The organism is Mesorhizobium abyssinicae, from assembly GCF_049887195.1.
GTDB classification, from domain to species: Bacteria; Pseudomonadota; Alphaproteobacteria; order Rhizobiales; family Rhizobiaceae; genus Mesorhizobium; species Mesorhizobium abyssinicae.
Genome location: NZ_JARAKC010000002.1, coordinates 108,203 through 331,267, shown reverse-complemented (window position 1 = coordinate 331,267; position 223,065 = coordinate 108,203). Strand labels below are relative to the sequence as shown.

Genomic DNA, 223,065 nt, shown 5'->3' with positions numbered 1-223,065 from the left:
CTTGCCGGAGGATGCCAGCCTGAGCGCATCCCTTGTGAAAGAGGATACGAGACCCATGAATATTGCCCCCAATTCATATTTCGGCACCCGCAAGCGCCTGACCGCGACCGTTGCGTCGCTGGCTGTCATCGGCGCGCTCGGCGTCGGCGCGCTCGCCACCGGAACCGCCCCCGTTCTGGCCGACGCAGTGCGTGTCGAGGCGCCGCAGGTTCCAAGCTTCGCCGATGTCGTCGAGCGCGTTTCCCCGGCCGTCGTCAGCGTCAAAGTCAAGGCCAAGATCGAGCCCGCCGCCGATGACGGTTCCGACCAGTCCGACGATCAGGACGGCATGAACAACCTGCCCGACAATCCGCAGCTGCGCCGCTTCTTCAAGGAATTCCGTGGCTTCGGCGATCAGGGCGGCCAGTTCGGCATGCGCCGTTTCAATCACCGCGGCCACAATGACGGCCAGCCACGCCCGGTCGCTCAGGGCTCCGGCTTCTTCATCTCCGATGACGGCTACCTCGTCACCAACAACCATGTCGTCGAAGAGGGCTCCGCTTTCACCGTGGTGATGAACGACGGCAAGGAGATCGACGCCAAGCTGATCGGCACCGATCCGCGCACCGATCTCGCCGTGCTCAAGGTCGAAGGCGACGGCAAGTTCACCTATGTCGACTTCGCCGACGATTCCAAGGTTCGCGTCGGTGACTGGGTGGTGGCCGTCGGCAATCCGTTCGGCCTTGGCGGCACCGTGACCGCCGGCATCGTCTCGGCCCGCGGCCGCGATATCGGCGCCGGCCCCTATGACGACTTCCTGCAGATCGACGCCTCGGTAAATCGCGGCAATTCGGGCGGCCCGACCTTCAACCTCAACGGCCAGGTCGTCGGCATCAACACCGCGATCTTCTCGCCCTCGGGCGGCAGCGTCGGCATCGCCTTCGACATCCCGGCCTCGACCGCCAAGGAAGTGGTGCAGGACCTGATGAAGAGCGGCTCCGTCCAGCGCGGCTGGCTGGGCGTCGAGATCCAGCCGGTCACCTCCGACATCGCCGAGTCACTCGGGCTGAAGTCCGAAAAGGGCGCGCTGGTGTCGAGCGCCCAGGACGACGGCCCCGGCAAGAAGGCAGGTATTGCCGCCGGCGATGTCATCACCCAGGTCGACGGCAAGGACGTCGCTTCGCCGAAAGAGCTCGCCCGTCTGATCGGCGCCTACGCCCCGGGCAAGTCGGTGGATGTCACCGTGTGGCGCGACGGCAAGAGCGAGAACGTCAAGGTCGACCTCGGCAAGCTGCCGGCGGGCGACAAGCAGGCGTCGAACGATGACAACAAGCAGCCGGCGACGCCAAAGGCCGACACGCTGGCCGATCTCGGCCTCACCGTCACCAAGTCGGATAACGGCAAGGGGCTGGTGGTCACCGATGTCGATCCCGACAGCGACGCCGCCGATCGCGGCATCCAGCCCGGCGATGTCATCACCTCGGTCAACTCGACCGAGGTGAGCGGCACGGCAGATGTCGACAAGGCGATGGCCGACGCCGTGAAGTCGGGCCGCAAGGCGGTGCTGGTGCAGATCACCCGCGACGACGCGAACCGCTTCGTCGCGCTGCCCGTCGCCAAGGGCTGACGATCGCGCAACTTTTCCCGAAGCGGCGGTTTCAACACCCCCGAGCCGCCGCAGGGGAAAGCACGGGGCCCGAATACGTTAGTCAGTCACCGTGTTCCGACCCCGGCGGCAGCGGGCTTCCCATCGCCCGCTGCCGCTCCCAACCATCAAAGGCCCTGATGCTCATGCCGGCCACTCAATCTCAGGGCGAAATCGCGTATAACGGCTCTATGAAGATTCTCGTCATAGAAGACGATCGCGAGGCCGCCGACTATCTGCAGAAGGCCTTTGCCGAGGCCGGCCACACCGCCCATGTCGCCGGCGACGGCGAAACCGGCTTCGCGCTCGCCGATGCCGGCGACTATGACGTCATGGTTGTCGATCGCATGATGCCGCGCCGCGACGGCCTGTCGGTGATCGCCGGCCTGCGCTCCAGGGGCAACACGACGCCGGTGCTAATCCTGTCGGCGCTGGGCGAGGTCGACGATCGCGTCACCGGCCTGCGCGCCGGCGGCGACGACTACCTGACCAAGCCCTATGCCTTTTCCGAACTGCTCGCCCGCGTCGAGGTGCTGAACCGCCGCGCCAGCGCCAGGGAAGCCGAAACCGTCTACCGGGTCGGCGATCTCGAGCTCGACCGGCTCTCCCATTCGGTCCGCCGCGCCGCGCGCGAGATCACGCTGCAGCCGCGCGAGTTCCGCCTGCTCGAATATCTGATGCGCCATGCCGGCCAGGTGGTGACGCGGACCATGCTGCTCGAGAATGTCTGGGACTATCATTTCGATCCGCAGACCAACGTCATCGATGTCCACGTCTCGCGCCTGCGCGGCAAGATCGAGAAGGGTTTCGACAAACCGATCCTGCACACGGTCCGCGGCGCCGGCTATATGCTGAAGGGCGGGTAGCACCTGCCATGGCATTGTCCGTGCCCGCCATCATGAGGACGACGGCAGCGCGGCTCTCGGCGCTCTATTTCCTGCTCTTCGCCCTGTGCGCCGTGCTGCTGGTCTTCTACATGACCTCGCTGTCGGCGCGCATGCTGACCGCGCAGACGCAGGAGACCATCAACGACGAGGTGCTCGGGCTTGCCCGCGCCTATCAGCGCGGCGGCCTGCCGGTACTGGTGCGCGTTGTCGAAGCCCGGTCGCGCCAGCCCGGCGCCAATCTCTATCTCATCGCCGACACCAACGGCCAGATCCTGACCGGCAACGTGCAGAGCCTGGCGCCCGGGGTGATCGAGACCGAGGGCTGGACGACCGAGCCGTTCTCATACCAGCGCTTCGGCGAGGGCGAGCTCGAACGGCAGCGCAATCAGGCTCCCGACCAGACCACGCCCCCGGCCGGCGAGAGCGAGACGCAGGCCGAGGGCGAAAAGGGCCACAACGCGATCGCGCTGGTGCTGAGACTTCCCAACCAGATGATCATGCTGGTCGGCCGCGACCTCGGCGAGCCCGAGCGCTTCCGCGCCGTCATCCGCCGCGCCCTGATGCTGGCGCTGGGCATGATGGGGCTTGGCGGGCTCTTGATCTGGTTCTTCGTCGGGCGCGCCGCGCTGAAGCGCATCGACAGTGTGTCCGAGGCCAGCCGCCGCATCATGGGCGGCGACCTTACCGGTCGTCTCCCGGTCACCGGCGCCGGCGACGAGTTCGATCGCCTGTCCGAGAACCTCAACGCCATGCTGGCCAGGATCGCCAAGCTGAACGAGGGGCTGAAGCAGGTTTCCGACAACATCGCGCATGATCTGAAGACGCCGCTGACCAGGCTGCGCAACCGCGCCGAGGCAACGCTTGCCGGCCGGCAAAGGACCCCCGACTACCGGCAGGCGCTGGAAAGCACGATCGCCGAATCCGACCAGCTGATAAAGACCTTCAACGCCATCCTGATGATCTCCAGGCTGGAGGCCGGCTATTCCTCGGAGACCACCAGCCCGGTCGACCTTGCGGCAGCAGTCCGCGACGTCGTCGAGCTCTACGAGCCGGTGGCCGAAGAGGCTGGCGTGACGATCGAGACCTCCGTCGAGGAGGATTTCGCCGTCAACGGCAATCGCGAACTGATCGGCCAGGCGCTTTCGAACATCGTCGACAATGCCATCAAATATTCGACCGACTCGACGACGAAGCCGTCCGTTCGCGTGGCGCTACAGCAAATCGACAGGGAAGTCAGGCTGTCGGTCACGGACAATGGCCAGGGCATTCCCGACGATGCCGATCGCGCCCGGGTGACCGAGCGCTTCGTGCGGCTGGAGAAGAGCCGCTCGCAGCCAGGGTCGGGCCTGGGCCTGAGCCTCGCCAAGGCGATCATGACTTTCCACAAGGGCAGGCTTGATCTTCTGCCCGCCAATCCCGGATTGTCCGTTATCATGAGTTTTCCCGCACGGGCGAACCAATGATGGCGGTGAGGATGGCTGCGAAACGCATTGATACCGAATGGCGCCTGCAACCGGCGGCAACGCTTTTGCCGCTGGACGCAGATCGCGCAAGGCGCGAATTGTCGGAAATCGCTTCGGCCGCCGCGGAAGAAGGCCTTGCCCGCCTGGAAACATTCCTGGCGGCCGAGGGCGTGGACCAGGACCTCCTCGCCGCCGTCTTCGACCTGTCGCCATTCCTGCGCGATGTGGCGCGCCGCCGCCCGCAAATCCTCGATGCCTTGTTCGACGCCGATGTGAAGGCTCGGCTGGCGGCGATCGGCGAGGCCATTGGCAAGGCGGCGCGGGCCGAGACGGTCTCCGAGCAGAGCCTGATGATGGAGCTCAGGCAGTGCAAGACGGAAGCGCATTTCCTGATCGCCTTGGCCGATCTCGCCGGCGAGGCCGAGCCAGCGCTGACCGTGCGGCGCCTCAGCGACCTCGCCGACGCCTGCACCCGCGCCGCCGTCGATTTCCTGCTGCGCGACGCGCACGGGCAGGGCAAGCTCAGGTTGCCCAACCCCGAAAACCCGGCGCGCCAGTCGGGCTGGATCCTGCTCGGAATGGGCAAGCTCGGCGCGCATGAGCTGAATTTTTCGTCCGACATCGACCTCGTCGTCTTCTTCGATCCCGACGCGCCGGCGATCGTCGATCCGCTCGATGCGACGGAATTGTTTGCGCGTCTCACACGCCGCCTCGTGCGGATCCTCCAGGACCGCACCGAGCATGGCTATATCTTCCGCACCGATTTGAGGCTGCGGCCCGATCCCGGCTCGACGCCGCTGGCGATACCGGTCGAGGCGGCGCTTCACTACTATGAGGGGCGCGGCCAGAACTGGGAGCGCGCCGCCATGATCAAGGCGCGTCCCGTGGCCGGCGATCTCGCCGCGGGCGCTGCGTTCCTGAAAGAGCTGCAGCCTTATGTCTGGCGCAAATACATGGACTATGCGGCGATCGCCGACGTCCACTCGATCAAGCGCCAGATCCATGCGCACAAGGGCCACGGCGAGATCGCGGTCAAGGGCCACAACGTCAAGCTCGGCCGCGGCGGCATCCGCGAGATCGAGTTCTTCGTCCAGACGCAGCAGTTGATTGCCGGCGGCCGCTTCCCGGAACTGCGCGGCCGCGAGACGGTGCCGATGCTCGGCCAGCTTGCCGCGCGCGGCTGGATCACCGCCGACGCGCGCGATGCGCTCGCCCGGCAATACTGGTTCCTGCGCCGCGTCGAGCATGCCATCCAGATGGTCGCGGACGAGCAGACCCATATCCTGCCCGAGAGCGACGAGGGGCTGGAGCGCATCGCCCGCATGCTCGGCTTTGTCGATCAGGCGCGCTTCGCCGAGGCCTTCCGCGCCTCGCTGCAGCAGGTCGAGCGTCATTACGCGGCGCTGTTCGAGACCGCGCCGGAACTTTCGGCCGGCGTCGGCAACCTAGTCTTCACCGGCGACGTCGACGATCCCGATACGCTGCAGACCTTGCAGCGCCTCGGCTTCCAGCGGCCGAGCGACATTTGCCGCGTCATTCGCGGCTGGCATTTCGGCCGCTACCGCGTCACCCTGTCGGCGGAGGCGCGCGAGCGGCTGACCGAACTGACGCCGGCGCTGCTCAAGGCTTTCGGCCAGACGCGGCGGGCCGACGAGGCGGTGATGCGCTTCGACGAGTTCCTTGCCGGCCTGCCTGCCGGCATCCAGCTTTTCTCGCTGCTGCAGTCCAATCCGGCGCTGCTGAAATTGATGGCGACGATCATGGGCGCCGCCCCGAGGCTTGCCGCCATCATCACGCGCCGGCCGCATGTCTTCGACGGCCTGCTCGATCCGGCTTTGCTCGCCGAACTGCCCGACCGCGCCTATCTCTCGGCGCGGCTCGCCGCTTTCATCGAGGGCGACCGCGCCTATGAGGACGTGCTCGATCGTTTGCGCATCTTTGCCTCGGAGCAAAAATTCCTGATCGGTGTCAGGCTGCTTGCCGGCGCGATCGATCCGGCCCGCGCCGGCCGCGCCTTTTCCGACCTTGCCGATCTCACCATCGAGGCGGCATTGCAGGCGGTCATCGCCGAATTCGCGCTGCGCCACGGCAGCATCGCCGGCGGCACCGTGGCGCTGCTCGGCATGGGCAAGCTCGGCAGCCGCGAGCTGACGGCGGGCTCCGATGTCGACCTGATCCTGCTCTACGACCACGATCCGGACGCGGAGGAGTCCGACGGCGAAAAGCCGCTTGCGCCCTCCCACTACTATACCCGCATGACGCAGCGCCTGATTGCCGCCGTCTCGGCGCCGACGGCGGAGGGCGTGCTCTACGAGCTGGACCTTCGCTTACGCCCCTCCGGCAACAAGGGGCCGGTCGCCACCCATGTCGATGCCTTCAAGAAGTACCAGCGCCAGGACGCCTGGACCTGGGAGCACATGGCGCTGGCGCGGGCGCGCGCCATAGGCGGTGACGCCGCACTCTGCGCCGAGGTGGAGACGGAGGTGGCCGCCGTGCTGGCTCTGCAGCGCGACGCCGCCAAGGTGGTGGCCGAGGCGTCGGAGATGCGCGCGCTGATCGAGAAGGAAAAGCCGCCGCGCGACCGCTGGGACATCAAGCTGATCCCGGGCGGCCTGATCGATCTCGAATTCATCGCCCAGGTGGCGGTGCTCACCGGCCATGTCGTCGAGGCCGGCCGCAGGGTGACCGCGACGGCCGACATCCTGGCGAGGCTTTCTCCCGATTTCGCCGGCGCCGATGTCAGGCAGCAGCTGTGCGATGCCTACACGCTCTATCTCGCGCTGACCCAGATGATCAGGCTCTGCCTCACCGGTGAGTTCCAGCGCGACGACGTGCCGCCGGGGCTCTCGGATCTGCTTCTGGCGGTGACCGACCTGCCGGATTTCGCTGTTCTGGAAGCGCATCTCAAGGAGACGTCGCGAAAGGTCAGACAGGATTTCGACCTCTTGCTGCGTGCGAAGAACTCATGACGAAGGGATGAATGTTACGGCGAGAGCGTCGGGCCCGATGCGGAGGAAATCCGATGCTCGAACAAAGAGATGGATGGCGGCCTGAATCTGATTGAGAGGTTGCCGTCCTGGCATCGGGGGTGACGATGCAACAGGAGAAGACCATGAGAAAGTCTACCAAGCTTGCCCTTGCTTTCATGGCGCTCGCGGGCGCTGTCGGCACCACGGCCTATGCCGAAAACAATGCCAGCGCCAAAATGCGTGACGACATGATGCAGCGCCTCGACGAGGCGCTGAAGAGCCCCAACGGCGCCATCACCTTCGACCAGTTCTCCGACGCCATGGACTCGCGGCTGAAGAAGCTCGTCGCCGAGAATGGCGGCAAGCTGACTGTCGGCGAGCTCGCCGACGCGCTGGAGAAGGCGCGCTTCGAGCGCATGGCAAGGCGCATCATCGCGCGCTTCGACACCAGGGGCGACGGCACGCTGACCGCAGACGACATCACGAGCCGCCAGAAGAAGCTGTTCGCCATGCTGGACAGGAACAATGACGGCAAGATCGAAAAGGGCGAACTGCCGAAGGGCGGCCGCTTCGGACGTCATCGGCAGTGGGACGGCGGGGACGGCGACGACGGCGTGCAGTGAGGCTGAATGATCTGGATCCGGCGACTGGAGTGCCGGACTCTCGAAAGGCCACGTTCTTTCGCGCCCCCCTCTGTCCTGCCGGACAGAGGGGGTGCTGTCCCGCCGACATAGCCGGATTCTGAAACACGCGAAGCTGAAAAACTAAGCCGCAGCTTTTACCGAAGGCGTCGCCTTCTTCAGCGGGATGCGCACCGACACGATCGTGCCGACGCCTTCGGTCGAGCGGATCTTCAACGCGCCGCCCTGCAGCTCGGCCAGCGAGCGCGAGATGGCGAGCCCAAGGCCGGAGCCGGCATGGTTCTTGGAGAACTGGTTCTGCACCTGCTCGAACGGCCGGCCGAGCTTGCTCAGCGCCGCCTTGGGGATGCCGCATCCATTGTCCTCGATCGTCAGAACCAGCGCTCCTGAAGCGCTGCGCGCCCGCACCGAGATGTGCCCGCCCTGACCGGTGAACTTCACGGCGTTGGAAAGCAGATTTATAGCGATCTGCTTGATGGCGCGGCGGTCGGCGAACAGCCGCATCGCATCGGCGATGCGGGTCTCCACCGTGATCGACTTCTCCGCCGCCTGCAGCGAGATGACGCGCACCGTCTCCTTGATCAGCGGGCAGAGGTCGATCTCCTCGCGGTCCATCGAGAACTGGCCGGCCTCGATCTTCGACATGTCGAGTATGTCGTTGATGACGCCGAGCAGGTACTTGCCGCTGCCGTTGATGTCGGTGGCATATTCCTCGTAGCGCGGCGAGCCGAGCGGCCCGAACAGGCCTTGTTCCATCAGTTCGGAGAAGCCGATGATGGCGTTGAGCGGCGTGCGCAGCTCATGCGACATGTTGGCCAGGAATTCCGACTTCGCCCGGTTCGCCGCCTCGGCGCGTTCGGTTTCCTTCATGTATTTGCGGTTGAGTTCGACCAGTTCCCTGGCGCGCTCCTCTTCCGCCCGGCGGGCGAGGCTGAGGTCGTGGATCGTCGCCATCAGCCGTCGTTCGCTGTCGACCAGCTTTTCCTGGTGCAGCTTGATCTGGGTGATGTCGGAGCCGACCGAGACGGTGCCGCCGTCCCTGGTGCGCAATTCGTTGACCTGCAGCCAGCGGCCGTCGGCAAGCTGGCGCTCGAACGTCGAGCCGCCCTGTGGACCGTTGGCATTGGCCAGCCTGCGCTCCGAGGCGAAGGCCAGCATCCGCTCTTCCAGCACGGCGCGCACGGCGCCCGGCATCACGTCGCGGTCCGACAGGCCGTTGTCCTTCTGGTATTTGGAATTGCACATGATCAGCCGCTCGGCGGCATCCCACAGCACGAAGGATTCGTTGATGTTCTCGATGGCGGTCCGCAAGCGCAGATCCGCCGCCTCCGAGCGCAGCGCGAGATGCCGCTGCTCGGTGACGTCGACGGCGATGCCGATCAGCTGGATCTCCGGCGCCTCGGGGTCGATCACCTGGGCCCGCGCGCGCATCCATACCCATTGGCCGTCGGCGTGCCGCATGCGGAACACCTGGTCGATATGGTCGATCTCGCGCTCGACGATGCGGTTGGCAAGCTCGAACAGGTCGCCGTCCTCGGGATGGATGATCTCGTCGACCTCGCCGAAGGACAGCATCGTGTCGCAAGGCTCGTAACCCAGCATGTCGTACATCGAGCGCGACCAGTACATCTTGCCGCGCACCATGTCCCAGTCCCACAGGCCGCAGCGGCCGCGCACCAGCGCCATGTCGATGCGCTGATGCGCCTCGAGGTAAATGCGGTCGGCGGCCTGGGCGCGCGCCGCCTGGCCGAAATAGGCGTAGAGGATGATAATCAGCACGCCGGCCGTCAGCACGAACAGGGTGACGTTGAGCGAGACCGTCTTGCGCCAGCTGTCGAAGACTGCGTCTTTCGGCACCAGAGCGGCGGCGGCGTTCTTGCGGCTGGCCGTCAGGCTCACCGCCGCGTACCAGTCCTGCCCGCCGATGCTGACCTCCATGACGCCGGCGCGCTCGCCGAACATGAACAGCGGCTGGCCGCCGAGAACGAGGCTGTCCAGCGAACGCCCCTGCCAGCCGCTCGACAGCGGCGACACGGCGATGATCTTGAAGCTGCCGTCGGTGATCGCCAGCACATGGCTGCGGCCCATGGCGCCCTGGCGGCCGGTGCTCTCCATCAGGTCCGCCGCGCTGACGGTGGCCGTATTCGGGTCGGCGGCGATCGCGCTCGCCATCTGACCCACCGCCAGCGAAAGGATTGCCTTGGCGTCGCGCTCGACCTCGTCGCGCTCGTTCATCAGCGACAGGACGCGCAGCGCGGCGATGACGATCAGGAAGATGATGATGAGGGCAGGGATCGAGCGGCGCAGCCAAGGCTCGGCCGCCAGCAGCCGCCTATAGGCGGGTTCGGCGATCAGCCGGGTATTGCCGGCAAGACCGTCGCGCCGCGCGTTGCGACGCTCAAAAGCCTTCCCTCCGGGCGCGCCCCACGCGTCCGCCTTGGCCATAAATGGCTACTCCCCGAATTCCCTCTGCTTGATGATCCGGTTACGCCGCACGTCCGAATCGTCATTAAAGAATCAAAGGTGATTCGCCTTGTCCAGAGGCGCGGCCAAAAAAGATTAAAAATTGATTGAAATTCGTCGAAACTGCCAATCTCCCCCACGAGGGGGGAGATCGCTAGTCACGCCAGCGTTCGCTCGACGATATCCCTTAGATCCGCCGACAGCTTTTCCGTGCCTGCGATCGCAAGCAGCGCCTCCCTGGCCTTGGCTTGGCGCCCCGGCTCCAGCGAGCGCCAGGAGCGCAACGCGGTCGCCAGCCTGGCCGCCACCTGCGGATTGCGTTTCTCGACCTCGAGCACGGTCTCGGTGAAGAAGCGGTAGCCTTCGCCGTCGGCGCAGTGGAAGCCGGTCTGGTTGGCGCTGGAGAAGGTGCCGATGAGCGAGCGCACACGGTTCGGGTTGGCCATCGAGAAGGCCGGATGCCCGGTCAGCGCGCGCACCGTCTCGACGGTCTTGGGGCCGGGCACGCCGGCCTGGATCTGGAACCATTTGTCCATCACCAGCGCATCGTTGCGGTACTTAGCCTCGAAATCGGCCAGCGCCTGTTGCGCTTCGGCCGACCCGGCATGGCGGTGCGCCAGCACGGTCAGCGCGGCGGCGCGGTCGGTCATGTTGCTGGCGGAGCGGAAGTGAGTTGCCGCAAGCGCGGCGCTTTCCGGCAGCAGCGCCAGATAGTCGAGCAGGATGTTGCGCAGCGCCCGCCGGCCCGCACTCGCCGCATCGGGGCTGAATGGCCCCTTGTCGGCAAGCCGCTCATAGAGGCCGGTGAAGTTTTCCCGGTTCGCCCTGGCAATGGCCAGTGCCAGCGCCTCGCGGGCGGCGAAGATGGCGTCGGGATCAATGCCCTTGCCGATGTCGCGGGCGATGTCGGCTTCGCCCGGAAGCGAAAGCGCCAGCGCCCGGTAGGCCGGCTCCAGCGTCTCGTCGGCGGCGATCCTGCCGGCAAGTTCGGTAAGCCGCTGGGTGAAGACCGGCGGCTTGCCGCCGAGCACCTGGCGGAAGGCTGCGATCAGTGCGTCGGTGAGCAGCGTGTTGAACGCCTGCCAGCGCGAGAAACTGTCGCTGTCATGGCCGGCAAGAAAGAACTGGTCGTCGGTCTTCTGCTCGACCGACAGCGTGACCGGTGCCGAGAAGCCGCGGTTGAGCGACACCGCCGGGCGCTCGGCGACGCCGGTGAAGCGCACGACATGCCGGCGCTTGCGGATGTGGATGACGCCGTCCTCGACGGTGGCGCCCTCGACGTCATCGTAAGAGACGGGCTTGCCGCCGGCACCGACCAGACCGAAGCCGAGCGGAATGTGCATCAGCCGCTTGCGGCTCTCCGACGGCGTCGGCGGCACCGACTGCTCGATCTCCAGCGTGAACTCCTTTGCCCGTGCGTTGTGCGAGGAACTGACGGTCAGGTTCGGCGTGCCCGCCTGATGGTACCAAAGCGCGAATTGCGACAGGTCGCGCCCCGAGGCGTCCTCGAACACTTTCAGGAAATCCTCGATGGTCGCCGCCTCTCCGTCATGGCGCTCGAAATAGAGGTCCATGCCGGCACGAAACGCTTCGGCGCCGAGGATGGTGCGGATCATGCGCACCACTTCCGAACCCTTCTCGTAGACGGTCGCCGTATAGAAGTTGTTGATCTCGCGGTAGCGGCGCGGCCTGACCGGATGCGCCAGCGGCCCCTGGTCCTCGGGGAACTGGTGGGCGCGCAGCGTGCGCACCTCGGCGATGCGCTTGACCGCCCGCGAGCGCTGGTCGGCGGAGAATTCGTGGTCGCGGTAAACGGTCAGCCCCTCCTTCAGGCAGAGCTGGAACCAGTCGCGGCAAGTGATTCTGTTGCCAGTCCAATTGTGGAAATACTCATGCGCGATGATCGCCTCGATATTGGCGAAGTCGGCATCGGTCGCGGTCTCCTCGTCGGCCAGCACATACTTGTCGTTGAAGATGTTGAGGCCCTTGTTCTCCATCGCGCCCATGTTGAAGTCGGAGACGGCGACGATGTTGAAGACGTCGAGGTCGTATTCGCGGCCGAAGGCTTCCTCGTCCCATTTCATCGAGCGCTTCAGCGCATCCATCGCATAGCCGGCGAGCCGTTCCTTGCCCGGCTCGACATAGATGCCGAGCTCGACCGTGCGGCCGGACAGCGTGGTGAAGCTGTCGGCGACCTTGCCGAGCGCGCCTGCCACGAGCGCGAACAGGTAGGACGGCTTGGGGAAGGGGTCGTGCCAGACCTTATAGTGCCAGCCATCCGCAAGCACGCCGCTTTCGACAGGATTGCCGTTCGACAAAAGCAGCGGCGCTTCGTTGTGCGGCGCCTCGATGCGCACCGTGTAGATCGAGAGGATATCCGGCCGGTCGAGGAAATAGGTGATGCGCCGGAAACCCTCGGCTTCGCACTGCGTGCAATAGACATTGCTGGAGCGATAGAGCCCCATCAGCGCTTCATTGCGCGCCGGCGCGATTTCGGTTTCCAGCACCAGCTCGAAGCGGGAGGCGGCCGGCGGCTTCAGGACGGCGAGTTCGTCCGGCGTCGCCGCGTAGTCCTCCGGCTGGAGGTCACGGCCGTCAATGGCAATGCCGAGCAGCGTCAGCCCGTCGCCGTCGAGCACCAGCGGCGCCGTTGCGGCAACGCCTTCGCGGCGCTCGATGGTGAGCGTGGCGATGACGCGGGTGGCCTCGGGGGAAAGGCGGAAAACGAGGCTGGTCTGCAAAATGAGATAGTCGCTGGGGCGATAGTCTTCGAGCTTGAAGACATGGCCGGTATCGGTGCGCATTCCCAAGGGTTTTCCTGTCTGTTCCCGGCGCGGCAAACGGGCCCGCTGGTCCAAAAAATTCGAGGTTCGCGCTCTTTACACGAAACGGTCACTCGACAAAACTGCGCCTATGCCTATTTCAGGCATCCATCCCCCCACCGTCATCGCGAGGCATTCATGACCGTCGTCACACCGAAATTCGGCATGGGCGCCTCCGTGTTGCGTCGCGAAGACCAGGCCTTCCTCAAGGGCGAGGGCCGCTATACCGATGACATCAAGCCGGCCGGCCTGCTGCATGGCTATGTGCTGCGCTCGCCTGTCGCCAAGGCGGGCTTCACCATCACATCCACCGAAGCGGCGTCAGCGGCGCCGGGCGTGCATCTTGTGCTGACCGGCAAGGACATCGCCCATCTCGGCAAGCTCAAATCCGGCGTCATGCAGCGCCAGCCCGACGGCACCAGGGCGCCGACCCGCGACATCCCGATCCTGTGCGGCGACAGGGTCAACTATGTCGGCGATGCGGTGGCTTTCGTCGTCGCCGACAGCCGCGCGCTGGCGCAGGACGCGGCCGAGCTGATCGAGGTCGACTTTGACAGCGAGGATGCCGCTTCCGGCACCGCCACGGCGCTGGATGAAGGCACACCGCTGGTCTGGCCGGAACTCGGCTCCAACCGCGCCTTCACCTACCATATTGGCGACAAGCAGAAGACCGCGGCCGCCTTCGCCAGGGCCGCCCATATCACCCGCATCGAATTCATCAACAACCGGCTGGTCTGCAACTACATGGAGCCGCGTTCGGCGATCGGCGAATGGAACGTGGCCGAGAGCCGCTTCGTGCTGACCACCGGGTCGCAGGGCGTGCATTCGATGCAGTACATCATCGCCGAGCTGTTCAAGATCAAGAAGAGCGAGCTGCGCATCATCACGCCGGACGTCGGCGGCGGCTTCGGCCCGAAGGCCTTCGTCTATCGGGAGTATCCACTGGTGCTGGAGGCCGCCAAACGGCTCGGACGGCCGGTCAAATGGGCCGGCGATCGCACCGAGCATTTCCTCACCGACGCCCAGGGGCGCGACAATGTCGTCAAGGCAGAGATGGCGCTCGACAAGGGCGGCCGCTTCCTCGGCATGAAGGTCGAGCTGCTGGCCAATATCGGCGCCTATGTTTCGCAATATGGTCCGTTCATCCCCTATGTCGGAGTCACCATGTCGACAGGCGTCTACGACATAGGGGCGATCGACGTCTCGGTGACCGGCCTCTACACCAACACCTGTCCGGTCGATGCCTATCGCGGCGCCGGCCGCCCGGAAGCGGCGATGCTGCTGGAGAAACTGGTCGATGCCTGCGCGCATGATCTGGGCTTGCCCGTCGAGGAGATCCGCCGCCGCAATTTCATCCGCCCCGAGCAGTTCCCATATCGCACCCAGACCGGCCGCCTCTACGACACCGGCGAGTTCGCCGGCCACATGGACCGCGCCATCGAGCGGGCGGAGTGGAAGGCGTTTCCGCAGCGGCTCGAACAGTCGAAGGCGGCGGGAAGGATCCGCGGCATCGGCATGGCGACTTACATAGAGGCCTGCGCCTTCCCGGGCTCCGAGCCGGCTTTTGTCGAGCTCAACGGCGATGGCACGGTGACGCTGAAGATCGGCACGCAGACCAACGGCCAGGGCCATGCCACCGCCTATGCGCAGTTCCTGTCGGAGAAGCTCGATCTGCCGATCGAGAAGATCCATGTCCGCCAGGGCGACACCGACGATCTGAAGGCTGGCGGCGGTACCGGCGGCTCGCGCTCGATCCCACTCGGCGGTGTTTCGGCCTCCCGCGCTGGCGAGGATCTGGCGAACAAGATCAGGCGCATCGCGGCCGACGAGCTCGAAGCCTCGGCCGGTGACATCGAACTGTCCGGTGGCGTCGCCCGCATCGTCGGCACCGATCGCGCGATCGATTTCGCCGGCGTCGCCAGAGCGGCGAAAACCGCGGACGACCTCAAGGGCTTCGGCGAATTCGTCCAGGACGAATGCACCTATCCCAACGGCACCCACATCTGCGAGGTCGAGATCGATCCCGACACCGGCGCCACCGAGATCCTGCGCTACACCATCGTCGACGATTTCGGCGTCACGGTGAATCCGATCCTGCTTGCCGGCCAGGTGCATGGCGGCGTCGTCCAGGGCATCGGCCAGGCCCTGACCGAGAACACCGTCTATAGCGAGGACGGCCAACTCCTGACGGCAAGCTTCATGGATTATGCCATGCCGCGCGCCGACAATTTCCCGTTCTTCCACTTCGAGACCCGCAACGTGCCTTCGACCACCAATGCGCTGGGCATCAAGGGGGCAGGAGAGGCCGGCACGATCGGCGCCACGCCGGCAGCGCTCAATGCGGTGACCGACGCGCTCTGGCGCGCCCATGGCATCAGGCATATCGAGATGCCGGCCACGCCGGCGCGCATCTGGGCGGCGATCCGGGACGCATCGCCAAGGTGAGCGGCGGGGCGGAGCCGGAAGGCGACGGCGGACACGCCGGCCACCACAGCACGTTGCGGGGCATCGCGCTGAAGATCGTCTCGGTGGCGGTCTTTGTCGGCATGCAGACCTGCATCAAGGCGGCCGGCGACGTGCCCGCCGGGCAGATCGTTTTCTTCCGCTCCTTCTTCGCCATCTTCCCGATCATCGCCTTCCTGGCGTCCAGGGGGCATCTGGCCACGGCATTCGCCACGAAACGGCGGTTCAACCACGTCGCGCGCGGCCTTGTCGGCGTCGGCGCCATGGGGCTCGGCTTCTTCGCGCTGACCAGGCTGCCGCTGCCCGAAGCGATCACGCTGAACTACGCGCAGCCGCTGCTGGTGGTGGTGTTCTCCTCGATCTTCCTCGGCGAGGCGATCCGCGTCTACCGCTGGAGCGCGGTCGCTGTCGGCCTCGTCGGCGTCCTGATCATCTCCTGGCCGGAGCTGACGCTGCTGCGCTCGGGCGCGGCGCTCGATGGCCAGGAGTTGCTGGGCGTCATCGCCGCCTTCGCCGCCGCCGCGATCTCGGCCGTCGCCATGCTTCTGGTGCGCAACCTCGTCCAGACCGAGAAGACGGCGACGATCGTGCTTTGGTTCTCGGTGACGGCGAGCGTCATGGCGCTGTTTTCGGTGCCCTTCGGCTGGCAGGCGTTGACGCCGACGCAGGCCGCCCTTCTGGTTGTCGCCGGCTTTTGCGGCGGGCTCGGCCAGATCCTGATGACTTCGGCCTACCGCCATGCCGAGGCCTCGGTCGTGGCGCCCTTCGAATACACCTCGATGATCCTCGGCGTCGTCGTCGGCTATCTTGTGTTCGGCGATGTGGCATCGCTCAACACGCTGGCCGGCGGTGTGATCGTGGTGGCGGCCGGCATCTTCATCATCTGGCGCGAACGCCAGCTTGGGCTTGAACGCACGCGAACGAGAAGGGCGACGCCGCCGCAGGGGTGATCAAGACCGCTCGGCCCGCTCCTTCGCCAGCCGCACCAACGTCGACCGCGTCTGCTCGTCCGCCGGGAAAAAGGATTCGATCGCCAATTCCGACAGCGTGACATCGAGCGGCGTGCCGAAGACGGTGATCGTGCTGATGAAGGACAGCACCTGATCGCCATGCGCCAGCCGGAGCGGATGCACGATACCGCTCGGCTCGACCGGGGCCGGCCGTGCGCTCTTCAGCCCGGACGGATAGGCCCGCAGCTCCTGCTCCAGCTTGATAAGCACCGCGTCGCCGATGGCGTCGTTCTGATGCTTCAGCCGTTCGAGCAGATGCGCCCGCCATTCGGCGAGATTGACGATGCGCGGCGCGACGCCGCCCGGATGCAGGCTGAGCCGCAGCACATTGACTGGCGGCGCAAGCAGCGACGGCTCGGAAACATCGGCGAGGAATGGGGCGATTGCCGCATTGGCCGAGACGAGGTTCCAGTGGCGGTCCACGGCTAGCGCCGGGAACGGCTCGTGGCCCCGGAGCACCGTCTCCACTGCCGCCATTGCCGGCGCGAGCGCGGCATCGGAGAGCTGCTTCTCGCTGAAGCTCGGCGCGAAGCCCGCCGCCAAGAGCAGTTGGTTGCGCTGCCGGAGCGGGATCGACAGCTGTTCGGCAAGATGCAGCACCATCTCGCGCGAGGGCTGGGCGCGGCCGCTTTCGACGAAGGAGAGATGCCGCTGCGAGATATCGGCCTCCATGGCAAGGTCGAGCTGGCTCATGCGCCGGCGCGCGCGCCACTCGCGGATGAGGCTGCCGGCAGAGATTTCGGATGTGGTCATAGGGGAAGGACTAAGGCGGGGAGGGGAGTAATTCAATTACCTGGGAGGTTATGGCGCTGCTTTCCCGTCTTCCCCTGTGGGAGAAGGGCGCGCTTCACCCCAACGCCCGCAGCTTCGCCTTCACCTCGAGGAAATCCCGCCAGGCGAGCTTCTTGTGCGCCGGTGTCCGCAAGAGATAGGCCGGATGCAGCGTCGGCATCGCCGGAATGACGGTGCCGGACGCCGTCGTATGCGTGCGCCAGTTGCCGCGCAGCCTCAAGATTCCCTCGGTGGTGTTGAGCAGGGTCTTGGCCGAGGGGCCGCCGAGATTGACCAGCACCTTGGGATTGACCAGTTCGATCTGCCTTTCGATGAACGGCCGGCAAATCTCGGTTTCGTGCGGCGTCGGCGTGCGGTTGCCCGGCGGCCGCCAGGGGATGACGTTGGCGATGTAGGCCGAATTGCGGTCGAGGCCGATGGCCGCCAGCATCCGGTCGAGCAGCCGGCCCGAGCGGCCGACGAAGGGCAGGCCTTCGAGGTCCTCGTCGCGGCCCGGCGCCTCGCCGACCAGCATCAGCTCCGCGTTCGGGTTGCCATCGGCGAAGACCAGGTTCTTGGCGGTGAATTTGAGGTTGCAGCCGTCGAAACCCGCCATGTGCTGGCGAAGCTCGTCAAGCGTCGAGGCGCTTGCCGCCATCTGCCGCGCCAGCAGGGCCTGCGCCTCGTCGGGCACCGCTGCGGTGGCGGGCGTGGTGCGCGCCGGCGCGTCCGGCACCTTGCTTGCGTCGAGCCCGGGCGCTGCCTCAGGTCGCTGCGGCGCTCTGTTGGCGTCGGGGCCCGGCTCCGATGCTGGACGTTCCTGAGCCGTGCTTTCGCGCGCGGCCGGTGCCGGCGCGCGCTCGGCTTGCTTCGGCCGAACCTCCGCGAAGCGGTTGATCGGCTCATCCTCCAGCGCCTCGTCGACGCCGGCGCTGGCATAGAAGGCGAGCAGCTCGGCGATCTCGGCGGGGGTGTTGGGGGAGGCGGCAATCATGGCGCCACCATCGTCCGCGCGGCGCCGATTTGCAAGTTGGGCTGCGTCAGCCTGTCGGTATGCGCGGGTCCTGCACCAGGTAGAACGTCCAGCGCGGCGTGTAGTCGGTGATCAAAAATTCGAAGCTGCCCGTCTTCAGAGGGTCGATCTTGCCGTTCTTGAACAGGAGCCGGTCATAGGGCTCGAAGTCGCGGTCGAAGTCGGCGAAGTTGCTCGACACGATGTTGTCGGGCGACTTGTTGCGCTGGTCGAAGGACAGGCCGTCGCCGAACACGCTCGGCTGGTCGCGGATCTCCTGCAGCTCGAACTGGAATTCCACCCAGGCCTGGCCGCTGTTGTTGAGGGCCTTGATGCGCATGTACATGATGCCGTTGGCGACCTCGCCGGCCTTGCCGAACGCCTCGATCGGCTTGGTGGTGCGGATGGTCAGCGTCACCGGTGTCGCCGAATTCAGCTCTTCGGTGATGACGATCGGATCCTCCTTGGTGCCGATGCCGGAAGCGCCGGTGATGTGGAAGCCGCCGAGCTCGTCGGAAAAGGAATAGGCGCCGGTCGCCCAGACCTTTTGCGGATCGGCATCGGCCGCGGTCGGGACCAGCAGCGAGAGGAGCGGAAGAACCGCGCGGCAAAGCTGGCCGGGCGTGGAGAAGAAGCGCGTCAATGAGAAGCCGGATGGCTCAGGCGTGCGCATGGCGCGAAGTATTGCCGATAAGCAAGCCATGGAACAATTGAAAAACGTTGAGGGAAATGGTTCTTGCATGCCGGGCGCGACTTTTTGTCGAAATCGGCTTTGTCCGTTAAGCGCCGGTTTCCCGTCGCGAATTGATGCGCTATGCAGCGCATGAGCCAGCACAATGCGGGAAAGCGCGGCAAGCCAGTGAGGGGTCGATGAGCGATATCGAACGCGAGAGCATGGAATTCGACGTGGTGATCGTCGGCGCGGGTCCGGCCGGCCTCGCCGCGGCGATCCGCCTGAAGCAGGTCAATCCCGAGCTTTCCGTCGTCGTGCTGGAAAAGGGCGGCGAGGTCGGCGCCCACATCCTGTCGGGCGCCGTCGTCGATCCGATCGGCGTCGACCGCCTTCTGCCGGGCTGGCGCGAGGAGGAAGGGCACCCGTTCAAGACGCCGGTGACCGATGATCACTTCCTGGTCCTTGGGCCCGCCGGCTCGTTCCGCCTGCCCAACATCCTGATGCCGCCGCTGATGAACAATCACGGCAACTACATCGTCTCGCTCGGCAATGTCTGCCGCTGGCTGGCGACCAAGGCGGAGGCGCTCGGCGTCGAGATCTATCCAGGCTTTGCCGCCGCAAGCCTCGTCTACAACGATGCCGGCGCCGTCACCGGCGTCATCACCGGCGACATGGGCGTCGAGAAGGACGGTACGCAGGGTCCTGGTTACGCGCCCGGCATGGCGCTGATGGGCAAATATGTGCTGATCGGCGAGGGCGCGCGCGGCTCGCTCGCCAAGCAGCTGATCGCCAAATACCAGCTTTCCGATGGCCGCGAGCCGGCCAAGTTCGGCATCGGTCTGAAAGAGCTCTGGCAGGTCAAGCCGGAGCACCACAAGCCTGGCCTCGTCCAGCATTCCTTCGGCTGGCCGCTCGACATGAAGACCGGCGGCGGCTCCTTCCTCTACCATCTGGAAGACAACCAGGTGGCGGTCGGCTTCGTCGTCCATCTCAACTACAAGAACCCCTGGCTCTCGCCCTTCGAGGAATTCCAGCGCTTCAAGACGCATCCGGCGATCAAGGGCACTTTCGAGGGCGCCAAGCGGATCGGCTATGGCGCACGCGCCATCACCGAAGGCGGCTGGCAGTCGGTGCCGAAGCTGTCCTTCCCGGGCGGCGTGCTGATGGGCTGCGCGGCGGGCTTCGTCAACGTTCCGCGCATCAAGGGCTCGCACAATGCGGTGCTGTCGGGAATGCTGGCGGCCGAGCATGTCGCGCAAGCGATCGCCGACGGCCGCGCCAATGACGAGCTTGCGTCCTACGAGGCTGCGTGGCGCGCGACCGACATCGGCAAGGATCTGAAGAAGGTGCGCAACGTCAAGCCGCTGTGGTCGCGCTTCGGCACCATCATCGGCGTCGGCCTCGGTGGCCTCGACATGTGGCTGAACACGCTGTTCGGCTTCTCGCCCTTCGGCACGCTGAAGCACGGCAAGGCCGACTACGCGACGCTGGAGCCGGCGGCAAAATATGAAAAGATCGCCTATCCGAAGGCCGATGGTGTGCTGACCTTCGATCGGCTCTCCTCGGTGTTCCTGTCCAACACCAACCACGAGGAAAACGAGCCGGTGCACCTGATCGTCGGCGACGCGGCGCTGCAGCAGCGCTCCGAGCACGATGTCTTTGCCGGACCCTCGACGCGCTATTGCCCGGCCGGCGTCTATGAGTGGGTCGACAAGGATGGCAATGCGGCTGCCGATCCTTCCGCCAAGGACGTGCGCTTCGTCATCAACGCGCAGAACTGCGTCCACTGCAAGACTTGCGACATCAAGGACCCCAACCAGAACATCAACTGGGTGCCGCCACAAGGCGGCGAAGGCCCGGTCTATCAGGGCATGTGAGAGCGGCGGCCCGACCGGGCCGTCTCGACCGCCGCCCAAACGAAGAGCCGGCGAAGGCCCGGTCTATCAGGGCATGTGACGGGCCTGTTGAAACCGCGGCGCGCTTGTGGTTCCCTTTCCTGAAAGTGGAGGGACGGCCATGCGCCTCGCGGTCCTGGCATACCTTGCAGCGGTCGGTAGCCTGTGCAGCTTAACCCCGGCGGCATCGGCCGGCACCAAGCTGCTGGTCAAGACGCGGACATACGACATTGCGGGTACGACGGGTGCTGCCCTGGTCGAGGCAATGGACCGCAAGGGCCCAAAGCACGGCTTCATGACCCGCGCCATCGCGGACACTGCCTACACGGTGAATTGGGATCTCGCCATGAGCCGCACCGACGGGGTCTGCCACCTGCGGCAGGCCGACGGCGTGCTCGACCTCACCTACACCTATCCGCGTCTGGCGCAGCCGGCCAGTGCCGCGCTCGAACGCCGCTGGAAGCGGTTCTTTGCCGGCGTCCGCGCGCACGAGGAGACGCATGGCCGCATCGCCAGGCGCATGATGCAAGCCACCGCGAAGGCGGTCCGTGGGCTCAAGCGTGCCGACAACTGGTTCTGCACCGGCACCCGCCACGAGGCAAGGCGCCGCATCAACGCCATCTATGCCGAATACGAGGCCAAGCAGAACGCTTTCGACGCCCGCGAGCATCGCGACGGCGGCCATGTCGAGCATCTGGTGGATGGTTTGACCAAGCCCTGAGCGGACGGGAACGTCGCGCTAACCACGCGTCTTGCCGAACCGAGCCATGGCTGCAAGTGCGATCTCATGCTCGTCGTCGGGCTTCTTCTCTTCCGCCCGCAGCGAAAACTCCACCAGCACCGGAAGGTGATCGGAGCCAGTTTCCTCGAGCCGCGTCGCCGAGTGGATCGTCACCCCGCCCTTGCTGAACACCTGATCGATCGGCAGGCCGGCGAAGCGCCGCAGGACGTCGGGCAGCTTGATGTACATCCAGGTCGGTCCGGCCGACGGCATGACGGTGAGCTTGCCGAGCGCCGCGACACGCCGCACCGCCGCGCTCCACGGCACGGCGTTGCAGTCGCCGGCCATGATGGCCGTCTCGCCAAGCGAGGCGAGCTGCTCCGAGAGTTCACCGATCTGCCAGGACTGCTCGCGCGGCCATGGCCAGCTGAGATGGATCGCGGCGACATCGGCGCTGACACCGCCGAAGTCGACGCTCGCGATCGCCATCGCCCCGCGCCGCTCGCAATGCGGCTCGGTCCCGGCGGCGAATGGACGCCTGGAGAGCAGCGCCACGCCGAACACGCCGTTGGGATAGGGACAAAGGATCCGGTAGGGATAGGCGCTGGTGATGTAGCCTAGCTCGGTCGTCCACATCTCCGACACCTCGTCGAGGGTGATCACGTCGGGATTGGTCCGGCCGATCAGCGACAGCACCTTCTTCGGCGTCGGATTGTCGTAGCGCAGATTCATCTGCAGCAGGCTGTAGACGATCTGGTCAGCGGGCTTGGCGACCGCCTGCACTGGCCACAGCCTGGGCAGCGTGCTGAGCGTGGTGGCGAAGCTGGCGACGGCAAACAATAACGCCGCGGCCGCCTGCAGGCGAAACGACGAGGCAAGCAGCGGCAATGCCAGGAGCGCGACCAACACGGCGAGATGGACGCGGAAATGCGAGAAGGAATCGAAGGCCGGATGCAGCGTGCCGAAAAACCCGGCCACCAGGGCGGCCGAGAACGCCATCATTGCCAGGAATGTCACCCCAGCCACCATGTTCGGGCGCGCGCCGCTTGTTCTCATCGAAGTCGTGGTCTGCTGAATACCGCCGACGATCCGTCCGGCCTGCTTATCCGCTAAATTGCGGCGCGATCAAGACGACGCATTGCCTCGCCGAGGGTTTCGGGCTGCTGCTATTGGAAGGCCGTCTCCGAAAAGCTTCTGAGCTTGCGCGAATGCAGCCGCTCCATCGGCATCCCGGCCAGCTTCTCCATCGCCTTGATGCCGATGGTCAGGTGCTGCGCCACTTGCCGCTTGTAGAACTCGGTCGCCATGCCCGGCAGCTTCAATTCGCCATGCAGCGGCTTGTCGGAAACGCAGAGCAGCGTGCCGTAGGGCACGCGGAAGCGGAAGCCGTTGGCGGCAATGGTCGCCGATTCCATGTCGAGCGCGATCGCGCGCGACTGCGACAGCCGCTGCACCGGGCCGCGCTGGTCGCGCAGCTCCCAGTTGCGGTTGTCGATGGTGGCGACCGTGCCGGTGCGCATGATGCGCTTGAGGTCGTAGCCCGAAAGCCCGGTGACCTCGGCGACCGCTTCCTGCAGCGCCACCTGTATCTCGGCCAGCGGCGGGATCGGCACCCAGACCGGCAGATCGTCGTCCAGCACATGGTCCTCGCGCACATAGGCATGCGCCAGCACATAGTCGCCCAGCGCCTGCGTGTTGCGCAGGCCCGCGCAATGACCGAGCATCACCCAGGCATGCGGCCGCAGCACCGCGATATGGTCGGTGATCGTCTTGGCGTTGGACGGGCCGACGCCGATATTGACCATGGTGATACCGCCATGGTTCGGCTTCTTCAAATGATAGGCCGGCATTTGCGGCAGGCGCTGCGGCGGCGCGCCTTCGGAGGGCACGCTCGATCCGGCATGGGTGATGACATTGCCAGGCTCGATGAATTCGGCGTATCCGCCGCCGCCGCTCTCCATCAGCTCGCGGGCGCGGGCGACGAATTCGTCGATGTAGAACTGATAGTTGGTGAACAGCACGAAATTCTGGAAATGCTGGGGGCTGGTCGCCGTGTAGTGCGTCATGCGGTGCAGCGAATAGTCGATGCGCTGCGCCGTGAACGGCGCCAGCGGCCGCGGCTCGCCGAAGGCCACTTCGAACGTGCCGTTGGCGATCTGGTCATCGGTGCCGTCGAGATCGGGCACGTCGAATAGGTCGCGGATCGGCCGCTTGATGCGCTCGGCGGCTGTGCCGTCGACATAGGTGCCCTCCAGGAAGGCGAAATGCAGCGGGATGGGCGTTGTCGATTCCGACACCGTCACCTGGACGCCGTGATTGCGCATGATAAGCCGAAGCTGCTCGACGAGATAGTTTTCGAACAGCATCGGCTGGGTGACCGTGGTCGAGAAATGGCCGGGCGTCGGCATGTGGCCGTAGGCCTGGCGCGAGTCGACCTGGCTGAACGACGTCGTGGTGACGCCGATCTCGGGATAGAAGGCCCGGTAGCGCTTATTGTTGTCGCCGCCGGCGGCCAGTGCCGCGAAGGAATCGCGCAGGAATTTGGTGTTGCGGTCGTAGAGCACCTGAAGCGCGGCGACCGCTTTCCTGGCGTCGTTGAAACTCTGCCTGCCGAAAGGCTCAGGCATGACGACAGATTCGATAGCTTGGGGGTAGATTCGCTTTTCCATGGCTCAATATAGAGACTTGGAAGAGCGGTTGGGAGGGGGAGCCAAGCCGGAACACAGCGTGAGCGCCGATTTTGTTCGTCCAAGGTTCAAGGTGTGTTGAGATTCAGGTCAGGCCGCGCCGAGTTGCAGGCCGGCATCCCCTGAATATCGACGCACCTCACCCGCGCTGCAGGGCGACCAGCAGGACAAAGCCGACACCGGACTTCTTCGGCGACGGCGCTTCGATCGTCGCGCTTGTATCGGCGCGCATCATCGGCACCGCCAGCACCGGGGCGGCGAGCAGCACCAGGATGAGCGCCGCCCGCGGCAGGAGCCGAAGGGCCTTCAGGGCGCTGGTGGTGATGATGCGGTCCATGATCGTAGCTTCTCTTTTGAGGGTTTGTCGGTTCAGCGGTTGAAATGGTTCATGCAGTTCGGCCGGCAGGAATTGGCAGCGTCCCAGGCCCGGGCCGGCCGGCCTGTCTCGGCCACCAGGACGGCGAAAAGCATGCCAAACAGGCTCATCAGCAGGCAGACGATGGTGAAGCGGCGGGCGAGCATTGCGTTGGTCCTCTCCTTCAATGCCAAGGAGAATGCCCGAGCGCCGCTGAACCGGCTCTGATGCCGGCATTCATCTGCGGTTCAAGTTCGTTGACGGGTTTTGAGGCGGCGCATCGGCCGGGTAGAAAATGAAAACGGGGCCACGAGGGCCCCGTCGTCAGGTGATTGCGGCGAGGCGCAGATCAGAGCTTGTGCCAGGTCTGGCTCTTGCAGATCAGGCCGCCGAACACGCAGCCGCTCATCTTGAGCGAGGTGCCCGAAAGCGTCGCCTTGCCGGCATAGGTCTTGTCTGTTTCCGGATCGGTTATGCTGCCGGCATATTTGTTGTCGCCGGCCGCCTTGAGCGAGCCGATCGTCTTGCCGGCGAACTTGCCGGTCTTCAGCGTGATGGCAAACGCGCCGCCGCCGCCGATCGCCGCCGTCTCGCCGGACTGCGTTTTCCAGTTGCCCTCGATCGGATCGGCAAAGGCCGCGCCGGCCATGATCAAGGTGGCCGCCACGGCCAGGCTCACTTTTCGAAACATGTCTGTCCTCCCTATAGGTTCCGGTGGGGCGCCGTCCCGCCTTCCTAACCCTTACGCAAACGTAAGCTAGTTCAGCTTCCGGCAAAACAAAAGCGGTGCCGCCGGGGAAGGTTGCAGGATTTTGCCGCCACCTTTCAACGCGAAATGAACGGACAGCTTCATTGCCATTGGTTCCCGTGGTTAGCGGAGTGTTGACCGGACCGTTCGAAGTTTTCGTCAAATTTGCCGCAAACAGGCTGAACTGCGGGCTTTGTATGCTTAACGAATTTCAGTGTTTACCTCTTGTTTTAGCTTTGTTTTCTTCAAATTAAGCACGCCATTTAACGACGGATTCAAGGCTCGGCTTCATCCTCGAAAGCATCGAAAGAGCAGCCCCCCGAGGGATACCAAGGGACAGAAGGAGGCAGCTCTCGGGAGCCAGACAGGGGATTGAAATGGCACGTTTTGAAATGCTTGAAGCCGGCTTCGGCGCCATGGGGGCAACTGCCCAGGCCGACATTCTTTTCGAACTGGGCATGATGTATGCGACTGGCCGCGATTGCGAGACCGACGTCGTCGCCGCCCACAAATGGTTCAACATCGCCGCCATCAAGGGTTCGGTGCGCGCCGCCGAATTGCGCTCGGAACTGTCGGCGGCGATGTCCAAGGCCGAGATCGCTAGGGCGCTGCGCGAAGCGCGCGAATGGATGACGATGCACTGACGGACAACGAGGGCGGAAACGCTTCGGGCCAAGGCCGCGCAAGACGGCCGGCACAGGGACAAGGCCGCGCAAGACGGCCGGCACCAGGGACAAGGCCGCGCAAGACGGCCGGACGAAAAGAAAGACAGGGAAGCGAGTGGGGTTTCGGGCGCGGGGGCGTTCGGGAAAGCTCGTTTGGCAAAAAGCCGCGACCGGCCGGAACAAGGCCGGCGCGGCTTTTGGCTTTCAAGCGGTCCGCGATACAATACAGGCCCAATCGAGTGCCGGCGATGCGCCAAGACATGCCAGGCGAGGATGAAATGGTCCGGCCTCTCTAAAAGAAGCGCGGCCGGAGCGGCCGCGCGCGAGTGGAGGAGTTATATCACCATGAAAAAATTAGGTATTTTGAGCGCAGCCGCATTGGGCCTGATGATGAGCGCGCCGCTGGCATTTGCCGATGACATCACCATTTCGGTGGTCGGTCCGATGACCGGACAGCTCGCCACCATCGGCGACCAGTTCAAGCAGGGTGCGCAGGCTGCCGCCGACGCCATCAACGCCGCCGGCGGTGTCAACGGCAACCAGATCAAGCTCGACGTCCAGGACGACCAGTGCGATCCGAAGCAGGCGGTTTCCGTCGCCAACCGCATCGTCGCCGACGGCACCAAATTCGTCGATGGCCATGCCTGCTCGGGCTCCAGCATTCCGGCATCCGCCGTCTATGCCGAGGCCGGCACGCTGATGATGAGCCCGGCCTCCTCCAATCCGGAACTGACCGATGCCGCGGCCAAGGCCGGCTGGCCGACGATCATGCGCCTCTATACGCGCGACGATGCGCAGGGCGCCTTCATCGGTCCGTGGATCGCCAAGAAATATGCCGGCAAGAATGTCGTCATCCTGCATGACAAGAGCGCCTACGGCCAGGGCGTGGCCGATGCCGTCAAGGCGACGATGAATGCCGGCGGCCTCAAGGAAGTGGATTACGAAGGCATCAATGCCGGCGAGAAGGACTATTCGGCCCTCGTCACCAAGTTGAAGGAGCTCAAGGCCGACGTCGTCTATTTCGGCGGCTATCACCCCGAGGGCGGTCTCATCCTGCGCCAGGCGGCCGAGCAGAACGTCAAGTTCCAGCTGATCATGCCGGACTCGATCGCCACTCCGGAATTCTGGCAGGTCGCCGGGCCGGCCGGCGAAGGCACGATGTTCGTCTTCCCCTCGGATCCGCAGGCCAAGCCCGAAGCCAAGGACGCCATCGCCAAGATCAAAGCCGGCGGCTTCGTGCCGGAAGGCTTCACGCTGTTCTCCTACGCCGTGGTCCAGGCCTTCGCCGAGGGCATCAAGCGCGCCGGCAGCGACGATCCGGCCAAGGTCGCCGAAGCGCTGAAGAACGGCCAGCCGATCAGCACCGTGGTCGGCGACGTCGTCTTCGACGAGAAGGGCGACCTGAAGAACGCCAGCTACGACATCAACCAGTGGCACGACGGCAAATACGCGCCGATCCAGCCTTGATCGTCGCTGCCTGACAGTCGGAAATGGCCGGATCTGCTCCGGCCATTTTCATTTTGGACAGTCAGGTCTGCGGTTCCTCGAAGCGCACCAGCACGGTGCCGTCGCTGACCTGCGCGCCTTCTGCCACGATCTCGGCGATCACCCCGTCATGCGGGGCGGCGATCGTGTGCTCCATCTTCATCGCCTCGAGGATCAGCAGCGGCTGGCCTTTGACGACGGCATCGCCCGACCCCGCGCGCACCAGCTTGACCAGGCCGGGCATCGGCGCGCGCAGGCTCCCGGATGCCGCGGCGGCTTCGTCGGCCTTCGCCAGCGGGTCGGGAACCGCGAAATTGTAGCCGGCCGCACCTTCGAACACGGTGACGTGGCCCGGCCAGCGGGCGAGGCGAGGCGTGGTCCTGAGGTCGTGGGAATTGACCTCTTCGTACGGCGCTTCCAGCGCCACCTGGAAGCGGCCGTCCGGCCGCATCGAGATGCGCGCCAGTATGGCTTCTTCGCCGTAGCGCAGCCGGGTGCGTCGCTCCACCGTGTGGAAATGCGCATAGCCGGCGAGCGCCGACCAGGGGTCGCTGGTCGGCTCTTGCGCGCCGGCGCCCGATGCCGCGAGCGCCGCGGCGGCAATGATCTCGCCATTCGGCGGGGCGATCGCCACCAGTTCGTCCTGATGCCGGCCGATCAGCCCGGTGTCGACGTCGCCGGCCGCGAAATCGGCATCGGCGGCGAGCGCGGCGAGAAAGGCGGTGTTGACCGTCGAGCCGGCCACTTCGGTCTCAGCCAGCGCCTTGCGCAGCGCCGCAAGCGCGGCGGCCCGGTCCTTGCCGTGCACCACCAGCTTGGCGATCATCGGATCGTAGAAGGGCGAGATCGCATCGCCGGCGCGCACGCCCGTCTCGATGCGCATGGCTGCATGCGCCGGCGCCGCATCCGGGAATTTCAGATGATGCAGCGTGCCCGTCGCCGGCAGGAATCCCCTGGTGGCGTCCTCGGCATAGATACGCGCCTCGAAGGCGTGGCCGGCAAGCTGGATCTCGGCTTGCGCGCTCGGCAGCTTCTCGCCGGACGCGACCCGTAGCTGCCATTCGACCAGATCGATGCCGGTGACCATTTCGGTGACGGGGTGCTCGACCTGCAGGCGGGTGTTCATCTCCATGAACCAGAAGCGGTCGGCCTTCAGCCCCTGCGAGGCGTCGACGATGAACTCGATCGTGCCGGCGCCTGAATAGCTGATGGCCTTGGCAGCCTTCACCGCGGCCTCGGTCATCGCCTTGCGCAGCGCCGGCGTCATGCCGGGAGCGGGCGCTTCCTCGATCACCTTCTGGTGGCGGCGCTGCGCCGAGCAATCGCGCTCGAAAAGATGCACGGCATTGCCGAAATTGTCGCCGAACACCTGCACTTCGATATGGCGCGGCTTGTCGACATATTTTTCCACCAGCACGCGATCGTCGCCGAAGGCCGCTTTGGCCTCGCGCCGGGCGCCGGACAGCGCCTCTGAGAAATCGTCCGGGTGGTCGACGCGCCGCATGCCCTTGCCGCCGCCGCCGGCGCGCGCCTTGATCAGCACCGGATAGCCGATCTCGCGCGCCTTGGAGGCGAGGAGCACGATCTCCTGCGCCTCGCCGTGATAGCCGGGCACCACAGGAACGCCCGCCGTCTCCATCAGGCGCTTGGCCGCGTCCTTCAATCCCATGGCGCGGATCGAGGCCGCCGACGGGCCGATGAAGACCAGCCCTGCCGCCGTCACCTGGTCGACGAAATCCGGGTTCTCCGACAGGAAGCCGTAGCCCGGATGGATCGCCTCCGCGCCTGTGGCAAGCGCCGCCGCGACTATTCTATCGCCGCGCAAATAGCTTTCTCCGACAGGCGAGGGGCCGATGTGGACTGCCTCGTCGGCCATCTCGACATGCCAGGCCCTCGCATCCGCATCGGAATAGACGGCGACGGTGCGCACGCCCAACCTTCGTGCCGTGCGAATCACGCGGCAGGCGATCTCGCCGCGATTGGCGATCAGGATCTTGCCGAACATGGAGCCTCCCGGTTTTGCCTCGGTCGGCGCCAGTCGGGCGAGCGTCGGCCTATTTCGACGCCGCGATTTCGCAGCCGCCGCTCGCGGTCCTGACTTTCCACTTCTTCAGGCCCGCCTGGCAGGATCGTAGCGCCCGCTCTTCCGCGGCCGTTTGCGACGGCGCGTTCAGCCCCGAGCCGCAGATGATGTAGAGGTCGACGACGCGCGAATAGAAGGTCGTTGCATAGGCCGAATGGCCGCCGGCCGCCACATAGTCGTGGTAGGTTTTGATGCACTCGTCCTTCGGATTCCCAGGTAAATACGGAGAGAACCGCTTGTCGCCCACCTTGCCGGCAAGCGACTCCGCCGCGCCCGCGCCGGGCAAGGCGAATATAAGCAATCCCGCAAGTATCGAAGCAGCTATACGCCGAAAATAGTTCAGTTTCATTTTCACCCCATGCCCACCGCAAATTGCGGGGTGAGCAGTAGCGTGTATTCTCCGAGGCGACCAGCCCGGTATCGAAAAATCCTATTTGAGTTCGCAAATTATTTGATTGGTCCATGAAGTTCAGACTCCACCGACCGCAGCAACGGCCTCTCGGTATAGTTCCGCCGTTTGCTCGTCGAAGCAACAGAAGATGACGGTTTCCGGTATCGCGTTCTGGCTGAGGAAATCGCTCACGCTGCCGACAGCAACCCCCGTCGCCTTGTCCTTCGGGTAGCCGTAGATGCCGGTTGAGATCGCCGGAAAGCCAATCGTGCGGCAATCATGGGCGCTGGCGATCTCGAGCGAGCGCCGGTAGCAGGAGGCGAGCAGCTCGGCCTCGCCCTTGCCGCCGCCCTGCCAGACCGGCCCGACGGTGTGAATGACGTAGCGCGCCGGCAGCCGGTAGCCCTTGGTCAGCTTTGCATCGCCGGTCTCGCAGCCGTTGAGCGTGCGGCACTCCGCCAGGAGTTCAGGCCCCGCCGCGCGATGGATGGCGCCGTCGACCCCGCCACCGCCGAGCAGCGACGAATTGGCGGCGTTGACGATGGCATCGACCGCGAGCCTGGTGATGTCACCGGTATTGATGCGGAGCCTGTCGCCAGGAGCGCTCATCTCACATCCTGAACACGCCGAAGCGCGTCTCCTCGATGTCGGCATTGAGCGCGGCCGACAGGCTGAGCGCCAGGACCTCGCGCGTCCTCGCCGGGTCGATGATGCCGTCGTCCCACAGCCTCGCCGAGGAATAGAGCGGATGACCCTCATGCTCGTATTTCATCAGGATGGGCTTCCTGAATTTCGCTTCCTCTTCGGCGCTCCACTCGCCGCCCTTGCGCTCGATGCCCTCGCGCTTGACCATGGCAAGCACCGTCGCCGCCTGCTCGCCGCCCATCACCGAAATGCGCGCATTCGGCCACATCCACAGGAAACGAGGTGAGTAGGCCCGCCCGCACATGCCGTAATTGCCGGCGCCGAACGAACCTCCGATGATCATCGTCACCTTCGGCACCCTGGCGGTGGCGACCGCCATCACCAGCTTGGCGCCGTCCTTGGCGATGCCGCCGGCCTCGTATTTCCTGCCGACCATGAAGCCGGTGATGTTCTGCAGGAAGACCAGCGGAATGCCGCGCTGGCAGCAGAGCTCGATGAAATGCGCGCCCTTCAGCGCGCTCTCCGAAAACAACACGCCATTGTTGGCGATGATACCGACCGGCATGCCGTGCAGATGGGCAAAGCCGGTAACCAAGGTGGTGCCATAATTCTGCTTGAACTCGTCGAACTCCGAGCCGTCGACGGTGCGCGCGATCACCTCGCGCACGTCATAGGGCTGGCGCAGGTCCGTCGGCACGATGCCGTAGAGCTCATGCGGATCGTGAAGCGGCGGAATCGGTTTCTGTAAGTTCAGGCTTACCGCCTTGTTCCGATTGAGGTTCTTCACAATGCGCCGGCAAATGGCCAGCGCGTGTTCGTCGTCCATTGCGTAGTGGTCGGCGACGCCGGAAAGCCTTGTGTGGACATCGGCGCCGCCGAGCTCCTCGGCGCTGACATCCTCGCCTGTCGCCGCCTTCACCAGCGGCGGGCCGCCGAGGAAGATGGTCGCCTGGTTGCGCACCATGATCGTCTCGTCCGACATTGCCGGCACATAGGCGCCGCCCGCAGTGCAGGAGCCCATGACGCAGGCGATCTGCGGGATGCCCGCCGCCGACATGTTGGCCTGGTTGTAGAAGATGCGGCCGAAATGCTCGCGGTCGGGAAACACCTCGTCCTGGTTGGGCAGATTGGCGCCGCCGCTATCGACCAGATAAACGCAAGGCAGGTTGTTCTGCAGCGCGATCTCCTGCGCGCGCAGGTGCTTCTTCACCGTCAGCGGATAGTAGGTGCCACCCTTCACCGTGGCGTCGTTGACGACGACCATCACCTCCGTGCCCTCGACGCGGCCGATGCCGGCGATGAGGCCGGCGGCCGGAATGTCCTCGCCATACATCGACCATGCCGCGAACTGGCCGATCTCGAGGAAGGGCGAGCCGATGTCGAGCAACTGCGCCAGGCGCTGGCGCGGCAACAGCTTGCCGCGCCCGAGATGGCGCTCGCGCGCCTCGTCCGAGCCGCCGCGTTCGATGCTTGCAGCCTTCTCGGAAATGTCGGCGACCAGCGCCCGCATGCGCTCGGCATTGGCGCGGAAGGTGTCGGAGACGGGGGAGATCTGGGATTGCAATGTGGCCACGTTGTTCCTCACACCTCTTGATGCCGCGACGGAACCAGTGTAACAGCCCGCGCCCGGATGCCTCGCGCCAAGCATGGCATCCTTTTTTGTAGTGACACCCTCAGGAGGCGACGATGAAAGGCATGGATATGCGTTTCACCAGATGTCTCCCTTCGGCCATGGCCTGACGCCGCCGAAGGGCGGCTTTCCACGTCCCGAATTTGAGCAAGAGGAACACGGCGCCCGCAAGCGCTGTGGGTGTCACAATGTATTTGCGGTTTGTAACGCCGCTGATCCATCCGAAGAGCCGGGTGGAGACCGGCTTTTTCCATGCGTCCTGGTATCTGTACCGGAACGGCTGCCCGGACTGGATCCATGACGAACTGGAGGATCAGTTCGGCTGGTTCAATCGGCATTTGCCCATTCCTGGCAGGGTTGGCCGGCATTTCAAGCGCCGGAATTCGATCTGGGGCGTCTGCTGGTTCCATCCGGACGCCAGGGAGGCGATCAGCCGCGCGCGTTATTGCGCCTGGCTGATCGAGGAGGGCGGCTTGCCAGTGCGGTCGATAACGTCGGCGCGCCAGCGCGAGATTCTGTGGCGCGATGCGCATCAGATCGTCGCCAAGCCGACCGACGACCTGCCCAAGGCCTTCGGCTGAGATGGCGAAGGGGACCATCACACCCCCTCCGCCATGATCTCGCGCCCGATCAGCCAGCGGCGGATTTCGCTGGTGCCGGCGCCGATCTCGTAGAGCTTGGCGTCGCGCAGGAGCCTGCCGGTCGGATAATCGTTGATGTAGCCATTGCCGCCGAGCAGCTGGATCGCATCGAGGGCCATCTGCGTTGCCTTCTCGGCGGCGAACAAAACGCAGCCGGCGGCGTCCTTGCGCGTGGTCTCGCCGCGGTCGCAGGCTGCGGCCACCGCATAGACATAGGCGCGCGCGGCGTTCATCGTCGCGTACATGTCGGCGAGCTTGCCCTGCACCAGCTGGAAGGTGCCGATCGGCTGACCGAACTGCTTGCGTTCGTGCACATAAGGCACCGCCACGTCGAGGCAGGCCGCCATCAGCCCGATCGGCCCGCCGGCCAGCACCGCGCGCTCGTAGTCGAGGCCCGACATCAGAACCTCGACGCCGCGTCCTTCCTCATGCAGCACGTTCTCGAACGGCACCTCGACATTCTCGAACACCAACTCGCCGGTGTTGGAGCCGCGCATGCCGAGCTTGTCGAGCTTCTGCGCAACCGAGAAACCGGCGAAATCCTTTTCGATGATGAAGGCGGTGATGCCGCGCGAATGGCGATCCGGATCGGTCTTGGCATATACCACCAGCGTCTCTGCGTCGGGCCCGTTGGTGATCCACATCTTGGAGCCGTTGAGCACATAGCGATCGTTGCGCTTTTCGGCGCGCAGCCGGAGCGACACCACGTCCGATCCGGCACCCGATTCCGACATCGCCAGCGCGCCGACCTTCTCGCCCGAGCAGAGGGCAGGGAGGTATTTCTCCTTCTGCTCAGGCGTTGCCCAGCGGTTGATCTGGTTGACGCAGAGATTGGAATGCGCCCCATAGGACAAGCCGACCGAGGCCGAGGCGCGCGAAATCTCCTCCACCGCCACGACATGGGCGAGATAGCCCATGCCAGTGCCGCCGAAATCCGGATCGGCGGTGATGCCGAGCAGGCCGAGCGCACCGAGCTCCACCCACAGATGCGCTGGAAATTCGTTGGCACGGTCGATCTCGGCCGCGATCGGCGCAATCTTGTCCTGCGCGAAGCGCCGCACAAGGTCGCGCAGTGCCTCGATGTCCGGATCGAGCCCGAAACTCAGCGTGTTCGTGTACATGCCGTTCCTCCCTGCGCATGCCCCGATCTTCGTGGGGATCATGCGTGAAACTCAGAGTGCCACGACGGCCCTGGCGCGCCCCGAGGGACGCGCTTCGCCTTGGCTGATTGTCGCGCCGACCAGGCGCATTGTCATCGAAAGATATGACGAGGTGACTTCGGCGATCGACAGCCGCTCGCCCGGCCGGAACCAGACAATTACGCCGGTCATCATCTGGATCAGCGCCATGGCGGTGAGCCCGATGTCGCCGACCGCAAAGACGCCGTCCTCCGCGCCGTCTCGCAGGATGGCGCGCAGTTCCTTCTCGTAGGCGGTGCGCTGCTTGAGGATCAGCGTCAGCCTGTCATGCGACAGGCTGCGCAGCTCCATGTTGGAGACATGCGTGGCGGAGCGGCGCGCGATGTGGAAGGCGATGTGGTTCTCGACATAGGCGGCAAGCCGGGCGGCCGGGTCGGCGCCGGCTGGGCGCGCCGCGTCCCAGGCGTGTAGCAGCCCTTCCATGTGTTCGCGCATCAGCGTGAACAGCAGGTCTTCCTTGGTCGGGAAGTAGCGATAGAGCGCGGCGGCCTGCACGCCGACTTCCGCAGCCAGCAGTCGCATCGACATCGCCTCGTAGCCGAGGCGCGCGATCAGGCCGACCGCCGCTTCGCGGACGGCAGCCTCGGTCTTTTCGCCATCGGAACCCGTCGTGCGCGCCATTCCCGCTTCCCTTTTTGCGCCTATAATAAAACGAACGTTCAATTAATTCAAGGGAGGAAAGGGCACCTCGAACAGTGCGGAAAAGGCAGGATCGACCGCAACAGCGACGAGGTCGATCGGGCCGGGGCCTCAGTCGCCGCGGAAGGCGCGGCTCGCCTGGTCGGTCAAAGGCTTCAGCAGGTAGGAGAGAACCGTGCGCTCGCCCGTCCTCAGAAAAACCTCGGCCGGCATGCCGGGTTTCAGCTCGAGCTGTCCGGCTTGTTTCAGACCGCTCTGGGTCAGCGCGATACGCACGGCGTAATAGGCCACGCCAGCCTTCTGGTCTTCGATAAGGTCGGGCGAAATCCGGTCCACCTGGCCCTCGACCTCCGGCGTGGTCTGCTGGCTGAACGCCGACAGGCGAAGCGCGGCCGGCTGCCCGACGCGGACCTGGTCGATGTCCTGCGGAGCGACACGCGCCTCGACCACCAGGGCGTCGGCGGTCGGCACGATCTGCATGATCGCCTCGCCGGGCGCAATGACCCCGCCGATCGTGTGCACCGCCAATTGGTGCACGCGGCCCGATTGCGGCGCGCGGATATCGATCTGCTTCAGCGCTAAAGTAAACAAATTAGAACATACACACATATATCGTGCGCTGCATTGCCGGGCAGTCCTCGTGGGGATGTCGAGCCCGTTATCGAGGCCGCTACCGAGCTTGCTGCAGCATTCGGTTAGGCGACGATTCGGAAGTCGCCTGGCGCGTCGTCGCCGGCGCTTTCCTCGATCTCGACCTTCGCGACCGATGCCCCGCGCGGCCCATGCCAGAAGCGTTCTATCATGGCCGTGACCGCGCCATCGGCGCCGGCGATCAGCGCCGTCACCGAGCCGTCGCGTTCGTTGCGCACCCAGCCCCTCAGGCCGAGACGCATCGCCTCGCCGCGCGTCCAGACCCGATAGCTGACGCCCTGCACCTTCCCGGAAATGCGTGCCCGCACGGCTCGCTGCCTGCCCTGCATCGTCCCAACCTTCCGCCTTCGCCTTGCGGAATCTGGCATGTGGCGGGCCAAAGGCAACCCGGTATCGACGCGGTCGAGCCGCCGAGCGGCAGCTGCTAATTCCCTCGTGCGGCGGCGAGCGCGCCCGGCAGTTCCTCGGCGAAGATGTCGAGCTCGTGGTCGAGGCCGACGCTGACCCTTATGCAGCGGTCTAGCCCGGGCGCCATCGGCTTGCGGATGAACACGTCGCGCGATAGGAGGCCCTGCAGCACCTTCAGCGCGAAGCCGCCGTCGCTGCCGCAGTCGATGGTGACGAAGTTGGTCGCTGAAGGCAGCGGCTCCAGCCCGTTCGCCTCGGCGATTGCGGCGATGCGCCGGCGCCCGGCGGCGACGCGCGTCACCACGCTTTCCAGAAAGGCCTGGTCGGCCAGCGCCTCGACGCCGGCGATCTGCGCCATGCGGCTGACGCCATAGTGGTTGCGGATCTTCTCGAAATCGCGGATCACCTGGGGCTCCGCGACCGCGTATCCACAGCGTATGCCGGCCAGCCCATAGGCCTTGGAGAAGGTGCGCATGCGGACGACGTTGGGCCGGGACACGTCGATCGGCGGCAGCGCCGAGGCAGGGCCGAGCTCGCCATAGGCCTCGTCGAGCACCAGCATGGTGGTCTCGGGCAACGCCTCGATGAAGCGGATGATTTCGCCGGCCTCCCACCAGCTGCCCATCGGATTGTCCGGATTGGAGAGGTAGACCAACGGCGCCTTTTCGCGGACCGCCGCCGCGAGCAGGCCGTCCAGGCTTTCCCGGTCGTTCTCGTAGGGCACCGCGACCAGCCTTCCGCCGACGCCGGCGACATGGAAGTTGAAGGTCGGATAGGCGCCGAGCGAGGTCACCACCGCGTCGCCCGGCGCCACATACATGCGCGCCACCAGGCTGAGCAGCCCGTCTATGCCTTCGCCGACCACCACATTCTCGGCGCCGACGCCGAGATGGCCGGCCGCGGCCTGCTTGAGGTCGAAATTGTCGGGGTCGCAATACATCCACTGGTCGCGCGCGACGCTTTCCATGCGGGCAATGACGCGCGGCGAGGGCCCGAAGCTGCTCTCGTTGGCGCCGATGCGGGCGCGGAACGGACGGCCGCGGTCACGCTCCTGCGCTTCCGGGCCGACAAACGGCACCGTCGAGGGAAGCGCGGCGATAAGCGGCGTAAGGGGAGGGCGCAGGCGCATGGCAAGAGGCTCGTCGAGAAAAAGGGCCTTCTTGCTAGCGTGGACAGGTAGGCTGCGCAAGTTGCCGCCAGGGGAAATGGAGGGGCGCTAGCTTGTGGATGTGGGGACTCGCACGTTCCTTCTCTAATGCTGGATTTCGCGGGTCGATTTTGCTAGCGAGGCAAGATGAACAATCGGCTGCCTCCCGCCTGGTCCAAGCATCTCAAGGGCCTGTCCACGCCACCGGCCAAACAGCCCCAGCCAAAGCCGCTGCAGGCAAGGCCGTTGCAGTCAACGCCGTCGCGTGCGCAGGCCGACGACCTGCTGCTGCGGCAGGCGCTCGAACTGCAAAAGGCTGAGCGGCTGCCGGAGGCCGAGGAGCTGTGTCACCGTGTTCTGGCAAGAACGCCCGAACATCCGCTTGCGCTGTACATACTCGGCACTTTGGGGCTTGGCGTCGATAATGAGTTGGCCATCAAGTTTTTCGCGCGTGCAGCGGCACGGGAACCGAGGAACCCTTATTATCGGCTTAGTCTTGGAGAAGCCTATCTGAAAGTTAATGATCACCCGTTGGCGATTCAGCACTTGCAGCGCGCCTGTGAACTGAAACCGGATCTGGTTGAGGCGCTTTGCCGGCTGGGCGAGGCATACGGCAGGTTTGACAAGGCTGAAATGGCTTTGCCTCTCTATGAAAAAGCGCTGAAGATCGATCGCAATCATCCGCTCGCCGGTGTGGGCCTTGCGAATGCACTCATAGGCCTCGGGCGGATGGACGAGGCAACAACCTATTTGAACGAAGCCATTGCCGGGCGCGTGAATGTGTCTGCAGGCTACATTGCCTTTGCAAACACTCGAAAATTTTCTGCCGAGACTCCCGAACTCGGCCAAATCCTGAACGAGCTCGGCGACAGCGCGATTTCCTCGGGTGAGTCGAGTCTGCTTCACCTGGCGGCGGGGAAGATCCTGAACGACCTGGGGCGTTATGACCAGGCGATGGATCATTTCTTGAAGGGCAAGGCGCTCAAGGCCCGTGAGTTCGACATTGATTTCTATCGCAAGCGGGTTGATTCGCTCATCGGCGTGTTCGATGCGCAGCTGTTGGCAGACAAAGCAGCTTATGGAAATCCGTCCGAGGTGCCCGTCTTCATCTTGGGTATGCCGCGCTCGGGTACAACTCTGACTGAGCAAATCTGCTCGAGCCACCCGGAAGTTCACGGGGCCGGAGAGCTCACGAAACTGGGGCGAATGGCGGCCTCTATCGGCTTAAGTCTCAGGGCGGGGGAGTCTTTCGGCGAGTGGGTAAGGTCGATGACGATGCCGCAATCTCAAGCGCTGGCAGAAGAATATCTGTCCTACCTGCGTCATTATTCGGCAAACGCTCCGTACATTGTCGACAAACTGCCCCACAATTTCGAGCTGGTCGGGCTGATTGCGATTCTGTTTCCAAATGCTCGGATTATTCACTGCAGGCGTGACGCAATCGACAATTGTCTTTCTTGCTTCTTTTCAAACCTTCAGGAAGGCCATAATTTCAGTTGCGATCTGGAAACCCTGGGTCTGTACTACCGCGAGTATGATCGCCTTATGCGCCATTGGAACACGGTTCTGCCCGGGCGAATTTTTGAGAACGGCTATGAAGATCTCATTTCGGATCAGGAGAGGCAATCGCGCCGTCTTATAGACCATCTTGGCCTGCCTTGGAATGATGCCTGCCTTCGCTTTTTCGACAAGGCGGGCTCGGTCAGGACAATCAGTCGCTGGCAAGTTCGCCAGCCGATCTACAAGTCGTCAGTCAAGCACTGGAAGAACTATGAAGGCAGAATCCAGCCATTGATTGAAGCCTTGGGAGATCTGGCTGAACTTTAAGAAACATTCGCGATCAACGCGCAGCCACCATGACCTCCTGGAGCGGAGCGAATGCGAAGCGGGCGCCGCGGTCCAGAAACCTGGTGCCCCGCCGTCGAGTTTCACCCTCTCTGGCCTGCCAACCACCTCACCCGGCAAGGGCGAGATCGGTAGCCGTCTGCCTCGGCACGCCTGCTTCGAAGCCGAAGACTGGCAAAGGCACTTCGCGACATCCAATCTAACCTTGCGGGGCAGGCCAATCGCATATGAATTGCCGAGTCTGTTCGACGGGGTAGTCGGGCCGAAGACTGTTGGGATGTTCGGTCGAGGTTCTGAGCCGAATCGGATCAAGGACAGATAAAAACGGCGAGCCGCTCGCTTTGGCGATTTCCGCAGCACTTGGCCAAGTGTATGGAAAACAAAGAATATCGCCATACGCGATTGCCCTGCCTTGCGGGGAACATGGCCGGCAAGAGGCGCGGGCGCTGTCCTCTGGCGCCGCGAACCCAGTTCCGCGGTGGCACTTAGAGGCCACCCTCGGATTCCGCGCGCGCTTCGCTCCTCGCGGATAGCACGACCAGTCGGATCTCCTAATTCAAAAAACCCGGCGGTTGCCCGCCGGGTTCTAATTTCAGTCAGGCCGTGCCTGTTAGAACGAGCGCTGGAAGCGGAGGAGATCGCCAACGTAAAGGGAGGGCGCAGGCGCATGGCAAGAGGCTCGTTAAGAAAAAGGGCCTTCTTGCCAGCGTGCCGGATTGGCCGGTGCAAGCTGCGCGACGGGACGGGGCGCGGTTCCAGAAAGAGTCTGGCGCGCTGTCGCCCGAAGACGAAAAAACCCGGCGGTTGCCCGCCGGGTTCGATTTCGGTCAGACGCTGCTGATTAGAACGAGCGCTGGAAGCGGAGCATACCGCCGATGGCGTCTTCTTGCCGGGCATCGGTCCAATCGGAGACGGTATCCTCGCCAACGTTGATGTAGTCGACCTCGGCCGTGACGGTGAAGCCGGGAACGACGTCGTAGGCGATATTCGCCGCAACGCCGAAGTTCTTGCCTTCGTCATAGGAGAGCTGGGCGTTGAACGAGGTCTTCTCGTTGAACTTGTAGGTGCCGCCGCCCCACACAGCCCAGTTGCCGCTCCACTGCTTGTAGAAGCCGCGGCCGCCGGCCGGGATTGCCCAGCTCGCATCCGAGAGATTGTCGTCGGTGCCGTAGCCGCCCATGACCCACAGCGAGATCGCGTCGGTGGCGTTGACGTCCAAGCGGACCTTGCCGGCCACTTCCTCGTAGTTGCTGTCATAGGCGACGACGCCGGCGATGGCGCCCCAGCCCTGCGTGTACTTCAGACCGCCGACGACATGCGGAACGTAGCTGTCGATCGTGCCGACGACGCCCGAGCCTTCTTCGAGCGAGAGGACGGCGGAGAAGCCGTTGCCAGCGTCAAAGTAGTACTGGATGACGTTGGTGTCGAAACCGCCGTACGGAACCAGCGTATCGTTGATGACGTTGCCGGCGTAGCCGATGAACGTATTGAAGGCCGATTCGTCCTTACCGACGCGCAGGCCACCGAGCTGGATCCAGGCGAAGTTCAGCGAGATGCCTTTGCCGCCGGCGGGATTGCTATCGAAAGCGGATTCATCGATGGTCGTGGTGGCCGGATCGTCAGGGGTGTTGACGGCGTGCCGATTGTTATTGCCGAAGTTGAAGCGGGTCTCGGTGTAGGTCTTCAAGGTGCCGAGCTCGGTTTCCTGGCCGGTCCAGGTCTTCAGCGTGAAGCGAGCATTCTTGTACCAGGTATCCTGAATGTCACCATCTTCGTGGTCGACCGACTCCGCGCCGGTGAACGCGCCGACGTCGCCCATGCCGATGTCGTAGCGGACATAGCCGCCGATGCGCAGGCAGGTTTCGGTGCCGGGAATGTAGAAGTAGCCCGAGCCGTACACGTCGCAGATCTTGACGTATTCAGCCGGTTCCGGCTCGGCGACGACGACGGCGTCGGCGGCGCGCGCACCGGAAACTGCGATCAGGGCCGCAGCTGAGCCGAGAAGAAGGCTCTTGATGTTCATTTTCTGACCTCCAGTCAAAAGTTAAAAAACGGGTCTGGGTATTCTTTGCTGAAGGACAGCGTTCCCTGCCCCATCCCCACTAACCGAAAAAGATGCGCACCGCGCCGCTCCTTCAAATTCGACATTACCCATGAGGCGGCGGGGTTCAACCACGATCGTGCCGACGGACGGGCTGTCCGGACGCTATCCCCGAGCGTTGTTGCACAAATGACACGATTTGGCCTCACTCAGAAAGCTCTCGTTAACTTTCAAGGCCTTTGCACCCCTTGCAAACGGCCCGAATCCGGCGCTGGGCGGACCGAATTGCGGCGCGCTGGCCCGAGTCGCCAGCCAGGGAATTGCCGCAGAATCGCCGCATGGCGAGGCGGCATCACTGCCAGGAACCGATTTTTCCGCGATAATGACGCCGGCTTGTTGATTGTGCCGAAGCTTTTCTTTATCCAGCGGCGCAACGGAGAGGTGGCCGAGTGGTCGAAGGCGCTCCCCTGCTAAGGGAGTAGAGGTCAAAAGCTTCTCGTGGGTTCGAATCCCATCCTCTCCGCCACCCTGCTTCGCGCCATGCGGCTACGCAGGACGAGCTCCGCGAATCTCTCATAAAAGCAGAATCGACGACGCCCGTTGCGATTCACCTTCGCCTGTCATGACTACGACGACAGCGGAGTCGACCTCCTATGGGCGACGCAGGATCTCGTAGATTTTTTCTAAAACGATAGCAATATCAATGGTCTACGGCCCGAACGCTCGCCTCCGGATCCGCCAGCTCGTTCGATTCTGACTGGAGGTCAGAAAATGAACATCAAGAGCCTTCTTCTCGGCTCAGCTGCGGCCCTGATCGCAGTTTCCGGTGCGCGCGCCGCCGACGCCGTTGTCGTCGCCGAGCCGGAACCGGCTGAATACGTCAAGATCTGCGACGTGTACGGCTCGGGCTACTTCTACATCCCCGGCACCGAGACCTGCCTGCGCATCGGCGGCTTTGTCCGTTACGACATCGGCGTTGGTGATCGCGAAGGTGTGCAGAATGTTCCGGACACCCTGGATGGTCCGACCGATCGCAACGACACCTACTACAAGAACGCCCGCTTCACGCTGAAGACCTGGACCAACCAGGAAACCGAGCTCGGCACGTTGAAGACCTTCACCGAAACCCGCTTCAACTTCGGCAACGATTCTGGCGACTATGCCGATCCGGATGGTGCAGGCCCGCTCCTCGTTCCGAGCAGCAACTGGCAGGCGCACGGCAAGGGCGTTTCGCTGAACTTCGCCTGGATCCAGCTCGGTGGCCTCCGCGTCGGTAAGGACGAATCGGCCTTCAACACGTTCAACGGCTATGCCGGCAACGTCATCGACGATACTCTCGTCCCCTACGGCTCGTTCGACACCAACGTCGTCCAGTACTACTTCGACGCCGGCAACGGCTTCTCGGCCGTGGTCTCGCTCGAAGAGGGCGCTGGCGCCGACACGATCGACAGCTACGTTCCGCATGTCGTCGGCGGCGTGAAGTACACGCAGGGCTGGGGTTCCGTCAGCGGCGTCGTTGGTTACGACAGCAACTACGAATCCTGGGCTGGCAAGGCTCGCTTGGACGTCACCGTCAACGACGCAATCTCGGCGTTCGTGATGGCCGGCTACGGAAGCGACTCCGACGTTACCGATCCGAACACCGGCCACAGCTTCTTCAAGCTTTGGGACGGCAGCTGGGCGGTCTGGGGCGGCGCCAGCTACAAGTTCAACGAGAAGGCCTCGTTCAACGTGCAGGCGTCGTATGACGATGGCAAGACCTTCGGTCTGGCCGCCAATGTCGCTTACGACGTCGTTCCCGGCTTCACTGTCACGGCCGAAGTCGACTACTTCAACAAGTCCGACAGCGACTGGCACGGCAGCAGCGACGGCGTCGGCGGTATCCTCCGCTTCCAGCGCTCGTTCTAAGGGCTGGTTGTCCACAGGTGAAATCCAGCCCGGGCGCTTCAACGCCCGGGCTGTTTTGTTTTCGTGATTGGGCTTGGGCAAACGGAAGGAAAAGGGGGTCGATAGCTGAACAGAAGTCTGCGGAACGGTTTCGTGGGACCCGCCCTCTGGCGGGTGAAATCTGATTTGTCAGACTTAACTCTTGAAAGGACGCTTCCAAGCGGATAGGTGTCGCCTTTCCACTCGGGGGTGTGGTCAAAAAAATGACGAACGAAGCGATTCAAGAGGGGGTGCCCTCTGACCATTTCGCGATCTTTTCTTCTCAGACTGCAAAAATAAAATACAGCTATAACAAGATAAGAGAAGTAAAGTCGTACCGGGTCGGAGAGCTGTTTTCAGCATATCGGGATATACTCTGGGATGATGGGCGACATAAATACAATGTCAGCTCTTTCATCGGCGAAATCGATGAGATTCTCCTCGGGGAGCGTTTCAGCGCTTTTGACCAGAGCACCCTGGATAACCTGATCGGAACCTTGCGCCAGCGCGGCAACAGCAACGCAACCATCAATCGCAAGATGGCTGCTCTCAGCAAACTGCTGCGCAAGGCTCACAAGATGGGGGATATCCACAGCCTGCCCGAGTTCCGCCGCCAGAAGGAGCGGGCGGGACGGATTCGTTTCCTCGAAAAGGACGAAGAGGCGAGGTTGTTCGCCGCAATCAGGAGCCGCAGCGAGGACGCTTACCGGCTCTCCGTCTTCCTTGTCGATACCGGCTGCCGCTTGGGCGAGGCGCTCGGCCTGATCTGGAACGACATCCAGGAGCATCGCGTCTCCTTCTGGATCACCAAGTCCGGCCGCAGCCGCACCATTCCGATGACCGCCCGCGTCAAGGAAGTGATCAAGCTGCCGGTCACCGAGGGACGCCGTCCCAAGGGCCCCTTCACCAAATTCAGCCAGGCGCAATTCCGCGCCATCTGGAACGAGGCGAAGGCCGAGGTCGGCCTTGCCGCCGACGAGCAAGTGGTGCCGCATATTTTGCGCCACACCTGCGCCTCTCGACTCGTCCAGGGCGGCATCGACATCAGGCGCGTGCAGATGTGGCTCGGCCACCAGACGCTGTCGATGACCATGCGCTACGCGCATCTAGCCACCAATGACCTCGACGGCTGCGTCTTCGTGCTGGAAACGCCGCGCTGCGACAGGGCGACGAAGGGCGCGGAAAACTCCATGTTTTCCTCTCCCGTGACCACGCCCACATCCTCAAAGCCGGCGCGCAAGCCGAAGAGCGAAGCGGCCGCCGTGAAGGTCTCCAGGAAAAGCTCCAGGGCCAACTAGCTCGAGTTCTTCTCCCCGTTCACGGGGAGGAGGTGGCTAAGGCGGATGAGGGCGGCGCCGATGGTCAGAATCCGTCGCCGCTATTTTCCGGGGGCGATTGTCTTTCTAAGCGTTTCTATACTGTTGAAATAGCTCAGCGGCCGATTTTTAGCTTGGGATTACTTCTTTTGAATTTCCGCCCGATCCAGGAACGCGGCGATGGCGATAGGCAAGGTGCCCGTTTCGAGGAACGGCGCATGACCCTGGCCCTCGACCGTGATTGCTTCCATGCCGGGATGTCGCTCTCGCATCTCCTCAAGCGTTCCTGATGACAGCAGCTTGGAGTTTGCGCCGCGTATGGCAAGCAGCGGCACTGCGGCCAGCGCCTCGAACTGCGGCCACAGATCGGGCAGCGGCTTGCTGAAGTCGAGACCGGCCAGCGTGTCGACCAGCCTCGGGTCGAAATCCGGCATCAGCCCCGCGTCGGTCTCGCGAAAGAGCGCCGACACCATCCGTTCCCAGTCCGCTTCGGCAAGCGCCGGAAAGTCACCGCCGTGCACCTCGCGCTGCGCGTTGAGCGCCTCGGCGAATGTCCTCGGCTTCGGCGCGCCATCGAGATAGGAACGGATATGGGCGAGGCCTTGCGTCTCGATCACCGGGCCGATGTCGTTGAGCACCACGGCCTTCAGCACGGCCGGCGCGATCGCACCGAGCACATGGATGATCAGCCCGCCGCGCGACGTGCCGATGAAGCCCGCTTCCTCGATGCCGAGCGCGGCCAGCCCGGCCAGGATATCGCCGGCTTCGATGCCCACATTGTAGTGGCCGATGTCGGGGTCATAGGCCGATTGCCCGCGCCCGCGATAGTCGAAGGCGACGACCTTGCGCCCGGCCCGTTTCGACAGGTGGAGCGCCAATTCGTGGAAGTCGCGCGCGTTGCGGGTGAGGCCGGGCAGGCAGACGACAGGCCAACGACCCGAATTGATTTCGCCATAGATGCGGGCGTGAAGCCGGAGCCCATCCGGCGCGTCATAGAAAAAGTCGGAGAAAGCTTCGCCTGGCATGCGGACACGTCCCTCGCCATTGCCGATTCGTGCGCGAGTGCTACAGGCGAGGGCAGGGGCGGTCAAATGGCTGAGGGAAGGAAGGGCTCAACTGCGCCCATTCACCAGGTCCCCGACGATGTCGTATTTGCCGGAAATTCGCATCTTGTAGACCTCGTAATTTTCCATCACGCGCTGCACGTAGCTTCTTGTTTCCGTGTAGGGAATACGCTCGATCCAGTCGACGACGGCGTCCACGTCCTTGCCGCGCGGGTCGCCGTATTTGACCACCCACTGGGCAGCGCGGTTGGGGCCGGCATTGTAGCCGGCGAAGGTCAGCACATAGGATCCGCTGAAACGGTCGAGCTGCTCGCCGAGGAAGGCGGCGCCAAGCGTCGCATTGTAGCCTGCATCGCTGGTCAGGCGCGTCTGCGAGAACGTCAGTCCGGCCTTCTTCGCCAATTGCCTGGCGGTGCCCGGCATCAGTTGCAGCAGTCCGCGCGCACCGGCGCTGGAGACCGCGCCGATATTGAATTCGCTCTCCTGGCGGGCAATCGCATAGGCCAGCGCCTTGCCGGAGCCGGAAATATCGGCGGTGTCGGGGATGACGCCCAGCGGGTGCGACAGCGCGCCGACGTCGATGCCGCGCTGGGCGGCGATCTTGCCGACCTTCAGTGCCATGAAATGGTTGCCCTGCTTTTCGGCAAGCACTGCGAGCAGCGCGAGCTCGCCGGGCCTGGTCAACTGCCCGGCGAGATCGCGGTAAAGCGTCTCGGCATAGCGGTCATAGCCAGCCTCCTGCAGACGCTTGATGGCGCTGACGGCCTCGCGGCCGGCAAAATTCTGCCGGTCGGCGGCACTTGGCTGGGGATAGGCGATGTTGAGGGTCCTCAAGCCCACGCGCTCGCCGGCGAGCTGGCCGTAGAATGTGGTGCCATAGGCAGCCGCGCGGGTGAAATACGCCTTCGCGTCGCCGGGCCCGCCCACTTCGGCCGTGCGGCCAAGCCAATAATACGCGCGCGACAGCGACATCGGTCCCTGCGCGAGGTCGGCGATGCGAGTGAAATGGGCGGCGGCGGTGGCCGGATCGTTGAGGCCGCGCAACGCGTACCAGCCGGCATGGAACTCGGCCTCGGCGGCGCTGGCCGGGCTTTCGGCCGCGTCCATGGAGACGATCTTGTAGGCGGTCTTCATGTCGCCCTGGTCGACCAGCTCGCGCGACAGCACCCGGCGCTCCACCCACCAGGCGTCGGGATCGACCAGCGACTCGCGGTCGGTCGGCGCCTTCATCACGAGCGCGGCCGCGTCGGCGAACTTCTGCTGCTTGCGCAGATATTCGGCCTCGGCAAAGAAATAGCCGGCCGAGCGCTGCGCGGCCGGCACGGCGTTGAGCAGTTTGGCCGTGTTCTTGTCGCCGCGGCCGGCGGCCGCCCAGGCCTCGGCGAGCGGCTCGGCGCCGGCAAGCGCGGCGACGCGCAGCGCCGAACTCACCCGGTCGGCATAGAACATGCGCTCCATGCGGAAGCGGTGGTCGGCGACCGGGATGAGCGCGCCGAACTCCTTGATGACCGTCGCCTCGTCCCTGGCTTCCAGCCTTTCCGTGCGCCAGAACGGCGACAATACAGAGCGCGCCGCCTCGGCATTACCCAGCGCGACATAGGATCGGGCAAGGATGATCACGCCTTCGGGGGTCAACGGCTGGCTGCCCTTGAACGCCTTCACCACGACTTGCGGGGAGGGATTCTCGCGATAGAGGGCGCGTTCGCTGTTCTTGCGCAGCGCGATCGTGCCCGGCCAGTTCGGCAGCATCTGCGCGGCGTCGGCGATATCGCCGCTCGGCACCCGGTCGCCGCCATAGAGCGCGATCGCCCAGGCCAGGATGTGGCGGTCGAGCGAATTTGCCGACAAGGCCTCGCGCACCTGGCGCGCGCCGGCAACGTCGTTGGCCGCCAGCCTGTCGAGACCGCTCTTCAAAATCGCGACGTCGGCGAAAGGTGATGTCGGCGCGTCCGGGCGGCCCTGATAGGCCAAGGGCGCTACCGGGAGGGCCGACGTCACCTCAACGTCGACGCCGCCGCCGATCGCCGCGGCCGGCATCAGCGCAAGCGTCGCGCCAAGAAACGCGAAAAGACGGGGCCGCCGGCCTGACATGGGGTTCGTCATTTCCTGTTCGAGCACATTACCAGCAGGCCAAGACGCATCGAAGCCTAAACATAGGTCGTGAAGAGCCCGTAAACAAAAGGTTATCGAGGTCGTTCGATTTGCGCTTGCTGGCACCATGGCAATGCTTGCCGGTGAACCATGTCGAGACTATGGTGCGCGGCTTCGCTTTCGGCTAGAAGGCGCGCACGATAGACCGACCGACAAAACACCAATGCATGTCGCCCAAAAGTGGATACCGGTTTTGGGGCAACGGCATGCATAACCCAACAATGCATGTCGCCCCAAAGTGGATACCGGTTTTGGGGCAATGACATGCATAACCAACGAAGTCCCAAGGAGTTGGACGACATGCTGAGAGGCTCGCTTACCGCGCTCGTTACACCGTTCGAAAAGAGCGGGCGTTTCGACGAGAAAGCCTTTCGCGCCTTCATCGAATGGCAGCTCGCCGAAGGCACCACGGGCCTCGTCCCGGTCGGCACCACCGGCGAGTCGCCGACGCTGTCGCATGACGAGCACCGCCAGGTGGTCAAGGTCTGCATCGAGGTCGCCAAGGGCCGCGCTCCGGTCGTCGCCGGCGCCGGCTCCAACAACACTGAGGAAGCCGTAGGCCTGGTGCAATTTGCCGAGCAGGCCGGCGCCGATGCCGCGCTGGTCGTCACTCCCTATTACAACAAGCCGACGCAGCGCGGCCTCTATGAGCACTTCGCCGCTGTCGCCCGCGCGACCAAGCTGCCGATCATCATCTACAACATCCCGCCGCGCTCGGTGATCGACATGACGCCGGAGACGATGGGGCGGCTGGCGCACGACTTCAAGAACATCGTCGGCGTCAAGGATGCCACCGGCAAGGTCGAGCGCGTCTCCGAGCAGCGCGCCACCTGCGGCAAGGATTTCGTCCAGCTTTCCGGCGAGGACGCCTCGGCGCTGGGCTTCAACGCCCATGGCGGCGTCGGCTGCATCTCGGTGACGTCGAACGTCGCGCCGCGGCTCTGCGCCGAATTCCAGGAAGCGACGCTTTCCGGCGACAGCGCCAAGGCCCTCGACCTGCAGGATCGGCTCCTGCCGCTGCACAAGGCGATCTTCATCGAGCCCGGCCTGTGCGGCGCCAAATACGCGCTGTCGAAGCTGGGCAAGGTCGAGAACGTCGTGCGCTCGCCGCTGGTCACGATCGAGGCCTCGACGGCCGAGAAGATCGACCAGGCGATGAAGCATGCCGGCTTGATAAACTAACGAGCCCGTTTGGAAACTCCACTCCTGCGGCCATCTGAAGGCGCCACCTGCGCTTCCGGCGCTCACGTACTATATGTACGCTCCGCTCCGGTTCTCGGTGACACCGTCATCTGACTCGCAGGAGCGGGTTTCGAAACGGACCTGGACGTCATGAATCAAGTCAAGAAAGCCGATCCCAACAACAAGACCGTTGCGGAGAACCGCAAGGCACGGTTCTCCTACGAGGTGCTCGACACGCTCGAGGCCGGCCTCGTGCTGACCGGCACAGAGGTCAAATCGCTGCGCCAGGGCCAGGCCAACATCCAGGAATCCTATGCCTCCGCCGAGGGCGGCGAGATATGGCTGATCAATTCCTATCTGCCGGAATATCTGCAGGCCAACCGCTTCAACCACGAGCCGCGCCGGCGCCGCAAACTCCTGCTCTCCAAGCGCGAGATGGCGAAGCTGTCGCAAAGCGTCGAGCGCGAAGGCATGACGCTGGTGCCGCTCAAGATCTATTTCAACGATCGCGGCCGCGCCAAGCTGCTGCTTGCGATTGCCCGCGGCAAGAAGCTGCACGACAAGCGCGAGACGGAAAAGCAGCGCGACTGGTCGCGCGAGAAGGGCCGGCTGCTCAAGCAACGCGGCTGAGGAATCTCCGGCGACAGCCGGAAAAAAGCCAACAGTCGGCCTTCAGCTTCCGGACATGAAGAGCCGGCAGCAGGGGATAGTCTTGAAGAAGCGGATCGCCCTTTGGGTCCTGGCCGGCCTTGTCCTGGCGTGCGTCGTCGCAGCGGGCGGGCTCATCTATTTCCACACCTTCTCTCCCGATCGCGACCGATTCCCCGTCAGGGGCATCGACGTCTCCCATCACCAGGGCCGGATCGACTGGCGGCGTGTCGCCGCCGACGACGTCGCCTTCGCCGTCATCAAGGCGACCGAAGGTGGCGATCATGTCGACGATGCCTTCGCCGCCAACCTGCGCGAGGCCCGCGCCGCCGGGCTGGCGGTCGGCGCCTACCACTTCTTCACCTTCTGCCGGCCGGGCGCCGACCAGGCCAAGAATTTCATTTCGGTGGTGCCGCGCGGCGAGCCGCTGCTGCCGCCGGTGGTCGACGTCGAATTCGGCGGCAATTGCCCGCAGCGGCCGTCGCCCGAGCAGTTGAGCGCCGAACTCCAGGCCTTCCTCGGCCCGGTCGAGGCGGCCTTCGGCAAGCCGGCGATCGTCTATCTCACCGACGACGCGGCCGAGGCCTATTCCGCGCATATCGCCGTTCGCCCGCGCTGGCTGCGCTCGCTGGCGCTCCGCCCCAGCAAGGACGACTGGATCTACTGGCAGTATCATAACCGGGGTCGCGTAGACGGCATCGAAGGCGATGTCGACCTGAACGTGCTGCAGGGCGGAGCGGACAGGCTGGCTGAGCTATTCGCCACGCGGGTTTCCGAATCTACTCCTCCAGAAACGCCGCGATCTCCTTGAACACATTGACGAACATTGATTCCGTCAACACGCCGGTATTGGTGTTGTAGCGCGAGCAATGGTAGCTGGAGAACAGCGTGATGCCGCCGGCCTCGTGCCGTCCGCCGTGCCGGAACGGATGGGCGGCGACGCGCCCGCCCAGCGCCCGCACCGTCGACTGATGCGCGATCGAGCCGAGCGCCAGCACCGCGCGCAGATTGGGAAAGCGTCCGATCGTCGGCACCAGAAAACTCCGGCAGGTGGCGATCTCGCCGCCGACCGGCTTGTTCTCCGGCGGCACGCAACGCACCGCATTGGTGATCGCCGTCTGCACCAGTTCCAGGCCGTCGTCGGGCCTTGCCTTGAACTCGCCGCGCGCCAGGCCGTGCGCGATCAGCGTGCCGTAGAGCAGGTCGCCGGCATAGTCGCCGGTGAAGGGCCGTCCCGTACGGTTGGCGCCGCGCAGTCCGGGCGCCAGCCCGACGATCAGCAGCCGCACGGTGTCCTCACCCTCGAGCGGCAGGAAGGTCGGCACCGGCGCGTTGAACCAGGACGGCTCGCGCCGCCGCCAGTCGGCGATGAAATCATGCAGCCGCGGGCAGAGTGGGCAGTCGCGGCCGGGTTCGGGGGAGGGCGCGGCGACCAAGGCCGCCGCCGTCAATAGTCGTCCTCGTCGACTTCGGCCGGTTCGGGCCGGCGCACCGGCCGTTCGGAGGGATCTCGGCCGACTTCGTTCTTCAGGCTCATCAGGTCCATGAAATGGTCGGCCTGGCGGCGCAGGTCGTCGGAGATCATCGGCGGCTGCGAGGCCATGGTCGAGACGATCGAGACCTTGCGGCCGCGGCGCTGCAGCGCCTCGACCAATGTGCGGAAATCGCCGTCGCCGGAGAAGATGACATAGTGGTCGACGACGTCGGCGAGCTCGAGCGCATCGACGGTGAGCTCGATGTCCATATTGCCCTTGATCTTGCGGCGGCCGGTCGAGTCGGTGAATTCCTTGGCCGGCTTGGTCACCACCTTGAAGCCGTTATAGTCGAGCCAGTCGATCAGCGGCCGGATCGAGGAATATTCCTGATCCTCGACCAGCGCGGTGTAGTAGTAGGCGCGCAGCAGATAGCCGCGTTTCTGGAAGCTAGACAGAAGCTTGCGGTAGTCGATGTCGAAGCCGAGCGCCCGCGAGGTGGCATAGAGATTGGCACCGTCGATGAAAAGCGCGATTTTTTCCCGAGGGTCGAACATGGAAAATGTCCTTTTTCAAAATAGGCGGTCGTCTAAAATCGTCGGCGACTATGCCCGCGGCCCGTCAACGGACCACATGGCCTTTCTTATCCGAGATAGCGCCAGTTTTACGGCAATCCAAGCTGTGTCGGCCCCTCGCAAGCAATTGTGATCGGCGCCGGATCGCTGCGGGCCTTGCCCATGCCGAGCCGGATAATCCCGCGGCAGGCGGATCGGCATTGCCAAGAAGCTTGTATTTTGGCGGCGTTCAGGTTATGGACCGCGCCTGTTTTCCGTCAAATCCATCGCATGAAAGGGGCAATTCATGGCCCGCGTAACCGTTGAAGATTGCATCGACAAGGTCGACAACCGCTTCGAGCTGGTGCTCCTGGCCGGCCACCGCGCCCGTCAGATCAGCCAGGGCGCGCAGATCACCGTGCCGCGCGACAACGACAAGAACCCGGTGATCGCGCTGCGCGAGATCGCCGACGAGACGCTGTCGCCCGACGACCTCAAGGAAGACCTGATCCACTCGCTGCAGAAGCATGTCGAGGTCGACGAGCCGGAGGCCGATGGCGAGGCGATCGCCGACCAGACGGGTGCTGCCGTCGCTGCGACCGATGCCGACGACGCCGAGGACAACATCGCCTTCGATCGCATGACCGAGGAAGACCTGCTGGCCGGCATCGAAGGCCTTGTGCCGCCTGAGAAGAGCGACGACTACTAGGAGTGTTTGCTGGACCTGCCCGGAACATTTTTCCGGCACTTCCGTCCAGGCAGTTTCGTGGCTATCTATGACATGCGCCGCATCCCGATGCGGCGCATGATTCATTTCAGCACCGCGAGATCTTGCCCATGATGCGTCAGTATGAGCTTGTCGAGCGCGTCCAGCGCTACAAGCCTGACGTCAACGAGGCGCTGCTCAACAAGGCCTATGTCTACGCCATGCAGAAGCATGGCCACCAGAAGCGCGCTTCCGGCGATCCCTATTTCTCGCATCCGCTCGAAGTCGCCGCCATCCTCACCGAAATGCACATGGACGAGGCGACGATCGCGGTCGCCCTGCTGCATGACACGATCGAGGACACCACCGCCACCAGGGCCGAGATCGACGAATTGTTCGGCCCCGAAATGGGCAAGCTGGTCGAGGGCCTGACCAAGCTCAAGAAGCTCGATCTCGTCTCCAAGAAGGCCGAGCAGGCGGAGAACCTGCGCAAGCTCTTGCTGGCGATCTCCGAGGACGTTCGCGTGCTGCTAGTCAAGCTCGCCGACCGCTTGCACAACATGCGCACCCTCGACCATGTTCCGGAAGCCAAGCGCCTGCGCATCGCCGAGGAGACGATGGACATCTATGCGCCGCTCGCCGGCCGCATGGGCATGCAGGGCATGCGCGAGGAGCTGGAGGAGATCGCCTTCCGCTACATCAATCCGGAAGCCTACCGCGCCGTCACCGCCAGGCTTGCCGAGATATTCGAGCGCAACAAGGACGTGCTGACCGAGATCGAGAAGGCGCTGTCGGCCTTGTTCGAGAAACATGCCATCAAGGCCAGCGTGAAGAGCCGGCAGAAGAAGCCTTGGTCGGTGTTCCGCAAGATGGAAGCCAAGGCGCTGTCCTTCGAGCAGCTTTCCGACATCTTCGGCTTCCGTGTCGTCGTCGATACGCTCGAGGACTGCTACCGGGCGCTCGGCGCCATCCACACGACATGGTCGATGGTGCCCGGCCGCTTCAAGGACTACATCTCGACGCCCAAGCAGAACGACTACCGCTCGATCCACACCACCATCGTCGGCCCGTCGCGCCAGCGCGTCGAGTTGCAGATCCGCACCCGCGAGATGAACAAGATCGCCGAATATGGCGTTGCCGCGCATTCGATCTACAAGGATACAGGCGGCAAGACGAACGGCGCCGGCCACGCCATCTCGAAGGAGACCAACGCCTATGCCTGGCTGCGGCGCACCATCGAGCAACTGGCCGAGGGCGACAATCCGGAAGATTTCCTCGAGAACACCAAGCTGGAACTGTTCCAGGACCAGGTGTTCTGCTTCACGCCGAAGGGCATGCTGATCGCGCTGCCGCGCGGCGCCACCCCCATCGATTTCGCCTATGCCGTTCACACCGATGTCGGCGATACCTGCGTCGGCGCCAAGGTCAACGGCCGCATCATGCCGCTGATGACGGAATTGAAGAACGGCGACGAGGTCGAGATCATCCGCTCAAAGGCGCAGGTACCGCCCGCCGCCTGGGAATCGGTCGTCGTCACCGGCAAGGCGCGCGCCGCCATCCGCCGCGCCACCAAGAACGCCATCCGCAAGCAATATTCCGGCCTCGGCGCCCGCATCCTCGAGCGCGCTTTCGAGCGTGCCGGCAGGACCTTTACCAAGGAGAGCCTGAAGCCGGTGCTGCACCGGCTGGCGCGCAAGGACATTGACGACGTGCTGGCCTCCGTCGGCCGCGGCGAACTGGCCTCGACGGACGTCATGAAGGCGGTGTTCCCCGACTACAAGGACGAGCGCGTCACCGTCGCCGCCCCCAAGCAGCGCGAGGAGGGCTGGTCGAAGATCCGCAACGCCGCCGGCATGCTGTTCCAGATGCCGGGCCGCGCCGCGCGCAAGGACAAGGACCAGCCGCGCGACGGGGCGGTTCCGATCCGCGGCGTGCGCGGCGACCTGCCGGTGCGCTTCGCGCCGGAAGGAGCGGTGCCCGGAGACCGCATCGTCGGCATCATCCAGCCGGGTACCGGCATCACCATCTATCCGATCCAGTCGCCGGCGCTGCAGGCCTTCGACGATCAGCCCGAGCGCTGGATCGACGTGCGCTGGGACATCGACGAGCGCACAAAGGAGCGCTTCCCGGCACGCGTCTCGGTCACCGCCATCAACGCGCCGGGATCGCTGGCCGACATCGCCCAGGTCGTTGCCGCCAACGACGCCAACATCCACACGCTGTCGATGGTGCGCACCGCGCCCGACTTCACCGAAATGCTGATCGATCTCGAAGTCTGGGATCTCAAGCACCTGAACCGGCTGCTCTCGCAGCTCAAGGACAATTCGAGCGTCAGCGATGCAAGGCGCGTCAACGGCTGACATCATGGTCAGAAAAATAATGGGGGAATGAAATGAACACCGACGAAGTGCTGGGCATTTTCCGCGAGGCCGGCGCCGTCCTGGAGGGACATTTCATCCTGACGTCGGGGCTGCGCAGCCCGGTGTTCCTGCAGAAGGCGAGGGTCTTCATGCATGCCGACAAGACCGAGCGCCTGTGCAAGGCGCTGGCCGAGAAGATCCGCAAGGCCGTTCCCGGCCGCATCGACTATGTCGTCGGCCCGGCGATCGGCGGGCTGATCCCGGCCTACGAGACTTCGCGCCATCTCGCCGTCCCGGCGATCTGGGTCGAGCGGGAAGGTGGCGAGTTCAGGCTGCGCCGCTTCGAGATCGCCAGGGGCGCGCGGGTCGTCATCGTCGAGGATATCGTCACCACCGGCCTGTCGATCCGCGAGACCATCGACTGCCTGCGCGAGCTTGGCGCCGAGGTGGCTGCGGCCGCCTGCATCATCGACCGTTCCGCCGGCAAGACCGATGTCGGCGTGCCGCTGGTCGCGCTCGCCGAATACGAGGTTCCGGCCTATCCGGCCGACCGCTTGCCGCCGGAGCTGGCCGCCATCCCGGCCGTCAAGCCCGGCAGCCGCAACATCTGATGCGGCCATGCGTGAAAACAAGCGCTTGAGCGCGTTGCTTGAATCTCTTCGGCAGCGTCCGTCGGCCGCGGCGCAGCTATGATCGCCGGCATCGACCATTTCGTGCTGACGGTGCGCTCGGTGGAAGCGAGCTGCGCCTTCTACCAGCGCGTGCTCGGTCTCCAGCGCCTAGACGAACCGAACCGGCCGACCGCGCTGTTGTTCGGAGCGCAGAAGATCAACCTGCACGAGGTCGGCCGCACCTTCGAGCCGAGGGCCAAGGCGCCGACGCCCGGCGCCGGCGATTTCTGCCTCGTCGCGGCAAGGCCGCTTGCCGAGATCTGCGCCAGCCTGGCGGCCAGCAACGTCGCCATCGAGGTCGGGCCGGTCGAGCGAACCGGCGCGCGCGGGCCGATGATGTCGCTCTATTTCCGCGATCCGGACGACAATCTGGTCGAAGTCAGCGAGTACCTCACCTAAGCCAGAATGGCCAGATTGTCTGGCGGATAGTGATGTGACGAAGCTCTATCTCGCCAAGGCTGAGGACAATTCCGCTTCGACAGGGCACTCGAGGCAAGCGGTATAGTTGCATAGCCGGCAAATTCGGTATGCATGGTCCTCGCTGCTGACGAGCCCGCGCAGCAGCTTGGCGGCAAGTCGGCCGAACTCCTGCAGCTCCTCCGAACTTAGAACTGTGAGCGCTGATGCGAGCCCCGCCTGACGAGCGGAAAGAATAGCACCACAGGTCGTCTCGCCCAGAGGCGTGAGTCTTAGCGCTACCGCGCGATGATCGTCAGGCGCCGAGGATCGAGCCGCCAATCCGTCCGCGACCAGTCGATCGACCAGTCGAACGGCGCCGGAATGCGACAATGAAAGAGCGCGTCGCAGCCTCTCGATCGAGAGACCAGGTACGTGGCCAACGAGGGTGATGGCCGCCGCCGCGGGGCCGGGCTCCGGCGCTCGTGCCTGAGCGTCCCGCTGCAGCGTGTCCGCAAAGGCCAGCGCCAGAGCACCAATCACATTCTCGATCCTGGAATCAGCCATCAGCGAAAAATATATGCTTGGAGCATATACATCAAGATCGAGTCATTGTATGCTTGGAGCATATAAATAGAAGGAGGCAGGCTATGTTCACCCCGGCAACCGCAACCGCGCCCTTCGTGGCGCGCATCAATCGAACTGGCGACCGCCTTGCTGCTGTTGGCCGTGCGGTAGCCCTATCGGGGGTGGTGCTTCCGCTGCTGTTGATCGGCATTTTGAAATTCACCTCGATCGAGATCGAGGCGCTTAAGCCATTTGTTGAGAATACGCCGTGGCTGGCATGGCTTTATCCCGCATTCGGATTTGCCGGGGCTTCCTACTTCCTGGGCGTGATCGAACTGATCGCTGCGCTTCTGCTGGCTGCGTCTTTCCGCAGTGTCTGGGCTGGCCTCGTCGGAGGCGCGATCGGTTCAATCACCTTTGCGCTGACGGCCTCGACAATGCTCGCTCTGCCAATCTGGGAGGCGGGTTCGGAAGGGTTTCCCTTTCTCAATGGGCTGGGTGCCTTCCTAATCAAGGATGTCGCATTGCTGGGCGTGAGCCTGGTCATACTGGGTGGCAGCCTGCAACGACTTGCGTCGAGCCACGACCGGGAAATCGCACACGGCGATGAACGGCGAAACAAAGGGTGAGAATATGACCCTACTCGCCATTTGGCGCAGGACGGACGAACCAGGACATGATGCCATGCAGTTCAGTCCGACTAATCCCGGCAGGCTCCTTGAAGGGGCCGCGGTGCACCTCTAGCGGGTCCTGCACGTTTGGACTGTGCGGTGCAGTTGGTCAGAGATTGGAAGACCACATCCGGCACCCTCAGCGGATTCATCGGACCCCAGACTGCCAACCTCGCAATCATCCCCGGTGAGATCGGCAGGACCGTTGCTTCACTCCGGCGACGGCTGCTTTGCGAGGGCGGCAACGCCGGCCGAGCGCCAGGTTGCGGCCGACGTCGCAGCGCTGCATTAGCTGGCGGGGCGAACTGCCGCACGTCAGCGACTTGACTCCCGTCTCCACAAATCCGCCGTGTTTCTAATATGCTCGAGCGGCGAGACGCTGGCCGGACGTTGTCCTTCGGTCGGCGCGTCGCTATATCAAAGTCGCTGTTGCCTTCGGGCGGCCTCGAAGCGCAAGATATGGCAGTCGCCTGCCGGCTCGGGATCGCCGGAACAGCCTGTGTTGAGTACTAGGAACCGGAACAGAGTGCTTTTTCGACGCCGCGAGCCTGATGGCATTTTTGAGCGGGTGCGTACCTATCTTTGGCCGCGCCGCTCGTTCTCGCGCTCGGTGCAGTATTTCTCGAAGCGCATCCTGAGGCTGAAGGCCACCCCGCATGCCGTCGCCGCCGGCGTCGCGGCCGGCGTGTTTGCCTCGTTCTTCCCGCTCGGCTTCCACTTCGTGATCGCCGCCGTGCTGTGCTGGGTAATCGCCGGAAATCTGGTGGCGGCCGCGCTCGGCGCCGTGTTCTTCGGCAATCCGCTGACCTTTCCGCTGCTGTGGGGTGCATCCTGGGAAACCGGCAAGCTCATCCTGCACGAACGCCTGCCCAAGCACGGACCGCCTGAGCACCTTGGGGAAATGATGCACACGCTTTCGTTCGCGAAACTGTGGCACCCGGTGCTGGAGCCGATGCTGATCGGCGCGGTGCCGCTCGGCCTCGTCTTCGGCCTGTTCTTCTACGGCATCACCCGATGGGGCATGACCGCCTTTCGCGAGCGGCGCAGGAAGCGCATGGCCGAGAGGGCACACAAGGCCAGGCTCGGTGGTCATGGCGGGCGGGAAGTTCCCGCGGAATGATCATCGGCATCGGCAGCGACCTGATCGATATCAGACGCATCGAGAAGTCGCTGGAACGGCACGGCCAGCGCTTCATCCAGCGCATCTACACCGAGGTCGAGCAGGCCCGCTCGGAAGGCCGCGCGGCGCGCGTCGCGTCCTACGCCAAGCGCTTCGCCGCCAAGGAGGCCTGCGCCAAGGCGCTGGGCACGGGCATGGCGCATGGCGTCTTCTGGCGCGACATGGGCGTCGTCAACCTGCCCGGCGGCAAGCCGACCATGGCGCTGACCGGCGGCGCGGCGGCACAGCTCGGCAAGATCCTGCCGCGGGGGCATAGGGCGGCGATCCACCTCACCATCACCGACGATTTCCCGCTTGCTCAAGCCTTTGTGATCATCGAGGCGTTGCCCGCCGAAGAAGCGCCACATTGATTGCTTCTGACCTCCGGCTGACGTTGCCCAGCGCGCGCCGAGACTCTATACCAACCAACGCACAATCGAGGACGACATGAGCGTGGCTGAAAAATCCGAGAAGAAATCCGGCGGGCTTGGCGAAACCGTCAGCGTCATCATTCAGGCGCTGCTGCTCGCGCTGGTCATCCGCACCTTCCTGTTCCAGCCATTCTCGATCCCGTCCGGATCGATGCGCCCGACCTTGCTCGAAGGCGACTATCTCTTCGTCACCAAATGGTCCTACGGCTATTCGCGCTATTCGCTGCCGTTCGGTCCCGATATCTTCTCCGGCCGCATCTGGGGCTCCGAGCCGAAGCGCGGCGACGTGGTGGTGTTCAAGTTCCCGCCGGACCCGTCCATCGACTACATCAAGCGCGTCATCGGCCTGCCCGGCGACAAGATCCAGGTCAAGGACGGCCAGCTCTTCATCAACGGCGCCGGCGTGCCGCGCGAGAAGGTCGGCCAGATCGACAACCCTGATATCACCGAGGTCGATCGTCCGGTCGATGTCTATCGCGAGACGCTGCCCAACGGCATCACCTATGACACGCTCGACCTGACGCCGAACTCGATCGGCGACAACACGCGCGAGTTCGACGTGCCGCCCGGCCACTACTTCATGATGGGCGACAATCGCGACAACTCCTCCGACAGCCGCTTCACCGTCGGCTTCGTGCCGGAAGAGAACCTGGTCGGCCGCGCCAACATCATCTTCTTCTCGATCGCAGATGGCGCGAGCCCGCTCGAAGTCTGGAAGTGGCCGTCGCTGATGCGCGCCGCGCGCCTGTTCCATTTCGTCAGCTAGCTGATGGCGTCAACGAAGCGGCTCACCGCCGATGCGCTCGCCGAAGCGCTCATTGAGCGCACAGGCCATGCCTTTGGCGACCGCCAGCGGCTGCAGCGGGCGCTGACCCATGCCAGCGCCCGGTCGAGCCATGCCGGCGTCGACTATGAGCGCTTCGAATTCCTCGGCGACCGTGTGCTTGGCCTTGTCGTGGCCGACATGCTGCTTGCGGCATTCCCGAACGCGGCCGAGGGCGAGCTGTCGCTGCGGCTCAACGCCCTGGTCAATGCCGAGGCGCTGTCCGAAATCGCCGAGGAGATCGGCCTGCCGGAACTGATCCGCGCCGGCTCGGACGTGCGCGGCCTCGATGGGCGCAAGCGTGTCAACCTGCGCGCCGATGCGCTGGAATCGCTGATCGCCGTGCTCTATCTCGACGGTGGCCTGGATGCGGCCCGCGCGTTCATCCACCGCTATTGGCAGCCGCGCTCGCAGGCCATCGGCGCTGCCCGTCGCGACGCCAAGACCGAATTGCAGGAATGGGCGCATCAGGCGGCGGGTGCGACGCCCGCCTACCGGATCGACGGCAGGGAGGGGCCGGACCACGATCCGCTGTTCACCGTCAGCGTCAAGGTCGGCCAGTTCGCCCCGGCCATCGGCAGCGGTCGCTCCAAGCGCGAGGCCGAGCAGGCGGCGGCGGCGGCGCTGCTGCTGCGCGAGGGTGTCTGGATGAATGAAGGAAGCGCGGCATGAGCGAAGACGCGGTACAGGCGGGCGAGGCCCCCGCGACGCACTCCGGCTTCGTCGCGCTGATCGGCGCGCCCAATGCCGGCAAGTCGACGCTGGTCAACCAGCTGGTTGGCGCCAAGGTGTCGATCGTCACCCACAAGGTGCAGACCACCCGCGCCATCGTGCGCGGCATCGCCACGCATGAGAACGCCCAGATCGTCTTCGTCGACACGCCCGGTATCTTCAAGCCGAAGCGGCGGCTGGACACGGCGATGGTGACCACCGCCTGGGGCGGCGCCAAGGATGCCGATATCGTCGTGCTTTTGATCGATGCCGAGCGCGGCATCCGCGGCGATGCGGACGCCATCCTCGACCGGCTGAAGGATGTCCGGCAGCCGATGCTTCTGGTCCTTAACAAGGTCGACCGGGTCAAGCCCGAGGTGCTCCTGGCGCTGGCGGCGACGGCGAACGAGCGCGTGCCGTTCAAGCGCACCTTCATGGTCTCGGCACTGACCGGCTCTGGCTGCAAGGACCTGCTCGACTATCTTGCGCAAACCTTGCCGGCCGGCCCCTGGTACTATCCGGAGGACCAGATCTCCGACCTGCCGATGCGCCAGCTCGCGGCCGAGATCACCCGCGAAAAGCTCTACCTGCGACTGCATCAGGAACTCCCCTATTCCTCCCATATCGAGACCGAGAAATGGGAGGAGAAGAAGGACGGCTCGGTGCGTATCGAGCAGGTCATCTATGTCGAGCGCGACAGCCAGAAGAAGATCGTGCTCGGCCACAAGGGCGAGACCATCCGCGCCATCGGCCAGGCGGCGCGCATGGAGATCGCGGGCATACTGGAGCAGAAGGTGCACCTCTTTCTGTTCGTCAAGGTGCGCGAGAACTGGGGCGACGACCCCGAGCGCTACCGCGAGATGGGGCTGGAGTTTCCGCACTAAGAATAAGCGCGGTGCCCGGAATAGGAGCGCCGCGCTTTTTGGCGGATTTGGTTCACGCGATGGCCAGTTTTGCCTTGGGCCGGCGCGCAAAGCTCTCCGTGCCGTAATAGGCGACGATCGCGACCGCGATGACTGCCCAGATCGCCACGCCGATCCACTGCTGCTGCACGTAGTCGCCGTCGACGAACACCTTGCCGAGGAAGCGCACGCTGTTCTGGTGCGTGACATGCATCAGGAAGGCGAGAAGCACGCTGCCGGTGTTCTGGTAAAGCCAGGTGAAGACGATCCCGGCCAGGACGACGTTGATCGTGCCGTAGAGGCTGAGGTCGCCGACCAGGCCGAGCGGGAAGTGCCAGATGGCCCAGAGCACACCGAGGATCAGGCTGCCGGCAAGCGCGGAATGGCCGGCGAGCAGTCGTGGCGTCGCGAAGCCGCGCCAGCCGGGCTCCTCGCCGAGCGGGCCGCTGAAGATCGCATAGAGACCGATGATCGGCAGCATCTCGGAAAAGGCCGGGATGTTGCCCCAGGCAGGGGCTGCGGCGCCGAACAGCGGATTGATCAGGATCGAAGCGAGCTGCGCCCCGAACGGCAGGCCGAACGCCACCAGATACCAGAACGGGCGGACCCGCCACTTCACCATGGAGGCGAGGATGGGCTTAACCGAAGCCCAGCCGCCGGCAAGCGCGGCGACGATGAAGCCGGCGACCATCGGGCCGAAGGTGAACCAGGGAATGCTCTCGCCGCCGGAGAGCCAGAAGGGGATGAACGCCAGCCAGGTCAGGCCGAGCGCCAGCGAAAAGAAGGCGGTCAGCTGGTGCCCCCGCACCAGGCTCAGGAAGGAAGTCATTTGTCTGGTCCTCTCATCGGGCGGATTGGCAAATGAGAGGTCGGCTTGCCCGATGGGTCGACCACAGCAAAGGGACCGGCCGCGCCGGTCGACATGCCCGCATATGGCGCCAGCGCGGGAGAAAAATCCCGATCGGTTTCTGAGAAATTTCCGATATTCGCGATTGGCGGCTGTCCCGGCACCAGGCCCGTTGCAACCTTGATTTCGCCGCCCGATCGGTGAAATGCTCCCTCGCATGGAATGGCGCGACGAGGGAATCATTCTCGGCACCCGCAAGCATGGCGAAACCAGCGCCATCCTCGAGGTGATGACGCGCGCCCATGGCCGCCATCTCGGCCTTGTGCGCGGCGGCCGCTCGCGCAAGCAGCAGCCGGTCCTGCAGCCGGGCAATCGCGTCGACCTCCTGTGGCGGGCCCGCCTCGACGAGCATCTCGGCACCTTCCAGGCCGAGGCGATCGAGATGAACGCCGCCCGGCTGATGGACAGCGCCGTCGCCGTCTACGGCCTGCAGACCATGGCCGCGCATCTGCGCCTGCTGCCCGAGCGCGACGCCCATGGCGCGCTTTATGAGACGCTTGCCGTCATGATCGCCCATCTCGACGACGCCGACGCGGCGGGCGAGCTGGTGGCGCGCTTCGAATTGCTGATCCTCGACGAGCTCGGCTTCGGCCTCGACCTCAGCCAGTGCGCTGCGACCGGCTCCAGGCAGGACCTCGCCTATGTCTCGCCGAAATCCGGCCGCGCCGTCTCCCGCGCCGCCGGCGCCCCCTGGCACGACAAGATGCTGGCGCTGCCGGCCTTCCTGCAGCGCTCGGGCCCCAGTGCCGATCAGGCGGCGCTCGAGGACGCGTTCCGGCTGACCGGCTTCTTCTTCAGCCGCCATGTCTACGAGCCGCGCGGCCTGGAACCGCCCGACGCCCGCGCCGGTTTCCTCGCCGCGCTGCGCCGGCATCATGCGGCCGGCAAGGCGATCGCCGGAGAGTAGCGCTAGCGCCTAGCCGGCGTTTTGCCGCTCCAGGAAATCGCCGAGAATGGGGCGCTGGCCTTTCAGGATTTTGAGCCCGGCCTCCGGCAAGGAAAACCAGCCGGCTTTGTCCACTTCGGGGAATTCTTTCACTGAACCCGACCTCGGTGGCCACTCCATGGTGAACGTGTTGCTTCTGACGGCGTCCGCATCGAGGTCCGATTCGACACTCCATGCCGTCACGATCTTGCCGCCCGGCTGCCGATAGCTGCCGACCGGCTCGAAATCTCCATCGATCACGACGCCCAGTTCCTCCTCGGCCTCACGTCGCGCGGCTGCGAGTTCATCCTCGCTCTCGTCGACAAGCCCCTTCGGGATCGACCACGCCCCTTCATCCTTTCTTGCCCAGAATGGTCCGCCGGGATGGACAAGCAGAAATTCGAAAACCCCGCCGGTGCGCCTGTAGATCAGCAGGCCCGCGCTGCGTTGCGGCATTGGTCATCCTCATCAAATCCGGCCGACACTAGCATGACTACTTGCAGCACGTGCCACGCAACCTGGCTCAGCAGGACTATTCCTGGCCGCCTTGACACCTCGGCATTGGATAAAGGCTGCAAGCTGCTGGCATTCGGCTGCGAAACATGCTCGATCTTTGCTGTCGCCGATCCGGCGGCGCGTTTGCCTGGAGGAACCGGCCGTCTGGCCGCCGCAATTGTCAATGACAACCGGCCTGGTTTGGGGGAACCGCCATGTTTGAAAGCCTGATCGGCCTAGCCGCCATCATCGCCCTGTTCGTCATCATTTCGCGCCAGCAGAGCCGCATCGGCCTGATCGAGCGCGAACTTGGCGCGCTGCGCAGCCTCGTGCTTTCGGGCGCCGTGCTACCGGCCGCCAGGCCGGCCGAACAGCCGCAAGCCGACGCCAAGCCGGCCGAGGCGATCACGGCCGAAGTAGCGTCTCCTCCTGTAGCGGATGATGTGGGCGCCGAAGCGCCGGCGGCGCAGGCCGCCGCTGCTGCGGGCGAGGTCGTGTCCGGACCGTGGGCCAAGGACGAGGCGCCGCCGCCAGCGGCGGAGCCTGCGGCCGGCCCCGCCGAGGCCGCGCAACCGGCGAAGGCCGCGCGGCAGACCGACGTCGAGACCGCGCTCGGCACCCGCTGGGCGGTCTGGGTCGGCGGCATCGCGCTGGCGCTGGGCGGCCTGTTCCTGATCCGCTACACCATCGAAGCCGGCATTTTCGGCCCCGGCGTGCGCCTCACCATGGCCGGCATCCTTGGCCTGGTGCTGGTCGGCGGCGGCGAATTCATCCGCCGCACCGGCTTCAAGGTGCCGGTGCAGGGTGCCGCCGGCGCCTATATCCCGGCGATCCTGACGGCGGCCGGCGCCTTCATCCTGTTCGGCACCGTCTATGCCGCTTATGGCATTTACGGCTTCATCGGTCCGGCGCTCGCCTTCACGCTGCTCGGCGTCATCGGCGTGGCGACGATCGCGGCGAGCCTGGTTCATGGCCTGGCGCTGGCCGGCATCGGCCTGATCGGCGCCATGGCGACGCCGGCGCTCGTCTCCTCGCAGGCGCCCAATCCCTGGGCGTTGTTCGTCTATCTGGCGATCGTGCTTGCCGCCACTGCAGCGATTGCCCGCCTGCGCGATTGGAAGGCGCTCGTGGCGGCGGCCTTCGTCGGCACCGGCCTCTGGACCATCCTCTACATGGCCAACACGCCCGCCGCGAACCTGTCGACCATCCTGTTCATCGATGCCGCGACGTTGGCTGTGCTTGCCTTCGTCTGGTTGGGCGCCCGTGGCGCCGAAGCCGAATCCGCCGGCGGTTTCGACTGGCCGTCGATCGCGCCCGCCATCTTCGTCGGGCTTTCTGCGCTGGGGCTTTCGGTCGACCCGGCCTTCACCGTCGCCGGTGATGCGCTGGCGGGCGCCGCGCTGCTTGCCGCGATGCCGGCCGTGGCCCTCTATCGGCCGCTCGCGCTGCCGCTTCTCCATGCCGCCGGCCTGGTGACGGCGATGATCTATCTCGGCATCATCCCGCCGACCTCGATCGGTTCCGATATCGTCGGCGGCAGTCTCGGCGTCGACGGCCAGCCGGTGGTGATGTCGGATCAGTTGACGCGCAACATCGGCGTCGGGCTCGGCCTGCTGTTCATCGCCGCCGGCTTCTGGGCCGCGCGCCAATGGGTGGCAACCGCCCGCATCAGGTCGGCTTCCTGGGCGGCCTGGGCCGTGATCGCGCCGCTGGTCGTGCTCACGGCTCTGTGGTTCACCTTCGGCAATCTCGACCGCGACGTCCTCTACGCTGCGGTCGCGGCTCTTCTGGTCGTGGCCTTCGCCGCCGGCGGCGAATGGATCGCGCGCGCCGAGGAGCCGCCGCTGAAGGGAGATGTCGCCGTCTCCTTCGCCCTCGGCGGCGCGGCGATCGCCGCCCTGTTGATGCTGCACATGGCCTTCGGCTCCGGCTGGACCACCGTGCTTGTCGGCGCCGCGGCCGTCGTACCCGCGCTGGCGACCCGCTGGCGGTCCTATCCGGTGCTCGGCTGGATTTCGGTCGGCTCGGTCGTCGCCACGCTTGGCCGCGTCGCCTACGACCCGACCATCGTCGGCGCCGCATCGCTGTCGACGACGCCTGTCTTCAACTGGCTGCTGCCGGGCTACGGCGTGCCGGCGTTGGCCTTCGGCTTCGCCGCCTGGCAGCTCGCCCGGACCACAAACGGCCGGCCGCGCCTGGCCATGGAGGCGGGCGCGGCGCTCTTCGCGCTGCTCACGCTCGCCATATTGGTGCGCCACGCCATGCATGGCGGTGTGCTGGACACCGGCACGGTTACGCTCGCCGAACAGGCGATCTACACGCTGATCGCGCTTGGCGCCGGCGCCATCCTTGTCGCCATCGACAGGCGCTCGCCGAGTTCGGTGCTGCGCTACGGCTCGATGGCCGTCGGCGTGCTCTCCGTCGCCTTCGTCGCCGTCCGGCATTTTGTGGTGCTGAACCCGCTGTTCACTGACGAATCGACCGGGACGATCCCGGTGTTCAACCTCCTCTTCCTCGCCTATCTCCTGCCGGCCGTCGCTGCCGGCGCGCTGGCGCTCTACGTCCGCGACAAGCGCCCCCGCTGGTATGCGCAGATGCTGGCGCTGGTCGCCTCGCTGCTCGCCTTCGCCTACGCGACACTGTCGGTCAGGCGGCTGTTCAAAGGCGAGTTCATCGGGCTGTGGAGCGGGCTCGGCCAGGTCGAAACATACACCTATTCGGCGCTGTGGCTGGCCATCGGCGTCGCGCTGCTGACCGCCGGAGTGTGGCTGAAGTCGCAGGTGCTGCGCGTCGCCTCGGCAGCGCTGATCGCGATCGCCGTGCTGAAGGTCTTCCTGTTCGACATGTCGGAGCTGGAAGGCGTGCTCAGGGCGCTGTCCTTCATCGGCCTCGGCGCCGTGCTGATCGGCATCGGCCTGTTCTACCAGCGGCTGCTGACAAGAGCAGCGAAGGAGAAGGCGGAACAAGCAGAAACAATCGGCTAGCCGGGAATAAACCGGCATCCGCCAGCGTTCATTCCATTGCTTGGGTAACCGGAGCGGTGGGCCGCTTCGCGCTGGCTGCTTGCGCCGCGCCCCAAAGGCGCGTTCAATCTGGATGGAAAACGACCTCGAAAACCAGCGGTCATGGACGAAAAGAAGGCAGCGATCCTTGGCGAAATACCGCGTTTGCGCCGCTACGCGCGCTCGCTGCTGCGCGACCGCGATTCGGCCGACGACCTCGTCCAGGACTGCCTCGAACGGGCCCTGGTCAGGCTCGATAACTGGCAGACGGGAGAAAGCCCAAGGAGGTGGCTGTTTACGATCATGCATCATCTGTTCATCGACCAGATGCGCAAGGTGAACCGGCGCGGCGAGGCGGCGATGCTGCCGCTCGAGTCCGGCGAGGCGCAGGCAGCTCCGGCCGATCAGGTCGAGAGCATCGCCTCGCGCGAGATCATCGATGCCTTGCAGGCGATCAGCCCCGATCGCCGCGCGGCGCTGGTCATGGTGGCGATCGAGGGCTTTTCCTATGCTGAGGCGGCCAACATCCTTGGCGTGCCGGCCGGCACGCTGATGTCGCGCATCGCGCGCGGGCGCGAGGAACTGCGCGGCCTGCTGGATGATACGGCGCGCCGCCGGTCGATAAGGATCGTCGAGAAATGACCCGGCGCGATTTCTCCGAACGCGACATCCACATGGCCCTCGACGGCGAGCTGCCCGGCGAGGAGCGCATGGCCTATGAGGCCTGGCTAGAGGCCAATCCCGAAATGAAGGCAAGGAGCGCCCGCTTCGTCGCCGATCGGGCTGCCCTTCGCGCCGCCTTTGCCGGCGTGCTCGAAGAACCGGTGCCGGCACGGCTGAAGCAGGCCGTGTTCGGCGAGGCTCCAGGAAGGACGACAGCGTGGCGCTCGCGCTGGTGGCTTTCGGCCGCAGCCGCCGCCGTGCTGGTGATCGGCGGGCTTGCCGGTTATGTCGCCGGCATCGATGGCATCGGCAGGGGAGGCGAAAGCGAGGATCTGCTCGCCGAGCAGGCGATCGCGGCCCATGTCATCTATGCCGCCGAGAAGCGCCATGCGGTCGAGGTGCCGGCGAGCGACAAGGATCATTTGCAGACCTGGTTGTCCAACCGCGTCGGCCTGACGCTGGTCGCGCCCGATCTGGTGGCCGAAGGCTTCCAGCTGGTCGGTGGCCGGTTGTTGCCCGCCGGCCAGGGCAAGGCGGCGATGCTGCTCTATGAGGACGCCAATGGGGAGCGCATCTCGCTGTTCGTGACCGCCGAATCGGCCGGCAAGTCCAAGGGCACCTATGCAGCGGAGGCCGACGGCCCCGAGGCCGTCTACTGGCTGGACAAGGGCTATGGCTGCGCCGTCGTCGGCTCGCTGCCGCGCGAGCGTCTGGCGGCCGTCGCCAAGAGCGCCTACGGTCAGCTTCTGGCCGGCCTCGCCAGTTGAAAACAGCGGTTTTTCGACATTGATGCTGCACTGAAAACAGCGAGTCAGTGCAGAGCTCCTTCAGCATTGGACCACTATTCAACCTGTCACAATTCGGCCCTAATCGAGGAGCGATAGCGCTTGATGAATACTGGTGCTGGGGGCCGGTATCATCCATGCTTTAGACAAGGGTCATTCCCACAACCCAATCGAGGTTTCTGAAGCCCGCATGCCTGCCGAGATCCGCAAGGCCCGCGCGTCCGACGTCGATGACCTGGCCGCCATCGAGAAGGCTGTTTTTTCGAGCGATCGCATGTCGCGCCGCTCCTTTCGCCAGCTGATCGAGCGCGAGACCGCCGAGATGCTGGTTGCCGAAAGCGATGGCCGCGTTGCCGGCTATGCCGTGGTGCTGTTTCGCAAGGGCAGCGGCGTCGCCCGGCTCTATTCCATCGCCGTCGGTCCTTTCTTCGGCCAGCTCGGCATAGGCCGCCAGCTGCTGTCGGCGGCGGAGGAGGCGGCCTTCGAGCACGACCGGATGATGCTGCGCCTCGAGGTGCGCGAGGACAATCAGCGCGCCATCCGCGTCTATGAGCAGGCCGGCTATCGCAAGATCGGTCGCGAGCCGGACTACTACGAGGACGGCGCCACCGCGTTGCGCTACGAAAAGACCTTGCGCGGCGACGTGCCGATCGCCACCACCGTTCCCTTCTACCCGCAGACCTGCGAGTTCACCTGCGGCCCGTGCTGCCTGATGATGGCGATGGCCAATTTCGACCACGGCTTCGTGCCCGACCCGGTGATGGAAATCCGCCTCTGGCGCGAGGCCACCACCGTCTTCATGATGTCCGGGCCGGGCGGCTGCGAGCCGTTCGGCCTGGCGGTCGCCGGCTATGAAAGCGGGCTCGCGGCGGAGATCTTCGTCTCTTTCCATGGCGCGCTGTTCCTGCAATCGGTGCGCAGCGAGGACAAGCGCCGGGTGATGGAGCTTGCCCAGGTCGACTTCCGCCGCCGCGCGGAACTTTACGGCATTCCGGTGAATTACCGTCCATTCGCCCTCGACGATGTTCGCAACGCCATCGCCGGGGGCAAGCTGGTGCTGGTGCTGATCAGCGGCTTCCTGATGTTCGGCAAGAAGGTTCCGCATTGGGTGCTGGCCATTGGCGACGACGGCGACCATATCCTGATCCACGATCCATGGGTCGAGGACGAGCGGCAGGAGACGATCCTTGATGCGGCCAACATTCCCGTGCCTTACGGCATCTTCATGAACATGGCGCAGTTCGGTCGCGACGGGCTGCGTGCAGCCATCATTCTGGGGAAGCGCTGACAACAATGACCTGGGTCATCCTTACAGGCAGGCAGAACGATCTCGACCAGGTGGCGACGCCGCACAAGGTCATCACCAACCGCGACTATCTCGCCCATCCGGCGCTGTTTCGCGGCCAGCGGCCGAAGGTCATCAACCTGTCGAACAATTACGGCTATCAGAGCCGCGGCTACTACGCCTCGCTGCTTGCCGGCTCGCGCGGCCACAAGGTGATCCCGACCGTCGAGACGATGATCGACCTGTCGGAGCGCAAGCTCTATGAGCACGCGCTGCCCGAACTGGAGCTCGCGCTCAACAAATGCCGCAAGGATCTCGGCGGCACCTTCCCGGCCAAGGTCGCCATCTTCTTCGGCATCGGTCCGTCCAAGGTATGGGACCGTTTCGCCAAGCTCCTGTTCGACTGGTTCCGCGCGCCGGCGCTGGAGGTCCACATCAAGGACAGCGCCGAATGGGCCTCGATCCGTAAGATCGGCTTCCTGCCGCTCGCCCGCATGACTGAGGAGGAGGAGGGGGTCTTCCTGCAGTGCCTGGAGACCTACACCAACCGCGAATGGCGTGACACCAAAGGCCGCACGCCGGCGCGCTACACTTTCGCGACCCTGGTCGATCCGCATGAGGAATTGCCGCCGTCGGAGATTTCCTCGCTGCGCTACTGGGCGAGGATCGCCGAGAAGATGGGCGTTGAAATCGAGCCGATCACCAGGAAGGACCTGGCCAAGCTCGCCAATTACGACGCGCTGTTCATCCGCGAGACAACCTCGATCTCCAACCACACCTACCGCTTCGCCCGCCGCGCCCAGCAGGAAGGCATGCCCGTCATCGACGACCCGCTGTCGATGATCCGCTGCACCAACAAGGTCTATCTCAACGAGCTGATGACCTACAACAAGGTGCCGGTGCCGCCGACGGTGATGATCGCCGGCACGTCCGATCTCGAAGTGGCGGCGCAGACGCTGGGCTTCCCGCTGGTGCTGAAGATCCCGGATTCCTCGTTCTCGCGCGGCGTCAAGAAATGCGAGAACCTGGAGGAACTGACCCGGCTTGCGACCGAGTGGCTGGAGGATTCCGACCTTCTGATCGCGCAGAAATTCATCCCGACCGAATATGACTGGCGCGTCGGCGTGCTCGGCGGTCAGCCGCTGTTTGCCGTGCACTACCTGATGGCCAAGAAGCACTGGCAGATCGTCAACCACAAGGCCAATGGCAAGCCTGACCAGGGCGGCATCAAGACCTTCACGCTGAAGGAGACGCCGCAGCATGTCGTCGAGACGGCGGTCAAGGCGGCGCGCTGCATCGGCGACGGCCTCTATGGCGTCGATCTCAAGGAGACCAAGGACGGCGTCTTCGTCATCGAGGTCAACGACAATCCCAATCTCGACCATGGCTGGGAGGATTCGGGCGAGAAGGACGAGGTTTGGGTGCGGCTGACGCAGTGGTTCCTGGACCGGCTGGAGCGGCCGGGGCGGTAGCGGCCGGGGACGGAATTGAGGAACTGGGGAATTGAGGAACTGGGGAACTGGGGAATTGAAGAACTGGAGAACTGGAGAACTGGAGAACTGGGGAAGTGAGGAAGTGAGGAACCGAGGAAGTCAGGACTGATGGCTGCGCTAGCCGCTCAATTCTCCAATTCTCCAGTTCCCCAGTTCTTCAGTTCCCCAATTCCAAGCCGTTCAAGCTGAGGGGAAAGAATGCTGTTTTTCGTCATCGAGGATTTCCGTGGCTGCGACCGCAAGGAGATCTACCGTCGCTTCCGCGACCAGGGTCGGCTGAAGCCGGAGGAGCTTGTCGTCCACCACAGCTGGATCGCGGCGGATATGAGCCGCTGCTTCCTTTTGGTGGAGGCGGATGACGTGACGCTGCTGCAGCGCTGGGCCATCGAATGGAATGATCTGGTGGAGTTCGAGATCATTCCCGTGGCGACCAGCAAGGACATGACGGCGGCGTTGGCCAACCATCTCTGACCGGCGCCTTCCGGTCACGAGCTGTCGCGTGAACGCAGCGCCGGCGATTCGACCGAGCGCAGGCACTCCTCGATCAGCCATTTACGGAATCCAGCCACCACGTCTCGCCTGGCGCTGCGCTCTGGGATCGTCAGGCAATAGGGCTGGCGCAGCTCCGCCGTGCGGAGGACCGGCCGAACCAGCCGGCCGTCTTCGAGCGCCTGGGCGCAGTAGATTCCCTGGGCGAGCGCCACGCCTAGCCCTGAAATGGCGAGGTCGAGCGCTGCCCGTGACGAGTTTGCCGACAGGCCGCGCCGCGCCGATCGGCCCGGATCGATCCCCGCCGCCTCGAACCAGTTGCGCCATGAAGGGAACGACGCGCCGGTCGGTCCCCAGTCCGTATGGATCAGCGGCAGGCCGACGAGGTCGTCACGCTTGATCGCGCCGCTCAGCGCCGGCGCGCAGACGGGATAGACGGCGTCCCTGACGATGTCCTCGGTCGGGTGCTCGCGGTAGTGCGGGCCGTAGGAAAGCCTGATGTCGATCAATTCGCGGTCGAACGGCACCGGGTCGTCGTCGCCCCTGAGCGAGATGTCGACGGCGCCGTGGCTGGCGACAAAGCCAGAGAGACGTTGAGAAAGCCAGCCCATCGCCATGGACGGCGGCACTGACACGACGAGCCGGGGGCGGAATGCGCCGCCGCTGACCTCGCGCGAGACGCTGCCGATCTCCTGGAAGGCCATGGTCAACCTGGGCAGCATCTCCACGCCGGCCTCGGTCAACACGACGCGCCGGTTGACGCGATGGAACAGCTTGCGGCCCATCTGCTCCTCGACGGTGCGAATGAGCTGGCTGACCGCGGCCGCCGAGATCGACAGTTCTTCCGCAGCCGCGACAAAGCTCCCGGCGCGCGCCGCCGCCTCGAAGGCTTGCAGTCCTTTCAGTGAGGGTAGCGTGGCCACGGGCAATCCAAAGATAAGTTGAACTTATCTAGATTGCAGAAATACTCATTTTTAGAAAGGTTTCTTTGTGGCTAATGTGCGTGGACAAACTCAAGCAGCCGGAACGAACCATGGACCATCGCGACGTCATCGCCTCGCTTACGAATGAGGAGCGCGGTCGCCTGACCGGCAAGTCTGATGGGCCGGGCCTCATGCAGTTGGCTTTCCACTTCGGCGCCATCCTGCTGCTCGGAGGCCTGATCGCTGCCAGGGTGCCGCTCTGGCCGCTGCTGATGCTGCCGCAAGGCATATTGATCGTGTTCCTGTTCACGCTGCTGCATGAGACGGTGCATCGCACCGCCTTCGAGACGCAGTGGCTCAACGATGCCGTCGCGCGGCTGTGCAGCCTGGCGATCGCGCTGCCCGCGGACTGGTTCCGCTATTTCCACTTCGCCCATCACCGCTTCACCCAGGACCCGGACAACGATCCGGAACTCGCCTTTCCGAAGCCCGAAACATTGTGGCAGTACATCGTGCACGTCTCTGGCCTGCCGGTGTGGTGGGGCCATTTCAAGACGCTCTACACCAATGCGATCGGCGGCTGCCGCGGCAGCTATGTGCCGCCGAAGGGGTTGCCGAAGGTGCGCGCCGAGGCGCGGGCGATGGTCGCCTTCTATGTCGCCGTGCTGATGCTCGCGCTCTGGTTCGGGGCAACGGCGCTGCTCTATGTCTGGTTCGTGCCGGCGCTGCTGGGCCAGCCGTTCCTGCGGCTCTATCTGCTTGCCGAGCACGGCCGCTGCCCCCTAGTTGCCAACATGCTCGAGAACACCAGGACGACGCTCACCAACTGGTTTGTCCGCAAGCTTGCCTGGAATATGCCCTTTCACGCCGAGCACCACGCCTATCCCGGCGTGCCGTTCCATCAATTGCCGGAGTTCCACCGGCTGGTCGAGCGCCATCTCAAGGTGGTCGAGCCCGGCTATGTCAGCTTCCACGAGAAATACATCGAGGCGTTGCGCTGAGTGTTTTCGCTTATCCGGACTGGCGCAACGCCATGCCTGATCGCAGCAGCCGGTTGATCTGCGCCGCCTTCGCCGGCACGCCGATCAGATAGCCCTGCGCCTCGATGCAGCCGGCCTTGCGCAGCATGTCGAGCTGCGCTTCGGTCTCGACGCCCTCGGCGGTGACGGTGATGCCGAGCTGGGCGCCGAGCCCGATCACGGTGCGCACGATCGCCGCACTGTCGCGGTTATCGATGTCGCGGATGAAGGAGCGGTCGATCTTGATCTTGTCGACGGGGAAGCGCCGGAGATAGCCGAGCGAGGAATAGCCGGTGCCGAAATCGTCGAGTGCGATGCGGATACCGAGATCGCGCAGCTGGCTGAGCGTCTTCAGCACCGTGTCGCTCTCGTCCATCAGCACCGTTTCGGTGATTTCGAGTTCCAGCCGGTGGGCCGGAACGCCGGAAAAGGCCAGTGCCGAGATGACGCTGCGGGCGAAGCTGCCGCTCTTGATCTGCACGGCCGAGACATTGACTGCGATGCGCATCGCATGCGGCCAGCCCGCCGCCGCCGTGCAGGCCTTCCTGAGCGCCCAGTCGCCCAATTGCACGATCAGCCCGGTTTCCTCGGCGGCCGGAATGAAATTGTCGGGCGACACGAGGCCGCGCGTGGGCGAATGCCAGCGCATCAAGGCTTCCGCGCCGACGATGTCGCCGGCCGCGATGTTCATGATCGGCTGGAATTCCAGCTCGAATTCGTTTCGCGGCAGCGCTGCTTCGAGGTCGGTTTCGAGCGCCTGGCGCGCCCGCACCATGGCGTCCATGCCGGGCTCGAAGAAACGATAGACGTTGCGGCCCTCGCTCTTGCCCCGGTAAAGCGCCATGTCGGCGTTCTTCAGCAGCGTGTCGGCATCCTTGCCGTCATCGGGATAGAGCGCGATGCCGCAGCTGATGCCGACATGCATCTCGCGGCTCTTGTCGCGATAGGGCTTGCCGATCACCTCGACGATGCGCCGCGCCAGCTTTTCGGCATCGGCCACGCCGTTGACGCCGAACTGGATGATGGCGAATTCGTCGCCGCCGAAACGGGCGACGACATCCGTCTCGTTGCGCAGGCAGCGCTGCAGCCGCTCTGCCACGCATTTCAGCAGCCAGTCGCCGGCCGGGTGCCCGAACGTGTCGTTGACGGCCTTGAAGCGGTCGAGGTCGAGCGAGAAGATCGCCAGCGGCGCGACTGACGCTTCGCCCAGGGCCTGGTCGAGCCGCTCGCGGAACATCGAGCGGTTGGGCAGGTTGGTCAGCGTGTCGTGATGCGCCAGATGGGTCATGCGCTCTTCGACGAGCTGGCGCTCGGTGATGTCGTCGAAAGTCGCCACCCAGCCGCCGCTCATCGGCCGTCTTGTGACCAGAAGCGTCCTGCCATCGGCAAGGTGGCGGTATGTTGAGTGAATCTTCGCCGCCTTGCGGCAGGCTTCGGTCTTGGCGACTTCGCTGTCGACGTCGATCTTCGTGTAAATGCCGAGTTCCACCAGCCGTTCGAGCGCGTCGCGATGCGTCGTTCCCAGCGGGAAGTCGGCCGCGCTGACATTGTAGAGTTCCAGGAAACGCTCGTTGCGAACGATCATCTTGCCGTCGGCGTCATACATCAACAGGCCTTGCGACATGTTGGCCAGCGCGGCGTCGAAGCGGCGATGCTGCTCCTTCAGCTCCAGCTCGGCGCGCCGCTGCACGGTGATGTCCTCGTAGATCGACACCCAGCCGCCCAAAGCCAGCGGCCGGTGCGAGATGTCGATGATGCGGCCATCCGCCAGCGTTTCCTCATAGGTCGAGGGCTTCGCCCCGTCGATATAGGGCTTGCGGATGGCGTAGAGATCCGCCGCGCTGTGCGAGGCTACGCCGATGTCGACGCTGTGCTGGAGGATGTCGAAGAAGCGGATGCCGGGCCGCACGATCGCGGGATCCAGGCAGAAGATGTCGAGGTAGTGGCGGTTGCAGATGATCATGCGCTCGTCGGCGTCGAACATGCACAGCCCATGCGACATGTTCTCGACGGCGGCCGAGAAGCGTTCGTTCTGCTCGCGCAATTCGTCTTCGATACGCTTTGTCGGGCCGATGTTTGCCGCTCTGCGCCTGCGCGCGGGCGAACCAGCCTTGACCTGAGCGACGGGCATACTCGCGCCTGCGGACCGTGAACTGAACGAGTACTGTGGTAGTCTCCGGTTAATTTAGCGTTTGTTCAGCTAGCCGAATGCGGCGTAACCGTTGCCTGACGCTTTGCTTCGATCGCCGCGAAGCGCTTGTCCAGGGAAGCTGTTTCAGCCCATTATGGGCTGATCGTTGCAACGGTCCTGTCCCTTGGCGCCCTCGCCGGGTGGCGCGCAATCCGGTACACCGCCGCTGGCGGAACGTTCAGCATCGTGCGTCCAATGTGCGTTGCGCTGAGGCCCAGTCCCTCAAGGATCGGCTGCGCGACCGGGCATCGCGGACCATAGGTGAACTGGTAGAACGCCCCGCCGGGCTTCAGGTGAGCAAACGCCCCGTCGAGGATTGCTATCACCTTGTGGTCGGGCATGCTCAGCAGCGGCAAGCCACTGATGACCGCCCCGACGGATGCGTCATTGCGGAATTCGATATCCCCCAGGCGGGCGGCGTCCATGCGAAGCACGCGCGCCCGCGGAAAACGGGTTTCCAAATGCCGCGCGAAGTTCGCGCCGTATTCGACCAGGGTTAGGTCTTCCGCCGCACGCCTCGCTCAAGCAGTTTTGCCGTGAAGACGCCGGTGCCAGGCCCAAGCTCGATGACAGGTCCGGTACTGGATGTGATGTCCTGCGTCATGATCCTGGCCAGCGCGCTGCCGGACGGCGCGACTGCCGCAACCCGGAGCGGCGCGGCAAGCCAGGACCGAAAAAACATCCAGAAATCGTTCTGCATCCACGTCCTCGGAAGAAAGCCAGTGAGAATTCGACGAGGATCTGGATAGCGGCTGCTTGTGCACGGCACAGTGACGGAAGGCGCCGATGCACTTGCGGGGAACGCCAACGGCAAGAGCGCACCCAACGTGGCGGGGTGCTGACGGGGGCGGCGCATCCGGGCGACACCTTCGGTCTTCTCGACCGGTTGCGGCTGGAAAACTCCAGTCAGTGCATGAGGCTGTCGGAAGCCGCCCGTTTCAGGCCGTCAAAGTTGAGTTCCCGCCAGCGGTTGGGGGTCGTGCCCTCCCATTCCCGGAAAGCGCGATAGAACGAACTCGCATCCTGGTAGCCGAGCAGGCAGGCGACCTCGTCAATGTCGGCCGTTGGATCCGATAGCAATTGCCTGCCGAGTTCCTGTCGCGCGTCGACCAGAAGCTCGCGGAAGCTCGTTCCCTGCTCGGTGATACGCCGCTGCAGCGTGCGTTCGCTCATGCCAAGCTCGCGCGCAATGTCGGAAAGCTCCGGCCTTCCGCTCGCCAGGCTTCTCTTGAGAACGCTCTTCACCTGCTCACAGATCGAGCTTTGCGCGCTGAGTTCGCCGAGCGCGGCAGAAAGCGCGGGCGTGAGGATCTCTAGAAGCTCGGGGTTGTGGCCTGGAAAAGGGCGATCGAGGTCGGTGGACCGCAAAACCAGCAGGTCACGCGGGGCGCCGTAACGCACCGGACACCCGAAATAGGTCCGGTGCGCATCGCTTTTCGGATCGGGACGCCTGAATTCGACACGGCTGGGGGTAAGATGCTGTCCCGTTCCCCGCCGGCCGAGTTCGACGACAAAGGCAAAGGCGACATCCGTGGCAACGGCAGGTGTCGGCTCCTTGGCGTAGAGCCATTCGGAGCTTATCGTGCATTCGCCCTTCTCGTCGGCAACATGCAACTGCTCGGGCGAACAGAGTCGCTTGAAGCGCGCGATCCGGGCGATTCCGTCGCGGTAGTTGCGCGCGTGGAAGGCGGCAAGCGTGGATGGCGGATGGATCGCCGTATCGGCGGCTTCGACCAGCCTGATGCCGAGGGCGGGTTCGGGACAGAGGTCTTCGAGAGCCCTCCACAGCTCGAAGTATTGAGCGGTCGTGACAAAGGCGTGTTCGTTGAGGTGAAGGGTGGCGGGAAGCCGGGCCTGCCGCAACAAGGCGGAAGCTGGCAGGCCGAGACGTTCCACGGCGTGCCAGAATGCGCGTGGAGCCTTGCATTTGTCGGCCGGTATTCCGCTCACGCTCTTTCCCTCACCGCATCTGGCTTAGGATGAGGCGGTCGAACATGCGATCGCCCAACCACTTCCTGACACCGATCATCATTCTCGCATACTTGCCGGCGGCGTATCGGGTCCGCGGTCTGGTCGACCTGACGGCCGTCGAGACCACATCGGCGATGACGCTTGGGTCGCTGCCGCGGCCATGGCCGTAGCTCGCTTTCGTCGTCTTCGCCACCATTTGGGCCACCTTCGCATAGGCGCTGGTACCGGATCGCTTCAGAAGTCCGTCCGCTACGACATCGCCAAATCCGGTTTCGATCAGGCCAGGCTCGACAACCACAACCTTGATGCCGAAGGGTGCGAGTTCGAGCCGAAGGCTATCCGACCAGCCCTCCAGCGCATGCTTGGTCGCATGATACCAGGCGCCGAGCAGAGTATAGATCTTGCCGCCCATCGAAGTGATGTTGACGATCGTGCCGGCCTTCTTCCTGCGCATGGCCGGCAGCAGGAGTTGCGTCAGGCGGGCCGGGCCAAACACGTTGACCTCGAACTGATAGCGCGCTTCGTCGATGCCGATATCCTCGACCGGCCCGTAGAGACCGAACCCCGCATTGTTCACGAGCACGTCGACACCGTCGACCTCGGCGAGGATGCTGGCGACAGCCGCGTCGATCTCCGCGCCTTTCGAAATGTCCATGCGCAACGGGCGTGCCCCGAGCGCCGCGAGGTCCTCCATCCTGTCGATCTGGCGCGCGGCCACATAGACCTGAAAGCCGTCCTGAATCAGGCGCTTGGCGATTTCCTTGCCCATGCCGGAGGATGCGCCGGTCACGAGCGCTGTCCTTTTCTGTCTGTCAAACATGATTGCCTCTCATCTTGCTTGAGCCCAATCTAGGGTCGAGCAGAGGTGCCATTCACTGACAGAGCGCGCCATCACAGTAGCAGATTACGCCAAACTTGCCGCGCCTCTCGCGCGGCAGCATTCTTTCACGTCGTGGAATTCGCAGCGACGAAAGACAGACGCTTCGCCTCGAGCGCCGCGAAGCGCTTCAGGAAGGCTGCCTGCGCCCAGGTCACCGAGCGCGGGGTGAAGTCGAAGCGCTCGGCGGAAAAACCGCGCGGACGGCCGAAATATTCGGTCGCTTCGGCTGCGGAGAAGCCTGCAAGCAGCGTCGCCTCGTAGTAGGCGGCGATCTGGTCGGCGCGCTTGATCTCCTTGCGCAAGGCGGCACCGAGGTCCGCCGGCAGCGAGAAGCGCTGGTGGATGGCGCGCTGCAGGCGCAATTCGCAATCCTTGTAGGAGCCGCCCATCACCGACTTGAACGGCGAGATCATGTCGCCGATGACATATTCCGGCGCGTCGTGCAGCAGCGCCGCCAGTCGCGCGTCGGCCGAGGCCGCCGGCACCAGTTCGCAAAACAGCGTCTCTACCAGCAGCGAATGCTGCGCGACCGAAAACGCGTGCTGGCCGCTGGTCTGGCCGTTCCAGCGGGCGACACGCGCAAGGCCATGCGCGATGTCGGCGATCTCGATGTCGAGGGGCGAGGGGTCGAGCAGGTCGAGCCGCCGGCCTGACAGCATGCGCTGCCAGGCGCGCGGCGGTGCGCCGGCGCGGTCGGCCGCCATCAGGCCTCCTCCGCGCCGGCGGCTTCCTGTGGAAAGCCGAATTTCGCCCAGGTCGGGATGGTGAGCGCGACGGAAACATCGCCGGCCGTGATCGGCTGGCCGGCTTCGAGCGCAGCCTTGACGCGGTCGATGCGGGCAATGGCAAGGCCTGCCGCGCCGGCGGTCGAGCCGAGCGTGCCGACCGGTCGTCCGGCGACCATCAGTTCGGTGCCCGGGCCGGGCAGGGCGCTCTCGGCGCCAACGATCAGCACGCGGCGCCTGGCGGTGCCGCGATGCTGCATGCGCGAGACCACTTCCTGGCCGACATAGCAGCCTTTCCTGAAGCCGACGCCGCCGGTCTCGTCGAGCAGCACGTCATGCGGGAAGGCATCGCCGAGCGGGTAGTCGGTCCCGCTTTCGGCAATGCCATGGGCGATGCGCAGCGCCTGCCACGCCGCGACGTCGCCACTCTGCGTCGCGGCGCCATAGCTGCGCTTGACCGTGACGTCGCGGAAGCGGGTGTCGGCGAACGTCGTTGAATCGGAACCTGAGGCGATTGAATCACCGCCCCACGCGACGGTGACAAGCGCCTGATCTTGCTTGGCAATCTCGGCCTTGGCTCTCAGCCGATACAGCATCAGCCGGCGCACGAAATCGTCAGCTACGTCAGTCCGGCATTCCAGGCAAAAGCCATTCTCGCCGGCGCGAGAGATCAGGAAGTCGAACAGGATCTTGCCTTGCGGGGTCAACAGCGCGCCGGGCTTTGCTTCGCCTGGGCTGAGCGCGTCGAGGTCGGTGGTGAGGATGTTCTGCAGGAAATGCTCGGCTTCCGGGCCTGACACGGAAATGAGGGCGCGGTCTTTCAGCAGGGCAAAGGGCATGGATTGAAAAAGAACCTGATCTTGCAAAACGGTCAGCCTTTACGTAAGCCCCTCACACTCCCCCCGCAAGAGACCGAAACGCCCATGGCCACGACCTACGACCTCATCCTGACAGGCGGCACGGTGGTCAACCATGACGGCGAGGGTTTTCGCGACGTCGGCGTGAAAGCCGGGCGCATCGCCGCGATAGGCGATCTCGGCCAGGCGTCAGCCGGCGAGACGATCGACTGCAAGGGCCTGCATATCCTGCCCGGCGTCGTCGACAGCCAGGTGCATTTCCGCGAGCCGGGATTGGAGCACAAGGAGGATCTGGAGACCGGTTCGCGCGCCGCCGTGCTGGGCGGCGTCACCGCCGTCTTCGAAATGCCCAACACCAACCCGCTGACCACCAGCGAAGGTGCCCTTGCCGACAAGGTGCGGCGCGCCACGGGCCGCATGCATTGCGATTTCGCCTTCTGGGTCGGCGGCACCCGCGACAATGCCGGCGATGTCGGCGAGTTGGAACGGCTTCCGGGCGCGGCCGGGATAAAGGTCTTTATGGGCTCGTCCACCGGCGATCTGCTGGTCGAGGACGACGAGGGCGTCGCCTCCATCTTGAGAAACACACGTCGCCGCGCCGCCTTCCATTCCGAGGACGAGTTCCGGCTGCGCGAGCGGCTGGGCGAAAGGATCGAGGGTGACCCTTCCTCGCATCCGGTCTGGCGCGACGAGATCGCCGCATTGCGCTGCACCGAGCGGCTGGTGCGCATTGCCAGGCAGACGCGCGCGCGCATCCACGTCCTGCATATCTCGACCGCGGAAGAGATACTCTTCCTCGAACAGCACAAGGATGTCGCGACCTGCGAGGCGACGCCGCACCATCTGACGCTCGCGGCCGATGATTACGCCCGGCTGGGCACGCTGATCCAGATGAACCCGCCGGTGCGCGCCGCGCGCCACCGCGACGGCGTCTGGCACGGCATCTCGCAAGGCATCGTCGACGTGCTGGGCTCGGACCACGCGCCGCACACGCTGGCCGAGAAGGCAAAGCCCTATCCGGCCTCGCCATCCGGCATGACCGGTGTGCAGACGCTGGTGCCGATCATGCTCGACCACGTCAATGCCGGAAGGCTGACGCTGCAGCGCTTCGTCGACCTCGCCAGCCACGGTCCGCAGCGCATTTTCGGGATGGCGCGCAAGGGCCGCATCGCCGCCGGCTACGACGCCGACTTCACCGTCGTGGACCTCAAGCGCCGCCAGACCATCACCAACGCGCAGGCCGGCTCGAAGGCCGGCTGGACGCCCTACGACGGCAAACAGGTCACCGGCTGGCCGGTCGGCACCATCGTGCGCGGCAAGCGCATCATGTGGGAAGGCGAGATCGCTGCGCCTGGACAGGGCAAGGCGGTGGAGTTCTCCGAGGCGCTGCCGGGATAGGCGCCCGCATCCCGTAAGCCGCTCAATCGCCGGCGACGAAGAACATCCACTGGCCCGCCGGCGTAATGCCGACGCGGTAGAAGATGTAGGCGCCGAACTGCTTCATGTCGTTATAGTCGCCAGCGGTGACGATCTTGAACAGCTCGACCCGCTGCTTGGCGTCGAGCTTGTCGAGCGGCAGCGCGAAGAAATACGGCCAGACATAGAGTTCCTGCGGCGTGCCGGCATCGACATGCACATAGCCGGCGCTCAGCACCTCTTCCATGATGGCGAGGATTTCCTGACCCTCCGAGTCGCCGGCAAGCCCCTTGAGGAAGGTGATTGGATCGCCCTCGATGTCGCCCAGCGACAGCTGTGTCATCGAATCGCCCTTGCCGATCAGCGGCCTGAGCTTCTCGATGTCGCCGCTCCGGCAGGCCTCGACGATCAGATCATGCATGCGCCTGACCGGTTCCGGCAGCTTGGCGAGGTCGTAGACGACTTCCGGCGGCGGCGCCTCCGGGTCGGAGTTCGGGCTGGCGGTGCCGCCGTCGTTCGCCGGCCCTTCCGGCTGGCTCTCCTCGGGCGCGTTGCCCGGCTGGCTGGTGGCGGGCGGGGTCGTGGCGAGCGGATCGGGCATCGGCACGGCGCTGCCGGGCGGCGCCATGTCGTCATCGGCCGATGGCGTCGCCGGCGAGGGCAGGTCCTCGCGCTTGATCTCGCTCAGGGCATGGGCAGGGCTGATCGTGAGGCTGAGCGCCAGCGGAATCGCGGCGCAGAAGGCGGCAAGCCAGAGGCTGAAAACCAGGCCGCGCGGCTGGCCTGAGGTCGAAAAATTCACCGCCTGCCTCTCCATGTGCCCAAGCCCGTCGGGCTGCTCGGGCCGGTTGGGTGCCTTTGATGCAATGATGCCCAAACGGCGCGCCGCCGTCAAAGAACCGGGCTCAGTGCTTCAGCCGCTCCGGTTCGAAGGCGCCGGCGATCACCTTTTCACGCATGCGGTCGAGCAGGGCAAGAGCCGAGGTCTCGCCATTGGCGCGCAGCATCTCGCCAAACGCGGTTTCAAGCGCTGCCTCGGCGATGATTTCCGGCTCGATGCCGGCCGACAACCCTTCCGCCCACGCCTCGCTGTGGCTCTCCACGGCGGTCAGGCGCTTCTCCTCCCTGACCAACGCGTCGATGTCGTTGACGGCATGTTCCATTGCGATGTCCACCCTGTTCAAGCGGCGATCCGTTGTGCGGATCGGGCCTGGGCTGTCCCTTTCACACGCAGGCTTGAGTAACCGTTTGTAAATACGACATTTTTGGGGTCGTACCCGCCAAAATCCGTCGCGTTGCAAAAGCCTGCGTTCGATAGTTTCCAAACTTAGCCGATTAGGCCGGCGAGCGGCACCAAAACCTTCAGTTTGAGTTAATTTCACATCCGCGCCGTAACGTTTCGTTAACGCTGTTGCAGAAGTGCAACATAAGGATTGCACCAAGATGGCGTCATAGACAAGCGCTGGTTCTGAAAACCTGTGGGTGGCGAGGGGGCGGGAGGCCGGACGCCGTCAGTTGCCGTAGCGCGAGGCGATGTCGCGCGACAGCGTCTCGCCTTCCTTCATGTAGCGGCTGATGGCTTCCGTCGCCGAGGCCGTGCATTGCGTATAGGTGCCGCCGAAGGAACGGTAGCCGCGGTTGAACGAAGCGATGAAGCGGGCGCGCCGCTCAGGGTCGGGGTTTTCCGATGCCAGCAGCTTTTCCATTTCGATCCGCCACTGGTCGCCCTTCTCGCCGCAGAGATTGCGCAGGAAATGAAGCGATCCCAGCACTTCCGCCAGCCGCATCAGCCCAGGCTCGAACGGCGCCTCGGCGGCGAGCGCCGGCGGCGCCGTCAGCGTCATGCTGGCGGCAAGCCATGCGGCAAGGAAGGGTGAGGCGCGGGTCATCAGGACCTTGTCGTGACGGGATAAGGCTTTGTGGCGAAACATTTTGTCGCCTGCAAGGCGATTTTCGCGGCCCTACGGTCCTGTATTTCCCCGAGCCCCCAGCAATTCCTCCGCCACCTCGAAAACGTCTCCCGCCAGCGGCATGGTGGCCATCTCGGCCAGCGTATAGAAGGCGGCCGTCTCGGCATCGTCGCTGGCCACCGGCTCGCCGCCGGCGTAAGCCGCGCCGAACACGGTCAGCAGATAGTCGACCGCGTGATTCTCACCGCTGCCATCGATGTGGATGTCGCGCAGCGGGCGGTAGCCATCGGCCCGCAGTCCGGTTTCCTCCTCGAGCTCGCGCGCCGCCGCTTGCGCCAGCGACTCGCCGGGCTCGACCTTGCCGCCCGGATAGGCATAGAGTCCTTGCGACGGCGGCCGCGCCCGCTTGACCAGAAGGACCCTGTCGCCGCACACGATCGCGACGGAAACGGCCGGGATGACCTTGCGAGCTACTGTCATGCGATTGGGGCCGCTTCGTCTGCCAGCTTGGTTGTGGACCGGACAGCTTTAGCGGTTGCAGTGCCGTGGTTCCATCGCCACTTTCATGACGATCCCCAATCGAAGAGCCGAAATCCATGTGCGGACGCTTTGCCCTGACCGCCACGCCGGAGCAGACCGCAGCCTTTCTCGGCCTGGCGGAATTGGAGACGTTTCCGGCCCGCTACAACATCGCGCCGACGCAACCGGTGCTGATGGTGCTTGCCGGTCCGCCAAGGGCGCCGGGCTCGAATTTGCCGGACCGCCAGCCGATGCTGGTGCGCTGGGGGCTGATCCCGACCTGGGTCAAGGACACCAGGGAGTTTCCGCTGCTGTTCAACGCCCGCTCGGAAGGAGCGGCGCAAAAGGCGTCGTTCAAGACCGCCATGCGCCATCGCCGCGCCTTGGTGCCGGCCTCCGGCTTCTATGAATGGCGGCAGGCCGGGGACAAGGGTGCAGGTGGTTCGAAGGGCCAGCCCTACTGGATCCGTCCCAGGCATGGCGGGCTCGTTGCTTTCGCCGGTCTGATCGAGACCTATGCCGAGCCCGGCGGCTCGGAGATGGACACCGGCGCCATCCTCACCGCCCGTGCCAGTTCGGGCATCGCCAATATCCACGACCGCATGCCGGTGGTGATCGAGGAGCGCGACTTTGCCCGCTGGCTGGATTGCCGCACGCAGGAGCCGCGCGACGTCGCCGACCTGTTGCGGCCGGCCGAACCCGATTTCTTCGAAGCTGTCCCGGTTTCCGACCTTGTCAACAAGGTCGCCAACACTGGGCCGGAGATTCAGGAGCGGGGCATTGTCGGGCCGCAAGCCGAGAAGGTCAGGCGCCAGAAGTCCGGCGGGGACGACAGTCAGATGACGCTATTCTAGCGAAGCCCGTCGAGGCCTTCATTTCCAGGGCGCTTGGTCGCGCCCTCATCGCCGGCGCCCCCATCATCGGAGGCTGCGCCGGTCGTGCCGTTTCAGGCGGCGCGCGGCGAGATGATCTTCTGTGCCGGCTTCTTCTTCTTGGCGGTGTGCAGAAGGGCGGCGACGATCGCGGCCGGTCCGATCGCCCGATATTGGTTGGCGAGCGCCGGTTGCTTGGCGCGGCTCGGTTCCTGCTTGCTTCGTGGCATTGGTCTCTTCCCTGGTAACATTTGCGTGTCCGCGTTTGATGGCCGATTCCGACCAAATCGTGACGCCTGGCGATCTAGCCGGCGAATGTTTCATCACTGTGCCGACATGTTTAATAAAATGTTTCAGTGCCTCATAAGCCGTGACCCGGCGACTCGTTTGCTCAAAGTTGCGACTTGACGGCAACACCCGGCAAGGCGATAAAGCCGCGCATGAAAACGTTTTTCGCCATTTGTGGCATTTGCATTATTGACTAGCCTCGCGCTGGTCCGGACGTTTTCGCCTCATCTTTCCCCAGATTGGACAAACGCCCCGGCCAGCAGGCTGGAGCCCGGTTTGCGCCTTGGCGCAAGGAAGGCTCCGTCCAAATCCAAGGGATCGGAAGGGCACGCATGTCTGACGCATCGAAGGGTCTCAGCCTCTACAACACGCTGACGCGGACGCAGGACGATTTCGTCCCCATCGATCCGCAAAATGTGCGCATGTATGTGTGCGGCCCGACGGTCTACGACTTTGCCCATATCGGCAATGCGCGGCCAGTAATCGTCTTCGACGTGCTGTTCCGTCTGTTGCGCCAACTCTATGGCGAGAGCCACGTCACGTATGTGCGCAACATCACGGATGTCGACGACAAGATCAACGCCCGCGCACTGCGCGATTTCGGCGCCGAAATTGCGTCGGGAAAGCTGTCGCTCAACGAGGCGATCCGCCGTGTGACGGAGAAGACCGCCGACCAGTACCACAAGGATGTCGCGACGCTCGGCTGCCTCCCACCGACCTTCGAGCCGCGAGCCACCGAATTCGTCCTGCCGAGGCCGGACGGCAAGGCCGACATGATCACGCTGATCGAGCGCCTGATCGGCCGCGGCCACGCCTATCAGGCGCAGGGTGAGGTGCTGTTCGACACCGCATCGATGCCCGACTATGGCGAACTGTCGAAGCGCAATCTCGACGAGCAGCAGGCCGGCGCCCGCATCGCCGTCGACGCGCACAAGAAGAACCCCGGCGATTTCGTCCTTTGGAAACTGTCCTCGCCGGAGGAACCCGGCTGGGAAAGCCCGTGGGGCAGGGGCCGGCCCGGTTGGCACATCGAGTGCTCGGCGATGTCGGCCGCCTATCTCGGCGAGGTCTTCGACATCCATGGCGGCGGCCTCGACCTGATCTTCCCGCACCATGAAAACGAGATCGCCCAGTCGCGCTGCGCCCACGGCACCGAGGTGATGGCCAATGTCTGGATGCACAACGGCTTCCTTCAGGTCGAGGGCCAGAAGATGTCGAAGAGCCTCGGCAATTTCTACTCGATCCATGAGCTGCTGGAGACCGAGACCTTCGGCGGCCGCAAATGGCCGGGCGAAGTGCTGCGGTTGGCGATGCTGATGACGCATTACCGTGAGCCGATCGACTTCTCCGTGCGCAAGCTGGAGGAAGCGGAGAACACGTTGCGCAAGTGGAAGCGCGCCTCGGATTTGGCGCCGGCGGCCGGGCAATTGCCGGCGGAGGTCGTGGCGGCGCTGTCCGACGATCTCGCGACCTATGCCGCCTTCCAGCAGTTGACGCAGCTTGCCGGCGAGGCGGCGGAAGGCAACGATGCCGCCGCGTCGCTGAAGGCCGCGCTCGCCTTCCTCGGCTTCGATGTCGGCACGGCCGAGGTGGACGAGGCGGCCATCGCCAAGGCCATCGCCAAACGCCTGGCGCTGATCGCCGGGAAGAACTGGGCCGAGGCCGACCGCATCCGCGACGAGCTTCTGGCGCAAGGCGTGCAGCTGAAAGACGGCAAGGATCCTGTCACCGGCGAGCGTATCACCACCTGGGAGGTGAAGCGGTGAGGAGCCTTGCGCGATTGGCGAAAGCGCCGATGACGGCCAATCTCCCCCCTTGCGGGGGAGATGCCCGGCAGGGCAGAGGGGGGTGCGAAGGAACGCCGACGTTCCCAAATCCCCTTGGTGGCAACAACCATCTTTTGAAAGTCCAGCGCTTTCCAATTGATACGCTGGCGGGACAGCACCCCCCTCTGTCCTGCCGGACATCTCCCCCGCAAGGGGGGAGATTAGCTCTCGCTGGCGGTTTCGCTAATCTCCAGCGTGGGGTCGCCCGATAATGGGACACGACCTCGTTCCACCCCGCCAACGCAAGAACGCAAAATCCATGCGGCGTGCGATGACCGACGCCGAGCTGAAGCTTTGGAACGAACTGCGCGCTCACCGACTGATGGGGATGAGCTTTCGTCGGCAGGTACCGATCGGCCCTTATATTGCGGACTTCGCCTGTTCGACCCATCGTCTCATAGTCGAAGTCGATGGCAGTCAGCATGCTGATGCGGAACACTCGGAACGAGACGAGGCACGAGGCGCGTATTTGAAGTCAAGCGGCTGGACCATCCTGCGCTTCTGGAACGACGACGTCATCCGCGATATCGACAATGTCTGCCAGCACATCGTGATCGAGGCTGGCCTCGCCGGCGCCGATAGGCCGGCACGCGAACCAGCAAGGGAGGCAGTTTCATGATCGACCATCTCGGCATCACCGTTTCCGATTTCGACGCCTCGAAGGCTTTCTACGACAAGGCGATGGCGCCGCTCGGCGCTTCGCTGCTTTACATGGTGTCCACCGAATACACCGGCGGCGCCAAGGTCGGCGGTTATGGCCGCGACCGGCCGGTGTTCTGGCTGAGCTCGGGCAAGGACAAGCCGAAGGATCACCAGCATGTGGCCTTCACCGCGCGCAGCCGCGCCGAGGTCGATGCCTTCCATGCCGCGGCCCTTGCCGCCGGCGGCAGGGACAATGGCGGCCCGGGGCTCCGCCCGCACTATCATCCGAACTACTATGGCGCCTTCGTCTTCGATCCCGACGGCAACAACGTCGAGGCCGTCTGTCATGATCCGGAGTGATCGGCCATGAAGTGGAGTGAGTCATGAGCCTCGACAACCGGCCGGTCTACACAGGCGGCTGCCAGTGCGGCGCGGTGCGCTTCCGCGTCGAGGGCGCGCTGGGCGATGCCTCGATCTGCCATTGCCGCATGTGCCAGAAGGCGAGCGGCAATTTCTATATGCCGCTGGTCTCGGTGCGTGGCGCCAGGGTCGAATGGACGCGCGGCGAGCCCAAGCGCTTTCGTTCTTCCAGCGCAGCATGGCGCGGCTTCTGCGCCGAGTGCGGCACGCCGCTGACCTTCGAGGCGCCCGACGGCATGGCGCTGGCGATCGCCGCCTTCGACGATCCGGCCGGCATCGTGCCCACCATCCAGTGGGGCACCGAGGCGAAGTTGCCTTACGTCGATACGATCCCGAAATTGCCGGGCGAGGACACGATGGCCGACATCGGCTCGGCGCCTTATCTGGCCGAGCTCGTCTCCTATCAGCACCCCGACCACGACACCGACCAATGGCCGCCGGAGGAAAGATCATGACCGACACTGTTCGAACCGGCGGCTGCCAATGCGGCGCCGTGCGCTTTCGCATCAAGGGGGCGCTCGGGCGCCCGTCCATCTGCCATTGCCGCATGTGCCAGAAGCAGTTCGGCTCCTTCTTCGGGGCGCTGGTGACGGTGCCGAAGGACGGCGTCGAATGGACCCATGAGGAGCCGAGCTACTTCCAGTCCTCCGTCAACATCGATCGCGGCTTCTGCGCCCGTTGCGGCACGCCGATGACCTACCGCCAGCAGGGCCAATTGGAGATCGCCATCGGCGCCTTTGACGACCGCTCCGACCTCGCGCCGCAGATCCAGGTCAACTACGCGGTGCGGCTGCCCTGGGTAGAAAAGATCTTCGAAGCGCCGATCCATGAGGACTCCGACTTCTATCGACGGCAGGAGCAGATCATCTCCTTCCAGCATCGCGATCACGAGACGGCCAACTGGCCGCAGCAGGGCTTGAAACTATGACGATCGCCGGCGGCTCCATGCGTACCCTCTATCCGGAGATCGAACCGTTCGAGTCGGGCATGCTCGATGTCGGCAATGGCCACACCGTCTACTGGGAGCGCTCCGGCACCAAAGGTGCCAAGCCGGCAGTCTTCCTGCACGGCGGCCCGGGCGGCACCATATCGCCAAAGCATCGGCGGCTGTTCGATCCCAAGCTCTACGACGTCATCCTCTTCGACCAGCGCGGCTGCGGGAAATCGACGCCAAACGCCTCGCTGGAGGCCAACACCACCTGGCATCTCGTCGCCGATATCGAGCGCTTGCGCGAAATGGCGGGCTTCGACAAATGGCTGGTGTTCGGCGGCTCGTGGGGTTCGACGCTGGCGCTCGCCTATGCCGAGACGCATCCTGAGCGGGTGAGCGAACTCGTCGTGCGCGGCATCTACACGCTGACGCGCGCCGAGCTCGAATGGTACTATCAGTTCGGCGTGTCCGAGATGTTCCCCGACAAATGGGAGCGTTTCCTGGCGCCGATCCCGGAAGCCGAGCGCGGCGACATGATGGCCGCCTATCGCAAGCGGCTGGTCGGCTCCGACCGCAAGGCACAGGTCGAGGCCGCGCTTGCCTGGAGCCTGTGGGAAGGCGAGACGATCACGCTCTTGCCGGAGCCGGAAACCAGCGGCAAGTTCGGCGAGGACGACTATGCCGTCGCCTTCGCCCGCATCGAGAACCATTACTTCGTCCATGCCGGCTGGCTCGAGGAGGGGCAGTTGCTGCGCGACGCCTGGAAGCTGAAGGACATCCCCGGCACCATCGTCCACGGCCGCTACGACATGCCGTGCCCGGCGCGCTACGCCTGGGCGCTGCACAAGGCCTGGCCGAAGGCGGATTTCCATCTCATTGAAGGCGCCGGCCATGCCTATTCCGAGCCCGGGATCTTGGATCGCCTGATCCGGGCGACGGATGGGTTTGCGGGGAAGAACTAGTCGATGTACGGCTTTCCGTCCCACCCCCCTCTGTCCTTCCGGACATCTCCCCCGCAAGGGGGGAGATTGGATATCGCCTTCGCTTTCGCCAATCGCCGACGCTGCAGGACGAGCGCCGTTGGCAAGGCTGCCGATCTCCCCCCTTGCGGGGGAGATGGCCGGCAGGCCAGAGGGGGGTGCTCAAGCGCCTTTTCATCATGAAAAAACAAAGACTGTTCCTCTTCGACACCACCCTGCGCGACGGCCAGCAGACGCCGGGCATCGACTTTTCCGTCGAGGACAAGATCGCCATCGCCAAGTTGCTGGACGAGTTCGGCATCGACTATGTCGAGGGCGGCTACCCCGGCGCCAACCCGACCGACACCGCCTTCTTCCATCAGAAGCGAACGGCGCGGGCAAAGTTCGTCGCCTTCGGCATGACCAAGCGGGCAGGCGTCTCGGCCTCCAACGATCCAGGGCTGGCGGCGCTCGTGCAGTCGAAGTCGGACGCCATCTGCTTCGTCGCCAAGAGCTGGGACTATCATGTGCGTGTCGCGCTCGGCTGCACCAACGAGGAAAACCTCGACTCAATCAAGGTGTCGGTCGAGACGGCGGTCGCCGCCGGCAAGGAAGCGATGGTCGACTGCGAGCATTTCTTCGACGGCTTCAAGGCCAATCCCGCCTACGCGCTTGCCTGCGCCAGGACCGCCTACGATGCCGGCGCGCGCTGGGTGGTGCTGTGCGACACCAATGGCGGCACGCAACCTTCGGAAGTGCGCGCCATCGTCGAGACAGTGACCGCCGCAGGCATTCCGGGCGAGCATCTCGGCATCCACGCCCATGACGACACCGGCCAGGCGGTAGCCAATTCGCTGGCCGCCGTCGAGGCCGGCGTGCGCCAGATCCAGGGCACGCTGAACGGCATCGGCGAGCGCTGCGGCAACGCAAATTTGATCTCGATCGTGCCGACGCTTTCGCTGAAGCCGGCCTTCGCCGACCGCTTCGAAACCAGCATTTCGGCCGAGGCGCTGACCGGCATCTCGCGCCTGTCGCGCGCCTTCGACGAATTGCTGAACCGCGCGCCGGAAGCCCAGGCGCCCTATGTCGGCGCTTCCGCTTTCGCCACCAAGGCCGGCATCCATGCCTCGGCGCTGGCCAAGGAGCCGGCGACCTACGAGCATGTGCCGCCGGAAGCCGTCGGCAACCGCCGCCGCGTCATGGTCTCCGACCAGGGCGGCAAGGCGAATTTCCTCGCCGAGCTGAAGCGGCGCGGCATCGACGTCCCGAAGGACGATCATCGGCTCGATGCGCTGATCGCCGTGGTCAAGGAACGCGAGGCCTCGGGCTATGCCTATGAGGGTGCCGACGCCTCGTTCGAGCTGCTCGCCCGCAAGATGCTGCACGGCCTGCCGGAGTTCTTCAACGTCACCTCGTTCCGCTGCATGGTCGAGCGCCGCTTCGACGCCAACGGCCAGCTGAAGACGGTTTCGGAGGCGATCGTCAAGGTGATGGTCGACGGTGAGGAAAAGATGTCGGTGGCAGAGGGCCACGGCCCGGTCAACGCGCTCGACATCGCCCTCCGCAAGGATCTCGGCAAATACCAGAACGAGATCGGCGACCTCGAGCTTGCCGACTTCAAGGTGCGTATCCTCAACGGCGGCACCGAGGCCATCACGCGCGTGCTGATCGAATCGCACGATTCCAGCGGCGCCCGCTGGTGGACGGTCGGCGTCTCGGAAAACATCATCGACGCCTCTTTCCAGGCGCTGATGGATTCGATCATCTACAAGCTGATGAAGAACCGCGACATGGCCGGGCTGGTGGCGGCGGAGTAGGTTGAACCATCACAGAAAGTCCATTGATCCATCAGCAATTTGCGATGGTCTTGGGCGGGCGTCTGGCGCATAGCGTTGGGCCATGGCTACCGAACCCGATCAGCTCGATGCAGACGCCAAGGCCCGCCGCGGCTTCCTCCTGGCGCTGGGCGCCTATCTGCTTTGGGGGCTGCTGCCCTTCTACATGAAGGCTGTCGCGCATCTGCCGCTGATCGAAGTCATCTCCCACCGCATCGTCTGGTCGGTGCCGATCGCGGCATGCGTGCTGGTCTGGGCCGGCCGCACAGCCGATTTCAAGGCGGCGATCCGTTCGCCGAAAAGCATCGCCATGGCGGCGCTGACGGCGGTGCTGATCTCGATTAACTGGGGCATCTACGTCTGGGCGATATCCGTCGACCGCACCGTCGAGACCGCGCTCGGCTATTACATCAACCCGCTGGTGGTGGTCGTCGTCGGCGCGGTGCTGCTCGGCGAGCGGCTCGACCGGCTGCAGATCGCCGCGGTCGCGCTGGCGGCGATCGCGGTGATGGTGCTCACAATCGAGGCCGGCAAGCTGCCCTGGGTGTCGCTGGCGCTTGCCTTCTCCTTCGCCGCCTACGGCTTCTTCCGCAAGACGCTGCCGATTGGCCCCAGCCAGGGCTTTTTGCTCGAAGTGCTTTTGCTGTCGGTGCCGGCGCTTTGCTACATCGCCTACCTGATCGCCACCGGACAGGACCATTTTGTCTCGGGCAACGGCACCGATACCGCGCTGCTGATCGGCTGCGGCCCGGTCACCGCCGTGCCGCTTCTGCTCTTCGCCTTCGGCGCCAGGCTGCTGCGCCTCTCGACCATCGGCATCATGCAGTACATCGCGCCGACCATGGTCTTCCTGATCGCCGTGCTGGCCTTCAACGAGCCGTTCGGCACAACGCAGGCCGTCGCCTTCGCGCTGATCTGGACGGCGCTGGCGATGTACAGCTGGTCGATGTTCAGGGGCCGCGAGGTTCGCCAACCGGCGCCGGCGGCAAGATAGAAGCGGTTTTCCGTCCGGAACTGCATGAAACGAGGAGGGGCGCGCCCGATGTACGTTCTGCACATTGGCAACAAGAACTATTCCTCCTGGTCGCTGCGGCCATGGGTGCTGATGCGCACTCTCGACATTCCCTTCGAGGAGCGACTGACGCCGTTTCCGACCGGATCCAGTTTCAGCCTTTTTCGGTCGTTCTCGCCCAATGGCCGAGTGCCGTGCCTGGTCGATGATGGCTGGGCGGTCTGGGATTCGCTCAGCATCGTCGAATATCTGGCCGAGCGCCATCAGGACGTGTGGCCGGCGGACGCCAGGGCGCGTGCCTGGGCGCGCTCGGCCGCAGCCGAAATGCATTCGAGCTTCACCGCGCTCCGCAACCTCTGCCCGATGAGCTGCGGCGTGCGCGTCGAGCCGTTCCCGATGTCCGATGCGCTGAAGCAGGATCTCTTCCGTCTGAGCGATCTTTGGAATGACGGCCTCGCCCGCTTCGGCGGCCCGTTCCTGGCCGGCGACCGCTTCACCGCCGCCGATGCCTTCTTTGCGCCGGTGGCGTTCCGGGCGCAGTCCTATGGGCTCGAATTCGAGGGCGCTGCGGCCGCCTATCCGAAGCGGCTGCTCGACCTGCCTGCGATGCGCGAATGGTACGCGGCGGGACTTGCCGAGACATGGCGCGAGCCCGAGCACGAAGCGGAAGTCCGCGCCGCCGGCGCCATCGTCGAGGATCTGCGGGCGACGGCGTAGGTCGCGCCTATACCCGCCCGAGCCGCCTGACGAACAGATAGACGGCGCCGGCGACCAGCAGCGACAGCGCCGTTACCACCCAAAAGCCCATCGGCGAATCCAGCAGCGGCAGGCCGCCGACATTCATGCCGAACAGACCTGAAATGATGGTCATCGGCAAAAGCACCGCCGTCATCACCGACAAGATGTAGAGCAACTGGTTGGACTGCATCGTCAGCTTGGCCATAAGCTCGTCCTGCAGCAGCCTTGTGCGTGCCTGCAGCTGCTCGCCGTCGTGATAGAGCGTGTGCGCCCGGTGCGAGAGTCTTGCGGCCATGTCGTTGACCGCATCGGGCAGATCGTTGCGGTGCGAATGGTCGAGATGCCGAAACAGGCTGGTCAGCGTCGCCATCTGCCGGTGGATCACCACGAGCTGCCGGCGCGCGTCGACCAGCGCCTGCCGCTCGCTGTGCCATGCGTCGCAAACGATGCGGTCCTCGATGCCGTCGAGCGTCTCGGAAAGGCCGCCAAGTTCGGCCGCCATGCCGTCCAGAGACTGGCCCATCACCGCCTCGATCAGCTCGGCCGGCGAGCGGAATTTTCGCGTGCCGTTCTCCACCGCCTTGCGGATGGTGTCGACCGACTGCAGCGGCTGCTTGCGGGCGCCGATCAGCATCCTGTCGTTGAGCGCGAAGCGGAAATGGCCAAGCCCGCGCGCCTCGGCCGAATAGTCGTGGCGCAGGTCCGGCAGGTCGCCATAGAGCCAATCGTCCTCGAGGTCGATGTGGCAGCCGTGGCTGGCGCTAAGGAAGGCTTCGCGCACGGGAGGCGGCAGCGCCTGCTCGCCGGCGATCTCCTGGCGCGCGCGTATGTCGGAGATCTGATAGCTGCGCCAGATCCAGTGCGCGTCGGCGGCATCCTTGGTGCGCATGCCCTCGGCGGTGAAATGATAGAGGAAGAACAGCCCGTGCTCGTCGGGCAGATAGGGCGACAGGCTCTTGTCTTCCGAGGCGAGGGCGATGTTCATGGCGGCTTTGCCGGGTCTTGCAACGGTCCAGGTCGCTGGGGCGGCCAAGCCAGGTTTCTAGCATGGCCGCCGCCGTTGCGTGTGACGGTTCCGTGACGCTGGAAGCTGTGCACGGAACCGCCATCCCTGTGATGGTTGGCCAGCCATCCCCGCCTGGCATGCGTTGCATATGCCGCCTGCGGTAGTCAGTGCAGATAGCCAAGCAGCCACAGAATGAGGATGATGGGCAATGGTATTCCAATGAGCCAGAGCAATGCGCCTCGCAGCATGACGATCTCCTGAATTGCTGTTGTCTGAGCCAACGCTAACGCTGCGGCTTGGTTCCGAGACGTAAATCTGGTGCAGTGGCTCGGCAGGCGGGGGAACCGATGCTCAAATGGGGCGCAATCCTGGGCGTGATCGGCTTTCTTGGTGGCTTCGTTGGCCCGGTCATCTTCACGCCGGAAGCCAATCAAGGTCCGCTGCTCGGCATCTTCGTCACCGGCCCGCTCGGCTTCGTACTTGGTCTGATCGTGGGGTTCGTGCTGTCGCTGCGGGCGGGCTGATGACAACGCCCGCCCTTGTCCTGTCGCCGGTCGCGGCAAGGGCGCGTTGGGGCGTTCACAACGCCGCGGACCTGTCCCTCTCTCGTTACGGGCCATTAATTCCAGCCTGCTACTCCAGGCTGTGTCCGACCGGCCATGACAAATGGGGGCAGCCATGGGCCAGCGCGCATTCATCACTTTGCTCATCCTGCTGGCGCTGTTTGTGGCGTTCTCGGCAACGCCGTTTCCGGGCGCGATGATCGGCTTTTTCTTCGGGATCGCGGTTGCCTTCTTCATTGCCGGGCCGACGATGCTGATCGGCCAGGCACTGGAAAAGGCCGGCATACCGGTGAGCGGCACGGCGGTTCTGTGGGCGCTGGGCGGTCTCTACGGGCTGCTCGTCCTTGCCGCGGCCTTCCAGATATGGCGACGGCTGCAGCAGCAGAACCCGGACGCGGCGCGATCGGCCGGGCTGCGGCTGGCGCTGCTCATCGCGCTGCCTTCGATTGCCTGGCTTTCCGTAAACGCAATGAAGAATGCCTGGCCGTGAGGTCTGGGCTGGGGCGATGTGAACTGGCAAGATGGACCATTCCTACTGGACGCGATCCGGGAGGCGAGGGCCAGGCGATGACTTTGCTTCAGTTCAATGTCACCGGCGAACAAGTCTCGGACGATGAAACGGAAGAGGTCATCCGCAAGGCGGAGCCGCATCGCGACCTGATACGCTACCGCCCCGGCGGCAGTGCGTTGTTCGTCCGAGTGAGGGTGAACATGGCGCTTCTGCGGGCTGCTGCTTCGCTGCCTGTCCTGCTCCTGAAGCTCACCCCGCGGGCAAACGAATTGACGCCGCGTGACGCCCTGCTGACACCCAAGGGGTCGAGCCGGAACTACGCGTTTTTCGAAAGACTGTGCGAGGAACTGATCACCGCGAGCTGCCCCGCATGCTACATCGCGGAGCAGCATGGCGATGGGCGCCGGGACTTTTACTTTGCGACCGAGGATGTCGTCGGCTTCGAGCGGATAGCCCGCGCCACCGCCGAGGCGTCGGCCTTTCCGCTCGCCGTCGAACAGCATTCGCTTGGCGCGGTGGCGGCGCTTATTCTTCCTGCCGAGGCGATTGGCGACCTCAATCTGGAAATCGCCGCGAGCGCCCGCATCCGGCCGACCCGCTTCGAGTTCTGGGGTGCAGAGACTTCCCTGGCAAAGCTCCGCGCCGAACTCGAAAAGCGCGGCTATCGCTTCCTTGGTGTCGAGGCCTTCGCGCGCGAATTGCACATGGTCAAGGATGTGCCGATCGATGGTGAGGGATTCGGGTCGGTGCTGAAGGAGATTGTTCCCCTGGCCCGGTCGTTGCAATGCAGCTATCGCGGCACCGAAACGGTCGAGGGGCACGAGCAGTTCCTGCTCACCAACCCTTTGCCCGAGCGATACACCGCACCTCGAGCAAGCATTTTCCGTCGCATGTTTGGTCGTGGAGGTTCATGAGCGCCGCCGATTTCACGGCGGCACTCATCTCCAGCTCTCGGCCGCCTCAGCGCTTCGGGCCGAAGCCCGGATAAGGGTTGAGCGGCACCACCGCGGCGATATCCATCATGCCGGCCTTGACCAGCGGCAGCGTGGCGAGATGGCCGCGCACTTCGGCGTCGTCAGCCGCCTCGAACATCATGCCGCTGCCGGGAATGTCGCCGCGGTTCCACACCTGGCGCACCGCGCCATCTGCATAGAGCGTTCGGCGCTGCTCGGCCTCGCCGGGCAGCAGCGGCGCGAAATCGGCGTCGCTGAACTTCTGGGTGTTGCGGGTGAGAAGGGCAAAGAACTGCATGGCTGTCTCCTAAAGATCCTGATTGGGATGGCGGAATTGTCGCCGCCGCTGGTCAGACAGTCCAAGACTGATTAGGCTAAAGTTGAGACCCTGAGGGACTAGCCACCAGGAGCGAAAATGTTCGATCTGCGCCAGCTCCGCTATTTCGTGACGGTTGCCGAGACGGGCAATGTCGGCCGCGCCGCCGAATTGCTGCACATCTCGCAGTCGCCGCTCAGCAGGCAGATCATCCAGCTCGAGGAGCAACTCGGCGTCGCCCTGTTCGAGCGTGCAAAGCAGCGGGTGCATCTCAATGCCGAGGGCCAGGCTTTCCTTGTCGAGGCGAGGGCGCTGCTGGCGGGTGCAAAGCGGCTGGAGACGTTCGGCCGGGATCTTGCGGCGGGAACTGCCGGCCGTCTTGCCATCGGCTATGTCGAGGGCGCGGTGCATGCGGGGATCGTCGCCGGCATGCTGAGACAGTTCCGCCGCGACCGGCCGCAACTGAACCTCAGCCTGATGAGCCTGCGCTCGGCCGCGCAGCTGGAGGGGCTGCGCCAGCGCACGCTCGATCTCGGCTTGGTCTATTCGCCGCCGCCGGCCGACTATCCCGAAATCGCCTCGATGCTCGTCCGGCGCGAGCCGCTGGTGCTGGCGATTCCCGAGGGCGACGCGCTTGCCGCCGTTCTCGACATTCGCCCGCATCATCTCGACGGCCGCACCTGGATCACCGTGGTGCGCCAGCCGGCCGACACCAACCGCGGACAGTTCCTCGCCGCTTGTATCGAGGCCGGATTCGTGCCCGAAATTGCCTATGAGACCGCCGATCCGCTGACCTCGCTCGGCCTCGTCGGCGCCGGCCTCGGCCTGGCGACGGTGCAGGAGAGTCTGCGCAGCGCAGCGCCGCCGGGGATCGTCTTCCGCGATCTGCCCTGGTTCGGACGCAGCGTGTCGATCCACCTCGCCTGGCGTCGGCAGGATCGGCGGGCGGTGATCGGGGATTTGAGGAAGGCAGTAGGCAGTAGGCAGTAGGCAGTAGGCAGTAGGCAGTAGGCAGTAGGCAGTAGGCAGTAGGGCTGTTTTCCCCTACCGCCTTACATCTTGTCTATCACCGACTGCACGCCTTCCGTCGGCGCGTCGACGGAGGAGCCGGCCACCATGATGGCGGCGACGATCGCTTCGGGGTCCTCGACCACCAGCGGCTTCACCCGGTGTGCGGTATGGATGAAGCCCTCGGCCGACATGTGGTCGAGCAGCGCCAGCATCGGATCCCAGAAGCCTTTGATGTTGGCAAAGACGATCGGCTTGCGATGATGGCCGAGCTGGCCCCAGGTCATGATCTCGACGATCTCCTCGACCGTGCCGATGCCGCCTGGCAGCGCCACAAAGGCGTCGGATTTTTCGAACATCCTGTGCTTGCGCTCGTGCATGTTGTCGGTGATCACGAGCTCGTCGAGCCGGTCAAGCGCGGTCTCGGTTGCTTCCCTGTTGATGAGGAAGCGGGGAATGATGCCCGTCACCTTGCCGCCGGCCTTGAGCGCGCCCTCGGCGACGGCGCCCATGATGCCCTTGGTGCCGCCACCATAGACCAGCCTGAGGCCGGATTTGGCGAGCGAGCGGCCGAGCAGGTGGCCGGCCTTGACGTAGGTTGCATCGCGGCCCGGAGACGAACCGCAATAGACGCAGACGGATCGAATCGTGTTCATGCCGATGATTGGTGATAGGGACGGCAGGCATGGTCAAGCCCGGGACAGGCTTTTTCTTGGCCGGCCGTTTTTCTTGTGGGACTCGCTAAAACACGCTAGACCGGCGTTAGGTGGCTAAGGGGCAGTCAAAAATGGCAATTAATCCATTGAAGGCGTTGTTGTTTACCGCGGGCGGCGTCGTCGCCGCGGCGGGAACCGCCTATGTGTCGGGGGCGCTCGATCCGTATCTCAATCGCACGCCGCCGGCCGAGATCGCGGCGCTGGCGCCGGGCGAGACCAAGCCGGCGGAAACGAAGCCGTCAGATCCGGGCACCGAGGGGCGCCTTCCAGCCGCGCCGGCACCGGCCACCGACGCTATGGCTCCGGCCGCGCCTGCTGCGCCTGCGGCTGAGGCTCCCGCGGCGCCTGCCACGCCGCCCGCCACGACCGGTTCGGTCGCGCCGACCTTCGATGTCGTGCGCGTCGAAAGCAATGGCTCGATCGTCGTCGCCGGCAATGCGGCGCCCAATTCCAAGGTCGAAATCCTCAACGGCGCGACCGTGATTGGCTCGACCGTCGCTGGTCCCGACGGCGCCTTCGCCATCGTTCTCGACGATCCGCTGAAGCCCGGCGATTACACCATCACGCTGCGCTCGACGACCGGCGATGTCGTGACCGCTTCGGTGCAGACCGCTGTCGTTTCGATCCCGCAGAATCCGGCCGGCCAGGTGCTGGCGATGGTCGAGGAGCCGGGCAAGCCATCCGAACTGCTCACCGTCCCGGCGCCGGAGACCCAGCCCGCGGCGCCCGCCGCCGGCGACCAGGCGGCCGCCCCTGCGGCGGAAGGGCCCGCAGCCACCGCGCCAGCGCCGGCAACACCGGCTCCGGCGGCGCCGGCGGCCGTGGAAGCGGCACCAGCGCCCGCTGCTCCGGCAACGGCGCCCGCAGCGCCGGCGGCCGAACCCAAGATCGTCGTCGAAGCGGTCGAGATCGACGGCAACAAGATCTTCGTCGCCGGCACGGCCGATCCCGGCCTCAAGGTGCGCGCCTATGCCAACGATATCCTGCTCGGCGACGCCCAGACCTCGCCCGACGGTCATTTCCTCATCGAGGCCACCCGCGACATTCCGGTCGGCAGCTATACCATACATGTCGATGGCCTGGGCGACGACGGCGTGAAGGTGGTGGCCCGCGCCGCCGTGCCGTTCGAGCGCGAGCCTGGCGAGTCGGTCGCCGCCGTGGCGCCCGCCGCAACCAAGCCTGCTGAGGCAAAGCCGGCCGAGACGAAGCCGGCCGCGCCGGCGACAGCGGCCGAGGCGCCTGCTGCCCCGGCGGCTGAACCCGCCGCGCCCGCGACGACCGCCGAGGCGCCCGCTGCTCCTGCGGCCGAAGCGCCGGCCAAGGTCGCGGCGGCGACGCCGGACGTGCCGGAGACGGTGGCACCCAAGCTCGAACACGCCGACGGCGCCGTCATCATCCGCCGCAAAGACACGCTGTGGCGCATTTCGCGGCGCGTCTATGGCCACGGCGTGCGCTACTCCACCATCTATCTCGCCAACCAGGACCAGATCAGGGATCCCGATCGCATCTGGCCCGGCCAGGTGTTCAAGGTTCCCGGCAAGTCGAAGGAAGGCGAGGCCGCCGACATGAAGGCGATGGGCGACCAGATGACGACGGCGCCGACGAAGACGGAGTAGGAGTTCGGCGATTGGCCAATCTCCCCCTTGCTGGGGCGATGACCCTACTACCCACCAGCCTGGCTTGCCCTGTCATCGTTCATCGTCTATCGCCGATGAACGATGACAGAATCCCTGGTTGAATCCGCTCCTGCGAACAGCGCTCATCCCGCCTGCGCCCCCGACAGCCGCGCCGTCGCAGCGCGGTTCGCGGCGCTTTCGCATCCGGCGCGCATCGAGATCCTCAGGCATCTCGCCGCAAGCCGTTCCTGCTGCTGTCGCGAGGTGGTCGACCATCTCGACCTCGCCCAGTCCACCGTCTCGCAACATCTGAAGATCCTGGTCGAGGCCGGACTGGTCCGTTTCGAGCCCGACCGCCAGCGCTCGCGCTACGAAGTCGACCACGCGGCGCTCGCCGATGTCTCGGCATCGCTCTCGGCGCTGGTCAAATCCTGCTGCTCCGTCGGCTAGAACAAGAAGGCAAAAAGAATGGCCGGAAAAACCGTCTCCGATTCATCGACCCTCGCGACGTTACGCAATCTGTGGCCCTATATGTGGCCGGCGGACCGCGCCGACCTGAGGGCGCGCGTCACCTGGGCAACGCTGCTGCTGGTGGTCGCCAAGGTGACGCTGGTGGCCGGTCCGTATTTCTTCAAATGGGCGACCGACGCGCTGGCCGGCGCCGCGAAGACGCCGCCGCCGCTGCCGTCCTTCCTGCTTGCGCCGGTTATGCTGGTCGTCGCCTACAACGTGCTGAGGCTGGTGCAGCTCGGCTTCAACCAGCTGCGCGACGCGCTGTTTGCCCGTGTCGGCCAGTATGCGGTGCGCCAGCTCGCCTTCCGCACCTTCGTCCACATGCACCAGCTGTCGCTGCGCTTCCATCTCGAGCGCCGCACCGGCGGCCTGTCGCGCATCATCGAGCGCGGCACCAAGGGCATAGAGACGATTGTGCGCTTCATCATGCTGAACACGGCGCCGACCATCCTCGAATTCGCGCTGACCGCCGGCATCTTCGCCTTCACCTATGGCTGGAAATACGTGGCCGTGGTCGCTGTCACCGTCTGGGTCTATGTCTGGTTCACGGTCAAGGCCAGCGATTGGCGCATCTCGATCCGCCGCGACATGAACGACAGCGACACCGACGCCAACACCAAGGCAATCGACTCGCTGCTCAATTTCGAGACGGTCAAGTATTTCACCAATGAGGCCATGGAAGCCGAGCGTTTCGACCGCTCGATGGCGCGCTACGAGATCGCCGCCACCCGCACCTGGACCTCGCTCGGCTGGCTGAACTTCGGCCAGGGCGTCATCTTCGGCCTCGGCACCGTCATCGTCATGTGCATGTCGGCGCTGGAAGTGCAGGCCGGCACGCAGAGCGTCGGCGACTTCGTCTTCATCAACGCCATGCTGATGCAGCTTTCCGTCCCGCTCAACTTCATCGGCTTCATCTATCGCGAGATCCGCCAGGGGCTGACCGACATCGAGCACATGTTCGACCTGCTCGACGTGCCGCAGGAAATCGTCGACAAGCCGGACGCCAGGCCTTTGCTGGTCGGCGCGGGCAAGGTCGAGTTCCGCGACGTGCATTTCTCCTACGATCCGAACCGCAAGATCCTGAAGGGCGTCTCCTTCGAGGTGCCGGCGGGCAAGACGGTCGCCATCGTCGGCCCATCCGGCGCCGGCAAGTCGACCATCTCCAGGCTGCTCTTTCGCTTCTACGACGTGCAGTCAGGGCAGGTGCTGATCGACGGGCAGGACATCAGGGACGTCACCCAGGAGAGCCTGCGCGCGGTGCTCGGCATGGTGCCGCAGGATACCGTGCTGTTCAACGACACCATCGCCTACAACATCCGCTATGGCCGCGTCGGCGCCAGCGAGGAGGAAGTGCGCAAGGCTGCCGAGCTCGCCCAGATCGGCCCCTTCATCCAGAAACTGCCTGAGGGCTACCGCTCGATGGTCGGCGAGCGCGGACTGAAGCTCTCCGGTGGCGAGAAGCAGCGCGTGGCGATCGCCCGCACGATTTTGAAGGCCCCGCCGATCCTGATGCTCGACGAGGCGACCTCGGCGCTGGACACCCAGACCGAGCAGGAGATCCAGGCAGCCCTCGACCTCGTCAGCAAGGGCCGCACCACCATCGTCATTGCCCACCGCCTGTCGACGGTGATCTCGGCCGACGAGATCATCGTGCTCAAGGACGGCCAGATCGCTGAACGCGGCACCCATGCCGCGCTGCTGCGCAAGGATGGCCTCTACGCCTCGATGTGGGACCGCCAGCGCGAGGCGACCGAGGCCGAGGAGAGGCTGCGCGTTGCCCGCGAGAGCGACGAGCTGGGCGTCATCGTGCGGAGAAGGACGTCGGAGGTTAGTTAGCGCCTCTTCCTTCTCCCCTTGCGGGAGAAGGTGTCGCCGAAGGCGACGGATGAGGAGTGTTCCAGCTTGGCGATATGTTGAAATCGCTGCAGCCGCGTTTCTTCCAGCACCCCTCATCCGTCTCGGCGCTGCGCGCCGATCCACCTTCTCCCACATGGGGAGAAGGGGAAAATTCCCCTTGACCTCAACTTACCTTGAGCTTGCAAACCGTCTCCGAGCCCCTGCGAAACGAGCCTTTCCAGAACGGAGACAGATCGAAATGAGCAAGACAAGTCAAGGCAATGGCAGCGTGTTCCGGGTCGACAAGTTTGTCGTTCCGGCGGCGGCTCGCGAGGAGATCATCGGCAAGGTCCGGATGACCCACGAACTGCTGCGCCAGCAGAGCGGCTTCGTGCAGGACTTCCTGCTCGAGCAGTTCTCCGGGCCGGGCGAGTTCAACCTCGTCACCATCGTCGAATGGGAAAGCCAGGCAGCGGTCGACAAGGTGGTGCCGATCGTCAAGGCCGCGCACGAGCGCATCGCCTTCAGCCCGCAGGAGACGATCGCCCGGCTCGGCGTCAGGGCCGATATCGCCAATTATCAGCGTTTGCCGGAACTGTAGGCAGGCCAACCCGCGCCAGGTGCCGGCGCTTCGACGCTCAGCACCTGGCCGGTACGGGCATCGCTGATCATGTGCTCGAAGCCGCGCCATTCGGCGGCGGCGATATAGAGCGTCCTGCCGTCAGGCCCGCCCAGCATGCAGGCAAAGCAGCCGCGATCGGCCTCGACCCTGTCGAGCTTCATGCCGCCTTCGCGCACCCTGACGCAGTGTTGGTTGGGCACGTCGGCGTACCAGACGCAGCCCTCGGCATCGATGCATATGCCGTCGGGATAGTCGCCGCCGAGGTCCGCCCAGACGCGGCGGCGGGCAAGGGTGCCGTCTTCGGCGATGTCGAAGGCGGTCAGCCGGTTGGCGTGCGACTCCGCAACGATCAGCGTCCTGTTGTCCGGCGTCACCGCCATGCCGTTGGCGAAGGCGATGTTTTCGGCCACCTGGCGGATCGTGCCGTCCGGCTGGATCAGCACGATCGTGCCCGGTCCGAAATGTTCGCCCGGCGCCGGTGCCGGCCCACCGCCATTGACGTAGATGTTGCCGCGCCCGTCGACGACGATCTCGTTCCACGGGCTTTTCGACAGCGGCCTGAGATCGGCATGGGTGGCGAGCGTTCCATCAGCCTCCTGCCGCAGCAGAAGGCCTTCCCGGCCGGAGACGACGAGCAATCGCCCATCCGGCAGCCAGTCGATCGAATAGGGCAGGGTGGCCGGTATTGTGAGCATGATTTCGCTGTTGCCGTCCGCATCCACCGCGACGATCTCGCCCGTGCCCCAGTTGCAGACCCACAGCCGTCCGTCATGCCAGCGCGGCGACTCGCCGAAGGCGAGACCCTCGGTGATGAGATTGGCATCAATTGCAGACGATTTGGGCGATGGCATTTGGCGGGCTCCCTTGGCGAGTTGTCTAGCCAAGGACGAGTGGCAAGGTCGAGTTCCGACAGCACAGGCAAAAAAATGCATACCTCCGGTGACCCGCCGAGCCTCGCCCATTGTTGCGTTGCGGGCAGGGGGGCTTTCGGCTATTGAGGCCGGACCTGAAACAGGGACTGCCCCCATCCCATGAGCATCGTCGATACGATCAAGAATACGCTCGTTCCGATCCATCGCGAGGGCTATCCCTTTATTGCCGCTTTTGCCGCGGGCACGCTTCTTCTGGGTTATTTCTCCTCGATCCTGTTCTGGATCGGGCTGATCCTCACCGCCTGGTGCATCTATTTCTACCGCGATCCCGAGCGCGTCACCCCGGTCGACGACCGGCTGGTGGTGAGCCCGGCCGATGGCGTCATCTCGGCGGTCGGTCCCGCCGTGCCGCCGCGCGAGCTTGGTCTCGGCTCCGGCGAGATGACCCGCATATCGGTGTTCATGAACGTCTTTTCCTGCCATGTGAACCGCGCTCCGGTGCGTGGCCGGATCGCCAGGATCGAGCACCGGCCCGGAAAATTCCTCAACGCCGAGCTCGACAAGGCAAGCTCGGAGAACGAGCGCAACGGGCTGGTCATCGATAGCCCCAACGGCACCGTCGCCGCCGTGCAGATCGCCGGCCTGGTGGCGCGGCGCATCGTCTGCTGGGCCGAGGCCGGCGGATCGATCGCCATCGGCGAGCGCTTCGGCCTGATCCGCTTCGGCTCGCGCGTCGACGTCTTCCTGCCGCTGAACGCCGTGCCGCGCGTCGCCGTCGGCCAGACGGCCGTCGGCGGCGAGACGGTGCTTGCCGAATTCGGCGGCGCGGCGGTGACGCCGCTGGTCAGGATTTCCTGAGCCGTGGGCGCGCCCTTCAAGAAATTCGAGGCGCATGCCAGCGGCGGTCCGCGCATCCGTGAAATCCCGATGCGCATGGTGCTGCCCAACCTGGTCACCGTGCTTGCCATCTGCGCCGGCCTCTCCGGCATTCGCTTCGGCTTCCAGGACCGCTTCGAGCCGGCGGTGGTGATGGTGCTGCTCGCCGCCTTCCTCGACGGCATAGACGGCCGCCTGGCGCGAATGCTGAAGGCGACCTCGAAATTCGGCGCGCAGATGGATTCGCTGGCCGACATCGTCAATTTCGGCGTGGCGCCGGCGCTGGTGCTCTATGCCTTCCTGCTCGACCAGGCCGGCTCGTTCGGCTGGATCGCGGCACTTCTGTTCACCATCGCCTGCGGCCTGCGGCTCGCCCGCTTCAATGTGCTGGATGATGAGAAGGCCGACCGGCCGCTGTGGCAGAGCGAATATTTCGTCGGCGTGCCGGCGCCGGCGGGCGCGGTGCTGGTGATGCTGCCGCTCTACCTCTATTTCCTGCGGCTGGGACTCGAGCCGACCCGTCTCGCCGCCTTTGTCGCCACCGGCTTCACCGTGCTCGTCGCCTTCCTGCTGGTCAGCCGGCTGCCGGTCTATTCGGGCAAGAGCATCAAGGTGCCGGGCGACAAGGTGCTGCCGGTGATCCTTGCCGTCGTGCTCTACGTCCTGCTTTTGATGACCTATCCCTGGTACACGCTGACCGCCTCGGTCGCCGGCTATCTCGTCTTCCTGCCGTTTTCCGTGCGCGCCTATTCCAAGCGCGCCATGCGCGAAGGCGAGAAGGTGCCGCCGTCGGACATCGGTTAGAGCAATTCCAGGAAAAGTGTGTAACGGTTTTCCGTCCGGAATCGCGTAGAAACAAATAGTTAGAGCGGTCGGCGGTTCCATGAAACGCTGAACCGCTCTAGCACGCTACGCCGCGGCGCTCAGACCTAGCCGGTCGATCGCCAGCCTGCGGGTCGAGACATAGTCTGTCTTGCCCGAGCCCAGCACCGGGATCTCCTCCACCTTGACGATGTCGTTGGGCACCATCAGTTCGGCCGCGCCCGCCTTCTTGCCGAAGGCACGCAGTTCCTCCGCGCTGGCGTCATCGGCCGTGGTCACCAGCACGATGCGCTCGCCGCGTCTCTTGTCCGGCACCGCCACGGCGGCGTGGCGCTCTTCCGGCCACAGCGACTGCACCAGCATCTCGACGGCGCCCAGCGACACCATTTCGCCGGCGATCTTGGCGAAGCGCTTGGCGCGCCCGCGAATGGTGATGAAGCCGTCGCGGTCGATCGAGACGATGTCGCCGGTATCGTGCCAGCCATCGAGCGGCTGCAACTCGCCCGGCCGGTCGGCGGTCATGTAGCCCATCATCATGTTCGGCCCGTCGAGCCACAGCCGGCCGGCGTCATCGATGCCTTCGACCGGCTCGAGCTTCATGCGGATGGCTGGCAGGGCCCGCCCGACCGTGCCGTCGCGGCCATGGATGGCGGTGTTGACGGCGACGACCGGCGCGGCCTCGGTCAGGCCGAAGCCCTCGATGATCGATGCGTCGAAGCGCTCGCGGTAGACACGGCGCGTCTCCGGCTTCACCGCCTCGGCGCCGGCGACGACGAAGCGCAGGCTGGAGAAATCGCCATCCTTGGCGGTGCGCGCATAGTTGGCGAGGAAGGTGTCGGTGCCGAACATGATGGTCGGCCTGACCTTGCGCGCGATCTCGGGGATGATCTTGTAGTGGAGAGGGGACGGGTAGAGGAACAGCTTCACGCCGGTGACCAGCGGCAGGATGGTGCCGCCGGTCAGTCCGAACGAGTGGAACACCGGCAGCACGTTGAGCAGGATGTCGGCGGGCGAGATGGTGATGCGGGCCTCGGCCTGCATGGCGTTGGCGTAGAGGCTCTTGTGCGACAGGACGACCGCCTTGGGCGTGCCTTCCGAGCCTGAAGTGAACAGGATCACCGCCGGCTTCGCCGCATCCTGTGGCCGCAGCGGTAAGCGCCACAAGAGGGCGGCGGCGAGCTTGTCCAGCATCGTCACGCTCTGGCGCACATCCTCGAGCCACAGCAGCCTGGCGCCACCTGCCTCGACCGCCTCGACGATGTCGGCGAGCCCAGCCTTCTCGATGAAGGCGCGGGACGACACGACCGTTCTGATGATGGCGGTGCGCACGGCGGCGGTGACGCTCGCCGGTCCCGCCGTGTAGTTGATCATCGCCGCAACCCGGCCGGCCGAGATCAGGCCGACGAAGGACAGCACCACGCCATTGGCGTTGGGCAGCAGCAGGCCGACCGCCTCGCTCGGCGCCGTCACCGCTTCGAAGCGGCGCCCCAGGACGCGCGCGCCGATGAACATCTTGCGGTAGCTCAGCGCGCCCGAGATGACGTCCTCGATGATCGGATGCGAGGCGCCGACCCTGGTTGCCGCGTCGCGAATGGCGAGGAACAGGCCGCGGTCGAGATTGGTGCCGAACAGCCTGGCTTCCGCGAAGCGGTCGAACAGGGCGTTGGTGTTGGAGGCCTGGTCGGGATTGCGCGCCGCCAGCTCGGCAATCGTCATCGGCTCCAGCACGCTCACCGAAAGGCGCGGAAACCAGTGGCGCGGCGCCCTGTCGGCCGGGGTCAGCGATGCCGGCAGGTCGCGGGCGCGGGCGACGAAGATCGGCACGATGCTGGCGTCGGCCTGCATGGCGATGCGGGTAATGGCGCGGAACAGGCGGAACGACTTGATATCGGGCTCGACCGAATCGGGCAGGTAGACGGCGAGCTTGCCTTTGCCTTTCAAGACCCGCACCAGCCGGCGGCTGACGAAGACATGCTCGGCGTTGAAGGCGATGGTGCGGCCAAGCTCGCGCCATGGCTCCAGCCAGGGCGAGCGCGCCGAGGCGTCGTCGAGGATGTGCAGCGTGTCGTCCGGCAGCAGCGACAGCATCAGCGCCGGCTCGATGCGCGACTGGTGCGAAATCACATAGATGACCGGTGCCTTGGCATTGCGGGCGATGCGGATGCGCTCGTCGGCGATGCGGTAGGCGAGCTTGAACGGCACATAGAGCAACGCCTGCGTGAAACGCAGGCCGAGGCGCACCGATTCCAGCACGCCGATCAAAAGCCAGGCCGCGACGAGGCCTGCAAGCAGCGCCAGGGTCAGGATCATTGCCGCGCTCTCCCAACGTCCTCCACGTCGCGGCTCTTGAGTGGCCGCTTCGGCGCCAGAGGGTAACGGAAGTGGGAGCGACGTCAATGTGGACTGAGTGCCCTCTGGCCTTCTCTCCTTGTGGGAGAAGGTGGCCGAGCGAAGCTTGGTCGGATGAGGGGTGTTGGACGGATCACTGTTTTTGAAGATGTAGGTGCCTAAAAGCATTGGAGTTTTCGAGGTCGAGGTTCTTCCAACACACCTCATCCGTCTCGGCGCTACACGCCGATCCACCTTCTCCCGCAAGGGAGAAGGGGAGCGCTCTTTACGCCGCGTTCAACCTGCCGCTGATGAAGCGGAACTCCTGCGTCTTGCCGCCATAGCCATAAGCGGCTGCCGGCACTTCGTGCACGAAGGCATAGCTTTCTTCGTGGACGCCACCCAGCAGGCGGCCGAAGGCGGCGAAGATCGCCTTGAGATAGGCCTCGAGCTCGAGCTTGGTGTTGGTGCCGTCGACCACCTTGATGTCGAGCCAGAAGGTGTTGGTGCCGTGCTCTGCGAGCGACTTGCCGCCGGCGAACCAGTGCTGGGGATCGAAATAGCTGATCGCGACCGCGGTGATGGTCGGATCCTTGCGCAGATGTGTCGCGGTGAGCTCGGTCACCTCCCTGGCGATGGCGGCAGAGAGTGCGGCGTCGGGCTTGCCGGTGACGCTGACATTGATGATCGGCATTTTCTTTCTCCTCGTTGTGAGCGGCGCTTCCTCGCCGTTGGAAGAAACCATGTCACGATCATCGAATCAAAAAAATCGAATTGTTTTGAAGAAAAGATTCGATATCATCGAACTATGCAAACGCTGGACCCAGACCTTCTCAAAACCTTCCTTGCTTTCGTCGATGGCGGTTCGCTGGCGAAGGCGGCTTCCACCGTCGGCCGCTCGCCTTCGGCGGTGACGGCGCAGATGCAGCGGCTGGAGGAGATCGTCGGCGAACCGCTGCTTGCTCCCCAGGGAAGGGGGCGCGGCTTGACGCCGGCCGGCGAGGATCTGGTCGGCCATGCCAGGCGCATCCTCGCCGTCCACACCGAGGCCTGGCTGGCGCTGAAGGGCGCGCGTGCCGACGGCCGCCTCGCCGTCGGCACCACCCAGGATTTCGCTGATCGCGGCCTGCCGGAACTGCTGCGCGCATTCGCCGTTAGCCATCCGCGCGTCCGGATCGAATTGCGCGTTGGCCGCTCCATCGAACTCGGACAGGCGCTGCAGGCCGGCGAGCTCGATCTGGCGATCACCATGCGCCAGGCACCGGGCCCCGACGAGGTCGCCGTGATCGGCGAGCCGATGCTCTGGCTCTGCTCGCAAAAGGGGCTCGCCGCGCGCGAAGACGTCTTGCCGCTGGCGCTGCTCGACCCGCAGTGCGGCTTTCGCGAAGCGGCGCTCGCCGCCCTCGACGCGGCGGGCCGCCGCTACCGCATCGCCGCCGGCAGCGCCAGCCTTGCCGGCCTGCGCACGGCGGTCAATGCCGGCATCGCGCTGACCTTGCGCACGGCGCGCTTTGCCCATTCCGGCATCGTCGAAGCCCCGCGCGAGTTTGCGCTGCCGCCGGTTCCGACTGCCGAGTTCGCCATCCGGTTGGGTCAGAACGCCGGGCGGCCGGCTCGCGATCTGGCGACGCTTTTGAGCGCCGGTCTGGCATCGTCCGCAGCCTGATCGCCGCGCAAAGAAAAAGCCGACCTTGCGGTCGGCTTCTAAGGAGGGCGGATCGAGGGGTTTGGGGGGACTTGGGGGTGATCCGCCACAGCAACAATGCGCGGGCCCGATGATGGTTCCATGACCCGAAAAATATTTTTCAGTTGGCCGCGCGCCCTGCCGCCAGCCAGTCGCGCCCGGCATGAGCAAACACCGCGCAAAGCACGATCGCGCCACCGATGATGCTGGCGGCCGGCGGGATCTCGCCGAGGAACAGGAAAGCGAACGCGATCGCGAACGGCACTTCGGCCGAGCCGAGCAGGCCTGATTCGGACGCCGGGATCAGCCGCGAACCCTCCGTCCACAGGATCGACGCCAGCGCGAAGGAGCCGCCGAAGGTGGCCAGCAGGAGCGCATCCCGTGCCGAGACCGCCAGCGGATCGGTGACGAACCAGCCGAGGACGAACAGAAGGAAGGCCGACACCGCGCCAGCCCACACAACAGGCGTGTCGCGGAAGGCGCGCACCATGATCATGTACAGCGCGCTGCCGGTTGTCATCAGCAGCGCCAGCCCATCGCCGAAGAGATGGCCGGTGCCGAAGCCCGACCACACCATGATGCCGACGCCGCAGAGCGACACGGCGGCGGCAAGCATCGTCTGCAGCCGGAATTTTTCCCGCACCAGCAGGAAGGCGAGCAATGCGGCGATGAAAGGCGAGGTCGCGTAGATGACGGCGACATTGGCGACGTAGGTGAATTTGAAGGCCGCGATGAAGGCGATGCTGGCGGCTGCGCCTTCCAGCGCCAGCAGCCAGCCGCGCCAGCCGAGCCGCAGGCTTTCGCGCCCGCCGGAGCGGCGCCGCCGCCACAGCACATAGAGCGTGATCAGGATCGAGCCGACGAAACCGCGCCAGCAAGTGATGGTCAGCGGATCGGCGTGGATCGATTTTGTCAGCACGCCGGTGAGGCCGAACACGACGGCGGAAGCCGACACCAGGACGATGCCCAAGGTGCGCTCGGCGGCCCTGGTCGCGCCATCGGCCAATGCGTCAGTCATCTCGAGGGAATCGGTCATGTCCTCAGTCTACGTCGCCCTGCTGACATGGTTCCGTCAGTTGTCATGCTAGAGCCGTTTGCGGAAATGCTCGTTGCCGATGACGAGCAGGCCGGCGGCGACGATCAGCGCCGCCCCAAGGAACACCTCGCGGCGCGGCACGTCGCCCCAGATGGCGAAGCCGAGCGCGAAGGCCCAGACCAGCGACGTGTACTCGAACGGCGCCACGATCGACACCGGCGCCCTTTTCATGCCTTCGAACAGAAGATACTGCGCCATGCCGCCGAGCGCACCGACGCTGGCCAGAAGCAGCAACTGGCCGCCGTCGGGCGTCCGCCACCAGATCAGCGCCGGCGCCACGGAGAAGAGCAGGAAGTAGAAATTGTTGAGCACGAGCTGGATCGTCGTGCGCTCCTGCATCGCTATCTTGCGCAAAAGCACGACGGCGATGCCCCAAAGCAGGGCCGCGGCCAGCACCAGGACCATCGGCGCCGAGATGCCGAGATGGGTCGGATCGCAGGCGACGAATACGCCGGCAAAGCCGATCAGCACCGCCAGCCAGCGCAGCAGCGGCACCTTCTCGCCAAGCATGAACACCGACAGCACGGTGACGATGATCGGAGCGGCATAGTAGATGGTGGTGAGCTCGGCGAGCTGCAGGGTGCGGGCGGCGTTGTAGTAGCAAAGCCAGGCCGCCAGGGTGAAGGCGCTGCGCACCAGCATCGGCCTCACGATGGGCGAGCGCGCAGTATCGGTGAACAGGCGCCGCCCGCCGATCGCCGCGCAGGCGGCAAGAATGGTGACCGAGCGGAAGAACATGATCTGCCAGACGCTGATGCCGACGACCAGCAGCTTGATCGCCGCGTCCTGCGCCGAGAACAGGAAATAGGCGCCGCCGGTCAGGAGGATGCCGGCCAGCACCCTTTCGCGGCTATCGAGAATGGCGACATCGGCCATGCGGCACCGCTTTGCGGACGTTGCTTGGATTGAGCCAAACCCCTTGGCCCAACAGGACCAGCCTATACGGGCGATGGCCCGCACGGCGCTACGCCAGCTCCGGCCTTGCGTTGGGGCACAGGCCTGGCGGCCTGCATTCACCTGACGCTTGCGGCACACGGATGTTCGACGTCTTGCAATGCTGGACGGTCATCGCCCAATCAGGTAATTTTGCAACTCGCGGATTGATCGGCGCGGCTCACCCCGGCAGTGGACTATGGAGAGGCGCGCCAATGCGTGCGCTGCATAGGTCCGGAAGCTTCGATGACTGACGTGATCGATCGACTGGTGAGGGCGATGAACGCGCATCAGCTCGACGCTGTCGCCGCTCTCATCCACGAGAACTATCGAAGCGAACAGCCGACGCACCCGGGCAGAGCCTTCGTTGGCCGCGACCAGATGCGCGCCAACTGGGAGGCCATGTTCGCAGGGATACCTGACTTCCATGCGACGGTCATGCGCTCGGTCCGGGACGGCGACACGACCTGGACCGAATGGCATTGGTCCGGCACTCGCCGCGACGGAAAACCCTTCGAGGTGCGCGGGGTCACCCTGTTCGAGATCGTCGACGATCGGATCGTAAGCGGGCGACTGTATCTGGAGGACGTCGAGAGGCAGCCTGTCGGCATCGAAGACGCGGTCGAAGCCCTTTCCGGGCGCCGTCCGTCAACGGCCGGCAGCGAAACCTGTTCGTGAGCCGCAGGCCTCACTGCGTTGCCTGATAAAGCTCCGCGGCCGCCTCCTTCAGCGCTCGCCTTCCGTCCGCCCTGAAATACATCATGTGGCCGCCCTCGACGACATCGAGGCGGATAGGCTTTGCGTCGGAAAGCGGCGGAACCTGATTCACCAGATAACGCGAGGCGAGATAGGGCGTGACGAGGTCGGTGTAGCCGTTGACGATGACGACGCCGAGCGCGGGGTTGAGTGAACGCGCCCGCTGCAGATCATCCATCACGCCGGCATAGCCTTGCCGCGAGGTGCCGTAGTCCCAATTGTGGGTGACCTCGCCATTGAGCAGCCGGTAGCTGATGTCGGCGTGGAAATTGAGCTCGTCGCGGACATAGCCGACGAAGGCCGAGGTCAGCGCCGGCACACTGCGGTCGAGCACGGGATCGGGTCCTGCGATGCGTCCGCTCTCTGGCGCGATGTCGGCCGTGCCGATCATGCCGTCATACGGGCTCAGCACCTTGCCTTTGGCGCGGGCGAATTCTCGCGCGAACAGGCCGGTCGGGACGCGGGCGAAATTGTGCTGGACGAGCTCGAGCGGCAGTCCGGTGATATCAGCCACGCGCTGGCTCGCCAGCTTTCCGCCTTGTTCCAGCCCGCTGGTCAAAGCGGTGAGGTAGTCGCCCATGGCATAATGCTCGACCTCGGCGAGCCTTTCCCGCAACGCATCCCCGCTGACGCCTTCGCTGCTGAGGCGCACCGCCGCCAGCGAGGGCAGTTCGAGCGCCCAGTGCAGCGGCTCGAATTCGTCCGGCTGCACTAGCATGAACTCCAGCGCCGGAGAGATCAGCACGATGCCGTTCGGGCTGATGCCGACATCCTCCTGCAGCGTGCGGGCAAGCAGCGCCGCACGGAACCCGCCATAGCTTTCCCCGGCAAGGAAAAGCGGCGACCCGGTGCGGCCGTTCTGGGCGAGATAGAGCCGGATGAAGGCGCCGATCGAGCTGGCGTCCTGGCTGACGCCCCAGAAATCGTGCGTGTCCTGGCCGGGCGCCTCGCGGCTGTAGCCGGTCCCGACCGGATCGACGAAGACGAGGTCGGTCATGTCGAGCCAGCTGTCGGGATTGTCGATGAGCTTTTGCGGTGAGGGCAGGAATTCTCCAGCTGCACCGGTCATGACGACGCGCGGCCCGAGCGCGCCGAGATGCAGATAGGCGGAGGCCGCGCCCGGCCCGCCGTTGAACACGAAGGTGATGGGGCGAGGGGCAGCCTTCGCCTCGCCCTCCGATGGCCGCAGCGTGTAGGCGACGTAGAAGATCTCGGCTGTGACATCGCCCTTGCCGGAGAGCAGCGACAGGGTGGCGGCCTTAGCCTGATAGTCCAGCTTGCGCCCGGCGATGGTGATCGAGTGGTTCGTCGTCTGCGGCTGTGGCAGGAGCGACAGCACGCCGCCCGCGGGCGCCGGCCGTTCCGGCGTTTCGGCGAGACCAGCCGGCGCGAACGCGGCAAGCAACAGCAGGGCGAGGGGAACGAGTTTCAGCTTGAACCGCATGACGCCTCCGCGGGAACGACTTCCGCATAGGTATGGCTGAGCCTGTCGAAGTCAAAGGGGGCGTCTCGACACTTGGGTTCCTCGCCTCGCCTAGGGCGGGGGAAAGGAACCCAAGCTGGAATAATGTGCTATCAACCACCAAAGAATATCGAAAGGAGCGCAAATGGACGCGACCGCACTCAAGGCCATGCAGGCGCCGCTGAAGGACGCCTATCGAGAGGATGCCTCGCGCGCGCTGATCACGCTTAGGGCAAGGGGCTCGGTCGACGACCAGTCGATCGCCTGCAAGGTCGAGACGGGCAGGGCGCTGGCCATCGCCGGCCTTCATCCGGCGACCGGCGGCTCCGGGCTCGAGCTCTGCTCCGGCGACATGCTGCTGGAGGCGCTGGTCGCTTGCGCCGGCGTTACCCTGAAGGCGGTGGCGACGGCGCTGGAGTTCAAGCTTGGCAATGCCACCGTGCAGGCGGAGGGGGATCTCGACTTTCGCGGCACGCTGGGCGTCGCCAGGGACGCACCGGTCGGCTTCCGCGAAATCCGGCTCAGTTTCGATCTCGACACCGACGAGCCGCAGGAGCGTATCGATTCGCTGCTCAAACTCACCGAACGCTATTGTGTGGTGTTCCAGACCATCAGCAACAAGCCGCAACTGACGGTCAGCGCACGGCGCTGAAGCTACTGTGCCGAAGGCTCTTCGGCATCCCCTTCGTCGGTGAACGGGGAGGCGCTCGGCACGCACTGCACCGCCCATCCCTGAGGGGTCGGCTGCTTCTGGTATTCGGTGACGGCGTTGGTGCACTGTTCGCGGGTGTCGAAGGTGCTGGGCAGCACCACCATGCCGCCCTGTGGGCCGGCGATCACCAGATACCAGACCAATGCTACGCTGGGAGCAGCCATGGGAATTCCTCACTATGTTGGTGTGGGAGAGTCGGCCGATCCTAGCAACTCCGGGCGAGCGGTGAAAGCTCGCCCGGCCTGCGGTGCATGCGCGCGACATCACAGCCGCGTGATGTCAGCCCCGCTCTCCAGCGGTCATTCGACGGCGAAGCAATAGAACAGGCCGTCGCCGCCGGTGCCCTTCAGCGCCTCCTGGCTGCAGCCGCCACGCGAGGCATGCGAGGAATTCCATGACTTGGCGGCTGCCGAATCGTCGAGCCCGGTGCGGTCGTGATGGCCCATCATGGCCACCCCCTCCGCGCCGCTCATCGTCCAGTCGCCGCAGGTCTGGTCGGCGATCTTCGTGCCGTCGGGTTTCGAGCCGGTCAGCACGTCATGGCGGTTCGGCTTGTCGCCGCGGCCGTTGACCACCTCGCCCTTCTCGTTGAGCGCCGTCTCCTTGCTGATGGCGTTTGCATCGCCATGCAGCGAGGCGACATCGTCGGCGATCTTGACGCCCTTGGCGTTGACCCACGGACCCTTGCCGATGCGGTCGCGCGCATCCTCGGCGCCGGTCGACAGGTAGGCATGCCAGGTCTTGCCCTTGACGCCGGCTGCCTCCGCCAGCGACGCGCAGTGCGCGTCGGCGCCCTTCAGCCCACCGAGATCGGCGCCCTTGCCGGAGCCGACACTGGTGACGAAGAAACTCATCTTTGCGTCTTGCGACAGCGCCGTGCCGGCGGTAGCGGCGGTAAGTGCGGCGGCGGCAACGAGAATAAGTCTACGCATGGCGGTCCTCCGGTTTCGAATGTTCTACATTCGAAGAACGTTGCCGCAGGCGTATTTAATCCGTCTCGAGCTCGGTTTATTCCGGTTGCCGGTAGGTGACGAAGCGGTTGTGCTTGGCCTGGAAGATCAGGCCGGTTTCCTTCAGTTCCGGGCTGGCCAGCGGCACGATGCGCCTGGCGATCTCGGACGGATGCGGCAAGGTCTCCGGATCCTCGCCCGGCGCGACCTGCGCGCGCATGGCGGTGCGGGTGGCGCCGGGATCGGCCGCGTTGACCCTGAGCGGCAGGCCCTGCGTCTCATGCGCCCAGGAGCGCATCATCGTCTCGACCGCCGCCTTTGAAGCAGCGTAAGGCGCCCAGAAGGCGCGCGCCGAGTGTGCCGCGTTGGAGGACATGATGATGGCGCGGCCGGCGTCGGAAAGACGCAGCAGCGGATCGACCGAACGGATCAACCGCCAGGTCGAGGTGACGTTGATGGTCATCACCTTCTCGAAGGTCTTGGCTTCGACATGGCCGATCGGCGTGATGACGCCGAGCACGGCGGCGTTCGCCACGAGGATGTCGAGCTTGCCCCAGCGCTCGTGGATGGCGCCGCCCAGCCGGTCGATGCCGGCCATGTCGGCAAGGTCGAGCGGCACCAGCGTGGCCTCGCCCTTGCCGGTCCTGGCGTGCTCGGCCTTGATCGCATCGTCGAGCTCCTCGAGCCCGCCGACTGTGCGTGCGACCGCGATCACATGCGCGCCGGCGGCAGCCAGTTCCTTGGCCATGAAATAGCCGATGCCGCGCGAAGCGCCGGTGACGACCGCCAGGCGGCCGGAGAGGTCGAGGGTCATGCGAGAGCTTCCGTGAGGTGGTCCGGCCTACGCTCCGCTTGTCGCCAGCAGCGACAGCGTGCGCACATTGTCGTGGCCTTCGAAGTCGAGCAGGCGCGTCGGGTACTGGCCGGTGAAGCAGGCGTCGCAGAACTGCGGCTGGTCGTTGTCGCGCCCGGCCTCGCCGACGGCGCGGTAGAGCCCGTCGATCGACAGGAAGCCGAGGGAATCGACACGGATGAATTCGGCCATCTCCTCGACCGACATGCGCGAGGCGAGCAGCTTCGACTTCTCCGGCGTGTCGACGCCATAGAAGCACGACGCGCTGGTCGGCGGCGAGGCGATGCGCATATGCACTTCCTTGGCGCCGGCGTCGCGCACCATCTGCACGATCTTCTGGCTGGTGGTGCCGCGCACTATCGAATCGTCGACCAGAACCACGCGCTTGCCCTCGATCATGCGGCGGTTGGCGTTGTGCTTGAGCTTGACGCCCATATGGCGGATCGAATCGCCGGGCTGGATGAAGGTGCGGCCGACATAGTGGTTGCGGATGATGCCAAGCTCGAAGGGGATGCCGGCGGCCTGGGAGAAACCGATCGCGGCCGGCGTGCCGGAATCCGGCACGGGCACCACGATGTCGGCCTCGACCGGGTTTTCCTGCGCCAGTTCGGCGCCGATGCGCTTGCGCACCTCATAGACGTTGCGGCCTTCGACCGAGGAATCCGGCCGCGCGAAGTAGACATATTCGAAGATGCAGAAGCGGGTCTTCTGCGGTTCGAACGGGAACAGGCTCTCGATGCCCTTGGAGGTGATGACGACCATCTCGCCGGGCTTCAGGTCGCGCACGAAGCGGGCGCCGATGATGTCGAGCGCGCAGGTCTCGGAGGCGAGGATCCAGGCGCCATCGAGGTCGCCCAGCACGAGCGGGCGGATGCCCAGCGGGTCGCGGCAGCCGATCATTTTCTTGGCCGTCATGGCGACAAGCGAGAAGGCGCCTTCGACCTGGCGCACCGCGTCGATGAAGCGCGAATTCAGGTCACGCTCCTTGCTGGTGGCGACCAGGTGCAGCAGCGTCTCGGTGTCGGAGGTCGAGGAAAAGATCGAGCCCTGCTTCTGCAGCGCGCGCTGCACGGTCAGCGCATTGGTGAGGTTGCCGTTGTGGGCGACGGCGAGGCCGCCCTCGGCGAGCTCGGCGAAGAAGGGCTGGATGTTGCGCAGGCCGGCGCCGCCGGTGGTGGCGTAGCGGGTGTGGCCGATGGCGCGATTGCCCTGCAGGCTGTCGATGACGCGCTGCTTGGTGAAGGTGTCGCCGATCAGGCCGACATGGCGCTCGACATGGAACTGACTGCCGTCATAAGAGACGATGCCGGCGGCTTCCTGGCCGCGATGCTGCAGCGCGTGCAAGCCGAGTGTGACGATCGCCGCCGCATCCTGCCGGCCGAAAATGCCGAACACGCCGCACTCGTCGTGGAAATGGTCGTCGGCCTCGGCGGAAAGCACGTCGCCTGCGTCTGCCTTCGAAACTGCCATGGGGGCTCAAGCTCCGCTAAAATCGCCATATAAGGCGATCGCTCGTCGAAAGCAACGCATGCCTTGCGGCGTTCACACCAACGTCAATCCCGGGGAAGCGCCCGCCTTGCCGCGGGCGCCCGTTTGACCGGGATCAGTTTGCCGGCGCCGGGCTGGCGGGAGCCGGAGCCGGCGCGTTGTCGGCCGGCGCTTCGCCTTCGCTGTCGTCGGCCGGCGCATCGGCATCGTCGCCGTTTGCCGGCGGTTCGGCCGCCGGCTGATCGGTCGTCGCGCCGGGTGCCACCGGCGTCTCGGTCGCGGGCGCACCCTTGTGCGTGTATTTGTTGACGAGGTCTTCCGTGTTCTCGGGAAGCAGGCTTTCGAGCTTGGCGCCGATCGTCTCCAGCAGCGGCCGCGACTTGGCGTTGGCGACCCAGCCGGGCGCCTTGGCGCCGGCCAGCCAGTTGAAGAACAAGAGCGCCACCGCGACCACCAGGACGCCGCGCGCCGCGCCGTAGAGGAAGCCGAGTGTGCGATCGAGGGCGCCGATACGGGAATCGATGATCCAGTCGGCGAGCTTCATGGTGATGACCGAAACGACGATCAGCGCGATGACGAAGACGACGCCGGCGGCCGCCGCCATGGCGATCTTGTCATTGTCGACATAGGGCTGAACGTAGGGCAGCACCGGCTTGTAGAAGAAGAAGGCCGCCGCGGCCGCCGCCACCCAGGAGACGATGGACAGCACCTCGCGCGAGAAGCCGCGCACCATGGCAAGCATCGCCGAGACCAGGGTGAAGCCGACGAGAATTCCGTCAAGCAGCGTAATCGGCATGTCCTTCGCCCCACTCCATGTCTTCAGCGCTCGATGTCTTTACCGCTCGACGAGCCGCGTCATTCTTGCTCCTCGGCGCGGTTGCGCCGTGAGCCGGCTATACGCGCCACGAGGTCGGCAAGCTCGGTGGGCTGGAAAGCGCCGGCCCCGATCCCCCCAGCGCCATTGCCACCGACAAGTTCCTCGCTGCCCAAGGGCAGGACCGCACTACCGAAACCCAGCTTTTCGGCCTCTTTGAGGCGCTGCTGCGCATGCGCAACCGGCCTCACCGCACCCGACAGGCTGATCTCGCCGAAATAGACGCAATCGGCGGGAAGGGCAAGACCGGTGAGCGAGGAAACCAGGGCGGCGGCGACCGCCAGATCGGCAGCCGGCTCGCTGATCCGGTAGCCGCCGGCGACGTTGAGATAGACATCATGCTGGCCGAAGCGCACGCCGCAATGGGCTTCGAGCACGGCGAGCACCATCGACAGCCGCGCGCCGTCCCAGCCGACCACGGCGCGGCGCGGCGTGCCCAGCGAAGACGGCGCCACCAGCGCCTGGATTTCGACCAGCACCGGGCGCGTGCCCTCCATGCCGGCGAAAACGGCGGCACCCGGCGACTTCGCATGACGCTCGCCGAGAAAGAGTTCTGACGGGTTGGCGACCTCGCGCAGGCCCTTGTCCGACATCTCGAACACGCCGATCTCGTCGGTCGGGCCGAAGCGGTTCTTCACCGTGCGCAGGATGCGGTAGTGGTGGCCGCCTTCGCCCTCGAAATAAAGCACGCCGTCGACCATGTGCTCGACGACGCGCGGGCCGGCGATCTGGCCTTCCTTGGTGACATGGCCGACCAGCACGATCGCAGCACCGGTGGATTTGGCGTAGCGGATCATCGCCTGCGCTGCCGCGCGCACCTGGGTGACGGTGCCGGGCGCCGAATCGGCGAGGTCGGTCCACAGCGTCTGGATGGAATCGAGGATGACGAGGTCGGGCCGCTTGCCGTCGGCGATGGTTGCCAGGATGTCCTCAACATTGGTCTCGGCGGCGAGCTCGACCGGCGTCGAGGCGACGCCGAGGCGCTGGGCGCGCAGCCGGATCTGGGCAACGGCTTCCTCGCCGGAGACATAGACGATGCGGTGTCCCCTCGAGGCAAGCGCGGCGGCGGCTTGCGTCAGCAGCGTCGACTTGCCGATGCCGGGATCGCCGCCCACCAGCAGCGCCGAGCCGCGCACGAAGCCGCCGCCGGTGGCGCGGTCGAGCTCGCCGATGCCGGAGACGATGCGCGGCGCGTCCTCGATGTCGCCCGACAGGCTGGTCAGCACCACGGCGCGCCCCTTGCGGGCGTTGCGGGTGTTGGCCGGTCCCGAGCCGATGCCGCCGGAGGTGCCTTCCTCGACCAGCGTGTTCCACTCGCCGCAGGCATCGCACTTGCCTGCCCAGCGCTGGTGCACCGATCCGCAATTCTGGCAGATGAACTGGACGCGCGATTTAGCCATGCAGTTGCGCCGTTCGCAGATGGCGGAAGGCTGGCGTTCCCGCCCACCCCCCTCTGTCCTGCCGGACATCTCCCCCGCAAGGGGGGAGATTGGATGTCGCCACCGTTTTCGCCAATCGCCGACGTTGCAGGACAGGGACCGCCGCCAAAGCTGTCGATCTCCCCCCTTGCGGGGGAGATGGCCGGCAGGCCAGAGGGGGGTGTGACGGAGCGCGACTGCGGGTCAAAAAACTACTCAAACCTGTCCGGCAAATGATGCTCTTCCGCGAGGTCGGAGAAGCGGGTGAATTCGCCGTGGAAGGCGAGGCTGACCGAGCCGGTCGGGCCGTGGCGCTGCTTGGCCACGATCACCTCGGCCTTGCCGCGCATCTCGTTCATCTCGGCTTCCCACTTGATGTACTCGTCGGTGCCGAGCTTCGGCTCGCGGTTCTTGAGGTAGTACTCCTCGCGATAGACGAACAGCACCACGTCGGCGTCCTGCTCGATGGAGCCGGATTCGCGCAGGTCCGAGAGCTGCGGACGCTTGTCGTCGCGGCTTTCGACCTGACGCGACAGCTGCGACAGCGCGATGATCGGCACGCCGAGCTCCTTGGCCAGCGCCTTGAGGCCGGTGGTGATCTCGGTGATTTCCTGCACACGGTTCTGCGAGGCCTTGGCGCTGGAGCCCTGCATCAGCTGGATATAGTCGATGACGATGAGGTCGAGGCCGCGCTGGCGCTTCAGGCGGCGCGCGCGGGCGGAAAGCTGGGCGATCGAGATGCCGCCGGTCTGGTCGATGAACAGCGGGATCTTCTGCATGGTCTGCGAGCAGGCGACCAGCTTTTCGAAATCCATCTCCGAGATCTCGCCGCGGCGGATCTTCGACGACGAGATCTCGGTCTGCTCGGAGATGATGCGGGTGGCGAGCTGCTCCGACGACATTTCGAGCGAGAAGAAGCCGACGACGCCGCCATTGGCGGCCTTGAACGAGCCGTCGGCCTGCTGCGCAGGCACATAGGCCTCGGCGATGTTGAAGGCGATGTTGGTGGCGAGCGACGTCTTGCCCATGCCTGGGCGGCCGGCAAGCACGATCAGGTCGGAAGGCTGCAGGCCGCCCATGCGGCGGTCGAGGTCGCGCAGGCCGGTGGCGATGCCGGACAGGCCGCCGTCGCGCATATAGGCGGCGTTGGCCATGTCGACGGCGGTTTTGACCGCGTCGGTGAAGCTCTCGAAGCCGCCGTCGTAGCGGCCGGTCTCGGCCAGCTCGAACAGGCGCCGCTCGGCGTCCTCGATCTGGTCGGACGGCGACATGTCGACCGGGGCGTCATAGGCGATGTTGACCATGTCCTCGCCGACGGTGATCAGCGCGCGGCGCGTGGCGAGGTCGTAGATGGCGCGGCCATAGTCGGTGGCGTTGACGACGGTGACGGCCTCGACGGCGAGCCGCACGACATATTGCGCCACCGTCATGTCGCCGACCTTTTCGTCCGCCGGCAGGAAGGTCTTCAGCGTGATCGGGGTCGCGATCTTGCCCATGCGGATGAGCTCGGCCGCCACCTCGAATATCCGGCGATGCAGCGGCTCGTGGAAATGCGCCGGCTTGAGGAAGTCGGAGACCCGGTAGAAGGCGTCGTTGTTGACGAGGATGGCGCCGAGCAGCGCCTGCTCGGCCTCGATATTGTTCGGTGCCTCGCGATAGAGCGGTTGCTCCGCCACGCCGAATTTGCGCGCTGCCTCAGCCATGATATCCCCGATTTCGATCCCGACCTCTCGATAGCAAGAACGAGATGAGTCGGTGCTGACCTTTCTGCATCACCCGAAGGCCAATCAGCCTTGATGCCCGCTGTTCACAGGAACGGCAAACCGTCCACAGGACAGAATTCCCGTGCCCCGATTCCGGTTGACTCGGCAAGGCCGCGATTCTACGCGAAGCTGTAGAACAAATAAAGAACAAATTGTCATTCAAATATCCAGCGTGTCGCCCCAGTCCAGCCGTCGCGAGATCCTGAACGCGTCGCCGTCGCGCTTGCTGAACAGTGTCTCGCCGGCACTGCCGTCGGGCACGCAAAGCTTGAGCAGCACCTTGCCGGAGCCGGCTTTCGGCGGCGCGATCACGCGCGCCGGGCGCGCCGGCGCCGGCTGCCGCGAGGCGGCGATGTAGATGAATTTCTCGTCCTCCCAGGGGACGTCGGCGTCCTTGGCGAGGCGATGCAGGCGCGAGCGCGCGACGCGGCGCGAGAAATGGCACCAGTCGGGCGGGACGAGCGGGCAGGGCGCCTCGTGCGGGCAGGGTGCCAGCACATGCGCGCCGGCCTCGATCAATTGCCGGCGGACGGCAAGGATGCGCTGCCAGCCGGCCGGCGTTCCCGGCTCGACGATCAGCAGCGTGTCGGCGGTCAACTGCCAGAGTCGGCCAACCAGTTTGGGCAGCGAGGCCGGCACGATCTCGTCCAGCACATAGGCGGCGGTGACCAGATCGGCGGGTTGAAGATCCGTGAGATCGATCGTGGCGTCGCCGGCGAGCCATTCCGTCCTGGCGGCGACCGTCTCGGCGGCCAGCGTCTGGCCGATCTTGCGCACCGCCGCGCTCGCCTCGAGCATCACCGCCGCCTCGAGGTCGGACCACAGGTCGATCGTGGCCCAAAGCATGGTGCCAGGCCCGGCGCCGATATCGAGCAAGGTCCTCGGCTGGAACTCGGGCCTTGCCTCGGCCAGCGCGTCGAGGCTGGCGCGGACGGCGGCATAGGTCGCCGGCAGCCGCGTCGCCAGATAGGCTTTGACCGCCATGTCCTCGGCCATGTGCAGGCGGCCGTCGCGCAGCTCCGCGCGGTAGCGGTCGGACAGCGTCCGCGCCGCCTGCTTGAGCGCCGGCAAGGGCACATTTTCGAGCAGGCGCTCGACGCCTTGCCGGAGCGGGGCGGGGAGTTCCACGCGTCACGCTCCCCGGGGTGCGAGAAGGATGACCGAAGCGCCGGCGATGCAGATCGCCGCACCGGCAAGGTCCCAGCGGTCGGGGCGCACGCCTTCGACCAGCCGCAGCCAGCCGAGCGATGCCGCGATGTAGATACCGCCATAGGCGGCGTAGGCGCGGCCGGCGGCCGATGTGTCGACCAGCGCCAGCAGGAAACCGAACAAAGCGAGCGAGACGAGCCCCGGCGCCAGCCACAGCGGCGACTTCTCCAGCCGCCACCAGGCCCAGAACGAGAAGCAGCCGGCGATCTCGGCAAGCGCGGCGGCGATGTAGATGAGATAGGTCATGAAAAAAGGTCTCGCGATAACGAGACCTTTTTCATGCTTGGGCCGGCTATGGCAAGGATAATGGGCCGATTGGCCGCGATGCCGCCGGCTTCCTACTCCCCGTCCGCCACCTTCCGGCGGCGGGCGGGCTTGGCGACGGTCGGCTCGGGCCGGTGGCCGATGTCGCGCATTTCCAACGCCTTCTCGCATTTGGCCATGTAGTCGCGGGTGACCGGCAGCGTGTCGTTCCTCTTGGCGAGCTGGATCTGGAAGATCACCAGGTCCTGCCAGCGGAAGGCGGCTTCCGAGGCGGCGAGGTAGAATTCCCACATGCGGCAGAAGCGCTCGTCGTAGATCGCCTTGGCCTTGTCGCGGTTGGCGGCGAAGCGCATGCCCCAATGCTTCAGCGTGTCTGCATAGTGCAGCCTGAGCATTTCGATGTCGGTGACGACGAGGCCCGACTTCTCGATCGCCGGCATCACCTCGGAAAGCGCCGGGATGTAGCCGCCCGGGAAGATATATTTGCGGACGAAGGCGCTGGTCGCCCACGGCACGCCGGAGCGGCCGATCGTGTGCAGCAGCATGACCCCGTCGGGCTTGAGCAATGTCGCCGACTTCTCGAAAAAGGTGCGGTAGTGGTTGACGCCGACATGTTCGAACATGCCGACAGAGACGATGCGATCGAAGCGTTCGTTGAGCGAGCGATAATCCTTGAGGTCGAAATGCACCCTGTCCTGCAGCCCTTGCACATGGGCCCGGTCTGTGGCGACGCCGTGCTGCTCGATCGACAGCGTCACACCTTGCACGTCGACGTCGAAGGCCTTGGCGAGATAGAGGCCGAGCCCGCCCCAGCCGGAGCCGATATCGAGCACCGTCTGCCCGGCTTTCAGCCGCAGCTTGGCGGCGATGTGCCGCTTCTTGGCCGCCTGCGCCTCGTCCAGCGTCATGTCGGGCTGCTCGAAATAGGCGCAGGAATACTGCATGTCCTCGTCGAGGAAGAGCCGGTAGAGGTCGCCTGAGAGATCATAGTGGCGCTGCACGTTGCGCCGCGCGCGCGCGGCGGTGTTGATCTGCTGCAGCCGGCGGAAGGCGTGGCGCAGGCCTTCGATCGCCTTCGACCAGGTCGCATCGATGCCGCCGCTGCCCATGTTCTGGAAGGCGATGCGCATCACCCCAAGCACGCCGCCTTCGAGGATATCGAGTTCGCCGTCCATATAGGCTTCGGGTACCGCCAGCATCGGATCGAAGCTGATGGCGCGTTCGGCGTGCTTTGTCTTGATGTGCATGTGCACCGGCTCGCCGCTGCCGTCGCCGAAGGTGACCGTCGAGCCCTTCGGCCCGGTCACTTTGAGATTGCCGGTGCGCACCAGGCGGTCGAGAAGGCGCTTCAAGAGAATATTCATGACCAAATGTCCCCAACGTCAGACAGGATGGCCTGACGCAGGGTCCCGAAATCGCTATCGATTTCGCGGCGGGATCATGCGCCAAGTCAAAGGACTACGACGTCCTTTGTGCGTCCAAAGGACGCGCGACGCTGTAGTCTGCATCAAGATATAGGGGTTCGAAAAGTTCCATTTGGCACAAAAAAGCCCGGGCGCGAGGCCCGGGCGTTGGTCCAGTCGAAACCGGTGGCAGTCAAGGCGTTTCGAGCGCCGCTGTGGCGCTCGATCGTGCCTGGTCAGGCGTTGTCTTCGCCGCCTTCGAACTCGGCGTTCGGGTCGAAGAAGTTTTCCGGCCGCGCATTGTCGTTGATGTCGTCGCCGTAGATGGCTTCGGCCGTCGTCAGCGTCTCGCCCTTGGCCTGGCGCTCGGCCTCGTCGGCGGTGCGGGCGATGTTGAGCGTGATCGTGACTTCGACTTCCGGATGCAGCGCGATGGCCACATTGGTCAGGCCGATGGTCTTGATCGGGTGGTTGAGCTGAATCTGGTTGCGGTTGACCGAGAAGCCTTCCGCCGTCAGCAGGTCGGCGATGTCGCGGGTCGACACCGAACCGTAGAGCTGGCCGGTCTCGCCGGCCGAACGCACGGCCACGAAGCTCTTGCCGTCGAGCTTTTCGGCAACCTGCGAGGCTTCCGACTTGCGCTCGAGGTTACGCGCTTCGAGCTGGGCCCGCTGGCCTTCGAACTTCTTCTTGTTGGCTTCGTTGGCGCGCAGCGCCTTGCCCTGCGGCAGCAGGAAATTGCGGGCGAACCCATCCTTGACCTTGACGGTGTCGCCCATCTGGCCGAGGCGGGAAACGCGTTCGAGAAGAATGACTTCCATGGTTTTGTTCCTTCGTCTTGGCGTCGATCGCGGGGATCGGCGCAGGATTGATCTGGAACAGGTCAGGAAGCAAAGGGGGCGTTGCCGCCGTGTCGCTGTCCTGCCTGTCGCGGCAGTTAGAGGCTTTCGGCCTCAACCCGGGATTTGATGTCCAACCCTGCGGCGCCCGTCGCCGTGGGGAAAGAAGCGGGCGGCTGGCCGCCCGCTTCGGAAGTCTTAGCGAACCACGTAGGGCAGCAGGCCGAGGAAGCGGGCGCGCTTGATCGCCTTGGCGAGCTCGCGCTGCTTCTTCTGGCTGACGGCGGTGATGCGCGACGGCACGATCTTGCCGCGCTCGGAAATGTAGCGCTGCAGCAGACGCACGTCCTTGTAGTCGATCTTTGGCGCGTTGGCGCCGGAGAACGGGCAGGTCTTGCGGCGACGGTGGAACGGGCGCCGGGTCGGGATCTGGTTGATGTCGACCATTATTCTGCACCCCCTTCAGCGCCTTCACGCGGGCGGCGCGGACCGCGCTCGCCGTCGAAGCTGCGCGGCGGACGATCGCCACGGTCGCCACGATCGCGGTCGCCGAACGAACGCGGGCCGCGGTCGCCACGGTCGCGGTCGCCGAAGCCGCCGCGCTCGGAGCGCTCTTCGCGCTTCTGCATCATCGCCGACGCACCTTCCTCATGCGCCTCGACCTTGATGGTCAGGAAGCGCAGCACGTCCTCGGACAGGCCCATCTGGCGCTCCATCTCGTTGAGCGCGGCCGGCGGGCAGGTCAGGTCCATCAGCGTGTAGTAAGCCTTCCGGTTCTTGTTGACCCGGTAGGTGAGGGACTTCAATCCCCAGTTCTCGACCCGGCCGACGGACCCGCCATTCGCGGTGATGACGCCCTTGTACTGTTCGACAAGCGCATCGACCTGCTGCTGCGAGAGGTCCTGCCGGGCAAGGAACACATGTTCGTATAGAGCCATAGTGTATCGGTGCCTTTCTTCGTTTCTCTCCCGGTTCCTCGCGGCTAAAGCCTCTGCAACTTCTCTGACCCGCGAAGCGGGGAAGAAAGGAGCATGACGAGACGGTCGAGAGCGGAGACACGGGAGGCGGAAGCGCTTCTGGCTTCACACGCAGGCTTTCGATAAGCCTGCGGCCCTCCGTTCAGCCCCCAGCAAGGACCGGCAGATTGCGGGGGTCTATACAGCAATTCCCGGGGAAGGCAAGGGAGGACGTCGGTCCTTGCCGTCGCAGTCAGGAAAAAACGCCAACATTCGGGAGCAAGCTATTTTATCGATTTTCCGGTAATCGGGCTTTAACCACCATAAGCGGTTGTTTTGTGTTGTAACCTCAAATTCACGACGAGAAGCGCACGAAATCGGGTGACCGCGCGGGGGCGGTCTGCTTGGCGATCCGGGGGTAGGATGCTTCTCAAGAATTTCTGGCGCTCGAAGCGCGGCAACTTCGCGCTGGTGCTGGCGCTCGGCGTGCCGGCGATCCTCACCGCCGTGGCCTTCGCCACCGATGTCTCGACACTGATGAAGGCCAGGAGCAATCTGCAGAACGCGCTTGACGCGGCCAACCTGGCCTCTTCGCATCTCGGCGACATCGACATCTCGCGCAGCGATGCCTTCAACCGCTATTTCCAGGCCAATGTCGCGACCCACCGCGAACTGTCCAATGCCCAGGCCACGCTCAGCGTCGACAAGGGCGTCACCTACATCAAGACCAAGGCAGTCGCTTCGGCCGACGTCAATCTGAACTTCGCTTTCCTGTTCGGCGACGACAGGCACATCACTGTCGATGCCTCGGCGATGGAATCGAACAACCAGCTCGAAGTCGTGCTGGTGCTCGACAACACCGGCTCCATGGCCGGCGCGCGCATCAGCGCGCTCAGGCAGGCGACCAAGTCGCTGATCGACTATCTCGAGGCGGCCAAGTCGCCGACTCGCCAGGTGCGCGCCTCGCTGGTGCCGTTTGTCACCGCCGTCAACGTCAATGGCCCCGATTTCGACCCGTCCTGGATCGACCTGAACGGCAAGTCGTCCACCAACGGCATCAATTTCCCGGCAGTAAAAGGCAAACGTCCAGATCATATGTCGCTGTTCAAGCAGCTTCAGCAGGACGTTCCGGCCTTGAAGCACACCGGCTGGAAGGGGACCGGCTGGAAAGGCTGCGTCGAGGCGCGGCCGGGCGCCTACAACATCTCCGACACGCCACCCGATCCGTCCAACCCGGACACGCTGTTCGTCCCCTACCTCGCGCCGGACGATCCCGACGTCGCCCGCAAGCCGTCCGCTTCCTACGGCAATTCGTCGACCGGCTACAACAACTCCTATCTTGACGACACAATCGACAAGATCAAGCTGGCGCTGCCGGGCGCCAACGTCCTCGGCATCGACCTTAGTGGCGTTCTCGACGCCAATGTCAGCAAGGTCGCGCGTTATGTTGCCTCGACCAACAAGATCGTGACCGAGACCGGCAACACCATCACCGTCGGTCCGAATCGCGCCTGCCCGACCCCGATCGTCCCGCTGACCAACGATTTCGACAGCTTGCGCGCCGCCGCAGCCCAGATGAGCGAATGGAACGGTTCGGGCACCAATGTCTCGGAAGGGCTGGCCTGGGGCATGCGGGTGCTGTCGCCGCAGCCGCCCTATACCGACGCCACGCCTTGGAAGACCTCGGGCGTCAGCAAGGTCGTGATGCTGCTGACCGACGGCGAAAACGTCGTCTACGGCGCCAGCGGCCAGCCGACCAAGTCGGACTATACCTCCTACGGCTATCTTGGAGGCGGCCGTTTCGGCTCCGACAACCAGACGGCGGCTGCGCGCAATGTCGATGGCTGGACAAAGGATGTCTGCACGCAGCTGAAGAGCCAGGGCGTGCAGGTCTACACCATGGTGCTGCAGGCCGATACGGCGGCCAACCGCGCGCTCTACAGCGCCTGCGCCTCCGATCCGAGCGACTATTACGCCGTCAATGATCCAAGCAAGCTGCCGAACGTCTTCCAGACCATCGCCAGCAAATTTTCGAAGCTGCAGCTGACGAACTGAACGGCGGGTTCGCCCGCCGGCTCAGCTTGTGTGGGCGACGACCTTGTCGACCGTTTCGGGGAAGAAGTCCGGTGCGGCGCTTCGCTTGCCGAACATCATGTCGTACTGGATCAGCCGGAAATCGTTGATCGCCGGGTCGATCTTCTTCTGCCGCGCCCAGTCGGGCGTCGCCTCGCCGGCCGGCGACAACAGAAGGTTGCGGTCGACGACGCGGTAGCGCTCGCGCAGGGCGCCGAGGAAGCCGGTATAGTAGGGGTGCGTGATCCCGGCCGTGGTCAGGATATGGTAGGGCAGGAAGGCGGGGCTGACGGCGCCCATCTCCTCGGCCGGGCCGGTGCGGTTGGACCAGATGATCAGAGGCGTCTGGTGGTGCTCGAGTGCCGCTTCGGGCGAGGGCTCCTTGCGCGGCGCGACATTGTCCTTGAGGAAGCCGGTCTCGACATAGACCGGCCCGAGCGGCGGCAGATGATCGCCGAAGAAGGCGATCACCGTCGGCCGCTGGCGCTTCTTGGCCCATTCGACCAGCCGTTCCAGACCGCGGTCTGCGTCGGCTGAGCCTTCTGCATAGCTCAGCAGCGATTCACGCGCCCAGGAACTGATCGGCGCCGCGACCTTGTGGGACGGATTGTAGTAGCGGTACGGCTCGTAGGGCCCGTGGTTCTGCAGGCTGACGGCGAACAGGAAGACCGGGTCCTCGCTTGCGTCCGCCTCGCGGATGATCTCGTCGGTCATCGCCGCGTCGGAGGCCAGTGGCCCGCGCTTCTGCATCGGCGGCAGCGTCTCCTCCGAGCGGAAGTCGTTGAAGCCGAAATCGGCATAGACGGCGCCGCGGTTCCAGAACCAGTTGGTGCCGGGATGGATGGCGCGCGCCCTGTAGCCCTCGCTCTTCAGGAAGGTCGCCAGCGACGGCGTCGGCGTGCGCACATACTGCTGGTAGGGGATGGAGCCGGCCGGCAGGAAGGCGTTGGAGAAGCCGGTCAGCGCCTCGAATTCGATATTGGCGGTCATGCCGCCGAATTCCGGCGAGAACATATAGCCGGAGCGCAGCGCCCGCACATTGGGGATCGGGTCCGGCGTGATGGTGACGCCGGGCAGCTTGGTCGGATCCCAGAAGGATTCGCTCATGACGACGATGATGTCGGGCTTCTCGTCCGGCACCGAGGCCGTCACGTCAGGTCTCGCGATCGCCGCGATCGCCTTGTCGGAATAGCCGGCCGGCGCCGAGACATGGGCCATCGGCACGTTGAGCGCGAAAGCAAGCGCAAAGCCGTTGGAGGCGTAGTTCTCCTTCTGGTCCCACATGATCGGGATGATCTGCAGCCGGTCGCGGGTCCACGAGAAGGTGGCGTAGTCCATGATCGACACGAAGAAGGCAAGCAGCGGCACCGTCAGCGTCAGCCGCGCCAGCCGACCCTTGCGGCTGAGGATCGGCACCTTCCGGCGCCACAGGCGCCAGCCATAGACGAGCAGCGACAGGCCGGCCACGATGGCGATGGCGATGGCGACGGCGGTCAGCGGCCGCTCGCGCACCAGAAGCGGCATCAGCGCCATGATCTGGCGGGAGTAGAGGAAATCGGTCGGGTAGAGCGGATCGCCGAGATAGTGCGACTTCTGGTGGCCGACAAAGGCCAGCGCAAGGGTCAGCGGCGCCACGATCATCAGGCTCTGGTGGCTGCGGCCGAGCACGGCGTCCAGCCCGATCAGCACCAGCGCGAAGACGATGATGGTGGTCCAGCCCGGCTTGAAGGGCTGCAGGAAGAAGTCGACGGTGCCGGAAAAATCGCCGCGCACGATCCATTCGATGGCGAACACCAGTATGGCGGAGGCGAGCAGGGTAACGAGGCCGTAGCGGACGATCGGCCATCTCCGCCCCGGCAGATAGCCGGTGGATGGATCGTCTTCCAAGAACTGCGGCGCCACCTTGCCGGCGCCTTTCCTGATCCGTGCCACTTCGATATTCCCCGGCCCACGCTGCGCGCCAATCCGATCGGCGTCATTGAATTGTCATTGAACTGTCACGCAAAGCTAGCGCCTGTGGCGAAAATAAGAAGAGCCAGCAAACGAATCGTGAGCGGTTTTCATCATCAGTGATCGCCAAAAAGCCTTTTGGAACAGGCACTCGGGTGGTGATTTCGCGCCCGGACAGGGTGGCGCGGGCTTGACTTGCCCGTCCGCCTTGCGCCACAGGCAGGTAAAATCAGCCATTGGAGAGCCTCGATATGGCCGTCGCATTCACCTTTCCGGGACAGGGCAGCCAGGCCGTCGGCATGGGCAAGGACCTGGCGGACGCCTTTCCCGAGGCGCGCAGAGTGTTCGAGGAAGTGGACGACGCTCTCGGCGAGAAACTGTCGAAGCTGATCTGGGAAGGGCCGGAAGAGACGCTGACGCTGACCGCCAACGCCCAGCCGGCGCTGATGGCAGTGTCGCTGGCGGCGATCCGCGCGCTGGAAGCGCGCGGATTTTCGCTGAAGGACAAGGTCGCTTACGTGGCGGGGCATTCGCTGGGCGAATATTCGGCGCTTGCCGCCGCCGGCTTCGTTTCGGTGGCGGACGCCGCGCGCCTGCTGCGCGTGCGCGGCAATGCCATGCAGGCGGCGGTGCCGGCGGGCGAGGGCGCCATGGCGGCAATCATCGGGCTCGAGCAGGCCGATGTCGAGGCAGCCTGCGCCGAGGCTGCAAAAGGCTCCATCTGCCAGGTTGCCAATGACAATGGCGGCGGCCAGCTGGTGATCTCCGGCGCCAAGCCGGCGGTCGAGCTGGCGGCAAAGCTGTGCACGGAAAAGGGCGCCAAGCGGGCGCTGATGCTGCAGGTCTCCGCCCCCTTCCATTCGGCGCTGATGCAGCCTGCCGCCGAAATCATGCGCGAGGCGCTGGCCGGCGTGGCAAAGAATTCGCCGGTGGTTCCCGTCGTCTCCAACGTCACGGTCACCCCGACCAGCGATCCCGACGAGATCGCCCGGCGCCTGGTCGCGCAGGTGACGGGCCGCGTGCGCTGGCGCGAGACGGTGGAGTGGTTCGCCGCCAACGGAGTTGCCACGCTCTACGAAGTCGGTGCCGGCAAGGTGCTGTCGGGCCTGGCGCGGCGGATCAACCGCGACGTTGCCACCGGCGCCGTCGGCACGGCAGCCGATGTCGAGGCGGCGCTGGCCGCGCTCGCATAATCCACTGGCGATTTGAACGCACCCGTGTGAAGGGTGCTCTCTGAGATCAGGAGACCAACATGTTCGAACTGACCGGCCGCAAGGCGCTCGTCACCGGCGCATCGGGTGGCATCGGCGAGGCGATCGCCCGCGTGCTGCACAGCCAGGGCGCCATCGTCGGCCTGCACGGCACCCGCCTCGAGAAGCTCGAGGCGCTGGCCGCCGAACTCGGCGACCGCGTGAAACTATTCCCGGCCAACCTGTCCGACCGCGACGAGGTCAAGGCGCTCGGCCAGAAGGCGGAAGCCGATCTCGAAGGCGTCGACATCCTCGTCAACAATGCCGGCATCACCAAGGACGGCCTGTTCGTGCGCATGTCGGATGCCGATTGGGACAGCGTGCTGGAGGTCAACCTCACCGCCGTGTTCCGGCTGACGCGCGAGCTGACCCATCCGATGATGCGCCGCCGCCATGGCCGCATCATCAACATCACCTCGGTGGTCGGCGTCACCGGCAATCCCGGCCAGACCAATTACTGCGCCTCCAAGGCCGGCATGATCGGCTTTTCCAAGTCGCTGGCGCAGGAGATCGCCACCCGCAACATCACCGTCAACTGCGTCGCCCCGGGCTTCATCGAATCGGCCATGACCGACAAGCTCAACGACAAGCAGAAAGAGACGATCATGGCGGCGATCCCGACCCGGCGCATGGGCACCAGCGCCGAAGTCGCCTCCGCGGTCGCCTATCTCGCCTCCAACGAAGCGGCCTATGTCACCGGCCAGACCATTCATGTGAATGGCGGCATGGCGATGATCTGAGCAGCCTTGTTCCGACTATGGTCCGGCGGTTGTGAAAAGCGCCATTTCGGCTTGGACCTCCCGCATTTTTCGTGTAATGCGGCCGGCAACCCGGCGGTTCGGGCAAAAACCGGTCCTGTGGCGTTGCGTTACCCGCAAGACCATATTTCAGCTTGATTAGCGGCATTCCGCCCGCTAACGAAGACAACTCAACATAAGACGAGGATGCCCCAAATGAGTGACACCGCAGAGCGCGTCAAGAAGATCGTCATCGAGCACCTGGGCGTCGATGCCGACAAGGTGACGGAGCAGGCGAGCTTCATCGACGATCTGGGCGCTGACAGCCTCGACACGGTCGAACTCGTCATGGCGTTCGAAGAAGAATTCGGCGTCGAGATTCCGGACGATGCCGCCGAGACCATCCTGACCGTCGGCGACGCGGTGAAGTACATCGACAAGGCCTCGGCCTGAGGCTTTTCGCGGGCATCACCGGGGAGGACCTGCGATGAGGCGTGTCGTCGTCACGGGCCTTGGCCTGGTTTCGCCGTTTGGCATGGGCTTCGAGCACAGCTGGAAGGAACTGCTGACCGGCCGCAGCGCAGCCAAGCGCGTCACCGAGTTCGAAGTGGAGGATCTTGCCTGCAAGATCGCCCACGTCATTCCGCGCGGTGACGGCTCCAACGGCACGCTCAATCCCGAAGCCGTGCTCGAGCCGAAGGAACTGCGCAAGATTGGCGACTTCATCCTGTACGGGATCGCGGCCGCCGACGAGGCGCTGAAGGATTCCGGCTGGCAGCCGGGCACCGAGGAGGAGCGCTGCGCCACCGGCGTCATGATCGGTTCCGGCATCGGCGGGCTCGAGGGCATCGCCGAGAATGCGCTGATCCTGCACGAGCGCGGGCCTCGCCGTATCAGCCCGTTCTTCATCCCCGGCAACATCATCAACCTGGTCTCCGGGCAGGTGTCGATCCGGCACGGGCTGAAAGGCCCGAACCACGCCGTCGTCACCGCTTGCTCGACCGGCGCGCACGCTATCGGCGATGCCGCCCGCCTGATCATCTTCGGCGATGCCGACGTGATGCTGGCAGGCGGTGCCGAGGCCCCGGTGACCCGGCTTTCGCTGGCCGGCTTCGCCGCCTGCCGCGCGCTGTCGACCGAGCGTAACGAGACGCCGCAAAAGGCTTCCCGTCCCTATGACCGCGACCGCGACGGCTTCGTCATGGGCGAGGGCGCCGGCGTCGTCGTGCTGGAGGAGCTCGAACACGCCAAGGCGCGCGGCGCCAAGATCTATGCCGAGGTCACCGGCTACGGGCTCACCGGCGATGCCTACCACATCACCGCGCCGGCCGAGGATGGCGACGGCGCCTTCCGCTGCATGACGGCGGCGCTGAAGCGGGCGAAGCTCTCGCCCGCCGACATCGACTACATCAACGCCCATGGCACCTCGACCATGGCCGACACGATCGAGCTTGGCGCCGTCGAGCGCCTTGTCGGCAATGCCGCCTCGAAGATCTCGATGTCGTCGACCAAGTCGTCGATCGGCCATCTCCTGGGCGCGGCGGGCGCGGCGGAGGCGATCTTCTCGATCCTCGCCATCCGCGACAACACGGCCCCCGCCACCATCAACCTCGACAATCCGGAGCGCGAGACGGCGATCGATCTCGTGCCGAACAAGCCGCGCGCCCGCCAGATCGACGTGGCGCTGTCCAACTCCTTCGGCTTCGGCGGCACCAACGCCTCGCTCGTCTTCCAGCGTTACAATGGCTGAGTGTGGGGCCGGCGGCCGCTCGCGCGGCCTGTCGTCAATTTTGCCATATTCGCCCCTACTCTGCCCTTGGGGATTCGCGCGTCGGACAGAAAACCGCGGCCGGTTTTCGCAAGGCACGAGGCGCAGGGTTGAAATGTTGGAGCGTGGTTCGCGCGTCCGCTGGGACGTGCGCCTCTCCAAGAGATCAGATGGTAGGGCGCTATGAACACAAATCCGGGCGGCAGCGGAGAATTCGGCAAGCAGCAGGCCGCAACTGGTCCGATCGTCCCCAAGACGGCGGCCGAGGCGCTGCGTCCGGAGGCCGGCACGCCGCCGCCGAGACGCTCGCGCGCCTCGCGCAGCCAGGTCGTCGTGTTCATGAATTTCGTCATCTCGCTGGTGATGCTGATGATCCTGGCGGCCGGTGCCGCGCTCTATTTCGGCAAGCAGGCGTTCACCGAACCCGGCCCGTCGGCCAATGGCGACACCTTCCTGGTCAAGCCGAACACCGGCGTTCAGGACATCGCCGACCAGCTCGAGCGGCGCGGCCTGATCAGCGACGCGCGCATCTTCCGCCTCGGCGTGCGTGCCACCGGCAATGATTCCGCGCTCAAGGCCGGCGAATACGAGATCAAGCCGCGCGCCTCGATGCTCGACATCATGGAAATGCTGAAGAGCGGCAAGTCGGTGATGTATTCGCTGACCATCCCCGAGGGGCTGACAGTCGAGCAGGCGCTGCAGCGCATCTCCGAGCAGGATGCGCTGACCGGCGACATGCCGGCGGCCATGCCGCCGGAGGGCAGCCTCGCCACCGACACACTGCGCTTCACCCGCGGCGCCACGCGCCAGCAGATGATCGACAAGCTCCTTGCCGACCAGAAGAAGCTGGTCGACGATGTCTGGGAGCGGCGCGCGCCGGACCTTCCGATCGCCAATGTCGAGGACTTCGTCACACTGGCCTCGATCGTCGAGAAGGAGACGGGCAGGGGGGACGAGCGTTCGCGCGTGGCCTCCGTGTTCCTCAACCGTCTCGCCAAGGGCATGCGCCTGCAGTCCGATCCGACCATCATCTACGGCCTGTTCGGCGGCAAGGGCAAACCCGCCGACCGTCCGATCTACCAGTCGGACATCGACAAGCAGACGCCCTACAACACCTATTTGATCAACGGCCTGCCGCCGACGCCGATCGCCAATCCCGGCCGTGCGGCCCTTGAGGCCGTCGCCAATCCATCAAAGACCGACGATCTCTATTTCGTCGCCGACGGCACCGGCGGCCATGTCTTTGCCGCGACGCTCGAAGAGCACAACCAGAACGTCGCCCGCTACCGGGCACTGCAGAAGAAGCAGGCCGAGGACGCCGCCAAGGCTGGCGCCGCCAAGGTCGAGGGCCAGACCGACGCGCCGGCCACCGGCGACGATAGCGGTGACGCCGGTGGCGATGCGGGCGCCGCCCAATAGACAAACGCTTTTGAACTTGCGCCCGGCTGCAAGGGGGCGTTGATATTTTGACGGCGGCGTACGCTTCGAGGGGGCGCCGTGGTTTTTTGGAGCAATTCCAGGAAAAGTGTGCAACGCTTTCCGTTCGGAATTGCGTAGAAACAAATAGTTAGAGCGGTTCGGCGAAGCCATCAACCGCTCAGGGTCGCGCAACGTCCGCGGCCGCGCGCAAGGGGGCGCAAGGGCACTATGAATCTGCAGAGCATGACCGGTTTTGCGCGGGCGGTCGCCGAACATGACGGCGCCTCGATCGCCTGGGAGGTGAAGTCGGTCAACGGCAAGAGCGTCGAGGTGAGACTGCGGCTGCCGCAAGGCTTCGAGCGGCTCGAGCCGGCGGTCCGGCAGACGATCCAGAAGCGTTTTTCGCGCGGCAATTTCCAGGCGACGCTGACGGTCGGCCGCGCCGCCGGCCAGCAGGTGCAGCCGGTGGTCAACGAGTCCTTCCTCAAGGATCTGGCCGGGCTGGCCAAGCGCCTGCAGGAGCAATTCGGCGCAGCCCCCGCCACCGCCGACGGGCTGCTCGCGTTGCGCGGCGTGCTCGACATTCCCGAGACGATCGAAACCGAGGAGGCGCGGGCGGCGCTCGACGGCGCCATCCTGGCCTCGCTCGAAACGGTGCTGGCAGGCCTGGAAATGGCCCGCCAGGGCGAGGGCGCCGCCCTGCGCTCGCTGCTTGCCGGCCACATCGACGCTATCGAGGCGCTGACGCTGAAGGCCGAGGCCGATCCGTCACGCGAGCCGGCGGCGATCCGCGAACGCATCGCCGAGCAGGTCCGCCTGTTGCTGGATGCTTCGGCCAATCTCGACGCCAGCAGGCTTCACCAGGAGGCGGCCTTCCTCGCCACCAAGGCCGATATCCGCGAGGAGATCGACCGGCTGAAGACGCATGTCGCTTCCGCGCGTGTGCTGCTCGCCAATGGCGGCGCCATCGGCCGCAAGCTCGATTTTCTGGCACAGGAATTCAACCGCGAATCGAATACGTTGTGCTCGAAGTCGAACGCCGCCGCGGTCACCGCCATCGGGCTGGAGCTGAAGGCGGTCGTCGACCAGTTTCGCGAACAGGTTCAGAATCTGGAGTGACCCGGATGGTTGCCAAGGAGCCGATGGTTGCCAGGGATCTGGGGTCCCGCATCCGCCGCCGCGGGCTGATGCTGGTCCTGTCGTCGCCGTCGGGCGCCGGCAAGTCAACGATCGCGCGCAATCTTCTCGAAAGCGATTCCAGTCTCGAGCTGTCGGTCTCGGTCACCACCAGACCGCGCCGGGGCTCGGAGATCGAAGGCGTGCACTATCACTTCCGCACCATGCGCGAGTTCGAGCGGCTGCGCGATTCTGACGCCCTGCTCGAATGGGCGGAGGTGCACGGCAATTGCTACGCCACGCCGCGCGAGCCGGCGGAGCTGGCGCTGGCGCAGGGCCGCGACATGCTGTTCGACATCGACTGGCAGGGCGCCCAGCAGCTCAAGGAGAAGATGCGCGCCGACATCGTCTCGATCTTCATCCTGCCGCCGTCGATGAAGGAATTGAAGGCGCGGCTGAAACGCCGCGCCGAGGACCAGGAATCGGTGATCGAGACCAGGCTGAAGAACGCCCGCCTCGAGATCGAGCACTGGAAGGAATACGACTTCGTCATCGTCAACGACGATCTCGACCGCGCCTTCGCCGAGGTGCGCGGCATCGTCACCGCCGAGCGGCTGCGGCGCGACAGGCGGCCGGGCCTGTTCGATTTCGTTTCGGGGTTGCTGGACGAGAAGACGGAGTGAGGCGGTGCGCCTCTCCTTCTCCCCTTGTGGGAGAAGGAGAGGCCGCAGCACTACACCGCGTTCGTCAACCTTACGAACTCGTCGACGCTGAGCGTCTCCGCCCGCCGCGTCGGGTCGATGCCGGCGCGCACCAGCAAGGCCTCGCCGCCGAGGCTCTTGACGCTTTGCCGCAGCATTTTCCGGCGCTGGCCGAAGGCGGCCTCGGTGACGCGGCCGAGCTTTTTCGCTTCTACCGGCAAGGGGGTCGCGCGCGGCACCAGATGCACCACCGATGACGTCACCTTCGGCGGCGGGGTGAAGGCCTGCGGTGGCACGTCGAAGGCGATCCTGGCTTGCGTGCGCCAGCCGGCGAGCACGCCGAGCCGGCCATAGGCATCGCTGCCTGGGGCGGCGGTGATGCGCTCGGCCACCTCGCGCTGGAACATCAGCGTCATCGATTGGTAGAAGGGCGGCCATTCGGCAATCGTCAGCCAACGGATCAAGAGTTCGGTACCGATATTGTAGGGCAGGTTGGCGACGATCTTCACCGGTCCGCCGGCTTCCCCGGCAAGCGCGGCGAAGTCCGTCTTCAGCGCATCGCCGGGAATGACGTGCAAACGGCCGGGATAATGATTGGAGACCTCCGCTAGCGCTTCCAGGCAGCGCTCGTCGCGTTCGATCGCGACGACCCGCTTGGCGCCGTTGAACAGCAGCGCTCGCGTCAATCCGCCGGGGCCGGGGCCGACCTCGATCACGGTGGCGTCGGCGAGGTCGCCGGCGGCGCGCGCGATCTTGCCGGTCAAATTGAGGTCGAGCAGGAAATTCTGGCCGAGCGCCTTCTTCGCCTGCAGCCCATGGCGTTCGATCACCTCGCGCAGCGGCGGCAGCCCGTCGATCGTCATGCGGCCAGGCTCACGGCAACGCGCTCATGCGGCCACGGCCTCGGTCCCGCTGTCGGCAAGCCGGCGGGCGAGCCTCAGGGCAGCGATCAGGCTGTCGGCGCGCGCGATGCCTTGGCCGGCAATATCGAAAGCGGTGCCGTGGTCGGGCGAGGTGCGGATGAAGGGCAGGCCGAGCGTGACATTGACCGCCTCGTCGAAGGCCAGCGTCTTGGCCGGGATCAGCGCCTGGTCGTGGTACATGCAAAGTGCCGCGTCGTAGCCGGCTCGCGCCCGCGCATGGAACATGGTGTCGGCCGGCAGCGGCCCGAAGGCGTCGATGCCCTCCGCCCTCAGTTGCTCGATCGCCGGCTGGATGACCCGCCTGTCCTCCACCCCCATTGCACCGCCTTCGCCGGCATGCGGGTTGAGGCCGGCGACCGCGAGCCTCGGCCTGGCGATGCCGAAGCGGGTTTTCAGGTCGGCGGCGGTGATGCGTGCGGTGGCGACGATCAGCTCGCTCGTCAGCGCCTTCGGCACGTCGACGAGCGGGATGTGGATGGTGACCGGGACGGTGCGCAGTTCCGGGCCGGCAAGCAGCATTACCGGCGTCACCTCGGCGCCCGTGTGCAGTCCCGCCAGATGCGCCAGATATTCGGTGTGGCCGGGAAAGCGGAAGCCGGCATCGTAGAGCGGCTTCTTGGCGATGGGGCAGGTGACCACGGCCGCGGCGCGCTCGGCAAGACAATCGGCCACGGCCCGATCGATGGCCTCGAGGGTGCCTGCGGCATTGGCGATGTCGGGCCGCCCGGGATTGTCGACATGGCCGGCATCGAGCGGCACGATCGGCAGCGCCCGCGAAAACATCCGCGCTGCTTGCGCCGGCAGCGTTTCGGCGATGGCTATCCTGGCGCCGATGTGGTGCGCGCGCGCCTCGATCAGTGTCGGATCGGCAAGCAGGTAGAAGGGCGGCACGCCGGCGCTTTCACCGGCGAGCCAGGCGGCGATGGCGATCTCCGGGCCGACGCCGGATGGATCGCCGACGCTCACTGCCAGCGGGGCATCGGTCTTGCGCATGTCTAGGCCGTCTTGCGGGGCGATCTGCCCGGGTATGGACAGGAGGTGGCTCTGTCGTCTCGTTCACTCACGCCCAAAACCCTGCCAATCTAGCGCTCGACGATTTTGGCCTTCTTCCGCAGCTCGTCGACATATTTCTTCGAGAGCTCGTCGGCGTCCTTGTCGTTGCCGCCCTCGCTCTGGAACACCATCTGCGCCGCCTTGTCGTCGGACACTTCGCGCGACGAGCAGATGCCGATGAATTCGATGCCGCGCTCGGTCTCGCGGGTGGCGGTGGCGCCGCCGACCTTGGTCGCCTTGATCTGGTCGGCCCAGTCAGCCGGCAGCTGAGGCGCCAGGACCCGGCCGAGATCGCGCACGGTGACGTCGAGCAGCCCCTTGGCGAATTGGCGCGTGCTGTCGCAGCCGTTGAAGCGCGCGCGCATGGCATCGGCCTCGCGCTTGCGTTTGGCCAGTGTCGCGCTGCGCTCGGAGGCCGGCACCACGAAGATCACCTGCTGCAGCATGTATTCCATGGCGGTCGGCTTGGCGCCGCCCTTGTCCAGCATGCGCCGCACCGCGTCCTGCTCTGTCACCGCGCCGCCCTCGCCGGAACGGTAGCGGGCACCCAACGCCTGGTTCCAGGCCATCTGGGCGCGGATGAAGTCCTTGAAGTGCTCCTTGGTGACGCCGGACTGCGCCATGATTCCGTCGAGCTGCTTGAGCTGCATCTTGTTGTTGGTGGCAAAGCGCTGATACGCCGCATCGACCTGGGCATCGGTGATGCGGATGCCGAGCCGCCTGGCCTCGGCCATGCGCAGCGTCTGGTCGATCATTTCCTGCCCAGCATCGCCCTTCTTGCGCTGCAGTTTCAGGAATGCGGCCCGGTGCGCGATGTCGCCGGTGGTGATCGGTACGTTGTTGACGACATATTTGATCGTGCTGGCGAAGGCAGGCGGCGTCATCGCCGTGATCGAAACCGAGGTCGCCGCCACCAGCAGCGCGAAGCCTGCTGAAAACAGGTATTTCCTCATCTCACGTATCCCAATTCTGTCCCGCTTCTACAGCGCCGAGCGTCCCCTCGGACCCGCGGCAGACGCTATGGCAATTGATCTGGCGCATGATCCTTCGGCAAATGTCTTCCGGTTTCGGGGTCATGCGCAATGTGACCGAAACCCCTGCCAGCCCTATGCGGCGAAACCATGTCGTCAGCCAGCCGTCACTGGATGGTGTCGATGGCGCTGGTCGACGACCCGAAATCGCCAAGCGTGCGGAACGACAGGTTGAAGCCGACATTCTGCGACACTTCCTTGGTCACAAGGTCGCGCGATTCCGAGAACGTCATCAAATAGGTGAAGCAGGAATCATTATAGGCAAAGCCGACGCCGTCCTTGACCAGAACGCTCTGCTTGATGTCGTAGGTGCCGGTGCCGAAGACGCGCCAGTTCTCGGCAAGGTGGGTCGAGGCGCCGAGCGTGACCTCGTGGCGATCGGTTTCGAAGCCGTAGAGCGGCTGCGCCTGGATGAAGGCATATTTGGCAGTGAGCGAAACCGGCAGGCCGGAATAGGCGGCCTTCACCTCGGCGCGCCTGACGTCGAAGGTCTGCTCGTCGAAGCGGCCGCTGAGCGAGCCGGAGAAGCCGCTCGGGCTGTTGAAGCCGATCAGCCCGACATAGTCCGAAGTCGGCTTGTCGAGACCCGAATAGGCGCCGACATTGACCAGATCGGGCGCGGTGAACGAATTCTGGCCGGCCAGCTGGTAGGATTGGCCGAAGATCGCGTTGGTGCTCCAGCCACCCTCATAGGCGCCGGAATAGCGGAAGCCGACATTGGCGCGCGTGCCGCCTTCCATGCGGTCGTAGCCGGAGAACTTGTCGCGCTCGAACAGCGTCGTGGCATCGAAGACGAAGCTCTGCGCATCCTCGTTGGGAACAGCGAGGCCGCCGACATACTGCTCGTTCGGACGCACGAATACCTGCGCCATCGGCTCGACGATATGGCTGGAACTCGCCATCGAGAACAGCACTGGCCACCGCATTTCGAGGCCCAGCGTCGCCATGTAGCGGGCGAGCGAGGTGCGCATGTCGTCCTGTTCGCCCAGATTGGTCGCCATCTGGTTGATCGCGTTCAGCGAGGCGGTATTGGCGTTGACATAGCCGGCGTCGCCACGCAGCGCCAGCAGCGGCGTCAGTTGCAGGCCGCCATCGGTGGTGAAGGTACGCTTCCATTCAGCCTCGGTTGTCAGCCGGCTGGACTGGCCTTCGATGCCGCGCACATTGTTGATCGAGGTGTCATCGAGAGGATCGGCCAGCGCCACGTCGAGCCGGTCGCGGCTGATAACGCGCGCATTGACGTTGAGCGACAATTGCCCGCCGGCCACGGCCATGTCGGGGATGTAGGCATAGTCGAGCGACGGCAGCACCCAGGGCTGTTCACCGGCGCGCGCCGTCGCGTCGCTGGAGAGCGTGTTTTCCTGCACCTCGAACCGCATGGCGCGGACGTCGAAATAGTTGCGGTCGTTGAGGCCGGTCAGGTAGATCGACGACTGGTGGACGGTGTCGCTGTAGCCGTCGATGGCATAGGTGCGCGAGAAGTTCTTGTCGGTCTGCAGCAGCACGTCCCAGCCGAAGTTCCAGCGGTCGTTGATGGCGAACTGGCCCTTGGTGCCCATCATGCCGCGGAACTTGTTCGGATCGCCCGCCGCGCCCGAATCGACATTGCGCACGCCGTTGTCGATGAAGGCGTCGGGATCTTGCTGATGGATGCCGGCGATCTTCAGGCTGTATTCGCCATTGTTGAAGCGCTGGCGCCATTCGGCTTCGCCGAGGAAGCCTTGCTTGGTGTAGCCGGTGCCGGTGACCGTGAGGTCATAGGTCGGCGACAGGGCAAAGTAGTAGGGGATCTTGACGCCGACGCCGAGGTCGCTCTTGTAGACGATGCCGGGGATCAGGAAGCCGCTCTTGCGCTTCACCGTCGGGTCGGCGATCTCGAAAGCCGGCAGATAGGCGAGCGGGAAGCCGAAGAACTCGAAATTCGCATTCTCGAAGCGGACCGTCTTCTTCTCGCCGTTCCAGATGATCTTGCGCGCCTTGACGCGCCATGTCGGCGCGCTGTCCGGCTTGTCCTCGCAGGGTTCGCAGGCCGTGTAGACGCCGTTGTGGAAGGTGGTCAGAACGCCGCCCATGCGCTCCGCGCTCTCGGAGGCGAAATAGGCCTTGTTGACGGTCTCGACACGCAGCGCGTTGACGAAGCCGTCGGCGAAGTCGTCGGTGATGTCGATATGGTCCGAATTGATCTTGGTGCCGTCGCTGTTGATCAGCTCGACCGCACCGCTCGCGACCAGGCGCTTGGTGTTGCGGTTGTATTCGACGCGCTGGGCGACCAGCTTGTTGCCGCCGTAGTCGATCTGCACGCCGCCGACAGCGGTCACCGTGTTGTTGTCGTTGTTGTAGACGAGCGTATCTGCGGCAAGCAGCATCTGCGTGCCGGACGGAACGGGATTCGCCGTAATGTCCTGCGCCAGCGCCGGTACCGTCGGCACCGCGCAGGCGAACAGACATGCCAAGGCGGTCGCCCCATAGAGGCGTGCCAAACCGGCGTGCCTATGGCTGCGCAAAACCGCCTCCCTCACTAGCCGTCTTCCTTGTATAGCAGAAACGTCACCCCGAAGAACATAGCCACGACAACCGGAACCCATGCGGCCACCGCCGTAGGGACGAATCCCGCCACGCCGAATGCCTTGACCAATACCGAAACGACATAAAGCAGAAAGCCGGCGAGGACGCCACCCAGAATCATCGTCGCCGACTGCCCCATACGCGCAAATCGCATTGAAACTGTTGCCGCAATCAGCGTCATGGCGACGAGGAGGAACGGCAGCGCCACCAGCGAATCAAACTGCATGGCGAAGGCATTTGCCTTCAGCCCGAAGGAACGGGCAACCTCGATCTTGCCGGGCAGGTCGTAAAAGGGAATGGTTTCCGGGCGCGCCAGCCGCTCTTGTACGAATTCAGGCTTGAGGTTGGTCTGGACCCGGTCGGATGTCGCGGGCCGGATAGTGCCGTCCTTGAACACCTTGACGTCCTGCAACTCCCAATAGCCGTCGCGCAGGAAGGCGTGCGCCGCGTCCTTGCGCTCGACGATGTTGCCTTGCTGGTCGAGCACGAAGAACACCGCGTCGGCCATTTCCAAGCCCTGGTTGAGAATCGCCCGGGCGCCAATGATGGTGTCGCCGGAAGCGGTCTTTTGCCGGATCCAAGGCGTCGTGTCGGCCGGCACCGCGTTCGAATTGCCGGCGCGCAACTGGTTTTCCATCTGCTCGGACCAGGAGAAGCCGTGCGCCGCGATCGGATTGAGCACGCCGACCGACAGCACACCGAACATGAGCGCGCCGATGCAGCAGGGCAGCAGGAATTGCCAGGCCGAAACGCCGGCCGACCGCGCGATGACCAGCTCATATTTGCGGTTGAGCGACACCAGTGTCGCCATCGCCGAGAACAGGCCGACGAACGGCACGGTCTGCAGCATGATCATCGGCATCCTCAGCGCCGAAATGGCGAAGGCGGTGCCGTAGGTGAAGCCGGGCAGGCCGGTGGTGCGGCCGGACAGTTCGGTGAAGTCGATCAGGAACACCAGCGCCAGAAGGCCGAGGAAGAACCAGATGGTGATCGACACGTAGCGCAAGAAGAAGTAGCGGCCCAGCGTCCAGCCCATCGTCATGCCCCCTGGCCGGAAGCGCGCCGGGAGAGACGCAGCTTGATGGCCGTCCAGGTCTCGCTGACGCGGCCGGCGAGATTGGTCATCCAGTCCGCCCAGGCCGCCGGCAGTTCCATCGACCTCGACGAGACGATGAACCAGGTGGCGACAGCCGAGGCCACGATCGGCACGCCGTAGACCACATAGGCATAGAGCGGCACCTTGTCGGCCTTGCCGGCGGCGAAGAAGCCGAGCCACCGCACGAACAGCGCGATCGCGATGGCCGTGATCAGCGGATGGATCCGCGCTTCCCGGTGCGAGCGCGCGTCGCCCGCCACCGCCAGCGCGATCAGCGCGAACACCAGCGGGTAGGACCATTCGGAGAAGCGCTGGTCGAGCTCGGCCGTGTAGCTGCCCGGCTTGCGCTGGAACATCTTGTCGTTGGGATCCGGGTTGAGCAGGTACTGCGTCGTGCGGTCCTTGGGCAGCAGCGTGATCTCGTTCGCCGCCGACATGAAGGCCGAGAGGTCGAACGCATAGGAGGTGAAGCGGATCACCGACAGGTCGCCAGTCAGCGATTTGCGGTTGATGACGCCGTCATTCATCATCAGCACCTTCTCGTCGCCCTTTTCGACGATGCTGCCGGACTTGGCGTAGTAGATCAGGTTGGCGCCTTCCTCGCGCGAATCGGCCACGAAGATGCCGCCGAGCCTGTTGTCCGGCAGGCGTTCGCCGATCTGCAGGAACAGGCCGTCGTCGATCTTGCGGAACGTTCCTTCCTGGATGATCAGCGACAGAAGGTCGGCGCGCGACGAGGCCACCAGCTGCCGGTTCTTCTGCCTGGCATAGGGGTCGACGCCATTGTCGACGGCAAAGGAAAAGACGCTGGCCGCGAGCGCCAGCAGGAGGATCGGCCGCGCGATGGTCCAGCGCGAGGCGCCGGCAGCATTGATGACGGCCAGTTCCGAATCGGTGTTCATGACGCTGAGCGTCTGCGCCACCGCCACCACCAGCGCGAACGGCACCACGATCGGGATGATCGACGGGATGATCAGCGCGGCGACCTCGAAGAAGGTCAGCGCCGATTGGCCGCTGTCGGTGACGAGATCGATCTTGGCGAGCACCTGCGTCGTCCACACGATCGCCAGCGTCCAGGTCAGCGCGGCCACGAAGACCGTCGCTGCGCGACGCATGATGTAGCGTTCAACGACCTTCATGAAGGCTTTCTCGATTTTGCCGAACGGCATCATGCCCGCCGACAAGGTAGTCATCCGGCGACGGCAGTACAACTGGCTGCATTGGCGGCTCGATCTGGTTCCCGTTCCACATCACGCGCCCCGGCTGGCCGGAGTGTCCAAGGCAATGCATAAGAAATGCAAAACATTGGTGGTTAACAAGAGGTTACGGCAGGAATGCGGGGCCATGCCGCGACGAATCCACTGATGGTTGCGGCGGCGATATAGGCTGCGATTTCGGCCAAAGTCTTGCCAAATGATGGAAAACGACCAAATGTCGCGCACTCTTGAAAGCCGTTGTGCGGCGCCTATCCCCGAAAGCAGGTTCTGATGACTTCGACACCTTCGATTGCCTTCGCCAAATTTGCCGCGCCGAAAAAGGGCAGCGCCTTCGTGCTGGCGGCCGACGATGGCGCGGTTGGCGAAGCAGGCAAGGCTTGCGATCCGGCCGGGGCGCTCGCGCGCGCGTTCCCGGTGGCCGACTTTTCCGGCAAGTTCGGCACCGTCGCCGAGGTGCTGGCGCCGGAGGGGACTTCGCTCGACCGCCTGGTGGCGGTCGGCGCCGGCAAGGCCGCCGCCCTCGACGACCAGGCCTGGCTGAGGCTGGGCGGCACCATCGCGGCCTTGCTGCGCAAGGCGACGGAAGTCGCCGTCGTGCTCGATGTTCCGGGCGCCGAGGCCGGCGGCAGGCAGGCCGCGAACCTCGCCGCTGGCATCCTTTTGCGCAGCTATTCCTTCGACAAGTACAAGACCAAGAAGGACAAGGACGAGCCGAAGAAGCCGGTCAAGGTGACCATCCACTGCGCCGATCCCGCCGCGGCAAAGAAGGCTTTCACCGACGAGGCGGCGGTGATCGACGGCGTGCTTCTGGCGCGCGATCTTGTGAACGAGCCCGCCAACACGCTGGGCCCGGTGGAGTTCGCCGCGCGCGCCAAGGACCTGGAGGCGCTCGGGGTCGAGGTCGAGATTCTGACCGAGAAGGAGATGGAGAAGCTCGGCATGGGCTCGCTGCTCGGCGTCGCGCAAGGCTCGCCGCGCGGCGCCCGCATGGCGGTCATGCACTGGAAGGGCGGCAAGGCCAAGGACGCGCCGGTCGCCTTCATCGGCAAGGGCGTCACCTTCGACACCGGCGGCAATTCGATGAAGCCGGCCTCAGGCATGGAGGAGATGAAGGGCGACATGGGCGGTGCCGCCGCCGTCACCGGGCTCATCCACGCCCTTGCCGCCCGCAAGGCCAAGGCCAATGTCATCGGCGTCATCGGCCTGGTCGAGAATGCCGTCGACGGCCACGCCCAGCGCCCCGGCGATATCGTCACCTCGATGTCGGGCCAGACCATCGAGGTTCTGAACACCGATGCCGAAGGCCGCCTCGTGCTGGCCGACGCGCTCTGGTACACCAATGACCGCTTCAAGCCGAGATTCATGGTCAATCTGGCGACGCTGACCGGCGCCATCATGGTCGCGCTCGGCCAGCACTATGCCGGCCTGTTCTCCAACAATGACGAGCTGGCGGACCGGCTCTCCGGCGCCGGGCAGGCGACGCAGGAGCGGCTGTGGCGCATGCCGCTGGGCGCCGAATACGACAAGCTGATCGATTCCAAGAACGCCGACATGAAGAACATCGGAGGCCGCTACGGCGGCGCCATCATCGCCGCGCAGTTCCTGCAGCGCTTCGTCAAGGAGACGCCTTGGGCGCATCTCGACATCGCCGGCACGGCGATGGGCTCGCCGCCAAGCGAGATCAACCAGTCCTGGGGCTCGGGGTTCGGCGTGCGGCTGCTCGACCGTCTCGTGCGCGACCACTACGAGGGGTAAGGCCGTTCGAGGCGCGATCATGGCCGAGATCCTGTTCTACCACCTGACCGAATCGACACTCGAGGAGGCGCTGCCCGGCCTGCTCGAGCGCAGCGTCGACCGCGGCTGGCGCGCCGTCGTGCAGACCGGCACCGAGGAGCGGCGCGACGCGCTCGACCAGCATCTGTGGACGTTCCGCGAGGATTCCTTCCTGGCGCATGCCACCGACCGTGAAGCCTATCCGGGCGAGCAGCCGATCCTGCTCACCACCGGCGAGGGCAACCCGAATGCCGCGCAGATCCGTTTCCTGGTCGACGGCGCGGCGCCTGCCGACCTCTCGGGCTACGAGCGCGCCGTCTTCCTGTTCGACGGCCATGACGCCGCGCAACTGGAAGGGGCGCGCAGCCATTGGAAAACGATGAAGGAGGCCGGCCACACGGTGACCTACTGGCAGCAGACGCCGGATCGGCGCTGGGAGCGCAAGGCGTAGGTTCCATACTGATGGGCGCCAATCATTAGACAGGAAACGTCGGCGCGGCGCCGATAGACGATTTCTGGGGCGATGCGACCCCGCCCGGATAACTCTCACCCTTAAGCCACCATCATGGCCATCGCCCCTGATCCGCTTTATGGATTAGATAGACGCGAACTCATTCGGCGGGTTGAGAATGCGTATCAAAATCATCGGAACCGGTGGGGCGGTGCCGGCTCAGTGCGTGACCTCGCGCGCGCTGGAGGTACGGCTTGGCCTTGCCCAGGGTCGGCTCGAAGCCGCCACCGGTGTCGTCGAGCGCTACGTCTGCGAAGGCGAATCGCAGATCGATCTGGCCTGCGCGGCGGCCAGTCTGGCGCTGACCGATGCCGGGCTGGAAGCCTGTGAGGTCGATCTGATCATCGGCGGCTGCGGCGTGCCGTATCAGCCGCTGCCGGCGACCGCGCCACTCGTCATGCAGCGCCTTGGCCTGCCAGACGGTTCGGCCGCCGCCTTCGACGTCAACAGCACCTGCCTCGGCTTCCTCACCGCCTTCGAGACGGCTTCGCGCCTGATCGAGGCCGGGCAATTCAGCACGGCGCTTGTATTCTCCTCGGAGGTCGCCTCGCGCGCGCTGCCGTGGCGCGACCAGCCGGAGGTCGCCGCTCTCTTCGGCGACGGCGCGGCGGCGGCGGTGTTGCAGAAGGCAGGGCCGGGCGGGGGCAGGGTGGTGGCCAATCTGATGCGCACCTATCCTTCGGCCTACGAGGCCTGCGGCATCGGCTCGGGCGGCACGCGTTTCGACTTCCATCGCCAGCCGGAGGAATTCGCCCGCCACAGCCTGTTCCACATGGACGGCAAGGAACTGTTCCGCGTCACCGCGCGCCATTTCGGCGGCTTCGTAACCGAGCTTTTGCAGCGCGCCGGCTGGCGGCACGCGGATGTCGACCTCGTCGTGCCGCATCAGGCAAGCCCGTTCGCGCTGGCGCATATGGTGCGCCAGACCGGCTTCGCGCCGGAAAAACTCGTCGACATCTCCGCCCGCTACGGCAACCAGATCGCCGCCTCCATTCCGTTCGCGCTCGATGTCGCGCGGCGCGGGGACCGGATCGCGTCGGGCGCCAGGCTGCTGTTCCTCGGCACCTCGGCCGGCGTGTCCTTCGGCGGCATGGCGCTGGAGGTTTGACGATGGCCGTGCTCGTCACCGGCGCCAGCGGCTTTCTGGGCTCCCATGTGCTGGCAAGGCTGGCCGCGTCCGGCACGCTGGCGCTCGGGCTCGGCCGCGATGCGGCATGTTGTGCTGCGCTGGAGGCCGCCGGCCATCGGATCATCCGCCATGACTTGTCGCGGCCGCTCGAAAGCGCGCTCGATCCGAGACTGGGCAGGGTCGAGCGGATCATCCATTGCGCGGCACTCTCCGCGCCTTTCGGGCGCCTGGCGGATTTCGAGGCGGCCAATGTCACGGCGACGAAAAACCTGCTCGATTTCGCGGCCCGGCAAGGTGTGAGCCGCTTCGTCCACATTTCAAGCCCGTCCGTGTGCTTCGCCTTTCGCGACCAGCTCGGTCTCACCGAGGACGCCGCCTTGCCCGATCCGGTCAACCATTATGCCCGCACCAAACGCGAGGCTGAGCGGCTGGTGCTGGCGGCGCCCGCCATCCACCCGGTAGTGTTGCGGCCGCGCGGCATCTACGGCGCCGGCGACCGCGCGTTGCTGCCGCGCCTCATCAAGGCGGCGAAGAACCGCCCGCTGCCGGTCTTCCGCGACGGCCGCGCCCGCATCGATCTCACCCATGTCGACGATGTCGTCGATGCGGTGATGGTGGCGCTTGCGGCGCCGCCGGAGGCGGAAGGCGAGGTCTTCAACGTCTCGGGCGGCGAGCCGCTGCCGGTGCGCCGCATCGCCGACGAGGCCTGCGCCCGCGCCGGTATCACAGCGCGCTGGCGGCGGATGCCGCTCTGGCCGGCGATGCTGGCCGCCGGCGCCATGGAGGCGGTAGCGCTCGCTCTTCCCGGCCGTCCCGAGCCGCCGGTGACGCGCTATGGGCTCGGCCTCTTCGCCTACGCGCAAAGTCTCGACCTCGCCAAGGCGCGCCGCCTGCTCGGCTGGGCGCCGAAAATCCCCTTCGCGCAGGGGCTCGACCGCACCTTCGCCGGCGGAGGCCCGGCATGAAGGTCCACTTTGCCAACAGTGCCTGGGTCAGTGCCGCCGAACGGCTGATCCTGCGCGGCGGCGGCTGGCACAGTGTGCGGCTGCGCGTCCGCTACGGCTTGATCCTGCATCCGCAGGCCGGGCCGGTGCTGGTCGACACCGGCTACACGCCGGAGTCTGTCACGGGCGAGGGGCGCGGCTGGATGCTGCGCCTCTACGGAGCGGTGCTCAGGCCTGAACTCAACGCGACCGAGCAGGTGCTGACGGTGCTCCAGCGCTTCGGCCTTGCGCCCGGCGATGTCCGCGCCGTCATCGTTAGCCATTTCCACGCCGACCACATCTCGGGTCTGTCGCTGTTTCCCAACGCCCGTTTCATCGCCAGCGGCTCCGCCTGGGCTCGCGTCAAGGCGCGCACGCCGAGGCAGAACCTCCGCCACGGCGTCTTCACCGAACTCTTCCCGGCCGACTTCGAGGCAAGGCTCGACGGGCTGTCCATGAAGCGGCGGATCGACACGCGCGGCGGCGTGCCAGGCGGAGCCGATCTCTTCGGCGACGGGAGCGTCGTGGCGGTCGATCTGCCCGGCCATGCCGACGGCCAGTTCGGCCTTTTGTTCGCCGGGCTGGAGCGGCCGCTGCTCTATGCCGTCGACGCGCAATGGCTGCTCGCCGCACTCGATCCGAAGCGCGCCCCCGGCTTTCCCTCCAGCCTCATCGCCGAGGATGTTGCCGTCATCGGCCCGACCTGCGAGACGCTGCGTCGCTTCCAGGCGGCGGGTGGACAGGTGATGCTCTGCCACGACCCTGCTATGACGCAGTACGACCTGACTGCGCACGAACTGGCGGCGGGGGCCGGATGAACGGGCTCACGGAAGCCATCGGTTCCTTCGTGCTGACGCGCTGGGTTTCGCGCAAAAGCCGGCCGGCCTTCGAGCGCTGGCAAGCGGCCACCCTGCGTCGTTGGCTCGACCACGACCTGCCGCTGGCGCCGTTCTATGGCCAGGCGCCGCGACAGCTCGGCGACCTGCCTGTGACCGACAAGGCGCTGCTGATGGCGAATTTCGAGCGCTTCAATATCGGCGGCGTGTCGGCCCGCGATGCCTGGGCCGCCGCTTCCGCCGACTGCCGCCTCGGCGACCTGACGGTTGGCGCGAGTACCGGTACATCCGGCAATCGCGGCCTGTTCGTCATCTCCGAGGCGGAAAAATACCGCTGGCTGGGTACGCTCCTCGCCAAGGCGGCACCCGATCTTCTGTGGCGCGGAATGCGCGTCGCCGTCATCCTGCCGCAGAACACGGGACTGTACGACAGCGCCCGCAAATCGCGGCGCATCGACCTGCGCTTCTTCGGCCTGACGCTCGGCCCGGAACATTGGCGCGCGACGCTCGAGGACTTTCAGCCAACGGTGATCATCGCGCCGCCGAAGATGTTGCGGCATTTCGCGGCGTCGGGCTTTCGGCTCTCGCCGCAACGCGTCTTCTCGGCCGCCGAGACGCTCGATCCGGTCGACCGTCCGGTTATCGAGAATTTCTTCCGGCTGCCCCTCGACCAGATCTACATGGCGACGGAGGGCCTGTTCGCGGTGACCTGCCGGCAGGGCGGCCTGCATCTCGCCGAGGATTCGGTGTTCTTCGAATTCGAGCCGGCCGGCGACGGGCTGGTGACGCCGCTGGTCACGGCCTTCCGTCGTCAGACCCAGATCATGGCGCGATACCGGATGAACGACCTGTTGCGGCTCTCTGAGCAGCCTTGCAAATGCGGTTCGCCGCTGCGCTGCGTCGACGAGATCGTTGGCCGCATGGACGACGTCTTCCGGCTGGAATCGGCCGCCGGCCAGGTCCTGCTCACCCCCGACATACTGCGCAATGCGGTGCTCAAGGCCGACCGTCGCATCGACGATTTCCGGCTGGTGCAGTCGGCGACCGATGCCATTGAGCTGAGGCTCGCGCCGGATCTCGCCGACGAGGCGGCGACTGCCGCGCATCAGGCGGTGCTCGCGCTGCTCGCGGCGCGCAAGGCGATGGCGACGGTCGATCTGGTGCGGGCGCCGCTGCCGCTGGAGACCGACCGCAAATTGCGCCGCGTCGAATGCCGGCTGGGAGTGGCGCCGTGAGCCCGGCCGCCATGATGGAGAGGCCGCTTCAGCAGGCGGACCGGGTCCAGAACAGCCCCGGCAAGGTCGAGGCTTTCGTCCGGCTCTTCAACGACGTGCCGGTACGCGATCTCGTTGCCAACCTTACCACGTCGGTCGAAAGCGTGGAGGTCGCCGGCCGCACCTTCCCGCTGACGCTGAACGACACCAGCGACGCGCCCAACTGCTACATCTGCTGCCCGTCCGGCGCCTATATCGACTATGCCGTCGACGAGACGCGCAACTTCATCGCGCACCCGTCGCTGCGGCGCTCGCTCAAGGCGCTGATCGGCGCCTGCGCGCCGCTGGTGCGGGCGAGCGGCCTTGACCATCAGGTTCAGCTCAACAACTGGCTCTTTTCGACCAACCCGGTGCCGCTGCTCGACCGTGCCGCAATCGCCGCCTTGCGCGCCGACCTTGCGGCGCGCTTCCCGGACCGCGCCATCGTCATCCGTTCGCTGAACGAGATCGCCGACCCGGCCACCATCGCGGCGCTGAAGGCGGAAGGCTTTCGCATGCTGGCGGCGCGCCAGATCTACATCTTCGCCGACCGCGGTTCGGCGCCGGCCATGAGCAACGACATGAAGCGCGACCGCAAGCGACTCGGCAGCCCGCCCTTCAAGCGCGTCGGCGATGCCGATTTCAGCGATGCCGACTATGCGCGCGCGGAACAGCTCTACAGCATGCTCTATCTGGAAAAATACACGCCGCTCAACCCGCACTACACCGCTCGCTACATCGCCGAGATGCACCGGCGCGGCGTTCTCAGCCTGGTCGGCCTGCGTCGGCCGGGCGGCGAACTCGTCGCCGTCACCGGCCTGTTCGAGAACGGCGGCACGCTGACCCAGCCGATCGTCGGCTACGACACCGGGCTGCCGATAGAGGAGGGCCTCTATCGCATGGTGATGGCGATGGCGCAGGACCATGCCACGGCGCGCGGCCTGTTCTTCAACATGAGCGCCGGGGCCGCAAGCTTCAAGCGACGGCGCGGCGCCGTCGCGGCGATCGAATACAACGCCGTCTATGCCGGTCATTTGCCGCGTCGCCGACGCGTGGCGATCCGCGTCATGGAAACCGTGCTGGCGCGGGTAGGCATTCCCCTGCTCAGGAGGTTCGAACTTTGAGCGAGCGCCAAAAGCGGAAGGATCACTGGCAGGCCGTGGCGCTGTCGGGCGACATCAGGGGCAAGCCGAAGCGCATCCTGTTCGACGGCCAGCCGCTGGTGCTGTTCCGCTCGGCGCAAGGCATTGCGGCGCTGTTCGACCGCTGCCCGCACCGGCTGGTCGAACTGTCGACCGGCAAGCTCGTCGGCGGCGAGATCGAGTGCCCCTATCACGGCTGGCGCTATGACGGGGAAGGGCGCTGCACCGCCATCCCCGGTCATGTCGGCGAGATGCCGCATTACCGGGTGCGCCGCTTTGGCGCCATCGAGCGCGACGGCGTCGTCTTCGTCTCGTCGGGCACGCCCGAGGCCGAACCCTATCTCCATTGCATGCAGGGCAAGAACGTCGTCGTGCGGCGGGTGCGCAGCTCGACGCAATCGACGGTGATCGACGCGGCCGAAAACATCCTCGATGCCACCCACACCCACTTCACCCACAAGGGCCTGCTGCGTGGCCTGGGTTCGAAGCGCCATCTCGTGCGCGTCGAAGTGACCGGCGGCGAGGGCTGGGTCGAGGCTTGCTACACCGGCGAGGATCGACAGCAGGGGCTGATCAGCCGGCTATTGGAAGGCGAGCGCGCGAAAACCATCGGCCGCTTCCGTTACCCCGGCATCGCCGAACTCGAATATTGGGGCAAGGATGGGCTTGCGCTCGCCACCACCTTCCATCTGCGCCAGGCCGACGAGCGCACCGTCGAGGGCGTCGGCTGGCTGATCGGCCCGCGCCGGGGCTGGCTCGGCGGGATCAAGGCGCTTGCCTTCAAACCGCTGTTCAACATCGCGTTGCAGCAGGATCGCCGCGTGCTGAAATCGGCGAGCGACAACGCCCGTTTTGCTCCGCCAGCGGTGCCGGTGATCGGGCCGCTCGATTTCCTGCGCCGAGACATCGCCGCGATCATCGCGGGCGAAATGCCCCCGGCAGCGGAAGAGCCGCGCGTGCACCAGATCGAGCTTTAGCTGTAATCTAAAGTTCACAGTTGCTTGATTCAAAAACCGTTGTGAATTATAGGTTACGGATGACCGAGGTTCGGCAGACCGACGAATTCAGGAAATGGCTACGAAATCTCCCAGATATCCGGGCTGCCAGAAAGATTGCTCAGCGGATCATACGCGTTGAGGCCGGCCTGATAGGGGACGCCAAGTTCTTCGACGGCATCGGTGAGCTTCGGATCGACTATGGGCCGGGATATCGCGTCTATTTCATCCGGCGCGGCAACACGGTCATCATACTGCTTTGCGGAGGCGACAAATCCTCTCAAGACAGAGACATCAGAAAAGCCAAACAGATGGCAAACGAGGTTTGACATGGCTCTCAAAACCACACCATTCGATGCCGCTGAATATTTCAACGATGCAGAGTCTCAGGCCGAGCTCCTTGCGGATGCGTTCGAGACCGAGGACGCAACCTATATCGCGCATGCTCTCGGTGTTATTGCACGCGCTCGCGGCATGACGGCCGTGGCGAAGGAAGCTGGCGTTACCCGAGAGGCGCTTTACAAGGCGCTGAGCGAAAAAGGTGACCCGCGCCTCAGCACGTTGCTAGGTGTTACTAGGGCTCTAGGCTTGCATCTGTACGCGAAGCCAGTTGAGCCCAACCAAGTCAAAGCGTGAGACCCTAAACCGGCCCGTTCCATTCGATGTCGCGCGTTGACGCCGCCTGCAGGCCGATGCGTTCTCGAAGCGCGATGCCGGCGATCTCGGCCAGCGCCGGCCACTGCGCCTTGACCGGTGCAGGATCGCCGGGCCAGTCGAGCAGTTCCTCCGCACCGCGCATCGCTTTGCTGAAGCGGCCGAGGCCACCGGAGCGCAAGGCCGCCGGCAGCCCGTAGATCCACATGGCGAGCCGCACTGTCTGGGGCGCGGTGACATCGGGTCTGACCTCGGGCCCGTCTCCCAGCACGGCGTCCGCGAAGCGCGCCGGATCGCGGAAGAAATGCAGGCCGCTGACGGCGCGCGGGTTGCACTCCAGCGGCAGCACTGTTCCGTCCGCCTGCCGCATCAGGTCGAAGGAGACTTGCCCGGTCCATGACGTGCCACCGGCGATGCGCTCGACCAGCTCGCGCGCCCAGACATCCTCGATCCGTTCGAAGAAGATGCCGGCGCCCTTGCCGGCACGGTAGAGCGAGCGATAGAGCGCGAACGCCTTGAGCTTGCCCGCGCGCGCCACCGCATAGGCGCTGATCTCCTCGCCCGTCACGAAACGCTGCGCTACCCAGGGCATGGCGGGCGAGGGGTTGACGGCATCGAGTTCGTCGGGCGAGGGGCGCAAAAGCACCTGGCTGGCGAAGCGCGACCATACCCGTTTGAACACCAGTTCGCGCGCGCGGCCGCGCACCGCTTCCAGATCGGCTCTGGATTGCAGCAGCGTCGTTTGCGGCACGGCGAGGCCAAGCCGTTCGGCCAGCCGGATGAAGGCATGCTTGTTGTGGACCTCGGCAAGCAACTCGATACCGGGGGCGAACAGACGCGCCGGGATCGCGCGGCCGCGCCAGGCGAGCGCCAGATGAAAAACCTCCTCGCAGGTCGGGATGACCAGGCCAATCCCTTCGGCGCGCACCAGCGCCTCGACGGCCTCGGCATAGGCCGCCGGCTCGAAGCGCGGCGGCGGCAGGCGGCGATAGAGCGCGCAGGCTATGCTGGCGGCGCCGATCGGCCGGGCAGGGGTGTCGGCCAGGATCACGCGTCGCCCGGCGCCATGCAGCAGCCGCGCCAGATGCAGCGCCACCGGCGCGCGCGCTCCGGTGACGAGGACAGTGCTATCGGGCACGGGACATTGGCATCGGCAAGCCCTGGGCGGTGATTGCGGTTGGCGGAACCGTTGCGCGAAATCGGTGCGCTTGGCAACGGAGCCGCGCCGTGTATCGTCAGCCGGCTCGGGTCGTCCAAAGCCGGCGATCCCGGGAACCGAGCAGCGCCAGGATCGCGGCGGCGCTCAGCAAGTGGATGGAACAGCCACCGTTCCGCAGCGGTCAGCTCTGCTCCTCAGCGTCGTCGTTGCCTTCCAGTTTTTTGCGCAGCGCCGCGATCACGCCGTGCATGGTGTTGATGTCCTCGACCGAAAGCCCGTCGGCGAGGTTGTTGATCCAGGGGGCCTGCAGGCGCATGGCCGCGTCGTAAGCTGCACGCCCCTCGTCGGACAGCACGACAAGCTGGGCCCGGCGGTGATGCGGGTTTACCCTGAAGGCGACCAGCCCTTCGCCTTCGAGGTCGTTGACGATGCGCTGCACGTTCTGGCGGTTGGCGCCGAGATCCCGCGCCAGCCACGCCACCGGCTGCGGATGCGCGGCGGCGACGATGGCGCCCAGCACCTGCCAGCGAGCGCTGGTCAGGCCGAGATCTGCGACCAGCCTGTCGCCGGCCGCGCTGATGCGGCTGTTCAACCTGAACAGGTCAAGGATGAGGTCGCTCAAGGCCTTGCCGGGCGGTGTTCGCTTCGTGCTGGACATTTGTCACCTTGTATCGATATTGACATCATGTTGTCAAACGCATATGTAGGCATCGTAACAGATTGACATCATAACACCAATTGAAGGAAACCCTCATGACCCATATGCGCCCCCTCGACCCCGCTTTCCCGATCGACCGCCAGGTCGCCATCGATGCCACCGCCGTCGTGCTGGTGAACGTCTTCACGCTCGACAAGGCCGACGAGCAGACCTTCCTCGACGTCTGGCAGGACGACGCTGCCTTCATGAAGCAGCAGCCGGGCTTCATCTCGACCCAGCTTCACCGCGCGATCGGCGACAGCCCGACCTATCTGAACTATGCCGTGTGGGAATCGACCGCCGCCTTCCGTGCCGCCTTCACGCATCCGCAGTTCAGGGCGAAGATCTCGACCTATCCGTCCTCGGCCGTCGCGTCGCCGCATCTGTTCGAGAAGGTCGCGGTGCCGGGGATCTGCGTGGCCTAGCCGAAGCGGCAAGGATGACGCCAACCGCAAGGGCGTGCCTCGGCAGGTAGGCAAGCCTATTAGCTTCGACTAGTACCTTCGGGGGTGGAAGGCTTGAGGGCGTCATCCGATGAAGGTCAACGTACTCTACGCGCACCCGGCGGCTGACAGCTATTTGGCGTCGCTTCACCAGCGCATCGTCAAAACGCTCAAGGCGAGAGGCGACGAAGTCATCGACTTCGACCTGTACAAGATGGGTTTCAATCCGGCGATGCTGCCCGAGGAATGGCGTGGCCATTACGATCCCTCCCAGGTGCCGAAGGATCTGCAGGTCTATGTCGATGCGCTGTTATGGGCAGAGGCATGCGTCTTCTGCTTTCCGACCTGGTGGTCGGGCATGCCCGCCATACTGAAAGGCTATTTCGATCGCGTATGGCGCCCAGGCATCGCTTACGAGGTGCCGCCGGATGACGGCCTGATCAAGCCTTCGCTGCTCAATATCCGCCGTATGGGCGTGGTCACCACATGCGGGTCGCCGTGGTGGTACACCCAACTCTATATGCAGAACCCCGGAAAGAAGGTGCTGCTGCGCGGCCTGAAGACCATGTGCGGCCGGGGCGTGCGGCATCTGTACCTGTCGCGATACTCCGTTCACAGCATATCGGACGAAAAGCGGGAAATGTTCGCGCGCGAGGTGGAGCGTCGCTTCGACACGTTCTGAGTTCCATTGCCGTGCCCGGCACGATCTTCGGGCAAGAGGCATCACAACCAGGCCGCCTGAATGTGTCATGTCGGATTCAACTTTCGGCCTGCTCGCGCCTCGCGGCACCGAAAACCTCGCGGGCGGCATCGGCATTCAAGACAGCGATGGCAAGCCCGACTATGATATCGGGCCAGGCCGAATTCCACAGGAATGCCGTGACCAGACCGGCAGCGATGATCGCTACGTTGGCAAGGACATCGTTGCGCGCCGACAGGAACGCCGCACGGGAGAGGCTTCCTCCATGATGGCGATAACGCGCGAGCATGAGTGCGCATGACAGGTTCACGAGGATCGCACCCATCGCCGTGAGAGTGAGTGGTACGGGCGAGGGCGGAACCGGAAGATGGAGCTTTTGCCATGCGGTCCATAGCGTGGCCAAAGCCGGGACCAGGAGTACGCCGGCGAGCAGCATTCCAAGCCGCGCCCGATTGCGGGCCGCCCAACCCAGCCCGACCAGGATCAGGAGATTGATCGACGCATCCTCCAGAAAATCGATGCTGTCGGCAAATAGCGATACGGACCCGATCCGGACGGCAATGGCAAATTCTATCCCGAAATAGGCAAGGTTCAGGATCGCCACCAACCGCACGGTCCTGCTCAGGTCGCCAGTCATGATTCTCATCCGTCGATCAATGTTGCATCCTTAGCGCAAAGCAGGCCGCGTTCCAGCCGCGGACCGCCGCGGCGCCAGTCAAATGCGATCAACCTGTCAACGTTCGCGTGGCTGTCATGCAACTGTCACACGGTGAAGATAAGCATCCTTAAATCCAGATTTTCGGATATGTGCATGGATAAGGAAGCGGCCCTTCGGGCATTGGCGGCGCTCGGCCAGGACACCCGCCTGGAGGTTTTCCGCTTGCTGGTGAAGACCGGGGCGGGCGGCCTGCCGGCCGGTGAGATCGCCGCGCGGCTCGGCATCGTCCAGAACACCATGTCGGCGCATCTGAAGGTGCTCGACCATGCCGGACTGGCCAACGCCAGCCGCGAGGGGCGCACAATCCGCTATGTCGCCGACATGACCGGCTTCCGCGACCTGCTCGCCTATCTGATGGAGGATTGCTGCAACGGCGCGCCGGAGCTCTGCCAGCCGGCACTCCAGGCCGTGAGCTGCAAATGCTAGCACTACAAGACATGCGGATCCGCACATGATTGTCGATCTTCCCCGCCGTCTCGTTGCCGAGGCGCTCGGCACCGCGATGCTGGTCGCTGCCGTCGTCGGCTCGGGCATCATGGCCGATCGTCTCACCGACGACGTCGCGCTTTCCCTGCTCGGCAACACGCTCCCGACGGGCGCCATCCTGGTGGTGCTGATCACCATCCTCGGCCCGATCTCAGGGGCTCACTTCAATCCGGCTGTGACGCTGGTGTTTGGCCTGAGGCGCGAGATCGGCTGGCATGCCGCACTTTGCTATGTCGCGGCCCAGTTGCTCGGCGGCCTCGCCGGCACGTTCGTTGCGCATGCCATGTTCGGCTTGCCTCTGGTGGAGCTGTCCACGACGGTGCGCAGCGGGGCAGGGCAGTGGATCGCCGAGCTAGTCGCGAGTTTCGGGCTGGTCTTCACCATCTTGGCTGGCCTGCGCTTCCGTGGCGATGCCATCCCTTGGCTGGTCGGGCTCTACATCACCGCCGCCTATTGGTTCACCGCCTCGACCTCCTTTGCCAATCCGGCAGTGGCCGTTGCACGCGCCTTCTCCAACACCTTTGCCGGCATCCGGCCGCACGATGTCCCGGCCTTCATCGTGGCTGAATTGGCCGGCACGCTGCTCGCCTTGGCGCTCGCCGGCTGGCTGCTTGCCGATCCTCAATCCAACCCCGCACCGAGGCCCGCCGAATGAGCATCACTATCTATCACAACCCCTCCTGCGGCACCTCGCGCAACACGCTGGCCATCATCCGCCAGTCGGGCGAGGAGCCGGAGGTCGTCGAGTATCTGAAGACGCCGCCTTCGCGCGAAAAGCTCGTCGAACTGATCGCCGCCATGGCGATGACGCCCCGCCAGCTGCTGCGCGAGAAGGGCACGCCCTACGCCGAACTCGACCTCGCCAATCCGAAATGGAGCGACGACGATATCCTCGACTTCATGCTGGCGCATCCGATCCTGATCAACCGCCCGATCGTGGTCACGCCGAAGGGGACGCTACTGGCGCGGCCGTCGGAAGCGGTGCTCGACATCCTGCCCAATCCCGACATCGGCCCCTTCGCCAAGGAGGACGGCGAAGTGGTGATCGGCGCCGACGGCAAGCGGGTCGTCCGGTAACAATGCCCGGCTGAATATCCCGGAAGGGCTCGGCGAGCCGCTACATCAGCGAGGCGATCGCCAGGCGATTCCTGGCGACGTTCGGCTTGCTGTCGCCAACATATTCGACGTTCGTGTCGATGAGCCGGTCACCGTCGATCCCAGCCGCGGTCAGGATGTCCACGATCGCCTTCGCACGCTGCCTGGCCAGTGCCTTGTTTGTCTTTGCGGCATTGGCGCCTTTGAATTCCTTGGCCGCCAAGGCCGTCAGTTCGACGTTGCAGCGCGAGTCCTTGATGCTCGCGGCGAACTTCTCGAGGTCATTCTTGATCCGCGATGAAATCACAGAGGACTGGCTGTCGAAAAACAGATGGACCTGGACAGCTGCGCGTCTCTCATATTGCCGGCACGATATGCCTTGCTTCGGCAAGGTGTACACGATCGCGCTCCGCGCCGTGTTCGTGTTTGTGGCGCTGTCGTCGACCCAATGCGAGAGCGCCAGCACCATTTCCGGCTTGACGCCTTGTACCTTGAGGAAGTCGCTGGTCGCGTCGAGCCTGCGGCCGGCAATGCCGTCAGCCTTGTCGTAGCCACCTTCTTTGCTCGCCGTCGCATAGAGCCTGTAGCCGCAATCCTTCCCGGCGTCCTTGATGAAAGCCTTCAACGCGTTGGCGGAATCCTCGGCTATCTTGCCGTCGCCCTTCTTGAAGAGGACGCGATAGGAGTTCCACTGCGTGCAGTTCGGGCCAACGTCGCGTTCCTGGGCGACTGCGCTGAAAGTTACCGTACTTGCGACAGCGCTAATAAAGGCCAGAACAAGAATGAATGATTTCTTCATTTTCTTGGCGCCTCCTGCTGCGGCTTAGTCTAACGCCCCGCTCTTTACTGCGGCAAGGTGGGCAAACCGCGGCCGGCGCTCGTCAGTCCCACACGAGCAGCAGCTTGCGCCAGAAGGCGTTGGACGGCATCGACTTGGAGCCGCGCGGCAGGCGGATGGCCAGATAGATCGTCAGCCATTTGCGATCTATCTCGCGGATCGAGACTTTCAAGTCTTGCAGCTCGAAAGGTCTCGAAACCCGTGTCCATCCGGAGAAGGCGAGGGCGCCGGTCGGGGCATCGCCTTTCCAGGAGAGCTTTTCCTCCGGCTTGCCCAGCGCCATGGCGAACTCGAAAGGAGACGCCTCCTCATGAGCGATCTCTACCGTTGCCACGACGCTTCTGGCAAAGGCCGGGAAGGCTGAATTGAGCGCGGCGACGACCGGGCCATGCGTGTTCGGCCGCAGGAATATGCCGCCACTGTCGCCGGCGACGAGCAGCGTCGGCAGGTCGGAGGGATGGTTGGTGACGAGCGCCGCATGCTTGAGCTCGTCATTGGTTATCCGGCGCATGCGCTGGCGCTGTTGCGGCGCGTTGAGACGCGGGTGTCTCGCGCCGTTCGAAACCGCATGGCGAACCTGGATGCTCGAAAAGCCTCCCAGCACGCGGCTGCCGGCAGTCCGTACCGCGAGCAGCAGGTCGCGCCTGGCAAACGACGGCGAGCTGACGGCCGCCTGGATCTCGCGCGCCTCGTGCGCCCGGCTGACATCCGCCCAGCCGCTCCCGCCATTGCTCTCCAGCACCTTGGCGAGGTCGCCGAAGGTCTGGTTTTCCGCGTCGACGATCGCCAGCTGGAACTGCGCGGGCTCGGTCAGGTCCTCGTCGAGATAGACCCAGCAGCTCGCGCCGATAGCACCCGGCGGGCAGACGCCCTTCAGCAAGGCCATGGTGATGTTGCCGCCCTTGGCTTCGAGAAACAGCTGATCCGGCGATTGTTCGACATAGCTCAGCGGATTGGCATCGGCATCCGGATGTGAACCGACATGCGCCAGGCGCAGCGGCTCGACGGAAAGGTAGTGCTCGCGATAGAGCGAGGAATGCAGTTCCGGCACGGTTTCGTCGGCGGCTGCCTTGAGCATGTCGACCACGCCAAGCGTAAAGTCGGATCGCCCCGCATGGGCGAGCAGCGAAATCGCGGTGTCCGCCCGGCCTTCGCGGGCCGCGATCTCGGCCAGCAGCTGCATCGCGTCCGGGGCATTGGCGGAACCCGCGCTCAGCCTGAGATACCGCTCGTCCTTGACCCGCAATTCCAGATTCCAGAGGTTGAGGTCCTTCTCGTGGCTGGCCGTGTTCGAGCTGATGCCGAGCTGCACGAACATGTCCGTTCGCGCGAATTTGTGCTTGCGGAAGACCTCGATGATCGGCCTGCGGTTCCTCAGCCACTCGGCATTCCGGTTCATGCCGGTCGGCGCCGACCGGTACCAATAGAGCGGCTCCGGCACGGTAACGACCTCCAGGCCGGCGAGGTCGGCGCGTAGGAAGAATTCCCAATCGCTGGCGGAAAAACCGCGCTCTTCGTTGAGGTAGCCGATCTTGTCGAACACCTCGCGCCGGAACATCGCATTGGCATCGCCATAGGGATTGGTGATCAGGGCGATGTCGGTGGGGCCGCCGACCGGGAAATAGAGCATGTAGCCGCTCTTGGTATCCGGCGGCACGAAGGGCTCGTTGAGCCACTTGGCAAAGGTCGTGCATATATCGGCGCCGGAGTTCTGCATGCCGGCGACAAGCGTGCTGACGGCGTTTGGGAACAGCGCATTGTCGTCGTCCAGGAACAGGATCAGCGAACCCTTGGCGGCGCGGATGCCGGTGTTGCGCGCCTTGCCGAGGAAGCCGTTCTTTTGCCGGATGATCCGCCAGCCGCGCTGCTCGAACTCCGGTTCCAGTTCCGCCAGCAGCCGAACCGCGTCCGGATCGGTGCTGCCGTCGTCGACGACGACCAATTCGATGTTCGGATAGTCCTGGCGGCGAACCGAGGCGATCGCCTGCGGCAACAGCTGCGCCCGGTTGTAGTGCGCGGTGATGATCGAAACCAGCGGCGGCCGGCTGCGGCGCGGGCTCGCAGCCTTGCGCGGTTCGCGGCCGAATTTCTCGTGCAGCCGGCTCCAGGCCTTGGCGCGGGCCTCGCGCCCATGCATCGGCTTCGCCGCGACGATCGAGCGGTTTTCCAGCACCGTCGCGATTTTGGCCGCGATGGCGGAAGCGGCAGGCGCCATCAGGACGGCATCGGCCGACTTGGGCTGCAGCATGTCGCGTACGCTGCCGACATCGGTGGCGACGAACGGGATCTCCTCGTCGATGCAGGCCACCACATCCATCGGCAGCTGTGCCGCCGCATGGGTGATCGCCACCAGCGCATGGCTCTGCCGCAGATACCTGAAAATGTCCGGCTCGTCGCGAATCGGCAACAGCTTGAGCTTGAACGGCCATTGCTGCGCGCGCCGCACGATCATGCCGCCCGAATGCTCGCCAAGCACATGCCCGAAGGCGCCGACGACAGTCACCGCCAGATCGGTGATGCCGCTGTCGGCAAGACGGTCGAGCGCATCGCAAAACAGCGTCAGGCCGCCGCGCGCCTCGGTCCCCGAGAAATGAACCACTTCCGTGGTCAGCCGCTGTCGCGGCCGATAATGATCGGAGTGGAAGTTCGAACGCCATTCCTCCGGCACCAGCGGAGCGGCAACATGGCGGCTGGCCGGCAGCTTCCACCCTGCCTTGGTCATCCAGTCGAGCAGCGACTGGCCGGTGACGACGAGATGGTCGCAGGTCTCGGCCGAAATCCGTTCCATATGCGCGACGGTCATCTGCTCCTTGCGCTCGACCGCCCGACCGTTCGCCTGCAGCTTCCACATCAGCGGTTCGTGGGCAAGCACGACGATGGCGGGAGGATCGGGAAAGACGCCGGTCCGCTTGGCAACGGTCGGGAAATGCGCCAGTCCGCCTTCGAGCGCGAAATAGACGACATCGAACGCGTTCTGCTTGAGATAGTGGTAGACGGCCACGGAATGCTTGTCGCTCGAATCGTACCCACGCAGCAATTCGGGCGATGGCGGCAACAATTCGAGCCGCACCAGGAAATTGTCGAAACACCATTTGCCGAGCCTGGCGATCTCCTGCTCGTCCGGCTGGCTGCCTGTGGGGCTTGGCACCCAGAGCAGCGTCACCGTATCGCCGGTCGCCGCCAGATGCTGTGCCAGCGCGTAGGTCGCCGACCCGGGATCGGCGGTCACCGTCGAGCCGAACTCGACCTCCGAAACGATGCATACATTGCGCGGCTTCCGGCTTGCCTGCCGCTTGCCTTTGGGCGCCGTGCCCGCCTTCGAACCAACGCTCAATCGGTCCCCCTATCGGTCCACTGTCAGCCTGCCGCCGCGCTCGAAACAGTCTTGCCAACAGTTGGATAATACTTTGATAATTGTTTTGCGGCTCACAATAGCGCTCCCGCGCGTTCGCGTAACCGGATTGATGACGTTCCGATGGTTGGCCTGCAATCCCCAAAACACCTCGCGCGACTCGACGAGCGGCCGATCGACGTGGGCGCTGGCGAGATCCTGTGCTTTGTCGGACTGCGCAACGAAGCGACGCTGCTGCCCAAGCTTCTCGATCACTATCGCGGCCTTGGCGTCGATCGGTTTTTCTTCCTGGACAACGGCTCCACCGACGGTACGCGCGAACTGATATTGGAGCAGGCGGACAGCCATTGCTTCCACACCGAGGGATCGCATTTCGCCGAAAACATCGATCCACCGCGGTGGATCAACACGCTGATGAACGTCTTCGGCACCGGCCATTGGTGTCTGTCGATCGACGCCGACGAACTGCTCGTCTACCCGGATTTCGAGCGGGTGGATCTGCATCGGCTTTGCGATTATCTCGACGCGACCGGCTCGGAAGCGGTGATTGGCTCCATGATCGACATGTACGCCGACGGCCCATTGGCCGAGTGCAGCTATGACGGCAAGATCCCGCTTATCGAGGCCTCACCCTATTTCGATCCGGAGCCGGGTTGGCTGCGTGCGCGTGACGGCTTGTATCCGCCGCAGCAGATGTTCGGCGGCGTGCGGGAGCGCGTCTTCTGGCACGGCCGGTTCAAGCAGACTTTTCCACCGTGCCTGAGCAAGGTTCCGATCGTGCGATGGGAGCGGGGCAGGCACTATCACGTGGCGCAGCACACGATCAGCAAGGTCCGGTTCAGCGAACTCCGCGTCGCGCTGCTGCACTTCAAATTCGTCTGGGGCTTCCGCCAGAAATCAGCGTCGTCGCTGAGCGAGAACACGCAGCTTAAGGAAAAGACGCTCGAGGAGCGCGCCGCCTACATGGAGGCGCTGGAGCGCAATCCGAAACTGTCGCTCCGGAACCATCGCTCCGTTCGCTATCACGACGCCGCGCAGCTTGTGGACCTCGGCTGGATGAAAACCTCGGATCGCTACGCCGAGTTCGTCGCAAACGCCGTCGGGCCGCGCCAAGGCACGGCCACCTGACATAGCGAACTGGAAACTGCGGCGGGACTTATCCGCCGTAGCCGCCGCCACCCTCTCCATGATCTCCGCCGTCGCCATCCGGACCGAACTGCGCCAGGCTGTTCAAAGCAAGCGCTTTGCATGCCGTCGGAGCATTCGGATAGCGATGCAGATAGTCCTCGAGCGCCTCGATCGTGCCGATCCTGAGGGCCTGCTCACATGCGAGCTCGGCCTCCTTGACCCCGACTTCGAATTGCGCCTGCGCCGCGCCCGAGAAAGCGACGCTTACACCAAGAATACTAAGCCCACCCAACAGTAGCGATTGGATCTTACGCATAACTAACCCCTTTCACCACGCACCATATTGAATTTATTGTTTTGTTAGCATTTTGTCAACCATAACTGCGGGTGTGCCGTGCCCCATCCTGGCGCAAGGTTAACGTCCGAATCCGCCGCGAAGGCGCTAGTCGCTGAACAATACAAGCTGCCGAAAGAAGGCATTGGTCGGCGAACCATTCGGCCTTCCCGCGAAACGAACCGCAAGCGCGATCGAGAGCGGCATTTTGCGCCGCGCGCGAAGCGCCGCCACCAGCGAGTGGCGCACGAATTTTTCCTCGACGGTCGTCCAGCCTGAGAAGGCAAAGGTCTGGGAGGCGATATCCCCCTGCCAGTCTATGGTTTGATCGGGGCGGGCAAGCGCAAGCGCGAAGTCCAATGCCGACGCGTCGGCATGCGCGATCTCGACCGTTGCCTCCACCCTTCGAAAGAAGGGCGGAAAATGGAGATCAAGCGAGGCCGCGACGACGCCGTCCGCGTGCGGGCGCAGGAACACGCCGCCACCATCCGGCGCGACAAGCAACAGTGGCAGGGCCGAGGCGCGTGGCGTCAGCAACCTGGCGCTCCGCAGCACTTCGTAGGCGAGGGTGGTTGAACCGCCGCCGTCGCGCGGACGACCGGGGGCATCAACGGCCATGGTGGCAGGCCGTCCAAGCAGGCCGGCCACGGTCTCGGGACGGCCGATCGAGCCGGCAATGCCCGCCAGTTTCTTCAGGGCCACATCGCTGTTCGGCTCGAGATCGCAGAGCTCCAGATAGTCTCGATAGGCGGGTGTGTACCTCAGGTTTTCGCGCGCGCTTTCCAGTTCGGATCGCGTCGTGTTCTGGGCGATGGCGAGCTGGTAGAGCGGCCCGGCGCCATCGAACTGGCCGGAGCCAAATGTCTCCAGGACAGGGCGGCGATTATCGTACCAGTTCGATGTCCGGAACATGCTATCCGGTTTCGAGCGGTACCAGTAGAGCGGCTTCGGGATCGGCCTGATCTTCAGCCCGGCAAGCGAGGCTCGCGCAAAGAATTCCCAGTCGTGCACGGCGTAGCCAGGCTCTTCGACCAGGAATCCGATCCGCGAGAAGACCGACCGGCGCACCATCGCATTGGCGTCGCCATAGACGTTGTGGATCAGGCCGAGCGCGTCGGGGCCGCCGAGCGGCAGATACTGGATCAGCCCGTCGGCCCGCTTCTCCGGCACGACGTCCTCGTAGAAGATCAGCTGGAACGCCGTGCAGATGTCCGCGCCCGTTGCTGCCATGGCGCGCACGAAATGGTCCACCGCCTCCGGGAACAATGCGTTGTCGTCGTCCGCGAACAGGATCAACTCGCCTTTGGCGGCGCGAACGCCGGCGTTTCGCGCCGCGCCGAGATGCCGGTGCGGCCGGCGCAGGATCTTCCATCCGCGCCGGCGGAAGTCCGGTTCCAGCGCATCCAGCAATCGCCTGGCCCCGTCCTGGTCGCTGCCATCGTCGACCAGCACCAGCTCGAGATCCCGGTAAGTCTGCGCTTCGATCGCCGCGATCGCCTGTTTCAGATAGAGCGGCCGATTGCGATGGGCCATGACGATCGAAACCAGCGGCGATGGGCCGGCGCCCCTGCGGGTCCGCTTGCGCGGCGCTTCGCGCGTATCCAACCAGGCCTGGCGATTTTGGCGCACGATCCGCTGGGGGCGTGGCGGGCTGTCGAGCGCGGCCGAAATCGCCCGCGCCAGCGCGGCGGGATCGGGATCGACCAGCCCGGGCTGACCGGCCTCGGCGATCCAGGCCTCGGCGTTCGCGCCGATATTGGTCGCAACGACCGGCACTCCCGCCTCGATGCAGGCAGCGACGACTCCGCCGGTCGATGCCGCCCGCGCGGGAACGACAGCGAGCCCCCCGGTCCGCGCGGCGTGGTCGAGCCTTGCGTTCAGGTCGGCGTCCGGCAAAAGGTTGAGCTTGAACGGCCATCGCTCGGCGCGCCGCAGAAGCAGTCCGCCGCTATGCTCGCCCATGATCCTTCCGAACGGGCCGAACGCGGTGACCGTAAGGCCTTCGGGCGCGGTCGGCGCGAGGATGTCCAGCGCATCGCAGAGCAACGTCAGGCCATCGCGAACCCGCCACCCGGCGAGGACGACGAGTTCGCTCGCGCTATTCCTGGCAATCGGCGTGCGTGCGCCGGCCGCGTCGCGCGGATCGCGCAGCAGCGGCGCCACTGTCGCCTTCCTGACCTTCCAGCCCCGCGACAACATCCATTTTCGCAGGGCGGCCGACGCACAGATCGTGCTGTCGGCCATCTCGGCGGTGTATTTTTCCATATGGGCGACGGCAATCGCCTCGGTACTGTCGATGAACGCCTTGTCGGCTTCATCGGCCCACTCGCTGGGGGCATGGGCCACGACCACGATGGGCGGCGCGACGAACGCCGCCGTCTCGGCCGCGAGCAAGGTGAAGTAGGGCAATCCGCCCTCGATCGGCGCATAGACCAGGTCATGGCCGGACCGCTCCAGGTAATGCAGCACGGCGGCCGACCGGCTCTCGGGCGTCGCCAGCCAAGGAAGCAGCTGATCCGATCGGTCGAGGACCTGCAGCCGGATGGAGGCCGCCTGCAACTCGCCGCGGTGTGTCGCCACCACCTCGGAAGACGGCGCGTCCGGGCCCGGCACCCAAACCAGGGTGACGTCGTCGCCGTCCCCGGCGAAGAGCCTGGCCAGCGCGGGCATGGCAGCATCGTCCTCGCCGCGACGGCCGATCACGCTCGTCACGACGCAGACGCGGCGAGGCTTGCCTCCCGGCTCCACCGGCCCCAGCTCCTTGCCACCAACGACCATCGAAATTCCCTGTTCGGTCCCGCCGACAGCGCCCTTCGCGACGCGGTCCACCCGCCACTATGCCCGCGCCAGGTTTACTTTTCGGTGATCATGCTTTTGCGCCATCGGTAAACCAACTCGTCAAGCAGGTGCTAAAATGACTGTGCAAACAATCGACTGTTACAACTTTAGCGACCCGGCATAAGCAATCTTTACGGCTCCTGGCTAGTCATGACGGCATATCAGGAGGCGCAAATGAAAACGACAATGAAGTTTCTCGGTGCGCTCGTCGTAATGGGCGCAACGGTCTCGGCGAGCTCCGCCGACCAACTTATGCGGCCGCGCATCAACCTCGGCAGTGCCAACGTCAAGACGATCAGCGGCGACCGCGGCGGCTATGTGATCGACTATGCTATCCGTGCGCTGAAGATGCGCCGCAGCGGCACCTTCGTGCGTTTCAACGGTGCGTGCGACTCGGCCTGCACGCTCTATCTGTCGATGCCCAAGAGCAAGGTGTGCGTCACGCAGCGCGCGTCTTTCGGCTTCCACCTGCCCTATGGCGCAGGGGCGCGGGGCAACCAGGTCGCCGCCAATTTCATGATGAAGAACTATCCCGGCTGGGTTCGCGGCTGGATCGCCAAGCGCGGCGGACTGAAGGGTTCGATCGCGACCATGACATATGCGGATGCAAGCCGCTTTCTGCCGACATGTCCTTCCGAGCAGCGCGGCACGACCATTGCCAGCTTCGGCCCGACGCGCCTGCGTGGCGGCTGATCCTGCGAAGCAGTACTGAAAGGCATTGACGGGTGGCGGGCGCAGGCCCGCCACGGCCGATTCATGCCCGCGGCTGCTGCCCGCATTTGATCCAAGAAGTCATTGGTGTATTTTCGAAGCCGTCTTATTCGTCACGGGCCTGGTGCGAATGCAGTCTTGCCAAAAGTTCGTGCTTCTCGCCTCGCAAAGGACAGGATCGCAAGCGCTCAACCGCCATCTCAACCAGTATGAGGGGATGGTGATGCATGGCGAGATCTTCAACGCGGGCTTTGTCGGCTTGCGCAGCGACTACCACGAGAAGCTGAGCCTGCCGCGTGAAGGCGTCGAGATGCGCGACGCCGACCCAGAACAATTCATAGCGCGGATTTTCGACGACCCGGCGGCCCGCTTTGTCGGCTTCCACATATTCCCCGAACAGACGCGCCCCGCCATTCTTCCGGTTCTGGAAGACCAGAGCGTCAAGAAACTCTGGCTCGTCAGGAACCCGGTCGCGTCGTTCGTTTCATTGCTCGAGGCGGAGGCGTCCGGAGTCTGGGCGGTTCATGCCTCGGATCCGCTGCCCGCCGGCGACTACCGGAAAAAGGTGCGTTTCGACATCGACCGCTTCAATGCCTATCTCCACGAACTGAACCTGTTTCGGGCCAAGATCAAATCCGTACTGTTCGAAACCGGGCAGCCCTATTTCCCGATCCACTACAGCGACATCGCCGATCCGCTGGTCGGCAACGCGATCATAGCCTATCTCGGCGGCTCTCAGCGCCTCGACCGTTTCGAGACCGACATCCTGAAGCCGCCATCGCGCCCGTTCGCCGAGCGCATCGAGAATTACTGGGAATTCACCGCCTACTTCAGGGCCATTTCCACGGAAGCCCTCTACGCGTTCGGGTGAGGTCAACGCGTCCGGTTAACCAGTTCACGACAAGTTTGGTTAACGAATACTTGATTTTGTTGACTCTTTTTTAGCTCGGACCGATTCTGTCATGGGGGTTTGAAGGCTTTCGGCCGTGGCTGGGCCGAAGCGCAAACTGGCGGCGGATAGTCCTATGAGTGTTTTCGCGATTGCCGGCGTCATTGGCGGCACGGGCTGGGCGAGCCGTTCCGGCACGCCGGGCAGGGCATTGCCGTGAGCGGCCGTATGGTGTCGAACGAGCCGCCAGCGTCGTCGCGGGACACGCGCTTCCGGCGCATGAGCCTGCAGATCATTTGCACAGGCTTGTTGTCGTGGCTGCTTCTGGGCGTCTACCGGGGCGTCATCGTCGATCCGCAAACGACGCTTGGCGGCCTTGTCGCGTCCATGCCCAAGGGACTGGCATCGAGCTACTACGACCTGATCGTCATGGCGTCCCTGACCGTGACGGCCTTGATCCTTCTTTTTCCGGTCAAGGCCAGCCGGCTTGGCTGCGCTGTTGTCGGCTTCATTTTCTACCTCGCCGTCCTGGTGTCGCTGGGCTGGGGCTTTGCCAACATAAATCTCGTCAAGATGCTGGGCGAGCCGTTCACCTTCCAATGGCTGGTCTATGGCGACTTCCTGCAGAATGCCGACGCCCGGAACGCCATGGGCGACGCGCTCAACACCAGGGACGTCGCCATCGTGTCGTTGTCCATCCTTCTGGTGCTTGTCCTAGGCTACGCGGCGGCCAGACTGTGGCTGCGGCTCGGTGTCGTCGGTCACAGGGTCCTTCTGGCCACGCTCGTGCTGGGCGTCGCCGGCGCCTTGGCCGGCACGGCCTATCACGTGCATGCGGAAGCGCTGCCAGCGGCGAAGATCGACAATCCGATCGTGCATTTCGTCGAATCGGCCCTGCTCAGTCCGACGCCGGTGGTCCTGACGATGAACGCCAGCGCCAATGACCCCGACACCGCCAGCGTCGCGGAGCGGCCGCCGGAAACCTCGAGCTTCAAGGCGCCAGTACCGAACCCGATCAAGAACGTGCTGATTTTCATGATGGAGTCGGTGCCATCCAAATATATCGAGACCTTTGGCGGTAAATACCCCGTCACGCCAAACATAAAAAGCTATGCGGCGGATTCCGTGCGCTTTGACAACATCTATGCGCATGCCCCTTCCACGCACTACTCGCTATTTTCTCTGTTTACCTCGATGTACAACGACATCTCATACTACGGCATGACGATGCAGCATCCGTATCTGCCGCTGGACTCGATCTCCAACATCCTTTCCGCGCACAGCTTTCGCACCGGCTTCTTCTGGAGCGCGGATTCCCGGTTCCAGCGCGTCGACGAATTCCTGCTCAACAAGGGGCTTGATACGATCCAGGATTATCGCGGGCAGAAATGCGCCACTCCCACCTTCAAGCTCAGTTCCGAGCAGTGGAAGAATATGGATTACAACAGTGATCTGTGCACGGCGCAGTCGACCATCGACTGGATGAACAAGGACGAGGGCAATCCTTTCTTCGCCATCATGTTCACGGCGATGACCCATTATCCCTACATCACCGACAGCCCGATGTTCTCGAAGATGGCGCCGTCCTCCCACACCGGGCTGGTCCACTACTCGGACGACGAAAAATTCAATGCCTACCTCAATGCCCTCAAGGTCGGCGATACGGCGCTTGGCGAAATCCTCGAGTCGCTGAAGCAGTCGGGCAAGCTCGATTCAACGTTGGTCGTGATCCTTGGCGATCATGGCGAGGCGTTCGGCGAGCATGACGACTATGTCCATGCCAGCGCGATCTATGAGGAGAACGTCCACATCCCGCTGATCATGATCAACAAGCATCTCTTCCACGATCAGGTCGTACATTCCGTCGGCGGCATCGTCGACATCGCCCCGACCATCCTCGACATACTCGGTCTTCCGCTGCCCAAGCAGTGGCAGGGGCGCAGCCTGTTCAGCGAGCAGCGGCCGAACAAGACCTTCTTCTTCAATCCCTGGGCTGGCTTCCTGTTCGGCTACCGCGAGGACGACCGCAAGGTCGTCTTCAACGCGACCACCGGCAAGGTCGAGCAGTACGACCTCAAGGCCGATCCCGACGAGCGGACAAATCTCTTCAACGACGCCAGCGATCGCAACGCGCTGCTGCAGCCAATCGCCGGATGGGTGCAGTCGCAGCGGCGGCGCGTCGCCGATCTGGTCGCTGCCGAGGCCAAAGACACTGCGCGCTGCACCGTCACCAACCTGGAGATCGACGCCACCGGCACGGAGTTCGAAGGACCGCCGCGCCTGGATGTCCTGGTGGATGGCAAGCCCGTCGCCCAGATCAACGTTTCGGGCGTGCAAAGCAAGGCCATAACGCCCGACCAGATCGGCGCCGAGCTGCAGGCGGCGTCGGCCGATGCGAAGCCATTCTTCGTCGACCTCAGCGCCGTGGCCAGTCCGCATTTGATCGAGCTTCGCTTTGCCAATGATCTGTGGGCCGGGCAGGGCAAGCCAGGCGATCGCAACCTGTTCATCAAGAGCATTAAGGTGAACGGCCAGCTGGTCCCAAACAGCAGGCTGCATATCGACAACCGGGCCACCGGCTACACCGATGGCAGCGGCACCAGCATGTACAACAACGGCTCGCTATGGGTCGGCGGTCCCTTCGTCGACGGATGCGTGTAGGAGCGAGGATCTGCGTACCGCGTTGACGCGCCGCCTTCCGAGGGCGGGCAGCAAAGCCAATAGGTGGCATTTTAACAATATCTGGCGCAATGGCGAAAGACGGTGCTCACCACGCCGCTTGCCCGAATTTTAATCAGCGTCGACTAATATGGAAGGGCAGTGGAAAAGAGCGGCTGGCGTTCAAGCCGCCGCTCGCGACACTGATCCTTCGCCGGGGGGCGCGAGCCGAGGGCGAGAGGCTGGCGCAGGCCTTGCGCCTTACCTCTTGCCCTCCGGCCGCCATTCCTGCCGGTACCAGTCGACGAATTTCCGCAGGCCTTCCTCGATCCGCACCTTCGGCCTGAAACCGAAATCCCGCTCCAGCGCGCTGGTGTCGGCATAGGTTTTTTCGACCTCGCCGGGCTGCAGGGGCAGGTTGTCGCGTATCGCCTTGACGCCGAGCAGGCTCTCCAGCGTGTCGATGAAGCGGCCGAGATGCACCGGCTGGCTGTTGCCGATGTTGTAGAGCCTGTGCCGCGGGCCGTCGGACGCGGGCGGCTTGTCGAGGACGGCGACGACGCCCTCGACAATGTCGTCGATATAGGTGAAGTCACGCCACATCTCGCCATGGTTGAAGACGCGGATCGGCTTGCCGGCGAGCATCGCCTCGGTGAAGATCCAGCTCGCCATGTCTGGCCGGCCCCACGGGCCATAGACGGTGAAGAAGCGCAGGCCCGTCTGCGGCAGGCCGAACAGATGCGCGTAGGTCGAGCTCATCAGCTCGTCCGCCTTCTTCGTCGCCGCGTAAATCGACACCGGGTCGTCGACGCGGTCGCTCTCGGCGAACGGCACTTTCGTGTTGCCGCCATAGACCGAGCTCGACGAGGCATAGACCAGATGCTCGAGCCCGGAGGAGGCCCGGCAGAGCTCCAGGATTTCGAGCTGCCCGGCGATGTTGGCGTGGATATAGGCGCGCGGATTTTCGAGCGAATAGCGCACGCCCGCCTGCGCCGCCAGATGCACGATGCCGCGCACCGGCCGCTTGCCCAGCGCTGCCGCCAGGGCGCCCGGCTCGGCGATGTCGAGCTGGTGGAACGAAAATGCTTTCCTGCCGGAAAGCCGCGCCAGCCGCGCCGCCTTCAGCGCCGGGTCGTAATAGCTGTTCATATTGTCGATGCCGATGACATCGTCGCCGCGCGCCAGCAGCCGCTGGCAGACATGGCTGCCGATGAAGCCGGCGGCTCCGGTCACCACTATCGACATCGAACCTCCTGCGGCGAGGCGGCAAGCGCACTGCCGCGCCTGCGTATTGGCGGGATCATTGCTGGCGCAAGTTCCATGGAAGTCCGGTCAAATCATGACGCCGGGCGACGCCAGCCGTCACTTTCCTGTTCATCCGGCCGCGGCCGCGCAACATAGGCCGACGCCCCGTTCGCCTCGTGATAGACGCGCGCCAGCATTTCCGCCAGCACGCCGGACGTCACCATCTGCACTCCGGCGATGAGCAGGAAGAAGCCGGCGAACAGCATCGGGCGCGTGCCGATGTCCTGGCCGAGGAACAGTTTCACGCAGAAGAGATAGGCAAGCACCAGCGAACCCAGCGCGCCGAGCACGATGCCGATACCGCCGAAGAAATGTCCGGGCCGGGTGCGGTAACGCATGAAGAAGTACATGAACACCAGGTCGAGTACGACCCTGAAGGTGCGCGAGATGCCGTATTTGGACTGGCCGTAGATGCGCGCATGATGCGTCACCACTTCCTGCGCGATGCGCCGCGGCGTCGTCACCGTCGCCAGCCAGGCCGGGATGAAGCGGTGCATTTCGCCATAGAGCCGGACGCTGCGGATGACGCTGCCGCGGAAGACCTTCAGGCTGCAGCCATAATCCTTCAGCCGCACGCCGGTGACGCGCCCGATCAGCCTGTTGGCGATGCGCGAGGGCAGCCGGCGCATCCAAAAGCCCTCCTGGCGATCCTTGCGCCAGCCGGCCACGAGATCGAGGTCCTCGGTCAGCAGGCGGTAGACCATGCGCGGTATGTCGAAAGGATCGTTCTGCAGGTCGCCGTCGAGGGTGGCGATGACGTCGCCGCGCGCGGCATCGAGCCCTGCCTGCATGGCAGCGGTTTGCTTGTAGTTGCGTACCAGTTCGACCGCATGCACATGCGCCCCGTAATGCGCCGCCAGGCGCCGGATTTCGTTTGCCGTCGCGTCGGTGCTGCCGTCATCGACGAGCACGACCTCCCAGGGCTGGCTATAGTGCTCCATCGCCTGGTGAATGCGCGCCAGCAGCGGCTCGACATTCTCGGCCTCGTTGTACATGGGCACGACGATCGACAGCATATGTTCCGGCATGACCGCGCCGTCGGGCAAACCTGACGCAGGGATGGGCAGCAGGTTCATAGCGAGGGCTTCCTTGCAGGTTCCGCCGCCGGACTTTCCGGCAGCGTCGATTTGGAGGGGAACAGCCAGGCGATCGCGCCGGTTGCAATCGCCGAGCCGAAGATGAACAGGTGCAGCGCCAGCGCCGCCTGCAGGCCGCTCTTCATGGCGATGCCGGAGGTGAGCAGCGCCGCCGCCGCGCCCGCCTCATAGGTGCCGAAGCCGGCAACGCCCTGCACCGGCAAGATGGCGGCGCCCTCGGCGCCGACCACGCCCGGAAAGGCGGTCGTGAAGGATGTCCCCAGCATCAGCGCAAGCAGCCAGGCCTGAACGGAAAGCTTCAGCGCCCAGTTGGCGACCGTCCACCACCAGCCATAGCGCGAGCGTCCGGTCGCCTCGGTGAAGATGTCGCGAATGCGGCCGAGCTTGGCCACCAGCCGGCCGCGCCCGTCCCAGTCATGCGGCGCGCGCGCCCAGCGCGGCAGGTACCAGGCGGCGGCGATCAGCGCCGCGATCCCCGCGGCTCTCAGCGCTGGGTGCAACCCTGGCCAGACCAGGCAAGCGAGGATCCCGACGACGAAGGCGTCCTGCAGCCTGAACCACAAAAGCGAGGCGCTGGCGCGCATGATCGAGATGCCGAAGACCTGGCGCAAAAGCAGCGGAAAGGCGGTCTCGCCGCCGCGGAAGGGCACGACGTTGATCATCGCATTGTGGATCAGGATGACGCGCAGGCAGGCGCCGAAACGACCATGCACCTCGTCGCGGAATTCGTCGCAGACGCGCAGCGCCCGCAGCACATAGGTGACGAACAGAGCGAGGGCGACAGCCACGAAGGTGGCTGGCGTGACGCGGTCGAAGGCATCGCCCACCATCTTCCAGCGCGCGTCGCTGGCAAGCCAGGCCAGCAGCGCCAGGGTAACGACTATCGAGATTGCTCGTTTCAACCAATTCTCCGCAGGCTTTCGCCGCCGCGTTCCAGTGGGCTCATCGGGTGGATCCGAGATGCCCGGCATCGGGTTCCTTGCCGATTGTCCGCGGCCCCTAAGCCCAAAGGTCGCGGCTCCTTGTGATGGCGGCTGCTCCTATAGACCAGCCGCCTGTTCGAATCCACAAGCTTGGTCCCGCCCGTCGAGACGGTGTCGTGGATCCGTGGGCAACGGCGATTGACACCGCTCCTTGCCTCGCGGTTAATAGCAGGCGGGGGCGGCAACTGCGATGCCTTTGGGGCGAAGGCTTGCGTGTGCGTGTTGGCGCCGGATCGGGGAGGCGAACACCGACATGCGACCGTCTATCATGCCGACAATTCAACGAGCCGGAAGGGGCCGGCCGCTTGCGCGGCACACCTTGCTGATCGCCCTCGTCGCCTGCAGCGAAATGGCGCTTGCCGGCGTTGCGCACACGGCCGCCGCGAAGGATCGAGCGCCTACCCAGACCGCCACCGTTCCGACGGCGTTCGAGATGCAGCTGTTCTACGCCGACCGCACGTGGAACTGGCAGGATGGAGCCGCCTATTTCGCGCAGGACCGGCGTTTGCGTGCCTGGACCGCCGGACCGGATTCGACCTCCATCGCCGAAGGCAGATGGCTGCTGACCAGCAACGGCAAGATGTGCATGGAGCTCGTCTGGCGGTCCACGGCCTATGCCGCGACGCCGATCCGCACCTGCTTCAGCCATCGCATCCAGGACGGCAACGTCGAGCAGCGCAAGGATCCGGACGGCGGCTGGTACAGCTTCAAGCACGCTTCGGACGATGCTTCCGGGGAGCACCGGAAGTTCCAGGAAGGCGACGCCAAGAACATAGAGTTCGAAACGGCCCGCAAGCTGGTGGATCCCAAGGGCTAAGCAATTCCAGGAAACGCGTGAGGCGGTTTTCCGTCCGGAATTGCGACAAAACAAGAGATAGAGCGGTTCTCCGTTTCGGTGGAAACCGTGACCGTCGGCGCCGGGTCAGCTTCCCTCAGCAATCAGCAAAAAGAAGAGGCCCGCTGAGCGAGTTTTCAACCCAACTCAGCGAGCCCACGCCCCGACACATTACTCACAGGGACGACTGCCAGCCTTGTGGGCTGGTATTTACCGGTGCCCGCGCAGCAGTGCGCGGCGCTGTCACGGGATCCGGAGCGGAAATTGCGGGCGCCGGCATTGCCGGGCCGAGACCGAAGAAGGGCGCGGCCGTCCTGACGATGGTGTCGATGTCGGACAGTTCCGCCACGAAGCCCAGTTGCTCGCGCGCCAGGCTCGGATCGGCATAGAGCTCGGCCGGATCGCCGGGACGCCGCGGCCGGTAGACGACCGGAACCGGTCGCGCCGTCATCCGGGCGACCGTTTCCAGGATCTCCCTGATGGAAACGCCGCGGCCGGTGCCGAGATTGACCGACAGGCTGTCGCCGCCCGCTTCCAGATGCATGAGCGCCTTCAGGTGGGCACGGGCAAGATCGCTGACGTGGATATAATCGCGCACGCAGGTGCCGTCCGCCGTGTCGTAGTCGGTGCCGAAGACCTCGATCGCATCGATCATGCCGGACGCAGCCATCAGCACCCTCGGCAGGAGATGGGTCTCGGGGGTGTGCCATTCGCCAAGCTCGCCGTCCGGGTCGGCGCCGCAGGCGTTGAAATAGCGCAGGATCGCGTACTTCATGCCATAGGCCGAGGCATAGTCGCGGATGATCTCTTCGCCCATCAGCTTGGTGCGGCCATAGGGGCTGATCGGGCGCTGCGGCGAGGTCTCGCTGACCGGCAGCGACGCCGGCACGCCGTAGGTCGCGCAGCTCGAGGAAAAGATGATGTTGTCGATGCCGTTTGCGCGCGCCGCGTCGAGCACCGCGATCGTTCCCGCCACGTTGGTCGAATAATAGTCGGCCGGCTCGCTGACCGACTCCCCGACATAGGCGAGCGCGGCGAAGTGGATGATCGCCTGCGGCCGGCGGGTCGTGATCGCCCGCTCGAGCGTCCGACGATCGCGGACGTCGCCGACGATCAAAGGACCCCAGGCGACGGATCCCTCATTGCCGCGGCTCAGATTGTCGTACGCCACCGGCAGGTAGCCCGCCTCCGACAGGAGCTTGCAGGTGTGGCTGCCGATGTATCCGGCCCCACCTGTCACCAGGATCGGGCGGCGTTTCATGACGTGACAGCCTCCTTGACGGGCCGGCGACTGCCGAGCAAGGCGTCGAAGTACTGCGTGGTATGGGCGAGCCCTTCTCTCAGGCTGATCTTCGGCTCCCAGTCGAGATGCTGCCTGGCGAAGGAGATGTCCGGCTTGCGTTGCTTGGGGTCGTCGACCGGCAGCGGCCGGTGCACGATCCGCGAGCGCGAATTCGTATAGTCGATGACCAACTCTGCCAGTTCCATGATGGTGAATTCGACGGGGTTGCCGAGATTGACCGGATGGGCGGGCGAGGTTGGGGCGTTCATCAGCCGGATGAAGCCTTCGATGAGGTCGTCGACGTAGCAGAACGAGCGCGTCTGCATGCCGCTGCCGTAGACGGTTATGTCTTCGCCGCGCAGCGCCTGGACGATGAAGTTCGATACCACGCGCCCGTCATCGGGCTGCATGCGGCGGCCATAGGTGTTGAAGATGCGCGCGACGCGCACGTCGATGCCGTATGTCCTCGAATAGTCGAAGAACAGCGTCTCGGCCGAGCGCTTGCCCTCGTCATAGCAGGAGCGCGGGCCATGCGTGTTGACGTTGCCGAAATAACTTTCGGGCTGCGGGTGCACCAGCGGGTCGCCATAGATCTCCGACGTCGAAGCCTGGAAGATCTTGGCATTGTGCCGCCGGGCGAGTTCCAGAAGGTTGATGGAGCCCAGCACGCTCGTCTTGAATGTATGGATCGGATCGGCCTGATAGTGCGGCGGAGAGGCGGGGCAGGCGAGATTGTATATCTCGTCGACGGCGAGATCCATCGGCAAGGCGTCGACGATGTCGTGCTTGATGCAGGTGAAGAACGGATCGCGATGCATGCCGTTGAGGTTGTAGCGCTTTCCGGTGTGGAAGTTGTCGAGGACGACGACCTCGTATCCGTCATGCAGCAGTCTCTCGCACAGATGCGAACCCAGGAACCCGGCGCCGCCAGCGACCAGCGCCCGGCCGCGATCGGTATTGGCACCCTTGCGACCACCCCTTGGGTCGAGCTTCACGACCTTCATCACCCTGCTCATGACTCCCCCTTACGCAGCACGCGCACCACCACCCCGGCCGAGCAAGAGCGTTGCTCGACCAAGTCCCGAAACAGTAGCGACCCTCAGCGTGAGCCGAGGCGTCATCACCCATGATGTGCGTAAAAACGTCTGAGTTTGCGGGAGCAGTGCCGTACGGCTTATTGGTTGCCGCTCAGCCCGCTATGCCCCGTGAATCGCGATCACGCGTCTGGTTGCCACCATCGCCGATCTTGCTCGCCCAAATTGCACACCCAACGCATATAAAAATATACCTATGGCGATTGTAGTCAACTAAATTAGCGATCCGTTAACCTCATACATTGGTGATTGGTTAATCATGCGCCTTACGAATCGGGCTGCCTGCCGGTCCGGAATGGTGGGCGAAATCGGCTGCGGCCCCCGGCGAGGCAGGCTCTCTGGGAGCCTCGCAAAGCTTGTTGGCGAAGGTGCCAGCGGACTTGAAGGTGTCGACTTATCGAACCGGCAAATGCAGCGGGTGTCTGTCTTTCCGTGCGCTGCGGATGTGCTTTGCTCAATCTTGGGAAATACAGGTTTTCTTGACCAGGCTCCGTTCCATGTCGGTAAAGAGTTGGCGCGATTTCTGTCAGCACTCGCCCGGATCGCAAACAGGCGCGACGGCGCCGGACGGCGACTGCCGCATATCTCGCCGGGCAGGCGGGCGTGCCCGTCATCCGGGCGCCGCGGCCCGGTTTCAACCGGGACGGCGTGAGGTCTGCCACTCTGGGATGCATTGAACGGCCGAGCTTGATCCGGCGACCGAAGGGCGCAGCATGCCGCGCCGCGCGAGTTGGAGGAAGAGCGCGGTAGCCGTCGGCGGCAGCAAGCAAGGCCCGCCGATGACGGGCCTTGTCGATCAACCAGATCCTTGCTGCCGGCGGGCCGCCTGCCGCCCCATTCCTTCTCCTATTCGCCGCCCATTTCCTTCTTGAACTGCTCGAAATCGACCTGCATGCCGTTGAAGATCGTGCTCCAGTGGCGGGTTAGCGCAGCCATCGCCACAGCCTCCTGGATCTCCTCGTCGGTGGCGCCGGCGCGCTTGGCGTCCTGCGTGTCCGACCATATACAGTAGTTGCACGGGATCTGGGCGGCGACCGCCAGCGAGATCAGCGACTTGACCTTGGGCGGCAGCGCCGTCTTGTCGCTGAGCTCGATGGCCTTGACCTCGGCCCAGGCGCCGGGCAGACCGGCCTTCGGGAACTGCTTCACGAAGCTTGGCACGCCGCCCATGGTCGACTGGATGTCCTTGATGGTGGCGTCGTAGTCGTCGGCCTGGGCGGGCGCCGAGGCCAGGGTCAGGGTCAGCGCGCAAGCGGTAGCCAGCATGGATGCGGAGGCAAGGCGAAGGGAGGACTGTGTGATCGAAAGCGTGCGACGGGCCGACATGTTTTTCTCCTCTGGTGTTTGTTAGCCTTACGATGTAAGGTAGGGCAGAAAATGAACCTTACAGTGTAAGCTGTCAAGCGACGCCATGGACTCATCGATCAAAAAAAAGCGAGCGCGCGGCCGGCTGTCCCGCGAGATGATCGAGGACGCCGCCTTCGAGGTGATCGAACGGGAGGGCCTTTCCGGCTTTTCGATGCGAAAACTCGCCGCGGCGCTCGGCTGCGAGGCGATGAGCATCTATCATCACTATCCTTCGCAGGCGCATCTCTATGAGGCGCTGGTCGACCGGCAGATGAACGCGCTGGTGATCCCCGGCGACGGCCTGCCCTGGCGCGAACGGGTCCGCGTCGGCATGCAGGAGTTCCGCCGCGTCGCGACCGAGCATCCGGCCTTCGCGCCGTTCATCGTCGTCTACCGCATGAACTCGCCGCCATGTCTGGCCAAGCTGAACAGCATCATCGGCCTGTTCGAGGCGGGCGGCTTCGGGCCCGAGCTCAGCGCCCGGCTGTTCCGTGCCGCTGGTTATTACCTGATGGGGGCGATCCTCGACGAGACCGCCGGCTATGCCAAGGGCCCGTCGGCGGTCACCACCGTCAGCAGCGAGGAGATGGCGCGGGATTTTCCCAGCGTCGTGGCGGCCGGGGCCTATTTCGGCACCACCGGTTTCGACAAGACCTTCGATCTCGGCCTGGAGATGCTGCTGGACGAGATGGAGCGGATTCGCGATGGTGCCCGGGCCGCGACCGCAAAAGCTGGAAGCGATCGCGGCCACAGGAATTAGCTAGCCAAGGCCTTCGATGCGCTTCCTCTTCGTTCTTGTTCTCCTCGCCGGCGTCGCCATCGGCGTCCTCTATCCCTGGGCGATGAGCAATTTCTCCGGCCACGAGATCGGCACCTGGCGGGTCTACGAGCAAGGCCGCTTCCGGCCGGTGACGATCCCGCTTGCCGCGCGCGACGCGCCGCTGCGGGTGCTGGTCGATCTCACAGCTCGGGCCGAACGCATCGTCTCGCAGCAGCGCACCGTGCTGACGCTGACCGCCGCCACGGGCGGCCGCACCGAGCTCGCCTCGACGCTCCAGTTCAACCACTCCGACAATCCGCGCCAGGCAAGCCCGCAACTGCCGGACAAGATCTTCCGCGACGAGGCGGGCGTGATCCAGACGGTCAGCGCCGGCCCCTATCTCTTTACCGTCGGTCCGGGCGATGCCGAGGACATCCCGATACGCGCGGTGGATCTCGTGCTGCGCGCAGAGGCCGGCGCGATCGACGGGCGGGCGCGGCTGGCCGGCTATGCGCTGATGGCAGCCGGCTTGATCGGGCTGGTGCTTTCCTTCGCGTTCGGCGGTCGCGGCGGCCGGCCGCAGAACCCGAATTCGCAGCCGCCACCGCCGCGCTGGGGCCGCGGCGGCGCGTCGAATTGAGCCCGTTATGAATTACCGCCACGCCTACCACGCCGGCAATTTCGCCGATGTCGTCAAGCATGCCGTGCTGACGCGACTGCTCGACTATCTGAAGCAGAAGGACAAGGCCTTTCGCGTCATCGACACGCATGCCGGCATCGGCCGCTACGATCTGTCGTCGGTTGAAGCGCAGAAGACCGGCGAATGGCTGGGCGGCATCGGCCGGCTGGTGGGCGCGGATCTGGATACCAGGGTCGCCGCCCTGCTGGCGCCCTACCTCGAGGCCGTTCGCGCCGTGAACCCCGAAGGCGGGGTGAAGAACTATCCCGGCTCGCCTCTGATCGCCAGGCACCTGCTGCGCAAGCAGGACCGGCTGACGGCGATCGAACTGCATCCGCAGGACGCGGAGCGGCTCAAGGCAGTCTTCGCCGGCGATTTCCAGACCAGGGTGATTGAACTCGACGGCTGGCTGTCGCTCGGCGCGCATCTGCCGCCGAAGGAGAAACGCGGCCTGGTGCTCGTCGATCCGCCTTTCGAGGAGGAGGGGGAGTTCGCCCGCCTCGTCGACGGGCTGTCGAAGGCGCACAGGCGCTGGCCGGGCGGCATCTATGCGCTCTGGTATCCGATCAAGGACCGCAACGCGGTCGCTGCCTTCAGGGCGTCGCTGAAGAATGCCAGCATCCCCAAGCTGCTCGACATCGGCTTCGAGATCCGGCCGGCATCAGCCGAGCCCAGCCTCGACGGCACCGGCATGGTGGTGGTCAACCCGCCCTTCACGCTGGAAAGCGAGTTGCGCCTGATGCTGCCGGCCCTGCACAAGGCGATGGCGGTCGCGCAGCCGTCGCGCTGGACGATTGACTGGCTGGCGGGCGAGTAGCTTGCCCCCAGGCAGGGCCGGCGCTAACCAAGCGAGAAGGCGTCGCCGGCTTCGGCCTCGCGGTGCCTTGTGAGGACTGACGATCGACCGCCGATGCCGCTGGCCATGCCTTGGAAACCATTGCCAGCGCAACCGCTTGACCGTTGAGCGGCGAATCCGCACAGTGCGCGCAATCGACCTTGAGAGGCTGCCATGACTCGCTTCGCTCGTTCCGCTCTTGCCGCCCTGATTTCGCTCTGCACGCCGCTGGCCACGTCGCTCGGCTTCACCCAGGCGGCGCATGCCGCTGACCTCGCCGTCTATTCCGAGGAGGACGGCGGCATCTGCGGCGAGGCCTGGGTGCTGAACAAGATCACCAATCGCTTCGCCTATCAGGTGCGCCACGTGCCGCATCTGCCCGATGTCGCGATCACCGATTTCAGCCGCATCCACCAGCACCGCTACCTGCCGGCCAGCGAGGAATGGCCGATCGGCCGCCGCTATTGCGGCGCCACGGTCAGCCTGTCCGACGGCCGCGCCCGCACCATCTGGTACCTGATCGAGGAAGGCCAGGGCTTTGCCTCGATCGGCGACAATGTCGAATTCTGCGTTTCGGGCTTCGACCGCTGGATGGTCTATAACGGCCGCTGCCGCGTGCTGCGCTGAGCCAGGCGCAAGCGCGGTTGTCATAGCGAAGATCCGGCTTTGCCGGCTTTCGCCGCGTGGCAAATCGGCTAACCTGATCTCCCGAGAGCGATTGATCACACTCGCGAGTCTTCATGGACATTGCGACCCTGCTTGCCTTCGCGGCGGCCTTCTTCGTCTTTGCCGCGAGCCCCGGTCCGGACAATATGACGATCGTCGCCCGCACCCTCTCCAATGGAGCCGCGTCAGGCATCGCCTACGGCGCGGGCACGGTGGTCGGCATCCTCATCTTCCTGGCGCTCGCCGCCTTCGGCCTGTCGATCATCGCCGCCAAGATGGCGATCGTCATGACCATGCTGCGCTATGGCGGCGCGGCCTATCTGATCTGGATGGGCATCAGGCTGTGGACTGCCGTGCCAGTGGTGCCCGACCTGCAGCCCGTCTCCGGCCGGCGGGGCCTGCTGGCGACCTTCGCCACCGGCGTCGCGCTCAATCTCGGCAATCCGAAGATGCCGTTGTTCTATGTGGCGCTGCTGCCGAACGTGGTCGGCGCATCGCTCGCACCCGGTCATCTCGGCGTGCTGGCGATGGTGATCCTGGTCGTGGAGGCGGTAGTCATCGGCGGGCATGTGCTTCTCGCCGGCCGCGCCCGCGGCCTGCTGCGGACGCCCGCCGTCGTGCGCTGCGTGAACCGCGCCGCCGGTGGCGCGATGATCGGCGCCGGCGTGGCCGTGGTCGCCACGCGCTGAAGCAGCGCTGACCGCCGGCTCCCGGCCAGGAAGGCGGGTGCTCGCCTCTGATTGGCCATCGCGGACCCGAACTGTGAGTCCATAGTCTGTGTCCCCGAGCCATCGCGCCGACACGCCGGTTGACATAGGTACGCTCACGTCCTAGAAAAGAGACAGACCTGTCTCATCACCAGGTGATGCCATGGCACCCGCACGCACCTCGGCCAAACGCCAGCACGTTGTCGACACCGCCTATGCGCTGTTCAAGCGCGACGGCTTCCATGCCACCGGCATCGACCGGATCATCGCCGAGGCTGACATCGCGAAGATGACGATGTACCGGAATTTCCCGAGCAAGGACGAGTTGATCGTCGCGGTGCTGGATCATCGCGCCCGCCGTTTCGAGCGCCAACTCGACCGGCTCGCGACCGCAGCCGCGACGCCCAGGCAAAAAATCGCGACGATCCTCGACTGGCACGAGCGCTGGTTCCGCAGCGCCGATTTCCATGGCTGTCTGTTCGCGCATGCGCTGGCCGAGTTCGGCGATCCCACGCATCCGGTGTTCAAGGCCGTCGCCCGCCAGAAGAATGGCCTGAGGTCGCGCATGCAGGCGATCCTCGAGCAGACGCTGCCGCCGGAGCGGGCGGAGGGCGCCGCGGCGGCGCTGCTGATGCTGATCGAGGGGGCGACGCTGCTGGCGCAGATGGGCGAGGCTGACGCCGCCATCGGCAATGCCCGCAAGGCAGCGGCCGCCATCATCGCGGGCGCGTGGGGGCGGCAATGAGCGCGGCGGTCATCGGGCTGGCGCTGTTCGCCGCCATCCTGCATGCCAGCTGGAACGCCTTCCTGCGGACGGGGGCCGACAGGCTGTGGACGATCACGGTCATGAGCTTTTCCAGCACGCTCATCGCCATTCCCATGGCGCCTTTTCACGCGCTTCCGGCCGCGGCCGCCTGGCCCTATGTCGTGCTCTCGGCCGGCCTGCAGGTCGGCTACAGCGTGTTCCTTGTCGCCGCCTACCGCTATGGCGAGTTGGGGCAGGTCTATCCGATCGTGCGCGGCAGCGTGCCGTTGATGGTTACGCTTGGCAGCTTCCTCATGGCCGGCCAGCATCTCACCACGCCGGAGATCGCCGGCGTCGCGCTGGTCGCCTGCGGCATCATGGGACTGTCGCTCGGCAAGGGAAGGGCATCGACGACGTCGATCCTCTACGCGCTGGCGACGGGCGCGATCATCGCCGCCTACGCGACCGTCGATGCGATCGGCGTCCGCGCCGCCGGCGACAGCGGCGCCTACACCGCCTGGACGCTGCTGATCTACGGCGCCCTGCTGCCGGCCACCTTCGTCATGCTGCGCGGCAGGCTCATCGTCGACTTCAGCGCGCCGGAAACCCGCAAGGCGCTGGCCGGCGGCCTGTTCGCGCTCCTCGCCTACGGCGTGGTGGTGGCCGCCTTCGCGCTCGGCCCCGCCGGCCCGATCACCGCCATCCGCGAAACCAGCGTCGTCTTCGCCGCCTTGATCGGCCGGTTCTTCCTCGGCGAGCAACTGACGCCGCGCCGCGTCGGCGCCTGCGCCGTCGTCGCGCTCGGCGCCTTCTGCCTCGGCTATCAGGCGTGAGCGGCGATCATCCCGTCCGCGTGGCGGAGAGGTAAGCGCAGATCAGCTCGACCAGCTGCTTGCGAAGCTCCGGCGCGTCCAGCATGTCGCGTCGCGCCGCATTGTGAATCACGCCCTCGACCGCCGACGACAGCACGCGCGCGATCGTCTCGACGTCTTTCCGGCGTCGGCGATACTGCGCCACGGCGGCCGTGTAGTGTTCGAGATAGCGGGCCTGGAACGAGGCATGCGCGGCGCGCGAGCCGCGGTCGCCCGGCACCTCGTCGAGCAGCACCTGATGCAGCGTCGGATGGATGCTGTGCGCCTCGATCATGCCGCGCACCAGCTCCTGCGCGAATCGCCTGAGCGGTTTGCCGCCTTCGGCTGATTCGGCGATCACCGACAGCACCTGATCGAAATGGCGGCGCCGGATCGCTTCGAGCAGCGACAGCTTGTCGGGAAAATATTGGTAGAGCGAGCCGATGCTGACGCCGGCCGCCTCGGCCACCTTGTTGGTGGTGAAGCCGGCCCATCCGAGCTCGCTCAGAACATGAGCACCTGCCTCGATGATCGCCTCGACGGTTGCCCGCGAACGCGCCTGGCGCGGCACCTTACGCATGCGCATGCGCGGCTTTGCAATGCGAGTAGACATGTTTGCTCCACCTCGCGAAAATATAAACAACATACTCACATTTTGAAAAAAGGAACACCGGCCATGAGCGCGCTTGACTTGCTTCGCAGCCTCTTCGCCTATCAGGCTTGGGCCAACAACGAACTGCTGGAGAAGCTCGCTCACCTCGACCCGGATGCGCACGCGAAGGAGCGCCACGCAGCGATCCGTCTCCTCAACCACAACCTTGTCGTCTCGAAGATATTCGCCGCGCATCTTTCCGGCACGCAACACGGCTTTGCCTCCGACAACACCGAGGAGACGCCGTCGCTCGACACGTTGCACGGCGATGTCGCGGCGATGGATCGCTGGTATCGCGACTATCTGCAAACCGTCTCGCCTAATCTACTCTCGGAGCCGATGCCGTTCGCCTTCACCGATGGCGACAAGGCGATGATGTCGCGCCAGGAAATGCTGACCCATGTCGTCATCCACGGCGGCTATCATCGCGGCGAGATCGGCCGCATCCTCGCGCAAATCGCAGTCACGCCGCCCTGGGACACATTTGCCGTCTATCTCCATCGGACCGAGCCGTCGCGAAGGCTGCATAAGGTGTGCGAGCCGGCTGGGCTGTGACGGCCCGAAAGCCTTACTTTTCAAGGGGAAAGCGGCTGCGCGAGGTGGCAGACAAGTCCATTCCTTCGCGCGCCATTCAATCCTGCAGCATTGGCGACTGACGAAAGCCGGCGGGACCGCCAATCTCCCCCAAGTGAGGAGTTGAGGACCGGTACCGTGTAGCGAACGGAAAGCCAACGGTTTGGCTTGCCGAGTGACGAAAGTCGGTGGCACAGAGAGTGGCGTTGTCCTGCAGTGAATGCTGCTTCACCGCCACTTAGTTCGGGCAGAACATATACGAGCTAAAAGCTCGCATTAAGTTTTAAGTTGTTCTGCAGTCGCTCTATCAAGCAAGCCGATACGACAGCTCTTAGCGTGAACGCGCACGACCGCCGCCATAGCTAGGAGTTCCCGCGCTTGACGAGAAGATCGCATGAGTCGCGAGGCTTCAAATTTCTCTCGCGGAAGTTCGCGGCGAGCTGCGAAGAATCTCTGCGCACTTTAGTGCCGATCATTGCGAGCATGCTTTCGCCGTAACCGAAATTTAATCTGCGAAATTCAGTGTAATGCTTCGCTGGCTAGAAAGCCGCGAGTCAGATATGCATGAGCATGCCGGATCACTGACGATCGCCGGCAAAACGCAAGGGGCATCGCATGGCAAAGACGACAAGCAAGGCGCCGGCGGCGAAAGCGCCGGCAAAGAAAGCGGCACCGAAGGCTGCCGCGAAACCCGCAGTGAAGAAGGCAGCGCCGAAGGCAGCCGCCAAGGCTCCGGCGAAGGCAGCGGCGAAACCCGCCGCCAAGAAGCCGGTCGCCAAGGCCGCGGCCAAGCCCGCCGCCAAGGCAGCGGCGAAGCCCGCAGCCAAGGCAGCAGCGAAGCCTGCCGCCAAGGCAGCGAAGCCTGCCGCCAAGAAGCCTGCAGCCAAGGCAGCGGCCAAGCCCGCCGCCAAGGCACCGATGAAGGCGGCCGCCGCCAAGTCGGCGTCTGCAGTGAAGAAGGCAGCTCCGGCAAAGAAGCCGGCCGCCAAGAAGTGATCGCGTAGCTTCGCTCGCGACAAGGACAGGTGAGGGCGGGTGCCGTCGGCGCCCCTCTCGCCGGTTCGGCGTCGCTGGCGAAGCTGGAGCGCACGCTCCCCCTAAAGCTCCCGGGACTTTGCCGTCGGCAAACTTCCGGGAGCTTTTTTGTTGTCCGGCTTCGGCAGCAATTCGTTGCCGGCGCATTGGCTGTCCGGTTTCGCGACACTGGCCGTTGTCTTGCCGACCATGATCGGTCAACAGTGCGCGCAGACAATCAGGAACCCGACCATGCCGAAGCTGCTCTACGCCTCCACCTCTCCCTACAGCTCGAAGGTCCGCATGGCCGCGCTCTATGCCGGCATCGCCATCGACCTCGTGCCGGTGAAGACCGAGGAGAAGCCGGCCGAATTGATCGGCGCCAATCCGCTCGGCAAGATCCCCGTGCTGGTCCTCGACGACGGCCGCTCGATCTACGACAGCCGCGCCATCACCCAGCACCTCAATCGCCTATCGAAGAACGCGCTGTTCCCGCGCAATCCCGACAAGCGGCTCGAGGCCGAGGTGCTGGAGGCGCTTGCCGACGGCATCTGCGACTGCGCGCTGTCGATGGTCTACGAGCGGCGCACGCGGCCGGAAGAGATGGTCTATCAGCCCTGGCTCGATCGCCAGTGGGCGAAGATCACCACCGCACTCGACCTGCTCAACGCCAACCCGCCGAAGCTGCCGAAGAAGATCACCGCCGGCCAGATGGCGCTGCGCGCCACGCTCGGCTATCTGGCGCTGCGCTTCGCCGGCAAATGGGAAAAGGGCCGCGGCCGGCTGACCCGCTGGGCGGCGCGCTTCGACGAGAAGTTCCCGGAACTGAAGCCGGCAGTGCCAGGCTGAGAACTGCGATCTCCCCGGTGGGACGCTTGTGTGGAGAGTGACCGTCATGGTCGCTCTGTGACACGCCTTTCCTGAACTGCCTTGCATTGCGAGCCTTTTCAGGAAGGGGCAAGACCTGGATCAGGCTCGCCCGGCGTCGACGACGCCGGGACCGAGATGTTCCCCGAGGCGCGACGCAGCAAGAAGTTTGCGATCAGAAACGCCTGTCCGAGAACTGCCGCGTATCCGGCCAGGATAAGCGCGCACGGAACGACGAAGTTCAGTTGCGGCGCCGTGCCGAGCACTACGGGCATCGTCCAGGACACAAGGGAGACGACGCCGCAACCAACCAAAGTGCTGTGCATGCGGGGTGTCATGCCGACAAGGAGTTGGCTGCCGATCCGCTGACGCACAAAAGGTATGACCAGTTTGTGGATGGCGACGCCATTGAGGGTAAGGATCGCAACGATCACGACCTTTGCCCAGATCTTCGGGTTCGTCAGTTTTTCCGGCTCGGCGAAGTGATACAGCACGAGGAATCCCAGCCCCGAGACCCAAAGCAGACCGAGTCCCAGAGCCACGAACTTGCTGACCCACTCCACATTGTCGGCGAGTTCGGTCGTCACCGGGGTCTTTCGGTAGCGTGAAAACATGAGATCGAGGAAGACGGCCCCTCCGAACCCCAAAGTCAGACCCGCAAAATGAACCAGCCTGAGGCAGGTTCGGGCGTAAGAGGCCAGTGTGACCGGTGAGACGATGAAGATTTCAGGACCGTTCATGTTGCCCGCCAAATGACATTCGCGCGTGCCCGCCGACCGGGAACGTCTCTTTTGTTGAATGACTTTGGCTGAGGCCGCCCAGGTGGGGACGCGCCGTTGGCTTGGTGGCTCGCCTTAGATTAAGATGATTTTAAGTCAAGAATAATTGCAGCCTTTGGAAACGCCTTCCGTCGCCGGGTGGATCGAGAATTCCGCCCTTGCTTCCGGCTTGAATCTCCTCATGCTTTCATGCTTGCTTGACGCCGCGCATTTCGCGGAGGGCTGAGCAGGCGAAGTCAGTCACCAAAACCAGCGTCGCGCCAGATCCCATGGTCGAGCGCCTGCGTGCAGCCCTTGGCCGGCGCGCCTTCACCGAACAGAAGATGTTCGGCGGCACCTGCTTCATGCTCAACGGCAACATGCTGATTGGCACCTCGAAACGCGGGCTGCTGGTTCGCGTCGGCAAGGCGGCGCATGAAGCGGCGGTCGCCCGTCCGCATGCGCGCCCGATGGAAATGGGAGGGCGCGGGATGGAGGGTTACGTCCACGTCGCGCCGGAAGGCACCGCGAGCGCAGCCGATCTCGCCAGCTGGCTCGATCTCGCGCTGGCCTTCGTCGAGACGCTGCCGCCGAAATCGAAGCCAGCCAAGGTCGCAAAGAAGCGAATGTGAGCTGATGGAGCAGCCTATCTTGGGCTGCATCGACTGGTGTCGTGAACCGGCTCGGCAACGCGGCCGGCGGGAGGATTGCGATGGCGTTTCTGACGGGACGTTGCATGTGCGAAGCGGTCACCTGGACCTATTCCGGGGACATCACGCGCAATCTGGTCTGTCACTGCGCCGATTGTCGGCGCGCCACGTCCGCCCCGCTGACGGCCTTCCTGGGCATGCGGCCGGAGCAGGTGACCTGGACCGGCGAGATCAGGCACTTCGAAAGCAGCCCGAACACCTTTCGCGGGTTCTGTCCGGCCTGCGGCACGAGGCTCTATTTCCGCTCCGACAGATGGCCTCGCGAGATCCACGTTCACGCCGCCACCATGACCAATCCGGACGACTACCAGCCCGATGCGCAGGTCTTGACGCGATCGCGGATGAAATGGCTCGATCGGCTGCCATCGATACCCGCCCATGACGGCTTCCAGGAAAAGCCAGCCGATCGACCAGGCACATGACAAGTTGATAGGTGCGGGGGCCGCATCCGTTGAAGTGCAGGCACAAAAAAAGCCGGGCGCGAGGGCCCGGCTTTTTCGTGTCGTGGCTTCGACGACTTAGAACTTCATACCGACGCCGAAGGTGACGCGGTTGTCCTTCGACTTGACGTTGCCGACATTGTCGAAGTCCTTGTCGCCGTAGTCGGTGTAGCGGTACTCGACACGGCCGAACACGTTGTCCGTGATCTTGATGTCGGTGCCGACACCAGCCGTCCAGCCGAGCATTGCCTTGCTGTCGCTGGAGACGCCGTCGTCGATCTTCTGGTTCTTGGCCGCAAGACCGCCGGTGCCGTAGAGCAGGATTTCCGGAGTCACGGAATAACCGAGGCGAGCGCGCAGCGAGCCGTCCAGGCCGCCCTTGGCTTCGACGCCGGCGCTGGAACCCTTGACGCCGTTGTAGCCGAGATCGGCTTCAGCACCGTACACGAAGTTCTCCTGCTGCCACTGGTAGCCGCCGAAGACGCCGCCGACAAAGCCCTTGGTCTTGATGTCGGGGCCGCCGGAAACGTCGGCATGGCCGCTGAAGCCGTAGCCGGCGCTCAGACCGAGATACGGACCGGCCCAGGAAGCGACGGGGAGTTCGGCGACCGGGGCGGGCGCCGGCGGCTCTTCAGAGACGACGTCGGCTGCGTAAGCGGTACCGCCGAGGGCGAAGAGCCCGAGGGCAACAGCCAGCGGCCGTGCGAATTTGAGATTGGCTTGCATTGTTCTTTACTCCTTAAGCCACAGGACACGTAGGCTTGTTGTTCATGAGCACCCCAAGACCCGTCCGGGGGGATAAACGGACCCGGCGCTCAACGGTTCCGAATGTCGTGTCGAAATGCGGCTGAAGCGAACCTGAACTTGGGTCATTCCCCGGCGCGAATGAGGCTGAACCGTGACGTTGCATCTTCGCAACAGCGAAATGTCAGCAGCGCTTTCATGCTGCGCTGCACGCGGCTTGGTACAAGGAGTCGAGCATCCTATATTGCGATCCTGCCGGCGCGAATCCGGATCACGCAAAGGTTGCGGCGAGGCCGCTTCGCCACATTCCCGCCCCAGGTGGAAACGGCGTTTAACCCCTCGGCCGGTCATAATGTGCCGGCTGGCGGAATCGAGGCGCCGATTGAGGATTGACAGATGACCAAGACCGCGACGGCGCTGGTGACCGGTGGCGCAAAACGGATCGGCAAGGCGATCGTCGAGGATCTGGCGGCACACGGCTTCGCGGTCGCCATCCACGCCAACCGTTCGGGCGCCGAGGCCGAGGCGCTGGCGGAACAGATAAGGGGCAAGGGCGGCCGCGCCGCGGTCGTCGCCGCCGACCTCACCGACATGGATGCGGTCGGCGATCTCGTCGGCCACGCCGAGGCGGCGCTTGGCCCCGTCACGCTGCTCGTCAACAATGCCTCGCTTTTCGTCGACGACAGTGTCGAGGATTTCGATTGGCAGGCTTGGGACCGCCACTTCGCCATCCATGTGAAGACGCCGGCGCTGCTGGCGCAGAATTTCGCCCGCGCCCTGCCGGAAGGCGAGGACGGGCTGATCGTCAACATCATCGACCAGCGCGTCTGGCGCCCGACGCCGCGCTATTTCTCCTATGCGCTGTCGAAGTCGGCGCTGTGGACGCAAACCGAGATGCTGGCGCAGGCGCTCGGGCCTCGCATCCGCGTCAACGCCATCGGCCCCGGCCCGACGCTGAAGAGTGTCCGCCAGGACGATGATGATTTCGCCGCGCAGCTCGACGGGCTGATCCTCAAGCGTGGCCCGGATTTGACCGAATTCGGCGCTACCATCCGCTATCTCTGGCAAGCGCGCTCGGTCACCGGCCAGATGATCGCGCTCGACGGCGGCCAGCATCTTGCGTGGCAGACGCCCGATGTGACAGGCATGGTGGAATGAGTCCCGCAGAGCAAAAACACAAGACGCGCGGCGCTGCCGACGACCTGCCCCCCGAGATCGATCTCGAGGACGATGCGGCCGAGGAGATCGTGGAGCCGGAAGCCGTCCCGGCCGGACCGGACGTCGCCTTCACCGCCATAGACTGGACGCCGCATGCCGGAGACGCCGACGGCATGGTCGGCGCCGAGGTGATCCAGACGCTGGTCAAGCGGCTGCCCAACGCGCCCGGCGTCTATCGCATGATGAACGCTGCCGGCGATGTGCTCTATGTCGGCAAGGCGCGCAGCCTGAAGAAGCGCGTCACCAACTACGCGCAAGGGCGCTTCCACACGCTGCGCATCGGGCGCATGGTGCGCGAGACCGCGACGATGGAGTTCGTCGTCACCCGCACCGAGATCGAGGCGCTGCTGCTCGAGGCGAACCTGATCAAGCGGCTGCGACCCCGCTTCAACGTGCTGATGCGGGACGACAAATCGTTCCCCTACATCCTGTTGACCGGCGACCATGTCTCGCCCGGCATCTACAAGCATCGCGGCGCGCGCTCGCGAAAAGGGGATTATTTCGGCCCCTTTGCCTCGGCCGGCGCGGTCGGCCGCACCATCAACTCGCTGCAGCGCGCCTTTCTTCTGAGAAGCTGCACCAATTCCTTCTACGAGAACCGCACCCGGCCGTGCCTGCTCTATCAGATCAAGCGCTGCGCCGGTCCGTGCACCGGCGAGATCTCGCATGAGGACTATGCCGGGCTGGTCGCCGAGGCGAAGGATTTCCTCTCCGGCCGCAGCCTGAAGGTGAAGACCGAGATCTCGACCGCCATGCAGCAGGCGTCCGAGGAGCTCGATTTCGAGCGCGCCGCCATCTATCGCGACCGGCTGGCCGCTCTGTCGCATGTGCAGGCGCATCAGGGCATCAACCCGCAAACCGTCGAGGAGGCCGACGTTTTCGCCATCCACCAGGAGGGCGGCCAGACCTGCATCCAGGTGTTCTTCTTCCGCACCGGCCAGAACTGGGGCAACCGAGCCTATTTCCCCAAGGCCGACCCGGCGCTGGAGGGATCGGAAGTGCTGGGCTCGTTCCTGGCGCAGTTCTACGACGACAAGCCGACGCCGCGCGCCGTCCTGCTCTCGCTTGCCGTCGAGGAGCAGGAACTGCTCGCCGAGGCGCTCTCGACCCGCGCCGGCCGCAAGGTGTCTATCTCGGTGCCGCAGCGCGGCGAGAAGAAGGACCTGACCGACAACGCGCTGCAGAACGCGCGCGAGGCGCTCGGCAGACGGTTGGCCGAAACCTCGACACAGGCGCGCCTGCTTACCGGCTTTGCCGAGACCTTCGGCCTGGCCAAGCCGCCGGTGCGCATCGAGGTCTACGACAACTCGCACATCATGGGCACCAACGCCGTCGGCGCCATGGTTGTTGCCGGGCCCGAAGGTTTCGTGAAGAACCAGTACCGCAAATTCAACATCCGCTCGACCGAGATCACGCCTGGCGACGATTTCGGCATGATGCGCGAGGTGATGGAGCGGCGTTTTTCGCGCTTGCTGAAGGAGCATGGCGATGTCCAGCCCTCAAGCGAGGTGGCGGCTGCCGAAGTCGAGGACGAAACGGCCGACGATCTTGTCGGCGGCAATGGAGCCTTCCCGGCCTGGCCCGACGTCATCCTGATCGACGGCGGCCAGGGCCAGATGACGGCGGTGCGCAAGATCCTCGCCGATCTCGGCATCGAGGACCGCGTCGCCGCGATCGGCATCGCCAAGGGCCAGGATCGCGACGCCGGCCGCGAGCGCTTCTTCGTCCGGGGCAGGGACTCCTTCACCCTGCCGGTGCGCGATCCCGTGCTCTATTTCGTCCAGCGCCTGCGCGACGAGGTGCACCGCTTCGCCATCGGCTCGCACCGCGCCCGCCGCAAGAAGGAGATGGTCAAGAGCCCGCTCGACGAGATCGCCGGCATCGGCCCCGGCCGCAAGCGGGCGCTGCTTTTGCATTTCGGCACCGCCAAGGCGGTCAGCCGTGCCGCGGTCGAGGATCTGGTCAAGGTCGACGGCATCTCCGAGCAGATGGCGAAGCTGGTTTACAACCATTTTCATGACAGCTGACCATTCTTGCACCTATTTTCGGCTGACCAATCGAATCTGCCCTGTTGACCCCCCACATTCCCTTCTGATTTGAGTACGCAGGCAGAAAGAGTTCCCGAGAAGATGGCCCAGCGCGCGTTCAACCTGCCGAATATCCTCACCTACGCCCGCATCATCGCGGTGCCGCTGGTGGTGCTGTGCTTTTTCCTCGAGGGCCATCTGAAGTCTTCCGACTTCGCCCGCTGGTCGGCGCTGGCCATCTTCCTGCTCGCTTCCATCACCGATTATTTCGACGGCTATCTGGCGCGTGCCTGGCAGCAGACCTCCAACATCGGCAAGATGCTCGACCCGATTGCCGACAAGCTTTTGGTCTCGACCTGCCTGCTGCTGCTTGCCGCCGATACCGACCGCCATGCCGGCATCGCCGGCTGGTCGCTGTGGGCGGCGATCATCATCCTGTGCCGCGAGATCCTGGTCTCGGGCCTGCGCGAGTATCTGGCGGCCCTCAAGGTCTCGGTGCCCGTCACCCAGCTCGCCAAATGGAAGACCACCATCCAGATGGTCGCCATCGCCTTCCTGCTGGCGGGTCCCGCCGGCGACAAGATCTTCCCGCTGACCACCCAGACCGGGCTGGTGCTGCTGTGGATCGCGGCGCTGGTGACGCTCTACACCGGCTACGATTATTTCCGCGCCGGCCTCAAGCACATCATGGACGAGTGAGATGGCCACCAAGCTCATCTATTTCGCCTGGGTGCGCGAGCGGATCGGCAAGCCGGAGGAGGATGTCGAACTTCCAGCTGGCATCGAGACGGTGGCCGACCTGCTGCGTTGGCTGAAGTCGCGCGGCGAGGAGTACGAGAACGCGCTGCAGTTTCCCGACGTCATCCGCGTCGCCATCAATCAGGAACATGTCGGTCACCGCGAGAAGATCGCCGGCGCGCGCGAGATCGCGCTGTTCCCGCCGATGACCGGAGGCTGAAACCATGCCCGGCGCTGTGCGGCCGACCGTGCGCATCGAGGCGCAGGATTTCGACGTCGCCGCCGAGATTGCCGGGCTGACCAAGGGGCGTGCCGACATCGGCGCCGTGGTCACCTTCTCCGGCCTTTGCCGCGATGAGCAGGGGGCGCTTTCGGCGCTCGAGCTCGAGCACTATCCCGGCATGGCCGAGGCCGAGATCGGCCGCATCGCCGCCGAGGCGATCGAACGCTGGCCGTTGCAGGGGCTGACCGTCATCCACCGTCACGGCAGGATCGCGCCCGGCGAGAACATCGTGCTGGTGGTGGCTGCCTCAGCCCACCGCCAGGCGGCCTTCGAAGCGGCGAATTTCCTCATGGATTATCTGAAGTCGCGCGCGCCGTTCTGGAAGAAGGAGCATCATGCCGACGGCTCCGAGGGCGGCTGGGTCGAGGCCAAGGAGGCCGACGACGAGGCGGCCAGCCGCTGGACGAAGCCGACCGACTAAATCCATCCCGTGGCCATGCATTGACCGCAATCCTGCGGGACTCTTCCCCTTACTGGCGCAACCTAGGGGAGCTGGGTCATGCTGGACAGGATCGCGGAATTCTTCATCTTCGGCCTGGTGCCCTTGGTCGTCGGCGTGCTTGCAGTGCCGGAACTTTCCGATGCCGCCGAGAAGACACTGCAGGGCGAGGCGACGTACCGCGAGCGCATCGCGCTGCCGCCCAATGCCGTGCTCTCCGTCCAGCTTGCGGACGTGTCGCTGGCCGATGCGCCGGCAGCCATCATCGGCGAGCGCAAGGTGGCGCCCGCCGGTCAGGTGCCGATCAGGTTCGAGATCGGCTTCGACCCGCAGGTGATCCGGCCGAACATGACCTATGCGCTGCAGGCGCGCATCACCGTCGACGACAAGCTGCTCTTCACCACCGACACGCGCCACCGGGTCGATCCGCTGAGCGACAGGCCGCAAAGCATCATGCTGAAGATGGTGGCGTCGAGCGATGCGCCGGCCGACGCGCTGCTCGGCCAGAGCTGGCTGATCGAATATATCGACGGCATCGGCGTGATTTCGCAGCCGCAGGCGACGTTCCGCGTCGGCGAGGCCGGCAAGGCCGGCGGCAAGGGTCCTTGCAACGCCTATTTCGCCACCGCCAAGGTGGACGGCGAAAAGATCGCCATCAGCGACATCGGCTCGACCTACATGGCCTGCGCCCCGGAGGTGATGGCGCAGGAGAAGGCGCTGTTCGAGGCGCTCGCCAAGGCCGCCTCCTACCATATCGACGCCGGCAAGCTCATCATCGCCGACAAGGACGACCGCGTCATACTGCGCTTCAACGCGGCGAGTTAGTCCTCGACAGTTTCGTATGGGACTGGCGTGACAGAGGGCGCGCGAAGCATCACAGGTTTTTCAGCTTGGTTCTGCGCCATCCTGGCGGCGACCTCGCCCCCGGGCAGGGCCGTCCGTTTGTAGGCGCCGACACGCGGACGCCTGCGGCGGACACGGAGGCGGCCAACGAGCATGCGAATCTGAAGGACCGCCAACCGAAGTGACGGGAACCCGCCGCGAGGGGCGGCGGGGCATCCAGGCGGGCGCTACTCGTCTTAGGACAGGCTGCGGTTGATCTCGTCTTCGTCGAAGACGCCGGCAGCAAACAGCGCCATCGCTTGCGCCGCCAGATCCGCGGCTTCGGCACTGCCGGCGCCGATGCCCCGCTCCTGGCAGATGCGGTCATAGACCCGCTTCAGCAAGGCAAGGTCGTCAGGGTAGGCAATGCCGCTCGTGGAAACCTTGGGATCGATCATCGCCCGCTTCCTGGTGGAAGGGCGGAAGCGCGATACTCGCTCACAGCCGGCGATGCCCTTGGTCAGTTATCGCCGATGACATCAAGTTAGCGCTCCAGATGGGCCTGTCTACCTTGGAATCGAAAAGGCGGCGCCGGACCGGCCGGCTGCCGCCTTCATTCCTGCGTCGTGCTGAACGGTTCAGCCGACGATCTCGGTGTCCGAGAACCAGTACTTGATTTCCTGCGCGGCGGTTTCCGGCGCGTCGGAGCCGTGCACCGAATTCTCGCCGATCGACAGCGCATGCACCTTGCGGATGGTGCCCTCGGCGGCGTTGGCCGGGTTGGTGGCGCCCATCACTTCGCGGTTCTTGGCGATCGCGTTCTCGCCTTCCAGCACCTGCACGATGGTCGGCGCCGAGGACATGAATTCCACCAGCTCGCCGAAGAACGGGCGTTCCTTGTGCACGGCGTAGAAGCCCTCGGCCTCACGGCGGCTCATCCACACCCGGCGGGAGGCGACGACGCGCAGGCCGGCATCTTCCAGCATCTGGGTGATGGCGCCGGTCAGGTTGCGCCGGGTCGCGTCCGGCTTGATCATGGAAAAGGTGCGTTCGATCGCCATTGGGTCGTCCTTGTGGTGAGAATGGAATTGGAGGTGGCGGGCTCTATACAAGCCGCATGGCGCCTTGCCAAGGGGAGGCGCCCACCCGCTGGCGTTCTGGCCAAGGACGGCGCTTTGCGCGACAATGGCGGCGTGCGGTCAAGAGCGAAGGAGCCGGGCACGGCGCACGATGAACTGGCCTTACCTCAGACGCGGGGATATCGCCGGCATCCTGTTCGTGGCGGTGTTTGTCGGCGTCGCCCTCTTTGTCCTGCTGGTCTTTCCTGGGCTGGGGCCAAGGGAGAATTTCGGTTTCGGCCCGGAATGGCAATGCGCCCGCATGGAGCAGGGCGATCCGATCTGCGTCAAGCTCGTCGACAGGGACGGAGCGAAGTGATTACCGCCTGAGGACCACCGGCGCGCGCCGCTGTTCCCAGCCCTCGCGCTCCAGCGTCGGCACGCAGTCCTGTTCGCTGGGATAGCCGAGACAGAAATAGCCGATCAATGTCCATTCCGGCGGCGTGTCGAGAATGGCGGCGATCTCGGCCGGATCGAGAATCGACACCCAGCCCATGCCGATGCCTTCCGCCCGCGCCGCCAGCCACAGCGTGTGCACCGCCATGACCGCCGAATAGTCGATGGTGGCGGGCATGGTCAGGCGGCCGAGCCCATGGCCCTGCGCCGTCGTGCGGTCGGCGAACACCGCGAATTGACAAGGCGCCTCGGCAAGCCCGGCGAGCTTCATACGGGCGTAGAGCGCGGCGCGCTCGCCGGAAAAGCAGCGCAGCGCTTCCGCGTTGCAGCGCTCGAACGAGCCTCTCACCGCTTCGCGCCGCTCGGAACTGTCGACCACGACGAAGCGCCAGGGCTGGCTGAGGCCGACGGACGGCGCGACGGCGGCCAGCGCCAGCAGCCGCTCCAGCGTGCCGTCGGGCAGCGGCGTCGACCTGAAGCGCCTGACATCGCGGCGCCACTGCATCAGGCTGACAAGCCCGAGACGAAATTCGTCGGAAAAATCCGGGGCTGGTACCATGCCGCCGTGCTGCCTTCATTGTGTTAGCCGGGTCTGCCGGCTGCTTCTTCTTTGCCCCGATCAAGGCGGCCATGAGGCGCGCGAAACGACGCAGGCGGGTCCACTTTGTCGCATTTCGGGGGAGGGCTGCAGGGCAGCGTTTCCCGGGGGCGACCTCAGCGGCCCAGCATACTGCCTTACTGCCATGCTGCCTTACTCCCCTAGAATCGAATCCTTCGAGGGTTTAGGTAGGCCTGAACCTAACGCAGCGGGGCCGGAGAGATGAAACAGCATTTCATGATGTTTGCGGCCTACAACCAATGGGCCAACGGCCGCATCTACGAGGCTGCCGCCGACCTCGTGGACGAAGAATTCGAAAGGGATGTCGGCGCCTTCTTCGGCTCGATGGCGGGGACGCTCAACCATTTATTGGCCGCTGACCGCATCTGGATGAAGCGCTTCACCGGCGAGGGCGATGCTCCTTCGAGGACCGACGCGATCCTCCACCGCGCTTTGCCTGTCCTCTGGCTGGCGCGCGAGGCGGAGGACAAGAGGATCATCGGCTGGATCGAAGGCATGAGCGACAAGGCGCTCGCCGGCCGCTTCTCCTACATGACCCTTTCCGACATGCGCACCGTCTCGCAACGGCTGGCGCCGGCGCTCAGCCACTTCTTCAACCATCAGACCCACCATCGCGGCCATGCGCACATGATCCTGACCGTGCTTGGCCGACCTTCCGTGCCGCTCGATCTGGTGCGGTTCCAGCGCAGCGAGGAAGGCCGCGCCTATGCCTGATTCCGCGGCTGGGTTGCTATATTAGAAATGTCTAAATATTTAGAATAAAGCGCTACTTTTTGTGAAATGTTCAAAAACTAAGACTCGCGACGGCAGAACGAGCGTTGAAACTGGAATGCATCTCCAAGCGTAGCCCTTGATGCGCGAGCAACATTGTCGATTTTTGCCACAACGTTGCAGCGCAGGAACCAGAAGGGCAACAAGGGAGAGTGTCATGTCCAGTATCGTTCGGAAAATCTCCAGAGCATTTGCGGGCGGAACGATCGTCGTTATTCTCGCCTTTCCTGCGAGTGCGGCCGAAGTTGGCCTTGGTGGCCTAGGCGGCGTTTCGGTCGGCGGCAATGCAGCCAGCGCCAATGCGGGCGGCCCCAGCGGGGCCAATGGCTATGCCTCCTTTGGCGGCAGCAGCACCAGCGCCAACGCTTCGATAGGCGGCACCAATGGCGCCAATGGCAATGCCTTGATCGGCGGAGGCGGCGGAGCGGCTACGGTGTCCCTGGGCGGCACCAGCGGTGCGGGCGCTGACGCGTCGCTGGGCAGCGGCAACGGTGTCGACGCCGCCATCGGGACGACGTTCGGCGGTACCAGCGCCAACACAGGTATCGGGGTTGGAACGTTAGGGGTTCCTGGCATCCCCGGCACTTCGGCGACTGCCGGCACACTGGGCCTGTCGAGCGTCGTCGCCAGCATGCCGAGCGGCCAGCTTGCGCGGATGAAGAAGCGCTGCGTCGACGTGCTGAGCAGCGAAGGCACCTATGACCGCGACCTGCGCCAGCTCTGCCTGCTGATCGCCCGCCGCTGACAAGTCCGGCGCGTGAACCGGCCGCGAGATTCTACGACGGCTAGCCAGTCGGAAGCCCGCCACCCCTTGCCATCCCGGTGGCGGGCTTTTTGGTGCCGCCCGCCGAGGATGAAGGCGGTTAACCACGTTCAACAAAGGCGGAGCTAATATTAGGATTTCGTTTGCCTTCCCGACGCAGGATGGCCTGACGCAGCGGGAGCAATAGAATGCGCATCGATTTGTCCCCGACGAGCTGGGGCAGGGTCATCGGCGTAACGGTTGTCGGCACGGCGGTCTGCATCGCCGCGGCCTTCTTCGTTGATTCCTACAATTTCCCCCTGCTGTCGCCGGACGCCCTGTGGCGCGCGCAGATGACGGACCTCTTGCTGCCGCTCGTGCTGGCGGGGTCGTTCTTCTTCTTCCTGATGTTCAAGATGCGCCAGCTTGCCGTCGCCCAGAAGGAGCTGAGCATCGTCGCGGCCACCGACAGCCTGACGGCGGTGTTCAATCGCGGCGCCTTCTCGATGCTGGTCGAGGCCTACCTCGATCAGGCGCGCAGCCAGGCGGTCGTCGATGCCGGCGCCTTCCTCATCGTCGACGCCGACCACTTCAAGACCATCAACGATCGCCTCGGACACGATTGCGGCGACCAGGCGCTGAAGCTGATCGCCAAGACGATCCAGGGCCAGTTGCGTGGCGCCGACATTGTCGGGCGCATCGGCGGCGAGGAATTCGCGGTCTTTCTTCCCGGCGCCGACGCCTCGCAGTCCTGGCTGGTCGCCGAAGGGATCAGGCGGCGCATCCGCGAGGTGGAGTTCTCCCCCGACGGCCGGCCTTGCCCGCTTTCGGTCAGCATCGGCGGCGTCGCCTTCAACGGTCCCGCTACATTTGCCGACATGTACCGGACGGCGGACAGTCACCTTTACAAGGCAAAGTCGAACGGCCGCGACCAGGTCAGCTTCGCAACGGTCGCGCTGCTTGGCCCGCTGACCGACGACGCCGCGACGGTCCATTGAGACAAGTAGCGAATAGTGAGTAGCGAATAGCGTTGCGCCGGCTGGCGCATGCATTGCCTTTCCTACTCGCTATTCCCTATTCGCTATTCACTTTACGCAGCATAGCCGCCGAAGCTGCGCGCCACCGGCTTGACCGAGACGGCGGGCTGGGCGGCGGGCCAGAGGATGCCTGCCGTCACCGCGAAGGTGATCAGCGCATCGCGCGCCGCCTCGGGCGAGATCTCGCCGGCTCGCGCCGCTTCGCACGCCTTCACCGCGGCGCCATAGCTCAGCCGACGCCGCGACGGCGGGAATTCGGTCAGGAATTCATGCATGTCGAACAGCGACGCGATCATGCGCTTGTGGCCGGCGCCAACGGTAAGGGCGACCGGGGTGAAGAACATCCTGTCGTGCATTCTGGCCTCTTGGGTTGGGCGGAGGTCGGCGGGCGCCGGTTTCCGATCGGGGTCGAACGCCAGAGAACGCGGGAAGGGGCGGGAGGTTCCATGATTTTGGGGGATAGGGAGAATAAGGCGGGGCACCGGGAGCACCAGGGCGTTGCCCTTCGATAGGCGCAAGCCGGGCCGCGGCTACGGCGCCGTGGTCGTGAGGATCTGGGGCGGCGCGGTTGGCGACCCCGGATGGTGGGTCGAAAGCACGAGCAAGAGAATGGCGACGCCGGCGATAAGCGCTGCGACGACATTGACGAACAGCCGCCCGGCTAACTGGCCAAGCCGTTGTCGCCGGCTCATGGTGGCGGGAACGAAACGCATTGGCACCTCCCGCTAAAGCAGAGTCCGACAAAACGTCGAACAGGCGCTCACCGAAGCTCGACCTGGAGCCACGGTTCGCGCCGCGCCCATGACGTCACCAGCCTCGGTGGTAGCCGCAGCTCCACACCCGCTTGATCACCAGGCGATGGTGGTGCCAGCGCTTGTGCACCCTGACATGGCAGCGGTCGCGGTCGCGACGCCAGTGGCGCCGATTGTCACGGTCATAATCGCGCATCGCATAGTGGCGATGATGGCGGCGCCAGGAGTAATCATCGCTATAGCGCGTGCCGTTGTCGGTGGTGATGGTCAGACTTGCCGCTTGCACCGGAGCCGTCACCGGCGCCAGCGTGGCCATGCCAAGCATGGCGGCGAGAACAACGTTCTTCATGTCCGTCTCCTTTGCATTAGGTCTTGCTTACGGAAACCCGCCCGCTGGCTGATGGTTCCATCGCGATGGAGGGGCGTGCTGATACGTTTCGTGAGGAGGCCAGCGACGATGAAGGCTGGTCAGTCCGGGGCATGGAGGACGAGGTAGTCCGTCGAAACGGCGTTGGCGCCGGTTCCTCGCGTGACGCGCACGGTCGCCAACTGGTTGCCGTTGGCACCGCTTCTGGCTGTCGCCGCATCGATAGGCCGGCACCTGCCTATCATGCCGTTTCCGCGTAGCCTGTCGGGCAGAGCGGCGGAGCACTGAGCCATGTCCCGGTACACGACTGGCCGTGCCTCTCCCGGATGGCAGGATGCCATGTCCGGGCTGCAGGAAAGCAGGATCATTGCCGCCGCCGCTACAGGGTCCATCGTCGCGCTCCACGTCAATGCGGGTTAACGCCAGGTCCGGGCTTTGGTTGCCGGCAAAGGAAACGGCCGCGGGCGGCGGGCCTATTTCCACATGCCGCGCATGCGCGCGCCGAGGTCGACCTTGACCTCGGGCCGCCGGCGCGGATCGTCCTTCGCCTGCACGCTCGCCCAGGACGTCTGCTCGAAGGCGGAGAGCAACGAGGCCGGGATGAAGCGGGTGCGCGCGGCATAAACATGGCGGTCGCCGCGCGCCGCCTGGCCGTGCACGAAGAAGCGCTGCGGCATGACTAGGTGCAGTCTGTCCTTGGCCCGCGTCATCGCCACATAGAGCAGGCGCCGTTCCTCCTCGATGTCTTCCTTGCTGCCGACACCGAGGTCGATGGGGATGCAGCCGTCGACGGTGTTGAGCACGAAGACGTTCTTCCACTCCTGGCCCTTGGCGGAATGGATGGTCGACAGGATCAGATAGTCTTCGTCGCGGTGCGGCGGGCCTGCCTCGTCGCTGGTGGCGTCCGGCGGGTCGAGCGTCAGCTCGGTGAGGAAGCGCTCGCGCGACGGGTAGCCGGACGCGATCTGCTCGAGCTGCAGGAGGTCGGCCCGGCGCATCGTTGCATCCTCGTGCATGCGCTCGAGATGCGGTTCGTACCAGAGCCGGATCCGCTCGAGGTCGGCCGGCCATTTCGCGCCGGCGCGCAGGCCTTCGTAGAGCGACAGGAAGGAAGGCCAATCCTCGGCCGCTCGCTGCGGCGGCCGGTAGCGGGCGAGCCCCATCGCCTCGTCGAGCGACGTCGCCATCGTTTCGACGATCTGCGCGGCCGCCGACGGCCCGATGCCCGGCATAAGCTGCAGCACGCGGAAGCCGGCGACGCGGTCGCGCGGATTTTCGGCGAAGCGCAGCACCGCCAGCATGTCCTTGACATGGGCGGCATCGAGGAACTTCAGCCCGCCGAACTTGACGAAGGGGATGTTGCGGCGGGTCAACTCGATCTCCAGCGGCCCGCTGTGATGCGAGGCGCGGAACAGCACGGCCTGCGACTTCAGCGCCGTGCCGGCCTCGCGCTCGGCGAGGATCGCGTGGCAGGCATAGCTTGCCTGCTCGGCCTCGTCGCGTACGGTGACCAGAAGCGGCTTTTCGGACGATCTGCGCTCGCTCCAGAGGTTCTTGGTGAAGCGCTCGGCGGCCTCGCCGATCACCGCGTTGGCCGCCGCCAGGATCGTCTCGGTCGAGCGGTAGTTGCGCTCCAGCGTGACGATCGCCGCTGCCCGGGCGAACTGCTTGGGGAAGTCGAGGATGTTGCGCACTTCCGCGGCGCGGAACGAATAGATCGATTGCGCGTCGTCGCCCACCACCGTCAGGCCGGCGCCGTCGGGTTTCAGTGCCGTCAGGATCGAGGCCTGCAGCCGGTTGGTGTCCTGGTATTCGTCGACCAGCACATGGTCGAAGCGGCCGCCGAGATGCGCCGCGATCTCCGGCTCGGCCGCCATCTGCGCCCAGTAGAGCAGGAGGTCGTCGTAATCGAGTACGTTCTGCGCCTGCTTGGCCTCGACATAGGCCGCGAACAGGTCCTTCAACTGCTCTGCCCAGCCGGCGCACCATGGGAACACACCGCCCAGCACCTCGCCGAGCGGCGCCTGCGCGTTGACGGCGCGCGAATAGATCTGCAGGCAGGTGCCCTTGGTCGGGAAACGGCTCTCCGTCTTGGAAAAGCCAAGCTCGTGCCGGGCAAGGTTCATCAGGTCGGCGGAATCCTCGCGGTCATGGATGGTGAAGGCGGGATCGAGGCCGATCTCCAGTGCATAGTCGCGCAGCAGCCGGGCGCCAATGCCGTGGAAGGTACCGGCCCAGGAGAGCGCGTCAGCGATGACGGAAGCGTCGCGCCCCAGCACCTCGCCGGCGATGCGCTCGACGCGCTTGGCCATTTCGGAGGCGGCTCGACGCGAGAACGTCATCAACAGGATGCGGCGCGGATCGGCGCCTTTGACGATCAGATGCGCCACGCGATGCGCCAGCGTGCTGGTCTTTCCCGACCCCGCGCCGGCGATGACCAGCAGCGGCGCCGCGACCTGGCCGTCGCCATGCTCGACAGCCAGCCGCTGTTCGGCATTGAGCTTGTCGAGATAGGCTGGCCGCAAGGACGAATCACGGAGGGCGAGGTTCATCGCCCATCAAGCATCGTTTCCGCTTTGTTCGCAATGGTGGCGACGCTGCCAATCGCCGCCAAAAGGGGCAGTTTGGCTTAACCGTACCGCCGTGGCTCGGCACCCATCGCCGCCGACTGGCGTCGCAGCGACCGGCGTTCATCATCATCCTGCAATGGCAGTGGCTCGAAGCCGTCGGGCACCTCGTCGATGACTTTCTTGGCGAAGCGATAGGTCGCATAGGCGAACAGGCCAACAATCAGCAGACGGATCATGATCAGAAGCTCCTTCAGCGGACCAACCGGGGAGGGGGCATTTTGTTCCGCCGGCGCCTCATCCGACCTGGCTCGCGGTGCAACCAAACCGCCATCGTCTCGTTTGCCCTCAGGGGCGAACGAGAGGAGGTTGTCATGATGAAGCTTCCGATGCTGCTGGCCTTGGGGCTCGCGCTCGCCGCCTGCGACAACAGCGTCCAGCCGACAAAGGCGCCCGTCGACCAGAACCCGCAGGTCGACAAGAACCCGGTGCCGAAGTCGACCACCGGCGGTGACCAGCAGGGAACGCAGCCGGCACAGTGAGGCACGGCGCAGTTCAGTCAAATCTGGCCAGCTGTTGCACAGAAGAAGGCCGGCGCTGCTTGGGAGGAAGCTGAAAAGCGCCGGCCAAGCGGGAAAGTCAGGCCCGCCGCAAGAAAGATCATAGCTGAGTCTTGCCGCTGGGTCAGGGGGACAGGTTGGGGAAGACTGCTGGAAGTGGGGGAAATCCGGCGGAAATTCCGCCTATTGTGTGAAATCTACAACAAAAACCCAGAGTTGCGGCAGGACGTCGTCATTTGTACCTGATCGGGTACATGGCTTGATCGAAGAAGCCTGTGCGAGTGCCTCAAGCCATCGCCGCGACGCGCTTCACCGGCACGCCTTCGATCTCCTGATCCAGCTGGCGCTGGGTCATCGCCGCTTCGGCCATCACCCATTGCTTGAACAGCACCACCTTGCGTGCCGCGTGCTGGGTGTCGGGACTGACGAAGTACCAGCCAGCGGTGTTGGGGTGGTGGACCGCGAACGGCGCCACCAGCCGCTCGGCGCGGATGTCGCTGGCCATATAGGCGCGGTTGGCGACGGCAAAACCCATGCCGGCATTGGCCGCTTCGTAGGACATCATGCAGGAATCGAAATAGATGCTTTTGGTCTCGCCGAGCACGAAGCTCGCCCCGGCAAAGCCCAGCCACGACTGCCAGTTCTGGGTGCAGGTGTCGGAGTGGAGCAGCGTGAAGTGCCTGAGATCGTCCGGCGTGACCTTCGACAGCGGCTTGTCGCCGAGGATCTCGTGGAAGAGTTTGCGACTGCACACCGGCGTCAAATCTTCCTTGAACAGCAGGTCCGCCTGCAGGCCGGGGAAGCTGCCGTCGCCGTAACGGATCTCCAGGTCGTATTCCGAGGTCGCGAACTCATGCGTGGCGTACGAGGTCGACACCCGCATTTCGATATCGGGATATTGCCGCTGGAACAGCGGCAGGCGCGGGAACAGCCAGCGCGCAGCGAAGGTCGGCAGCACCGAGATCTTCAGCACATGCGCCTGTGATTGCCCGGTCGCTTCCATGCTGGCCGCCACGATCCGCTCCAGAGCTTCGCGCACCCGCGACACATAGGTCTCGCCTTCCGGCGTCAGCGACACCGCGTTGCCGCCGCGCTGGAAAATCTTGAAGCGCAGCTGGTCCTCAAGGCTCTTGACGCGCTGGCTGACGGCGGAAGCGGTGATGAACTGTTCTTCACCGGCACGCGTGAAGTTCCCGTGCCGGGCAGCACTCTCGACGATTTTCAGCGAATTGAGGTTGACCTGACTGAGCAGACGCACCGTTTTCGACCTTAAGCTGGGCTTAGGGTAGCACCAGCATTCCTAAATTTACAGGGGTGGGCGGATTAATCGACTGTTTACCAAGTGTTGCCCCCACGCTGGAGAAGTAGAATGAACGCCCACACCATCCCCGAACTGCGTTGTGCGATGAGCCGTGAAGCCATCATCGGCCACGACACCGCCTGGAAAGTGTCGAGTTTCGGCGTCGCCCAGTATCTGCACGGCTACGACCCGGCGCTGCTTGCCGCGATCGAGGAGGCTGCCTTGAAGCTGAAGTCCAGCCATGCCGTGCACAAGCATCTGGATCTCACCTTCATCACCGGCGCCGACCGCTACATTCCCGAGATCAAGGAACTGCTGAACGACAAGCTGCGCCTGGAGCGGCTCTCCGACATGATGGGCACCAAGCTCGAGCCCTATCCGCTGTCGATCGTCGGCTCGACGGTCACCTTCATGAATCCCAAGGACGGCGCCGTCGAATGGCATTGCGACGGCGTGCCGGTCACCGAGCTCATCCCGCTGTCGATCAGCGATCCGCTGATCGGCGGTCATCTGGAGATCTATTGCGATGATTCCGAGACCGGGCGGGCGATCCTGGAATCCGGACGCGAGATTCCGCGCAACCGCATCATGCGCATCGACCACAAGATGAACTACGCCACGCTCGGCCAGTTCCTCGGCGTGCTGCATCGCACCGCGCCCATCCAGCTCGGCTCGCGCGTCACCCTGGTGCTCAACCAGCGCTCGGTCGCAAAGCCCTATGTCGACGATAACCGCATGTTCTACCTCGCCGCCGACAACGACCACGATCGTGCATGGGTGAATGAGCTTGCCGACGACGTCTGGAACAACCAGCTGCCGGCCTATCGCCGTTTTGCCGAGGAGCATCCCGCCCCGCAGCCGGCCGCGGAAACCGTCGCCGGCGGCGCCAGGGAATCATGGTAGTGAAGCCATGGGCGGAAACCGGCTTGCTTCGCTGATCCAGCATTCGGAACAGGTCATGGCCAGGCAGGAAGACAGGACCCCATCCCGGGTCCTGCGGGATGGAGCGGCCCCCGCGGCCGCGCTGGCCTTCGCCGCCGGCGCGGTGGCGCTGTGGTCGACCAATGCGCTGGTCGGCAAGTCGCTGCTTGAAAATCATCCGGTATCGCTGGTGCAATTCCTGCAATTCATCGGCGCCGCCTTGGTCTTTGCGTTGATCAGGCTGAAGCGCCGCGCGCCGATCCACCTTCTCCCACAAGGGGAGAAGGGGAGGCCAGTGAGCAACCTCGCTGCCTTTGCCGTCGGCTTCATCGGCCTCGTCGGCACCATGGTCCTGCAATATATCGCCTTCGCCTCGATGCCGGTCATCGAGGCAAATCTTGTCGCCTATACTTGGCCGCTGATGGTGGCGGCCGCGCTGATCGTGCTGGACAGCCCGCGTCGCCCCGCGCTGCTCGGCGTCACCGCCGCGCTCGGCTTTGTCGGCGTGGCGCTGGTGATTTCCGGAGGCCGCGAGCAGTCGTTGTTCCAGGGCAATCTTGTCGGTTATCTCGCCGCCTTCGGCTCGGCGCTGTGCATGGCCTTCTATTCGATCTTCGTCGGTCGCGTGGCCACCCCGCCGGACCGCTTCCTGCTGCCGTCGGCCGCGGCCGGCGTGGTCCTCACCTTTGCCTGGTGCCTGTATGACGGCGTCGCCTGGCAGGCCGGAACCTATCTCATTGCCGGGCTTTATCTCGGCGCCGGCCCGATGGGGCTCGGCTACTACTTCTGGTCGCGGGCGCTGAAGCTCGACCGGGGCGGTAAGGTTGCGGTTGCCGCCTATCTCACGCCGATCGCCTCGACGCTCCTTCTGGCGCTGTCGGGCGAAACGCTGACGATGACGGCCATCGCCGGCGCCGTCCTTGTCATCGGCAGTTGCATTGCGGTGGGCATCGAAGGTCCGGAGGCCGGGAACCATGCTTGACGAGGACGAACGCCGCGCCAGACAGGAAGCGCATTGGCTGGTGAAGGAATTCGGCGCCGAGGCGCCGCTTTACGCCGCGATGAAGGCGGAAAAGGCGATTGAGCAGAAAGATTTCGGTCGTTGTGCCCGTTGGAAGCGTATTCTCGAAATTTTGGCTGATACCGGCCTATCCAAGTCTGCTGCTTCCAAGTATTAGATTTTCTAAATTGCGCGGCTGCCGTCGCCCATGAAAATATCGCCCCGTATTGAGTCTGCAGGGTTTATTGACTCTATGGGTCCGTTGGGGAGCACGGTCAAAATCGATACATCATCAAAAGTCTACAACTAGAGCTGGTGACTTGATCATCGGCAGAGGGAAAAAAATTGCACAATATCGATGACAAGACCGCGATTGAACTAACCGCCGACATTGTTTCGGCCTATGTCGGCAACAATCCGCTTCCGGCTTCCGGTCTGCCGGATCTGATCGCCAGCGTCAGCGCCTCGGTGCGCAAGCTGAGCTCGGTTGCCGCCGCCAAGGAGGCGCCGGTGCTCAACCCGGCCGTCAATCCGAAGCGCTCGGTGTTTCCGGACCACATCGTCTGCCTCGAGGACGGCAAGAAGTTCAAGTCGCTGAAGCGTCACCTCGCCACCGACCATGGCCTGACGCCGGACGAATACCGCGCCAAATGGGGGCTTGCGCCCGACTATCCGATGGTGGCGCCCAGCTATTCGGCGACCCGCTCGGCGCTGGCCAAATCTTCCGGCCTCGGCCGCAAGCCGGCGGCTCAGCCGGCCAAGGTGGCGAAGCGCAAGAAGGTCTGATTTTCTGGCCTCGCCCGGCGCCATCCCGGCATCATCGGGATGGACCGGGCCTGTGCGCACTCAGTTTTTGGGCTCGGGCGCTTTCCGGGCGCGTGTCAGCTTGGGATCCTGCGCGTCGGCCAGGGTTTCGGCTTCGACCGCCGTCATTTCGAGAAAATAGACGAGCATTTGGTAGCGCGTGCGCGAAAGCATTTTTGCCAATTTGCGCGTCATGTCGGCGACAAATCTGAGCGCGCGCAGATCCTTCGCTGCCTCGTCCATCCTGGCTCCTGACCAATACAATTATCGTTGGCGCCCACGGCGACTCATGGCGCGATCCCAAGATCACAGCATCGGTGCGAAAATGAAATCGAATTTTCGCAAAGCATCCCGCGTGCGGCAAGAGATTTTTCTGCGCCACACGCATCTGAAGCGCACGCCATGCGCTAATATATGTTGGAACGGAACTTCAAGTTGTCTGATTTGTCAACTTAATGCTCGAAAAGCGCCAGTGTACCGATAACATTCGTGTTCGAACGAATGTCGATGCGCGATATGGCATATCGTGAAGTCGCAGGCGCCGCTACGTCAAAGGGAGATTGGCAGCGTCACTGACCTGCCAGGTCAACGGCCCCCAGCAGCGGCGCGGCATCCGTGTTGTCAGCAAACAACACCACCTGCGTCGCCAGGGCGGCCGTGGTGGCGACCTGGAAGAAGATGACGGCGAGGGCGAAATAGCGGATCATCGGCCCCAAACGCTCCGGCCGCCATCTGGTTCCAGCCGGCGAGCATTTCGCGACCAGCCGGCCATCCCATCGCCGGTGACCTTCGTCCCAAAGCCCCTGGCTCTTGCGAAGCGCTCATGTCCCGTGCAAAAGCGCGGCCATGCTCATCAACGACCTCTCGCTGCGCATGGCGGGGCGCCTGCTTCTCGATCATGCCTCGCTGACCTTGCCGGCCGGCACCAAGGCCGGTCTCGTCGGCCGAAACGGCACCGGCAAGACCACCTTGTTCAAGGCGATCACCGGCGATTTCCCCGCCGAGACCGGCTCGATCAGTCTGCCCAAGAACACCCGCATCGGCCAGGTGGCGCAGGAAGCGCCGGGCACCGAGGAGCCGCTGATCGACATCGTGCTCAAGGCCGATGCCGAGCGCCAGGCTCTGCTCGAAGAGGAAAGGACGGCCACGGATCCGCACCGCATCGCCGAGATCCACACGCGGCTTGCCGACATCGACGCGCATTCGGCGGAGTCCCGAGCCGCCACCATCCTGGCCGGCCTCGGCTTCGACGACGCCGCGCAGAAGCGTCCGGCCTCGTCGTTCTCCGGCGGCTGGCGCATGCGCGTCGCGCTGGCGGCCGTGCTCTTCTCCGAGCCAGACCTTCTGCTGCTCGACGAGCCGACCAACTATCTCGACCTCGAAGGCACGCTGTGGCTGGAGAACTACGTCTCCAAATATCCGCACACCGTGCTTTTGATCTCGCACGACCGCGACCTGCTCAACCGCGCCGTCAACTCCATCGTCCATCTCGACCAGAAGAAGCTGACCTTCTGGCGCGGCGGCTACGATCAGTTCGAGCGCCAGCTCACCGAGCAGCGGGACCTGCAGGAAAAGAGCCGCGTCAAGCAGGAAGCGGCACGCAAGCACATGGAGTCCTTCGTCGAGCGTTTTCGCGCCAAGGCCTCCAAGGCGAGGCAGGCGCAATCGCGCCTGAAGGCGCTGGAGAAGATGAAGCCGATCGCGGCCATCGTGAACGACACGGTGCGGCCGTTTTCCTTCCCCGAGCCGGTGAAGACGGTGGCCTCGCCGATCGTTGCCCTCAATGGCGTCAATGTCGGCTACACCGAGGGCGCGCCGATCCTGAAGAAGATGACGCTGCGCATCGATGCCGACGACCGCATCGCGCTGCTCGGCGCCAACGGCAACGGCAAGTCGACCTTCGCCAAGATGCTCGCCGGCCGCCTCAAGGCCGAGACCGGCACCATGACGGTGGCGCCGGGCCTGAAAGTAGCGATCTTCGCCCAGCATCAGCTCGACGATCTGCGCCCCGAGGAAAACGCCTATGAGCATGTACGCCGGCTGATGCCGGAGGCGCCGGAATCGAAGGTGCGTGCCCGCGTCGCCCAGTTCGGTCTAACGACTGAGAAAATGAACACGGCGGCCAAGGATCTGTCCGGCGGCGAGAAGGCGCGCCTTTTGATGGGCCTGTCGGCCTTCGACGGACCGAACCTGTTCATCCTCGACGAGCCGACCAACCACCTCGATATCGACAGCCGTGAATCGCTGATCCATGCGCTGAACGATTTCCCCGGCGCCGTGATCCTGATCTCGCACGACCGTCACCTGCTCGAGGCGACGGCCGATCGCCTGTGGCTGGTCAAGGACGGCGCGGTCAATCCCTATGACGGCGACCTCGAGGATTACAAGACGCTGGTCACCGGCGTTTCCTCCAATCGCCGCGAACAGAAGGAAGCCGACAAGGCCTCCAAGGCCGACCGTCGCCGCGAGGCGGCCCAGCGCCGTGCCGCGCTCGAACCGCTGGCGAAAGAAATCCGCGCCACCGAGGCACTGATGGACCGCATCCGCAAGCGCATCGACCTGATCGAGGACGAGCTCGCCAATCCGGCGATCTACGAGAAGGACCCCTCGACCGCGACACGCCTCGCCAAGGAACGCTCGCAACTCGCCCAGACGCTGGCGCAGAACGAGGACAAGTGGCTGACGATGTCGGCGGAGTATGAAGAAGGGATCGCGGAGTAGGTGAGGCGGAGTTCTTCCCTTCTCCCCTTTGTGGGAGAAGGTGGCCGAGCGAAGCTCGGTCGGATGAGGGGTGTTGGACGGATCGCCGGCCTAAATTTGCAAGCGTTTATCATTATATATTTCGACGCTTAGTTTCTTCCAGCACCCCTTATCCGTCTCGGCGCTGCGCGCCGATCCACCTTCTCCCACAAGGGGAGAAGGGGAGGTGCCAGCTACCCCGCCAGCCTCACTTCGACCGCTTGCGCCCGCGCCAGGCAGCGCTCCTGGTCGCGCGGGCGGCCGAGTTCGGCGTAGCGCGCGGCCGCTTCGCGCAACAGTGCCGACGCCTGGTCGCTTTCGCCCCGTGCCTGGCGGTGCGCGCCGCGCGCTTCCCAGACGGCGGCGACCCACGGGCCGCCTTGCCACATGCCGGCCAGCCGCTCGGCCTCATCGATGCGCCGGCTCGCCTGGTCGAGTTCCCCGGCCTCGGCCAGCGCGATCGAGGACGCGACGCGAAAGCCCATCGAGCAGGGCTGGCAGGTGCATTTTTCGGCCAGCCTGCCGTCGCCCTGCCGGATCGCCTCCATCGCCTGCGATTGCGTCGCCGCCGCCTCGACCGCCAGCGCCTGGAAGCGGATCAGCAGATGCGGGGCGAGCCATGTGGATTCGGCAAGGCGCAAGCCCTTCTGCAGGAGCCGGCCGGCGCGCCATTTCTGGCCGCGCGCCAGCGCGATTTCGCCGAGCCGATGCAGCGCCAGCGCCTCGCCGAAAGGGGCGCGCGCTGCAGCGCTGAGCTGGGCTGCGCTGGTCAACAGCTCCTCCGCCGCTGTAAGCCGCCCCGAGAACAGCTCCGCCTCGCCGAGGATCAGCGAGGCAAGCACGCGGCCGGGAACCGATCCGGCAGCCTCGGCGATGCCCAAAAGCTCGCGCGCCGCCTTGGCCATGTGTTCATGGCCGCCGGCCCGGTAGAGGCAGAATTCCGCCAGGCACAGATGGCCGTCGAAGACGTTCGAGGCAACGCTCGGCGCGCCACGAACCCAGTCGACGAACTCGGACTGGAAAAGCTCCTGCCATTGCCCCTGCATGTGTGCGGCGAGCCCGATCAGCGCGCTGGCCTCGCCGACCTCGCGCCCGAGCTCGGCGGCGATCGCCAGTGTGCGCGCCTCGGCGCCCTTCTGCCCGGCATCGCCGAAGTCGCCGCTGTTGAGCTGGATGATGCCCCAGGCCAAAAGCCCGCGCACCCGTTCGGCGATCCCGGTCGGCTGCGCGCCGCCGAGCGCCAGCGCCTTCTCGTAGATGGCGACCGTCGCCGCTTGCGGGCCGACGCCGAGATCGACGCGCAGGCTTTCGCGCAGCCGCTCGAATTGCCGCACGACCTCGCCGCGATTGCCGGCGTCGAGTGCCGCCTGCATCAGGGCCCGCGCGGCGCGCTCGTCGGCGGGATCGACCGCCAGCAAGCGCTCCCACAGACCGGCCGCCTCCAGCACGCGCACATAGAGCTCGCGCAGCCGTTGGCGCGGCTCTTCCGCCCATTCAGCGTAGCGGTCGTCCGGCAGCAGGTCGCCGGCGTAGCGCCGGGCCGCCCGTTCCGTGGCCCCGCGATCGTTTGCCTGCAGCGCCGCCGTCGCCTCGGCCTCGAACAAGGCAGCATCGACGGCGAGCTCAGCGCCCGGCGCCAGCGCCACGACTTCGCCGTCGAGCGCGATGATGTCATGCGCGCCGAGCGCGCGCCGGGTGAAGTGGACGGCCTTGCGCAGATTGGCGGCGGCGGCCTCCGGTTCGAGGTCGGGCCATAGTGCGTCCATTACCTGCTCGCGGTGCAGCCGATGGCGCCGGGCAAGCGCCAGCAATTTGACCAGCGTCACGCTGCTCGTGCGCCGCCACGCCGCCGCGGACGCCGCGCGTCCATCGATGGACACGCGGAATTGGCCAAGCAAATCCACCTCTACGCGCATTTTCGTCTCCCAAGTCCCCGGCCAACCATAGTCCGGCATCGATGCCGATTGGAAGGGCCGGCACAGGCAAGGCGCATTCGGGGAACGGTGGAGGAACGCCGGCCGGTCAGTATGGCCGCGTCAACCCATTCACAGAGGAGAACTCACCATGTCCATCCGCATCAACGACACCGCCCCGGATTTCGAAGCCGAGACGACGCAAGGCCAGATCAGCTTCCATTCCTGGCTCGGCGAGTCCTGGGGCGTCCTTTTCTCCCACCCCAAGGATTTCACGCCGATCTGCACCACGGAACTCGGCTACATGGCCAAGCTCAAGCCTGAATTCGACAAGCGCAACGTCAAGATCATCGGACTCAGCGTCGATCCCGTCGACCGGCACCAGAGCTGGGCCATGGACATCGAGGAGACGCAAGGCCATGCGCCGAACTACCCCATGATCGGCGACCCGACGCTTGCGATCTCCAAGCTCTACGACATGCTGCCGGCGACTGTCGGCGACTCCTCGGAGGGCCGCACCGCGGCCGACAACCAGACGGTGCGCAACGTCTACGTCATCGGGCCGGACAAGAAGGTCAAGCTGCTGATCTCCTATCCGATGACCACCGGCCGGAACTTCGACGAGATCCTTCGCGTCATCGATTCCCTGCAGCTCACCGCGAAACACCGGGTCGCGACGCCGGTCAACTGGCGCCAGGGCGAGGACGTCGTCATCGCCGGCTCGGTGTCGAACGACGAGGCGGCCAAGATCTACCCGAACGGATGGAAGGCGCCCAAGCCCTACATCCGCATCGTCCCGCAGCCGCACGCCTGAGCCGCGGCCGCGTGAGCCGCGGCCGGTGAGCGGCGATGCCCTTTCCGGCCGCGCGCCCAAGGAACCATCGCAGGAGCAGACCGCCATGACCGTGCATTACGTGAAGCCCGCCATCGCCGTCTTCGACGCCACGCCGGAGCTGCTGTTCCAATATATGAGCGCCGGCAACCACCGGCATCTGGCCTTCAAGAGCCACCGGCTCGCCGGCGTGGCCGGCAATGTCGTCACCCTGGACGCCGAGGTCTATAATCCCGACGGAACCACCTTCGCCATGCAGGTCGAGCATACGCTCGATCCGCCGCGCGGCATCGAGACCAGGCTGACCGGCGGCGCCTTCGACGGCGCGCGGTTCACCCACAGCTACACGCCGATGGGCGGCAGGACCAAGGTGGATCTGGAGGGCGATTTCCCGGCGCTGCCCGGCATGAGCGATGCCGACACGCTGAAGATGATCGACGGCTTCTTCGGCGTGATCTTCGCCGAGGACACCGCCACGTTGAGGCACTGGTCCTAGGGAAATTTGACTACGACGCGCGTCATTCCAAGCAACAAATGAGAGGGTAACATGAACACTTCCAGCAAGCCGCGCGTCCTCGTCCTTGGGGCGGGCTTTGGCGGCCTCGAGCTCACCAGCCTGCTGTCCGAGACCTTCGGCGCCGGCATCGACGTCACCTTGATCGACAAGAGCGACGGCTTCGTCTTTGGCTTTTCCAAGCTCGACGTCATGTTCGGCCACAAGACGGCGGATCAGGTGCGCCTGCCTTACTCGAACTATGCCAAGCCCGGCGTGCGCCTGCTCAGGCAGACGGTCACCGCGATCGACCCCGAGCGGCGGCGCGTCACCACCGATGCCGGCGTCCACGAGGCCGATTTCCTCGTCGTGGCGCTCGGCGCCGATTACGATTTCGACGCCACGCCAGGGCTCGCCGGCGCCAACGAATTCTACACCGTCGCCGGCGCCGAACGGCTGCGCGACGTGCTGCCCACCTTCACCAGGGGGAGGGCGCTGGTCGGGGTCTGCGGCGCGCCCTACAAATGCCCGCCGGCGCCCAGCGAATGCGCGCTGATGCTGCACGACTACCTGGTCAAGCGCGGCGTGCGCGAAGCCTGCGAGATCAATTTCGTGCTGCCTTTGCCGAGTCCGGTGCCGCCGTCGCCGGAGACTTCGCGCGCCCTCGTCTCCGCCTTCGTCGAGCGAAACATCGGCTTCATTCCAGGCCGCCGCGTCGCGTCGATCGACAATGCGCGCAAGGTCGCGATCCTTGACGACGGGGTGGAGATGCAGTTCGACCTGTTCCTCGGCGTGCCCAAGCATCGCGTGCCCGACGTGGTCATTGCCAGCGGCATGACCGAAAATGGCTGGATCACGGTCAACCCGAGGACGCTGGAGACCAATTACGCCGGCGTCTACGCCGTGGGCGACGGCGCCAACACCGGCACGCCGAAAGCCGGCGTCTTCGCCGAAGGCGCGGCGCGCGCCGTCGCCAGCGACCTGATCGTGAAGCTCTCCAACAGCGGCACGGCAAAGCAATATGATGGCTTCGGCACCTGCTATATCGAATTCGGCGGCGGCCGCATCGGCAAGGTTGAGGTGGATTTCTTCTCCGGTCCGAAACCGACAGGCACCTACCACGAAGCCTCGCTGGCGCTCAGAGCCGACAAGGAGCATTTCGGCTCCAGCCGCCGCGCGCGCTGGTTCGGGATGTGAGGAGGCGTTGCGCCAATCCCCGACGTTGGCGATTGGCGAACCGGCAGCGACGGCCAAGCTCCCCCCAAGTGGGGGATGCCCGGTAGGGCAGAGGGGCGCGCTGTCCCGCCGGCCTCTCAGCCAAACAGCGAAGTCCCATGGTGTTTCGCTACCGAATGAACTCAGGGTTGGCGATCCTTCACGCCCCCCTCTGTCCTGCCGGACATCTCCCCCACGAGGGGGGAGATTGGCAATTCGGGCGTCGCGCAAATAACATCCTGCCGCAACTCCACCGCGCAGTACATCCTCGCAAGCCAGCACCAACTCGCGCCCGATCTGGACCTACACGCCGAGCCTGAATCCCGCTAGACAACCCGCATGAACCAGCACGCCAAGCTCAGGATCGGCCATTCGGCCTGTCCGCACGACTGCCCGTCCACCTGCGCGCTCGAGGTCGAGCTGCTCGATAGCAACCGCATCGGCCGCGTCTACGGCGCCAAGGCCAACAGCTACACGGCGGGCGTCATCTGCGCCAAGGTCGCCCGCTATGCCGACCGCGTCCACCACCCCGACCGCCTGCTGAAGCCACTGGTCAGGGCGGGCGCCAAGGGCGACGGCATCTGGAAGGAGTCCAGCTGGGAAGCGGCGCTCGACCTCGTTGCCGAGAAGTTCATCAAGGCCGAGGAGACGTACGGCTCGGAAACGGTGTGGCCCTATTACTATGCCGGAACGATGGGGCTGGTGCAGCGCGACGGCATCCACCGGCTGCGCCACGCGAAGAAGTACTCCGGCTTCTTCGGCTCGATCTGCACCAACCTCGCCTGGACCGGCTGGATGGTTGGAGCGGGCGCGCTGCGCGGTCCCGATCCGCGCGAGATGGCCAAGTCCGACTGCGTCGTGATCTGGGGCACCAATGCCGTGGTGACGCAGGTCAACGTCATGACCCACGCGATCAAGGCGCGCAAGGAACGCGGAGCGAAGATCGTCGTCATCGACGTCTATGAGAACGCGACGATGAAGCAGGCGGATCTCGGCCTGGTGCTCAAGCCCGGCACCGATGGCGCGCTGGCCTGCGCGGTCATGCATGTGCTGTTCCGGGACGGCTTCGCCGACCACGCCTATCTCGACAAATACACCGACGATCCGCGCGGGCTGGAGCAGCACCTCCGCACCCGCACGCCGGACTGGGCGGCCGCGATCACCGGATTGAGCGTTGCCGAGATCGAGACCTTCGCGCATCTCGTCGGCACGACGAAGAAGACCTATTTCCGTCTCGGCTACGGCTTCTCGCGCCAGCGCAACGGCTCGGTCAACATGCACGCGGCGGCCTCGATCGCCGCCGTCACCGGCGCCTGGCAATATGAGGGCGGCGGCGCCTTCCACTCCAATTCAGGCATCTTCAAGCTGAACCAGGATCTGCTCGAAGGCACCGCGCTGCGCGACCCGAACGTGCGCCATCTCGACCATTCGCGCATCGGCCCGGTGCTGACAGGGGCCGCGGACGCGCTCTATGGCGGTCCGCCGGTGACGGCGCTGCTCATCCAGAACACCAATCCGGTCAATGTCGCGCCCGAGCAGCGGCTGGTGAAGCACGGTTTTTTGCGCGACGACCTGTTCACCTGCGTGCACGAGCAGTTCATGACCGACACCGCCAGGCTCGCCGATGTCGTCCTGCCGGCGACGATGTTCCTCGAGCATGACGACATCTACAAGGGCGGCGGCAACCAGCACATCACGCTCGGCGCGAAGCTGATCGATCCGCCGGAAGGGCCGCGCACCAACCATTTTGTCATCGAGGAACTGGCGAAGCGGCTCGGCGTCTCCGACAGGCCGGGCTTCGGCCTGACCGAGAAGGAGCATATCGACATCATCCTCGGCAAGCGCGGGCTGGGCAGCTTCGACAGCCTGGGCGAACAGAAGTGGATCGACATGCAGCCGGATTTCGAGGCGGCGCATTTCATCGACGGCTTTGGCCATCCGGACGGAAAGTTCCGCTTCCGTCCCGACTGGTCTGGGCAGGCGGCGCCCAACCGGCCGCCGAGGAGCATGGGGCTGTTCGGACCGGTGGAACAGCTGCCGGAATTCCCTGACCATGTCGAGCTGATCGAGGTGGCGGACGCGGCCCATCCATTCCGGCTGACCACTTCGCCGGCGCGCAACTTCCTCAACTCGACCTTCGCCGAGACGCCCGTGTCGAAGGAAAAGGAGGGCAGGCCGGTGCTGCTGCTGCATCCCGACGATGCCGCCGAACTCGGGCTTGCCGATGGCAGCCGCGTCGAGGTCGGCAACCAGCGCGGCGAGCTGGTGCTGCATGCCAAGTTCTTCGACGGCATCAGGCGCGGCGTGGTGATCGCCGAGGGCATCTGGCCGAACAGCGCGCATGAGCGCGGCGAGGGCATCAACGTGCTGACCGGCGCCGACGCGCCGGCGCCCTATGGCGGTGCCGCGCTGCACGACAACAAGGTATGGCTGCGCAAGCCGCAAGAGCTTGGCGTTTGATCCGGCGATCTGGCCCAAGCGCCTGCCGTCGCGGCCGCCAGCTCCCGCGACTATAGAGACACCCTGACTGTTGCGACGAGGGAGAATGTCGTGAGCAAGATATCGCTTCTGGGCATTCCGCATGACGGGAATTCGTCCTGGCTGCGCGGTGCGGCCGAAGCGCCGCCGTTGATCCGACGCGAACTCGCCAGCGATGCCTACAGTTCATGGTCGGAAACCGGCTTTGACCTCAGCGACCGCTTCATCGATCACGGCGACGTCGATTTCACGCAGCCCGGCGATCCGTGGGAGCGGATCGAAAGCGAAGTCGGCCGCGCGCTGGATGCCGGGCATCCGCTGATCTCGCTCGGCGGCGACCACGCGATCTCCTGGCCGGTGCTGCGCGCGGTACGGCGCCGTCATCCCAGCCTGACGATCCTGCATATCGATGCCCATCCCGACATCTACCATGCCTATGGCGACAATCCGCGCTCGCACACCTCGCCCTTCGCGCGCATCATGGAGGAGCGGCTTGCCGACCGGCTGATCCAGATCGGCCTGCGCACCATCAACGACCACCACCGCGACCAGTTCAGGCGCTTCGATGTCGAGGTGGTGGAGATGCGGCATTTCAAGGAAGGGCTGCGGCTTGACCTCAAGACGCCCGTCTACGTCTCGATGGATATCGACGCTCTCGATCCGGCCTTCGCGCCCGGCATTTCCCATCGCGAACCAGGCGGCTTCACCACTCGCCAGGTGATCGGCCTGATCCAGGGAATCGACCAGCCGATCGTCGCCGCCGATGTCGTTGAATACAATGCGAGCCAGGATCTCTCGAACCAGACCGCTCTGGTCGCCGCCAAGCTGGTGAAGGAGATCGCCGGCATGATGCTGCAGACGAATGGCGCGCCCGTTGGGTGAATCAATCTTGCAAGACGTTGTTCCAGCTGCTTGTTCCGACTCGTCTTTCCCATTGGAGCCGCAATGCCGAAGCCGCTCAGGATCGCCATAGCCGGCGCGCTCGGCCGCATGGGCCGGCAGATGGTGGAAACCGTGGCGGCCGATCCGCGCCTCGAACTCGCGGCCCGCTTCCATCGCTCCGGTTCCGCCGGGGAGGGGCTGGTCGAGCGCGACGAGGCGCTGGCGCTTGCCGACGTCATCGTCGATTTCACCACGCCGGCTGCGTCGGCTGAACTTGCCGCGGCTTGCGCCGTGCGTGGCGGCCCGGCGCTGGTGATCGGCTCGACCGGCTTCGACGCCACCGAGCTTGCCGCCATTGCCGCCGCCGCGAAGACGGTCGCCATCGTGCGTTCCGGCAGTTACTCGCTTGGCCTCAACGTGCTGACCGGGCTGGTCGAGCAGGCGGCGCGCGCGCTCAGCCCCGACGACTGCGACATCGAGATCTTCGAGGCGCATCATCGCGCGAAGGTGGATGCGCCCTCGGGCACGGCGCTGATGCTGGGCGAGGCGGCCGCACAGGGGCGGGGCATTACGCTGGAAGACGTCGCGCGACACGGCCGCGACGGTGTCACCGGTCCGCGTCCGCCCGGCGAGATCGGCTTCGCAGTGATGCGCGGCGGCAGCATCGTCGGCGAGCACAGCGTCAACTTCCTCGCCGACGGCGAGGTGCTGACGCTGTCGCATTCGGCGGGCGATCGCTCGATGTTCGCCCGCGGCGCCATCGCCGCCGCCCTCTGGGTCGCCGGACAGCCACCCGGCGAATACGACATGCGCGACGTGTTGCGGCGTTGAAACTGCCTCAGTCGAGGGATTGGCCGTCATCGACGATTTTCGCCAAGATTGTTCCCCGAGGCGGCGGGCTTGTGCCCGCTTCGCCTTTGCGCAAGCCTGAATCAAATCGGCAAGGTTCGGCGCTATCGCTTTGGTCGGATTTTGTCTTTTGGGCTCCGCGCGCGCCAAGGGTCGCGCTGCCGTGGAGGCCGCTAGCTCAGCTCTTTCGGCCTGATGCAATGCGTCAGCCGCGCGCCACCGAAGCCGAGATCCGCCCAGTCTCCATCGAGGACAAAACGGGCCAGTGCCGCCGTCGGGAATTTTTCCTCGAGCTTCCTCAGCGCCTGGGCATCTGACCTCGAACTGGCGAGCCGGCGCGCGAACTCCTCCAGCCCGGGATTGTGGCCGAGCAGCAAAAGGCTTGCCGCGCTGACCTTGCGCACCACGGCCAACACATCCTCTGCCGCGGCCTCGTAGAGCGCATCGGTGAATTCCGCCGGCACGTTTCGTGGCAGTTCGGCCGCGACCAGCCGCCATGTGTCGCGCGTGCGCAGCGCGGCAGACACCAGCGCCAGATCCGGCAACCAGCCGCGCCGGGAAAGCTCCCGTCCCATCAGCGGCGCCGTCTTCAGTCCGCGCGAGCTGAGCGGCCGGTCGAAATCGGCAAGCTTGGCATCGTCCCAGCTCGACTTGGCGTGGCGCAGGACGAGGAGTTGTCTTGCTTTCGCCATATCACCATTCCCTGTCGCCACTGCCTTTCAAAATAACGTCGAGACGTCGCGTGCGCCATGCACGATACGCACGATCTCAATCCGTTCCTTGGCGAGGCGATAGAGTATGAGATAGTTGCCGACGTTCAGCGCTCCGGTTTCGGCACCAACGTCAGGTCGTCCCGGTCCGGACTCGGAAATGCTATCAGCCTCAATCCCTTACGGCGTGATCCGCGCCAACTGCTCGAGATCGCTTTCCTCGCGCAGCGGGTCGGGCGCCATTACCACGGAGGTCCCGTTGTCGGCATCGTCGGCGAAATGGGCGAGCACGGTGTGGCCCTTCTCCATGCGCGCCTTGCCTTCGGCGACGAGACCGAGCGCCAGCGGGTAGAGCCGGTGCTCGGCCTTGAGCACGCGGGCGGCGAGCGTATCCTCATTGTCGCCGACCATCACCGGCACAGCGGCCTGCGCGATGATCGGGCCGTCATCCATGTCGAGCGTCACGAAATGCACCGAGCAGCCATGGATGCGAACGCCGGCGCGCAGGGCGCGGGCATGCGTATCCAGGCCCTTGAAGGCAGGCAAAAGGGCAGGGTGGATGTTGACCATCCGCCCCAGCCATTTCTCGACGAAGCGGCCGCCCAGGATGCGCATGTAGCCGGCCAGCGCGACGATTTCGGCGCCGAAGCCGGCAAGGGCGGCATCGATCGCGCCGTCATGCGCTTCCTTGCTGCCATAATCCGAGCGCTGGATCACCTTGGTGGCGATTCCGCGCGCGGCCGCGATGGCGAGGCCGGCGGCGTTCGCCCTGTCGGAGATGACGCCGACGATCTCTGCCGGATAGGCTGGGTCGCTCGCCGCCGCGATCAGCGCCGTCATGTTGGAGCCGCGCCCGGAGATCAGAACGACGGTGCGTTTCCTGCTCATAGGCCGATCGACCCCCGGTAGATGACGCCGGCGTCGCGGCGTGGCACGATGCGGCCGATCGGCGTCACCGTCTCGCCGGCCTCCTGCAGCACCGCCGCTACCTGCGCCGCCTGGCCGGAGGCCACGGCGAGGATCATGCCGATGCCGCAATTGAAGGTGCGCATCATCTCTTCCGGGGCCACGCCGCCGGTCTTGGCCAGCCACGCGAACACCGGCGGCACTTCGATGGCGTTGAGGTCGAGCTCGGCCGAAAAGTCCTTCGGCAGCACGCGCGGAATGTTCTCGGGGAAGCCGCCGCCGGTGATGTGGGCCAGCGCCTTTATGCCATGCGTATTGCGGATCGCCTTCAGGATCGACTTCACATAGATGCGCGTCGGCTCGAGCAGTGCTTCGGCAAGCGTCGCCTCGTCGTTGAACGGTGCCGGGTCGCTCCAGGCGAGGCCGCTGGCGGCAACGATGCGGCGAACCAGCGAAAAGCCGTTGGAATGCAGGCCGGACGAGGCGAGGCCGAGCAGCACGTCGCCCTCGACGATGTCGTCGGTGGGCAGCAGCTGGCCGCGCTCGGCGGCGCCCACGGCGAAGCCGGCGAGGTCGTAATCCTTGCCGTGATACATGCCGGGCATCTCGGCCGTCTCGCCGCCGATCAGCGCGCAGCCGGCCTGCCGGCAGCCTTGCGCAATGCCGCCGACGATCGCCGCCCCCTGGTCGGGGTCGAGCTTGCCGGTGGCGAAATAGTCGAGGAAGAACAGCGGCTCGGCGCCCTGCACGACGATGTCGTTGACGCACATGGCAACGAGGTCGATTCCGATTGTGTCGTGTTTGCCGGCATCGATGGCGATC

At 64.9% G+C, this 223,065-nt stretch carries 221 protein-coding genes, 1 tRNA gene and 2 pseudogenes (1 of these 224 running past the window's edge); 124 read left to right on the top strand and 100 right to left on the bottom strand.

Annotated elements, in window-relative coordinates; all coding sequences use genetic code 11:
* Positions 1-55 precede the first annotated feature (55 nt).
* From PU724_RS06175 to PU724_RS06155, 5 genes are all read left to right on the top strand, one after another.
* On the top strand, positions 56-1,606 hold the full coding sequence (locus PU724_RS06175; RefSeq protein WP_354420837.1) for a Do family serine endopeptidase: 1,551 nt from the start codon (positions 56-58) through the stop codon (positions 1,604-1,606).
* Between the two features lie 209 nt (positions 1,607-1,815).
* Entirely contained in the window at positions 1,816-2,490 is a 675-nt protein-coding gene (locus PU724_RS06170) for a response regulator transcription factor (RefSeq protein WP_187331196.1), read from the top strand.
* Positions 2,491-2,498: 8 nt separating this feature from the next.
* Positions 2,499-3,974 carry a sensor histidine kinase gene (locus tag PU724_RS06165; protein WP_292168817.1) on the top strand — a complete coding sequence of 492 codons (1,476 nt, stop codon included), beginning with the start codon at positions 2,499-2,501 and terminating at the stop codon, positions 3,972-3,974.
* Positions 3,974-6,943 carry a bifunctional [glutamine synthetase] adenylyltransferase/[glutamine synthetase]-adenylyl-L-tyrosine phosphorylase gene (locus PU724_RS06160; protein ID WP_354421260.1) on the top strand — a complete coding sequence of 990 codons (2,970 nt, stop codon included), beginning with the start codon at positions 3,974-3,976 and terminating at the stop codon, positions 6,941-6,943. Before PU724_RS06165 ends, PU724_RS06160 begins: the two co-directional genes overlap by 1 nt.
* Before the next feature lie 143 nt (positions 6,944-7,086).
* Positions 7,087-7,566: an EF-hand domain-containing protein gene (locus tag PU724_RS06155; protein WP_354420834.1), complete on the top strand. Its 480-nt coding sequence runs from the start codon at positions 7,087-7,089 to the stop codon at positions 7,564-7,566.
* Between the two features lie 141 nt (positions 7,567-7,707).
* On the opposite strand, the gene PU724_RS06150 is transcribed toward PU724_RS06155, so the two are convergent.
* Positions 7,708-10,029: a PAS domain-containing sensor histidine kinase gene (locus PU724_RS06150; RefSeq protein WP_354420832.1), complete on the bottom strand. Its 2,322-nt coding sequence runs from the start codon at positions 10,027-10,029 to the stop codon at positions 7,708-7,710.
* Positions 10,030-10,205: 176 nt separating this feature from the next.
* The gene (gene pepN / locus PU724_RS06145; RefSeq protein WP_354420831.1) at positions 10,206-12,851 is read right to left on the bottom strand and encodes an aminopeptidase N; all 2,646 of its coding nucleotides are present in this window, start codon (positions 12,849-12,851) and stop codon (positions 10,206-10,208) included.
* Positions 12,852-13,007: 156 nt separating this feature from the next.
* Here pepN and PU724_RS06140 point away from each other — a divergent pair, with 156 nt between their 5' ends.
* Entirely contained in the window at positions 13,008-15,314 is a 2,307-nt protein-coding gene (locus tag PU724_RS06140) for a xanthine dehydrogenase family protein molybdopterin-binding subunit (RefSeq protein WP_354420829.1), read from the top strand.
* The gene (locus PU724_RS06135; protein WP_354420827.1) at positions 15,311-16,282 is read left to right on the top strand and encodes a DMT family transporter; all 972 of its coding nucleotides are present in this window, start codon (positions 15,311-15,313) and stop codon (positions 16,280-16,282) included. The genes PU724_RS06140 and PU724_RS06135 overlap by 4 nt, the downstream gene beginning before the upstream one ends.
* Here the strand turns inward: PU724_RS06135 and PU724_RS06130 are convergent, their stop codons facing one another.
* The 3 genes from PU724_RS06130 to PU724_RS06120 all read right to left on the bottom strand — a co-directional run bounded on the left by PU724_RS06130 (position 16,283) and on the right by PU724_RS06120 (position 18,798).
* Positions 16,283-17,095, bottom strand: coding sequence for a helix-turn-helix domain-containing protein (locus PU724_RS06130; RefSeq protein WP_354420825.1), 813 nt, complete (start codon positions 17,093-17,095; stop codon positions 16,283-16,285).
* 94 nt (positions 17,096-17,189) lie between these two features.
* Positions 17,190-18,107: a uracil-DNA glycosylase gene (locus PU724_RS06125; protein WP_320255463.1), complete on the bottom strand. Its 918-nt coding sequence runs from the start codon at positions 18,105-18,107 to the stop codon at positions 17,190-17,192.
* A gap of 46 nt (positions 18,108-18,153) precedes the next feature.
* A complete protein-coding gene (locus tag PU724_RS06120; protein ID WP_354420823.1) occupies positions 18,154-18,798 on the bottom strand; it encodes a hypothetical protein in 645 nt (214 codons plus the stop codon).
* Between the two features lie 197 nt (positions 18,799-18,995).
* Between PU724_RS06120 and PU724_RS06115 the strand changes: the two genes are divergently transcribed.
* Together PU724_RS06115 and PU724_RS06110 are read left to right on the top strand one after the other, a co-directional pair.
* Complete coding sequence (locus tag PU724_RS06115; RefSeq protein WP_292100080.1) at positions 18,996-20,675, top strand: electron transfer flavoprotein-ubiquinone oxidoreductase; 1,680 nt, start codon at positions 18,996-18,998, stop codon at positions 20,673-20,675.
* A 139-nt stretch (positions 20,676-20,814) separates the two neighbouring features.
* Positions 20,815-21,414, top strand: coding sequence for a DUF922 domain-containing protein (locus PU724_RS06110; RefSeq protein ID WP_320255462.1), 600 nt, complete (start codon positions 20,815-20,817; stop codon positions 21,412-21,414).
* A gap of 18 nt (positions 21,415-21,432) precedes the next feature.
* Here PU724_RS06110 and PU724_RS06105 read toward each other — a convergent pair whose 3' ends face one another.
* From PU724_RS06105 to PU724_RS06085, 5 genes are all read right to left on the bottom strand, one after another.
* Positions 21,433-22,470: an endonuclease/exonuclease/phosphatase family protein gene (locus tag PU724_RS06105; protein ID WP_407046027.1), complete on the bottom strand. Its 1,038-nt coding sequence runs from the start codon at positions 22,468-22,470 to the stop codon at positions 21,433-21,435.
* 110 nt (positions 22,471-22,580) lie between these two features.
* Positions 22,581-24,041, bottom strand: a complete 1,461-nt coding sequence (locus PU724_RS06100) for an AMP nucleosidase (RefSeq protein WP_245493415.1) — start codon at positions 24,039-24,041, stop codon at positions 22,581-22,583.
* A gap of 199 nt (positions 24,042-24,240) precedes the next feature.
* A complete protein-coding gene (locus PU724_RS06095; RefSeq protein WP_127283014.1) occupies positions 24,241-24,438 on the bottom strand; it encodes a hypothetical protein in 198 nt (65 codons plus the stop codon).
* A 32-nt stretch (positions 24,439-24,470) separates the two neighbouring features.
* A complete protein-coding gene (locus PU724_RS06090; RefSeq protein ID WP_187331195.1) occupies positions 24,471-24,623 on the bottom strand; it encodes a hypothetical protein in 153 nt (50 codons plus the stop codon).
* A gap of 182 nt (positions 24,624-24,805) precedes the next feature.
* Positions 24,806-25,147 carry a DUF2147 domain-containing protein gene (locus PU724_RS06085; protein WP_127283015.1) on the bottom strand — a complete coding sequence of 114 codons (342 nt, stop codon included), beginning with the start codon at positions 25,145-25,147 and terminating at the stop codon, positions 24,806-24,808.
* Between the two features lie 434 nt (positions 25,148-25,581).
* Here PU724_RS06085 and PU724_RS06080 point away from each other — a divergent pair, with 434 nt between their 5' ends.
* Positions 25,582-25,848, top strand: coding sequence for an SEL1-like repeat protein (locus tag PU724_RS06080; protein WP_127393724.1), 267 nt, complete (start codon positions 25,582-25,584; stop codon positions 25,846-25,848).
* Positions 25,849-26,214: 366 nt separating this feature from the next.
* The gene (locus PU724_RS06075; protein WP_127309863.1) at positions 26,215-27,336 is read left to right on the top strand and encodes an ABC transporter substrate-binding protein; all 1,122 of its coding nucleotides are present in this window, start codon (positions 26,215-26,217) and stop codon (positions 27,334-27,336) included.
* Between the two features lie 61 nt (positions 27,337-27,397).
* On the opposite strand, the gene PU724_RS06070 is transcribed toward PU724_RS06075, so the two are convergent.
* The 4 genes from PU724_RS06070 to PU724_RS06055 form a co-directional block, all read right to left on the bottom strand.
* Positions 27,398-29,359 (bottom strand): acetyl/propionyl/methylcrotonyl-CoA carboxylase subunit alpha, encoded by a 1,962-nt coding sequence (locus tag PU724_RS06070; protein ID WP_292349339.1) that lies wholly within the window; start codon positions 29,357-29,359, stop codon positions 27,398-27,400.
* A 49-nt stretch (positions 29,360-29,408) separates the two neighbouring features.
* On the bottom strand, positions 29,409-29,786 hold the full coding sequence (locus PU724_RS06065) for a hypothetical protein (protein ID WP_127283019.1): 378 nt from the start codon (positions 29,784-29,786) through the stop codon (positions 29,409-29,411).
* A gap of 120 nt (positions 29,787-29,906) precedes the next feature.
* Positions 29,907-30,437, bottom strand: a complete 531-nt coding sequence (locus PU724_RS06060; protein ID WP_127283020.1) for an O-acetyl-ADP-ribose deacetylase — start codon at positions 30,435-30,437, stop codon at positions 29,907-29,909.
* Between the two features lies 1 nt (position 30,438).
* The gene (locus PU724_RS06055; RefSeq protein WP_128274585.1) at positions 30,439-32,046 is read right to left on the bottom strand and encodes a carboxyl transferase domain-containing protein; all 1,608 of its coding nucleotides are present in this window, start codon (positions 32,044-32,046) and stop codon (positions 30,439-30,441) included.
* 245 nt (positions 32,047-32,291) lie between these two features.
* Between PU724_RS06055 and PU724_RS06050 the strand changes: the two genes are divergently transcribed.
* Positions 32,292-32,684, top strand: a complete 393-nt coding sequence (locus tag PU724_RS06050) for a hypothetical protein (RefSeq protein ID WP_127394008.1) — start codon at positions 32,292-32,294, stop codon at positions 32,682-32,684.
* 17 nt (positions 32,685-32,701) lie between these two features.
* Here PU724_RS06050 and PU724_RS06045 read toward each other — a convergent pair whose 3' ends face one another.
* The 5 genes and pseudogenes from PU724_RS06045 to PU724_RS06025 form a co-directional block, all read right to left on the bottom strand.
* Positions 32,702-33,865, bottom strand: a complete 1,164-nt coding sequence (locus PU724_RS06045; RefSeq protein ID WP_354420817.1) for an isovaleryl-CoA dehydrogenase — start codon at positions 33,863-33,865, stop codon at positions 32,702-32,704.
* 51 nt (positions 33,866-33,916) lie between these two features.
* A complete protein-coding gene (locus PU724_RS06040) occupies positions 33,917-34,564 on the bottom strand; it encodes a TetR/AcrR family transcriptional regulator (protein ID WP_354420815.1) in 648 nt (215 codons plus the stop codon).
* 129 nt (positions 34,565-34,693) lie between these two features.
* A pseudogene (locus PU724_RS06035) lies at positions 34,694-35,158 on the bottom strand (beta-barrel domain-containing protein); the annotation flags it as partial.
* 119 nt (positions 35,159-35,277) lie between these two features.
* A complete protein-coding gene (locus tag PU724_RS06030) occupies positions 35,278-35,562 on the bottom strand; it encodes an acylphosphatase (RefSeq protein ID WP_354420813.1) in 285 nt (94 codons plus the stop codon).
* Between the two features lie 95 nt (positions 35,563-35,657).
* Positions 35,658-36,770, bottom strand: coding sequence for a pyridoxal phosphate-dependent aminotransferase (locus tag PU724_RS06025; protein ID WP_354420812.1), 1,113 nt, complete (start codon positions 36,768-36,770; stop codon positions 35,658-35,660).
* Positions 36,771-36,935: 165 nt separating this feature from the next.
* Between PU724_RS06025 and PU724_RS06020 the strand changes: the two genes are divergently transcribed.
* Positions 36,936-38,615 carry a tetratricopeptide repeat-containing sulfotransferase family protein gene (locus PU724_RS06020; protein ID WP_354420810.1) on the top strand — a complete coding sequence of 560 codons (1,680 nt, stop codon included), beginning with the start codon at positions 36,936-36,938 and terminating at the stop codon, positions 38,613-38,615.
* 859 nt (positions 38,616-39,474) lie between these two features.
* Here the strand turns inward: PU724_RS06020 and PU724_RS06015 are convergent.
* Positions 39,475-40,656 carry a porin gene (locus PU724_RS06015; protein WP_354420808.1) on the bottom strand — a complete coding sequence of 394 codons (1,182 nt, stop codon included), beginning with the start codon at positions 40,654-40,656 and terminating at the stop codon, positions 39,475-39,477.
* Between the two features lie 453 nt (positions 40,657-41,109).
* Between PU724_RS06015 and PU724_RS06010 the strand changes: the two genes are divergently transcribed.
* The 3 genes from PU724_RS06010 to PU724_RS06000 all read left to right on the top strand — a co-directional run bounded on the left by PU724_RS06010 (position 41,110) and on the right by PU724_RS06000 (position 43,898).
* Positions 41,110-41,200: transfer RNA gene (locus PU724_RS06010), tRNA-Ser, on the top strand.
* Positions 41,201-41,445: 245 nt separating this feature from the next.
* Positions 41,446-42,582 carry a porin gene (locus PU724_RS06005; RefSeq protein WP_354420806.1) on the top strand — a complete coding sequence of 379 codons (1,137 nt, stop codon included), beginning with the start codon at positions 41,446-41,448 and terminating at the stop codon, positions 42,580-42,582.
* 242 nt (positions 42,583-42,824) lie between these two features.
* On the top strand, positions 42,825-43,898 hold the full coding sequence (locus PU724_RS06000; protein WP_354420804.1) for a tyrosine-type recombinase/integrase: 1,074 nt from the start codon (positions 42,825-42,827) through the stop codon (positions 43,896-43,898).
* Between the two features lie 158 nt (positions 43,899-44,056).
* Here the strand turns inward: PU724_RS06000 and PU724_RS05995 are convergent, their stop codons facing one another.
* Positions 44,057-44,941, bottom strand: coding sequence for an alpha/beta fold hydrolase (locus tag PU724_RS05995; RefSeq protein WP_354420802.1), 885 nt, complete (start codon positions 44,939-44,941; stop codon positions 44,057-44,059).
* A gap of 87 nt (positions 44,942-45,028) precedes the next feature.
* On the bottom strand, positions 45,029-47,071 hold the full coding sequence (locus PU724_RS05990; protein WP_354420800.1) for a lytic transglycosylase domain-containing protein: 2,043 nt from the start codon (positions 47,069-47,071) through the stop codon (positions 45,029-45,031).
* A gap of 360 nt (positions 47,072-47,431) precedes the next feature.
* Here PU724_RS05990 and dapA point away from each other — a divergent pair, with 360 nt between their 5' ends.
* The 3 genes from dapA (at position 47,432) to PU724_RS05975 (ending at position 49,772) form a co-directional block, all read left to right on the top strand.
* Positions 47,432-48,313, top strand: a complete 882-nt coding sequence (gene dapA, locus PU724_RS05985) for a 4-hydroxy-tetrahydrodipicolinate synthase (RefSeq protein ID WP_127283033.1) — start codon at positions 47,432-47,434, stop codon at positions 48,311-48,313.
* A 150-nt stretch (positions 48,314-48,463) separates the two neighbouring features.
* Positions 48,464-48,943 (top strand): SsrA-binding protein SmpB, encoded by a 480-nt coding sequence (gene smpB, locus PU724_RS05980; protein ID WP_292100042.1) that lies wholly within the window; start codon positions 48,464-48,466, stop codon positions 48,941-48,943.
* An 82-nt stretch (positions 48,944-49,025) separates the two neighbouring features.
* Positions 49,026-49,772 carry a glycoside hydrolase family 25 protein gene (locus PU724_RS05975; protein ID WP_354420797.1) on the top strand — a complete coding sequence of 249 codons (747 nt, stop codon included), beginning with the start codon at positions 49,026-49,028 and terminating at the stop codon, positions 49,770-49,772.
* Here the strand turns inward: PU724_RS05975 and PU724_RS05970 are convergent.
* Together PU724_RS05970 and PU724_RS05965 are read right to left on the bottom strand one after the other, a co-directional pair.
* Positions 49,741-50,412: a uracil-DNA glycosylase gene (locus PU724_RS05970; protein ID WP_292349353.1), complete on the bottom strand. Its 672-nt coding sequence runs from the start codon at positions 50,410-50,412 to the stop codon at positions 49,741-49,743. The genes PU724_RS05975 and PU724_RS05970 overlap by 32 nt on opposite strands.
* Positions 50,409-50,990, bottom strand: a complete 582-nt coding sequence (locus tag PU724_RS05965) for a LabA-like NYN domain-containing protein (protein WP_127286183.1) — start codon at positions 50,988-50,990, stop codon at positions 50,409-50,411. The genes PU724_RS05970 and PU724_RS05965 overlap by 4 nt, the downstream gene beginning before the upstream one ends.
* A gap of 304 nt (positions 50,991-51,294) precedes the next feature.
* On the opposite strand from PU724_RS05965, the gene rpoZ reads away from it, so the two are divergent.
* The 4 genes from rpoZ (at position 51,295) to PU724_RS05945 (ending at position 55,123) form a co-directional block, all read left to right on the top strand.
* The gene (gene rpoZ, locus PU724_RS05960) at positions 51,295-51,696 is read left to right on the top strand and encodes a DNA-directed RNA polymerase subunit omega (RefSeq protein ID WP_292173745.1); all 402 of its coding nucleotides are present in this window, start codon (positions 51,295-51,297) and stop codon (positions 51,694-51,696) included.
* Positions 51,697-51,824: 128 nt separating this feature from the next.
* Positions 51,825-54,053, top strand: a complete 2,229-nt coding sequence (locus PU724_RS05955) for a RelA/SpoT family protein (RefSeq protein WP_127286185.1) — start codon at positions 51,825-51,827, stop codon at positions 54,051-54,053.
* 32 nt (positions 54,054-54,085) lie between these two features.
* A complete protein-coding gene (gene pyrE, locus PU724_RS05950; protein ID WP_127286186.1) occupies positions 54,086-54,664 on the top strand; it encodes an orotate phosphoribosyltransferase in 579 nt (192 codons plus the stop codon).
* Between the two features lie 78 nt (positions 54,665-54,742).
* Positions 54,743-55,123: a VOC family protein gene (locus PU724_RS05945; protein WP_354420794.1), complete on the top strand. Its 381-nt coding sequence runs from the start codon at positions 54,743-54,745 to the stop codon at positions 55,121-55,123.
* Positions 55,124-55,168: 45 nt separating this feature from the next.
* On the opposite strand, the gene PU724_RS05940 is transcribed toward PU724_RS05945, so the two are convergent.
* The gene (locus PU724_RS05940) at positions 55,169-55,687 is read right to left on the bottom strand and encodes a MarR family winged helix-turn-helix transcriptional regulator (RefSeq protein WP_127286188.1); all 519 of its coding nucleotides are present in this window, start codon (positions 55,685-55,687) and stop codon (positions 55,169-55,171) included.
* A gap of 83 nt (positions 55,688-55,770) precedes the next feature.
* Here PU724_RS05940 and PU724_RS05935 point away from each other — a divergent pair, with 83 nt between their 5' ends.
* The 6 genes from PU724_RS05935 to era all read left to right on the top strand — a co-directional run bounded on the left by PU724_RS05935 (position 55,771) and on the right by era (position 60,366).
* Entirely contained in the window at positions 55,771-56,316 is a 546-nt protein-coding gene (locus tag PU724_RS05935) for a DUF417 family protein (RefSeq protein WP_320254506.1), read from the top strand.
* Between the two features lie 568 nt (positions 56,317-56,884).
* Positions 56,885-57,478: a DUF2062 domain-containing protein gene (locus PU724_RS05930; RefSeq protein WP_127286190.1), complete on the top strand. Its 594-nt coding sequence runs from the start codon at positions 56,885-56,887 to the stop codon at positions 57,476-57,478.
* Positions 57,475-57,888: a holo-ACP synthase gene (gene acpS / locus PU724_RS05925; protein WP_127392458.1), complete on the top strand. Its 414-nt coding sequence runs from the start codon at positions 57,475-57,477 to the stop codon at positions 57,886-57,888. Before PU724_RS05930 ends, acpS begins: the two co-directional genes overlap by 4 nt.
* 76 nt (positions 57,889-57,964) lie before the next feature.
* On the top strand, positions 57,965-58,714 hold the full coding sequence (gene lepB / locus PU724_RS05920) for a signal peptidase I (protein ID WP_127286192.1): 750 nt from the start codon (positions 57,965-57,967) through the stop codon (positions 58,712-58,714).
* 3 nt (positions 58,715-58,717) lie between these two features.
* On the top strand, positions 58,718-59,443 hold the full coding sequence (rnc, locus tag PU724_RS05915; protein ID WP_127392459.1) for a ribonuclease III: 726 nt from the start codon (positions 58,718-58,720) through the stop codon (positions 59,441-59,443).
* Entirely contained in the window at positions 59,440-60,366 is a 927-nt protein-coding gene (gene era / locus PU724_RS05910; protein ID WP_320254505.1) for a GTPase Era, read from the top strand. Before rnc ends, era begins: the two co-directional genes overlap by 4 nt.
* Positions 60,367-60,418: 52 nt before the next feature.
* On the opposite strand, the gene PU724_RS05905 is transcribed toward era, so the two are convergent.
* A complete protein-coding gene (locus PU724_RS05905; protein WP_354420790.1) occupies positions 60,419-61,213 on the bottom strand; it encodes a CPBP family intramembrane glutamic endopeptidase in 795 nt (264 codons plus the stop codon).
* A gap of 235 nt (positions 61,214-61,448) precedes the next feature.
* On the opposite strand from PU724_RS05905, the gene recO reads away from it, so the two are divergent.
* Positions 61,449-62,198, top strand: coding sequence for a DNA repair protein RecO (gene recO, locus PU724_RS05900; protein WP_320254528.1), 750 nt, complete (start codon positions 61,449-61,451; stop codon positions 62,196-62,198).
* Positions 62,199-62,207: 9 nt separating this feature from the next.
* Here recO and PU724_RS05895 read toward each other — a convergent pair whose 3' ends face one another.
* On the bottom strand, positions 62,208-62,672 hold the full coding sequence (locus PU724_RS05895; RefSeq protein WP_354420788.1) for an NUDIX hydrolase: 465 nt from the start codon (positions 62,670-62,672) through the stop codon (positions 62,208-62,210).
* 254 nt (positions 62,673-62,926) lie between these two features.
* Between PU724_RS05895 and PU724_RS05890 the strand changes: the two genes are divergently transcribed.
* The 6 genes from PU724_RS05890 (at position 62,927) to PU724_RS05865 (ending at position 70,410) form a co-directional block, all read left to right on the top strand.
* Positions 62,927-65,695 (top strand): DUF2339 domain-containing protein, encoded by a 2,769-nt coding sequence (locus PU724_RS05890; RefSeq protein WP_354420787.1) that lies wholly within the window; start codon positions 62,927-62,929, stop codon positions 65,693-65,695.
* A 141-nt stretch (positions 65,696-65,836) separates the two neighbouring features.
* A complete protein-coding gene (locus tag PU724_RS05885; RefSeq protein WP_127393954.1) occupies positions 65,837-66,355 on the top strand; it encodes an RNA polymerase sigma factor in 519 nt (172 codons plus the stop codon).
* Complete coding sequence (locus tag PU724_RS05880) at positions 66,352-67,143, top strand: anti-sigma factor family protein (RefSeq protein ID WP_354420785.1); 792 nt, start codon at positions 66,352-66,354, stop codon at positions 67,141-67,143. Before PU724_RS05885 ends, PU724_RS05880 begins: the two co-directional genes overlap by 4 nt.
* Positions 67,144-67,351: 208 nt before the next feature.
* Positions 67,352-68,449, top strand: coding sequence for a peptidase C39 family protein (locus tag PU724_RS05875; RefSeq protein ID WP_127284256.1), 1,098 nt, complete (start codon positions 67,352-67,354; stop codon positions 68,447-68,449).
* Between the two features lie 5 nt (positions 68,450-68,454).
* On the top strand, positions 68,455-69,918 hold the full coding sequence (locus PU724_RS05870) for a RimK family protein (protein WP_354420783.1): 1,464 nt from the start codon (positions 68,455-68,457) through the stop codon (positions 69,916-69,918).
* Between the two features lie 219 nt (positions 69,919-70,137).
* The gene (locus PU724_RS05865; protein WP_354420781.1) at positions 70,138-70,410 is read left to right on the top strand and encodes a DUF3303 domain-containing protein; all 273 of its coding nucleotides are present in this window, start codon (positions 70,138-70,140) and stop codon (positions 70,408-70,410) included.
* A gap of 14 nt (positions 70,411-70,424) precedes the next feature.
* Here the strand turns inward: PU724_RS05865 and PU724_RS05860 are convergent, their stop codons facing one another.
* The gene (locus tag PU724_RS05860) at positions 70,425-71,351 is read right to left on the bottom strand and encodes a LysR substrate-binding domain-containing protein (RefSeq protein WP_292170072.1); all 927 of its coding nucleotides are present in this window, start codon (positions 71,349-71,351) and stop codon (positions 70,425-70,427) included.
* Positions 71,352-71,461: 110 nt separating this feature from the next.
* Between PU724_RS05860 and PU724_RS05855 the strand changes: the two genes are divergently transcribed.
* The gene (locus PU724_RS05855; protein WP_354421257.1) at positions 71,462-72,352 is read left to right on the top strand and encodes a fatty acid desaturase family protein; all 891 of its coding nucleotides are present in this window, start codon (positions 71,462-71,464) and stop codon (positions 72,350-72,352) included.
* A gap of 10 nt (positions 72,353-72,362) precedes the next feature.
* Here PU724_RS05855 and PU724_RS05850 read toward each other — a convergent pair whose 3' ends face one another.
* From PU724_RS05850 to ygfZ, 6 genes and pseudogenes are all read right to left on the bottom strand, one after another.
* Positions 72,363-74,501 carry a putative bifunctional diguanylate cyclase/phosphodiesterase gene (locus PU724_RS05850; RefSeq protein WP_354420779.1) on the bottom strand — a complete coding sequence of 713 codons (2,139 nt, stop codon included), beginning with the start codon at positions 74,499-74,501 and terminating at the stop codon, positions 72,363-72,365.
* Positions 74,502-74,653: 152 nt separating this feature from the next.
* Positions 74,654-75,261: pseudogene (locus tag PU724_RS05845) on the bottom strand (class I SAM-dependent methyltransferase).
* Between the two features lie 206 nt (positions 75,262-75,467).
* Positions 75,468-76,457: an AraC family transcriptional regulator gene (locus PU724_RS05840; RefSeq protein WP_245493298.1), complete on the bottom strand. Its 990-nt coding sequence runs from the start codon at positions 76,455-76,457 to the stop codon at positions 75,468-75,470.
* A gap of 64 nt (positions 76,458-76,521) precedes the next feature.
* Entirely contained in the window at positions 76,522-77,352 is an 831-nt protein-coding gene (locus PU724_RS05835) for an oxidoreductase (RefSeq protein WP_127284263.1), read from the bottom strand.
* A 125-nt stretch (positions 77,353-77,477) separates the two neighbouring features.
* Positions 77,478-78,116, bottom strand: coding sequence for an HD domain-containing protein (locus PU724_RS05830; RefSeq protein ID WP_354420776.1), 639 nt, complete (start codon positions 78,114-78,116; stop codon positions 77,478-77,480).
* A complete protein-coding gene (gene ygfZ / locus PU724_RS05825; protein WP_354420775.1) occupies positions 78,116-78,976 on the bottom strand; it encodes a CAF17-like 4Fe-4S cluster assembly/insertion protein YgfZ in 861 nt (286 codons plus the stop codon). The genes PU724_RS05830 and ygfZ overlap by 1 nt, the downstream gene beginning before the upstream one ends.
* An 84-nt stretch (positions 78,977-79,060) precedes the next feature.
* Between ygfZ and PU724_RS05820 the strand changes: the two genes are divergently transcribed.
* Positions 79,061-80,392, top strand: coding sequence for a dihydroorotase (locus PU724_RS05820; RefSeq protein ID WP_354420773.1), 1,332 nt, complete (start codon positions 79,061-79,063; stop codon positions 80,390-80,392).
* Positions 80,393-80,414: 22 nt separating this feature from the next.
* Here the strand turns inward: PU724_RS05820 and PU724_RS05815 are convergent, their stop codons facing one another.
* The 4 genes from PU724_RS05815 to PU724_RS05800 form a co-directional block, all read right to left on the bottom strand.
* The gene (locus tag PU724_RS05815; protein WP_354420771.1) at positions 80,415-81,212 is read right to left on the bottom strand and encodes a hypothetical protein; all 798 of its coding nucleotides are present in this window, start codon (positions 81,210-81,212) and stop codon (positions 80,415-80,417) included.
* Positions 81,213-81,315: 103 nt separating this feature from the next.
* On the bottom strand, positions 81,316-81,573 hold the full coding sequence (locus tag PU724_RS05810; RefSeq protein ID WP_126059159.1) for a hypothetical protein: 258 nt from the start codon (positions 81,571-81,573) through the stop codon (positions 81,316-81,318).
* Positions 81,574-81,921: 348 nt separating this feature from the next.
* A complete protein-coding gene (locus PU724_RS05805) occupies positions 81,922-82,299 on the bottom strand; it encodes a TIGR02301 family protein (RefSeq protein ID WP_354421255.1) in 378 nt (125 codons plus the stop codon).
* 72 nt (positions 82,300-82,371) lie between these two features.
* Positions 82,372-82,800: an NUDIX hydrolase gene (locus tag PU724_RS05800; RefSeq protein ID WP_354420769.1), complete on the bottom strand. Its 429-nt coding sequence runs from the start codon at positions 82,798-82,800 to the stop codon at positions 82,372-82,374.
* A gap of 116 nt (positions 82,801-82,916) precedes the next feature.
* Between PU724_RS05800 and PU724_RS05795 the strand changes: the two genes are divergently transcribed.
* Complete coding sequence (locus PU724_RS05795; protein WP_354420767.1) at positions 82,917-83,693, top strand: SOS response-associated peptidase; 777 nt, start codon at positions 82,917-82,919, stop codon at positions 83,691-83,693.
* A gap of 92 nt (positions 83,694-83,785) precedes the next feature.
* Here PU724_RS05795 and PU724_RS05790 read toward each other — a convergent pair whose 3' ends face one another.
* A complete protein-coding gene (locus tag PU724_RS05790) occupies positions 83,786-83,941 on the bottom strand; it encodes a hypothetical protein (RefSeq protein ID WP_127286319.1) in 156 nt (51 codons plus the stop codon).
* 390 nt (positions 83,942-84,331) lie between these two features.
* On the opposite strand from PU724_RS05790, the gene cysS reads away from it, so the two are divergent.
* From cysS to PU724_RS05745, 9 genes are all read left to right on the top strand, one after another.
* Complete coding sequence (cysS, locus tag PU724_RS05785) at positions 84,332-85,765, top strand: cysteine--tRNA ligase (RefSeq protein ID WP_354420765.1); 1,434 nt, start codon at positions 84,332-84,334, stop codon at positions 85,763-85,765.
* Positions 85,766-86,036: 271 nt separating this feature from the next.
* Complete coding sequence (locus PU724_RS05780) at positions 86,037-86,444, top strand: endonuclease domain-containing protein (RefSeq protein WP_292349369.1); 408 nt, start codon at positions 86,037-86,039, stop codon at positions 86,442-86,444.
* A complete protein-coding gene (locus tag PU724_RS05775) occupies positions 86,441-86,827 on the top strand; it encodes a VOC family protein (RefSeq protein WP_354420762.1) in 387 nt (128 codons plus the stop codon). Before PU724_RS05780 ends, PU724_RS05775 begins: the two co-directional genes overlap by 4 nt.
* 23 nt (positions 86,828-86,850) lie before the next feature.
* Entirely contained in the window at positions 86,851-87,342 is a 492-nt protein-coding gene (locus tag PU724_RS05770) for a GFA family protein (protein ID WP_354420761.1), read from the top strand.
* A complete protein-coding gene (locus PU724_RS05765; protein ID WP_354420759.1) occupies positions 87,339-87,815 on the top strand; it encodes a GFA family protein in 477 nt (158 codons plus the stop codon). Before PU724_RS05770 ends, PU724_RS05765 begins: the two co-directional genes overlap by 4 nt.
* A gap of 17 nt (positions 87,816-87,832) precedes the next feature.
* Positions 87,833-88,780, top strand: a complete 948-nt coding sequence (gene pip, locus PU724_RS05760) for a prolyl aminopeptidase (protein WP_245478302.1) — start codon at positions 87,833-87,835, stop codon at positions 88,778-88,780.
* A 197-nt stretch (positions 88,781-88,977) separates the two neighbouring features.
* Complete coding sequence (gene cimA, locus PU724_RS05755) at positions 88,978-90,594, top strand: citramalate synthase (RefSeq protein ID WP_354420757.1); 1,617 nt, start codon at positions 88,978-88,980, stop codon at positions 90,592-90,594.
* 82 nt (positions 90,595-90,676) lie between these two features.
* Positions 90,677-91,606: an EamA family transporter RarD gene (gene rarD, locus PU724_RS05750; RefSeq protein ID WP_354420755.1), complete on the top strand. Its 930-nt coding sequence runs from the start codon at positions 90,677-90,679 to the stop codon at positions 91,604-91,606.
* Between the two features lie 48 nt (positions 91,607-91,654).
* The gene (locus tag PU724_RS05745) at positions 91,655-92,341 is read left to right on the top strand and encodes a glutathione S-transferase family protein (protein ID WP_127284301.1); all 687 of its coding nucleotides are present in this window, start codon (positions 91,655-91,657) and stop codon (positions 92,339-92,341) included.
* Positions 92,342-92,348: 7 nt separating this feature from the next.
* On the opposite strand, the gene PU724_RS05740 is transcribed toward PU724_RS05745, so the two are convergent.
* Positions 92,349-93,347, bottom strand: a complete 999-nt coding sequence (locus tag PU724_RS05740) for a transporter (protein ID WP_354420753.1) — start codon at positions 93,345-93,347, stop codon at positions 92,349-92,351.
* A 368-nt stretch (positions 93,348-93,715) separates the two neighbouring features.
* On the opposite strand from PU724_RS05740, the gene PU724_RS05735 reads away from it, so the two are divergent.
* From PU724_RS05735 to PU724_RS05725, 3 genes are all read left to right on the top strand, one after another.
* Positions 93,716-93,892, top strand: coding sequence for a hypothetical protein (locus PU724_RS05735; RefSeq protein ID WP_189521630.1), 177 nt, complete (start codon positions 93,716-93,718; stop codon positions 93,890-93,892).
* Positions 93,893-94,046: 154 nt separating this feature from the next.
* Entirely contained in the window at positions 94,047-94,421 is a 375-nt protein-coding gene (locus tag PU724_RS05730) for a hypothetical protein (protein ID WP_354420751.1), read from the top strand.
* 83 nt (positions 94,422-94,504) lie between these two features.
* Positions 94,505-95,356, top strand: coding sequence for a hypothetical protein (locus PU724_RS05725; RefSeq protein WP_354420750.1), 852 nt, complete (start codon positions 94,505-94,507; stop codon positions 95,354-95,356).
* Positions 95,357-95,402: 46 nt separating this feature from the next.
* Here the strand turns inward: PU724_RS05725 and PU724_RS05720 are convergent, their stop codons facing one another.
* Positions 95,403-95,693: a muconolactone Delta-isomerase family protein gene (locus PU724_RS05720; protein WP_354420749.1), complete on the bottom strand. Its 291-nt coding sequence runs from the start codon at positions 95,691-95,693 to the stop codon at positions 95,403-95,405.
* Between the two features lie 117 nt (positions 95,694-95,810).
* Here PU724_RS05720 and PU724_RS05715 point away from each other — a divergent pair, with 117 nt between their 5' ends.
* Entirely contained in the window at positions 95,811-96,701 is an 891-nt protein-coding gene (locus PU724_RS05715) for a LysR family transcriptional regulator (RefSeq protein ID WP_354420747.1), read from the top strand.
* A 62-nt stretch (positions 96,702-96,763) separates the two neighbouring features.
* Here PU724_RS05715 and PU724_RS05710 read toward each other — a convergent pair whose 3' ends face one another.
* Complete coding sequence (locus PU724_RS05710) at positions 96,764-97,375, bottom strand: LOG family protein (RefSeq protein WP_354420745.1); 612 nt, start codon at positions 97,373-97,375, stop codon at positions 96,764-96,766.
* 131 nt (positions 97,376-97,506) lie between these two features.
* Between PU724_RS05710 and PU724_RS05705 the strand changes: the two genes are divergently transcribed.
* The 4 genes from PU724_RS05705 to PU724_RS05690 all read left to right on the top strand — a co-directional run bounded on the left by PU724_RS05705 (position 97,507) and on the right by PU724_RS05690 (position 102,001).
* Complete coding sequence (locus PU724_RS05705) at positions 97,507-99,051, top strand: LysM peptidoglycan-binding domain-containing protein (protein ID WP_354420743.1); 1,545 nt, start codon at positions 97,507-97,509, stop codon at positions 99,049-99,051.
* A 102-nt stretch (positions 99,052-99,153) separates the two neighbouring features.
* Positions 99,154-99,501, top strand: a complete 348-nt coding sequence (locus tag PU724_RS05700) for an ArsR/SmtB family transcription factor (RefSeq protein ID WP_127394321.1) — start codon at positions 99,154-99,156, stop codon at positions 99,499-99,501.
* Positions 99,502-99,519: 18 nt separating this feature from the next.
* Positions 99,520-101,400, top strand: a complete 1,881-nt coding sequence (locus PU724_RS05695; protein WP_354420741.1) for an ABCB family ABC transporter ATP-binding protein/permease — start codon at positions 99,520-99,522, stop codon at positions 101,398-101,400.
* A gap of 259 nt (positions 101,401-101,659) precedes the next feature.
* Positions 101,660-102,001: an antibiotic biosynthesis monooxygenase family protein gene (locus PU724_RS05690; protein WP_128276060.1), complete on the top strand. Its 342-nt coding sequence runs from the start codon at positions 101,660-101,662 to the stop codon at positions 101,999-102,001.
* Here PU724_RS05690 and PU724_RS05685 read toward each other — a convergent pair.
* Complete coding sequence (locus PU724_RS05685) at positions 101,980-102,873, bottom strand: SMP-30/gluconolactonase/LRE family protein (protein ID WP_354420739.1); 894 nt, start codon at positions 102,871-102,873, stop codon at positions 101,980-101,982. The two genes, PU724_RS05690 and PU724_RS05685, sit on opposite strands and share 22 nt — an antisense overlap.
* A 180-nt stretch (positions 102,874-103,053) precedes the next feature.
* Between PU724_RS05685 and PU724_RS05680 the strand changes: the two genes are divergently transcribed.
* The gene (locus PU724_RS05680) at positions 103,054-103,752 is read left to right on the top strand and encodes a phosphatidylserine decarboxylase (RefSeq protein WP_354420737.1); all 699 of its coding nucleotides are present in this window, start codon (positions 103,054-103,056) and stop codon (positions 103,750-103,752) included.
* A 3-nt stretch (positions 103,753-103,755) separates the two neighbouring features.
* Positions 103,756-104,574 (top strand): CDP-alcohol phosphatidyltransferase family protein, encoded by an 819-nt coding sequence (locus PU724_RS05675; RefSeq protein WP_407046153.1) that lies wholly within the window; start codon positions 103,756-103,758, stop codon positions 104,572-104,574.
* A gap of 105 nt (positions 104,575-104,679) precedes the next feature.
* Here the strand turns inward: PU724_RS05675 and PU724_RS05670 are convergent, their stop codons facing one another.
* Both PU724_RS05670 and PU724_RS05665 read right to left on the bottom strand, forming a co-directional pair.
* The gene (locus PU724_RS05670) at positions 104,680-106,902 is read right to left on the bottom strand and encodes an AMP-binding protein (RefSeq protein ID WP_354420735.1); all 2,223 of its coding nucleotides are present in this window, start codon (positions 106,900-106,902) and stop codon (positions 104,680-104,682) included.
* Between the two features lie 304 nt (positions 106,903-107,206).
* The gene (locus PU724_RS05665) at positions 107,207-107,614 is read right to left on the bottom strand and encodes a tautomerase family protein (protein ID WP_127310845.1); all 408 of its coding nucleotides are present in this window, start codon (positions 107,612-107,614) and stop codon (positions 107,207-107,209) included.
* Between the two features lie 114 nt (positions 107,615-107,728).
* Here PU724_RS05665 and PU724_RS05660 point away from each other — a divergent pair, with 114 nt between their 5' ends.
* Entirely contained in the window at positions 107,729-108,586 is an 858-nt protein-coding gene (locus PU724_RS05660) for a LysR substrate-binding domain-containing protein (RefSeq protein ID WP_354420733.1), read from the top strand.
* A gap of 139 nt (positions 108,587-108,725) precedes the next feature.
* On the opposite strand, the gene PU724_RS05655 is transcribed toward PU724_RS05660, so the two are convergent.
* Positions 108,726-109,622: a DMT family transporter gene (locus PU724_RS05655; protein ID WP_426213053.1), complete on the bottom strand. Its 897-nt coding sequence runs from the start codon at positions 109,620-109,622 to the stop codon at positions 108,726-108,728.
* A gap of 66 nt (positions 109,623-109,688) precedes the next feature.
* Positions 109,689-110,576: a DMT family transporter gene (locus tag PU724_RS05650; protein ID WP_354420729.1), complete on the bottom strand. Its 888-nt coding sequence runs from the start codon at positions 110,574-110,576 to the stop codon at positions 109,689-109,691.
* Between the two features lie 303 nt (positions 110,577-110,879).
* Between PU724_RS05650 and PU724_RS05645 the strand changes: the two genes are divergently transcribed.
* Positions 110,880-111,311, top strand: coding sequence for a nuclear transport factor 2 family protein (locus PU724_RS05645; protein WP_127286736.1), 432 nt, complete (start codon positions 110,880-110,882; stop codon positions 111,309-111,311).
* Between the two features lie 10 nt (positions 111,312-111,321).
* Here the strand turns inward: PU724_RS05645 and PU724_RS05640 are convergent, their stop codons facing one another.
* The gene (locus tag PU724_RS05640; protein ID WP_127392712.1) at positions 111,322-112,833 is read right to left on the bottom strand and encodes a S10 family peptidase; all 1,512 of its coding nucleotides are present in this window, start codon (positions 112,831-112,833) and stop codon (positions 111,322-111,324) included.
* Positions 112,834-112,996: 163 nt separating this feature from the next.
* On the opposite strand from PU724_RS05640, the gene PU724_RS05635 reads away from it, so the two are divergent.
* Positions 112,997-113,503 (top strand): OsmC family protein, encoded by a 507-nt coding sequence (locus PU724_RS05635; protein WP_127286734.1) that lies wholly within the window; start codon positions 112,997-112,999, stop codon positions 113,501-113,503.
* Between the two features lie 2 nt (positions 113,504-113,505).
* Here the strand turns inward: PU724_RS05635 and PU724_RS05630 are convergent, their stop codons facing one another.
* The 13 genes from PU724_RS05630 to rpsF all read right to left on the bottom strand — a co-directional run bounded on the left by PU724_RS05630 (position 113,506) and on the right by rpsF (position 125,562).
* Entirely contained in the window at positions 113,506-113,727 is a 222-nt protein-coding gene (locus tag PU724_RS05630; protein ID WP_127286733.1) for a hypothetical protein, read from the bottom strand.
* Positions 113,728-113,862: 135 nt separating this feature from the next.
* Positions 113,863-114,495 (bottom strand): hypothetical protein, encoded by a 633-nt coding sequence (locus tag PU724_RS05625; RefSeq protein ID WP_127392711.1) that lies wholly within the window; start codon positions 114,493-114,495, stop codon positions 113,863-113,865.
* 76 nt (positions 114,496-114,571) lie between these two features.
* On the bottom strand, positions 114,572-115,327 hold the full coding sequence (locus PU724_RS05620) for an SDR family NAD(P)-dependent oxidoreductase (RefSeq protein WP_127310954.1): 756 nt from the start codon (positions 115,325-115,327) through the stop codon (positions 114,572-114,574).
* A gap of 27 nt (positions 115,328-115,354) precedes the next feature.
* Positions 115,355-116,836, bottom strand: a complete 1,482-nt coding sequence (purF, locus tag PU724_RS05615) for an amidophosphoribosyltransferase (RefSeq protein ID WP_127287302.1) — start codon at positions 116,834-116,836, stop codon at positions 115,355-115,357.
* A gap of 133 nt (positions 116,837-116,969) precedes the next feature.
* Positions 116,970-117,650, bottom strand: a complete 681-nt coding sequence (locus PU724_RS05610; RefSeq protein WP_127285619.1) for a CvpA family protein — start codon at positions 117,648-117,650, stop codon at positions 116,970-116,972.
* Positions 117,651-117,709: 59 nt separating this feature from the next.
* On the bottom strand, positions 117,710-119,128 hold the full coding sequence (radA, locus tag PU724_RS05605) for a DNA repair protein RadA (protein WP_127285618.1): 1,419 nt from the start codon (positions 119,126-119,128) through the stop codon (positions 117,710-117,712).
* A gap of 230 nt (positions 119,129-119,358) precedes the next feature.
* Positions 119,359-120,849 (bottom strand): replicative DNA helicase, encoded by a 1,491-nt coding sequence (locus tag PU724_RS05600; protein WP_127285617.1) that lies wholly within the window; start codon positions 120,847-120,849, stop codon positions 119,359-119,361.
* 219 nt (positions 120,850-121,068) lie between these two features.
* Positions 121,069-122,037 carry a small ribosomal subunit Rsm22 family protein gene (locus tag PU724_RS05595; RefSeq protein WP_127310953.1) on the bottom strand — a complete coding sequence of 323 codons (969 nt, stop codon included), beginning with the start codon at positions 122,035-122,037 and terminating at the stop codon, positions 121,069-121,071.
* 3 nt (positions 122,038-122,040) lie between these two features.
* Positions 122,041-122,364 (bottom strand): YnfA family protein, encoded by a 324-nt coding sequence (locus tag PU724_RS05590; protein WP_127310952.1) that lies wholly within the window; start codon positions 122,362-122,364, stop codon positions 122,041-122,043.
* A 92-nt stretch (positions 122,365-122,456) separates the two neighbouring features.
* Positions 122,457-123,746 (bottom strand): cyclopropane fatty acid synthase, encoded by a 1,290-nt coding sequence (locus PU724_RS05585; RefSeq protein ID WP_135908063.1) that lies wholly within the window; start codon positions 123,744-123,746, stop codon positions 122,457-122,459.
* A 275-nt stretch (positions 123,747-124,021) separates the two neighbouring features.
* Complete coding sequence (rplI, locus tag PU724_RS05580) at positions 124,022-124,606, bottom strand: 50S ribosomal protein L9 (RefSeq protein ID WP_127285613.1); 585 nt, start codon at positions 124,604-124,606, stop codon at positions 124,022-124,024.
* 216 nt (positions 124,607-124,822) lie between these two features.
* Entirely contained in the window at positions 124,823-125,071 is a 249-nt protein-coding gene (gene rpsR, locus PU724_RS05575; RefSeq protein ID WP_006203718.1) for a 30S ribosomal protein S18, read from the bottom strand.
* A complete protein-coding gene (gene rpsF, locus PU724_RS05570) occupies positions 125,071-125,562 on the bottom strand; it encodes a 30S ribosomal protein S6 (RefSeq protein ID WP_127311714.1) in 492 nt (163 codons plus the stop codon). Before rpsF ends, rpsR begins: the two co-directional genes overlap by 1 nt.
* A 441-nt stretch (positions 125,563-126,003) precedes the next feature.
* Between rpsF and PU724_RS05565 the strand changes: the two genes are divergently transcribed.
* A complete protein-coding gene (locus PU724_RS05565) occupies positions 126,004-127,635 on the top strand; it encodes a pilus assembly protein (protein ID WP_127393176.1) in 1,632 nt (543 codons plus the stop codon).
* A 21-nt stretch (positions 127,636-127,656) separates the two neighbouring features.
* Here PU724_RS05565 and PU724_RS05560 read toward each other — a convergent pair whose 3' ends face one another.
* A complete protein-coding gene (locus tag PU724_RS05560; protein WP_135908061.1) occupies positions 127,657-129,585 on the bottom strand; it encodes an LTA synthase family protein in 1,929 nt (642 codons plus the stop codon).
* A 269-nt stretch (positions 129,586-129,854) separates the two neighbouring features.
* Between PU724_RS05560 and fabD the strand changes: the two genes are divergently transcribed.
* The 7 genes from fabD (at position 129,855) to gmk (ending at position 136,576) form a co-directional block, all read left to right on the top strand.
* The gene (fabD, locus tag PU724_RS05555) at positions 129,855-130,796 is read left to right on the top strand and encodes an ACP S-malonyltransferase (RefSeq protein ID WP_135858055.1); all 942 of its coding nucleotides are present in this window, start codon (positions 129,855-129,857) and stop codon (positions 130,794-130,796) included.
* A gap of 59 nt (positions 130,797-130,855) precedes the next feature.
* Entirely contained in the window at positions 130,856-131,593 is a 738-nt protein-coding gene (gene fabG, locus PU724_RS05550) for a 3-oxoacyl-[acyl-carrier-protein] reductase (RefSeq protein ID WP_127285713.1), read from the top strand.
* 213 nt (positions 131,594-131,806) lie between these two features.
* The gene (locus tag PU724_RS05545) at positions 131,807-132,043 is read left to right on the top strand and encodes an acyl carrier protein (protein WP_006203723.1); all 237 of its coding nucleotides are present in this window, start codon (positions 131,807-131,809) and stop codon (positions 132,041-132,043) included.
* A 34-nt stretch (positions 132,044-132,077) separates the two neighbouring features.
* The gene (gene fabF, locus PU724_RS05540; RefSeq protein WP_127393661.1) at positions 132,078-133,340 is read left to right on the top strand and encodes a beta-ketoacyl-ACP synthase II; all 1,263 of its coding nucleotides are present in this window, start codon (positions 132,078-132,080) and stop codon (positions 133,338-133,340) included.
* A gap of 201 nt (positions 133,341-133,541) precedes the next feature.
* The gene (gene mltG / locus PU724_RS05535) at positions 133,542-134,777 is read left to right on the top strand and encodes an endolytic transglycosylase MltG (RefSeq protein ID WP_320321839.1); all 1,236 of its coding nucleotides are present in this window, start codon (positions 133,542-133,544) and stop codon (positions 134,775-134,777) included.
* A 228-nt stretch (positions 134,778-135,005) separates the two neighbouring features.
* Positions 135,006-135,896 (top strand): YicC/YloC family endoribonuclease, encoded by an 891-nt coding sequence (locus PU724_RS05530; RefSeq protein WP_354420720.1) that lies wholly within the window; start codon positions 135,006-135,008, stop codon positions 135,894-135,896.
* A gap of 23 nt (positions 135,897-135,919) precedes the next feature.
* Positions 135,920-136,576 carry a guanylate kinase gene (gene gmk / locus PU724_RS05525; RefSeq protein WP_127285719.1) on the top strand — a complete coding sequence of 219 codons (657 nt, stop codon included), beginning with the start codon at positions 135,920-135,922 and terminating at the stop codon, positions 136,574-136,576.
* Between the two features lie 50 nt (positions 136,577-136,626).
* Here gmk and rsmA read toward each other — a convergent pair whose 3' ends face one another.
* The 6 genes from rsmA to lptF all read right to left on the bottom strand — a co-directional run bounded on the left by rsmA (position 136,627) and on the right by lptF (position 144,401).
* Entirely contained in the window at positions 136,627-137,457 is an 831-nt protein-coding gene (rsmA, locus tag PU724_RS05520; protein ID WP_354420718.1) for a 16S rRNA (adenine(1518)-N(6)/adenine(1519)-N(6))-dimethyltransferase RsmA, read from the bottom strand.
* A 24-nt stretch (positions 137,458-137,481) separates the two neighbouring features.
* Positions 137,482-138,510 carry a 4-hydroxythreonine-4-phosphate dehydrogenase PdxA gene (gene pdxA / locus PU724_RS05515; RefSeq protein ID WP_354420716.1) on the bottom strand — a complete coding sequence of 343 codons (1,029 nt, stop codon included), beginning with the start codon at positions 138,508-138,510 and terminating at the stop codon, positions 137,482-137,484.
* Positions 138,511-138,599: 89 nt separating this feature from the next.
* Positions 138,600-139,523 carry a peptidylprolyl isomerase gene (locus PU724_RS05510; RefSeq protein WP_127287107.1) on the bottom strand — a complete coding sequence of 308 codons (924 nt, stop codon included), beginning with the start codon at positions 139,521-139,523 and terminating at the stop codon, positions 138,600-138,602.
* 185 nt (positions 139,524-139,708) lie between these two features.
* Complete coding sequence (locus PU724_RS05505; RefSeq protein ID WP_354420714.1) at positions 139,709-142,120, bottom strand: LPS-assembly protein LptD; 2,412 nt, start codon at positions 142,118-142,120, stop codon at positions 139,709-139,711.
* Entirely contained in the window at positions 142,120-143,202 is a 1,083-nt protein-coding gene (gene lptG / locus PU724_RS05500; RefSeq protein WP_320321611.1) for an LPS export ABC transporter permease LptG, read from the bottom strand. The genes PU724_RS05505 and lptG overlap by 1 nt, the downstream gene beginning before the upstream one ends.
* 2 nt (positions 143,203-143,204) lie before the next feature.
* On the bottom strand, positions 143,205-144,401 hold the full coding sequence (lptF, locus tag PU724_RS05495; RefSeq protein WP_320321612.1) for an LPS export ABC transporter permease LptF: 1,197 nt from the start codon (positions 144,399-144,401) through the stop codon (positions 143,205-143,207).
* Between lptF and PU724_RS05490 the strand changes: the two genes are divergently transcribed.
* The 11 genes from PU724_RS05490 to PU724_RS05440 all read left to right on the top strand — a co-directional run bounded on the left by PU724_RS05490 (position 144,400) and on the right by PU724_RS05440 (position 153,737).
* On the top strand, positions 144,400-144,627 hold the full coding sequence (locus PU724_RS05490; RefSeq protein ID WP_426213052.1) for a hypothetical protein: 228 nt from the start codon (positions 144,400-144,402) through the stop codon (positions 144,625-144,627). The two genes, lptF and PU724_RS05490, sit on opposite strands and share 2 nt — an antisense overlap.
* A gap of 122 nt (positions 144,628-144,749) precedes the next feature.
* Positions 144,750-146,234, top strand: coding sequence for a leucyl aminopeptidase (locus tag PU724_RS05485; RefSeq protein ID WP_354420711.1), 1,485 nt, complete (start codon positions 144,750-144,752; stop codon positions 146,232-146,234).
* Positions 146,235-146,253: 19 nt separating this feature from the next.
* Positions 146,254-146,703 carry a DNA polymerase III subunit chi gene (locus PU724_RS05480; RefSeq protein ID WP_354420709.1) on the top strand — a complete coding sequence of 150 codons (450 nt, stop codon included), beginning with the start codon at positions 146,254-146,256 and terminating at the stop codon, positions 146,701-146,703.
* 178 nt (positions 146,704-146,881) lie between these two features.
* Positions 146,882-147,871: a 3-oxoacyl-ACP synthase III family protein gene (locus tag PU724_RS05475; protein ID WP_354420707.1), complete on the top strand. Its 990-nt coding sequence runs from the start codon at positions 146,882-146,884 to the stop codon at positions 147,869-147,871.
* A gap of 2 nt (positions 147,872-147,873) precedes the next feature.
* Positions 147,874-148,857: an NAD-dependent epimerase/dehydratase family protein gene (locus PU724_RS05470; RefSeq protein ID WP_127394191.1), complete on the top strand. Its 984-nt coding sequence runs from the start codon at positions 147,874-147,876 to the stop codon at positions 148,855-148,857.
* Positions 148,854-149,693, top strand: a complete 840-nt coding sequence (locus tag PU724_RS05465; RefSeq protein WP_127394192.1) for an MBL fold metallo-hydrolase — start codon at positions 148,854-148,856, stop codon at positions 149,691-149,693. Before PU724_RS05470 ends, PU724_RS05465 begins: the two co-directional genes overlap by 4 nt.
* A complete protein-coding gene (locus tag PU724_RS05460) occupies positions 149,690-150,946 on the top strand; it encodes a F390 synthetase-related protein (RefSeq protein WP_320321614.1) in 1,257 nt (418 codons plus the stop codon). The genes PU724_RS05465 and PU724_RS05460 overlap by 4 nt, the downstream gene beginning before the upstream one ends.
* Entirely contained in the window at positions 150,943-152,088 is a 1,146-nt protein-coding gene (locus tag PU724_RS05455) for a GNAT family N-acetyltransferase (RefSeq protein WP_354420705.1), read from the top strand. Before PU724_RS05460 ends, PU724_RS05455 begins: the two co-directional genes overlap by 4 nt.
* Entirely contained in the window at positions 152,085-153,083 is a 999-nt protein-coding gene (locus PU724_RS05450; RefSeq protein WP_354420703.1) for a Rieske 2Fe-2S domain-containing protein, read from the top strand. The genes PU724_RS05455 and PU724_RS05450 overlap by 4 nt, the downstream gene beginning before the upstream one ends.
* A gap of 59 nt (positions 153,084-153,142) precedes the next feature.
* Positions 153,143-153,430, top strand: a complete 288-nt coding sequence (locus tag PU724_RS05445) for a type II toxin-antitoxin system RelE/ParE family toxin (RefSeq protein WP_354420701.1) — start codon at positions 153,143-153,145, stop codon at positions 153,428-153,430.
* Position 153,431: 1 nt separating this feature from the next.
* Positions 153,432-153,737 (top strand): addiction module antidote protein, encoded by a 306-nt coding sequence (locus PU724_RS05440; RefSeq protein WP_354420699.1) that lies wholly within the window; start codon positions 153,432-153,434, stop codon positions 153,735-153,737.
* Between the two features lie 4 nt (positions 153,738-153,741).
* Here PU724_RS05440 and PU724_RS05435 read toward each other — a convergent pair whose 3' ends face one another.
* Positions 153,742-154,893 carry an ATP-grasp domain-containing protein gene (locus PU724_RS05435; RefSeq protein ID WP_354420697.1) on the bottom strand — a complete coding sequence of 384 codons (1,152 nt, stop codon included), beginning with the start codon at positions 154,891-154,893 and terminating at the stop codon, positions 153,742-153,744.
* Positions 154,894-155,095: 202 nt separating this feature from the next.
* Positions 155,096-155,572, bottom strand: a complete 477-nt coding sequence (locus PU724_RS05430) for a MarR family winged helix-turn-helix transcriptional regulator (protein WP_354420695.1) — start codon at positions 155,570-155,572, stop codon at positions 155,096-155,098.
* 95 nt (positions 155,573-155,667) lie between these two features.
* On the opposite strand from PU724_RS05430, the gene PU724_RS05425 reads away from it, so the two are divergent.
* Positions 155,668-156,036: an antibiotic biosynthesis monooxygenase family protein gene (locus PU724_RS05425; protein ID WP_354420693.1), complete on the top strand. Its 369-nt coding sequence runs from the start codon at positions 155,668-155,670 to the stop codon at positions 156,034-156,036.
* Positions 156,037-156,145: 109 nt separating this feature from the next.
* Complete coding sequence (locus tag PU724_RS05420; RefSeq protein ID WP_292168655.1) at positions 156,146-156,736, top strand: NAD(P)H-dependent oxidoreductase; 591 nt, start codon at positions 156,146-156,148, stop codon at positions 156,734-156,736.
* Positions 156,737-156,812: 76 nt separating this feature from the next.
* On the opposite strand, the gene PU724_RS05415 is transcribed toward PU724_RS05420, so the two are convergent.
* Entirely contained in the window at positions 156,813-157,391 is a 579-nt protein-coding gene (locus tag PU724_RS05415) for a cation efflux transmembrane domain-containing protein (protein WP_354420691.1), read from the bottom strand.
* 174 nt (positions 157,392-157,565) lie between these two features.
* Between PU724_RS05415 and PU724_RS05410 the strand changes: the two genes are divergently transcribed.
* The 3 genes from PU724_RS05410 to arsC are packed head-to-tail and all read left to right on the top strand — an operon-like array spanning position 157,566 to position 159,035.
* Positions 157,566-157,898 carry an ArsR/SmtB family transcription factor gene (locus PU724_RS05410; protein ID WP_354420689.1) on the top strand — a complete coding sequence of 111 codons (333 nt, stop codon included), beginning with the start codon at positions 157,566-157,568 and terminating at the stop codon, positions 157,896-157,898.
* 25 nt (positions 157,899-157,923) lie between these two features.
* Complete coding sequence (locus tag PU724_RS05405; protein WP_127285218.1) at positions 157,924-158,613, top strand: aquaporin; 690 nt, start codon at positions 157,924-157,926, stop codon at positions 158,611-158,613.
* Positions 158,610-159,035 (top strand): arsenate reductase (glutaredoxin), encoded by a 426-nt coding sequence (arsC, locus tag PU724_RS05400; RefSeq protein ID WP_354420686.1) that lies wholly within the window; start codon positions 158,610-158,612, stop codon positions 159,033-159,035. The genes PU724_RS05405 and arsC overlap by 4 nt, the downstream gene beginning before the upstream one ends.
* A 40-nt stretch (positions 159,036-159,075) precedes the next feature.
* Here arsC and PU724_RS05395 read toward each other — a convergent pair whose 3' ends face one another.
* Together PU724_RS05395 and PU724_RS05390 are read right to left on the bottom strand one after the other, a co-directional pair.
* Positions 159,076-159,852: an OmpA family protein gene (locus PU724_RS05395; protein WP_354420684.1), complete on the bottom strand. Its 777-nt coding sequence runs from the start codon at positions 159,850-159,852 to the stop codon at positions 159,076-159,078.
* Between the two features lie 82 nt (positions 159,853-159,934).
* Entirely contained in the window at positions 159,935-163,225 is a 3,291-nt protein-coding gene (locus tag PU724_RS05390; protein ID WP_320321622.1) for a DUF6212 domain-containing protein, read from the bottom strand.
* A gap of 141 nt (positions 163,226-163,366) precedes the next feature.
* Here PU724_RS05390 and PU724_RS05385 point away from each other — a divergent pair, with 141 nt between their 5' ends.
* Positions 163,367-164,371, top strand: a complete 1,005-nt coding sequence (locus PU724_RS05385) for a glycosyltransferase family 2 protein (RefSeq protein WP_354420682.1) — start codon at positions 163,367-163,369, stop codon at positions 164,369-164,371.
* Positions 164,372-164,399: 28 nt separating this feature from the next.
* Here the strand turns inward: PU724_RS05385 and PU724_RS05380 are convergent, their stop codons facing one another.
* On the bottom strand, positions 164,400-164,687 hold the full coding sequence (locus PU724_RS05380) for a hypothetical protein (RefSeq protein ID WP_127283581.1): 288 nt from the start codon (positions 164,685-164,687) through the stop codon (positions 164,400-164,402).
* Between the two features lie 126 nt (positions 164,688-164,813).
* A complete protein-coding gene (locus PU724_RS05375) occupies positions 164,814-167,483 on the bottom strand; it encodes a DUF6212 domain-containing protein (protein ID WP_354420680.1) in 2,670 nt (889 codons plus the stop codon).
* A 234-nt stretch (positions 167,484-167,717) separates the two neighbouring features.
* On the opposite strand from PU724_RS05375, the gene PU724_RS05370 reads away from it, so the two are divergent.
* The 3 genes from PU724_RS05370 to PU724_RS05360 all read left to right on the top strand — a co-directional run bounded on the left by PU724_RS05370 (position 167,718) and on the right by PU724_RS05360 (position 171,804).
* Complete coding sequence (locus PU724_RS05370; protein WP_245478164.1) at positions 167,718-168,236, top strand: hypothetical protein; 519 nt, start codon at positions 167,718-167,720, stop codon at positions 168,234-168,236.
* Positions 168,237-168,384: 148 nt separating this feature from the next.
* Positions 168,385-169,125, top strand: coding sequence for a hypothetical protein (locus PU724_RS05365; RefSeq protein ID WP_127283584.1), 741 nt, complete (start codon positions 168,385-168,387; stop codon positions 169,123-169,125).
* A 234-nt stretch (positions 169,126-169,359) separates the two neighbouring features.
* On the top strand, positions 169,360-171,804 hold the full coding sequence (locus PU724_RS05360) for a sulfatase-like hydrolase/transferase (protein ID WP_127392830.1): 2,445 nt from the start codon (positions 169,360-169,362) through the stop codon (positions 171,802-171,804).
* Positions 171,805-172,062: 258 nt separating this feature from the next.
* On the opposite strand, the gene PU724_RS05355 is transcribed toward PU724_RS05360, so the two are convergent.
* The 3 genes from PU724_RS05355 to PU724_RS05345 form a co-directional block, all read right to left on the bottom strand.
* A complete protein-coding gene (locus PU724_RS05355; protein WP_127309363.1) occupies positions 172,063-173,046 on the bottom strand; it encodes an NAD-dependent epimerase/dehydratase family protein in 984 nt (327 codons plus the stop codon).
* A gap of 92 nt (positions 173,047-173,138) precedes the next feature.
* Positions 173,139-174,134 (bottom strand): glycosyltransferase family 2 protein, encoded by a 996-nt coding sequence (locus tag PU724_RS05350; RefSeq protein WP_407045988.1) that lies wholly within the window; start codon positions 174,132-174,134, stop codon positions 173,139-173,141.
* A gap of 44 nt (positions 174,135-174,178) precedes the next feature.
* Positions 174,179-175,105 carry a lysylphosphatidylglycerol synthase domain-containing protein gene (locus PU724_RS05345; protein ID WP_292351293.1) on the bottom strand — a complete coding sequence of 309 codons (927 nt, stop codon included), beginning with the start codon at positions 175,103-175,105 and terminating at the stop codon, positions 174,179-174,181.
* A 349-nt stretch (positions 175,106-175,454) separates the two neighbouring features.
* On the opposite strand from PU724_RS05345, the gene PU724_RS05340 reads away from it, so the two are divergent.
* Positions 175,455-176,003 carry a DUF995 domain-containing protein gene (locus PU724_RS05340; RefSeq protein ID WP_354420676.1) on the top strand — a complete coding sequence of 183 codons (549 nt, stop codon included), beginning with the start codon at positions 175,455-175,457 and terminating at the stop codon, positions 176,001-176,003.
* Between the two features lie 193 nt (positions 176,004-176,196).
* Here the strand turns inward: PU724_RS05340 and galE are convergent, their stop codons facing one another.
* From galE to PU724_RS05325, 3 genes are all read right to left on the bottom strand, one after another.
* Positions 176,197-177,282, bottom strand: coding sequence for a UDP-glucose 4-epimerase GalE (galE, locus tag PU724_RS05335; protein WP_292104367.1), 1,086 nt, complete (start codon positions 177,280-177,282; stop codon positions 176,197-176,199).
* Positions 177,279-178,307, bottom strand: coding sequence for a UDP-glucuronic acid decarboxylase family protein (locus PU724_RS05330; protein WP_245478165.1), 1,029 nt, complete (start codon positions 178,305-178,307; stop codon positions 177,279-177,281). Before PU724_RS05330 ends, galE begins: the two co-directional genes overlap by 4 nt.
* Before the next feature lie 936 nt (positions 178,308-179,243).
* Positions 179,244-179,723 (bottom strand): carboxymuconolactone decarboxylase family protein, encoded by a 480-nt coding sequence (locus tag PU724_RS05325; protein WP_187331187.1) that lies wholly within the window; start codon positions 179,721-179,723, stop codon positions 179,244-179,246.
* A gap of 85 nt (positions 179,724-179,808) precedes the next feature.
* On the opposite strand from PU724_RS05325, the gene PU724_RS05320 reads away from it, so the two are divergent.
* The 7 genes from PU724_RS05320 to PU724_RS05290 all read left to right on the top strand — a co-directional run bounded on the left by PU724_RS05320 (position 179,809) and on the right by PU724_RS05290 (position 184,969).
* Positions 179,809-180,504, top strand: a complete 696-nt coding sequence (locus PU724_RS05320) for a TetR/AcrR family transcriptional regulator (RefSeq protein WP_354420674.1) — start codon at positions 179,809-179,811, stop codon at positions 180,502-180,504.
* Between the two features lie 16 nt (positions 180,505-180,520).
* Entirely contained in the window at positions 180,521-181,144 is a 624-nt protein-coding gene (locus tag PU724_RS05315; RefSeq protein ID WP_354420672.1) for a hypothetical protein, read from the top strand.
* Positions 181,145-181,151: 7 nt separating this feature from the next.
* Positions 181,152-182,000 (top strand): 23S rRNA (adenine(2030)-N(6))-methyltransferase RlmJ, encoded by an 849-nt coding sequence (locus PU724_RS05310; protein WP_354420670.1) that lies wholly within the window; start codon positions 181,152-181,154, stop codon positions 181,998-182,000.
* A 192-nt stretch (positions 182,001-182,192) separates the two neighbouring features.
* On the top strand, positions 182,193-182,645 hold the full coding sequence (locus tag PU724_RS05305) for a hypothetical protein (protein ID WP_127392423.1): 453 nt from the start codon (positions 182,193-182,195) through the stop codon (positions 182,643-182,645).
* Positions 182,646-182,758: 113 nt separating this feature from the next.
* The gene (locus PU724_RS05300; protein ID WP_354420668.1) at positions 182,759-183,373 is read left to right on the top strand and encodes a LysE family translocator; all 615 of its coding nucleotides are present in this window, start codon (positions 182,759-182,761) and stop codon (positions 183,371-183,373) included.
* A gap of 181 nt (positions 183,374-183,554) precedes the next feature.
* Positions 183,555-184,136 (top strand): TetR/AcrR family transcriptional regulator, encoded by a 582-nt coding sequence (locus PU724_RS05295; RefSeq protein ID WP_354420666.1) that lies wholly within the window; start codon positions 183,555-183,557, stop codon positions 184,134-184,136.
* Positions 184,133-184,969: an EamA family transporter gene (locus PU724_RS05290; protein ID WP_354420664.1), complete on the top strand. Its 837-nt coding sequence runs from the start codon at positions 184,133-184,135 to the stop codon at positions 184,967-184,969. Before PU724_RS05295 ends, PU724_RS05290 begins: the two co-directional genes overlap by 4 nt.
* A 7-nt stretch (positions 184,970-184,976) precedes the next feature.
* Here PU724_RS05290 and PU724_RS05285 read toward each other — a convergent pair whose 3' ends face one another.
* Positions 184,977-185,600 carry a TetR/AcrR family transcriptional regulator gene (locus PU724_RS05285; RefSeq protein WP_354420662.1) on the bottom strand — a complete coding sequence of 208 codons (624 nt, stop codon included), beginning with the start codon at positions 185,598-185,600 and terminating at the stop codon, positions 184,977-184,979.
* Positions 185,601-185,663: 63 nt separating this feature from the next.
* Between PU724_RS05285 and PU724_RS05280 the strand changes: the two genes are divergently transcribed.
* The 3 genes from PU724_RS05280 to PU724_RS05270 all read left to right on the top strand — a co-directional run bounded on the left by PU724_RS05280 (position 185,664) and on the right by PU724_RS05270 (position 188,075).
* Positions 185,664-186,194: a DinB family protein gene (locus PU724_RS05280; protein WP_354420660.1), complete on the top strand. Its 531-nt coding sequence runs from the start codon at positions 185,664-185,666 to the stop codon at positions 186,192-186,194.
* Between the two features lie 633 nt (positions 186,195-186,827).
* A complete protein-coding gene (locus tag PU724_RS05275; RefSeq protein WP_187331186.1) occupies positions 186,828-187,208 on the top strand; it encodes a hypothetical protein in 381 nt (126 codons plus the stop codon).
* Positions 187,209-187,478: 270 nt separating this feature from the next.
* Positions 187,479-188,075 (top strand): glutathione S-transferase, encoded by a 597-nt coding sequence (locus tag PU724_RS05270; protein ID WP_354420658.1) that lies wholly within the window; start codon positions 187,479-187,481, stop codon positions 188,073-188,075.
* A 98-nt stretch (positions 188,076-188,173) separates the two neighbouring features.
* On the opposite strand, the gene PU724_RS05265 is transcribed toward PU724_RS05270, so the two are convergent.
* Complete coding sequence (locus PU724_RS05265) at positions 188,174-188,833, bottom strand: hypothetical protein (RefSeq protein WP_354420656.1); 660 nt, start codon at positions 188,831-188,833, stop codon at positions 188,174-188,176.
* Between the two features lie 308 nt (positions 188,834-189,141).
* Between PU724_RS05265 and PU724_RS05260 the strand changes: the two genes are divergently transcribed.
* Entirely contained in the window at positions 189,142-189,483 is a 342-nt protein-coding gene (locus PU724_RS05260) for a TfoX/Sxy family protein (RefSeq protein WP_354420654.1), read from the top strand.
* 80 nt (positions 189,484-189,563) lie between these two features.
* A complete protein-coding gene (locus PU724_RS05255) occupies positions 189,564-189,983 on the top strand; it encodes a GFA family protein (RefSeq protein ID WP_354420652.1) in 420 nt (139 codons plus the stop codon).
* Between the two features lie 96 nt (positions 189,984-190,079).
* Here PU724_RS05255 and PU724_RS05250 read toward each other — a convergent pair whose 3' ends face one another.
* On the bottom strand, positions 190,080-190,727 hold the full coding sequence (locus PU724_RS05250) for an outer membrane protein (RefSeq protein ID WP_127283681.1): 648 nt from the start codon (positions 190,725-190,727) through the stop codon (positions 190,080-190,082).
* A gap of 414 nt (positions 190,728-191,141) precedes the next feature.
* Between PU724_RS05250 and PU724_RS05245 the strand changes: the two genes are divergently transcribed.
* The 6 genes from PU724_RS05245 (at position 191,142) to PU724_RS05220 (ending at position 196,275) form a co-directional block, all read left to right on the top strand.
* Positions 191,142-191,903: an SDR family oxidoreductase gene (locus tag PU724_RS05245; RefSeq protein ID WP_354420650.1), complete on the top strand. Its 762-nt coding sequence runs from the start codon at positions 191,142-191,144 to the stop codon at positions 191,901-191,903.
* Positions 191,900-193,990 (top strand): excinuclease ABC subunit UvrC, encoded by a 2,091-nt coding sequence (gene uvrC / locus PU724_RS05240; protein ID WP_354420648.1) that lies wholly within the window; start codon positions 191,900-191,902, stop codon positions 193,988-193,990. The genes PU724_RS05245 and uvrC overlap by 4 nt, the downstream gene beginning before the upstream one ends.
* Before the next feature lie 102 nt (positions 193,991-194,092).
* Positions 194,093-194,689 (top strand): CDP-diacylglycerol--glycerol-3-phosphate 3-phosphatidyltransferase, encoded by a 597-nt coding sequence (pgsA, locus tag PU724_RS05235; protein ID WP_127283678.1) that lies wholly within the window; start codon positions 194,093-194,095, stop codon positions 194,687-194,689.
* Between the two features lies 1 nt (position 194,690).
* Complete coding sequence (gene moaD / locus PU724_RS05230; protein WP_127283677.1) at positions 194,691-194,948, top strand: molybdopterin converting factor subunit 1; 258 nt, start codon at positions 194,691-194,693, stop codon at positions 194,946-194,948.
* Between the two features lie 4 nt (positions 194,949-194,952).
* Positions 194,953-195,432 (top strand): molybdenum cofactor biosynthesis protein MoaE, encoded by a 480-nt coding sequence (locus tag PU724_RS05225; RefSeq protein ID WP_354420645.1) that lies wholly within the window; start codon positions 194,953-194,955, stop codon positions 195,430-195,432.
* 78 nt (positions 195,433-195,510) lie between these two features.
* The gene (locus PU724_RS05220) at positions 195,511-196,275 is read left to right on the top strand and encodes a YbaY family lipoprotein (protein ID WP_320321640.1); all 765 of its coding nucleotides are present in this window, start codon (positions 195,511-195,513) and stop codon (positions 196,273-196,275) included.
* A gap of 254 nt (positions 196,276-196,529) precedes the next feature.
* Here the strand turns inward: PU724_RS05220 and PU724_RS05215 are convergent, their stop codons facing one another.
* Both PU724_RS05215 and ndk read right to left on the bottom strand, forming a co-directional pair.
* Complete coding sequence (locus tag PU724_RS05215) at positions 196,530-196,730, bottom strand: hypothetical protein (protein WP_127392783.1); 201 nt, start codon at positions 196,728-196,730, stop codon at positions 196,530-196,532.
* A gap of 180 nt (positions 196,731-196,910) precedes the next feature.
* Entirely contained in the window at positions 196,911-197,333 is a 423-nt protein-coding gene (ndk, locus tag PU724_RS05210; RefSeq protein WP_127283673.1) for a nucleoside-diphosphate kinase, read from the bottom strand.
* Between the two features lie 169 nt (positions 197,334-197,502).
* Between ndk and PU724_RS05205 the strand changes: the two genes are divergently transcribed.
* Positions 197,503-197,709, top strand: a complete 207-nt coding sequence (locus PU724_RS05205) for a hypothetical protein (protein ID WP_127392782.1) — start codon at positions 197,503-197,505, stop codon at positions 197,707-197,709.
* On the opposite strand, the gene bluB is transcribed toward PU724_RS05205, so the two are convergent.
* Positions 197,710-198,345 carry a 5,6-dimethylbenzimidazole synthase gene (gene bluB, locus PU724_RS05200; protein ID WP_292104401.1) on the bottom strand — a complete coding sequence of 212 codons (636 nt, stop codon included), beginning with the start codon at positions 198,343-198,345 and terminating at the stop codon, positions 197,710-197,712.
* A 261-nt stretch (positions 198,346-198,606) separates the two neighbouring features.
* Between bluB and PU724_RS05195 the strand changes: the two genes are divergently transcribed.
* From PU724_RS05195 to PU724_RS05185, 3 genes are all read left to right on the top strand, one after another.
* Positions 198,607-199,119, top strand: a complete 513-nt coding sequence (locus PU724_RS05195) for a DinB family protein (RefSeq protein ID WP_127283670.1) — start codon at positions 198,607-198,609, stop codon at positions 199,117-199,119.
* Positions 199,120-199,333: 214 nt separating this feature from the next.
* A complete protein-coding gene (locus PU724_RS05190) occupies positions 199,334-199,921 on the top strand; it encodes a hypothetical protein (protein ID WP_292104404.1) in 588 nt (195 codons plus the stop codon).
* A 206-nt stretch (positions 199,922-200,127) separates the two neighbouring features.
* Entirely contained in the window at positions 200,128-200,916 is a 789-nt protein-coding gene (locus PU724_RS05185; RefSeq protein ID WP_292168676.1) for a GGDEF domain-containing protein, read from the top strand.
* A gap of 92 nt (positions 200,917-201,008) precedes the next feature.
* On the opposite strand, the gene PU724_RS05180 is transcribed toward PU724_RS05185, so the two are convergent.
* The 5 genes from PU724_RS05180 to PU724_RS05160 all read right to left on the bottom strand — a co-directional run bounded on the left by PU724_RS05180 (position 201,009) and on the right by PU724_RS05160 (position 204,880).
* Positions 201,009-201,311, bottom strand: coding sequence for a DUF982 domain-containing protein (locus tag PU724_RS05180; RefSeq protein ID WP_127392779.1), 303 nt, complete (start codon positions 201,309-201,311; stop codon positions 201,009-201,011).
* A gap of 174 nt (positions 201,312-201,485) precedes the next feature.
* Positions 201,486-201,668: a hypothetical protein gene (locus PU724_RS05175; protein WP_292101869.1), complete on the bottom strand. Its 183-nt coding sequence runs from the start codon at positions 201,666-201,668 to the stop codon at positions 201,486-201,488.
* A gap of 94 nt (positions 201,669-201,762) precedes the next feature.
* Positions 201,763-202,056 (bottom strand): hypothetical protein, encoded by a 294-nt coding sequence (locus PU724_RS05170; RefSeq protein ID WP_127392641.1) that lies wholly within the window; start codon positions 202,054-202,056, stop codon positions 201,763-201,765.
* A gap of 491 nt (positions 202,057-202,547) precedes the next feature.
* Positions 202,548-204,626: an ATP-dependent helicase gene (locus PU724_RS05165; protein ID WP_354420640.1), complete on the bottom strand. Its 2,079-nt coding sequence runs from the start codon at positions 204,624-204,626 to the stop codon at positions 202,548-202,550.
* A gap of 77 nt (positions 204,627-204,703) precedes the next feature.
* Positions 204,704-204,880 (bottom strand): hypothetical protein, encoded by a 177-nt coding sequence (locus tag PU724_RS05160; protein WP_354420638.1) that lies wholly within the window; start codon positions 204,878-204,880, stop codon positions 204,704-204,706.
* Between the two features lie 135 nt (positions 204,881-205,015).
* Here PU724_RS05160 and PU724_RS05155 point away from each other — a divergent pair, with 135 nt between their 5' ends.
* A complete protein-coding gene (locus PU724_RS05155) occupies positions 205,016-205,183 on the top strand; it encodes a hypothetical protein (protein ID WP_187331184.1) in 168 nt (55 codons plus the stop codon).
* Positions 205,184-205,487: 304 nt separating this feature from the next.
* On the opposite strand, the gene PU724_RS05150 is transcribed toward PU724_RS05155, so the two are convergent.
* Positions 205,488-206,459, bottom strand: coding sequence for a LysR substrate-binding domain-containing protein (locus tag PU724_RS05150; RefSeq protein ID WP_127283662.1), 972 nt, complete (start codon positions 206,457-206,459; stop codon positions 205,488-205,490).
* Positions 206,460-206,570: 111 nt separating this feature from the next.
* On the opposite strand from PU724_RS05150, the gene PU724_RS05145 reads away from it, so the two are divergent.
* The 4 genes from PU724_RS05145 (at position 206,571) to PU724_RS05130 (ending at position 209,208) form a co-directional block, all read left to right on the top strand.
* Positions 206,571-207,404 (top strand): hypothetical protein, encoded by an 834-nt coding sequence (locus PU724_RS05145; protein ID WP_187331183.1) that lies wholly within the window; start codon positions 206,571-206,573, stop codon positions 207,402-207,404.
* 55 nt (positions 207,405-207,459) lie between these two features.
* Complete coding sequence (locus tag PU724_RS05140; RefSeq protein ID WP_320321642.1) at positions 207,460-208,404, top strand: DMT family transporter; 945 nt, start codon at positions 207,460-207,462, stop codon at positions 208,402-208,404.
* On the top strand, positions 208,397-208,600 hold the full coding sequence (locus PU724_RS05135) for a hypothetical protein (RefSeq protein ID WP_127285720.1): 204 nt from the start codon (positions 208,397-208,399) through the stop codon (positions 208,598-208,600). The genes PU724_RS05140 and PU724_RS05135 overlap by 8 nt, the downstream gene beginning before the upstream one ends.
* Positions 208,601-208,767: 167 nt before the next feature.
* A complete protein-coding gene (locus PU724_RS05130) occupies positions 208,768-209,208 on the top strand; it encodes a Ros/MucR family transcriptional regulator (protein ID WP_127285721.1) in 441 nt (146 codons plus the stop codon).
* Positions 209,209-209,268: 60 nt separating this feature from the next.
* Here PU724_RS05130 and PU724_RS05125 read toward each other — a convergent pair whose 3' ends face one another.
* Positions 209,269-209,469 carry a hypothetical protein gene (locus tag PU724_RS05125; protein ID WP_354420635.1) on the bottom strand — a complete coding sequence of 67 codons (201 nt, stop codon included), beginning with the start codon at positions 209,467-209,469 and terminating at the stop codon, positions 209,269-209,271.
* Between the two features lie 326 nt (positions 209,470-209,795).
* Positions 209,796-209,933 (bottom strand): hypothetical protein, encoded by a 138-nt coding sequence (locus PU724_RS05120; protein WP_187331182.1) that lies wholly within the window; start codon positions 209,931-209,933, stop codon positions 209,796-209,798.
* 139 nt (positions 209,934-210,072) lie between these two features.
* Between PU724_RS05120 and PU724_RS05115 the strand changes: the two genes are divergently transcribed.
* Entirely contained in the window at positions 210,073-211,947 is a 1,875-nt protein-coding gene (locus PU724_RS05115; RefSeq protein ID WP_354420633.1) for an ABC-F family ATP-binding cassette domain-containing protein, read from the top strand.
* A 212-nt stretch (positions 211,948-212,159) separates the two neighbouring features.
* Here PU724_RS05115 and PU724_RS05110 read toward each other — a convergent pair whose 3' ends face one another.
* The gene (locus PU724_RS05110; RefSeq protein WP_354420631.1) at positions 212,160-213,881 is read right to left on the bottom strand and encodes an AfsR/SARP family transcriptional regulator; all 1,722 of its coding nucleotides are present in this window, start codon (positions 213,879-213,881) and stop codon (positions 212,160-212,162) included.
* A 148-nt stretch (positions 213,882-214,029) separates the two neighbouring features.
* Between PU724_RS05110 and PU724_RS05105 the strand changes: the two genes are divergently transcribed.
* The 6 genes from PU724_RS05105 (at position 214,030) to dapB (ending at position 220,609) form a co-directional block, all read left to right on the top strand.
* Positions 214,030-214,692, top strand: a complete 663-nt coding sequence (locus tag PU724_RS05105; protein ID WP_127285725.1) for a peroxiredoxin — start codon at positions 214,030-214,032, stop codon at positions 214,690-214,692.
* Between the two features lie 85 nt (positions 214,693-214,777).
* Positions 214,778-215,206: a hypothetical protein gene (locus tag PU724_RS05100; protein WP_135858039.1), complete on the top strand. Its 429-nt coding sequence runs from the start codon at positions 214,778-214,780 to the stop codon at positions 215,204-215,206.
* A 51-nt stretch (positions 215,207-215,257) separates the two neighbouring features.
* Positions 215,258-216,400 (top strand): NAD(P)/FAD-dependent oxidoreductase, encoded by a 1,143-nt coding sequence (locus PU724_RS05095; RefSeq protein ID WP_127393846.1) that lies wholly within the window; start codon positions 215,258-215,260, stop codon positions 216,398-216,400.
* A gap of 357 nt (positions 216,401-216,757) precedes the next feature.
* Positions 216,758-218,878, top strand: coding sequence for a molybdopterin-containing oxidoreductase family protein (locus PU724_RS05090; protein ID WP_354420628.1), 2,121 nt, complete (start codon positions 216,758-216,760; stop codon positions 218,876-218,878).
* Between the two features lie 90 nt (positions 218,879-218,968).
* Positions 218,969-219,778 (top strand): agmatinase family protein, encoded by an 810-nt coding sequence (locus tag PU724_RS05085; protein ID WP_127391659.1) that lies wholly within the window; start codon positions 218,969-218,971, stop codon positions 219,776-219,778.
* Between the two features lie 63 nt (positions 219,779-219,841).
* Positions 219,842-220,609 (top strand): 4-hydroxy-tetrahydrodipicolinate reductase, encoded by a 768-nt coding sequence (gene dapB, locus PU724_RS05080; protein WP_127391660.1) that lies wholly within the window; start codon positions 219,842-219,844, stop codon positions 220,607-220,609.
* A gap of 191 nt (positions 220,610-220,800) precedes the next feature.
* On the opposite strand, the gene PU724_RS05075 is transcribed toward dapB, so the two are convergent.
* The 4 genes in view from PU724_RS05075 to purM are tightly spaced (at most 27 nt apart) and all read right to left on the bottom strand, a layout consistent with a single transcriptional unit that may run on beyond the window.
* Positions 220,801-221,319: a SixA phosphatase family protein gene (locus PU724_RS05075; RefSeq protein WP_354420625.1), complete on the bottom strand. Its 519-nt coding sequence runs from the start codon at positions 221,317-221,319 to the stop codon at positions 220,801-220,803.
* Positions 221,320-221,346: 27 nt separating this feature from the next.
* Positions 221,347-221,499 (bottom strand): type II toxin-antitoxin system RelE/ParE family toxin, encoded by a 153-nt coding sequence (locus PU724_RS05070; RefSeq protein WP_281035355.1) that lies wholly within the window; start codon positions 221,497-221,499, stop codon positions 221,347-221,349.
* Between the two features lie 18 nt (positions 221,500-221,517).
* A complete protein-coding gene (gene purN, locus PU724_RS05065) occupies positions 221,518-222,225 on the bottom strand; it encodes a phosphoribosylglycinamide formyltransferase (RefSeq protein ID WP_128273035.1) in 708 nt (235 codons plus the stop codon).
* Positions 222,222-223,065: the 3' portion of a phosphoribosylformylglycinamidine cyclo-ligase gene (gene purM, locus PU724_RS05060; RefSeq protein ID WP_127285793.1), read on the bottom strand. It continues 236 nt past the right edge of the window; the window shows 844 of its 1,080 coding nt (coding positions 237-1,080); its start codon lies beyond the right edge, outside the window; the stop codon is at positions 222,222-222,224. Before purM ends, purN begins: the two co-directional genes overlap by 4 nt.

What these genes read in the sequence shown, in the direction of transcription:
- PU724_RS05695 (WP_354420741.1), top strand. Translation starts at nt 99,520, where the DNA reads ATGGCCGGAAAAACCGTCTCCGATTCATCGACCCTCGCGACGTTACGC.
- PU724_RS05510 (WP_127287107.1), bottom strand. Translation starts at nt 139,523, where the DNA reads ATGAGGAAATACCTGTTTTCAGCAGGCTTCGCGCTGCTGGTGGCGGCG.
- PU724_RS06090 (WP_187331195.1), bottom strand. Translation starts at nt 24,623, where the DNA reads ATGCTCGCCCGCCGCTTCACCATCGTCTGCCTGCTGATGAGCCTGTTT.
- PU724_RS05935 (WP_320254506.1), top strand. Translation starts at nt 55,771, where the DNA reads ATGTTCACCCCGGCAACCGCAACCGCGCCCTTCGTGGCGCGCATCAAT.
- PU724_RS05275 (WP_187331186.1), top strand. Translation starts at nt 186,828, where the DNA reads ATGGCAAAGACGACAAGCAAGGCGCCGGCGGCGAAAGCGCCGGCAAAG.
- PU724_RS05310 (WP_354420670.1), top strand. Translation starts at nt 181,152, where the DNA reads ATGAATTACCGCCACGCCTACCACGCCGGCAATTTCGCCGATGTCGTC.
- rpoZ (WP_292173745.1), top strand. Translation starts at nt 51,295, where the DNA reads ATGGCCCGCGTAACCGTTGAAGATTGCATCGACAAGGTCGACAACCGC.
- PU724_RS05415 (WP_354420691.1), bottom strand. Translation starts at nt 157,391, where the DNA reads ATGACTGGCGACCTGAGCAGGACCGTGCGGTTGGTGGCGATCCTGAAC.
- PU724_RS05880 (WP_354420785.1), top strand. Translation starts at nt 66,352, where the DNA reads ATGACCCGGCGCGATTTCTCCGAACGCGACATCCACATGGCCCTCGAC.
- cysS (WP_354420765.1), top strand. Translation starts at nt 84,332, where the DNA reads ATGTCTGACGCATCGAAGGGTCTCAGCCTCTACAACACGCTGACGCGG.
- PU724_RS06120 (WP_354420823.1), bottom strand. Translation starts at nt 18,798, where the DNA reads ATGCGCACGCCTGAGCCATCCGGCTTCTCATTGACGCGCTTCTTCTCC.
- PU724_RS05280 (WP_354420660.1), top strand. Translation starts at nt 185,664, where the DNA reads ATGAGCGCGCTTGACTTGCTTCGCAGCCTCTTCGCCTATCAGGCTTGG.
- PU724_RS05095 (WP_127393846.1), top strand. Translation starts at nt 215,258, where the DNA reads ATGAACACTTCCAGCAAGCCGCGCGTCCTCGTCCTTGGGGCGGGCTTT.
- PU724_RS05260 (WP_354420654.1), top strand. Translation starts at nt 189,142, where the DNA reads ATGGTCGAGCGCCTGCGTGCAGCCCTTGGCCGGCGCGCCTTCACCGAA.
- lepB (WP_127286192.1), top strand. Translation starts at nt 57,965, where the DNA reads ATGAGCGTGGCTGAAAAATCCGAGAAGAAATCCGGCGGGCTTGGCGAA.
- PU724_RS05735 (WP_189521630.1), top strand. Translation starts at nt 93,716, where the DNA reads ATGCTCAAATGGGGCGCAATCCTGGGCGTGATCGGCTTTCTTGGTGGC.
- PU724_RS05830 (WP_354420776.1), bottom strand. Translation starts at nt 78,116, where the DNA reads ATGGCGGCCGACCGCGCCGGCGCACCGCCGCGCGCCTGGCAGCGCATG.
- PU724_RS05890 (WP_354420787.1), top strand. Translation starts at nt 62,927, where the DNA reads ATGTTTGAAAGCCTGATCGGCCTAGCCGCCATCATCGCCCTGTTCGTC.
- PU724_RS05330 (WP_245478165.1), bottom strand. Translation starts at nt 178,307, where the DNA reads ATGAAGGTCGTGAAGCTCGACCCAAGGGGTGGTCGCAAGGGTGCCAAT.
- PU724_RS05850 (WP_354420779.1), bottom strand. Translation starts at nt 74,501, where the DNA reads ATGCCCGTCGCTCAGGTCAAGGCTGGTTCGCCCGCGCGCAGGCGCAGA.
- dapB (WP_127391660.1), top strand. Translation starts at nt 219,842, where the DNA reads ATGCCGAAGCCGCTCAGGATCGCCATAGCCGGCGCGCTCGGCCGCATG.
- PU724_RS05640 (WP_127392712.1), bottom strand. Translation starts at nt 112,833, where the DNA reads ATGCGGTTCAAGCTGAAACTCGTTCCCCTCGCCCTGCTGTTGCTTGCC.
- PU724_RS05445 (WP_354420701.1), top strand. Translation starts at nt 153,143, where the DNA reads ATGACCGAGGTTCGGCAGACCGACGAATTCAGGAAATGGCTACGAAAT.
- PU724_RS05635 (WP_127286734.1), top strand. Translation starts at nt 112,997, where the DNA reads ATGGACGCGACCGCACTCAAGGCCATGCAGGCGCCGCTGAAGGACGCC.
- PU724_RS05220 (WP_320321640.1), top strand. Translation starts at nt 195,511, where the DNA reads ATGCTGGACAGGATCGCGGAATTCTTCATCTTCGGCCTGGTGCCCTTG.
- PU724_RS05665 (WP_127310845.1), bottom strand. Translation starts at nt 107,614, where the DNA reads ATGCCGATCATCAATGTCAGCGTCACCGGCAAGCCCGACGCCGCACTC.
- PU724_RS05115 (WP_354420633.1), top strand. Translation starts at nt 210,073, where the DNA reads ATGCTCATCAACGACCTCTCGCTGCGCATGGCGGGGCGCCTGCTTCTC.
- pyrE (WP_127286186.1), top strand. Translation starts at nt 54,086, where the DNA reads ATGAACACCGACGAAGTGCTGGGCATTTTCCGCGAGGCCGGCGCCGTC.
- PU724_RS05745 (WP_127284301.1), top strand. Translation starts at nt 91,655, where the DNA reads ATGTACGTTCTGCACATTGGCAACAAGAACTATTCCTCCTGGTCGCTG.
- PU724_RS05195 (WP_127283670.1), top strand. Translation starts at nt 198,607, where the DNA reads ATGAAACAGCATTTCATGATGTTTGCGGCCTACAACCAATGGGCCAAC.
- PU724_RS05395 (WP_354420684.1), bottom strand. Translation starts at nt 159,852, where the DNA reads ATGAAGAAATCATTCATTCTTGTTCTGGCCTTTATTAGCGCTGTCGCA.
- moaD (WP_127283677.1), top strand. Translation starts at nt 194,691, where the DNA reads ATGGCCACCAAGCTCATCTATTTCGCCTGGGTGCGCGAGCGGATCGGC.
- PU724_RS05590 (WP_127310952.1), bottom strand. Translation starts at nt 122,364, where the DNA reads ATGACCTATCTCATCTACATCGCCGCCGCGCTTGCCGAGATCGCCGGC.
- PU724_RS05470 (WP_127394191.1), top strand. Translation starts at nt 147,874, where the DNA reads ATGGCCGTGCTCGTCACCGGCGCCAGCGGCTTTCTGGGCTCCCATGTG.
- PU724_RS05775 (WP_354420762.1), top strand. Translation starts at nt 86,441, where the DNA reads ATGATCGACCATCTCGGCATCACCGTTTCCGATTTCGACGCCTCGAAG.
- PU724_RS06080 (WP_127393724.1), top strand. Translation starts at nt 25,582, where the DNA reads ATGGCACGTTTTGAAATGCTTGAAGCCGGCTTCGGCGCCATGGGGGCA.
- PU724_RS05685 (WP_354420739.1), bottom strand. Translation starts at nt 102,873, where the DNA reads ATGCCATCGCCCAAATCGTCTGCAATTGATGCCAATCTCATCACCGAG.
- PU724_RS05405 (WP_127285218.1), top strand. Translation starts at nt 157,924, where the DNA reads ATGATTGTCGATCTTCCCCGCCGTCTCGTTGCCGAGGCGCTCGGCACC.
- PU724_RS05205 (WP_127392782.1), top strand. Translation starts at nt 197,503, where the DNA reads ATGAACTGGCCTTACCTCAGACGCGGGGATATCGCCGGCATCCTGTTC.
- PU724_RS05100 (WP_135858039.1), top strand. Translation starts at nt 214,778, where the DNA reads ATGACCGTGCATTACGTGAAGCCCGCCATCGCCGTCTTCGACGCCACG.
- PU724_RS05140 (WP_320321642.1), top strand. Translation starts at nt 207,460, where the DNA reads ATGGCCAGGCAGGAAGACAGGACCCCATCCCGGGTCCTGCGGGATGGA.
- PU724_RS05125 (WP_354420635.1), bottom strand. Translation starts at nt 209,469, where the DNA reads ATGGACGAGGCAGCGAAGGATCTGCGCGCGCTCAGATTTGTCGCCGAC.
- era (WP_320254505.1), top strand. Translation starts at nt 59,440, where the DNA reads ATGAGCGAAGACGCGGTACAGGCGGGCGAGGCCCCCGCGACGCACTCC.
- radA (WP_127285618.1), bottom strand. Translation starts at nt 119,128, where the DNA reads ATGGCTAAATCGCGCGTCCAGTTCATCTGCCAGAATTGCGGATCGGTG.
- rarD (WP_354420755.1), top strand. Translation starts at nt 90,677, where the DNA reads ATGGCTACCGAACCCGATCAGCTCGATGCAGACGCCAAGGCCCGCCGC.
- PU724_RS05885 (WP_127393954.1), top strand. Translation starts at nt 65,837, where the DNA reads ATGGACGAAAAGAAGGCAGCGATCCTTGGCGAAATACCGCGTTTGCGC.
- dapA (WP_127283033.1), top strand. Translation starts at nt 47,432, where the DNA reads ATGCTGAGAGGCTCGCTTACCGCGCTCGTTACACCGTTCGAAAAGAGC.
- PU724_RS05720 (WP_354420749.1), bottom strand. Translation starts at nt 95,693, where the DNA reads ATGCAGTTCTTTGCCCTTCTCACCCGCAACACCCAGAAGTTCAGCGAC.
- PU724_RS05350 (WP_407045988.1), bottom strand. Translation starts at nt 174,134, where the DNA reads ATGCCGGAACATATGCTGTCGATCGTCGTGCCCATGTACAACGAGGCC.
- PU724_RS06070 (WP_292349339.1), bottom strand. Translation starts at nt 29,359, where the DNA reads ATGTTCGGCAAGATCCTGATCGCCAATCGCGGCGAGATCGCCTGCCGC.
- PU724_RS06045 (WP_354420817.1), bottom strand. Translation starts at nt 33,865, where the DNA reads ATGTACACGAACACGCTGAGTTTCGGGCTCGATCCGGACATCGAGGCA.
- rnc (WP_127392459.1), top strand. Translation starts at nt 58,718, where the DNA reads ATGGCGTCAACGAAGCGGCTCACCGCCGATGCGCTCGCCGAAGCGCTC.
- PU724_RS05225 (WP_354420645.1), top strand. Translation starts at nt 194,953, where the DNA reads ATGCCCGGCGCTGTGCGGCCGACCGTGCGCATCGAGGCGCAGGATTTC.
- PU724_RS05410 (WP_354420689.1), top strand. Translation starts at nt 157,566, where the DNA reads ATGGATAAGGAAGCGGCCCTTCGGGCATTGGCGGCGCTCGGCCAGGAC.
- PU724_RS05135 (WP_127285720.1), top strand. Translation starts at nt 208,397, where the DNA reads ATGCTTGACGAGGACGAACGCCGCGCCAGACAGGAAGCGCATTGGCTG.
- PU724_RS05670 (WP_354420735.1), bottom strand. Translation starts at nt 106,902, where the DNA reads ATGATCCTGACCCTGGCGCTGCTTGCAGGCCTCGTCGCGGCCTGGCTT.
- rplI (WP_127285613.1), bottom strand. Translation starts at nt 124,606, where the DNA reads ATGGAAGTCATTCTTCTCGAACGCGTTTCCCGCCTCGGCCAGATGGGC.
- PU724_RS05940 (WP_127286188.1), bottom strand. Translation starts at nt 55,687, where the DNA reads ATGGCTGATTCCAGGATCGAGAATGTGATTGGTGCTCTGGCGCTGGCC.
- PU724_RS05185 (WP_292168676.1), top strand. Translation starts at nt 200,128, where the DNA reads ATGCGCATCGATTTGTCCCCGACGAGCTGGGGCAGGGTCATCGGCGTA.
- pepN (WP_354420831.1), bottom strand. Translation starts at nt 12,851, where the DNA reads ATGCGCACCGATACCGGCCATGTCTTCAAGCTCGAAGACTATCGCCCC.
- PU724_RS05460 (WP_320321614.1), top strand. Translation starts at nt 149,690, where the DNA reads ATGAACGGGCTCACGGAAGCCATCGGTTCCTTCGTGCTGACGCGCTGG.
- PU724_RS06030 (WP_354420813.1), bottom strand. Translation starts at nt 35,562, where the DNA reads ATGCAGGGCAGGCAGCGAGCCGTGCGGGCACGCATTTCCGGGAAGGTG.
- PU724_RS06040 (WP_354420815.1), bottom strand. Translation starts at nt 34,564, where the DNA reads ATGGCGCGCACGACGGGTTCCGATGGCGAAAAGACCGAGGCTGCCGTC.
- PU724_RS06005 (WP_354420806.1), top strand. Translation starts at nt 41,446, where the DNA reads ATGAACATCAAGAGCCTTCTTCTCGGCTCAGCTGCGGCCCTGATCGCA.
- PU724_RS05120 (WP_187331182.1), bottom strand. Translation starts at nt 209,933, where the DNA reads ATGATCCGCTATTTCGCCCTCGCCGTCATCTTCTTCCAGGTCGCCACC.
- PU724_RS06050 (WP_127394008.1), top strand. Translation starts at nt 32,292, where the DNA reads ATGTATTTGCGGTTTGTAACGCCGCTGATCCATCCGAAGAGCCGGGTG.
- PU724_RS05110 (WP_354420631.1), bottom strand. Translation starts at nt 213,881, where the DNA reads ATGCGCGTAGAGGTGGATTTGCTTGGCCAATTCCGCGTGTCCATCGAT.
- PU724_RS05655 (WP_426213053.1), bottom strand. Translation starts at nt 109,622, where the DNA reads ATGACTGACGCATTGGCCGATGGCGCGACCAGGGCCGCCGAGCGCACC.
- PU724_RS06150 (WP_354420832.1), bottom strand. Translation starts at nt 10,029, where the DNA reads ATGGCCAAGGCGGACGCGTGGGGCGCGCCCGGAGGGAAGGCTTTTGAG.
- rpsF (WP_127311714.1), bottom strand. Translation starts at nt 125,562, where the DNA reads ATGGCTCTATACGAACATGTGTTCCTTGCCCGGCAGGACCTCTCGCAG.
- PU724_RS05715 (WP_354420747.1), top strand. Translation starts at nt 95,811, where the DNA reads ATGTTCGATCTGCGCCAGCTCCGCTATTTCGTGACGGTTGCCGAGACG.
- PU724_RS05895 (WP_354420788.1), bottom strand. Translation starts at nt 62,672, where the DNA reads ATGCCGCAACGCAGCGCGGGCCTGCTGATCTACAGGCGCACCGGCGGG.
- PU724_RS05690 (WP_128276060.1), top strand. Translation starts at nt 101,660, where the DNA reads ATGAGCAAGACAAGTCAAGGCAATGGCAGCGTGTTCCGGGTCGACAAG.
- PU724_RS05190 (WP_292104404.1), top strand. Translation starts at nt 199,334, where the DNA reads ATGTCCAGTATCGTTCGGAAAATCTCCAGAGCATTTGCGGGCGGAACG.
- PU724_RS05795 (WP_354420767.1), top strand. Translation starts at nt 82,917, where the DNA reads ATGTGCGGACGCTTTGCCCTGACCGCCACGCCGGAGCAGACCGCAGCC.
- rsmA (WP_354420718.1), bottom strand. Translation starts at nt 137,457, where the DNA reads ATGACGATCGACGGGCTGCCGCCGCTGCGCGAGGTGATCGAACGCCAT.
- PU724_RS05160 (WP_354420638.1), bottom strand. Translation starts at nt 204,880, where the DNA reads ATGATCCGTCTGCTGATTGTTGGCCTGTTCGCCTATGCGACCTATCGC.
- PU724_RS05740 (WP_354420753.1), bottom strand. Translation starts at nt 93,347, where the DNA reads ATGAACATCGCCCTCGCCTCGGAAGACAAGAGCCTGTCGCCCTATCTG.
- PU724_RS05175 (WP_292101869.1), bottom strand. Translation starts at nt 201,668, where the DNA reads ATGCGTTTCGTTCCCGCCACCATGAGCCGGCGACAACGGCTTGGCCAG.
- PU724_RS05480 (WP_354420709.1), top strand. Translation starts at nt 146,254, where the DNA reads ATGGCCGAGATCCTGTTCTACCACCTGACCGAATCGACACTCGAGGAG.
- PU724_RS05370 (WP_245478164.1), top strand. Translation starts at nt 167,718, where the DNA reads ATGAAAACGACAATGAAGTTTCTCGGTGCGCTCGTCGTAATGGGCGCA.
- PU724_RS05255 (WP_354420652.1), top strand. Translation starts at nt 189,564, where the DNA reads ATGGCGTTTCTGACGGGACGTTGCATGTGCGAAGCGGTCACCTGGACC.
- PU724_RS05425 (WP_354420693.1), top strand. Translation starts at nt 155,668, where the DNA reads ATGACCCATATGCGCCCCCTCGACCCCGCTTTCCCGATCGACCGCCAG.
- PU724_RS05820 (WP_354420773.1), top strand. Translation starts at nt 79,061, where the DNA reads ATGGCCACGACCTACGACCTCATCCTGACAGGCGGCACGGTGGTCAAC.
- PU724_RS05905 (WP_354420790.1), bottom strand. Translation starts at nt 61,213, where the DNA reads ATGACTTCCTTCCTGAGCCTGGTGCGGGGGCACCAGCTGACCGCCTTC.
- PU724_RS05440 (WP_354420699.1), top strand. Translation starts at nt 153,432, where the DNA reads ATGGCTCTCAAAACCACACCATTCGATGCCGCTGAATATTTCAACGAT.
- PU724_RS05475 (WP_354420707.1), top strand. Translation starts at nt 146,882, where the DNA reads ATGCGTATCAAAATCATCGGAACCGGTGGGGCGGTGCCGGCTCAGTGC.
- acpS (WP_127392458.1), top strand. Translation starts at nt 57,475, where the DNA reads ATGATCATCGGCATCGGCAGCGACCTGATCGATATCAGACGCATCGAG.
- PU724_RS06085 (WP_127283015.1), bottom strand. Translation starts at nt 25,147, where the DNA reads ATGTTTCGAAAAGTGAGCCTGGCCGTGGCGGCCACCTTGATCATGGCC.
- recO (WP_320254528.1), top strand. Translation starts at nt 61,449, where the DNA reads ATGGAATGGCGCGACGAGGGAATCATTCTCGGCACCCGCAAGCATGGC.
- PU724_RS05375 (WP_354420680.1), bottom strand. Translation starts at nt 167,483, where the DNA reads ATGGTCGTTGGTGGCAAGGAGCTGGGGCCGGTGGAGCCGGGAGGCAAG.
- PU724_RS05145 (WP_187331183.1), top strand. Translation starts at nt 206,571, where the DNA reads ATGAACGCCCACACCATCCCCGAACTGCGTTGTGCGATGAGCCGTGAA.
- PU724_RS05680 (WP_354420737.1), top strand. Translation starts at nt 103,054, where the DNA reads ATGAGCATCGTCGATACGATCAAGAATACGCTCGTTCCGATCCATCGC.
- PU724_RS05385 (WP_354420682.1), top strand. Translation starts at nt 163,367, where the DNA reads ATGGTTGGCCTGCAATCCCCAAAACACCTCGCGCGACTCGACGAGCGG.
- PU724_RS05215 (WP_127392783.1), bottom strand. Translation starts at nt 196,730, where the DNA reads ATGATCGATCCCAAGGTTTCCACGAGCGGCATTGCCTACCCTGACGAC.
- PU724_RS05295 (WP_354420666.1), top strand. Translation starts at nt 183,555, where the DNA reads ATGGCACCCGCACGCACCTCGGCCAAACGCCAGCACGTTGTCGACACC.
- PU724_RS05610 (WP_127285619.1), bottom strand. Translation starts at nt 117,650, where the DNA reads ATGCCGATTACGCTGCTTGACGGAATTCTCGTCGGCTTCACCCTGGTC.
- PU724_RS06125 (WP_320255463.1), bottom strand. Translation starts at nt 18,107, where the DNA reads ATGATTGCCGCCTCCCCCAACACCCCCGCCGAGATCGCCGAGCTGCTC.
- PU724_RS06060 (WP_127283020.1), bottom strand. Translation starts at nt 30,437, where the DNA reads ATGAGCGCTCCTGGCGACAGGCTCCGCATCAATACCGGTGACATCACC.
- PU724_RS05600 (WP_127285617.1), bottom strand. Translation starts at nt 120,849, where the DNA reads ATGGCTGAGGCAGCGCGCAAATTCGGCGTGGCGGAGCAACCGCTCTAT.
- PU724_RS05875 (WP_127284256.1), top strand. Translation starts at nt 67,352, where the DNA reads ATGCCTGCCGAGATCCGCAAGGCCCGCGCGTCCGACGTCGATGACCTG.
- PU724_RS05730 (WP_354420751.1), top strand. Translation starts at nt 94,047, where the DNA reads ATGGGCCAGCGCGCATTCATCACTTTGCTCATCCTGCTGGCGCTGTTT.
- PU724_RS05490 (WP_426213052.1), top strand. Translation starts at nt 144,400, where the DNA reads ATGAAGGCTTTCTCGATTTTGCCGAACGGCATCATGCCCGCCGACAAG.
- PU724_RS05420 (WP_292168655.1), top strand. Translation starts at nt 156,146, where the DNA reads ATGAAGGTCAACGTACTCTACGCGCACCCGGCGGCTGACAGCTATTTG.
- PU724_RS05705 (WP_354420743.1), top strand. Translation starts at nt 97,507, where the DNA reads ATGGCAATTAATCCATTGAAGGCGTTGTTGTTTACCGCGGGCGGCGTC.
- PU724_RS06095 (WP_127283014.1), bottom strand. Translation starts at nt 24,438, where the DNA reads ATGGACCGCATCATCACCACCAGCGCCCTGAAGGCCCTTCGGCTCCTG.
- rpsR (WP_006203718.1), bottom strand. Translation starts at nt 125,071, where the DNA reads ATGGTCGACATCAACCAGATCCCGACCCGGCGCCCGTTCCACCGTCGC.
- bluB (WP_292104401.1), bottom strand. Translation starts at nt 198,345, where the DNA reads ATGGTACCAGCCCCGGATTTTTCCGACGAATTTCGTCTCGGGCTTGTC.
- PU724_RS05320 (WP_354420674.1), top strand. Translation starts at nt 179,809, where the DNA reads ATGGACTCATCGATCAAAAAAAAGCGAGCGCGCGGCCGGCTGTCCCGC.
- mltG (WP_320321839.1), top strand. Translation starts at nt 133,542, where the DNA reads ATGAACACAAATCCGGGCGGCAGCGGAGAATTCGGCAAGCAGCAGGCC.
- PU724_RS05090 (WP_354420628.1), top strand. Translation starts at nt 216,758, where the DNA reads ATGAACCAGCACGCCAAGCTCAGGATCGGCCATTCGGCCTGTCCGCAC.
- PU724_RS05155 (WP_187331184.1), top strand. Translation starts at nt 205,016, where the DNA reads ATGATGAAGCTTCCGATGCTGCTGGCCTTGGGGCTCGCGCTCGCCGCC.
- PU724_RS05180 (WP_127392779.1), bottom strand. Translation starts at nt 201,311, where the DNA reads ATGCACGACAGGATGTTCTTCACCCCGGTCGCCCTTACCGTTGGCGCC.
- ygfZ (WP_354420775.1), bottom strand. Translation starts at nt 78,976, where the DNA reads ATGCCCTTTGCCCTGCTGAAAGACCGCGCCCTCATTTCCGTGTCAGGC.
- PU724_RS05650 (WP_354420729.1), bottom strand. Translation starts at nt 110,576, where the DNA reads ATGGCCGATGTCGCCATTCTCGATAGCCGCGAAAGGGTGCTGGCCGGC.
- PU724_RS05485 (WP_354420711.1), top strand. Translation starts at nt 144,750, where the DNA reads ATGACTTCGACACCTTCGATTGCCTTCGCCAAATTTGCCGCGCCGAAA.
- PU724_RS06160 (WP_354421260.1), top strand. Translation starts at nt 3,974, where the DNA reads ATGGCGGTGAGGATGGCTGCGAAACGCATTGATACCGAATGGCGCCTG.
- PU724_RS05545 (WP_006203723.1), top strand. Translation starts at nt 131,807, where the DNA reads ATGAGTGACACCGCAGAGCGCGTCAAGAAGATCGTCATCGAGCACCTG.
- PU724_RS05660 (WP_354420733.1), top strand. Translation starts at nt 107,729, where the DNA reads ATGCAAACGCTGGACCCAGACCTTCTCAAAACCTTCCTTGCTTTCGTC.
- PU724_RS05305 (WP_127392423.1), top strand. Translation starts at nt 182,193, where the DNA reads ATGACTCGCTTCGCTCGTTCCGCTCTTGCCGCCCTGATTTCGCTCTGC.
- galE (WP_292104367.1), bottom strand. Translation starts at nt 177,282, where the DNA reads ATGAAACGCCGCCCGATCCTGGTGACAGGTGGGGCCGGATACATCGGC.
- PU724_RS05625 (WP_127392711.1), bottom strand. Translation starts at nt 114,495, where the DNA reads ATGCGTAGACTTATTCTCGTTGCCGCCGCCGCACTTACCGCCGCTACC.
- PU724_RS05430 (WP_354420695.1), bottom strand. Translation starts at nt 155,572, where the DNA reads ATGTCCAGCACGAAGCGAACACCGCCCGGCAAGGCCTTGAGCGACCTC.
- PU724_RS05245 (WP_354420650.1), top strand. Translation starts at nt 191,142, where the DNA reads ATGACCAAGACCGCGACGGCGCTGGTGACCGGTGGCGCAAAACGGATC.
- PU724_RS05585 (WP_135908063.1), bottom strand. Translation starts at nt 123,746, where the DNA reads ATGAATATTCTCTTGAAGCGCCTTCTCGACCGCCTGGTGCGCACCGGC.
- PU724_RS06075 (WP_127309863.1), top strand. Translation starts at nt 26,215, where the DNA reads ATGAAAAAATTAGGTATTTTGAGCGCAGCCGCATTGGGCCTGATGATG.
- PU724_RS06100 (WP_245493415.1), bottom strand. Translation starts at nt 24,041, where the DNA reads ATGCCTGAGCCTTTCGGCAGGCAGAGTTTCAACGACGCCAGGAAAGCG.
- pgsA (WP_127283678.1), top strand. Translation starts at nt 194,093, where the DNA reads ATGGCCCAGCGCGCGTTCAACCTGCCGAATATCCTCACCTACGCCCGC.
- fabF (WP_127393661.1), top strand. Translation starts at nt 132,078, where the DNA reads ATGAGGCGTGTCGTCGTCACGGGCCTTGGCCTGGTTTCGCCGTTTGGC.
- PU724_RS06025 (WP_354420812.1), bottom strand. Translation starts at nt 36,770, where the DNA reads ATGCGCCTGCGCCCTCCCCTTACGCCGCTTATCGCCGCGCTTCCCTCG.
- PU724_RS05620 (WP_127310954.1), bottom strand. Translation starts at nt 115,327, where the DNA reads ATGACCCTCGACCTCTCCGGCCGCCTGGCGGTCGTCACCGGCGCTTCG.
- PU724_RS06105 (WP_407046027.1), bottom strand. Translation starts at nt 22,470, where the DNA reads ATGAGAACAAGCGGCGCGCGCCCGAACATGGTGGCTGGGGTGACATTC.
- PU724_RS05870 (WP_354420783.1), top strand. Translation starts at nt 68,455, where the DNA reads ATGACCTGGGTCATCCTTACAGGCAGGCAGAACGATCTCGACCAGGTG.
- uvrC (WP_354420648.1), top strand. Translation starts at nt 191,900, where the DNA reads ATGAGTCCCGCAGAGCAAAAACACAAGACGCGCGGCGCTGCCGACGAC.
- PU724_RS05780 (WP_292349369.1), top strand. Translation starts at nt 86,037, where the DNA reads ATGGGACACGACCTCGTTCCACCCCGCCAACGCAAGAACGCAAAATCC.
- lptF (WP_320321612.1), bottom strand. Translation starts at nt 144,401, where the DNA reads ATGAAGGTCGTTGAACGCTACATCATGCGTCGCGCAGCGACGGTCTTC.
- fabD (WP_135858055.1), top strand. Translation starts at nt 129,855, where the DNA reads ATGGCCGTCGCATTCACCTTTCCGGGACAGGGCAGCCAGGCCGTCGGC.
- PU724_RS06015 (WP_354420808.1), bottom strand. Translation starts at nt 40,656, where the DNA reads ATGAACATCAAGAGCCTTCTTCTCGGCTCAGCTGCGGCCCTGATCGCA.
- purN (WP_128273035.1), bottom strand. Translation starts at nt 222,225, where the DNA reads ATGAGCAGGAAACGCACCGTCGTTCTGATCTCCGGGCGCGGCTCCAAC.
- PU724_RS06115 (WP_292100080.1), top strand. Translation starts at nt 18,996, where the DNA reads ATGAGCGATATCGAACGCGAGAGCATGGAATTCGACGTGGTGATCGTC.
- fabG (WP_127285713.1), top strand. Translation starts at nt 130,856, where the DNA reads ATGTTCGAACTGACCGGCCGCAAGGCGCTCGTCACCGGCGCATCGGGT.
- PU724_RS05955 (WP_127286185.1), top strand. Translation starts at nt 51,825, where the DNA reads ATGATGCGTCAGTATGAGCTTGTCGAGCGCGTCCAGCGCTACAAGCCT.
- ndk (WP_127283673.1), bottom strand. Translation starts at nt 197,333, where the DNA reads ATGGCGATCGAACGCACCTTTTCCATGATCAAGCCGGACGCGACCCGG.
- PU724_RS06175 (WP_354420837.1), top strand. Translation starts at nt 56, where the DNA reads ATGAATATTGCCCCCAATTCATATTTCGGCACCCGCAAGCGCCTGACC.
- PU724_RS05710 (WP_354420745.1), bottom strand. Translation starts at nt 97,375, where the DNA reads ATGAACACGATTCGATCCGTCTGCGTCTATTGCGGTTCGTCTCCGGGC.
- PU724_RS05075 (WP_354420625.1), bottom strand. Translation starts at nt 221,319, where the DNA reads ATGGCGAAAGCAAGACAACTCCTCGTCCTGCGCCACGCCAAGTCGAGC.
- PU724_RS05265 (WP_354420656.1), bottom strand. Translation starts at nt 188,833, where the DNA reads ATGAACGGTCCTGAAATCTTCATCGTCTCACCGGTCACACTGGCCTCT.
- purF (WP_127287302.1), bottom strand. Translation starts at nt 116,836, where the DNA reads ATGGCAGTTTCGAAGGCAGACGCAGGCGACGTGCTTTCCGCCGAGGCC.
- PU724_RS05170 (WP_127392641.1), bottom strand. Translation starts at nt 202,056, where the DNA reads ATGAAGAACGTTGTTCTCGCCGCCATGCTTGGCATGGCCACGCTGGCG.
- PU724_RS05270 (WP_354420658.1), top strand. Translation starts at nt 187,479, where the DNA reads ATGCCGAAGCTGCTCTACGCCTCCACCTCTCCCTACAGCTCGAAGGTC.
- PU724_RS05790 (WP_127286319.1), bottom strand. Translation starts at nt 83,941, where the DNA reads ATGCCACGAAGCAAGCAGGAACCGAGCCGCGCCAAGCAACCGGCGCTC.
- PU724_RS05530 (WP_354420720.1), top strand. Translation starts at nt 135,006, where the DNA reads ATGAATCTGCAGAGCATGACCGGTTTTGCGCGGGCGGTCGCCGAACAT.
- PU724_RS06110 (WP_320255462.1), top strand. Translation starts at nt 20,815, where the DNA reads ATGCGCCTCGCGGTCCTGGCATACCTTGCAGCGGTCGGTAGCCTGTGC.
- PU724_RS05250 (WP_127283681.1), bottom strand. Translation starts at nt 190,727, where the DNA reads ATGCAAGCCAATCTCAAATTCGCACGGCCGCTGGCTGTTGCCCTCGGG.
- PU724_RS05645 (WP_127286736.1), top strand. Translation starts at nt 110,880, where the DNA reads ATGACTGACGTGATCGATCGACTGGTGAGGGCGATGAACGCGCATCAG.
- PU724_RS05865 (WP_354420781.1), top strand. Translation starts at nt 70,138, where the DNA reads ATGCTGTTTTTCGTCATCGAGGATTTCCGTGGCTGCGACCGCAAGGAG.
- PU724_RS05325 (WP_187331187.1), bottom strand. Translation starts at nt 179,723, where the DNA reads ATGTCGGCCCGTCGCACGCTTTCGATCACACAGTCCTCCCTTCGCCTT.
- PU724_RS05700 (WP_127394321.1), top strand. Translation starts at nt 99,154, where the DNA reads ATGACAGAATCCCTGGTTGAATCCGCTCCTGCGAACAGCGCTCATCCC.
- PU724_RS05965 (WP_127286183.1), bottom strand. Translation starts at nt 50,990, where the DNA reads ATGTTCGACCCTCGGGAAAAAATCGCGCTTTTCATCGACGGTGCCAAT.
- gmk (WP_127285719.1), top strand. Translation starts at nt 135,920, where the DNA reads ATGGTTGCCAGGGATCTGGGGTCCCGCATCCGCCGCCGCGGGCTGATG.
- PU724_RS05855 (WP_354421257.1), top strand. Translation starts at nt 71,462, where the DNA reads ATGGACCATCGCGACGTCATCGCCTCGCTTACGAATGAGGAGCGCGGT.
- PU724_RS06140 (WP_354420829.1), top strand. Translation starts at nt 13,008, where the DNA reads ATGACCGTCGTCACACCGAAATTCGGCATGGGCGCCTCCGTGTTGCGT.
- pip (WP_245478302.1), top strand. Translation starts at nt 87,833, where the DNA reads ATGCGTACCCTCTATCCGGAGATCGAACCGTTCGAGTCGGGCATGCTC.
- PU724_RS06165 (WP_292168817.1), top strand. Translation starts at nt 2,499, where the DNA reads ATGGCATTGTCCGTGCCCGCCATCATGAGGACGACGGCAGCGCGGCTC.
- PU724_RS05365 (WP_127283584.1), top strand. Translation starts at nt 168,385, where the DNA reads ATGCAGTCTTGCCAAAAGTTCGTGCTTCTCGCCTCGCAAAGGACAGGA.
- PU724_RS05355 (WP_127309363.1), bottom strand. Translation starts at nt 173,046, where the DNA reads ATGTCGATAGTGGTGACCGGAGCCGCCGGCTTCATCGGCAGCCATGTC.
- PU724_RS05630 (WP_127286733.1), bottom strand. Translation starts at nt 113,727, where the DNA reads ATGGCTGCTCCCAGCGTAGCATTGGTCTGGTATCTGGTGATCGCCGGC.
- PU724_RS05285 (WP_354420662.1), bottom strand. Translation starts at nt 185,600, where the DNA reads ATGTCTACTCGCATTGCAAAGCCGCGCATGCGCATGCGTAAGGTGCCG.
- PU724_RS05380 (WP_127283581.1), bottom strand. Translation starts at nt 164,687, where the DNA reads ATGCGTAAGATCCAATCGCTACTGTTGGGTGGGCTTAGTATTCTTGGT.
- lptG (WP_320321611.1), bottom strand. Translation starts at nt 143,202, where the DNA reads ATGGGCTGGACGCTGGGCCGCTACTTCTTCTTGCGCTACGTGTCGATC.
- PU724_RS05165 (WP_354420640.1), bottom strand. Translation starts at nt 204,626, where the DNA reads ATGAACCTCGCCCTCCGTGATTCGTCCTTGCGGCCAGCCTATCTCGAC.
- cimA (WP_354420757.1), top strand. Translation starts at nt 88,978, where the DNA reads ATGAAAAAACAAAGACTGTTCCTCTTCGACACCACCCTGCGCGACGGC.
- PU724_RS05995 (WP_354420802.1), bottom strand. Translation starts at nt 44,941, where the DNA reads ATGCCAGGCGAAGCTTTCTCCGACTTTTTCTATGACGCGCCGGATGGG.
- PU724_RS05835 (WP_127284263.1), bottom strand. Translation starts at nt 77,352, where the DNA reads ATGTTTGACAGACAGAAAAGGACAGCGCTCGTGACCGGCGCATCCTCC.
- arsC (WP_354420686.1), top strand. Translation starts at nt 158,610, where the DNA reads ATGAGCATCACTATCTATCACAACCCCTCCTGCGGCACCTCGCGCAAC.
- PU724_RS05765 (WP_354420759.1), top strand. Translation starts at nt 87,339, where the DNA reads ATGACCGACACTGTTCGAACCGGCGGCTGCCAATGCGGCGCCGTGCGC.
- PU724_RS05565 (WP_127393176.1), top strand. Translation starts at nt 126,004, where the DNA reads ATGCTTCTCAAGAATTTCTGGCGCTCGAAGCGCGGCAACTTCGCGCTG.
- PU724_RS06020 (WP_354420810.1), top strand. Translation starts at nt 36,936, where the DNA reads ATGAACAATCGGCTGCCTCCCGCCTGGTCCAAGCATCTCAAGGGCCTG.
- pdxA (WP_354420716.1), bottom strand. Translation starts at nt 138,510, where the DNA reads ATGCGCAAGACCGATGCCCCGCTGGCAGTGAGCGTCGGCGATCCATCC.
- smpB (WP_292100042.1), top strand. Translation starts at nt 48,464, where the DNA reads ATGAATCAAGTCAAGAAAGCCGATCCCAACAACAAGACCGTTGCGGAG.
- PU724_RS05290 (WP_354420664.1), top strand. Translation starts at nt 184,133, where the DNA reads ATGAGCGCGGCGGTCATCGGGCTGGCGCTGTTCGCCGCCATCCTGCAT.
- PU724_RS06170 (WP_187331196.1), top strand. Translation starts at nt 1,816, where the DNA reads ATGAAGATTCTCGTCATAGAAGACGATCGCGAGGCCGCCGACTATCTG.
- PU724_RS05770 (WP_354420761.1), top strand. Translation starts at nt 86,851, where the DNA reads ATGAGCCTCGACAACCGGCCGGTCTACACAGGCGGCTGCCAGTGCGGC.
- PU724_RS05800 (WP_354420769.1), bottom strand. Translation starts at nt 82,800, where the DNA reads ATGACAGTAGCTCGCAAGGTCATCCCGGCCGTTTCCGTCGCGATCGTG.
- PU724_RS05465 (WP_127394192.1), top strand. Translation starts at nt 148,854, where the DNA reads ATGAAGGTCCACTTTGCCAACAGTGCCTGGGTCAGTGCCGCCGAACGG.
- PU724_RS05990 (WP_354420800.1), bottom strand. Translation starts at nt 47,071, where the DNA reads ATGTCAGGCCGGCGGCCCCGTCTTTTCGCGTTTCTTGGCGCGACGCTT.
- PU724_RS06130 (WP_354420825.1), bottom strand. Translation starts at nt 17,095, where the DNA reads ATGACCACATCCGAAATCTCTGCCGGCAGCCTCATCCGCGAGTGGCGC.
- PU724_RS05105 (WP_127285725.1), top strand. Translation starts at nt 214,030, where the DNA reads ATGTCCATCCGCATCAACGACACCGCCCCGGATTTCGAAGCCGAGACG.
- PU724_RS05340 (WP_354420676.1), top strand. Translation starts at nt 175,455, where the DNA reads ATGCCGACAATTCAACGAGCCGGAAGGGGCCGGCCGCTTGCGCGGCAC.
- PU724_RS05315 (WP_354420672.1), top strand. Translation starts at nt 180,521, where the DNA reads ATGCGCTTCCTCTTCGTTCTTGTTCTCCTCGCCGGCGTCGCCATCGGC.
- PU724_RS06065 (WP_127283019.1), bottom strand. Translation starts at nt 29,786, where the DNA reads ATGAAACTGAACTATTTTCGGCGTATAGCTGCTTCGATACTTGCGGGA.
- PU724_RS06155 (WP_354420834.1), top strand. Translation starts at nt 7,087, where the DNA reads ATGAGAAAGTCTACCAAGCTTGCCCTTGCTTTCATGGCGCTCGCGGGC.
- PU724_RS06000 (WP_354420804.1), top strand. Translation starts at nt 42,825, where the DNA reads ATGACGAACGAAGCGATTCAAGAGGGGGTGCCCTCTGACCATTTCGCG.
- PU724_RS05805 (WP_354421255.1), bottom strand. Translation starts at nt 82,299, where the DNA reads ATGACCCGCGCCTCACCCTTCCTTGCCGCATGGCTTGCCGCCAGCATG.
- PU724_RS05945 (WP_354420794.1), top strand. Translation starts at nt 54,743, where the DNA reads ATGATCGCCGGCATCGACCATTTCGTGCTGACGGTGCGCTCGGTGGAA.
- PU724_RS05810 (WP_126059159.1), bottom strand. Translation starts at nt 81,573, where the DNA reads ATGGAACATGCCGTCAACGACATCGACGCGTTGGTCAGGGAGGAGAAG.
- PU724_RS05300 (WP_354420668.1), top strand. Translation starts at nt 182,759, where the DNA reads ATGGACATTGCGACCCTGCTTGCCTTCGCGGCGGCCTTCTTCGTCTTT.